Annotated in this window: 209 protein-coding genes (2 of these 209 running past the window's edge); 122 read left to right on the top strand and 87 right to left on the bottom strand. The window is 66.9% G+C overall.

From position 1 onward, the window contains the following. From EJO71_RS07135 to EJO71_RS07120, 4 genes are all read left to right on the top strand, one after another. Window positions 1-380, top strand: partial view of a TonB-dependent siderophore receptor gene (locus tag EJO71_RS07135; protein ID WP_125947473.1) — the final stretch only. It extends 1720 nt beyond the left edge of the window; 380 of the gene's 2100 nt are visible here — the last part of the coding sequence; its start codon lies beyond the left edge, outside the window; its stop codon occupies window positions 378-380. A gap of 44 nt (window positions 381-424) precedes the next feature. After that, the gene (locus EJO71_RS07130; RefSeq protein WP_125947474.1) at window positions 425-1627 is read left to right on the top strand and encodes a PepSY domain-containing protein; all 1203 of its coding nucleotides are present in this window, start codon (window positions 425-427) and stop codon (window positions 1625-1627) included. Continuing rightward, window positions 1624-1833, top strand: coding sequence for a hypothetical protein (locus EJO71_RS07125; protein WP_125947475.1), 210 nt, complete (start codon window positions 1624-1626; stop codon window positions 1831-1833). Before EJO71_RS07130 ends, EJO71_RS07125 begins: the two co-directional genes overlap by 4 nt. 63 nt (window positions 1834-1896) lie before the next feature. Beyond that, window positions 1897-4035, top strand: coding sequence for a TonB-dependent receptor (locus EJO71_RS07120; RefSeq protein ID WP_125947476.1), 2139 nt, complete (start codon window positions 1897-1899; stop codon window positions 4033-4035). Window positions 4036-4093: 58 nt separating this feature from the next. Here the strand turns inward: EJO71_RS07120 and EJO71_RS07115 are convergent, their stop codons facing one another. Genes EJO71_RS07115 through EJO71_RS07105 form a run of 3 tightly spaced genes read right to left on the bottom strand, consistent with a single transcriptional unit; the run spans window position 4094 to window position 6857 of the window. After that, window positions 4094-4966 (bottom strand): ABC transporter permease, encoded by an 873-nt coding sequence (locus tag EJO71_RS07115; protein ID WP_125948042.1) that lies wholly within the window; start codon window positions 4964-4966, stop codon window positions 4094-4096. A 32-nt stretch (window positions 4967-4998) separates the two neighbouring features. After that, on the bottom strand, window positions 4999-5826 hold the full coding sequence (locus EJO71_RS07110) for an ABC transporter ATP-binding protein (RefSeq protein ID WP_125947477.1): 828 nt from the start codon (window positions 5824-5826) through the stop codon (window positions 4999-5001). Window positions 5827-5828: 2 nt separating this feature from the next. Further along, complete coding sequence (locus EJO71_RS07105) at window positions 5829-6857, bottom strand: ABC transporter substrate-binding protein (RefSeq protein WP_125947478.1); 1029 nt, start codon at window positions 6855-6857, stop codon at window positions 5829-5831. A 182-nt stretch (window positions 6858-7039) separates the two neighbouring features. Between EJO71_RS07105 and EJO71_RS07100 the strand changes: the two genes are divergently transcribed. Together EJO71_RS07100 and EJO71_RS07095 are read left to right on the top strand one after the other, a co-directional pair. Continuing rightward, window positions 7040-7714 carry a response regulator transcription factor gene (locus EJO71_RS07100; protein WP_125947479.1) on the top strand — a complete coding sequence of 225 codons (675 nt, stop codon included), beginning with the start codon at window positions 7040-7042 and terminating at the stop codon, window positions 7712-7714. Between the two features lie 2 nt (window positions 7715-7716). Next, window positions 7717-9138, top strand: coding sequence for a sensor histidine kinase (locus EJO71_RS07095; RefSeq protein ID WP_125947480.1), 1422 nt, complete (start codon window positions 7717-7719; stop codon window positions 9136-9138). Window positions 9139-9166: 28 nt separating this feature from the next. Here EJO71_RS07095 and metK read toward each other — a convergent pair whose 3' ends face one another. Beyond that, complete coding sequence (gene metK, locus EJO71_RS07090; protein ID WP_125947481.1) at window positions 9167-10348, bottom strand: methionine adenosyltransferase; 1182 nt, start codon at window positions 10346-10348, stop codon at window positions 9167-9169. A gap of 219 nt (window positions 10349-10567) precedes the next feature. Here metK and EJO71_RS07085 point away from each other — a divergent pair, with 219 nt between their 5' ends. After that, window positions 10568-11458, top strand: coding sequence for a lysophospholipid acyltransferase family protein (locus EJO71_RS07085; protein ID WP_125947482.1), 891 nt, complete (start codon window positions 10568-10570; stop codon window positions 11456-11458). Then, window positions 11455-12339, top strand: a complete 885-nt coding sequence (locus EJO71_RS07080) for a lipid A biosynthesis acyltransferase (RefSeq protein WP_125947483.1) — start codon at window positions 11455-11457, stop codon at window positions 12337-12339. Before EJO71_RS07085 ends, EJO71_RS07080 begins: the two co-directional genes overlap by 4 nt. On the opposite strand, the gene EJO71_RS07075 is transcribed toward EJO71_RS07080, so the two are convergent. Both EJO71_RS07075 and yihA read right to left on the bottom strand, forming a co-directional pair. Continuing rightward, on the bottom strand, window positions 12333-13247 hold the full coding sequence (locus tag EJO71_RS07075; RefSeq protein WP_125947484.1) for an alpha/beta hydrolase: 915 nt from the start codon (window positions 13245-13247) through the stop codon (window positions 12333-12335). The genes EJO71_RS07080 and EJO71_RS07075 overlap by 7 nt on opposite strands. An 89-nt stretch (window positions 13248-13336) precedes the next feature. Further along, window positions 13337-14086, bottom strand: a complete 750-nt coding sequence (gene yihA, locus EJO71_RS07070) for a ribosome biogenesis GTP-binding protein YihA/YsxC (protein WP_125947485.1) — start codon at window positions 14084-14086, stop codon at window positions 13337-13339. A gap of 72 nt (window positions 14087-14158) precedes the next feature. Here yihA and EJO71_RS07065 point away from each other — a divergent pair, with 72 nt between their 5' ends. From EJO71_RS07065 to EJO71_RS07045, 5 genes are all read left to right on the top strand, one after another. Then, complete coding sequence (locus tag EJO71_RS07065; RefSeq protein ID WP_125947486.1) at window positions 14159-14833, top strand: c-type cytochrome; 675 nt, start codon at window positions 14159-14161, stop codon at window positions 14831-14833. A gap of 122 nt (window positions 14834-14955) precedes the next feature. After that, window positions 14956-17136: a cytochrome c biogenesis protein ResB gene (locus EJO71_RS07060; RefSeq protein ID WP_125947487.1), complete on the top strand. Its 2181-nt coding sequence runs from the start codon at window positions 14956-14958 to the stop codon at window positions 17134-17136. Continuing rightward, window positions 17133-18449, top strand: a complete 1317-nt coding sequence (gene ccsB / locus EJO71_RS07055) for a c-type cytochrome biogenesis protein CcsB (protein ID WP_125947488.1) — start codon at window positions 17133-17135, stop codon at window positions 18447-18449. Before EJO71_RS07060 ends, ccsB begins: the two co-directional genes overlap by 4 nt. A gap of 122 nt (window positions 18450-18571) precedes the next feature. Beyond that, window positions 18572-19597 carry a protein-methionine-sulfoxide reductase catalytic subunit MsrP gene (gene msrP / locus EJO71_RS07050; protein WP_125947489.1) on the top strand — a complete coding sequence of 342 codons (1026 nt, stop codon included), beginning with the start codon at window positions 18572-18574 and terminating at the stop codon, window positions 19595-19597. A gap of 28 nt (window positions 19598-19625) precedes the next feature. Next, a complete protein-coding gene (locus tag EJO71_RS07045) occupies window positions 19626-20282 on the top strand; it encodes a protein-methionine-sulfoxide reductase heme-binding subunit MsrQ (protein ID WP_125947490.1) in 657 nt (218 codons plus the stop codon). A 10-nt stretch (window positions 20283-20292) separates the two neighbouring features. Here EJO71_RS07045 and lysA read toward each other — a convergent pair whose 3' ends face one another. Both lysA and EJO71_RS07035 read right to left on the bottom strand, forming a co-directional pair. After that, a complete protein-coding gene (gene lysA, locus EJO71_RS07040) occupies window positions 20293-21573 on the bottom strand; it encodes a diaminopimelate decarboxylase (protein WP_125947491.1) in 1281 nt (426 codons plus the stop codon). After that, entirely contained in the window at window positions 21570-21851 is a 282-nt protein-coding gene (locus EJO71_RS07035; protein WP_125947492.1) for a lipoprotein, read from the bottom strand. The genes lysA and EJO71_RS07035 overlap by 4 nt, the downstream gene beginning before the upstream one ends. A gap of 12 nt (window positions 21852-21863) precedes the next feature. On the opposite strand from EJO71_RS07035, the gene cyaY reads away from it, so the two are divergent. Then, on the top strand, window positions 21864-22196 hold the full coding sequence (cyaY, locus tag EJO71_RS07030) for an iron donor protein CyaY (protein ID WP_125947493.1): 333 nt from the start codon (window positions 21864-21866) through the stop codon (window positions 22194-22196). Between the two features lie 16 nt (window positions 22197-22212). Here cyaY and EJO71_RS07025 read toward each other — a convergent pair whose 3' ends face one another. Then, the gene (locus tag EJO71_RS07025; protein WP_125947494.1) at window positions 22213-24621 is read right to left on the bottom strand and encodes a penicillin-binding protein 1A; all 2409 of its coding nucleotides are present in this window, start codon (window positions 24619-24621) and stop codon (window positions 22213-22215) included. Between the two features lie 241 nt (window positions 24622-24862). Between EJO71_RS07025 and EJO71_RS07020 the strand changes: the two genes are divergently transcribed. The 33 genes from EJO71_RS07020 (at window position 24863) to EJO71_RS06860 (ending at window position 58143) form a co-directional block, all read left to right on the top strand. Next, window positions 24863-25942, top strand: a complete 1080-nt coding sequence (locus EJO71_RS07020) for a pilus assembly protein PilM (RefSeq protein ID WP_125947495.1) — start codon at window positions 24863-24865, stop codon at window positions 25940-25942. Further along, entirely contained in the window at window positions 25939-26559 is a 621-nt protein-coding gene (locus EJO71_RS07015; protein WP_125947496.1) for a PilN domain-containing protein, read from the top strand. Before EJO71_RS07020 ends, EJO71_RS07015 begins: the two co-directional genes overlap by 4 nt. A 6-nt stretch (window positions 26560-26565) precedes the next feature. Further along, complete coding sequence (locus EJO71_RS07010; RefSeq protein WP_125947497.1) at window positions 26566-27243, top strand: type 4a pilus biogenesis protein PilO; 678 nt, start codon at window positions 26566-26568, stop codon at window positions 27241-27243. Next, window positions 27240-27779: a pilus assembly protein PilP gene (locus EJO71_RS07005; RefSeq protein ID WP_125947498.1), complete on the top strand. Its 540-nt coding sequence runs from the start codon at window positions 27240-27242 to the stop codon at window positions 27777-27779. The genes EJO71_RS07010 and EJO71_RS07005 overlap by 4 nt, the downstream gene beginning before the upstream one ends. Next, window positions 27776-29926, top strand: a complete 2151-nt coding sequence (locus tag EJO71_RS07000; RefSeq protein ID WP_126053797.1) for a type IV pilus secretin PilQ — start codon at window positions 27776-27778, stop codon at window positions 29924-29926. The genes EJO71_RS07005 and EJO71_RS07000 overlap by 4 nt, the downstream gene beginning before the upstream one ends. 23 nt (window positions 29927-29949) lie before the next feature. Then, the gene (locus tag EJO71_RS06995; protein ID WP_125947499.1) at window positions 29950-30498 is read left to right on the top strand and encodes a shikimate kinase; all 549 of its coding nucleotides are present in this window, start codon (window positions 29950-29952) and stop codon (window positions 30496-30498) included. Between the two features lie 35 nt (window positions 30499-30533). Further along, window positions 30534-31643, top strand: coding sequence for a 3-dehydroquinate synthase (gene aroB / locus EJO71_RS06990; protein WP_171022500.1), 1110 nt, complete (start codon window positions 30534-30536; stop codon window positions 31641-31643). Further along, window positions 31640-32770 (top strand): deoxyguanosinetriphosphate triphosphohydrolase, encoded by a 1131-nt coding sequence (locus EJO71_RS06985; protein ID WP_125947501.1) that lies wholly within the window; start codon window positions 31640-31642, stop codon window positions 32768-32770. The genes aroB and EJO71_RS06985 overlap by 4 nt, the downstream gene beginning before the upstream one ends. Beyond that, complete coding sequence (locus tag EJO71_RS06980) at window positions 32767-34023, top strand: MFS transporter (RefSeq protein ID WP_125947502.1); 1257 nt, start codon at window positions 32767-32769, stop codon at window positions 34021-34023. The genes EJO71_RS06985 and EJO71_RS06980 overlap by 4 nt, the downstream gene beginning before the upstream one ends. Beyond that, a complete protein-coding gene (locus EJO71_RS06975) occupies window positions 34020-34595 on the top strand; it encodes a DUF1415 domain-containing protein (protein WP_125947503.1) in 576 nt (191 codons plus the stop codon). The genes EJO71_RS06980 and EJO71_RS06975 overlap by 4 nt, the downstream gene beginning before the upstream one ends. Then, complete coding sequence (locus EJO71_RS06970; RefSeq protein WP_125947504.1) at window positions 34592-35485, top strand: SAM-dependent methyltransferase; 894 nt, start codon at window positions 34592-34594, stop codon at window positions 35483-35485. Before EJO71_RS06975 ends, EJO71_RS06970 begins: the two co-directional genes overlap by 4 nt. Window positions 35486-35517: 32 nt before the next feature. After that, on the top strand, window positions 35518-36213 hold the full coding sequence (locus EJO71_RS06965; RefSeq protein ID WP_125947505.1) for a transposase: 696 nt from the start codon (window positions 35518-35520) through the stop codon (window positions 36211-36213). Window positions 36214-36399: 186 nt separating this feature from the next. Beyond that, window positions 36400-41166 carry a glutamate synthase-related protein gene (locus tag EJO71_RS06960; RefSeq protein ID WP_125947506.1) on the top strand — a complete coding sequence of 1589 codons (4767 nt, stop codon included), beginning with the start codon at window positions 36400-36402 and terminating at the stop codon, window positions 41164-41166. 170 nt (window positions 41167-41336) lie between these two features. Continuing rightward, the gene (locus EJO71_RS06955) at window positions 41337-42815 is read left to right on the top strand and encodes a glutamate synthase subunit beta (RefSeq protein ID WP_125947507.1); all 1479 of its coding nucleotides are present in this window, start codon (window positions 41337-41339) and stop codon (window positions 42813-42815) included. Window positions 42816-42974: 159 nt separating this feature from the next. Beyond that, a complete protein-coding gene (locus EJO71_RS06950; RefSeq protein ID WP_125947508.1) occupies window positions 42975-43805 on the top strand; it encodes an ABC transporter ATP-binding protein in 831 nt (276 codons plus the stop codon). Beyond that, window positions 43802-44584, top strand: a complete 783-nt coding sequence (mlaE, locus tag EJO71_RS06945) for a lipid asymmetry maintenance ABC transporter permease subunit MlaE (protein WP_125947509.1) — start codon at window positions 43802-43804, stop codon at window positions 44582-44584. The genes EJO71_RS06950 and mlaE overlap by 4 nt, the downstream gene beginning before the upstream one ends. 136 nt (window positions 44585-44720) lie before the next feature. Further along, the gene (gene mlaD, locus EJO71_RS06940) at window positions 44721-45209 is read left to right on the top strand and encodes an outer membrane lipid asymmetry maintenance protein MlaD (protein ID WP_125948043.1); all 489 of its coding nucleotides are present in this window, start codon (window positions 44721-44723) and stop codon (window positions 45207-45209) included. A gap of 26 nt (window positions 45210-45235) precedes the next feature. Continuing rightward, window positions 45236-45970, top strand: coding sequence for a VacJ family lipoprotein (locus EJO71_RS06935; protein WP_171022501.1), 735 nt, complete (start codon window positions 45236-45238; stop codon window positions 45968-45970). Window positions 45971-46134: 164 nt separating this feature from the next. Beyond that, a complete protein-coding gene (locus tag EJO71_RS06930; RefSeq protein ID WP_125947511.1) occupies window positions 46135-46791 on the top strand; it encodes an ABC transporter substrate-binding protein in 657 nt (218 codons plus the stop codon). 13 nt (window positions 46792-46804) lie between these two features. Further along, window positions 46805-47080: an STAS domain-containing protein gene (locus EJO71_RS06925; protein WP_125947512.1), complete on the top strand. Its 276-nt coding sequence runs from the start codon at window positions 46805-46807 to the stop codon at window positions 47078-47080. 33 nt (window positions 47081-47113) lie between these two features. Next, entirely contained in the window at window positions 47114-48061 is a 948-nt protein-coding gene (locus EJO71_RS06920; RefSeq protein ID WP_125947513.1) for an ABC transporter ATP-binding protein, read from the top strand. Beyond that, window positions 48058-48822 carry an ABC transporter permease gene (locus tag EJO71_RS06915; RefSeq protein WP_125947514.1) on the top strand — a complete coding sequence of 255 codons (765 nt, stop codon included), beginning with the start codon at window positions 48058-48060 and terminating at the stop codon, window positions 48820-48822. The genes EJO71_RS06920 and EJO71_RS06915 overlap by 4 nt, the downstream gene beginning before the upstream one ends. Before the next feature lie 118 nt (window positions 48823-48940). Further along, window positions 48941-49183 carry a BolA family protein gene (locus tag EJO71_RS06910; RefSeq protein ID WP_019654412.1) on the top strand — a complete coding sequence of 81 codons (243 nt, stop codon included), beginning with the start codon at window positions 48941-48943 and terminating at the stop codon, window positions 49181-49183. 42 nt (window positions 49184-49225) lie between these two features. Continuing rightward, a complete protein-coding gene (gene murA, locus EJO71_RS06905; protein ID WP_125947515.1) occupies window positions 49226-50518 on the top strand; it encodes a UDP-N-acetylglucosamine 1-carboxyvinyltransferase in 1293 nt (430 codons plus the stop codon). 28 nt (window positions 50519-50546) lie between these two features. After that, window positions 50547-51188, top strand: coding sequence for an ATP phosphoribosyltransferase (hisG, locus tag EJO71_RS06900; RefSeq protein WP_125947516.1), 642 nt, complete (start codon window positions 50547-50549; stop codon window positions 51186-51188). An 18-nt stretch (window positions 51189-51206) separates the two neighbouring features. After that, entirely contained in the window at window positions 51207-52529 is a 1323-nt protein-coding gene (hisD, locus tag EJO71_RS06895; protein WP_125947517.1) for a histidinol dehydrogenase, read from the top strand. Window positions 52530-52564: 35 nt separating this feature from the next. Continuing rightward, on the top strand, window positions 52565-53398 hold the full coding sequence (locus EJO71_RS06890; RefSeq protein ID WP_125947518.1) for a hypothetical protein: 834 nt from the start codon (window positions 52565-52567) through the stop codon (window positions 53396-53398). 5 nt (window positions 53399-53403) lie between these two features. After that, entirely contained in the window at window positions 53404-53754 is a 351-nt protein-coding gene (locus tag EJO71_RS06885; protein ID WP_240651285.1) for a hypothetical protein, read from the top strand. Next, window positions 53751-54848, top strand: a complete 1098-nt coding sequence (gene hisC, locus EJO71_RS06880; RefSeq protein WP_125947520.1) for a histidinol-phosphate transaminase — start codon at window positions 53751-53753, stop codon at window positions 54846-54848. Before EJO71_RS06885 ends, hisC begins: the two co-directional genes overlap by 4 nt. After that, window positions 54845-55462 (top strand): imidazoleglycerol-phosphate dehydratase HisB, encoded by a 618-nt coding sequence (gene hisB, locus EJO71_RS06875; protein ID WP_125947521.1) that lies wholly within the window; start codon window positions 54845-54847, stop codon window positions 55460-55462. The genes hisC and hisB overlap by 4 nt, the downstream gene beginning before the upstream one ends. Before the next feature lie 19 nt (window positions 55463-55481). After that, window positions 55482-56141 (top strand): imidazole glycerol phosphate synthase subunit HisH, encoded by a 660-nt coding sequence (gene hisH, locus EJO71_RS06870; protein ID WP_125947522.1) that lies wholly within the window; start codon window positions 55482-55484, stop codon window positions 56139-56141. 63 nt (window positions 56142-56204) lie between these two features. After that, entirely contained in the window at window positions 56205-56948 is a 744-nt protein-coding gene (hisA, locus tag EJO71_RS06865) for a 1-(5-phosphoribosyl)-5-[(5-phosphoribosylamino)methylideneamino]imidazole-4-carboxamide isomerase (RefSeq protein ID WP_125947523.1), read from the top strand. Window positions 56949-56970: 22 nt separating this feature from the next. Next, the gene (locus EJO71_RS06860; RefSeq protein WP_125947524.1) at window positions 56971-58143 is read left to right on the top strand and encodes an AAA family ATPase; all 1173 of its coding nucleotides are present in this window, start codon (window positions 56971-56973) and stop codon (window positions 58141-58143) included. Window positions 58144-58161: 18 nt separating this feature from the next. Here EJO71_RS06860 and EJO71_RS06855 read toward each other — a convergent pair whose 3' ends face one another. Together EJO71_RS06855 and EJO71_RS06850 are read right to left on the bottom strand one after the other, a co-directional pair. Next, window positions 58162-59079 carry an amino acid ABC transporter substrate-binding protein gene (locus EJO71_RS06855; protein WP_125947525.1) on the bottom strand — a complete coding sequence of 306 codons (918 nt, stop codon included), beginning with the start codon at window positions 59077-59079 and terminating at the stop codon, window positions 58162-58164. A 14-nt stretch (window positions 59080-59093) separates the two neighbouring features. Continuing rightward, window positions 59094-60398, bottom strand: a complete 1305-nt coding sequence (locus tag EJO71_RS06850; RefSeq protein ID WP_125947526.1) for a dicarboxylate/amino acid:cation symporter — start codon at window positions 60396-60398, stop codon at window positions 59094-59096. A gap of 169 nt (window positions 60399-60567) precedes the next feature. On the opposite strand from EJO71_RS06850, the gene EJO71_RS06845 reads away from it, so the two are divergent. The 9 genes from EJO71_RS06845 to tatC all read left to right on the top strand — a co-directional run bounded on the left by EJO71_RS06845 (window position 60568) and on the right by tatC (window position 65486). Next, window positions 60568-61401 (top strand): D-hexose-6-phosphate mutarotase, encoded by an 834-nt coding sequence (locus EJO71_RS06845; RefSeq protein ID WP_125947527.1) that lies wholly within the window; start codon window positions 60568-60570, stop codon window positions 61399-61401. A gap of 25 nt (window positions 61402-61426) precedes the next feature. Further along, on the top strand, window positions 61427-62212 hold the full coding sequence (hisF, locus tag EJO71_RS06840) for an imidazole glycerol phosphate synthase subunit HisF (RefSeq protein WP_125947528.1): 786 nt from the start codon (window positions 61427-61429) through the stop codon (window positions 62210-62212). 66 nt (window positions 62213-62278) lie between these two features. Then, window positions 62279-62668 (top strand): phosphoribosyl-AMP cyclohydrolase, encoded by a 390-nt coding sequence (gene hisI, locus EJO71_RS06835; protein WP_013539725.1) that lies wholly within the window; start codon window positions 62279-62281, stop codon window positions 62666-62668. Continuing rightward, window positions 62665-63060 (top strand): phosphoribosyl-ATP diphosphatase, encoded by a 396-nt coding sequence (locus tag EJO71_RS06830; RefSeq protein ID WP_125947529.1) that lies wholly within the window; start codon window positions 62665-62667, stop codon window positions 63058-63060. The genes hisI and EJO71_RS06830 overlap by 4 nt, the downstream gene beginning before the upstream one ends. Before the next feature lie 13 nt (window positions 63061-63073). Beyond that, window positions 63074-63463: a hypothetical protein gene (locus EJO71_RS06825; RefSeq protein ID WP_125947530.1), complete on the top strand. Its 390-nt coding sequence runs from the start codon at window positions 63074-63076 to the stop codon at window positions 63461-63463. Then, window positions 63453-63812 carry a histidine triad nucleotide-binding protein gene (locus tag EJO71_RS06820; protein ID WP_125947531.1) on the top strand — a complete coding sequence of 120 codons (360 nt, stop codon included), beginning with the start codon at window positions 63453-63455 and terminating at the stop codon, window positions 63810-63812. The genes EJO71_RS06825 and EJO71_RS06820 overlap by 11 nt, the downstream gene beginning before the upstream one ends. A gap of 65 nt (window positions 63813-63877) precedes the next feature. Beyond that, on the top strand, window positions 63878-64123 hold the full coding sequence (gene tatA, locus EJO71_RS06815) for a Sec-independent protein translocase subunit TatA (protein ID WP_125947532.1): 246 nt from the start codon (window positions 63878-63880) through the stop codon (window positions 64121-64123). 16 nt (window positions 64124-64139) lie between these two features. Further along, the gene (gene tatB, locus EJO71_RS06810; RefSeq protein WP_125947533.1) at window positions 64140-64610 is read left to right on the top strand and encodes a Sec-independent protein translocase protein TatB; all 471 of its coding nucleotides are present in this window, start codon (window positions 64140-64142) and stop codon (window positions 64608-64610) included. 66 nt (window positions 64611-64676) lie between these two features. Beyond that, window positions 64677-65486: a twin-arginine translocase subunit TatC gene (gene tatC, locus EJO71_RS06805; protein WP_125947534.1), complete on the top strand. Its 810-nt coding sequence runs from the start codon at window positions 64677-64679 to the stop codon at window positions 65484-65486. 162 nt (window positions 65487-65648) lie between these two features. Here the strand turns inward: tatC and EJO71_RS06800 are convergent, their stop codons facing one another. Continuing rightward, the gene (locus EJO71_RS06800; protein ID WP_125947535.1) at window positions 65649-66809 is read right to left on the bottom strand and encodes a trypsin-like peptidase domain-containing protein; all 1161 of its coding nucleotides are present in this window, start codon (window positions 66807-66809) and stop codon (window positions 65649-65651) included. Window positions 66810-67104: 295 nt separating this feature from the next. On the opposite strand from EJO71_RS06800, the gene EJO71_RS06795 reads away from it, so the two are divergent. Genes EJO71_RS06795 through pdxA form a run of 3 tightly spaced genes read left to right on the top strand, consistent with a single transcriptional unit; the run spans window position 67105 to window position 70258 of the window. Further along, window positions 67105-68457: an MFS transporter gene (locus EJO71_RS06795; protein WP_125947536.1), complete on the top strand. Its 1353-nt coding sequence runs from the start codon at window positions 67105-67107 to the stop codon at window positions 68455-68457. Continuing rightward, window positions 68454-69227 carry a Nif3-like dinuclear metal center hexameric protein gene (locus EJO71_RS06790; protein ID WP_125947537.1) on the top strand — a complete coding sequence of 258 codons (774 nt, stop codon included), beginning with the start codon at window positions 68454-68456 and terminating at the stop codon, window positions 69225-69227. Before EJO71_RS06795 ends, EJO71_RS06790 begins: the two co-directional genes overlap by 4 nt. Then, window positions 69224-70258, top strand: a complete 1035-nt coding sequence (gene pdxA / locus EJO71_RS06785) for a 4-hydroxythreonine-4-phosphate dehydrogenase PdxA (protein WP_125947538.1) — start codon at window positions 69224-69226, stop codon at window positions 70256-70258. The genes EJO71_RS06790 and pdxA overlap by 4 nt, the downstream gene beginning before the upstream one ends. 115 nt (window positions 70259-70373) lie before the next feature. Here pdxA and mscL read toward each other — a convergent pair whose 3' ends face one another. The 3 genes from mscL to EJO71_RS06770 form a co-directional block, all read right to left on the bottom strand. Further along, window positions 70374-70805, bottom strand: a complete 432-nt coding sequence (mscL, locus tag EJO71_RS06780; RefSeq protein ID WP_125947539.1) for a large conductance mechanosensitive channel protein MscL — start codon at window positions 70803-70805, stop codon at window positions 70374-70376. 59 nt (window positions 70806-70864) lie between these two features. Beyond that, a complete protein-coding gene (locus EJO71_RS06775) occupies window positions 70865-73354 on the bottom strand; it encodes a tetratricopeptide repeat protein (RefSeq protein ID WP_125947540.1) in 2490 nt (829 codons plus the stop codon). A gap of 156 nt (window positions 73355-73510) precedes the next feature. After that, window positions 73511-76441, bottom strand: a complete 2931-nt coding sequence (locus EJO71_RS06770) for an S-layer family protein (RefSeq protein WP_240651286.1) — start codon at window positions 76439-76441, stop codon at window positions 73511-73513. Between the two features lie 720 nt (window positions 76442-77161). Between EJO71_RS06770 and EJO71_RS06765 the strand changes: the two genes are divergently transcribed. The 10 genes from EJO71_RS06765 to EJO71_RS06715 all read left to right on the top strand — a co-directional run bounded on the left by EJO71_RS06765 (window position 77162) and on the right by EJO71_RS06715 (window position 87941). Next, window positions 77162-77950, top strand: coding sequence for a response regulator transcription factor (locus EJO71_RS06765; RefSeq protein ID WP_125947541.1), 789 nt, complete (start codon window positions 77162-77164; stop codon window positions 77948-77950). 170 nt (window positions 77951-78120) lie between these two features. Beyond that, the gene (gene petA, locus EJO71_RS06760) at window positions 78121-78738 is read left to right on the top strand and encodes a ubiquinol-cytochrome c reductase iron-sulfur subunit (RefSeq protein ID WP_125947542.1); all 618 of its coding nucleotides are present in this window, start codon (window positions 78121-78123) and stop codon (window positions 78736-78738) included. Window positions 78739-78752: 14 nt separating this feature from the next. Continuing rightward, window positions 78753-80189 (top strand): cytochrome bc complex cytochrome b subunit, encoded by a 1437-nt coding sequence (locus EJO71_RS06755; protein WP_125947543.1) that lies wholly within the window; start codon window positions 78753-78755, stop codon window positions 80187-80189. A gap of 36 nt (window positions 80190-80225) precedes the next feature. After that, entirely contained in the window at window positions 80226-81002 is a 777-nt protein-coding gene (locus EJO71_RS06750) for a cytochrome c1 (RefSeq protein ID WP_125947544.1), read from the top strand. A 97-nt stretch (window positions 81003-81099) separates the two neighbouring features. Then, window positions 81100-81711 carry a glutathione S-transferase N-terminal domain-containing protein gene (locus EJO71_RS06745; RefSeq protein ID WP_007835362.1) on the top strand — a complete coding sequence of 204 codons (612 nt, stop codon included), beginning with the start codon at window positions 81100-81102 and terminating at the stop codon, window positions 81709-81711. Window positions 81712-81752: 41 nt separating this feature from the next. Continuing rightward, on the top strand, window positions 81753-82328 hold the full coding sequence (locus EJO71_RS06740; protein ID WP_125947545.1) for a ClpXP protease specificity-enhancing factor: 576 nt from the start codon (window positions 81753-81755) through the stop codon (window positions 82326-82328). 646 nt (window positions 82329-82974) lie between these two features. Further along, window positions 82975-84039 (top strand): tyrosine-type recombinase/integrase, encoded by a 1065-nt coding sequence (locus EJO71_RS06730; protein ID WP_240651287.1) that lies wholly within the window; start codon window positions 82975-82977, stop codon window positions 84037-84039. Beyond that, window positions 84036-85535 (top strand): site-specific integrase, encoded by a 1500-nt coding sequence (locus tag EJO71_RS06725; protein ID WP_125947547.1) that lies wholly within the window; start codon window positions 84036-84038, stop codon window positions 85533-85535. Before EJO71_RS06730 ends, EJO71_RS06725 begins: the two co-directional genes overlap by 4 nt. Continuing rightward, on the top strand, window positions 85528-87453 hold the full coding sequence (locus tag EJO71_RS06720) for a hypothetical protein (protein ID WP_125947548.1): 1926 nt from the start codon (window positions 85528-85530) through the stop codon (window positions 87451-87453). Before EJO71_RS06725 ends, EJO71_RS06720 begins: the two co-directional genes overlap by 8 nt. Next, on the top strand, window positions 87450-87941 hold the full coding sequence (locus EJO71_RS06715) for a hypothetical protein (RefSeq protein ID WP_125947549.1): 492 nt from the start codon (window positions 87450-87452) through the stop codon (window positions 87939-87941). Before EJO71_RS06720 ends, EJO71_RS06715 begins: the two co-directional genes overlap by 4 nt. Window positions 87942-88460: 519 nt before the next feature. Here EJO71_RS06715 and EJO71_RS06710 read toward each other — a convergent pair. From EJO71_RS06710 to EJO71_RS06675, 8 genes are all read right to left on the bottom strand, one after another. Beyond that, entirely contained in the window at window positions 88461-90632 is a 2172-nt protein-coding gene (locus tag EJO71_RS06710) for an SWIM zinc finger family protein (protein WP_125947550.1), read from the bottom strand. Continuing rightward, window positions 90629-91753 (bottom strand): VWA domain-containing protein, encoded by a 1125-nt coding sequence (locus tag EJO71_RS06705; RefSeq protein ID WP_125947551.1) that lies wholly within the window; start codon window positions 91751-91753, stop codon window positions 90629-90631. The genes EJO71_RS06710 and EJO71_RS06705 overlap by 4 nt, the downstream gene beginning before the upstream one ends. Continuing rightward, on the bottom strand, window positions 91750-94191 hold the full coding sequence (locus EJO71_RS06700; RefSeq protein ID WP_125947552.1) for a DUF5682 family protein: 2442 nt from the start codon (window positions 94189-94191) through the stop codon (window positions 91750-91752). The genes EJO71_RS06705 and EJO71_RS06700 overlap by 4 nt, the downstream gene beginning before the upstream one ends. 10 nt (window positions 94192-94201) lie before the next feature. Then, window positions 94202-95332, bottom strand: a complete 1131-nt coding sequence (locus EJO71_RS06695) for an AAA family ATPase (protein ID WP_125947553.1) — start codon at window positions 95330-95332, stop codon at window positions 94202-94204. Between the two features lie 8 nt (window positions 95333-95340). Continuing rightward, complete coding sequence (locus EJO71_RS06690; protein WP_125947554.1) at window positions 95341-99504, bottom strand: DUF4132 domain-containing protein; 4164 nt, start codon at window positions 99502-99504, stop codon at window positions 95341-95343. A 196-nt stretch (window positions 99505-99700) separates the two neighbouring features. Then, window positions 99701-100873, bottom strand: coding sequence for a GGDEF domain-containing protein (locus EJO71_RS06685; RefSeq protein ID WP_125947555.1), 1173 nt, complete (start codon window positions 100871-100873; stop codon window positions 99701-99703). 159 nt (window positions 100874-101032) lie between these two features. Next, on the bottom strand, window positions 101033-102754 hold the full coding sequence (gene recJ / locus EJO71_RS06680; protein ID WP_125947556.1) for a single-stranded-DNA-specific exonuclease RecJ: 1722 nt from the start codon (window positions 102752-102754) through the stop codon (window positions 101033-101035). Further along, on the bottom strand, window positions 102751-103719 hold the full coding sequence (locus tag EJO71_RS06675) for a hypothetical protein (RefSeq protein WP_125947557.1): 969 nt from the start codon (window positions 103717-103719) through the stop codon (window positions 102751-102753). The genes recJ and EJO71_RS06675 overlap by 4 nt, the downstream gene beginning before the upstream one ends. Window positions 103720-103774: 55 nt before the next feature. Between EJO71_RS06675 and EJO71_RS06670 the strand changes: the two genes are divergently transcribed. After that, a complete protein-coding gene (locus tag EJO71_RS06670; RefSeq protein ID WP_125947558.1) occupies window positions 103775-105031 on the top strand; it encodes a lipoprotein-releasing ABC transporter permease subunit in 1257 nt (418 codons plus the stop codon). Further along, window positions 105024-105701 (top strand): lipoprotein-releasing ABC transporter ATP-binding protein LolD, encoded by a 678-nt coding sequence (lolD, locus tag EJO71_RS06665; RefSeq protein WP_125947559.1) that lies wholly within the window; start codon window positions 105024-105026, stop codon window positions 105699-105701. Before EJO71_RS06670 ends, lolD begins: the two co-directional genes overlap by 8 nt. On the opposite strand, the gene EJO71_RS06660 is transcribed toward lolD, so the two are convergent. After that, window positions 105698-106459 (bottom strand): sigma-70 family RNA polymerase sigma factor, encoded by a 762-nt coding sequence (locus EJO71_RS06660; RefSeq protein WP_125947560.1) that lies wholly within the window; start codon window positions 106457-106459, stop codon window positions 105698-105700. The genes lolD and EJO71_RS06660 overlap by 4 nt on opposite strands. Before the next feature lie 102 nt (window positions 106460-106561). Here EJO71_RS06660 and EJO71_RS06655 point away from each other — a divergent pair, with 102 nt between their 5' ends. Then, window positions 106562-107158, top strand: coding sequence for an ATP-dependent Clp protease proteolytic subunit (locus EJO71_RS06655; RefSeq protein ID WP_125948046.1), 597 nt, complete (start codon window positions 106562-106564; stop codon window positions 107156-107158). Window positions 107159-107170: 12 nt separating this feature from the next. Here EJO71_RS06655 and EJO71_RS06650 read toward each other — a convergent pair whose 3' ends face one another. Next, a complete protein-coding gene (locus EJO71_RS06650; RefSeq protein WP_125947561.1) occupies window positions 107171-107560 on the bottom strand; it encodes a RidA family protein in 390 nt (129 codons plus the stop codon). Window positions 107561-107762: 202 nt separating this feature from the next. On the opposite strand from EJO71_RS06650, the gene EJO71_RS06645 reads away from it, so the two are divergent. Genes EJO71_RS06645 through EJO71_RS06605 form a run of 9 tightly spaced genes read left to right on the top strand, consistent with a single transcriptional unit; the run spans window position 107763 to window position 118140 of the window. Next, window positions 107763-109337, top strand: coding sequence for an ABC transporter substrate-binding protein (locus EJO71_RS06645; protein WP_125947562.1), 1575 nt, complete (start codon window positions 107763-107765; stop codon window positions 109335-109337). A gap of 21 nt (window positions 109338-109358) precedes the next feature. Further along, window positions 109359-110618, top strand: a complete 1260-nt coding sequence (locus EJO71_RS06640; protein ID WP_125947563.1) for a lactonase family protein — start codon at window positions 109359-109361, stop codon at window positions 110616-110618. Further along, a complete protein-coding gene (locus EJO71_RS06635) occupies window positions 110618-111571 on the top strand; it encodes an ABC transporter permease (protein WP_125947564.1) in 954 nt (317 codons plus the stop codon). The genes EJO71_RS06640 and EJO71_RS06635 overlap by 1 nt, the downstream gene beginning before the upstream one ends. A 5-nt stretch (window positions 111572-111576) precedes the next feature. After that, a complete protein-coding gene (locus EJO71_RS06630) occupies window positions 111577-112416 on the top strand; it encodes an ABC transporter permease (protein ID WP_125947565.1) in 840 nt (279 codons plus the stop codon). Further along, on the top strand, window positions 112416-113456 hold the full coding sequence (locus EJO71_RS06625; protein WP_125947566.1) for an ABC transporter ATP-binding protein: 1041 nt from the start codon (window positions 112416-112418) through the stop codon (window positions 113454-113456). Before EJO71_RS06630 ends, EJO71_RS06625 begins: the two co-directional genes overlap by 1 nt. Continuing rightward, complete coding sequence (locus EJO71_RS06620) at window positions 113453-114442, top strand: ABC transporter ATP-binding protein (protein WP_125947567.1); 990 nt, start codon at window positions 113453-113455, stop codon at window positions 114440-114442. Before EJO71_RS06625 ends, EJO71_RS06620 begins: the two co-directional genes overlap by 4 nt. 2 nt (window positions 114443-114444) lie before the next feature. After that, entirely contained in the window at window positions 114445-115740 is a 1296-nt protein-coding gene (locus tag EJO71_RS06615) for an amino acid deaminase (RefSeq protein ID WP_164546760.1), read from the top strand. A gap of 10 nt (window positions 115741-115750) precedes the next feature. Beyond that, entirely contained in the window at window positions 115751-116662 is a 912-nt protein-coding gene (locus EJO71_RS06610) for a MurR/RpiR family transcriptional regulator (protein ID WP_125947569.1), read from the top strand. Then, complete coding sequence (locus tag EJO71_RS06605) at window positions 116659-118140, top strand: D-aminoacylase (RefSeq protein WP_125947570.1); 1482 nt, start codon at window positions 116659-116661, stop codon at window positions 118138-118140. The genes EJO71_RS06610 and EJO71_RS06605 overlap by 4 nt, the downstream gene beginning before the upstream one ends. 6 nt (window positions 118141-118146) lie before the next feature. Here the strand turns inward: EJO71_RS06605 and EJO71_RS06600 are convergent, their stop codons facing one another. Then, window positions 118147-119391, bottom strand: coding sequence for a lactonase family protein (locus EJO71_RS06600; protein ID WP_125947571.1), 1245 nt, complete (start codon window positions 119389-119391; stop codon window positions 118147-118149). Window positions 119392-119417: 26 nt separating this feature from the next. Next, the gene (locus EJO71_RS06595; RefSeq protein WP_125947572.1) at window positions 119418-120950 is read right to left on the bottom strand and encodes a BBE domain-containing protein; all 1533 of its coding nucleotides are present in this window, start codon (window positions 120948-120950) and stop codon (window positions 119418-119420) included. Between the two features lie 312 nt (window positions 120951-121262). Here EJO71_RS06595 and EJO71_RS06590 point away from each other — a divergent pair, with 312 nt between their 5' ends. Both EJO71_RS06590 and EJO71_RS06585 read left to right on the top strand, forming a co-directional pair. After that, window positions 121263-121448, top strand: a complete 186-nt coding sequence (locus EJO71_RS06590) for a hypothetical protein (RefSeq protein WP_125947573.1) — start codon at window positions 121263-121265, stop codon at window positions 121446-121448. 90 nt (window positions 121449-121538) lie between these two features. After that, complete coding sequence (locus tag EJO71_RS06585) at window positions 121539-121961, top strand: hypothetical protein (RefSeq protein ID WP_125947574.1); 423 nt, start codon at window positions 121539-121541, stop codon at window positions 121959-121961. A gap of 19 nt (window positions 121962-121980) precedes the next feature. Here EJO71_RS06585 and EJO71_RS06580 read toward each other — a convergent pair whose 3' ends face one another. Beyond that, the gene (locus EJO71_RS06580) at window positions 121981-122916 is read right to left on the bottom strand and encodes a LysR family transcriptional regulator (RefSeq protein WP_125947575.1); all 936 of its coding nucleotides are present in this window, start codon (window positions 122914-122916) and stop codon (window positions 121981-121983) included. A 129-nt stretch (window positions 122917-123045) separates the two neighbouring features. On the opposite strand from EJO71_RS06580, the gene EJO71_RS06575 reads away from it, so the two are divergent. From EJO71_RS06575 to EJO71_RS06550, 6 genes are all read left to right on the top strand, one after another. Next, the gene (locus EJO71_RS06575; protein WP_125947576.1) at window positions 123046-123942 is read left to right on the top strand and encodes an amino acid ABC transporter substrate-binding protein; all 897 of its coding nucleotides are present in this window, start codon (window positions 123046-123048) and stop codon (window positions 123940-123942) included. 3 nt (window positions 123943-123945) lie between these two features. Beyond that, window positions 123946-125244 (top strand): aminotransferase class V-fold PLP-dependent enzyme, encoded by a 1299-nt coding sequence (locus EJO71_RS06570; RefSeq protein WP_125947577.1) that lies wholly within the window; start codon window positions 123946-123948, stop codon window positions 125242-125244. A 74-nt stretch (window positions 125245-125318) separates the two neighbouring features. Continuing rightward, on the top strand, window positions 125319-126443 hold the full coding sequence (locus EJO71_RS06565) for a hypothetical protein (protein ID WP_125947578.1): 1125 nt from the start codon (window positions 125319-125321) through the stop codon (window positions 126441-126443). Between the two features lie 17 nt (window positions 126444-126460). After that, window positions 126461-127705 carry a toxic anion resistance protein gene (locus EJO71_RS06560; protein ID WP_125947579.1) on the top strand — a complete coding sequence of 415 codons (1245 nt, stop codon included), beginning with the start codon at window positions 126461-126463 and terminating at the stop codon, window positions 127703-127705. After that, window positions 127702-129285 (top strand): substrate-binding domain-containing protein, encoded by a 1584-nt coding sequence (locus tag EJO71_RS06555; RefSeq protein WP_240651288.1) that lies wholly within the window; start codon window positions 127702-127704, stop codon window positions 129283-129285. The genes EJO71_RS06560 and EJO71_RS06555 overlap by 4 nt, the downstream gene beginning before the upstream one ends. After that, the gene (locus EJO71_RS06550) at window positions 129285-129914 is read left to right on the top strand and encodes a hypothetical protein (protein WP_125947580.1); all 630 of its coding nucleotides are present in this window, start codon (window positions 129285-129287) and stop codon (window positions 129912-129914) included. Before EJO71_RS06555 ends, EJO71_RS06550 begins: the two co-directional genes overlap by 1 nt. A 10-nt stretch (window positions 129915-129924) precedes the next feature. On the opposite strand, the gene EJO71_RS06545 is transcribed toward EJO71_RS06550, so the two are convergent. From EJO71_RS06545 to EJO71_RS06520, 6 genes are read right to left on the bottom strand one after another with little or no spacing between them, the layout of a single operon-like run. Further along, entirely contained in the window at window positions 129925-131376 is a 1452-nt protein-coding gene (locus EJO71_RS06545) for an aldehyde dehydrogenase (RefSeq protein WP_125947581.1), read from the bottom strand. A gap of 34 nt (window positions 131377-131410) precedes the next feature. Next, a complete protein-coding gene (locus EJO71_RS06540; RefSeq protein ID WP_125947582.1) occupies window positions 131411-132130 on the bottom strand; it encodes an ABC transporter ATP-binding protein in 720 nt (239 codons plus the stop codon). Further along, complete coding sequence (locus tag EJO71_RS06535) at window positions 132127-132882, bottom strand: ABC transporter ATP-binding protein (protein ID WP_125947583.1); 756 nt, start codon at window positions 132880-132882, stop codon at window positions 132127-132129. The genes EJO71_RS06540 and EJO71_RS06535 overlap by 4 nt, the downstream gene beginning before the upstream one ends. Beyond that, window positions 132879-133811 carry a branched-chain amino acid ABC transporter permease gene (locus EJO71_RS06530; RefSeq protein WP_125948048.1) on the bottom strand — a complete coding sequence of 311 codons (933 nt, stop codon included), beginning with the start codon at window positions 133809-133811 and terminating at the stop codon, window positions 132879-132881. Before EJO71_RS06530 ends, EJO71_RS06535 begins: the two co-directional genes overlap by 4 nt. Continuing rightward, window positions 133811-134689, bottom strand: coding sequence for a branched-chain amino acid ABC transporter permease (locus EJO71_RS06525; protein WP_125947584.1), 879 nt, complete (start codon window positions 134687-134689; stop codon window positions 133811-133813). The genes EJO71_RS06530 and EJO71_RS06525 overlap by 1 nt, the downstream gene beginning before the upstream one ends. A 4-nt stretch (window positions 134690-134693) precedes the next feature. Beyond that, window positions 134694-135884 carry an amino acid ABC transporter substrate-binding protein gene (locus tag EJO71_RS06520; RefSeq protein ID WP_125947585.1) on the bottom strand — a complete coding sequence of 397 codons (1191 nt, stop codon included), beginning with the start codon at window positions 135882-135884 and terminating at the stop codon, window positions 134694-134696. Between the two features lie 220 nt (window positions 135885-136104). Between EJO71_RS06520 and EJO71_RS06515 the strand changes: the two genes are divergently transcribed. Next, a complete protein-coding gene (locus tag EJO71_RS06515) occupies window positions 136105-137061 on the top strand; it encodes a helix-turn-helix domain-containing protein (RefSeq protein WP_125947586.1) in 957 nt (318 codons plus the stop codon). Here EJO71_RS06515 and EJO71_RS06510 read toward each other — a convergent pair. Then, the gene (locus EJO71_RS06510) at window positions 137036-138697 is read right to left on the bottom strand and encodes a SulP family inorganic anion transporter (protein ID WP_171022502.1); all 1662 of its coding nucleotides are present in this window, start codon (window positions 138695-138697) and stop codon (window positions 137036-137038) included. The two genes, EJO71_RS06515 and EJO71_RS06510, sit on opposite strands and share 26 nt — an antisense overlap. A gap of 120 nt (window positions 138698-138817) precedes the next feature. On the opposite strand from EJO71_RS06510, the gene EJO71_RS06505 reads away from it, so the two are divergent. From EJO71_RS06505 to EJO71_RS06495, 3 genes are all read left to right on the top strand, one after another. Continuing rightward, window positions 138818-139456: a DUF4337 domain-containing protein gene (locus EJO71_RS06505; RefSeq protein ID WP_125947587.1), complete on the top strand. Its 639-nt coding sequence runs from the start codon at window positions 138818-138820 to the stop codon at window positions 139454-139456. A 263-nt stretch (window positions 139457-139719) separates the two neighbouring features. Then, window positions 139720-144282 (top strand): RHS repeat-associated core domain-containing protein, encoded by a 4563-nt coding sequence (locus EJO71_RS06500; RefSeq protein WP_125947588.1) that lies wholly within the window; start codon window positions 139720-139722, stop codon window positions 144280-144282. Next, window positions 144275-144493: a hypothetical protein gene (locus tag EJO71_RS06495; RefSeq protein ID WP_116266899.1), complete on the top strand. Its 219-nt coding sequence runs from the start codon at window positions 144275-144277 to the stop codon at window positions 144491-144493. The genes EJO71_RS06500 and EJO71_RS06495 overlap by 8 nt, the downstream gene beginning before the upstream one ends. 244 nt (window positions 144494-144737) lie before the next feature. Here EJO71_RS06495 and EJO71_RS06490 read toward each other — a convergent pair whose 3' ends face one another. Further along, window positions 144738-145472 (bottom strand): hypothetical protein, encoded by a 735-nt coding sequence (locus EJO71_RS06490; protein ID WP_125947589.1) that lies wholly within the window; start codon window positions 145470-145472, stop codon window positions 144738-144740. A 313-nt stretch (window positions 145473-145785) separates the two neighbouring features. On the opposite strand from EJO71_RS06490, the gene EJO71_RS06485 reads away from it, so the two are divergent. Next, complete coding sequence (locus EJO71_RS06485) at window positions 145786-146166, top strand: hypothetical protein (RefSeq protein WP_125947590.1); 381 nt, start codon at window positions 145786-145788, stop codon at window positions 146164-146166. Window positions 146167-146196: 30 nt separating this feature from the next. Here EJO71_RS06485 and EJO71_RS34700 read toward each other — a convergent pair whose 3' ends face one another. The 4 genes from EJO71_RS34700 to EJO71_RS06465 form a co-directional block, all read right to left on the bottom strand. Beyond that, window positions 146197-146511, bottom strand: coding sequence for a hypothetical protein (locus EJO71_RS34700; RefSeq protein ID WP_240651289.1), 315 nt, complete (start codon window positions 146509-146511; stop codon window positions 146197-146199). A 288-nt stretch (window positions 146512-146799) separates the two neighbouring features. Beyond that, a complete protein-coding gene (locus tag EJO71_RS06475; RefSeq protein WP_164546762.1) occupies window positions 146800-147708 on the bottom strand; it encodes a class I SAM-dependent methyltransferase in 909 nt (302 codons plus the stop codon). 101 nt (window positions 147709-147809) lie between these two features. Then, window positions 147810-148073 carry a hypothetical protein gene (locus EJO71_RS06470; protein WP_125947592.1) on the bottom strand — a complete coding sequence of 88 codons (264 nt, stop codon included), beginning with the start codon at window positions 148071-148073 and terminating at the stop codon, window positions 147810-147812. 2 nt (window positions 148074-148075) lie between these two features. Further along, window positions 148076-148549 carry a hypothetical protein gene (locus EJO71_RS06465; RefSeq protein WP_125947593.1) on the bottom strand — a complete coding sequence of 158 codons (474 nt, stop codon included), beginning with the start codon at window positions 148547-148549 and terminating at the stop codon, window positions 148076-148078. A gap of 410 nt (window positions 148550-148959) precedes the next feature. Between EJO71_RS06465 and EJO71_RS06460 the strand changes: the two genes are divergently transcribed. Both EJO71_RS06460 and EJO71_RS06455 read left to right on the top strand, forming a co-directional pair. Next, window positions 148960-150531, top strand: coding sequence for a TerC family protein (locus EJO71_RS06460; protein ID WP_164546773.1), 1572 nt, complete (start codon window positions 148960-148962; stop codon window positions 150529-150531). A gap of 16 nt (window positions 150532-150547) precedes the next feature. After that, entirely contained in the window at window positions 150548-151156 is a 609-nt protein-coding gene (locus EJO71_RS06455) for a flavin reductase family protein (protein WP_125947595.1), read from the top strand. A 10-nt stretch (window positions 151157-151166) separates the two neighbouring features. On the opposite strand, the gene EJO71_RS06450 is transcribed toward EJO71_RS06455, so the two are convergent. The 23 genes from EJO71_RS06450 to EJO71_RS06335 all read right to left on the bottom strand — a co-directional run bounded on the left by EJO71_RS06450 (window position 151167) and on the right by EJO71_RS06335 (window position 174337). Further along, the gene (locus tag EJO71_RS06450; RefSeq protein ID WP_125947596.1) at window positions 151167-151973 is read right to left on the bottom strand and encodes a CPBP family intramembrane glutamic endopeptidase; all 807 of its coding nucleotides are present in this window, start codon (window positions 151971-151973) and stop codon (window positions 151167-151169) included. Window positions 151974-152030: 57 nt separating this feature from the next. Next, a complete protein-coding gene (locus EJO71_RS06445) occupies window positions 152031-153296 on the bottom strand; it encodes a TCR/Tet family MFS transporter (protein ID WP_125947597.1) in 1266 nt (421 codons plus the stop codon). Between the two features lie 24 nt (window positions 153297-153320). Beyond that, a complete protein-coding gene (locus EJO71_RS06440) occupies window positions 153321-154274 on the bottom strand; it encodes a glycosyltransferase family 2 protein (protein WP_125947598.1) in 954 nt (317 codons plus the stop codon). A gap of 279 nt (window positions 154275-154553) precedes the next feature. Beyond that, window positions 154554-155381: a ChbG/HpnK family deacetylase gene (locus EJO71_RS06435; RefSeq protein WP_125947599.1), complete on the bottom strand. Its 828-nt coding sequence runs from the start codon at window positions 155379-155381 to the stop codon at window positions 154554-154556. Then, window positions 155374-156975: a glycosyltransferase family 39 protein gene (locus EJO71_RS06430; protein WP_125947600.1), complete on the bottom strand. Its 1602-nt coding sequence runs from the start codon at window positions 156973-156975 to the stop codon at window positions 155374-155376. The genes EJO71_RS06435 and EJO71_RS06430 overlap by 8 nt, the downstream gene beginning before the upstream one ends. Further along, entirely contained in the window at window positions 156972-158030 is a 1059-nt protein-coding gene (locus EJO71_RS06425; protein WP_171022425.1) for a glycosyltransferase family 2 protein, read from the bottom strand. The genes EJO71_RS06430 and EJO71_RS06425 overlap by 4 nt, the downstream gene beginning before the upstream one ends. After that, entirely contained in the window at window positions 158027-158623 is a 597-nt protein-coding gene (locus EJO71_RS06420; protein ID WP_125947601.1) for a phosphatase PAP2 family protein, read from the bottom strand. The genes EJO71_RS06425 and EJO71_RS06420 overlap by 4 nt, the downstream gene beginning before the upstream one ends. A gap of 171 nt (window positions 158624-158794) precedes the next feature. Beyond that, the gene (locus EJO71_RS06415) at window positions 158795-159247 is read right to left on the bottom strand and encodes a hypothetical protein (RefSeq protein ID WP_125947602.1); all 453 of its coding nucleotides are present in this window, start codon (window positions 159245-159247) and stop codon (window positions 158795-158797) included. A gap of 162 nt (window positions 159248-159409) precedes the next feature. After that, window positions 159410-159970 carry an isoprenylcysteine carboxylmethyltransferase family protein gene (locus EJO71_RS06410; RefSeq protein ID WP_125947603.1) on the bottom strand — a complete coding sequence of 187 codons (561 nt, stop codon included), beginning with the start codon at window positions 159968-159970 and terminating at the stop codon, window positions 159410-159412. Window positions 159971-159999: 29 nt separating this feature from the next. Beyond that, window positions 160000-160767 carry a glucose 1-dehydrogenase gene (locus tag EJO71_RS06405; RefSeq protein ID WP_125947604.1) on the bottom strand — a complete coding sequence of 256 codons (768 nt, stop codon included), beginning with the start codon at window positions 160765-160767 and terminating at the stop codon, window positions 160000-160002. Next, the gene (gene paaZ / locus EJO71_RS06400; RefSeq protein ID WP_125947605.1) at window positions 160767-162827 is read right to left on the bottom strand and encodes a phenylacetic acid degradation bifunctional protein PaaZ; all 2061 of its coding nucleotides are present in this window, start codon (window positions 162825-162827) and stop codon (window positions 160767-160769) included. The genes EJO71_RS06405 and paaZ overlap by 1 nt, the downstream gene beginning before the upstream one ends. 175 nt (window positions 162828-163002) lie before the next feature. Then, complete coding sequence (locus EJO71_RS06390; protein WP_125947606.1) at window positions 163003-163734, bottom strand: ABC transporter ATP-binding protein; 732 nt, start codon at window positions 163732-163734, stop codon at window positions 163003-163005. Further along, window positions 163731-165641 carry a branched-chain amino acid ABC transporter ATP-binding protein/permease gene (locus tag EJO71_RS06385; RefSeq protein WP_125947607.1) on the bottom strand — a complete coding sequence of 637 codons (1911 nt, stop codon included), beginning with the start codon at window positions 165639-165641 and terminating at the stop codon, window positions 163731-163733. The genes EJO71_RS06390 and EJO71_RS06385 overlap by 4 nt, the downstream gene beginning before the upstream one ends. Next, window positions 165638-166666, bottom strand: a complete 1029-nt coding sequence (locus tag EJO71_RS06380; protein WP_125947608.1) for a branched-chain amino acid ABC transporter permease — start codon at window positions 166664-166666, stop codon at window positions 165638-165640. The genes EJO71_RS06385 and EJO71_RS06380 overlap by 4 nt, the downstream gene beginning before the upstream one ends. A 114-nt stretch (window positions 166667-166780) precedes the next feature. Further along, window positions 166781-167926, bottom strand: coding sequence for an ABC transporter substrate-binding protein (locus tag EJO71_RS06375; protein WP_125947609.1), 1146 nt, complete (start codon window positions 167924-167926; stop codon window positions 166781-166783). Between the two features lie 47 nt (window positions 167927-167973). Further along, the gene (gene paaE, locus EJO71_RS06370; protein ID WP_125947610.1) at window positions 167974-169059 is read right to left on the bottom strand and encodes a 1,2-phenylacetyl-CoA epoxidase subunit PaaE; all 1086 of its coding nucleotides are present in this window, start codon (window positions 169057-169059) and stop codon (window positions 167974-167976) included. A 22-nt stretch (window positions 169060-169081) separates the two neighbouring features. After that, window positions 169082-169606 carry a 1,2-phenylacetyl-CoA epoxidase subunit PaaD gene (gene paaD / locus EJO71_RS06365; protein WP_125947611.1) on the bottom strand — a complete coding sequence of 175 codons (525 nt, stop codon included), beginning with the start codon at window positions 169604-169606 and terminating at the stop codon, window positions 169082-169084. Beyond that, window positions 169606-170385, bottom strand: a complete 780-nt coding sequence (gene paaC, locus EJO71_RS06360; RefSeq protein ID WP_125947612.1) for a 1,2-phenylacetyl-CoA epoxidase subunit PaaC — start codon at window positions 170383-170385, stop codon at window positions 169606-169608. Before paaC ends, paaD begins: the two co-directional genes overlap by 1 nt. A gap of 14 nt (window positions 170386-170399) precedes the next feature. Beyond that, complete coding sequence (paaB, locus tag EJO71_RS06355) at window positions 170400-170696, bottom strand: 1,2-phenylacetyl-CoA epoxidase subunit PaaB (protein WP_125947613.1); 297 nt, start codon at window positions 170694-170696, stop codon at window positions 170400-170402. Then, complete coding sequence (paaA, locus tag EJO71_RS06350) at window positions 170693-171706, bottom strand: 1,2-phenylacetyl-CoA epoxidase subunit PaaA (RefSeq protein ID WP_125947614.1); 1014 nt, start codon at window positions 171704-171706, stop codon at window positions 170693-170695. The genes paaB and paaA overlap by 4 nt, the downstream gene beginning before the upstream one ends. A 37-nt stretch (window positions 171707-171743) precedes the next feature. Next, window positions 171744-173054 carry a phenylacetate--CoA ligase PaaK gene (gene paaK / locus EJO71_RS06345; protein ID WP_125947615.1) on the bottom strand — a complete coding sequence of 437 codons (1311 nt, stop codon included), beginning with the start codon at window positions 173052-173054 and terminating at the stop codon, window positions 171744-171746. A gap of 14 nt (window positions 173055-173068) precedes the next feature. Next, window positions 173069-173530, bottom strand: a complete 462-nt coding sequence (gene paaI / locus EJO71_RS06340; RefSeq protein WP_093306036.1) for a hydroxyphenylacetyl-CoA thioesterase PaaI — start codon at window positions 173528-173530, stop codon at window positions 173069-173071. Window positions 173531-173533: 3 nt separating this feature from the next. Beyond that, entirely contained in the window at window positions 173534-174337 is an 804-nt protein-coding gene (locus EJO71_RS06335) for an enoyl-CoA hydratase-related protein (RefSeq protein ID WP_125947616.1), read from the bottom strand. Window positions 174338-174500: 163 nt separating this feature from the next. On the opposite strand from EJO71_RS06335, the gene EJO71_RS06330 reads away from it, so the two are divergent. Further along, a complete protein-coding gene (locus EJO71_RS06330; RefSeq protein ID WP_125947617.1) occupies window positions 174501-175103 on the top strand; it encodes a phenylacetic acid degradation protein PaaY in 603 nt (200 codons plus the stop codon). A 72-nt stretch (window positions 175104-175175) separates the two neighbouring features. Further along, entirely contained in the window at window positions 175176-175805 is a 630-nt protein-coding gene (locus EJO71_RS06325) for a TetR/AcrR family transcriptional regulator (protein WP_125947618.1), read from the top strand. Here the strand turns inward: EJO71_RS06325 and EJO71_RS06320 are convergent. From EJO71_RS06320 to EJO71_RS06300, 4 genes are all read right to left on the bottom strand, one after another. After that, a complete protein-coding gene (locus EJO71_RS06320) occupies window positions 175789-176826 on the bottom strand; it encodes a VWA domain-containing protein (protein ID WP_125947619.1) in 1038 nt (345 codons plus the stop codon). The two genes, EJO71_RS06325 and EJO71_RS06320, sit on opposite strands and share 17 nt — an antisense overlap. Beyond that, window positions 176823-177812: a DUF58 domain-containing protein gene (locus EJO71_RS06315; RefSeq protein WP_125947620.1), complete on the bottom strand. Its 990-nt coding sequence runs from the start codon at window positions 177810-177812 to the stop codon at window positions 176823-176825. Before EJO71_RS06315 ends, EJO71_RS06320 begins: the two co-directional genes overlap by 4 nt. A 111-nt stretch (window positions 177813-177923) precedes the next feature. Further along, window positions 177924-178937, bottom strand: a complete 1014-nt coding sequence (locus tag EJO71_RS06305; protein WP_125947621.1) for a MoxR family ATPase — start codon at window positions 178935-178937, stop codon at window positions 177924-177926. Window positions 178938-178963: 26 nt separating this feature from the next. Continuing rightward, window positions 178964-179974, bottom strand: coding sequence for a trypsin-like peptidase domain-containing protein (locus EJO71_RS06300; protein WP_125947622.1), 1011 nt, complete (start codon window positions 179972-179974; stop codon window positions 178964-178966). Between the two features lie 98 nt (window positions 179975-180072). Between EJO71_RS06300 and EJO71_RS06295 the strand changes: the two genes are divergently transcribed. The 8 genes from EJO71_RS06295 to EJO71_RS06260 all read left to right on the top strand — a co-directional run bounded on the left by EJO71_RS06295 (window position 180073) and on the right by EJO71_RS06260 (window position 187790). Next, complete coding sequence (locus tag EJO71_RS06295) at window positions 180073-180933, top strand: TatD family hydrolase (RefSeq protein WP_125947623.1); 861 nt, start codon at window positions 180073-180075, stop codon at window positions 180931-180933. 132 nt (window positions 180934-181065) lie between these two features. Continuing rightward, window positions 181066-181488 (top strand): hypothetical protein, encoded by a 423-nt coding sequence (locus EJO71_RS06290; RefSeq protein ID WP_125947624.1) that lies wholly within the window; start codon window positions 181066-181068, stop codon window positions 181486-181488. A gap of 153 nt (window positions 181489-181641) precedes the next feature. Beyond that, window positions 181642-182463: a methyltransferase, TIGR04325 family gene (locus tag EJO71_RS06285; RefSeq protein WP_164546763.1), complete on the top strand. Its 822-nt coding sequence runs from the start codon at window positions 181642-181644 to the stop codon at window positions 182461-182463. 51 nt (window positions 182464-182514) lie between these two features. Beyond that, complete coding sequence (locus EJO71_RS06280) at window positions 182515-183048, top strand: DNA-deoxyinosine glycosylase (RefSeq protein ID WP_125947626.1); 534 nt, start codon at window positions 182515-182517, stop codon at window positions 183046-183048. An 8-nt stretch (window positions 183049-183056) separates the two neighbouring features. Beyond that, complete coding sequence (locus EJO71_RS06275) at window positions 183057-183842, top strand: spermidine synthase (RefSeq protein WP_125947627.1); 786 nt, start codon at window positions 183057-183059, stop codon at window positions 183840-183842. Continuing rightward, window positions 183839-185635, top strand: a complete 1797-nt coding sequence (locus tag EJO71_RS06270) for a GspE/PulE family protein (protein ID WP_125947628.1) — start codon at window positions 183839-183841, stop codon at window positions 185633-185635. Before EJO71_RS06275 ends, EJO71_RS06270 begins: the two co-directional genes overlap by 4 nt. 135 nt (window positions 185636-185770) lie before the next feature. Beyond that, the gene (locus EJO71_RS06265) at window positions 185771-186259 is read left to right on the top strand and encodes a tripartite tricarboxylate transporter TctB family protein (protein WP_125947629.1); all 489 of its coding nucleotides are present in this window, start codon (window positions 185771-185773) and stop codon (window positions 186257-186259) included. Between the two features lie 19 nt (window positions 186260-186278). Further along, entirely contained in the window at window positions 186279-187790 is a 1512-nt protein-coding gene (locus tag EJO71_RS06260; protein ID WP_125947630.1) for a tripartite tricarboxylate transporter permease, read from the top strand. A 62-nt stretch (window positions 187791-187852) separates the two neighbouring features. Here the strand turns inward: EJO71_RS06260 and EJO71_RS06255 are convergent, their stop codons facing one another. Then, window positions 187853-188779 carry a LysR substrate-binding domain-containing protein gene (locus tag EJO71_RS06255; protein ID WP_125947631.1) on the bottom strand — a complete coding sequence of 309 codons (927 nt, stop codon included), beginning with the start codon at window positions 188777-188779 and terminating at the stop codon, window positions 187853-187855. Window positions 188780-188875: 96 nt separating this feature from the next. Here EJO71_RS06255 and EJO71_RS06250 point away from each other — a divergent pair, with 96 nt between their 5' ends. The 5 genes from EJO71_RS06250 to EJO71_RS06230 all read left to right on the top strand — a co-directional run bounded on the left by EJO71_RS06250 (window position 188876) and on the right by EJO71_RS06230 (window position 195204). Then, a complete protein-coding gene (locus EJO71_RS06250) occupies window positions 188876-189850 on the top strand; it encodes a tripartite tricarboxylate transporter substrate binding protein (protein ID WP_125947632.1) in 975 nt (324 codons plus the stop codon). Between the two features lie 131 nt (window positions 189851-189981). Beyond that, window positions 189982-191595: a gamma-glutamyltransferase family protein gene (locus EJO71_RS06245; RefSeq protein WP_125947633.1), complete on the top strand. Its 1614-nt coding sequence runs from the start codon at window positions 189982-189984 to the stop codon at window positions 191593-191595. Window positions 191596-191634: 39 nt separating this feature from the next. Beyond that, entirely contained in the window at window positions 191635-192591 is a 957-nt protein-coding gene (locus tag EJO71_RS06240; RefSeq protein ID WP_125947634.1) for a DMT family transporter, read from the top strand. A 34-nt stretch (window positions 192592-192625) separates the two neighbouring features. Beyond that, the gene (locus tag EJO71_RS06235) at window positions 192626-193417 is read left to right on the top strand and encodes an SDR family oxidoreductase (protein WP_125947635.1); all 792 of its coding nucleotides are present in this window, start codon (window positions 192626-192628) and stop codon (window positions 193415-193417) included. Between the two features lie 59 nt (window positions 193418-193476). Continuing rightward, complete coding sequence (locus tag EJO71_RS06230; RefSeq protein ID WP_126053796.1) at window positions 193477-195204, top strand: DUF5672 family protein; 1728 nt, start codon at window positions 193477-193479, stop codon at window positions 195202-195204. A 9-nt stretch (window positions 195205-195213) separates the two neighbouring features. Here the strand turns inward: EJO71_RS06230 and EJO71_RS06225 are convergent, their stop codons facing one another. Continuing rightward, complete coding sequence (locus EJO71_RS06225; protein ID WP_125947636.1) at window positions 195214-196122, bottom strand: DMT family transporter; 909 nt, start codon at window positions 196120-196122, stop codon at window positions 195214-195216. A gap of 104 nt (window positions 196123-196226) precedes the next feature. Here EJO71_RS06225 and EJO71_RS06220 point away from each other — a divergent pair, with 104 nt between their 5' ends. From EJO71_RS06220 to EJO71_RS06210, 3 genes are all read left to right on the top strand, one after another. Then, window positions 196227-197213 (top strand): quinone oxidoreductase, encoded by a 987-nt coding sequence (locus EJO71_RS06220; protein ID WP_125947637.1) that lies wholly within the window; start codon window positions 196227-196229, stop codon window positions 197211-197213. Window positions 197214-197327: 114 nt separating this feature from the next. Continuing rightward, window positions 197328-197729: a response regulator gene (locus EJO71_RS06215; protein ID WP_125947638.1), complete on the top strand. Its 402-nt coding sequence runs from the start codon at window positions 197328-197330 to the stop codon at window positions 197727-197729. Window positions 197730-197921: 192 nt separating this feature from the next. Further along, the gene (locus EJO71_RS06210) at window positions 197922-198920 is read left to right on the top strand and encodes a bile acid:sodium symporter family protein (RefSeq protein WP_125947639.1); all 999 of its coding nucleotides are present in this window, start codon (window positions 197922-197924) and stop codon (window positions 198918-198920) included. Between the two features lie 19 nt (window positions 198921-198939). Here the strand turns inward: EJO71_RS06210 and EJO71_RS06205 are convergent, their stop codons facing one another. The 10 genes from EJO71_RS06205 to EJO71_RS06160 form a co-directional block, all read right to left on the bottom strand. Further along, window positions 198940-200601, bottom strand: a complete 1662-nt coding sequence (locus EJO71_RS06205) for a Na/Pi cotransporter family protein (RefSeq protein WP_125947640.1) — start codon at window positions 200599-200601, stop codon at window positions 198940-198942. 70 nt (window positions 200602-200671) lie between these two features. Beyond that, the gene (locus tag EJO71_RS06200) at window positions 200672-201523 is read right to left on the bottom strand and encodes a phosphodiesterase (protein ID WP_125947641.1); all 852 of its coding nucleotides are present in this window, start codon (window positions 201521-201523) and stop codon (window positions 200672-200674) included. Continuing rightward, window positions 201520-202581, bottom strand: coding sequence for an ABC transporter ATP-binding protein (locus tag EJO71_RS06195; protein ID WP_125947642.1), 1062 nt, complete (start codon window positions 202579-202581; stop codon window positions 201520-201522). Before EJO71_RS06195 ends, EJO71_RS06200 begins: the two co-directional genes overlap by 4 nt. Then, a complete protein-coding gene (locus EJO71_RS06190; RefSeq protein WP_125947643.1) occupies window positions 202571-203371 on the bottom strand; it encodes an ABC transporter permease subunit in 801 nt (266 codons plus the stop codon). The genes EJO71_RS06195 and EJO71_RS06190 overlap by 11 nt, the downstream gene beginning before the upstream one ends. Before the next feature lie 10 nt (window positions 203372-203381). After that, window positions 203382-204233, bottom strand: coding sequence for an ABC transporter permease (locus tag EJO71_RS06185; RefSeq protein WP_125947644.1), 852 nt, complete (start codon window positions 204231-204233; stop codon window positions 203382-203384). Between the two features lie 16 nt (window positions 204234-204249). Further along, window positions 204250-205260, bottom strand: a complete 1011-nt coding sequence (locus EJO71_RS06180; RefSeq protein WP_125947645.1) for an ABC transporter substrate-binding protein — start codon at window positions 205258-205260, stop codon at window positions 204250-204252. Between the two features lie 48 nt (window positions 205261-205308). After that, complete coding sequence (locus EJO71_RS06175) at window positions 205309-206349, bottom strand: LacI family DNA-binding transcriptional regulator (protein WP_125947646.1); 1041 nt, start codon at window positions 206347-206349, stop codon at window positions 205309-205311. A gap of 156 nt (window positions 206350-206505) precedes the next feature. Further along, window positions 206506-207021, bottom strand: coding sequence for a signal peptidase II (gene lspA, locus EJO71_RS06170; protein ID WP_125947647.1), 516 nt, complete (start codon window positions 207019-207021; stop codon window positions 206506-206508). Further along, window positions 207021-209870 (bottom strand): isoleucine--tRNA ligase, encoded by a 2850-nt coding sequence (ileS, locus tag EJO71_RS06165; RefSeq protein WP_125947648.1) that lies wholly within the window; start codon window positions 209868-209870, stop codon window positions 207021-207023. The genes lspA and ileS overlap by 1 nt, the downstream gene beginning before the upstream one ends. 141 nt (window positions 209871-210011) lie before the next feature. After that, window positions 210012-211049: a bifunctional riboflavin kinase/FAD synthetase gene (locus EJO71_RS06160; RefSeq protein ID WP_125947649.1), complete on the bottom strand. Its 1038-nt coding sequence runs from the start codon at window positions 211047-211049 to the stop codon at window positions 210012-210014. Window positions 211050-211215: 166 nt separating this feature from the next. On the opposite strand from EJO71_RS06160, the gene EJO71_RS06155 reads away from it, so the two are divergent. Continuing rightward, window positions 211216-211776: an HNH endonuclease gene (locus tag EJO71_RS06155; RefSeq protein WP_125947650.1), complete on the top strand. Its 561-nt coding sequence runs from the start codon at window positions 211216-211218 to the stop codon at window positions 211774-211776. A 5-nt stretch (window positions 211777-211781) separates the two neighbouring features. Here EJO71_RS06155 and EJO71_RS06150 read toward each other — a convergent pair whose 3' ends face one another. The 4 genes from EJO71_RS06150 to EJO71_RS06135 all read right to left on the bottom strand — a co-directional run bounded on the left by EJO71_RS06150 (window position 211782) and on the right by EJO71_RS06135 (window position 216346). Then, a complete protein-coding gene (locus EJO71_RS06150; protein WP_125947651.1) occupies window positions 211782-212570 on the bottom strand; it encodes an enoyl-CoA hydratase in 789 nt (262 codons plus the stop codon). Window positions 212571-212583: 13 nt separating this feature from the next. Then, complete coding sequence (locus EJO71_RS06145; protein WP_125947652.1) at window positions 212584-213942, bottom strand: alpha/beta fold hydrolase; 1359 nt, start codon at window positions 213940-213942, stop codon at window positions 212584-212586. A gap of 93 nt (window positions 213943-214035) precedes the next feature. Then, window positions 214036-215151, bottom strand: coding sequence for an acyl-CoA dehydrogenase family protein (locus tag EJO71_RS06140; RefSeq protein WP_125947653.1), 1116 nt, complete (start codon window positions 215149-215151; stop codon window positions 214036-214038). Between the two features lie 13 nt (window positions 215152-215164). Continuing rightward, the gene (locus EJO71_RS06135; RefSeq protein WP_125947654.1) at window positions 215165-216346 is read right to left on the bottom strand and encodes an acyl-CoA dehydrogenase family protein; all 1182 of its coding nucleotides are present in this window, start codon (window positions 216344-216346) and stop codon (window positions 215165-215167) included. 230 nt (window positions 216347-216576) lie between these two features. On the opposite strand from EJO71_RS06135, the gene purN reads away from it, so the two are divergent. Together purN and EJO71_RS06125 are read left to right on the top strand one after the other, a co-directional pair. Continuing rightward, window positions 216577-217173 carry a phosphoribosylglycinamide formyltransferase gene (gene purN / locus EJO71_RS06130; RefSeq protein ID WP_125947655.1) on the top strand — a complete coding sequence of 199 codons (597 nt, stop codon included), beginning with the start codon at window positions 216577-216579 and terminating at the stop codon, window positions 217171-217173. 37 nt (window positions 217174-217210) lie between these two features. Beyond that, entirely contained in the window at window positions 217211-217531 is a 321-nt protein-coding gene (locus EJO71_RS06125) for an I78 family peptidase inhibitor (RefSeq protein WP_125947656.1), read from the top strand. A 70-nt stretch (window positions 217532-217601) separates the two neighbouring features. On the opposite strand, the gene EJO71_RS06120 is transcribed toward EJO71_RS06125, so the two are convergent. Beyond that, window positions 217602-217835, bottom strand: coding sequence for a DUF1653 domain-containing protein (locus tag EJO71_RS06120; protein ID WP_093205436.1), 234 nt, complete (start codon window positions 217833-217835; stop codon window positions 217602-217604). A gap of 56 nt (window positions 217836-217891) precedes the next feature. Here EJO71_RS06120 and EJO71_RS06115 point away from each other — a divergent pair, with 56 nt between their 5' ends. From EJO71_RS06115 to EJO71_RS06105, 3 genes are all read left to right on the top strand, one after another. Further along, complete coding sequence (locus tag EJO71_RS06115; protein WP_125947657.1) at window positions 217892-219745, top strand: M48 family metallopeptidase; 1854 nt, start codon at window positions 217892-217894, stop codon at window positions 219743-219745. A 40-nt stretch (window positions 219746-219785) separates the two neighbouring features. Then, the gene (locus tag EJO71_RS06110) at window positions 219786-221057 is read left to right on the top strand and encodes an RsmB/NOP family class I SAM-dependent RNA methyltransferase (protein WP_125947658.1); all 1272 of its coding nucleotides are present in this window, start codon (window positions 219786-219788) and stop codon (window positions 221055-221057) included. A 133-nt stretch (window positions 221058-221190) separates the two neighbouring features. Beyond that, entirely contained in the window at window positions 221191-222405 is a 1215-nt protein-coding gene (locus tag EJO71_RS06105; RefSeq protein ID WP_125947659.1) for a fatty acid desaturase, read from the top strand. 152 nt (window positions 222406-222557) lie between these two features. On the opposite strand, the gene rpmG is transcribed toward EJO71_RS06105, so the two are convergent. From rpmG to trxB, 3 genes are all read right to left on the bottom strand, one after another. Then, window positions 222558-222731, bottom strand: coding sequence for a 50S ribosomal protein L33 (gene rpmG, locus EJO71_RS06100; protein WP_007830291.1), 174 nt, complete (start codon window positions 222729-222731; stop codon window positions 222558-222560). Window positions 222732-222742: 11 nt separating this feature from the next. Beyond that, window positions 222743-222976, bottom strand: a complete 234-nt coding sequence (gene rpmB / locus EJO71_RS06095; protein ID WP_081265743.1) for a 50S ribosomal protein L28 — start codon at window positions 222974-222976, stop codon at window positions 222743-222745. A gap of 173 nt (window positions 222977-223149) precedes the next feature. Then, on the bottom strand, window positions 223150-224109 hold the full coding sequence (gene trxB / locus EJO71_RS06090) for a thioredoxin-disulfide reductase (protein ID WP_125947660.1): 960 nt from the start codon (window positions 224107-224109) through the stop codon (window positions 223150-223152). Window positions 224110-224289: 180 nt separating this feature from the next. On the opposite strand from trxB, the gene EJO71_RS06085 reads away from it, so the two are divergent. Next, on the top strand, window positions 224290-224964 hold the full coding sequence (locus EJO71_RS06085) for a Crp/Fnr family transcriptional regulator (RefSeq protein WP_125947661.1): 675 nt from the start codon (window positions 224290-224292) through the stop codon (window positions 224962-224964). A gap of 100 nt (window positions 224965-225064) precedes the next feature. Beyond that, window positions 225065-227356 carry the 5' portion of a DNA translocase FtsK gene (locus tag EJO71_RS06080; protein ID WP_125947662.1) on the top strand. It continues 153 nt past the right edge of the window, so 2292 of the gene's 2445 nt are visible here — the first part of the coding sequence; the start codon lies at window positions 225065-225067; its stop codon lies beyond the right edge, outside the window.

Raw genomic sequence — 227356 nt, 5'->3', positions numbered from 1 at the left:
GCTCGATCGGCCCGAACCTCGACCTGATCGCCCACTACAACTACGCCGACGCCGACGCGCTCATCGAAGGCCTGCCGAAGCACCAGGCGAGCGTCTGGGCCAAGTACAGGTTCTCGATCGGCGGCGTGAACGGCTTCTCGGCCGGTGCCGGCGTACGCATGATGAGTTCGTTCCGCGACATGCAGTCGGGCGTGGGTCCGCGCATTCCGGGCGTCGCGCTGGCCGACCTCGTGTTCGCCTACGAGACCGCCGCCTGGCGCTATGCGCTCAACATCAACAACGTGACGGACAAGGTCTACTTCAGCACCTGCCTGTCGCGAGGCGACTGCTGGTACGGCTCGCGCCGCAACATCGTCGCCAGCGCGACCTACCGCTTCTAGAAAGAAGCGTCTCCTTCACCAACAGAACACAAAGCAGCCACGACATGAACAGCCGAAAGATCAAGACCTGGGCCTGGGTGCACAAGTGGAGCAGCCTCGTGTGCACGGTGTTCATGCTGCTGCTTTGCATCACCGGCCTGCCGCTGATCTTTCACCATGAGATCGGCCACCTGCTGGGCACCGAGGTCGAGGCGCCGAAGATGCCGGCGGGCACGCCGCACATCAGCCTCGACCGCGTGCTCGAGGTGGCGAAGGCGAAGCACCCCGACCGCGTGGTGCAGTTCGCCTCGCAGCCCGAGGACGACGACGGCCTGTGGTTCGTCACGCTCACGCCCACGCCGGAACCCACGGACGACTTCAAGTCGGTCGCGGTCGACGCGCGCACGGGCGCGGTGCTCGCGCAGCCGAAGTTCGACGAGGGCTTCATGTACGTGATGTTCAAGCTGCACGTCGACCTCTTCGCGGGATTGCCGGGCAAGCTGTTCCTCGGCTTCATGGGCCTGCTGCTGCTGGTGGCCGTCGTCTCGGGCGTGGTGCTGTATTCGCCCTTCATGCGCAAGCTCGACTTCGGCACGGTGCGGCGCGAGAAGCGCCCGCGCCTGAAGTGGCTCGACCTGCACAACCTGCTGGGCATCGTCACGCTGGTGTGGGTGTTCGTGGTGGGCGCCACCGGCATGATCAACACGTGGGCCGACCTGGTCATCAAGTACTGGCAGTACGACCAGCTCAGCGCGCTGCTGACGCCCTACAAGAACGAGCCCGTCGTGGCGGTGAACGAGCGCGCCTCGGTGCAGCGCTCGATGGAGGCCGCGTTCCAGGCGGCCCCCGGCATGAAGCTGTCGTTCATCGCGTTCCCGGGCACATCGTTCTCGAGCCCGCACCACACGACCTTCTTCCTGCGCGGCAGCGAGCCCTTCACCTCGAAGCTCCTGCAGCCCGTGCTGGTGGACGCCAAGACGGCGGAGGTGACCGCGTCGCCCAAGCTGCCCTGGTACCTCTGGGCGCTGCTGGTGTCGCAGCCGCTGCACTTCGGCGACTACGGCGGCATGCCGATGCAGATCATCTGGGCGCTGCTCGACATCGCGACCATCATCGTGCTGGGCAGCGGCCTGTATCTCTGGCTCAAGCGGGGCAACACCGTGCCGGCCGCTTCGAAGAAGGCCGGGGCGCATGAAGAGCAGCAGCACGCGCCCGGCGGCACCGCGGCGCAACCGGAGCCGGCACCGGCGATGAAGGCGCAGGCATGAAGCAGCAGCAACATCATCAACATCACGGCTTCTGGCGCATGTGGGGCTGGCCGATCACGCTGGGCCTGCTCACCGTCTTCGGCCTGATCTCGGCGCTCTTCAGCGACGGCGGGCTGGGCGACGTCCTCGCCTGGTTCGCGCTGGGCATCCCTGTCGTGGTGTGCGCCTGGTACGGCTGGCGCAAGGCGCCGGCCGGCAAGTCCTAGTTTTCCCTGAGAGTCGCGCCACCGCGACACGCACGGCCGGCGCGCCGAAGCAGAATCTGCGCGATGAACATCGCGCCCGTCGCTTCCGCCGCCGCCGGCCTCCTGCTGCTCACAGCCCCGATGGCCGCGCAGGCCCAGCAGGAGCCGGAGCCTGACGACCGCGCTGCGACCCTGCGCGAGATCACCGTGTCCACGCCTCGCGGCGAGATAGCGCCCTTCAACGTGCCCGGTTCGGTGGATCGCGTCGACGGCAACGAGATGCGCGACAGCCGCCTGCAGGTCAACCTTTCGGAGGGGCTCGGCGCGGTGCCGGGCCTGCAGGTGCAGAACCGCATGAACTATGCGCAGGACCTGCAGCTGTCCATCCGCGGCTTCGGCGCGCGCTCCACCTTCGGCGTGCGCGGCGTGCGGCTGTACGTGGACGGCATTCCCGCGACCCTGCCCGACGGCCAGGGCCAGACTTCGAACATCGACATCGGCTCGCTCGACCGCATCGAGGTCCTGCGCGGGCCCTTCTCGGCGCTGTACGGAAATTCTTCCGGCGGCGTGGTGCAGGCCTTCACCGCCTCTGGGGAGGGCCCACCCCGTTTGTCGTACTCGCTCGCGGGCGGCAGCTTCGGCACCTGGCGGCAGTCGCTGCAGGTCAGCGGATCGCAGGGCGCGGTCGACTACCTGCTCGACGCGAGCCGCTTCCATACCGACGGCTGGCGCGAGCACAGCGCCGCGTGGCGCGACATCGCCAACGGCAAGCTCGGTATCGCGCTCGACAACGGCGACAGGCTCACGCTGGTCTTCAACAGCGTGCGCATCGACGCGCAAGATCCATTGGGCCTCACCGCCGACCAGTACGCGCTGGCGCCGCGCAACGCGCCGCTGGCGACGCAGTACGACACCCGCAAGACGGTCGAGCAGACGCAGGTCGGCCTCCTCTACGAACACCGCATCGACGCCACGCAGGGGCTGCGCCTCATGGTCTACGGCGGCCAGCGCAAGACCACGCAGTTCCAGTCGATCCCGCCGTCGGCGCAGCAGAACCCGCTGCATGCGGGAGGCGTGATCGACCTGTCGCGGCAGTACGGCGGCGTGGACCTGCGCTGGAACGGCGCGTTCACGCTGGCCGGCCGCCCCTTCGAGGTGGTGGCGGGCCTGGGCTATGACAGCCTGCGCGAAAAGCGCCGAGGCTACGAGAACTACCTCGGCCCGGTTTCCGCGCCGGTGCTCGGCGTGCAGGGGCGGCTGCGGCGCAACGAGCTCAACGAGGCATGGAACCTCGACCCCTACGCGCAAGCCACCTGGCGCCTTGCCGATCGCTGGACACTCGAAGCCGGCGTGCGCCGCAGCAGCGTGCACTTCAACTCGCAGGACCGCTACATCGTCGGGGCCAACCGCGACGACAGCGGCAGCGCGCGCTACAGCAAGACCTTGCCGGTGGCCTCGCTGCGCTACCAGGCCACGCAGGACCTGGCGTTGTACGGTTCCATTGGACGCGGCTTCGAGACGCCGACGCTGAACGAGATTTCCTACCGTGCGAACGGCGCGAGCGGTCTCAACTTCGCGCTGCGGCCGTCGGTCAACGACAGCATCGAGGTCGGCGCCAAGGCGCGGCTTGCCGGCGGCCTGCTGACGGCGGCGCTGTTCCAGACCCGCACCCGCGACGAGATCGTGACGGACACCAACATCGGCGGCCGCGCCACCTTCCAGAACGCGGGCCGCACGAAGCGCAACGGCTTCGAGCTGGGCTGGCAGCACGAGACCGCGAACCACTGGCGCACGCAGCTGGCCTACACCTGGCTGGACGCGACCTACCGCGATGCCTTCTGTTCGCCGTCTCCATGCGCGGCAGCGAACACCGTGGCGGCGGGCAACCGAATTCCGGGCATCGCGCGGCAGTCGCTTTTCGCGTCGCTGGGGTGGGTGCCGCCCGAAGGCTGGCGCGCCGGCGTCGAGATGCGTGCGCTGGGCAGCATCCAGGCCAACGACGTCAACACCGCGAGCGCGCCGGGCTATGTCGTAGCGGCGGTGTATGCGGGCTACCTGAAGAAGTGGGAGCGCTGGGAGTTCAACGCCTTCGCGCGTATCGACAACCTGTTCGACCGGCGCTACGTGGGCTCGGTGATCGTCAACGAAGGCAACGGCCGCTACTACGAGCCGGCGCCGGGTCGCAACTGGACGGTCGGGTTGAGCGGTGCCTACCGGTTCTGAAGGGGTGAAATAAAAACGGCGGGCAATGCCCGCCGTTGTTTCGCTCGATGTCGCGTGCTCAGAACGCCGCGGGCCGCCACTTCAGTAGGCGCTTCTCGAGCGAGCTCAGCAGGAAGTCGGCCGCCAGCGCGACCACCGCGAGCACGATCATCGCCGCGAACACGCCGCTGGCGTTGAAGGCGCCCTGCGCGGTGGAAATCAGCAGGCCGATGCCTTCCTTGGCGCCGAGGAACTCGCCGACCACCGCACCGACCAGCGCAAAGCCGAAGCTCACGTGCAGGCTGGCCAGGATCCACGACATGGCCGAGGGAATCACCACCGACATCGTCAGCTGGCGCGGCGAGGCGCCCAGGATCTGCGCGTTCGCGATCATGTACTTGTCGGCCTCGCGCACGCCCTGGAAGGCATTGCCGAACACCACGAAGAACACCATCACCACCGCCAGCGCCACCTTCGAGGCCATGCCCAGGCCCAGCGCGATCACGAAGATCGAGCCCAGCACCACGCGCGGGATCGAGTTGGCGATCTGGATGTAGAGGCTGAACACATCCGACAGCAGCTTGTTGCGGCCGAGCACGATGCCGCACAGCACGCCGGCGATCGAGCCGATCAGGAAGCCGATCACCGTTTCTTCCAGCGTGACCGCGACCTGCATCCACAGCGAGCCTTGCGAAGTGCCGTCGCGCATCCACTCCACGAGCTGGTCGTAGATCATCGAGGGCATCGAATAGAAGAAGGGGTCGATCCACTTCAGGCGGGCCGCGATTTCCCAGCCGCCGAGCGCGACGACCAGCACGATCAGCCGCAGCGCGATGATCATGCGGCGCCGGCCGCGGATGGCCGCCTGCGCGATTTCGGATTCGCGCGCCAGCGCGGCGTCGCTCAGCGAGGAGGGCAGCACGGCCGCCGTGGGGGTGGAGGAGGGCGTCATTGTGTTCGTTGCCGTTGTTGTCGTCATGGTGTTCACTGGATGACCACTTCTTCGCGCAGGTCGTCCCAGATGTGCCGCGACAGCTCGATGAACTGCGGGTCGTAGCGCACTTCGGACATGACGCGCGGGCGCGGCAGGTCGATCTCGTAGACGCGCTTGAGCGTGGCGGGGCGCGCCGAGAGTACGAACACGCGGTCGGCCAGCGCAATCGCCTCTTCCAGATCGTGCGTGACGAACACCACACTGCCGCCGTTGCCCGACCACAGCTGCAGCAGCTCGTCCTGCATCAGGGTGCGGGTCTGCATGTCGAGCGCGGAGAAGGGCTCGTCCATCAGCAGGATCTCGGGGTTGTTGATGAAGGTCTGCGCCAGCGCCACGCGCTTGCGCATGCCGCCCGAGAGCTGGTGCGGGTAGTGCTTGCCGAACTTGGCCAGGCCCACGCGGTGGATCCACTCGTTCGCGAGTTCGAGGGCTTCCTTCTTCGGCTTGCCGCGGAAGATCGGGCCGGCGGCCACGTTGTCTTCCACGCTGCGCCACGGGAACACCGCGTCGGCCTGGAACACGAAGCCGATGCGCGGGTCGATGCCGGTCACCGGCTGGCCCATCACGCGCACGTCGCCCACCGTGGGCTTGAGCAGCCCGGTGATCATGTTCAGCGTGGTCGACTTGCCGCAGCCCGTGGGACCGACGATGGCGACGAACTCGCCGCGCGCCACCGACATGCTGAAGTTGCGCAGCGCCACGGTGGCGTTGCCGTCCTGCGAGATGAAGCGCAGCGACACGTCGTTGAAGTCGATGGCCGAGGTCACGGTGCTGCCGTTGCCGTTGCCGTTGCTGCTGGGGGGAGTTCCGTTGCGCATGGTCACTTCGCCGCCACTGCCGCTGCCGAGAGGTAGGCGTTGCTGTAGGTCTTCGACAGGTCGATGTTCTTGCTCTTGACCAGCGGCTTGTAGGTGGCGAGCACCTTCAGCACGTTCTCGGGGCCGCCGGCGGGCATCTTCGCGTCGGTGGTGAACATCGGCAGCGAGGCTTTCAGAGCCTCGACGTACAGGGCCTTGTCGTTGCCGTAGTAGTCGCGCGGCATCTTGTCGGCGATGTCCTCGGCGCTGTGGGTGCTGATGTATTGCATGGTGCGTGCGAAGGCGCGCGCCAGCTTGGTGGCCTCGGCCTTGTGCGACTCGGCCCAGGTGTTCTGCACGTAGAGGCTGGCCGCGGGGTAGAGGCCGCCCAGCGCCTTCACCGTGTCGGGCTCGGTGCGCAGGTCGACCAGCACCTTGGCGTCGCCCGACTTGAGCATCTGCGACACGGTGGGCTCGGTGGTCATGCCGGCCTGGATGCGGTCCTGCTTCATGGCCGCGATGAAGGTGTTGCCGGCGCCCACGGGCAGCAGCGAGTATTCCTTCGAGGCCACGCCGGCACGATCGGCCAGGTAGCGCGTGAGGAAGTCGGTGGACGAGCCAAGGCCCGTCACGCCCAGCGTCTTGCCGCCCTTGGCGTCGGCCATGGTCTTGAAGCCGGCGGCCGCGGCCTTGGTCGAGACCAGCTCGACCTCGCCCGGCACCTTGCAGAACACGGCGATGGCCTGGATCTCCTTGCCCTTGCTCTGCAGGTCGATGGTGTGGTCGTAGAAGCCCACCACGCCCTGCACGGCGCCGGCGATCAGCTGATTCTCGGCGTCGACGCCAGCCGGCTGCGACTGCAGCTCGACGTTCAGGCCCTCTTCCTTGAAGTAGCCCAGCGTCTCGGCGAGCTTGGCCGGCAGGTAGATGATCTTGTTGATGCCGCCCACCATGATGGTGATCGGCGCATCGGCGGCCTGCGCGAGCGGGGCTGTGGCGGCGAGGGCGGTGCACAGGGCTGCGGCCAGCAGGGTGCGTCGGGATGCGGACATGGTGTCTCTCCGTGTTGGAATCGAATTGGAAGTCCGCGTGCAGCTGAGACCTGTCGCGGGACGGGGCCAGTCTAGAAAGCGGCTTCTTTCGGTCAGCTTTCGGCGGCCCGCGCGATTTGTCATGGTTATCCCTAGGGCCGGTGGATGCTTCCTAGAATCCACGGCCACCACCCCCGACCCCCATGAAGCTGCTGCTCATCGAAGACAACCCGCAACTCGCGCACTGGCTTTCCAGTCTGCTGCGGGAGCAGGATTTCGTGGTCGACCACGTGGACCACGGTGAGGCGGCCGACCGCCTGCTGATGCAGGGCGGCTACGACGTGGTGCTGCTGGACCTCAACATCCCGGGCATGTCGGGCAAGGCCGTGCTGCGCCGGCTGCGCGAACGCGGCGACGCGGTGCCGGTGATCATCCTCACTGCGACGGCCTCGCTCGACCAGAAGGTGCTGTGCCTGGAGATCGGCGCCGACGACTACCTGGTGAAGCCCTTCGAGATCCGCGAACTGGTGGCGCGCATCAAGGTGCTGGTGCGCCGGCAGATGCCCGGCAAGGCCAACGACATCGCCTGCGGCGACCTGCGCTACGACCTACGGACGCGGCAGTTCACGCTGGCCGGCGAGGAGCTGTCGCTGCCGCCGCGCGAACGCACGCTGCTGGAGACGCTGATGCTCAAGGCCGGCAGCACGGTGTCGAAGCAGGCGCTGATCGACGCCATCTTCGGCCTCGACGACGAACCCAGCGCGGACGCGGTCGACATCTACATCCACCGCCTGCGCAAGAAGCTCGAGGCGAGCCAGGCGACCATCATCACGCTGCGCGGCGTGGGCTACCTGCTGCGCACGCGCCAGGAAGGCTGACGATGAGGCGCGCCAGCCTGCGCCTGCGCCTCGCGCTGTGGCTGCTGCTGCCGTTGTCGGTGTTCGTCGCGATCTGCGGCTGGCTCAACTGGCGCAATGCGGCGGAGGTGGCCGACTACGTGCAGGACCACGACCTGCTGTCGTCGGCCAAGGTGCTGTCGGACCGGCTGATCTGGGAAGACGACGACGTGAAAGCCAGCGTTCCGCCATCGGCGCTGAGCCTGTTCGTGTCGGCCGAGCGCGACCACGTGTTCCTCAGCGTGATGGGCGCCGACGGCGAGGTGCTGGCCGGCTCGGCGGACTTTCCGCTGCCTGCCGTGCGCAAGCCCGAGGGCACAGACCGCGCGCAGTGGTACGACACGCAGTTCGCCGGCTGGCCGCTGCGCGCGGTGGTCACCACGCGCTCGATGTACGAGGCGGGGGGCGCGCGCGACATCACGATCGCCGTGGGCAAGACCGAGCGCAGCCGCGACCACATGCTGCGCACGCTGTGGTGGCCGTCGATGGAGTATTTGCTGATCGCGCTGGTGCTGGCCATTGCACTCGCGGTGGCGGCGCTGACGCTCGAATTGCGCCCGATCGTTCGGCTGAGCCAGCAGCTTGCGCAGCGCGACCCGATGCACCTCGACCTCGTGGTCGATCCGCAGGCGCTGCACACCGAGCTGCGGCCCGTGGCCGACACCATCAACCGCTTCGTTGCGCAGCTCAAGGCGCATTCCGAGGCGCAGCGCCGCTTCATCGCGGACGCGGCGCACCAGCTGCGAACGCCGCTCGCCATGCAGGCTTCGCAGATCGAGTTCGCGCGCTACACGCGGCAGCACCGCGGCGAATGGGACACACGCCGCGCCGACATGGATGCGATGTGGCTGGCCATGCAGACCAGCAACCGCCAGCTGGTCGACGTGACCAACAAGCTGCTGCTGCTGGCCCAGGCCGAACACGGCGATGCGCACACGCGGCTGGAGGAGGTCGACCTCGCGGCCGTGGCGCTGCGCTGCGTGGAGCACCTGGCGGCGCTGGCCGATCGCAGGGGCATCGACCTCGGGCTGGAGTCGGAGGCGGGACCGCAGGGGGCGTTCGTGGTGGCGCAGCCTGCGCTGCTGGAAGCGCTGGCCACCAATCTGCTGGACAACGCGCTGCGCTATACGCAGGAAGGCGGCCGCGTGACCGTCGGCGTGCAGCGGGTGAATGGCGCGATCGAGCTGAGCGTGGAGGACAACGGCCCGGGCATTCCCGTCGAGGCGAGGGAGCGCGTGTTCGAGCGCTTCTACCGGGTGGCGCAGGACAGCGAAGGCACCGGCCTCGGCCTGGCGATCGTGCGCGAGATCGCGCGGGCCTTTCAGGCGGACGTGCGCCTGGAATCGAACCCGCGCGAGGCGCACGGGTTGCTGGTCACGGTACGTTTTCCGGCGACCACCGCCTGAAGCAGGCGGCCGCCGGGAAATCGCAGGATCAGAGGCCGGCGGCTGCGCGCAGTGCGGCGGCTTGGGTCGTCGCTTCCCAGGTGAACTCGGGCTCTTCGCGGCCGAAGTGGCCGTAGGCGGCGGTCTTCTGGTAGATCGGGCGCAGCAGGTCGAGCATCTGGATGATGCCCTTCGGACGCAGGTCGAAGTGCTCGCGCACCAGTTCGGCGATCTTCTCGTCGGGGATCACGCCGGTGCCTTCGGTGTACACCGTGATGTTCATCGGCTGTGCCACGCCGATGGCGTACGCCACCTGGATCTGGCACTGGCGCGCCAGGCCGGCGGCCACGATGTTCTTGGCCACGTAGCGAGCGGCGTAGGCGGCCGAGCGGTCGACCTTCGACGGGTCCTTGCCCGAGAACGCGCCGCCGCCGTGCGGGCAGGCGCCGCCGTAGGTGTCGACGATGATCTTGCGGCCGGTGAGGCCGCAGTCGCCCTGCGGGCCGCCGATGACGAAGCGGCCGGTCGGGTTGATCAGGTAGCGCGTGTCCTTGAGCCACTCCTTGGGCAGCACCGGCTTGATGATCTCCTCGATGATGGCTTCGTTGAACGAAGCCTTCATCTTGGTGGACGTCTCGCTCTGGTCGGGGCTGTGCTGGGTGGAGAGCACCACGGTGTCGATGCTGTGGGGCTTGCCGTCCACGTAGCGCATCGTGACCTGGCTCTTGGCGTCGGGGCGCAGGAAGGGCAGGCGGCCGTCCTTGCGCAGCTGGGCCTGGCGCTCGACGAGGCGGTGCGCGTAGTAGATCGGCGCGGGCATCAGCTCGGGCGTTTCGTCGCAGGCGTAGCCGAACATCAGGCCCTGGTCGCCAGCGCCGGTGTTCAGGTGGTCGTCGCTCGCGTGGTCCACGCCCTGGGCGATGTCATTGGACTGCTTGTCGTAGCAGACCATCACGGCGCAACCCTTGTAGTCGATGCCGTACTCGGTGTTGTCGTAGCCGATGCGCTTGATGGTGTCGCGCGCCACCTGGATGTAGTCGACGTGCGCGTTGGTGGTGATTTCGCCGGCCAGCACCACGAGACCGGTGTTGGTCAGCGTCTCGGCTGCCACGCGGCTGCGGGGGTCCTGCTCGAAGATCGCGTCGAGGATGGCATCCGAGATCTGGTCGGCAACCTTGTCGGGATGGCCTTCGGAGACGGATTCGGAAGTGAAGAGGAAATCGTTCGCCATTTGTTCAAAACTCCTTGAAGTGAATTGGCGCGTTGCCAACTCTGCGGAGCCATGGCGAACGCTTTAGCAGATGCCGGTGAACCGACGGAGCACAATCGCCTTCGCGCTTGTGTTTGTCGCCCTGCAAGTTGTTCCGTAACTCGGCGACAATTTGCATTCTATTCGAGCCGCGCAATACCATGCGCGCGCGTCCGTTTTTTGACCCCCCTCCCGTATTCGATGATCACCCTGTTTCGCCTGCTTGCCCGCGTGCCGATGCCGTTGATGCATCGACTCGGTGCATTGCTGGGCTGGCTGGTCTGGTGGAGCGCGCCCGGCTATCGCCGCCGTTTCAAGGCCAATGCCGAGAGCGCGGGCTTCGGCCCCGACCAATACCGTCCCGCCATCGCCGCTGCCGGCAAGATGGCTTCCGAGCTGCCCTGGCTCTGGCTGCGCCCGCAGGGCCAGACCGTGCTGTACCGCGTGGTGCGCTGGGAGGGCGTGGAGGCCTTCGAGGCCGCCATGCAGGCAAAAAAGGGCGTGATCCTGGTCGCGCCGCACCTCGGCAGCTGGGAGATGTGCGGCCAGGCCATCGGCGAGCGCTTCCTGTCGACCTACGGGCCGATCACAGCTCTCTTTCGTCCGGCGCGCAAGAAATGGATGGCCGACCTGATCGCCGCCGGCTCGCGCGACAGGCCCGGCCTGCAGACGCTCCCCACCAACAACACCGGCGTGCGCGGCCTGATCCGCACGCTGCGCAACGGCGGCTACACCGGCATCCTGCCTGACCAGGTGCCTCCACTGGGACAGGGCGTGTGGGCGCCCTTCCTGGGCCGCCCGGCCTACACCATGACCCTGCTTCCCCGTCTCGCGCAGCAAACCGGCGCGGCCTGCTTCCTCAGCGTGTGCGAACGCCTGCCCGATGCGGCCGGCTACGTGATCCGCTTCGAACCCATCGTCGGCACGGCGCTGACCGATCCGTCCGCCTCCATCGAGGACGCGGCCGCCGCCATGAACGACGGCATCGGCCGGCTGATCCACAGCCTGCCGGGCCAGTACGTGTGGGACTACGCCCGCTACAAGGAGCCGCGCGCCGAGCGCGTGGTCGCCGCCGCAGGGGAGACGGCATGAGTTTCGGTTCCCGGCTCGGCATCGGATTCATGCGCATGATCGCGCCGCTGCCGTTGCCTGTCGTGCGCGGTTTCGGTGCGTTCCTCGGCCGCATCCTGCACACCGTCGCGGTGCCGCGGCGGCGCGTGGTCGACACCAACCTGGCGGTGTGCTTCCCCGAGAAGTCGGAAGCCGAGCGCCGCGCCATTGCGAAAGAGAGCTTCGTCTACGTGGCGCAGTCCTGGCTGGATCGCGGCTGGCTCTGGCACGCGCCCGAGAAGGTGGTGGCGAGCCGGCTCAAGATCGTCGGCGCGGCCTCGGAGATCGGCGAGATCGCCCACGGCGACGAGCCCATGATCCTCTTCGCGCCGCACTTCTACGGCCTCGACGCGGCGGCGACGGCGCTCACGATGCACACGGCACGCCCCTCGGCCACCATCTACACGACCCAGCGCGACCCGATGATCGACGCATGGATCCGCGAAGGCCGCACCCGCTTCGGCGACGTGGCGGCGCTCAACCGGGTTGACGGCATCAAGCCGGTGTTGCAGGGCTTGCGCAAGGGCGGCCTGCTGTACCTGCTGCCCGACATGGACTTCGGCCGCGACCAGACCATCTTCGTGCCGTTCTACGGCGTGCAGGCGGCCACCGTGCCGTCGCTCTCGCGCTTCGCGCGGCTGGGCAAGGCCAAGGTGGTGCCGGTGGTGTCGAAGCTAACGCCTGGCGGCTACGAGATCGAGATCCTGCCGACCTGGCAGAACTTCCCGACCGATGACGTCGAGGCCGACACGGCGCTCATGAACGAGCGGCTGCAGGGCTACATCGACACGATGCCGTCGCAGTACTACTGGGTGCACCGCCGCTTCAAGACGCGGCCCGAAGGCGAGCCGCCTATCTACTGAGTGCGCTGAAGGAAGCCCTCGATCTCGCGTGCGACCAGCTGCGGCTGCTCGTGCACGATCCAGTGGGTCGCGTTCGGCACCTTCTTCACCTCGAGCTTCGGCACGTAGTCTTCCAGCCCTTCGAGCAGGCCGGGCAGCAGCGCCGCGTCGTCGAGCGCCCAGAACACGAAGGTCGGTACGTCCACCGTGAGCCGCTCGCGCGGCAGCACGGGAATGCCGTCGATGGTCTGGCCCGGCAGCGGAGGCTTCATCGGCGTCACGCGGTAGAGGTTGCACGCGCCCGTGAGGCCGGCGCCCCAGACCTCGCGGTACTTCTGCTTCACTTCTTCCGTGAGCCAGCCGAAGCCGTCCGGGCCGGCCTTCATCAGCAGGAAGAAGGGCCACATGCGCTTGAAGTCGTCGGCCGCGAGCAGGGCCTCGGCATCGGGGCGCGCGAGGAAGTTCATGTAGGCGCTGGCCTGCTGCTGCGCCGGGTTGTTGCGCAGCTCGCGGGTGAAGGTGCCCGGATGCGGCGAATTGATGATGACCAGCTTGCCGACCTGCTGCGGGAAGGCATTCGCATAGCCCCAGCCGAAGGCGCCGCCCCAGTCGTGGGCCACCAATGCGGCCATGGTGCCGTCCGCGCTCTCGGTGGCGGCGAGCTGCTGGATGTCCTGGATCAGCAGGTGCGGCTTGTAGGCCGCCACGTCGGTCGGAGAACTCGATTTCTCGAAGCCGCGCAGGTTGGGCGCCACACAGCGATAGCCTCCGTGGGCGGGGTCGGAGAAGTAGTCGAGAAGGTCGTCCCAGATGAACGCGGCCTCGGGGAAGCCGTGGAGGAACACCATCAGCGGCCGGCCCGGCTGGCCGGCGGCGCGGCAACTCAGGGTGGTGCCATTGGGCAGGCTGCGTTGGAAGGTCTCGATCATGCTTCTTGTCTCCTTTGGGTTGACTGTCGTCGCTATTGTTTTGATAGTGAACTGCGCAGATGGGACGGTCGGTACAGCCTGCTTCCTCGTCAGGCGTCTTCCTGTGATGGTGGCGGCTCGGGCTCGGCGGCCGGTGCATCGGCGCCTTCCGGGTGCACCCAGCGCCACAGCAGTTCCGCCGCCTCGCCCACGCCCTGCTTCTTCAATGCCGAGAACAGTTTCACCTCGCCGCCGCCGGCGTTCAGTCGCGTAATGGACAGCACCTTGGCGGCTTCGCTGCGTGTGAGCTTGTCGGACTTGGTCAGCAGCACGAGGAACTTGAGGCCTTGCTCCACGCGCGGGCGGATCACGTCGAGCAGGATCTCGTCGAGCTCGGTCAGGCCGTGGCGCGGGTCGCACATGAGCACCACCCCGCGCAGGCTTTCGCGCGTCATCAGGTAGTTGCCCATCACGCGCTGCCAGCGCAGCTTGGCCTCGCGCGGCACGGCCGCATAGCCGTAGCCGGGCAGGTCGGCCAGCACTGCGTCGTCGACCTTCTGCTTGCCGATGCCGAACAGGTTGATGTGTTGCGTGCGGCCCGGCGTCTTGGAGGCAAAGGCCAGGCGAGTTTGCTGAGTGAGGGTGTTGATGGCGGTCGACTTGCCCGCGTTGGAGCGGCCGACAAAGGCGATCTCGGGCAGGTCGACGGGGGGCAGGTGCTCCAGCTGGGGAGCGCTCGTGAGGAAGTGGGCGGTGTGCAACCAACCCAGCGCCACGCGTTCGCGTTCGGCGACCTGGGGGTCCGCGGCGGGGGCCGCGCGGGGAGGATAGGCAGCGGGCTTGGCGCGCGGGGAGGGCATCTACGGACTTTCGAAACAGAACCCACATTGTAGAATCGTGAGGTTTTGCGCCATAAATTCGAAGCCCCCGATATGAAGTTGTTTGCCAATATTGTGCTTGCGGCCCTCGTGGGCCTCACATCCAGCGTGAGTTTTGCAGCCGATGAACACGCGGCTGCCCCGGCCGCGGCGACCGCTGCCAAACCGGCCAAGCCGGACCCCGCCAAGGGGGACACGCTGTTCAATGCGACTCCGGCCAACAGCCAGAGCTGCGCTTCGTGCCACAACGCGGACGGCAACTCCGCCATCGCGGCCAACCCGAAGCTGGCGCAACAACATCCCGAATACATCCTGAAGCAGTTGCAGGACTTCAAGTCCGGTGCTCGCAAGAGCGCGATCATGAAGCCGCTGGCTTCCGCGCTGTCCGAGGAAGACATGCGCAACATCGCCTGGTTCGTGGGCTCGAAGAAGGTCAAGCCGGGCTTCTCGAAGGACAAGGACACCATCGCGCTGGGCGAGAAGATCTACCGCGGCGGCATCGGCGACCGCCAGATCCCGGCCTGCGCCGGCTGCCACAGCCCCAACGGCGCCGGCATTCCGGCCCAGTACCCGCGCCTGGGCGGCCAGAACGCCGACTACACGGTGGCCCAGCTCACAGCCTTCCGCGACAACGTGCGCCTGAACAGCCTGCCCATGACCGGCGTCGCTGCCAAGCTCAACGACAGGGAAATCAAGGCGGTCGCCGACTATATTGCCGGTTTGCGTTGATGATGGCGCTCCCTGGAGCGTGACAAGCCGCCGATAACAACCCCAAACAAAGGGCGGGCCGATCCAGCAGGATGGCCCGCCCTTTTTTGTTTTTCTCCTTTTCTTTTTCCGACCTTCGCCCGATGTCCGTCTCCACCCATGGCCTTCGCGTTCATCGCGGCCCGCAGATGCTTCGCGCCGCGGTGGAGCTGCTGTCGTCGATGCGTTTCGCGATTGCGCTGCTCACCATCATCTGCATCGCGTCGATCATCGGCACGGTGCTCAAGCAGCATGAGCCGATCAACAACTACATCAACCAGTTCGGGCCGTTCTGGGCCGAGCTGTTCCGCGCGGCGCGGCTCGACTCGATCTACAGCGCCTGGTGGTTCCTGCTGATCCTGCTGTTCCTGGTGATCAGCACCACGCTGTGCATCGTGCGCAACACGCCGCGCATCCTGGTCGATCTCAAGACCTTCAAGGAAGACATCCGGGCGCAGAGCCTGAAGGCTTTCGGCCAGCGCGCCGAAAACCGCCTCGGCGAGACCCCGGACGTCGCTGCCAACCGTATCGGGCAACTGCTCGTGAGCGGTGGCTGGAAGGTCAAGCTGCAGCAGCGCGAGGCTACCGGCGACGGCAAGCATGCCGCGGGCTGGATGGTCGCGGCGCGCGCCGGCGGCGCCCACAAGCTCGGCTATATCGCGGCCCACAGCGCGATCGTGCTGGTGTGCATCGGAGGCCTGCTCGACGGCGACCTCGTGGTGCGCGCACAGACCTGGTTCAACGGCAAGAGCGTGTTCACCGGCGGCGGCATGATCGCCGACGTGCCGCCGCAGCACCGTCTGTCGCCCAACAACCCGACCTTCCGCGGCAACATCCTCGTGCCCGAGGGCGGGCAGGGCAGCGTGGCCATCCTCAACCAGTCCGACGGCGTGCTGCTGCAGGAACTGCCGTTCTCCATCGAGCTGAAGAAGTTCATCGTCGACTACTACTCGACCGGCATGCCCAAGCTCTTCGCGAGCGAGGTGGTGCTGCACGACCGCGAGACCGGCGAGCAGGTGCCCGCGCGCATCGAGGTCAACCATCCGGCCAGCTACAAGGGCGTGGAGATCTACCAGTCGAGCTTCGACGACGGCGGCTCGAAGGTGAAGCTCAAGGCGGTGCCGATGGCGGCCGCGGCCAAGTCTTTCGAGGTGGAGGGCATCATCGGTGGCCCGAGCACCGAGATCACCAACGGCAAGGACAAGCTCACGCTCGAGTACGCCGCGCTGCGCGTGATCAACGTCGAGAACTTCGCCGACGCGAACGCCATGGGCAGCGGTGCCGACGTGCGCAAGGTCGACCTGCGCCACGACATCGAATCGCGCCTGGGCGCCGCCAACAAGACAAACAAGCCGAAGGTGCTGCGCAACATCGGCCCGAGCATCGGCTACAAGCTGCGCGACGCCGCCGGCCAGGCGCGCGAGTACCAGAACTACATGGTGCCGGTCGACACGGGCGATGGCCAGCCGGTGTTCCTGCTGGGCATGCGCGAGAAGCCCGAGGAACCGTTCCGCTACCTGCGCGTGCCGGCCGACGAGCAGGGCTCGATGGACGGTTTCGTGCGCATGCGCGCGGCGCTTGCCGACCCTGCCACGCGAGAGCGTGCCGTCGAGCGCTACATCGCCAAGGCCTCCGACCCCAAGCGCCCCGAAATGGCCGAGCAGCTGCGCGTATCGGCCACGCGCGCCCTGGCGCTGTTCGCGGGCAGCGAACCAGCCAAGGCCGGTGCCACCACCGCGGGCGGCTGGCAGGCGATTGCCGAGTTCATGGAAGTCAACGTGCCCGAGGCCGAGCGCGAGCGCGCCGGCGGGGTGCTGGTGCGCATCCTCAACGACGTGCTGTTCGAGGTGCTCAACCTGAGCCGCGAGGGCGCCGGCCTGCCCGCGCTGCCGAACGACGAGAAATCGCAGGCCTACCTGACGCAGTCCGTGCTGGCCATCAGCGACGCGCACTTCTACCCGGCTCCGGTCGCGATGATGATGACCGACTTCACCCAGGTGCAGGCCAGCGTGTTCCAGGTGGCGCGCGCCCCCGGCAAGAACGTCGTCTATCTGGGCTGCCTGTTGCTGATCGTCGGCATTTTTGCCATGCTGTACGTGCGCGAGCGCCGCCTGTGGGTGTGGCTGACGCCCGATGGCGCGGTTTCCGGAGGCGATGCATCCTCCGGGACGGCCGCCACGATGGCGTTCTCGGTCAATCGCAAGACCATCGACAGCGATCGCGAATTCGAGCATCTCAAACGCAAGCTGCTCGCCCTGAACAAAGAAGACCCCGGGACAACATGAACACCACGACCCTCACGCTCAATGAAAGCTGGCTCTCGCGCCGCAACCTGTTCGACTGGGTGTTCGCGGCGCTGGTGCTGGCCGGCGGCCTGTTCGCCTTCGCGCGCTACGCGGGGTCGATGGACTACTACGAGAAGCCGATCCTCGCCGCGGCGGTGATCTCGCTGATCTCCATCTGCTGGTTCTGGCGGCCGCTGCGCGTGCTGGCCATCGTGGTGGCCGCGGCGTCGCTGCTGGCCATCGCGTCGTACCAGGGCGACCTGGCGCGCGCCGACACGGTGTTCTGGCTCAAGTACTTCCTGTCGAGCCAGTCGGCCATTCTCTGGATGAGCGTGCTGTTCTTCATGAGCACGCTGTTCTACTGGCTCGGCTTCTTCGGCGGCAAGCAGTCGGACACCTTCGACGCAATCGGTTCGCGCCTGGCCTGGGCGGCCGTGACGATGGCGCTGATCGGCACCATGGTGCGCTGGTACGAGAGCCACCAGCTCGGCCCGGACATCGGCCATATCCCGGTGAGCAACCTGTACGAAGTGTTCGTGCTGTTCTGCTGGCTGACGGCCGCGTTCTACCTGTACTTCGAGGAGCGCTACAACACGCGTGCGCTCGGCGCCTTCGTGATGCTGGTCGTGAGCGCCGCGGTCGGCTTCCTGCTCTGGTACACGATCGTGCGCGAGGCGCACGAAATCCAGCCGCTGGTGCCCGCCCTGCAGAGCTGGTGGATGAAGTTGCACGTACCGGCCAACTTCATCGGCTACGGCACCTTCGCGCTCGCGGCCATGGTCGCATTCGCCTACCTCATCAAGGAGCAGGCCGACGAGAAGCGCTGGTACAAGCTCACGCCGATCTGGCTGCTGGGCGTGGCGCTGTGCTTCGTTCCGGTGGCGTTCCGCCAGCGGGTGCAGGAAGCCGGTGGCAGTTACTGGGTGATCTACGCAGGCATCTCGGCGCTGATCGCCGCAGGCATCCTGCTGGGGCGCAAGCGCATCGCGGCGCGCCTGCCGGCCAACGAGGTGCTCGACGACGTGATGTACAAGTCGATCACCGTCGGCTTCGCCTTCTTCACCATCGCCACCGTGCTGGGCGCCCTGTGGGCGGCCGATGCCTGGGGCGGCTACTGGAGCTGGGACCCGAAGGAAACCTGGGCGCTGATCGTCTGGCTCAACTATGCGGCCTGGCTGCACATGCGGCTCGTGAAGGGCCTGCGCGGCACCGTGGCGGCCTGGTGGGCGCTGGGCGGGCTGGCAGTCACCACTTTCGCCTTCCTCGGCGTGAACATGTTCCTGAGCGGGCTGCACAGCTACGGCACGCTGTAGCTGCAGGCCGGCGGTCTTTCGCGAAGAATTGTTGAAACTATGCGCCGCGTTGGCGCGTAACCGAATCGGGGTTGGTCACGAACTACCCTGAGCACAGTGATTCACGCGAAAGGCTTCCCGTCATGTCGTTCCATTCCCGCCCGGTCCGTCGCAGCAGCAGCCACGGAGACAACGGCTTCATCCATCCCCTGTCGAGCGAGATCACGTCCCGCGCCGTCTACGAAGGGCGGCGCGACCTGCTGAAGCTCATGGCCGGCGGTGCCGCCGGGGCCGCGCTGGCGGCATTCGCTTCGCGTGAAGCCTGGGCGCAGGCCGAGCGGCCCAACAAGCTCGCGCCGCTGCCGGGGGGCAAGTCGGCGGTGCCGGGCGCCATGTCGATGGAAAAGCTCACCGACTACAAGGACGCGTCGACCTACAACAACTTCTACGAGTTCGGCACAGACAAGGCCGATCCGGCCAAGAACGCAGGAACGCTGAAGACGCGGCCCTGGACCGTGGAGGTCGAAGGGCTGGTCAAGAAGCCGGGCAAGTACGGCATCGAGGACCTGATCAAGCTCAGCGCGCAGGAAGAGCGCATCTACCGCCTGCGCTGCGTCGAGGGCTGGTCGATGGTCATTCCGTGGGTCGGCTATTCGCTGGCCGAGCTGATCAAGAAGGTCGAGCCGCAGGGCAACGCCAAGTACGTCGAGTTCGTGACGCTGGCCGACCCCAAGACCATGCCCTTCGTGGGCTCGCGCGTGCTCGACTGGCCCTACACCGAGGGCCTGCGCATGGACGAGGCGATGCATCCGCTCACGCTGCTGGCCTTCGGCATGTACGGCGAGGTGCTGCCCAACCAGAACGGTGCGCCGGTGCGGCTGGTGGTGCCGTGGAAATACGGCTTCAAATCGGCCAAGTCGATCGTGAAGATCCGCTTCGTCGAGAAGGAACCGAGCACGGCCTGGAACAAGGCCGCGGCCAACGAGTACGGCTTCTATTCGAACGTGAACCCCAACGTCGACCATCCGCGCTGGAGCCAGGCCACCGAGCGCCGCATCGGCGACGGCGGCGGGTTGTTCGCCAAGCGGCGCAAGACCGAGATGTTCAACGGCTACGAAGCCCAGGTCGGCCAGCTCTATGCGGGCATGGACCTGAAGAAGAACTACTGAGCGCGCTGCGGTACGCTGCCATCGCCCCATGAACAAGCTGCTCATGCATCCGGCGACCAAGCCGGTCATTTTTCTGCTGTGCCTGCTGCCGTTCGCGCGGCTGGCCTACGGCGCGTTCACGGACGGGCTCGGTGCCAACCCCGCCGAATTCCTGATCCGCGCCACCGGCGACTGGACGCTGCGCTTCATCTGCATCGTGCTGGCGGTGACGCCGCTGCGCGTGATGAGCAAGTGGAACGCGCTGGCGCGCTACCGCCGCATGCTGGGCCTGTTCGCGTACTTCTACGTGGTGCTGCACCTGCTGTGCTACAGCTGGTTCGACATGGGTTTCGAGTGGGGCGATATCGCGAAGGACATCGCCAAGCGGCCATTCATCCTCGTGGGCTTCTCGGCCTTCGTTCTGCTGACGCCGCTGGCGGCCACGTCGTTCAACCGCGCGATCAAGGCGATGGGCGCCAGGCGCTGGCAGCTGCTGCACAGGTTGGTCTACCTGATCGCGGGGCTTGGCCTGCTGCACTTCTTCTGGATGCGCGCGGGCAAGAACAACTTCGCGGAAGTGTTCGTCTATGCAGCGATCATTGCCGTGCTGCTTGCGTGGCGCGTGTGGAATTTCGCGAGCAAGCGCAAGGCGAAGCCGATTGCGGGCGTGGTGCGCAACAGCGAGAAACCGCTGCGCACCAACTGACTGACAGCAATCAGCCGTCGATCTCGCTGCGCAGCTGGTCTTCCATCGTCTCGCGACGGCGGATCAGCCTCGCGCTTGCGCCGCTCACCAGCACCTCGGCGGCACGGCCGCGCGTGTTGTAGTTGCTGGACATGCTCATGCAGTACGCACCCGCTGACAGCACGGCCAGGAAGTCGCCGGCCAGCACGTTGAGTGCGCGGTCGCGGCCGATCCAGTCGCCGCTTTCGCAGACCGGGCCGACCACGTCGTAGGTCGTGGCATTGCCCGGGCGGGCGCGCACCGGCACGATGCGCTGGAATGCCTGGTACATCGCGGGGCGCGGCAGGTCGTTCATGGCCGCGTCGACGATGCAGAAGTTCTTGTCCTCGCCGGGCTTGGTGTAGAGCACCTCGGTCAGGCACACGCCGGCGTTGCCGACCAGCGAGCGGCCCGGCTCGATCACCAGCTTGCGCTTGCCGAAGCCGCGCGCGTCGAGCTTGGCGAGCAGCTGCTGCCACAGTGCATCGGCCTTGGGCGGCACTTCGCCGTTGTAGTCGATGCCCAGGCCGCCGCCGAAGTCCAGGTGATGGATCGGCACGCCGGCCGCTTCGATGGCTTCCACCAGATCGAGCACGCGGTCGCAGGCGTCGAGGTAGGGCGAGGCTTCGGTGATCTGCGAGCCGATGTGGCAGTCGATGCCCACAACCTCCAGCCCCGGCAGTCGCGCGGCATGCCGGTAGGCCTCGACCGCGCGGTCGTGCGCGATGCCGAACTTGTTGCCCTTGAGGCCCGTGGAGATGTACGGATGCGTCTTCGGATCGACGTTCGGATTGATGCGGATGCTGATCGGCGCGCGCTTGCCTTCGGCCACCGCCACTTCGTTCAGCACGTCGAGCTCGGCTTCGCTCTCGACGTTGAAGCAGGCGATGCCCGCCGCAAGGGCCTGGCGCATTTCGGCGCGGGTCTTGCCCACGCCCGAGAAGATGATCTTCTTCGGATCAGCGCCGACGGCCAGCACGCGGGCCAGTTCGCCGCCCGAGACGATGTCGAAACCGCAGCCGGCTTCGGCGAACACGCGCAGCACGCCAAGCGACGAGTTGGCCTTCATCGCGTAGCAGATGAGGGCGTCGCGCCCTTCGAAGCCGCGCTGATAGGCTGCCAGCGCGTCCAGCATCCATTGTTGCGAGTAGACGAAGAGGGGTGTGCCGTGCTCGCGGGCCAGCGCGTCGAGCGCAACGCCTTCGACGTGCAGCAGGCCGTCGCGCTCCGCGATATGCGGCTGGCCGGGCAGGGAGATGGCGGCGATGCTCACTTGCGCTGCTCCGTGCTGGTGTTGCCGGCCGGTGCGCTGGCGGCCGCGGCTGGCGTGGGCGCTGCCTGATTGGAGGATGTGGAAGACGAGGGCCGCAGGCTGTCGGGCGTCATGAGCTCCGGCAGCGTGGCACGCCCGGCGGCGGCCGGATCGGTCGGCAGGTACAGCGCTCCGCGCTGTCCACAGGCGGCGACAAGCCCGGCGGTGCCCACGACGATGCAGACCATGAGCGCGGCGCGGGCGCGGGTGCTCACTAGAATTTGGCGAACGTTCAACATGGCGAAATTGTAATGACCGACACCGAGTACATGGATCGCGCCGAGGCTGCGCTGGCAGCTATCGAGCTGGGCTGCGACCGCATCAACGAAGCGACCGACGCCGACATCGACAACCAGAGGGTGGGCGGGATGATCACGATTTCATTCCGCAACGGCAGTCAGCTGATCGTGAATCTGCAGAAGCCCCTGCAGGAAATCTGGCTTGCCGCGCGCTCCGGCGGCTATCACTACCGCCACGACGGCAAGGTCTGGCTCGACACCAAGACCGGCGAGGAGTTTTTCGGCAACCTGTCGCGCGAGGCGACCCTGCAGGCCGGGCAGCCACTGAGCTTCGTGGCTGCCTGACCCTTCATCGCCGCCGTCAGTTGCGGAACAGGTCGAGGATGCGATTGCGCTCCTCGGGCGGGGCCGGAGGGCTCACCGGAGCGCCTGTCAGGGCCTCCACCGGCGCCGTCGGCGCAGATTCGACGCCCAGGCTTGCAACGCCGCGTCCCGGTGCGTAGTCGTCGTAGTACCACTCGCCGCCGACATTCACGATGCCCGAGGGCGGATTGGCCGACAGCTCGGTCACCGGCACGCCCTTGATGGCGGTTTCCATGTAGGTGATCCAGATCGGCAGGCTCAGGCCGCCGCCGGTCTCGCGGTCGCCCAGGTTGCGCGGCGTGTCATAGCCGATCCACGAGATGGCCGTCATGGTCGGCTGGAAGCCGGCGAACCATGCATCGAGCGAGTCGTTGGTGGTGCCGGTCTTTCCGTACAGGTCGGGGCGCTTGAGCATGGCCTGTGCCTTGGCGGCGGTGCCGGCGCGGGCCACGGAATTCAGCAGCGTGTCCATGATGAAGGCATTGCGCTGCGGGATGACGCGCAGAGACTCGTTCAGTAGGGGAGGCTGCTTGTCGACCAGTACCTTGTCCTTGTGGTCGGTGATGCGGGTCACGAGGTATGGATTGACGCGGTAGCCGCCGTTGGCGAACACCGAATAGCCCACCGCCATCTGCATCGGCGTGACCGAGCCGGCACCGAGCGCCATCGGCAGGTAGGCCGGGTGCTTTTCCTTGTCGAAGCCGAAGTTGGTGATCCACTCCTGCGCGTAGCGCGTGCCGATGGATTGCAGGATGCGGATCGACACGAGGTTCTTCGACTTCATCAGCGCGGTGCGCATCGACATCGGACCGTCGTAGCCGCCGCCGTAGTTCTTCGGCTCCCAAGGCTGGCCGCCGGTGGTGCCGGCGTCGAAGAAGAGCGGGCCGTCGTTGATGACGGTGGCGGGCGTGAAGCCCTTCTCGAGCGCTGCCGAGTAGATGAAGGGCTTGAAGCTCGAACCCGGCTGGCGCCATGCCTGCGTGACGTGGTTGAACTTGTTCTTGCCGAAATCGAAGCCGCCAACGAGCGCCTTGATGGCGCCGTCGCGCGGGTCCATGGCGACGAAGGCGCCTTCGACCTCGGGTAGCTGCGTGATTTCCCAGGTGTTCTTGGGCGTCTTCACCACGCGGATGACCGCGCCGCGTCGGATCTTGATGTTGGGCGGGGCCTTGTCGGAAAGGCCGGACTGAGCTGGCTTGAGGCCGTCACCGGTGATCTGCACGGGGTCGCCGTTGCCTCGCACGGCGTCGATCTGCTTGGCCGTGGCCTTGAGCACGACTGCCGCCATCACGTCGCCGTTGTCGGGATGGTCGCTGAGCGCGTCGTCCACCGCTTCGTCGAGCTCCTTGGCATCGTTGGGCAGGTCGACGAATTTCTCGGGGCCGCGATAGATCTGGCGGCGCTCGTAATCCATGATGCCCTTGCGCAGCGCCTTGTAGGCAGCAGCCTGGTCGGCCGCGACCAGCGAGGTATAGACCTTGAGGCCGCGTGTGTAGGTGCTGTCGCCGTACTGCGCGTACATGAGCTGGCGTACGGTTTCCGCAACATATTCGGCGTGCAGGCGGTTCGGGTCCGCCGCATCGCGCAGGTGCAGCTCTTCCTTCTTGGCCTCGGCTGCCTGCTCGGCGGTGATGAAGCCGGCTTCCTGCATGCGGTCGATCACGTAGAACTGGCGACCACGTGCGCGTTGCGGGTTGTTGACGGGGTTGTTCGCGCCCGGCGCCTTCGGGAGGCCGGCCAGCATGGCGGCCTGTGCGATCGTGAGCTCCTGCAGGGGCTTGCCGAAATACGCTTCGGATGCTGCGGCGAAGCCGTAGGCGCGGTTGCCGAGGTAGATCTGGTTCAGGTAGATCTCGAAGATCTGGTCCTTGGTGAGCAGGTGCTCCAGCTTGAAAGTGAGCAGCACCTCGTAGATCTTGCGGGTGAGCGTTTTCTCGGAGCTCAGGTAGACGTTGCGCGCCACCTGCATGGTGATGGTCGACGCGCCCTGGCTCTTCACGCGGTTCATGTTGGCCAGGCCCGCGCGCACCATGCCCTTGTAGTCGACGCCACCGTGGTCATAGAAGCGGGTGTCTTCGGCTGCCAGGACGGCGTCTTTCACCACCTTCGGAATGGCCGAGATCGGCGTGAGATTACGGCGCTCCTCGCCGAACTCGCCGATCAGGGTGCCCTCGGCCGAGAACACCCGCAGCGGCAGCTTGGGCCGGTAATCGGAGAGTTCGCTGATGTCCGGCAGGTTCGGATAGGCGACTGCGAGGGCTACAGCCACCACGCACAGCACCGCCAGAACGCCGGCCAGGGCGATGCCGAAGCCCCAGAAGAAAAAGCGCAACAGCCATTTCAGCCAGGTCGGGCGCTTGGTGGGAGGGTTCTTGGCTGGCCCTTTGGGGCTGGAAGTTTCTTGCATGAGGGGCCGCTCGGAGTCACCCGACATTATAAAAAGCCGCCCCCTCCACACGATCCGATCTTTGTGGGGCTTGCATTGCTCTAATTCAAAAGTTACAAAATGCGGATTTGACGTCAGGTTTTGACAACGCTTGGGGGTTTTGCCCTGCAGCGTTGCTTGGTTGCCGCTACGCCTGCTGCTAGCATGCAACCGAATTCAATTTTTTCTATTGGTTACAAATATAGGGGAAGAGGAACCTAACTTGGCTGCTCTTGGATCATTGTTTCGTCGTCAGAACGCTCCCCTGCTGGGGCTGGACGTAAGTTCGTCCAGCGTCAAGCTGGTCGAGCTCGGCCGTGAGGCCAGCGGCAAGCTGGTCCTGGAGCGCTGCGCCATCGAGCCTCTCGAACGGGGCTGGATCACCGACGGCAACGTCGAGAAATTCGACGAGGTGGCCGAAGCCGTCCGCCGCGTCATCCGCAAGAGCGGCACGCGCACCCGCAACGTGGCGCTCGCGCTGCCGCCTTCGGCCGTTATTACCAAGAAGATCATTCTTCCGGGCGGCATGAGCGAGCAGGAACTCGAGATCCAGGTCGAGTCCGAAGCCAACCAGTACATCCCGTTCTCGCTGGACGAAGTCAGTCTTGACTTCTGCGTGACGGGGCCGAGCGCCAGCTCCGCCGGCGACGTGGAAGTGCTGATCGCCGCATCGCGCAAGGAAAAGGTCCAGGACCGCGAAGGCCTGGCGGAAGCTGCCGGCCTGAAAGCGATGATCCTCGACGTCGAGTCCTATGCCTCGCGTCTGGCAACCGCCAGGCTGATCGAGCAACTGCCCGGCAAGGGCGTCGATTCGATCGTGGCGCTCTTCGAAGTGGGAGCTTTCACCACCAGCATGCAGGTGCTGCGCAACCAGGAAGTGCTGTACGACCGCGACCAGGCGTTCGGCGGCGCGCAGCTCACGCAGCTGATCGTGCGCCAGTACGGTTTTTCCGCCGAGGAAGCCGAGGCGAAGAAGCGCAGTGGCGACCTGCCGGACGATTACGGCTCCGGTGTCCTGAAACCCTTCGTGGAAAGCATTGCGCAGGAAATCGCGCGAGCGCTCCAGTTCTTCTTCACCAGCACGCCGCACAACCGCGTCGACTATGTCCTGCTGGCAGGCGGATCGGCGTCGTTGCCGGGTCTGACCAACGCCGTCACGCGGCAGACCTCGTTTGCCTGCTCGTTGCTGAATCCCTTCGAAGGCATGGATTTCAGCTCGAACATCCGCGAGAAGAAGGTGCGTCGCGAGGCTCCCTCGTATCTGACCTCGTGCGGGCTGGCCATGCGGAGGTTCCTGCAGTGATCCTCATCAATCTGCTTCCGCACCGCGAGGCGTCACGCAAGCGCCGGCGCGAGGCTTTCTACGGTACCCTGGGTGCTGCAGCGATTCTGGGCGTGCTGATCGCGGGCCTGGGCTACCTGTGGTTCGAAGCCCAGATTTCTGCGCAGCAATCGAAGAACAGCTTTCTCCAGGCCGAGATCAAGAAGCTCGAGGTCGAGATCAAGGAAATTTCGACCCTCCAGGAAGAAATTGCTGCGCTGCGGGCGCGCCAGCAGGCCGTCGAAGACCTGCAGGGCGACCGCAACCTGCCGGTGCACCTGCTCAACGAGCTGGTACGGCAACTGCCCGATGGCGTCTACCTGACCAACATGAAGCAGGACAACCAGACTGTCACGCTGCAAGGCATGGCGCAGTCGAACGAGCGTGTCTCGGAACTGCTGCGCAATCTCGGCAACAACAGCCCGTGGCTGGTGAAACCCGAGCTGGTCGAAATCACGTCCGCGAACGTGAACCTGAATCCGCGCGACCAGCGTCGCGTGGCGAACTTCACGATGCGCATTGGCCTGAAACGCCCCACCGATGCTCAAAAGGCCGCCGCCGAGAAGGCCCTGGCCGCAACGGCGCAGTCCAAGGGGTAACCGATCATGGCAAGCAATCGCCCCTCCCAGAAAATCGACGTCGGCGCCGCGTTGCAGCGCTTCGGCGAGCAATTCCGCGGGCTCAATCCGAACGATCCGTCGGCGTGGCCTCCCGTGCCCCGCTATGCGCTCTGCCTGGCGGTCACTGCGCTCGTGCTGGTCGCCCTCTGGTTCGCCTGGCTGACCAATTCGAACGACGAGCTCGAAAGCGAGCGCTCCAAGGAAGTCGCACTCAAGGCCGACTACCAGAAGAAGGTGGCTCAGGCTGCGAACCTTGAGTTGCTGAAGAAGCAGCGCGAGCAGGTGCAGCAATACGTGACCCTGCTCGAAAAGCAGCTGCCCAGCAAGGCCGAGATGGATGCCCTGCTCTCGGACATCAACCAGGCGGGCCTCGGTCGCAGCCTCCAGTTCGAGCTGTTCCGGCCGGGACAGGTATCGGTCAAGGACTACTATGCCGAGCTCCCGATCGCCGTTCGCGTGACTGGCCGGTATCACGACATGGGTGCCTTCGCGGCCGACGTGGCAGGCCTGTCGCGCATCGTGACGCTGAACAACATCTCCGTCACCCCGCAAAAGGACAAGGACGTGCTGACGATGGATGCCACCGCGCGCACCTACCGCTACCTCGATGACGACGAGCGGGCCGCGCAGAAGCGCGCCTCCGCGCCGAAGGCGAAGAAATGAAGATCGTCGCCAAAGTACTGTGGCTGACGCTGGCGGCGTCGGCACTGAGCGCCTGCGATTCAGGTCAGGAAGACCTGCAGCGGTGGATGGCCGAGCAGCGCGCCCAGGTGAAGCCCTCGGTGCCGCCCATTTCCGAGCCCAAGAAGTTCACGCCGCAGACGTACACCGAAGCCTCGGCTTTCGAGCCCTTCAACATCCTGAAGCTGACGCAGGCACTGCGCCGCGAGTCGAACCAGCCGAGCACTTCGGAGCTGATCGCGCCCGAGCTTGCGCGCCGCAAGGAAGCGCTCGAAGCCTTCCCGCTGGATTCGATGGCCATGGTCGGCAGCATGAACCGCAACGGCCAGCCGGTGGCGCTGGTCCGTGTCGACAAGCTCCTCTACAAGGTGCGCGTCGGCGAATACCTGGGACTCAACTACGGGCGTATCACCCGTATCAACGAAACCGAAGTCGCCCTGCGTGAGATCGTGCAGGACGCCGCCGGCGAATGGATCGAACGCGTTGCGACGCTGCAGCTGCAAGAGAGTGCGAAATGAACCATAAGAAATCAACGATGGCACAGTGGCTGCGCGCTGCCGGCCTGGGTCTGCTGGCCTTCGGTGCATTGGCCGTGGCCCATGCGCAAAACGCCATCGAAGCCGTGACCAGTTCCACGCAGTCCGGCTCGGAAGTGATCCGCATCGATCTTGCGCAGCCGCTTGCAGCGGTGCCCGCCGGATTCACCGTCCAGACGCCGGCGCGCATCGCGCTCGACTTCCCGGGCGTCACGAATGCCATCGGCCGTTCCGCCATCGAAGTGAATCAGGGCAACCTGCGTTCGGTGAACGTGGTTCAAGCCGGCGAGCGCAGCCGCGTGGTGCTGAACCTGAAGCAGGCGACTGCGTACAAAGCCGAAATCCAGGGCAAGTCGCTGCTGGTGGTCCTGGAGCCGGTGGCTGGTTCGGCGCTCGTCGCCTCGGCCGCCACGACATTTGCGGAAAACCGCAACCGGGACACGCTGCCGCTGAAGGACGTCGATTTCCGCCTCGGTGCCGACAGCACGGGCCGGGTCATCGTCGATCTTCCGAACAACCAGGTGGGTGTCGACGTCAAGCAGCAAGGCAAGAGCCTCGTCGTGGAGTTCACCAAGTCGACGCTGCCCGAAGGCCTGCGCCGTCGCCTCGACGTGTCCGACTTTGGAACCCCGGTCCAGCTGATCACCTCGCAGCAATCGGGCGACCGTGTTCGCATGACGATCGACGCGAAGGGCGACTGGGAGCACAGCGCCTACCAGAGCGAAAACCAGTTCGTGGTCGAAGTCCGTGCCCGCAAGGTCGATCCGACCAAGCTGACGCAAGGCGTGGGCTACAACGGCGAGAAGCTGTCGCTCAACTTCCAGAACATCGAGATCCGCTCGCTTCTGCAGGTGATCGCCGACTTCACGAACTTCAACATCGTGACCTCGGATTCGGTGAGCGGTGCACTGACGCTGCGACTGAAGGACGTGCCATGGGATCAGGCCCTGGACATCATCATGCAGGCGAAGAACCTGGGCATGCGCAAGAACGGCAGTGTTCTGTGGATCGCGCCCAAGGATGAAATCAATGCCAAGGAAAAGCTCGAGTTCGAGGCCAAGGCGGCGATCGAGAATCTGGAGCCGCTGCGGACCCAGTCGTTCCAGCTCAACTACACCAAGGCGATTGCCATTGCACAGGGTTTGACCGGCACGGGGGCCGGCGGTGGCGGCGGAGGCGGCGGTGGTACGACGACACGTATCCTGAGTCCCCGTGGCAGCGTCATCGCTGAGTCGCGTACCAATCAGCTCTTCGTGTCCGACATTCCGTCGCGCCTGGCACAAGTGACCGAGTTGATCCAGAAGCTGGACGTTCCCGTTCGCCAAGTGCTGATCGAGGCCCGTATCGTCGAGGCTTCAGATACCTTCGGTAAGTCCCTCGGTGTGCGACTGGGGGGTGGTATCTCGGGTGAGCGCTTTGCGTCGTCCGCTGGTAACCGGGCGTTTGCCAACGTTGGCGCGATGCCGGTTATTACTCCAGGCACCAATGGCGGCGCCAGCACAGCCACCACCACCTGGACCAACTCCAACTTCATCAACCTCCCCGCAGGCGACGCAGGCGGAACCGGCAATGCAGCCGGCACCTTTGCCATCTCGCTCTTCAACTCGAGCTTCTCGCGCATGCTGAACCTCGAAATCTCGGCGCTCGAGGCCGACGGCAAGGGCAAGCTGGTGTCCAGCCCCCGTGTCATCACGGCCGACCAGACCAAGGCGCTGATCGAGCAGGGCGAGGAAATTCCCTACCAGCAGGCAACCTCCAGCGGTGCCACCTCGATCTCGTTCCGCAAGGCGGTGCTGAAGCTCGAAGTCACGCCGCAGATCACGCCGGAAGGCAACATCATCCTGACGCTGGACGTGAGCAAGGACGCCCGCGGCGTCAACACCTCGGCGGGCCCGGCGATCAACACCAAGCACGTGCAGACCGAGGTGCTGGTCGAGAACGGCGGCACGGTTGTCATCGGTGGTATCTTCGAGCTCACCGAAACCAATGACGAATCGCGCGTGCCGGTGCTGGGTGAAGTGCCCTACCTGGGTGCACTGTTCCGCAAGCGCGAACGCGTTGCCAACAAGACCGAAATGCTCGTCTTTATCACCCCGAAGATGATTACCGACCGCAACGCCGCGCGCTGACGCGCGGGCGTAGCAGCCACCGCGTGGCGGTCGCACTCGTCGGTTTGCCCGGCGCCGGAAAATCCGCAGTGGGCCGGCGCCTGGGGATGAGGCTGGACCTTCCGTTCATCGATACCGATCACGTGATCGAGCAGCGTATCGGCTGCTCGATCCGCGATTACTTCGAGCGCGAAGGCGAAATGGCCTTCCGGGACCTCGAGCAAACCGTGATCGCCGACCTGGCGGCCAACGCCCAAGGCGTGCTGGCCACCGGCGGCGGCGCGGTGCTCCGGGAGGCCAACCGCCAGCAATTGCGCGATCACTTCCACGTGATCTACCTGCGCTCCTCCCCCGAAGACCTGTTCCGGCGCCTGCGCCATGACGTCAAGCGGCCCCTGCTGCAGGTGGCCGACCCGCTGGGGCGGCTTCGGGAGCTGCACGACGCGCGCGACCCGTTCTACCGGGAAACCGCCCATGACGTGGTCGACACCGGCCGCCCGACGATCGCCATGCTGGTGAACATCATCGTGATGCAGCTCGAGCTGGCGGGCATCGTCGAGCCGGGTGCCCACCCCGAAGAGCCCCCCGCCTGAGCCTGCCGGGCCCGCAGCGCCTAAACTCGCTGCCCATGTCCCTGTCTGAACTCTCCGCCCCGCCAGAACGCGTCGACATCCAGCTCGGCGATCGCAGCTACCCGATCCTGATCGGCGCCGGCCTGCTGGACGACCCGCGGAGCTTTTCCGCCGTGCCCACCTCGGCGACGGCCCTGATCGTCAGCAACACCACTGTGGCGCCGCTCTATGCCAAGGCTCTGCAGACGGCTCTGGCAGGCCGTTTCCGGGCGGTTCACCTGCTCGAACTGCCGGACGGCGAGGCATACAAGAACCTGCAGACGTTGAACCTGATCTTCGACGAATTGCTCGGCCGCGGCAGCGATCGCAAGACGGTGCTTTTCGCCCTGGGAGGCGGCGTGGTAGGTGACATGACCGGCTTCGCAGCCGCGAGCTACATGCGCGGTGTGCCCTTCGTGCAGGTGCCTACCACGCTGCTGGCGCAGGTCGATTCCTCGGTTGGCGGAAAGACGGCGATCAATCATCCGCTGGGCAAAAACATGATCGGCGCGTTCTACCAGCCGCAGCTCGTGGTCTGCGACCTGGCCACGCTGCAGACCCTGCCGCCGCGCGAACTCAGCGCCGGGCTGGCCGAAGTCATCAAGTACGGCCCGATCCACGACATGGCTTTTTTCGACTGGATCGAGGCGAACATCGAAGCCCTCGTTGCAAGGGAGCCCGCGGCGCTGGCCCATGCCGTCAAGCGCAGCTGCGAGATCAAGGCTCTGGTGGTCGGGCAGGACGAGCGCGAGACCGGCCTGCGCGCGATCCTCAACTTCGGCCACACCTTCGGCCACGCAATCGAATCGGGCCTTGGCTATGGCGAATGGCTGCATGGCGAGGCCGTCGGTTGCGGCATGGTGATGGCGGCGCAGTTGTCGCAGCGGCTCGGCGGCGTCGACGCCGCCTTCGTCGAACGGCTCACGCGGCTGATCGAACGGGCCGGCCTGCCGACCGTTGGACCGGCGCTGGGCGCGGATCGCTACCTCGAACTGATGCGCGTCGACAAGAAGTCGGAAGCGGGCGAAATCCGCTTCGTGGTGATCGACAAGCCCGGCTCCGCGGTGGTCCGCAGCGCACCCGACACGCTCGTGCGCGAAGTGCTCGCGCAGTGCTGCGCGGGATGAGCCTCGCGGCCTACGCCTGCCAGCCCGCGCGGTCGCGCGGCCGCCGGCATGCCGAGCCGCCCGCGCCCACGCGCGATGCCTTCCAGCGCGACCGCGACCGGATCGTGCATTCCACGGCCTTTCGCCGGTTGGTCTACAAGACGCAGGTGTTCCTCAACCATGAGGGCGACCTGTTCCGCACCCGGCTCACGCACTCGCTCGAAGTCGCCCAACTGGGGCGTTCGATTGCGCGGGCCCTGCGGATCAACGAGGACCTGGTAGAGGCGATTGCCCTGGCCCACGACCTAGGCCATACGCCCTTCGGTCATGCGGGCCAGGACGCGCTCAACGACTGCATGGCCGGCCATGGCGGCTTCGAGCACAACCTGCAGAGCCTGCGAGTGGTCGATGCGCTGGAGCATCGCTATCCGCAGTACGACGGCCTGAACCTCAGCTTCGAGACCCGCGAGGGCATCCTCAAGCACTGCTCGCGCGCCAACGCCGAGCGCCTCGAGGCGGCAGAGCCCAACGGCGTGGCCCGGCGCTTCCTCGACCGCACGCAGCCGGGGCTGGAGGCCCAGCTGTGCAACCTGGCCGACGCCATCGCCTACAACGCCCACGACATCGACGACGGCGTGCGCTCGGGGCTCATCTGCATCGAGCAGTTGTCCGAGGTCGAACTGTTCGAGCGCCATCGCCGCGAGGCGCTGGCCGAGCACCCGCAGCTGGAGGGCCGCCGCGTGCTCTACGAAACCATCCGGCGCATGCTGAGCGCGCAGGTCTACGACGTGATCGACGCGACGCGTGCAGCGCTCGAAGCCCTGGCTCCGGCCGATGCCGATGCGGTGCGCAAGGCCCCGCCCGTTGTCGCGTTCAGCGACACCATGCAGGCCCAGTCCGAAGACCTGAAGCGTTTTCTCTTCCACAACCTCTACAGGCATCCCCAGGTCACCCAGACCACCGACCAGGCGCGGCAGGTGGTGCGGGAGCTGTTCGAGGCTTACCTTGAGCGCGGCGCCGAGATGCCGGCCTCCTACGCCGAGCGGCAGGACAGGCCCCGCGCGGTCGCCGACTACATCGCAGGCATGACCGACCGCTTCGCCGTGCGCGAGCACGAACGGCTCACCGGCCGCCGGGGCATTGCATGAGCGGACAGGCCGTGCGCCCGCGCGTTCCGGCGGCTGCATTCGCCGTCCTGCTGGGCGGTGTCAGCGGGGCCTTGCATCTGGGCAAGCTGCCGCCCGCGGTGCCGGCGCTGCAGGCGTCGCTCGGCATCGGCCTGGTCGAGGCGGGATTCCTGCTGTCGCTGGTGCAGGTCGCGAGCATGACGCTGGGGCTGCTGGTCGGCCTAGCTGCCGACACCATCGGCCTGCGCCGCAGCATGCTGACGGGGCTGGTCGTGCTCACGGCCGCCAGCCTGCTGGGTGGACTGGCCGGCACCGATCTGGGCGGAACGCATGCCGTGCAATGGCTGCTCGTGCTGCGGGCCCTGGAAGGCGTCGGTTTCCTTCTGACGGTGATGCCCGGCCCCGGATTGATCCGCGCCCTGACCCCGCCGGGTGCCGACAAGGCGGCGCTGGGTCTGTGGGGTGCGTACATGCCGCTCGGCGTGGCCCTTGCGCTGCTGCTGGGGCCGGCCCTGATCGCCTGGGGCGGATGGCCGGACTGGTGGTGGGCGCTCTCGGTCGTATCGGCCGGGGCGGCACTCTGGCTGTGGGTGGCGGTTCCTGCCGACCGGCTTCGCCCAACCGCGACCGGTCCGGCTTCCGGCGGCTGGTCGTCGCGGCTGCGCGCCACCGTGGGCGCTCGTGCACCTTGGCTGGTCGCGCTGACCTTCGCCGTGTACTCGTCTCAATGGATGGCCGTTATCGGCTTCCTGCCGGCCATCTATGCGGGCGCGGGTGTGCCGGCCGCCTGGAACGCCGTGCTCACCGCGCTCGCGGCCGCGATGAACATCGTCGGCAACGTTGCCGGCGGTCGCTGGCTGCAGCGTGGCGTAGCGCCCGAGCGGCTGCTGCAGCTTGGCTTCCTGACGATGGCGCTGGGTGGGGTGGCGGCTTTCGCGCAGACAGGGCAGGGCGCCGACGCCCTGGGCCTGCCGCCCGCGCTGCGCTACATCGCCGTCTGCGCTTTCTCGCTGGGCGGTGGCATGGTGCCGGCCACGCTGTTCCTGCTGGGCGTGCGGCTGGCGCCCGGGCCCGCCACCGTGTCCACGACGGTCGGCCTCATGCAGCAGGCTTCCTCGCTCGGCCAGTTCCTGGCGCCGCCTGCCGTGGCGTGGCTGGCCCACCGTGTCGGTGGATGGCACTGGACCTGGACGGCCACGCTGGCCTGCTCGCTGGTCGGCATGGCGATCGCACGGCGGCTTGGGCGGATTCGCCCTGCGGCGGAGATGGCATGACGCGCCCGGCGACAATCGATGCCGCCCAGGCCGAAGCCGACACGCAGCGCTGGCTCGAGCGCGCGGTGATCGGCCTCAACCTGTGTCCCTTTGCGAAGGCCGTGCACGTGAAGGCGCAGATCCACTACGCCGTGTACGAGCCCGCCGAAGAAGCTGACCTGATGGACGCGCTGCTTGCCCAAGCCAAAGACCTCGCAGCACTCGACGCCGCCGTGCGCGACACAACCCTTCTGATTGCACCGAACACCTTGGCCGACTTTCTGGACTTCAACGACTTCACGGCGCGTGCCGAACGCCGGCTCGCGCGCGCCGGTTTCGACGGCGTGTTCCAGCTGGCGAGCTTTCATCCGCAGTTCCAGTTCGCCGGCACCGAGGCCGACGACATCGGCAACGCCACCAACCGCGCGCCGTATCCCACGCTGCACCTGCTGCGCGAGGACAGCGTGAGCCGTGCGGTCGAGGCATTTCCCGAAGCCGAGGCCATCTTCGAGCGCAATATCGACACGCTCGAAGCACTGGGGCCCGATGGCTGGGCGGCACTCGACGTCGGCCCCGGGAGCGCCAGGCCATGAACACCAAGGCCGCGACCAAACCGGTAATCAAGACGAACAAGGCCGCCAAGGCCGATGCCGAACTGGCCGAAGTCCTGCGCCCCGGCCAGTCGGTCGAGCTGCTCAAGGAACTGCACATCCTGACCCGCGAGGGCCGACTCAACCAGGACTCGCGGCGCAAGCTCAAGCAGGTCTACCACCTGTTCCAGTTCATCGAGCAGCTGCTGCGCGAGCTGCCGGAAGAGGGGGCGGGCGCCACGCTGGCCGACCATGGGGCGGGCAAGTCGTACCTCGGCTTCATCATCTACGACCTGTTCTTCCGGGCGCGCCAGGGCGGCAATGGCCATGTCTATGGCATCGAGACGCGGGGCGAACTGGTCGAGCGCTCGCGCGCGCTGGCGCAGCGGCTGGGCTTCGAGCGCATGTCGTTCCTGAACCTCACCGTGGCCGAATCGGCGCAGTCGGGCGAGCTGCCGGCGCAGATCGACGTGGTCACCGCGCTGCACGCCTGCGACACCGCAACCGACGACGCCATCGCCTTCGGACTGGCCAAGAAGGCGCGCTGCATGGTGCTGGTGCCCTGCTGCCAGGCCGAAGTGGCCGCCTGTCTGCGCGAGACCAAGGCACTTGCCTTGTCACGCACGCCACTGGCCGAACTGTGGCGACATCCACTGCACACGCGCGAGATCGGCAGCCAGCTCACCAATGTGCTGCGTTGCCTCTATCTCGAAGCCAACGGCTACAGCGTCACGGTGACCGAGCTGGTCGGCTGGGAGCACAGCATGAAGAACGAACTGATCCTGGCGCGCTACACCGGCCAGCGCAAGGCGAGCGCAGCCACGCGGCTGCGCGAGCTGCTGGCGCAGTTCGGGCTCGACACGCTGGGCGACACGCGCTTCCGTCTCGCCTGAACGCCGGCGCGCAACTCGCGTCCGCCCGATCCATGGCCCGTCTTCCCCGTCTCACGCTGGCCGACATGCCGCACCACGTGATCCAGCGCGGCAACAACCGCCAGCCGATCTTCGTGGACCGCGAGGACCACGAGAAGCTGCTCGCGCTGCTGGCCGAGAATGCCGCACGATTCGGCATCGCGGTGCATGCCTACGTGCTGATGGACAACCACTTCCACCTGCTGGCCACGCCCGACAGCGCCACCGGGCTGCCGCAGTTCATGCAGTCGGTGGGGCGCAGCTACGTGCGCTACTTCAACGACCGCCACGGCCGCAGCGGCACGCTGTGGGAAGGACGCTACAGGTCGACGCTGATCCAGACCGACCGCTACCTGCTGACCTGTATGGCCTACATCGACCTCAACCCGGTGAGGGCGGGCATGGTGGCCGATGCGCGCGACTTCCCGTGGTCCAGTCATGGCCACTACGCCGGCCTGCGGCACGACCGGCTGCTGACGCCCCATCCGCTGTACTGGGAGCTCGGCAACACGCCGTTCGCACGCGAGGCGGCGTATGTCGAGTTGGTGCGCGCCGGGGTGCGCGCCGCAGACCAGAGCGCGCTGACCGAGGCCACCCTGCGGGGCTGGGCCGCCGGCGACCACGACTTTCTCGACAGCCTGCAGAAGTCCACCGACCGCCGCGTGGTCAAGGCAAAGGCCGGACGGCCGCCTTCGAATACCCAATCCTGAACTGAGAAGTCGCTTCGATCCATCGCATGGATTGGCTTTGTTGCTCCTGTTTTTGATGTGTCCCTAATTTAATTCCTATTGAAAAACTCAACATTTAATAAGAATCTGACCCCTATTAAAGTGTTTGGCATTCTTTGTGCAACGCAATATGCTCCGATTCCCTGCGAAAACTGAAGGAGCGCGCCCATGACGACGGCTGCCGAGATCAAGCATCTCCAAGAACACGGTCTGTATTCCGCTGCCGACGAGCACGACGCCTGCGGCGTTGGCTTCGTTGCACACATCAAGGGCGAAAAGAGCCATGCCATCGTGCTGCAGGGCCTGAAGATCCTCGAAAACCTTGACCATCGCGGCGCAGTGGGCGCTGACAAGCTGATGGGCGACGGCGCCGGCATCCTGATCCAGCTGCCCGACCACCTCTACCGCGAGGAAATGGCGAAGCAGGGCGTCACGCTGCCCCCGCCGGGCGAATACGGCGTCGGCATGATCTTCCTGCCGAAGGAACACGCCTCCCGCGAAGCCTGCGAGCAGGAAATGGAGCGCGCGATCAAGGCCGAAGGCCAGGTGCTGCTTGGCTGGCGCGACGTGCCGGTCAACCGCGACATGCCCATGTCGCCCACCGTGCGCGAAAAGGAACCGCTGCTGCGCCAGGTCTTCATCGGCCGCGGCAACGACGTGATCGTGCAGGACGCGCTGGAACGCAAGCTCTACGTGATCCGCAAGACCGCCAGCGCCAACATCCAGCGCCTGAAGCTCAAGCACAGCAAGGAATACTACGTTCCCAGCATGTCGAGCCGCACCGTGGTCTACAAGGGCCTGCTGCTGGCCGACCAGGTCGGTACCTACTATCTCGACCTGCAGGACAAGCGCTGCGTCTCGGCCCTGGGCCTGGTGCACCAGCGCTTCTCGACCAACACCTTCCCCGAGTGGCCGTTGGCCCACCCGTACCGCTATGTCGCCCACAACGGCGAAATCAACACGGTCAAGGGCAACTACAACTGGATGAAGGCACGCGAAGGCGTGATGTCGTCGCCCGTGCTGGGCGCCGACCTGCAGAAGCTCTACCCGATCAGCTTCGCCGGCCAGTCCGACACCGCCACCTTCGACAACTGCCTCGAGCTGCTGACGATGGCCGGCTACCCCATCAGCCAGGCCGTGATGATGATGATTCCCGAGCCCTGGGAACAGCACGCCACCATGGATCCGCGCCGCCGCGCTTTCTATGAGTACCACGCCGCCATGCTTGAGCCGTGGGACGGCCCGGCTTCCATCGTGTTCACCGACGGCCGCCAGATCGGCGCCACGCTCGACCGCAACGGCCTGCGCCCCTCGCGCTACTGCGTGACCGACGACGACCTGGTCATCATGGCTTCCGAATCGGGCGTGCTGCCCGTGCCCGAGCAGAAGATCGTGCGCAAGTGGCGCCTGCAGCCCGGCAAGATGTTCCTGATCGACCTGGAGCAGGGGCGCATGATCGACGACGAGGAGGTCAAGGCCAACCTCGCCAACAGCAAGCCCTACAAGCAGTGGATCGAGAACCTGCGCATCAAGCTCGACAGCGTGAAGGCCGAGGCCGCCGAAGCGGTCAAGGCACCGCTGTCGCAGGTGCCACTGCTCGACCGCCAGCAGGCCTTCGGCTACACCCAGGAAGACATCAAGTTCCTGATGAGCCCGATGGCGCAGGCCGGCGAGGAAGGCATCGGCTCCATGGGCAACGACAGCCCGCTGGCCGTGCTCTCGAGCAAGAACAAGCCGCTGTACAACTACTTCAAGCAGCTGTTCGCGCAGGTCACGAACCCGCCGATCGACCCGATCCGCGAAGCCATCGTGATGTCGCTGGTGTCCTTCATCGGCCCCAAGCCGAACCTGCTGGACATCAACCAGGTCAACCCGCCGATGCGGCTCGAAGTGAGCCAGCCGATCCTCGACTTCGCCGACATGGCGAAGCTGCGCGACATCGGCAAGTACACGCAGGGCAAGTTCAAGAGCTACGTCCTCGACATCACCTATCCGCTCGCGTGGGGTGACGAAGGCGTCGAAGCGAAGCTGGCCTCGCTGTGCGCCGAAGCCGTGGACGCCATCAAGGGCGGCCACAACATCCTGATCGTGAGCGACCGCGGCGTGAGCCCCACGCAGGTGGCCATTCCCGCCGTGCTGGCGCTGTCGGCCGTGCACCAGTATCTGGTGCGCGAGGGCCTGCGCACCACGGCTGGCCTGGTGGTCGAGACCGGCTCGGCGCGCGAAGTGCATCACTTCGGCGTGCTGGCGGGCTACGGCGCCGAAGCCGTGCACCCCTATCTCGCGATGGAAACGCTGGTCGCGATGCACGCCGACCTGCCGGGCGAGCTGAGCGCCGACAAGTCGGTCTACAACTACGTCAAGGCCATCGGCAAGGGTCTCTCGAAGATCATGTCGAAGATGGGTGTCAGCACCTACATGAGCTACTGCGGTGCCCAGCTGTTCGAAGCCATCGGCCTGAACAGCGAGACGGTGAGCAAGTACTTCACCGGCACCGCCAGCCGCGTGGAAGGCATCGGCGTCTTCGAGATCGCCGAGGAAGCCATCCGCATGCACAAGGCCGCCTTCGGCGACGACCCGGTGCTCGCCAACATGCTCGACGCCGGCGGCGAATACGCCTGGCGCACGCGTGGCGAAGAGCACATGTGGACGCCCGACGCCATCGCCAAGCTGCAGCACAGCACGCGTTCCAACAACTGGAACACGTACAAGGAATACGCGCAGCTCATCAACGACCAGAACCGCCGTCACCTCACGCTGCGCGGCCTGTTCGAGTTCAGGATCGACCCGGCCAAGGCCATTCCGGTCGACGAGGTCGAGGCCGCGGCCGAGATCGTCAAGCGCTTCGCCACCGGCGCGATGTCGCTGGGCTCCATCAGCACCGAGGCGCACTCGGTCCTGGCCGTGGCCATGAACCGCATCGGCGGCAAGAGCAACACCGGCGAAGGCGGGGAAGACCCGGCGCGTTATCGCAACGAGCTCAAGGGCATCCCGATCAAGCAGGGCGACACGCTCAAGAGCATCGTCGGCGCCGAGAACGTCGAGGTCGACCTGCCGCTGAAGGACGGCGACTCGCTGCGTTCGCGCATCAAGCAGGTCGCGTCGGGCCGCTTCGGCGTCACGGCCGAGTACCTGCATTCGGCCGACCAGATCCAGATCAAGATGGCGCAGGGCGCCAAGCCGGGCGAGGGCGGCCAGTTGCCGGGCGGCAAGGTCACCGAGTACATCGGCAAGCAGCGTTATGCCGTGCCGGGCGTGGGCCTCATCTCGCCGCCGCCGCACCACGACATCTACTCGATCGAGGACCTGGCCCAGCTCATCCACGACCTGAAGAACACCGCGCCGCACGCCAGCATCAGCGTGAAGCTGGTGAGCGAGATCGGCGTCGGCACCATCGCTGCAGGCGTGGCCAAGTGCAAGAGCGACCACGTCGTGATCGCCGGCCATGACGGCGGCACGGGCGCTTCGCCGTGGTCGTCGATCAAGCACGCGGGCAGCCCGTGGGAAATCGGCCTGGCCGAGACGCAGCAGACGCTGGTGCTCAACCGCCTGCGCAGCCGCATCCGCGTGCAGGCCGACGGCCAGATGAAGACCGGCCGCGACGTCGCCATCGGCGCGCTGCTGGGCGCCGACGAATTCGGCTTCGCCACGGCGCCGCTGGTGGTCGAGGGCTGCATCATGATGCGCAAGTGCCACCTGAACACCTGCCCGGTGGGCGTGGCCACGCAAGACCCGGTGCTGCGCAAGAAGTTCTCGGGCAAGCCCGAGCACGTCGTCAACTACTTCTTCTTCGTTGCGGAAGAAGTGCGCCAGATCATGGCCCAGCTCGGCATCCGCAAGTTCGACGACCTGATCGGCCGTGCCGACCTGCTCGACATGCGCAAGGGCATCGAGCACTGGAAGGCCGCGGGCCTGGACTTCAGCCGCCTGTTCGCGCTGCCGAACGTGCCGGCCGAGGTGCCGCGCTTCCATGTCGAGAACCAGGACCACGGTCTCGACAAGGCGCTGGACGTGAAGCTCATCGAGAAGTCGCGCCCCGCCATCGACAAGGGCGAGAAGGTGCAGTTCATCGAGGTGGCGCGCAACGTCAACCGTTCGGTGGGCGCGATGCTCTCCGGTGCGCTGACCAAGGTGCATCCGCAGGGCCTGCCTGACGACTCGATCCGCATCCAGCTCGAAGGCACGGGCGGCCAGTCGTTCGGCGCCTTCCTGGCGCGCGGCATCACGCTGTACCTGATCGGCGACGCCAACGACTACACCGGCAAGGGCCTCTCGGGCGGCCGCGTGGTGGTTCGTCCCAGCCTCGACTTCCGCGGTGAGGCTGCGCGCAACACCATTGTCGGCAACACCGCGCTGTACGGCGCGACCACCGGCGAGGCCTACCTGTGCGGCGTGGCCGGCGAGCGCTTCGCGGTGCGCCTGTCGGGCGCCACGGCGGTCATCGAAGGCACCGGCGACCACGGCTGCGAATACATGACCGGCGGTACGGTGGCCGTGCTCGGCAAGACCGGCCGCAACTTCGCGGCCGGCATGAGCGGCGGCGTCGCTTTCGTCTACGACGAAGACGGCCAGTTCGCCTCGCGCTGCAACCTCTCGATGGTCTCGCTCGACAAGGTGCTGACCTCGGCCGAGCAGACCGCGAGCGTGCATCGCAAGATCTGGCACGGCGGCGTGACCGACGAAGCGCAGCTCAAGAAGCTGCTCGAAGAGCACCACCGCTGGACCGGCAGCAAGCGCGCGCGCGAGCTGCTCGACAACTGGGCCGTGTCGCGCACGAAGTTCGTGAAGGTGTTCCCGAACGAATACAAGCGCGCGCTGGCCGAGCTGCACGACCGCAAGGTCGAACTCACGAGCAGCGGCAACAACGCGCATATCGGTCTCGAGCCGCACGCGCTGGCAGCCCCCGCACCGCAGACGGTCCCCGCCGCGGCTTGAAGATCAACCAAAACAGAATGAACCTCTGTAAGGCGTGCAGCGCGTGAAACTGTCACAGCCCCTTCGGGGAACACCGCGGAACCGGCTTTGCCGGGCCGCTGGTGTTGCCCCCTTGAGGGGGGAGGCGGCTACACGCAGTGAGCAAGCAACGGGGGTGTAAAGGAATCACGATGGGAAAGATCACCGGCTTCATGGAGCATGAGCGTCTCGAGGAGGGCTACAAGCCCGTCGAGGAACGTCTCAAGCACTACAAGGAATTCGTCGTCGGCCTGAACACCGAACAGGCCAAGGTGCAGGGCGCGCGCTGCATGGACTGCGGCACGCCGTTCTGCAACAGCGGCTGCCCGGTCAACAACATCATTCCGGACTTCAACGACCTCGTGTACCGCAACGACTGGCAGAACGCCTTCGCGGTGCTCGAGTCGACCAACAACTTCCCCGAGTTCACCGGCCGCATCTGCCCCGCACCCTGCGAAGCAGCCTGCGTGCTCAACGTGAACGACGACGCGGTCGGCATCAAGTCGCTGGAGCACGCGATCATCGACCGCGCCTGGGACGAAGGCTGGGTGGCGCCGCGCGTCGCCAAGCACAAGACCGGCAAGAAGGTCGCGGTGGTGGGTTCGGGCCCGGCCGGCATGGCGGCTGCGCAGCAGCTCGCTCGCGCCGGCCACGACGTGACGCTGTTCGAGAAGAACGATCGCATTGGTGGCCTGCTGCGTTACGGCATCCCGGACTTCAAGATGGAGAAGTCGCACATCGACCGCCGCGTCGAGCAGATGAAGGCCGAGGGCGTGACCTTCCGCACCGGCGTGATGGTCGGCGCCGCGAAGGATCCGCTGGGCAAGGGCTCCAAGGTCACGAACCTGGCCAAGGAGACCGTCACGCCCGAGCAGCTGCAGAAGGAATTCGACGCCGTGCTGCTCACCGGCGGCGCCGAGCAGTCGCGCGACCTGCCTGTGCCCGGCCGCGACCTCGACGGCATCCATTTCGCGATGGAGTTCCTGCCGCAGCAGAACCGCGTCAACGCGGGCGACAAGGTCAAGGGCCAGCTGCGCGCCGACGGCAAGCACGTCATCGTCATCGGCGGCGGCGACACCGGCTCCGACTGCGTCGGCACCAGCAACCGCCACGGCGCCGTCAGCGTCACGCAGTTCGAGGTGATGCCGCAGCCACCCGAGGAGGAAAACCGCCCGCTGACCTGGCCGTACTGGCCGATCAAGCTGCGCACCAGCTCCAGCCATGAAGAAGGCTGCGAGCGCGAGTTCGCGATCTCCACCAAGGAGTTCATCGGCGAGAAGGGCAAGGTCACCGGCCTGAAGACGGTTCGCGTCGAATGGAAGGACGGCAAGATGCAGGAAGTCGCCGGCAGCGAGCAGGTGCTCAAGGCCGACCTCGTGCTGCTCGCCATGGGCTTCGTGAGCCCCGTGGCCACCGTGCTCGACGCATTCGGCGTGGAGAAGGATGCGCGCGGCAACGCCAGGGCAACGGTCGACTTCATCGGCGGATATGCCACCAACGTTCCGAAGGTTTTCGCCGCCGGCGACATACGTCGCGGACAGTCGCTCGTGGTGTGGGCGATTCGCGAAGGCCGCCAGGCTGCGCGTTCCGTGGACGAATTCCTGATGGGGTTCAGCGACCTGCCTCGTTGATCCATGCGGATCGCCTCGCAGGCGAGTTCCTGACGAGGGTCTGACGGCAGCCTCGCTGAATTTTGTTTCAATTCGGCGTGGCCGCCCAAGGCCCCGTTATCATCCGCGTCAAACCGCATGCCGGGATGCTTGAAAGAGCGCCCCGGCTTTTTTATTGAGATGGACCCAGCCACACCACTGCCACAGCCCTTCGTAGAGTTTCGCGACGTCAGGTTCGGCTATGGCGCACGCGCCATCCTCGATGGCGTTTCGTTCGCCGTGCCGCGCGGCAAGGTGACGGCGCTGATGGGGGCTTCGGGCGGCGGCAAGACCACCGTGCTGCGCCTCATCGGCGGACAGCAGAAGGCGCAGCGCGGCGAGGTGCTCTTCGACGGTGGCGATGTCGGCAAGTTCGATGTGAGCGCCCTCTACGCGGCGCGGCGGCGAATGGGCATGCTGTTCCAGTTCGGCGCGCTGTTCACCGACATGAGCGTGTTCGACAACGTGGCGTTTCCGCTGCGCGAGCACACGCAGCTTTCCGAAGCGCTGGTGCGCGACGTGGTGCTCATGAAGCTCGACGCCGTCGGCCTGCGCGGTGCGCGCGACCTGATGCCCAGCGAGGTGTCGGGCGGCATGGCGCGGCGCGTGGCGCTGGCGCGTGCGATCGCACTCGACCCCGATCTCGTCATGTACGACGAACCCTTCGCGGGGCTCGATCCGATCTCGCTCGGTACGGCCGCGCGCCTGATCCGCCAGCTCAACGACGCGCTGGGGCTCACCAGCATCATCGTGTCGCACGATCTCGAGGAAACCTTCCGCATCGCCGATCACGTGATCATCCTGGCCAACGGCGGCATCGCCGCGCAGGGCACGCCCGCCGAGGTGCGCGAGAGCGCCGATCCGCTGGTCCATCAGTTCGTCAATGCACTGCCCGACGGGCCCGTTCATTTCCACTATCCCGGCGTCAGCATCGAAGACGACTTCGGCAATGTCGAAGGAGGACGCTCATGACCTGGTGGAAGCCTTCCGACGCCGGCTTTGCCACGCGCAGCCATCTGGCCAACCTGGGCTACGGTGCGAAGCTCTTCATGCGCCTGGTCGGTCCGGGGGCGCGGATCATGCGCCGCTTCGGGCTGGTTCGCGACCAGATCCATTTCCTGGGCAACTACTCGCTGGCGATCATCGGCGTGTCGGGCCTGTTCGTGGGTTTCGTGCTCGGGCTGCAGATGTACTACGCGCTACAGCGCTACGGTTCCTCAGAGGCGCTGGGCCTGCTGGTGGCGCTGAGCCTGGTGCGCGAGCTCGGGCCGGTGGTGGCGGCATTGCTTTTCACTGGGCGGGCCGGCACGTCGTTGACAGCCGAAATCGGCCTCATGAAGGCCGACGAGCAACTGAGCGCCATGGAGATGATGGCGATCGACCCGGTGCAGCGCGTGCTCGCGCCGCGCTTCTGGGCCGGCGTCATCACCATGCCGCTGCTGGCGGCCGTGTTCAGCGCGGTCGGCATCCTGGGCGGCTACGTGGTGGGCGTGATGATGCTGGGCGTCGACCCGGGCGCATTCTGGGGACAGATGCAGGGCGGCGTCGACGTGTGGCGCGACGTCGGCAACGGCGTGATCAAGAGCATCGTCTTCGGCTTCACCGTGACCTTCATCGCGCTGCTGCAGGGCTACGAGGCCCAGCCCACGCCCGAAGGCGTGTCGCGCGCGACCACGCGCACGGTGGTGTCGGCATCCCTGGCGGTGCTGGGGCTGGACTTCCTGCTCACCGCCATGATGTTCAGCATATGAATGAGCACACCCCCAGGCTTGCCCACTTCGTGTGGCCGCCAACCCCCTTGCAGGGGGCAACACCAGCAGCCCGGCAAAGCCGGTTCTGCGGTGTTCCCCGAATGAGTCAAACCGCAGGAATTTAGGAAGAGTCGATATGCAACGTTCCAACAACGACATCTGGGTCGGGCTGTTCGTCCTGATCGGCGCCGCTGCGCTGCTGTTTCTCGCGCTGCAGTCGGCCAACCTGCTGAGCCTGAACTTCCAGAAGACCTATGCGGTCACCGCGCGCTTCGACAACATCGGCGGCCTCAAGCCGCAAACCGCGGTGAAGAGCGCGGGCGTCGTGGTCGGCCGCGTGGAATCCATCTCTTTCAACGACAAGACCTTTCAGGCAGACGTCACACTGGCTTTGCAAAACCGCTACAGTTTTCCCAAGGACAGTTCGCTCAAGATCCTGACCAGTGGCTTGCTTGGAGAGCAGTACATCGGGATCGAGGCGGGCGCCGAGGACAAGAACCTGCAGGCCGGCGACACCATCACCGCGACCCAATCGGCCGTGGTGCTGGAGAACCTGATCAGCCAGTTCCTGTACAGCAAGGCGGCCGAAGGCAATTCGACGTCTGGAACAGCCAATAAAAAATGAAAACACGATCTTCTTTGTCTTTTGCTATGAATAACGTAGCAAATCGCGGCCGCTGGATTGGCGCCGCAGCCGTTCTTGCGGTAGTGGCCGGTTGCGCCACGGGTCCCAGCGCCAACCCGGCGGACCCCTTCGAGCCGTTCAACCGCGGCGTCTCGCGCTTCAACGACGCAGTCGACGACGCAGTGCTGGTCCCCGTGGCCACGGCCTACCAGAATGCGCTGCCTTCGATGGTGCGCACCGGCGTGAACAACTTCTTCGGCAACATCGGCGATGTCTGGAGCCTGGCCAACAACGTGGCCCAGCTCAAGCTGCAGAACAGCGCCGAGACCTTCATGCGGCTGAACGTCAACACCTTCTTCGGCCTCGGCGGCCTGCTCGACGTGGCAACCGAGGCGGGCATTCCCCGCCACGAGGAAGACTTCGGCCAGACCCTGGGCTACTGGGGCGTGGGCGCCGGCCCGTACGTGGTGCTGCCGCTGCTGGGCTCCTCCACGCTGCGCGATACGGCTGCCAAGCCGCTCGACGTGTGGGGCGACCCGCTGGGCCATGTGGAAGACATCCCCTGGCGCAATTCGCTGACGGTGCTGCGCGTCGTCGACACGCGTTCGCAGTACCTGCGCGCGAGCCGCCTGCTCGGCGACGCGGCGCTCGACAAGTATTCGTTCACGCGCGATGCATTCCTGCAGCGCCGCCGCAGCCAGGTCTACGACGGCAATCCGCCCGACGACGGCGGCGGCACGGACAAGGGCACCGACAAATAAAAAAGCAACGTCGCACAGGGGAGGCTGCTTGCATCCGGTTGCAAGGCTTCACCTCCCGGACAGGAACCCGGTCCACCCTGGTGGGCTCGAAACCGTTCCTGTCTCAGCAGCCGGCTTTTCCGGATGCCTGCGGATTCTCAAACTTGATTGAAGAGGGACTCTCAATGAACAACACCACCCTGCAACGTCGCGATCTTGGCCGCCTGGTGCTGGCCGGTGCCCTGCTGTTCGGTGCCGCTGTCGCCTTCGTCCAGCCCGCCCGCGCAGCCGACGAAGCGCCCGACGCGCTCGTCAAGCGCCTGTCGACCGACGTGCTCGAGACGATCAAGGCCGACTCGTCCATCAAGTCGGGCGACGTCAACAAGATCATGCTGCTGGTCGACAGCAAGATCATGCCCAACGTCAACTTCCAGCGCATGACGGCCTCGGCCGTCGGCCCGGCCTGGCGTACCGCCACGCCCGAGCAGCAGAAGCGCCTGCAGGACGAGTTCAAGACCCTGCTGGTGCGTACCTACGCCGGTGCGCTCGACCAGGTGACCGACCAGACCGTCACCATCCGTCCGTTCCGCGGTTCGCCCGACGACAAGGACGTGCTGGTGCGCACCGAGGTCAAGGGCCGTGGCGATCCGGTCCAGCTCGACTACCGCCTCGAGAAGACCCCCGGCCAGGGCGCCGGCTGGAAGGTCTACAACCTGAACGTGCTGGGCGTCTGGCTGGTCGATACCTACCGCACCCAGTTCGCGCAGGAAATCAACAAGAGCGGCATCGACGGCCTGATCGCCGCGCTGGCCGCGCGCAACAAGGGCAACAGCAAGGGCTGACCGGAAGCGCGCGATGCTGGTCCTGCCCACCCGACTCACCCACGACGAGGCTCCTGCCTGCATGCGCATGCTGCAGCAGGGGCTGAAGGGACAGGCCGACTCGTCGTCCACTGTGGTCGATGCGACGGCGCTGACCCAGTTCGATTCGTCGGCGCTGGCCGTCCTGCTCGAATGCCGGCGCGAATCGAGCGCGCTGGGGCGCGGTTTCTCCGTCAAGGGCCTGTCGCCCCGGCTGCGCGAACTGGCCGCCTTGTACGGCATTGCGGGCCTTTTGCCCGCCGCGCCCTGAAAAAGTAACGGCCCCTTAAAATCGCGGGCTCCCATGCCCGCGATCTCATTCCAGTCGGTCTCCAAGACCTATCCCCCCTCCAGACAGCAGAAAGCCCAGGGCAAGCCGGGGTTGAAGGCCGTCGACGAGGTCAGCTTCCAGATAGAGCCGGGCGAGTTCTTTGGCCTGCTCGGCCCGAACGGCGCGGGAAAGACCACCCTGATCAGCATGCTCGCGGGCCTGTCGCGGCCCACGGCGGGTGCGATCAGCGTCCATGGCTTCGACGTTCAGCGCGACTACGCGCAGGCGCGCCGCCAGCTCGGCATCGTGCCGCAGGAGCTGGTGTTCGACCCCTTCTTCAACGTGCGCGAGTCGCTGCGCATCCAGTCGGGCTATTTCGGCATCACGAATAACGAGGCCTGGATCGACGAGCTGCTGCAGAGCCTGGGCCTCGCCGACAAGGCCACGGCCAACATGCGCCAGCTCTCCGGCGGCATGAAGCGCCGGGTGCTCGTTGCGCAGGCGCTGGTGCACAAGCCGCCGGTGATCGTGCTCGACGAGCCCACCGCCGGCGTCGACGTCGAACTGCGCCAGACGCTCTGGCAGTTCGTCGCAAGACTCAACAAGCAGGGCAGCACCGTGCTGCTCACGACCCATTACCTCGAAGAAGCCGAGGCGCTGTGCAGCCGCATCGCGATGCTCAAGCAGGGCAGGGTGATCGCACTCGACCGCACCAGCGAACTGCTGAAATCGGCAGCGAGCAACGTGCTGCGCTTCAAGACCGACGCCATGCTGCCCTGGGCCATTGCCCAGCATGCGCGCATCACCGGTCGCATCGTGCAGCTGCCGGCGCAGAACGCCCATGAAGTCGAACAACTGCTGGCCGCGATCCGCGAAGCCGGCGTCGCGGTGGAAGACGTGGAAATGCGCAAAGCCGACCTCGAAGACGTGTTCATCGACCTGATGGCCGGCGAACAGACCCCGCTGGAGGTGGCGCGATGATGGCCGTCACGGGTTGGCGCGCGCTGCTCTACAAGGAGACGCTGCGCTTCTGGAAGGTCGGTTTCCAGACCGTGGGCGCGCCGGTGCTCACCGCGCTGCTGTACCTGATGGTGTTCGGCCACGTGCTCGAAGACCACGTGAAGGTCTACGGCACCGTCGGCTACACCGCCTTCCTGGTGCCGGGCCTCGTGATGATGAGCGTGCTGCAGAACGCCTTCGCCAACAGCTCGTCATCGATCATCCAGAGCAAGATCATGGGCAACCTGGTCTTCGTGCTGCTCACGCCGCTGTCGCACTGGGGCTGGTTCTTCGCCTACGTGGGCTCGTCGGTCATCCGCGGGCTGGCCGTGGGGCTGGGCGTGTTCGCGGTGACGGTGCTGTTCGCGCAGCCGAGCTTCGTCGCGCCGGTCTGGATCCTGGTGTTCGCGCTGCTGGGCTCGGCCATGCTGGGCACGCTGGGCCTCATCGCCGGTCTCTGGGCCGAGAAGTTCGACCAGATGGCGGTGTTCCAGAATTTCCTGATCATGCCCATGACCTTCCTGTCGGGCGTGTTCTATTCGATCAGCTCGCTGCCTCCGTTCTGGCAGAACGTGAGCCACCTGAACCCGTTCTTCTACATGATCGACGGCTTCCGCTACGGCTTCTTCGGCGTGAGCGACGCCTCGCCCTGGCTCAGCCTGGGCATCGTCGGCATCGCGTGGCTGGTGGTGAGTGCCATCGCTGTCCACCTTCTCCGTATCGGCTACAAAATCCGGGGCTGAACATGGCTCTCCCCCAGTCTTCGCGCACTTCGTGTCGCTTCGCCAACCCCCTTCCGGGGGCAACACCCGCGGCCCGGCAAAGCCGGTCCCGCGGTGTTTTCCAATAAATGCTCATCCCATGACCGCTGACCAGCTCCAAGCCATCATCACCGCCCACCTGCCGTGCGAGCACATCTCGCTGGAGGGCGATGGCCGACATTGGTACGCGACCATCGTCTCGGCCGAATTCGAGGGCAAGCGCTCGATCCAGCGCCACCAGCGGGTCTATGCCACCCTCGGTGCGAAAATGCACACCGACGAGGTGCATGCGCTTTCGATGAAGACATACACGCCGGCCGAATGGGCGGCGGTGGAAAAATAACTCCCCGGCCCCTCGTGGCCTCCTGATTTCGCTGGAACTTCGATGGACAAACTTCTGATTCGCGGCGGGCGAGAGCTCCGCGGCGAAGTACTCATTTCCGGCGCCAAGAATGCAGCGCTGCCCGAACTGTGCGCGGCCCTGCTGACCGACCAGCCCGTCGTGCTGCACAACGTGCCGCGCCTGCAGGACGTGTCGACCATGCTCAAGCTGGTGCGCAACATGGGCGTTTCGGCCGAGCGCGACGACAACGGCACCGTGCGTCTCGACGCGGCCGACCTGAACAAGCCCGAGGCACCCTACGAGCTCGTGAAGACCATGCGCGCCTCCGTGCTGGCCCTGGGTCCGCTGCTGGCGCGCTTCGGCCATGCCAAGGTGTCGCTGCCGGGCGGCTGCGCCATCGGCTCGCGGCCGGTCGACCAGCACATCAAGGGCCTGCAGGCCATGGGCGCCGAGATCGTGGTCGAGCACGGCTACATGGTCGCGCGCCTGCCCGCCGGGCGCACCCGCCTGAAGGGCGCGCGCATCCTGACCGACATGGTCACCGTCACCGGCACCGAGAACTTCCTCATGGCCGCCGCGCTGGCCGAGGGCGAGACGCTGCTCGAGAACGCAGCGCAGGAGCCCGAGATCGTCGACCTGGCCGAAATGCTGATCCGCATGGGCGCGAAGATCGAAGGCCACGGCACCAGCCACATCCGCATCCAGGGCGTCGAGAAGCTGCACGGCTGCGAACACGCCGTGGTGGCCGACCGCATCGAGGCCGGCACCTTCATGTGCGCAGTGGCGGCCACTGGCGGCGAGGCTTTCCTGCGCCATGCGCGCGGCGACCACCTCGACGCCGTGATCGACAAGCTGCGCGACGCGGGCTGCAAGGTCACGCCCGAGAAGGACGGCGTGCGCATCAGCTCCAGGGGCCCCGCCTACGAGCACCTGAAGGCGCAGAGCTTCAGCACCACCGAGTACCCGGGCTTCCCGACCGACATGCAGGCCCAGTTCATGGCGCTGAACGTGATCGCGCGAGGCGCTTCGATGGTCACAGAGACCATCTTCGAGAACCGCTTCATGCACGTGAACGAGATGGTCCGCCTGGGCGCCAGCATCCACGTCGAGGGCAAGGTGGCGATGGTCGAGGGCGTGCAGCAGCTCTCGGGCGCCACCGTGATGGCCACCGACCTGCGCGCCTCGGCCAGCCTCGTCATCGCCGGCCTCGTGGCCGAGGGCGAGACGCTGGTCGACCGCATCTACCACCTCGACCGGGGCTACGACCGCATGGAGTCCAAGCTGCGTGGCCTGGGCGCCGACATCGAACGACTGACCGGAGCGGCCGCCGCATGATCACCCTCGCATCACAGGAGTCGCAATCGTGATCACGCTTGCTCTGTCCAAAGGCCGCATCTTCGAGGAGACGATGCCCCTGCTGGCCGCCGCCGGCATCGAGGTCACCGAAGACCCCGAGAAGTCGCGCAAGCTGATTCTCGAAACCACCCGCCCCGACGTGCGCGTGGTGCTGGTGCGCGCCTCCGACGTGCCCACCTACGTGCAGTACGGCGGCGCAGACCTCGGCGTGACCGGCCTCGACGTGTTGCTCGAGCACGGCAACCAGGGCCTGTACCAGCCGCTCGATTTGCGCATCGCGGCCTGCCGCCTGAGCGTGGCCGTGCGCGCCGACTACGACTATGCCTCGGCCGTGAAGCAGGGCTCGCGCCTGCGCGTGGCGACCAAGTACGTGGGCCTCGCGCGCGACTTCTTCGCCAGCAAGGGCGTGCACGTCGACCTGATCAAGCTCTACGGCAGCATGGAGCTGGCGCCGCTCACGGGCCTGGCCGACGCCATCGTCGACCTGGTTTCCACCGGCAACACGCTCAAGGCCAACCACCTCGTCGAGGTCGAACGCATCATGGACATCAGCGCGCGCCTCGTGGTGAACCAGGCCGCGCTCAAGCTCAAGCGCGAGCCGATCCGCCGCATCGTCGACGCCTTCGCGTCGGCCATTCCTTCCGCCTGAACCCTCTCGCCCACTCAAATGACCTCGAAAGCAGCCCCCGCCCGTCTGTCCACGACTTCAGCCAGCTTCGACGCTGAATTCAAGGCGCGGCTGCATTGGTCCGCGGACGACGACGCGGCCATCGAGAAGGTGGTGGCGGACATCCTCGCCGACGTGCAAAAGCGCGGCGACGAGGCGGTGCTCGAGTACACCAACCGCTTCGACAAGCTGGGCGCGAAGACGCTGCCGGAGCTGGAACTGACGCAGGCCGAGCTCAAGGCCGCCTTCGAGGCTCTGCCCGTCGCGCAGCGCGACGCGCTCGAAGCCGCCGCGCGCCGTGTGCGCAGCTACCACGAGGCCCAGAAGAAGGCCAGCGGCGAAAGCTGGAGCTACCGCGACGCCGACGGCACGCTGCTCGGCCAGAAGGTCACGCCGCTCGACCGCGTGGGCATCTACGTGCCCGGCGGCAAGGCCGCCTATCCGTCGAGCGTGCTGATGAACGCCATTCCCGCGCACGTCGCAGGTGTGGGCGAAATCATCATGGTCGTGCCGACCCCGAAGGGCGAGAAGAACCAGCTCGTGCTCGCCGCCGCCTACGTGGCCGGCGTGACGCGCGGCTTCACCATCGGCGGCGCGCAGGCCGTCGCTGCGCTGGCCTACGGCACCGCCACCGTCCCCGCCGTCGACAAGATCACCGGCCCTGGCAACGCCTATGTGGCGGCCGCCAAGCGCCGCGTGTTCGGCACCGTGGGCATCGACATGATCGCGGGCCCGAGCGAAATTCTCGTGCTGGCCGACGGCACCACGCCGCCCGAATGGGTGGCCATGGACCTGTTCAGCCAGGCCGAGCACGACGAGCTGGCCCAGAGCATCCTGCTGTGTCCCGACGCTGCCTACATCGACCGCGTGCAGGCCGAGATCGACCGCCTGCTGCCCTCCATGCCGCGCGCGGAAATCATCGCCGCCTCGCTCAACGGCCGCGGCGCGCTGATCCACACGAAGAGCATGGAAGAGGCCTGCGAGATCAGCAACCGCATCGCTCCCGAGCACCTCGAAGTGAGCAGCAGCGAGCCGAACCGCTGGGAGCCGCTGCTGCGCCATGCCGGAGCGATCTTCCTCGGCGCCTTCACCAGCGAAAGCCTGGGCGACTACTGCGCCGGGCCGAACCACGTGCTGCCCACCAGCGGCACGGCGCGTTTCTCCAGCCCGCTGGGCGTGTACGACTTCCAGAAGCGCTCCAGCCTGATCGAGGTCAGCGAGGCAGGCGCGCAGGTGCTGGGGCCGATCGCCGTGACGCTGGCCGAGGGCGAGGGCCTGCAGGCGCACGCCGAGGCCGCCCGGATGCGGCTGCGTAAGATCTGAGCTCCAACAACCCGTCTTTGGGGGGAGCAAGCAAGATGATCGATCGTCTCTTTGGTTCGCGTCTGTTCAGGTTTGCCGCGACGGCCGTCGCGGGCGCCGCACTGCTGGCCGCCTGCAGCCAGATGCCGCAGGCGCCGCGCGCATCGGTCGCCGCCACCGCAACGCCCAGCGCCGCCGCACCTGCCGCGCCCGCGCCGCAGCTCGGCACCCAGTGGGGCGAGGGCATCGAATCGAAGACCCGTGCGGTCGTCACCAAGCGGCTGTCCGACCGGCCGGACGACCTGGCCTCGGTGGGCTACAACGAAGCCTCCGCCGTGCGCCGTGCAGTGGGCACCAACCCCGAGCGGCGTCTGAACCTGCTGCTGGCCGATGGCGACGTCGAATGGTCGGTGCTCGACGAGGACGGCCGCCCGCTCCCGCTGCAGCGCGCCCGCCGGGGCAGCGGCGGCGACGACATGTTCCGCCTCGCCGGCGTCGAAGGCTCGCGCTACACGCTGCGCTTTCGCAACCTGAGCGAGCGCAGCTACGAGGTGATCGCCACGGTCGACGGCCTCGATGTGCTCAACGGCAAGCCCGGCAGCCTGCGCAACGGCGGCTACGTGCTGCGGCCGCTGGAGTCGCTGACCGTCGAAGGCTTCCGCAAGAGCCAGAACGAGGTCGCGGCTTTCCGCTTTTCCACGCCCGGCCGCGCCTACGCCGCGAACACCGAGGCCGGCGATGTGCGCAACATCGGCGTGATCGGCGCCGCGCTGTTCGAGCTCGAGGAGCGCGACGCACCGCGCCGCCAGCGCCGCGACGCGGCTCCGGCGCAGCCCAGCGCCTTCCCGGCCGACGGCGCCTACGCGCCACCGCCGCGCTACCGCAAGTGATGCCGATGAAGCGCGCTGCCTTCCTGCTGCTCGCCCTGGCAGCGGCCGCGACCGGCGCGCAGGCCATGAGCATCCGCGAACTGCGCACGCTCGAAGCCGGCGAGAAGGACGGCAAGGCCTACGCCAGCTATTACCTCGTCGGCGTGCTCGAAGGCCTTCGCGAAGGCGTCGAATCTTCGCAGCGCAACGGGCAGAAGCCCGTGTTCTGCGTCGAAGGCCGCCGCCTGGAGCCTTCCATGGCGCGCTCGCTCTACCAGACCGAGCTGAGCCGCAACGCCGACAGTTACGAAGCCGACATGCCCGTGCAACTGGTCATGGCCGGCGCCCTCCGAAACAGCTACCGCTGCACCCGATGACCGCTGCTCCCTCCGAATCCCCCCGCCCTTCGCTCGAACGTATCCGCGACGATGTGCGGTCCATGCATGGCTATGCGGTGCAGGACGCGCGCGGCTTCATCAAGCTCGACGCGATGGAGAACCCCTTCGGCCTGCCGCCCGCGCTGCAGACCGAGCTCGGCGCACGGCTCGGCGCGCTGGCGCTCAACCGCTATCCGGGCGAGCGCGGCGCCGACCTGCGTCGCGCGCTGGCCGCCCACGCGCAGATGCCCGAGGGCTTCGAGCTGATGCTGGGCAACGGTTCGGACGAGCTGATCTCGCTGCTGGCCATTGCCTGCGACCTGCCCGGCGCCACCGTGCTGGCGCCCGTGCCCGGCTTCGTCATGTACGCCATGAGCGCGAAGCTGCAGGGGCTGAAGTTCGTCGGCGTGCCGCTCACGGCCGACTTCGAGCTCGACGAGGCCGCCATGCTGGCCGCCGTCGCGCGCGAGAAGCCCTCCATCGTCTACCTCGCGTACCCGAACAACCCGACCGCCAACCTCTGGGACGACGCGGTCGTCGAGAGGATCGTCGAGGCCCAGGGCGCGCAGGGCGGCCTGGTGGTGATCGACGAGGCATACCAGCCCTTCGCCGCCCGCAGCTACATCGACCGGCTGGCGAGGCACGGCCATGTGCTGCTGATGCGCACGCTCAGCAAGTTCGGCCTCGCCGGCATCCGCCTCGGCTACATGATGGGCCCGGCCGCGCTGGTCGCCGAGATCGACAAGGTGCGCCCGCCCTACAACATCAGCGTGCTCAACTGCGAGTGCGCGCTGTTCGCGCTGGAGCACGCCGACGTGTTCGAGGCGCAGGCCCGGCAGATCCGCGAGGAGCGCGAGCGCCTGCTGACGGGGCTTGGCCGCCTGCCCGGCGTGAAGACCTGGCCCAGCGACGCCAACATGATCCTGCTGCGGGTGCACGATGCCGCCAAGACCTTCGAGGGTATGAAGGCACGCGGGGTGCTGGTGAAGAACGTTTCTAAAATGCACGAACTGCTCGCAAACTGCATGCGCCTCACCGTCGGAACGGCCGACGAGAATGCGCGGATGCTCGCGGCACTCGAAGCCTCACTATGACCACCCCCACCACCACGGGCAGCACCGATCGCACCGCGACGGTCACCCGCAACACCGCCGAGACGAAGATCACCGTCAGCGTCAATCTCGACGGCACCGGCAAGGCCAAGCTGTCCACCGGCATCGGCTTCTTCGACCACATGCTCGACCAGATCGCCCGCCACGGGCTGATCGACCTCGAGATCGACTGCCAGGGCGACCTGCACATCGACGGCCACCACACGGTGGAAGACGTGGGCATCACGCTGGGCCAGGCGGTGGCCAAGGCCATCGGCGACAAGAAGGGCATCCGCCGCTACGGCCATGCCTACGTTCCGCTCGACGAGGCCCTGAGCCGCGTCGTCATCGACTTCTCGGGCCGTCCCGGCCTCGTGATGCACGTGCCCTTCACCAGCGGGATGATCGGCACCTTCGACAGCCAGCTCACCTACGAGTTCTTCCAGGGCTTCGTGAACCACGCCTTCGTCACGCTGCACATCGACAACCTCAAGGGCGTCAATGCGCACCACCAGTGCGAGACGGTGTTCAAGGCCTTCGCGCGTGCCATGCGCGGCGCGCTCGAACTCGACCCGCGTTCCGCCGGCGTCATCCCCTCGACCAAGGGCTCGCTCTGAACGCGTTCGTCAATCAGCTATGAAATCTGTAGCAGCAAACACTGTCGCGGTTGTCGACTACGGCATGGGCAACCTGCACTCCGTGTCGCAGGCCGTGCGCCACGCGGCCGACCAGGTCGGCGTGGAGGTGTTCGTCACCTCCGACCCGGACGTGGTCCGCAAGGCCACCCGCGTGGTGCTGCCGGGGCAGGGCGCGATGCCCGACTGCATGCGCGAATTGCGCGACTCCGGCCTGCAGGAGTCGGTGCTCGAGGCGGCGGCGAGCAAGCCGCTCTTCGGTGTGTGCGTGGGCATGCAGATGATGCTGTCGCGCAGCGACGAGGGCCCGACCGATGGCCTGGGCCTCATTCCGGGCGAGGTCGTCAAGTTCGACCTGGCTGGCCGCCTGCAGCCCGACGGCAGCCGCTTCAAGGTGCCGCAGATGGGCTGGAACCAGGTGCGCCAGGCCCAGCCGCACGCGGTGTGGGCAGGGGTGCCCGACCAGAGCTATTTCTATTTCGTGCACAGCTTCTATGCCCGTCCGGCCGACCCCAAACACAGTGTGGGCGAGGCGGAATATGGCGCGAGCTTTACCGCGGCGATTGCACGCGATAACATTTTTGCCACCCAGTTCCACCCGGAGAAGAGTGCGGACCACGGGCTGCAGCTATATCGCAATTTCCTCCACTGGAACCCCTGAACCTATTTTTCCGACCGGGCCGACGTTTTCACAGCCCGGATTCCGCACACTCGCGTCACTTCCATGCTCCTCATTCCCGCCATTGATCTCAAAGACGGCCACTGCGTTCGCCTCAAGCAGGGCGACATGGACCAGTCCACCATCTTCAGCGAAGACCCCGCTGCCATGGCCCGCAAGTGGGTCGAGGCCGGCGCGCGGCGGCTGCACCTGGTCGATCTGAACGGCGCCTTCGCCGGCAAGCCGCAGAACCACGCGGCGATCAAGGCGATCCTGAAGGAAGTTGGCGACGACATTCCGGTGCAGCTCGGCGGCGGCATCCGCGACCTCGACACCATCGAGCGCTACATCGACGACGGCCTGCGCTACGTGATCATCGGCACCGCCGCGGTCAAGAACCCCGGCTTCCTGAAGGACGCCTGCAGCGCCTTCGGCGGCCACATCATCGTGGGCCTCGACGCCAAGGACGGCAAGGTCGCCACCGACGGCTGGAGCAAGCTCACGGGCCACGAGGTGGCCGACCTGGGCAAGAAGTTCGAGGACTACGGCGTCGAGTCGATCATCTACACCGACATCGGCCGCGACGGCATGCTCTCGGGCATCAACATCGAAGCCACCGTCAAGCTGGCGCAGGCGCTGACCATTCCGGTGATCGCCTCGGGCGGCCTGTCGAACATGGCCGACATCGACCAGCTTTGCGCTGTCGAATCCGACGGCGTCGAAGGCGTGATCTGCGGCCGCGCCATCTATTCGGGCGACCTCGACTTCGCCGCCGCGCAGGCCCGCGCGGACGAGCTGGCCGGCGCTTGAGGCCTCCACCGCTGCGCAGCGCGTGCTCTCCGCGCTCGCCATTGCCAACTACCGATCGCTGCGGCAGCTGACCGTGCCGCTGGGCCGGCTCACGGTCGTGACCGGGCCCAACGGCAGCGGCAAGTCGAGCGTGTACCGCGCGATGCGGCTGCTGGCCGACATCGCCAACGGCGGCGTGATCCGCTCGCTGGTGCGCGAGGGCGGGCTTTCATCGACCTTGTGGGCCGGGCCCGAGCGCTTCTCGGCGGCCATGTTGAGGGGCGAAGTGCCGGTGCAGGGCACCGGGCGCAGCGAGCCCGTGGCACTGAAGTTGGGCTTTGCCGGTGTGGAAGCCGAAGACTTCGGCTACGCCATCGACATCGGCCTGCCGCCGCCGATCCCGTCGACCGCCTTCTCGAGCGACCCGCAGATCAAGCACGAAGCCATCTGGAGCGGCCCGCTGCTGCGCCCCTCGACACAGCTGGTCGACCGCAAGGGCGCCGCGCTGCGCCTGCGCGAGGGCAAGGGCTGGCAGGCCATCGGCCGGCCGATTCCCGCCTTCGCCAGCATGATGACCGAGCACGCCGACCCGCGCGACGCGCCCGAGATGCTCACGCTGCGCGAGCAGATGCGCTCCTGGCGCTTCTACGACCATTTCCGCTCCGACGCAGATGCGCCCGCGCGCCAGCCGCAACTGGGCACCTACACGCCGGTGCTCGCCAACGACGGCGCCGATCTGGCCGCCGCATTGCAGACCATCCGCGAGATCGGCGACGGTGAAGCGCTCGACCGAGCTGTGGACGACGCCTTTCCCGGCGCACGCATCGAAGTCCAGGTGACCGGCGACCGCTTCGAGACGCTGATGCATCAGCACGGCCTGCTGAGGCCCCTTACAGCCGCCGAACTGTCCGATGGCACGCTGCGCTACCTGCTGTGGATCGCGGCGCTGCTCACGCCGCGCCCGCCCGCGCTGCTGGTGCTCAACGAACCCGAAACCAGCCTGCACCCCGACCTGCTGCCGGCGCTGGGCCGTCTCATCGCGCAGGCCGCGCGGCAGTCGCAGGTGATCGTGGTGTCGCACGCCGCGAGGCTCATTTCCGCGCTGGACGACAGCGACGGCGTGCAGCCCGTGGTGCTGGAGAAGCGCTTCGGCGAGACGCGCATCGCGAATCTCGACATGAGCGAGATTCCGCGATGGGAGTGGCCAACTCGATAACGATGGTCGAACGAGGGCCTATTCGGCCTTCACCGACATCGTCTGGATGATGGTTTCGAGCTGCGCGCTCATCGGCAGGTTGATGCTTTCCCCCGACGGCAGCTTGCGCAGGAACCAGCGCTTGTACTGCCGCTCGATCTCACCGTCCTCCGCCAGCACCTGGAAGGTGTCGATCACCACCTTGTTGAGCTGCGGATCGCCCTTGCGGTACATGATCCCGTACGGGTCGTAGGAGAGGAAATCGCCGACCACCTCGTAGTCGGCTTTGGCGGCGTCCTTCGCGATCAGGCCGTAGAGCAGCACGTCGTCGGTGGCGAAGGCGTCGGCTTGGCCGCTTTTCACAAGGCCGAACGACTCCGCATGGTCGCGCGTCACCTGCAGGTTGATGCTCAGCTTGAACTTCTCCGACAGGTCGCGCAGCGTCTTCTCGTTGGTGGTGCCGGCCGTGACGGCCACCTTGCGGTTGGCGAGGTCGCGGAACGACTTGATCGGCGACCCCTTCTTCACCAGCACCTTGGTGCCCGAGACGAACATCGTGGGCGAGAAGCTCACGCGCTTCTGGCGTTCGAGGTTGTTGGTGGTCGAGCCGCATTCCAGGTCGACCTTGCCGCTCACGACCGCGTCGATGCGCGAGTCGGAGGTCACGGGCACCCACTTGATCGTGAGGCTCTTGTTCACCGCGTCCTCGATGGCCGTCACCAGTGCGCGGCACAGCTCGATCGAATAGCCGATGGGCTCGTTGCGCGCATTGAGGTACGAGAACGGCACCGACGACTCGCGGTAGCCGATGGCGATGGTGCCGCTCTCGCGGGCCTTGGCCAGCGTGCCGGTGAGCTGCTCCTGCGCTCGCGCGGGCCCTGCAGGCAGTGCAGCGAGAAGCAGGGCCGCCAGGAGCGCGGCGAGGAAAGCGGATGGCGTTGTGCCGATGCGCTTCATGGCGTTCCTCGGGCTCAGGCGTGAGCCGGATGGGCGAGGGTGGCGCTGGCCTCCTCGTCGAGCGCCTTGGCGTTGATCTCGGCGTCGCTTTCGGAAAGCAGCTCGCCCTCCCACTTTGCGACCACCGCCGTGGCGATGGAGTTGCCCACCGCGTTGGTGGCAGAGCGGCCCATGTCGAGGAAGGTGTCCACGCCCAGGATCAGCAGCAGGCCGGCCTCGGGAATGTCGAAGTGGTTCAGCGTGGCGGCGATCACCACCAGCGAGGCGCGCGGCACGCCGGCCATGCCCTTGGAGGTGAGCATCAGGATCAGCAGCATCGTGATCTGCGTGCTGATCGGCATGTGGATGTTGTAGGCCTGCGCGATGAAGAGCACGGCGAAGGTGCAGTACATCATCGAGCCGTCGAGGTTGAACGAGTAGCCCATCGGCATCACGAAGCTGGAGATCTTGCGCTTCACGCCGAAACGGTCGAGCGCCTGCAGGATCTTCGGGTAGGCCGCCTCGGAACTGGCCGTGGCGAACGACAGCAGGAAGGCTTCCTTGATGAGCACCAGCAGCTTGAACACGCGCGGGCCCAGGAACAGGAAGCCCGCCAGGATCAGCACGCTCCACAGCACGAACAGGCCCAGGTAGAAGTCGCCCATGAACACCGCGAACTTCAGCAGGATGCCCAGTCCGTTGACGGCCACCGTGGCGGCCATGGCGGCCAGCACGGCGAGCGGGGCGAGCTTCATGACGTAGCCGGTGATCTTGAGCATGGCGTGCGACAGCTCCTCGATGGCGGCAACCAGCGTCTTGGCCTTGTCGCCCAGCGAGGCCAGCGCCACGCCGAAGAACATCGAGAACACCACGATCTGCAGGATCTCGTTGTTGGCCATGGCCTCCACGAAGGACTTCGGCACCGTGTGGCTCACGAAGTCCTTCAGCGTGAATTTCGAGGTGGCAAGGTTGGCCGATGCGCCGATGTCCGGCAGCGGCAGGCCGAGGTTCTCGCCCGGCTTGAGCAGGTTCGCCATGACCAGGCCGATGACCAACGAGATCAGCGAGGCGGTGAGGAACCAGCCGATGGCCTTGCCGAACACCCGGCCGACCGACTTGGCGTCGCCCATGTGCGCGATGCCCACCACCAGCGTGGAGAACACCAGCGGTCCGATCAGCATCTTGATGAGGCGCAGGAAGACGTCCGAGACGATGGAGACGTAGTCCGCGATTTCCTTTGCGGCTTTCTTGTCAGGAAAGCTCGAGAAGATCATGTAGCCGACGATGATGCCGAGCACCATCGCGATCAGGATCCATGCGGCCATCGGCAGCTTCTTCATTCGTATCCCCTTTTTGTCGTGTGAGAGTAGTTTTTGGAGTGCACGGGACCGACTTGCACGTTGTCCCTCGATGCAAGCGATCACAGGGTATCCAAGAAGGCCCCGGGCACGCAATGGCCCTTGATGCCAATTCCGTGCCACGGTATGGGCGCTGCCTACAATTCTCGCCATGGAAATCACCCCGATCGAGTTTCGCGGCCAGCCCGCATTGCGCGCCAGCGGCATCGATGGAAGCACCCTCACGGTGGCCCTGCACGGTGCGCAAGTGCTCTCGTGGACCGCGGCCGACGGGGTGGAAAGGCTCTACCTGAGCCCTTCGGCCGTGTTCGACGGACAGGCGGCCATCCGCGGCGGAGTACCCATTTGCTGCCCTCAATTCAACCAGCGTGGCATGTTGCCCAAGCATGGATTCATGCGCAATTTGCCTTGGGTGCACGAGGTTTCGGATGCGCCCGGCACGCTGCGGCTGACGCTTCGCGACTCCGAAGCCACCCGCAAGCTCTGGCCGCACGCTTTTGAGGCACGGCTGGAAGCCACCTTGTCCCGTGGCCAGTTGCGCACCGCGCTCACACTGGTAAATACCGACAGCACGCCCTGGACCTTTGCCGCGGCGCTGCACACCTACCTGCGCGTCGACGACATTGCCGACGTGCGGCTCGAGGGCCTGCAGGGTGCCAACCGCTGGGATTCGCTGCGCGACGACCGCCGCGCGGAAACCGCGCCAGTGTTGCATTTCGATGCAGAGTTCGACAGCGTCTATGCCGCGCCCGCCCAGCCTTTGCACCTGGTTCAGCCAGGCGGCACGCTCGAGATATCCCAGAGCGCCAGCTGCACCGAAACCGTGGTCTGGAACCCCGGCGCCGTGCTCGGTGCGAAACTCGCCGACATGCCCGCCGACGGCTTCCGCCACATGCTCTGCGTCGAGGCGGCCCGCATCGACGAGCCCGTGCTGCTCGCGCCCGGCGACCAATGGCTCGGCTGGCAACGGCTGCGCGTTCTCTGATTTCCTACCGGTTCCCCATCACACCATGCTTGCCAAACGCATCATTCCCTGCCTCGACGTCACCGGTGGCCGTGTCGTCAAGGGCGTCAATTTCGTCGAACTGCGCGATGCCGGAGACCCGGTCGAGATCGCAGCGCGCTACAACGCCCAGGGCGCCGACGAACTCACCTTCCTCGACATTACCGCCACCAGCGACGGCCGCGACCTGATCCTGCCGATCATCGAGGCGGTGGCCTCGCAGGTCTTCATTCCGCTGACCGTGGGCGGCGGCGTGCGCACCGTGGCCGACGTGCGGCGGCTGCTCAACGCGGGTGCCGACAAGACCAGCTTCAACTCGGCCGCCATCGCAGACCCGCAGGTGATCAGCGACGCTGCGCAGAAGTACGGCTCGCAATGCATCGTGGTCGCCATCGACGCCAAGCGCCGCAGCCCCGAAGAAGCCGCCACGCGCGGCGTGGGCTGGGACGTGTACAGCCACGGCGGGCGCAAGAACACCGGCCTGGATGCCGTCGAATGGGCGACCGAGATGGCGCGCCGAGGCGCCGGCGAGATCCTGCTGACCAGCATGGACCGCGACGGCACCAAGAGCGGCTTCGACCTGGAGCTGACCCGCGCGGTGAGCAACGCCGTGAACGTGCCGGTGATCGCCTCGGGCGGCGTGGGCAGCCTGGACGACTTGGCCGACGGCATCCAGACCGGCGGCGCCGACGCGGTGCTGGCGGCCAGCATCTTCCACTACGGCGAACACACGGTGGGCGAGGCCAAGGCGCGCATGGCCGCGCGGGGCATTCCCGTGCGCATCGACCGCTGAGCGGCCCACCGAACAGCTTGCCGAACGGCTGTTCAAGGGTCTTTTGCCATCCCCGACAATACCTCCATGAACTGGCTCGATGAAGTGAAGTGGGACGCGAACGGCCTTGTGCCCGTGATCGCGCAGGAACAAGGCAGCAACGACGTGCTGATGTTCGCCTGGATGAACCGCGAGGCGCTCGAAAAGACCGCCGAGCTGGGCCGCGCGGTGTATTTCAGCCGCTCGCGCAACAAGCTGTGGTTCAAGGGCGAGGAATCGGGTCACGTGCAGACCGTGCACGAGATCCGCCTCGACTGCGACAACGACGTGGTGCTGCTCAAGGTCACCCAGCTCGGCCACGAGCCCGGCATCGCCTGCCACACCGGGCGCCACAGCTGCTTCTTCAGCAAATACGAAAAGGGCCAATGGACGGTGGTCGAACCCGTCTTGAAAGACCCGGAGTCGATCTACAAATGACGGCCACAGTGAACAACGACAGCACCTCCGACGCACTCGCTCGACTGGCCGCGGTCATCGAAAGCCGCCTGCCCGCGCGCGGCGGCGATCCCGAGAAGAGCTACGTAGCGCGCCTGCTGCACAAGGGCCCCGACGCCTTCCTCAAGAAGATCGGCGAGGAAGCCACCGAGGTCGTGATGGCCGCCAAGGACGCTGATCACGGTGGCGACCGCTCGAAAATAGTGAACGAAGTGGCCGACCTGTGGTTCCACACCATGGTGGCGCTGGCTCACTACGGTTTTTCCCCTTCGGACGTCACCGCGGAGCTCGAGCGCCGCGAGGGCACCAGCGGCATCGAGGAAAAGGCGCTGCGCAAGGTGAAGGCTCGGGAATCCGAAGCCTCCAACGACTGAAAGGACATCGGCCATGGCCAACGACATCGTGAACGTGGAACCCGACGACTCCCTCAAGACCTGGGGCTGGGTGAGCTACATCCTGCACCTGATCGTGGCCATCGGCGCCGTCGTGCCGGGGGCGCAGGCTTCCGTGCTGCTGCTGCTGATCGCGCTGGTGATCGACTTCGTGAAGCGCGACGACGCGGCCGGCACCTGGCAGGCCTCGCACTTCAGCTGGCGCATCCGTTCGGTGCTGTGGGCAGGGCTGCTGTACATCGTCACCTCGTGGCTCTGGCTGCTGCTTTTCGTGCCGGGCTGGATCGCCTGGAGCCTGATCTCGCTGTGGTTCCTCTACCGGATCGTGAAAGGCATGATCCGGATGAACGACAGCCGTCCCATGGAACCCAAAGATGTCATCTGATCCGAACTGCATTTTCTGCAAAATCATCGAGGGCAAGATCCCCTCGCGCAAGGTCTACGAAGACGAGGACCTGTTCGGCTTTCATGACATCGCGCCTTGGGCGCCGGTGCATTTCATGCTGGTGCCCAAGAGGCACATCCCGTCGATGGCCCAGCTGACGCCCGAAGACTCGGCGCTGATGGGCAAGATCATGACCCTGGCACCCAAGCTGGCGCTGGAGCAGGGCTGCAGGCCCTATCCGGACGGCGGCTACCGGGTGGTGGTCAATACGGGCGCAGAGGGCGGGCAGGAGGTTCACCATCTCCATGTCCATGTCATGGGCGGCCCCCGGCCGTGGCTTCGCGGCTGAGCGGCATTAAGCCAAACTGTCACATTCCGCCCGACTAAAATCGGACACATTCTTAGGAGTTCTCCATGGGTTCTTTTTCCATCTGGCACTGGCTGATCGTGCTGCTCGTCGTGGTCATGATCTTCGGCACCAAGAAGCTGCGGAACATGGGTTCGGACCTTGGCGGTGCCGTCAAGGGTTTCAAGGACGGCATGAAGGACGGCGCTTCGTCCGATGCCGCCGCCCCGTCGGCCCCCGCCCAGCAAGTGACCGGCCAACCGGCCAACAGCGACAAGTCGGCGATCGACGTCGAAGCGCGTCAGAAGTCCTGAGCGCGGGCAGCAGCACGTGCTCGACCTCGGCATTGAGAAGCTGGCGCTGATCGGCGTCGTGGCGCTGATCGTCATCGGTCCGGAAAAGCTGCCGCGCGTGGCCCGCACCGTCGGCACGCTGCTCGGCAAGGCGCAGCGCTACGTGAACGACGTCAAGGCCGAAGTCAACCGCTCTATGGAGCTCGACGAGCTCCGCAAGATGAAGACCACGGTCGAGGATGCGGCGCGCGACGTCGAGCACAGCATTCACACGGGCGCGAGCGAATTCGAGAAGCAGTTCAGCGGCTCGGGCGAAACCCTCTCGGCGCTGTCCGAGCCGGAGCCGCTTCCGCCGCCCGTGTACAAGCATCCCCGCAAGAACTGGCGCCTGAAGCAGGGCGCCACGCCGCAGTGGTACAAGGCGCGCAACGGCGTGCGCACCAAGGCGCTGTCGGGCGCGGCCCGCGTTGCGCGCTTCCGCCCTCACACGATCAACAAGATCAACTAGCGGCTTCCCTTCACCGCGTTCCTCGGGCGCCGCACGCCGGCCGACGTCACGCTATCTTCTTTTCCAATGGCCGATTCAGACAACAAGAGCAAAGACAAGGAAGACGAGCTGGCGGGCACCGAACAGCCGTTCGTGGCGCACCTGATGGAGCTTCGCGACCGGCTGCTCTATTGCGTCTACGGTCTCGTGGTCGCGGGCGTGCTGCTGGCCATCTGGCCCGGGCCGGCCGGGCTGATCGACCTGATCGCGGTGCCGATCAAGGCGCACATGCCGCACGACGCGAAACTCATCGCCATCGGCGTGTTCTCGCCGTTCTTCGTGCCGCTCAAGGTGCTGATGATGGCGGCCGTGCTGCTGGCGCTGCCCTGGCTCATGTACCAGGCGTGGATGTTCATCGCGCCGGGGCTCTACAGCCATGAAAAGAAATTCGCGCTGCCGCTGATCTTCTTCGGCAGCCTGCTGGCCTACGCGGGCATCGCCTTCGTGCAGTTGTTCGTGCTGGACAAGATGTTCAGCTTCATCCAGCGCTTTGCACCGGCCGCGGTGCAGGCAACGCCCGACATCTCTTCGTACGTCGAGGCGATCCTGTCGCTCTACATCGCCTTCGGCGTGGCGTTCCAGGTGCCGATCGTCGTGATGCTGCTGGTGCGCTTCGAGATGGTGACCATCGAGAAGCTGAAGTCCTTCCGCGGCTACTTCATCGTGGTCGCGTTCGTCGTCGCTGCGGTGCTCACGCCGCCCGATGTGGTGTCGCAGCTGGCGCTGGCGATACCGATGTGCCTGCTGTACGAGGTGGGCATCATCGGCGCCAAGTACTTCGCCGGCTCCGGCCGGAAGCCTGAAGACGAACAAAGCGCTGACTCGGCTTCCAGCTGAGTCCCCGGAAGGGGAGCGCTGCCGCAGGAGCGGCTGCGGGCGTCACAACGTTCCACGGAAATTCCAGAAACACCGAGGAATCGGCTTTGCCGGGCCTCAGGTGTTGCCCCCGGTAGGGGGTAGGCGAAGCGACACGAAGTGCGCGCAGCCAGCGGGCGAGCCCTACTCCTGCTGGTTGGGCACTTGCCTTACCGGGCTCTTCGGCCTCAGGCCCGGCGTCACGTCCAGTTCCATCTTGTCGCTGCCGCGTTGCAGCGCGAAGCGCGAGGTGCTGCCGGGCTTCAGGCCGGCCACCGCGGTCAGCAGCGCCTGCACGTTGTCGGTCTTCTTCTCGCCCACCGAGGTGATCACGTCGCCCGGGCGGATGCCGGCCTTGGCGGCGGGGCCGTTCTGCAGCACGCCGGTGATGATCACGCCCGCGTCCGCCTTCACGCCGAAGGTCTCGGCGAGTTCGGGCGACAGGTCGCTCGGCTCCACGCCGATCCAGCCGCGGCGTACCTGGCCTTCCTTCACGATCCCTTCGAGCACGATCTTGGCCATCGACACCGGAATGGCGAAGCCGATGCCCATGCTGCCGCCCGAGCGCGAGTAGATCGCGGTGTTGATGCCCTGCAGGTTTCCGTTGATGTCGATCAGCGCGCCGCCCGAGTTGCCGGGGTTGATGGCCGCGTCGGTCTGGATGAAGTTCTCGAAGTTGTTGATGCCCAGCTGGTTGCGGCCCAGCGCCGAGACGATGCCGCTGGTCACGGTCTGGCCCACGCCGAAGGGATTGCCGATGGCCAGCACCTGGTCGCCAACCTGCAGCGCGTCGGAGTCGCCCAGCACGATCACCGGCAGCTTGTCGAGCTCGATCTTCAGCACGGCCAGGTCGGTGTCGGGGTCGGTGCCGATCACCTTGCCGCGTGCGTGGCGGCTGTCGTTGAGCGTCACCTCGATCTCGTCGGCGCCTTCCACCACGTGGTTGTTGGTGAGGATGTAGCCGTCGGGGCTCACGATCACGCCGCTGCCCAGGCCGACCTGGGGTTGGTCGTCCTGGTCGCCGAAGAAGAAGCGGAACCACGGGTCGTTGCTGCGCGGATGGCGCTGAGCGGCCTTGCTGGTGTTGATGCTCACCACCGCCGGCGAGGCTTTCTTGGCCGGCGCGCTCAGGCTGCCCGGCGCCGGGATGTTCGGGCTGCCCGTGGGCGCCTCGACGATCGAGACCACGCCGCCCAGCGAAGTCGCGCGCTTGTTGAGCCACTCGGGCTTGAGCGTCGCAACGACGAAGTAGGCCGCGAGCAGGACAGTCACGGCTTGGGCAAATAGCAGCCAGGTGCGTTTCATGAAAGATCGGTGAAAAAGACGTTGAAAAGCCGCCATGCAACACGGCAATGTTGTCAATTGTCCCTCAACCGCATGGCCCAGAAACCGCTCGGGGAGGTCGAGATTAAGACTTCCTTTGTACGTAAACCCGGGTTAACACCTAGCATTGCAGGTCGAGCCCACCCGGCCCGTGCTTTTTCCGGCCTCCCGCGCCGCCCACCCGGTGGAAGCGGCAAGGCATTCCGCCAGCGCGCCATTTTTCCGTTTTCTCACCCGGTCCCGCGGCTGGCGCGCGGTCAAGACCTCCCTGCCAGCCATGACTTCAGAAGCAAACTTCCCGGACGGCGCGCAGCCGGTGCCGGCGCGCACGCTCGACTCGAGCGACTACAAGACCCTCGGCCTGTCCGCCCTCGGCGGCACGCTGGAGTTCTACGACTTCGTCATCTACGTGTTCTTCGCCACCGTGCTGGGCGCGCTGTTCTTCCCGGCCGACATGCCCGACTGGCTGCGGCAGCTGCAGACCTTCGGCATCTTCGCGGCCGGCTACCTCGCGCGCCCGGTGGGCGGCATCGTCATCGCGCATTTCGGCGACATCTTCGGTCGCAAGCGCATGTTCACGCTGTCGATCTTCCTGATGGCGGCGCCCACGCTGGTGATCGGCCTGCTGCCGACCTACGAGAGCATCGGCGTCGCGGCGCCCCTGCTGCTGCTGGCGATGCGCGTGCTGCAAGGCGCGGCCATCGGCGGCGAGATGCCAGGCGCCTGGGTGTTCGTGGGCGAGCACGTGCCGGCAAAGCGCTACGGCTTCGGCATCGGCATGCTGACCTCGGGCATCACCGGCGGCATCCTGCTGGGTTCGCTGATCGCGGTGGCCATCAACCGCCACTATTCGCCCGAGCAGGTGAGCGACTTCGCATGGCGCATCCCGTTCATCCTGGGCGGCGTGTTCGGGCTGGTGTCGGTGTACCTGCGCCGCTTCCTGCACGAGACGCCGGTGTTCAAGGAGCTGGCCGGCCGCCGCAGCGTGGCGCGCGAGCTGCCGCTGCGCACCGTGCTGCGCGAGCATCGCCTGGCCTGCGTGTACGTTGCGCTGCTGACCTGGGTGCTGTCGGCCGCCATCGTGGTCGTTGTGCTCTACACGCCCACCTACCTGCAGAAGGTGCACCACATTCCCGCCGCGATGGCGCTCGAGGCCAATGCGCTGGCAACGCTCACCCTGACGCTGGGCTGCATGCTGGCCGGCTGGGCCTGCGACCGCATCGGCACGCGCACCGTGATGCTGGTCGGCTGGGGCGGTCTCTTTGCCACCGCCTACCTGTTCTACAGCGGCCTGCCCGGCACGCCGGCCACGCTGTTCTGGCACTACGGTCTGGTGGGCCTGTTCGTCGGCACCATCGCGACCGTGCCGATCGCTGGCGTGCGCGCCTTCCCGGCGCCGGTGCGCTTCACCGGGCTCTCGTTCGCCTACAACATGTCGTACGCGGTCTTCGGCGGGCTGACGCCGGTGATCCTCACGCTCTGGCTGCAGCGCGACACGATGGCTCCGGCGCACTACGTGGCGGTGCTGGCCGCGCTGGGCTTCCTGCTGGCCCTGCTGCCCCTGGCTGCGCGCGGCTATGCGATGCGGGATGGCGGGGCCCCCGCGCCCGGCGCGACAATGGCGCGATGAGCACCACCCGCCACGAACTGCTTCACGCATTCGACCTGCTGCTGGCCCCCGGGCGCTTCAAGGACTACGGACCCAACGGCCTGCAGGTCGAAGGGCGTACCGTGGTCCGCAAGATCGTCTCGGGCGTGACCGCCAGCCGCGCGCTGATCGAGGCCGCGATCAGCGCCGAGGCCGACGCGATCTTCGTTCACCACGGCCTGTTCTGGCGCGGCCAGGACGGTTGCGTCACCGGCTGGATGAAGCAGCGCCTGGGCCTGCTGTTGGGCGACGACGTCAACCTCTTCGCCTATCACCTGCCGCTCGATGCGCACCCCGAACTCGGCAACAACGCCCAGCTCGGCCTGAAGCTGGGGCTCGTGGCGCATGCCGGCTCGGCCGGGCGCTTCGGCGAGCAGGAGCTGGGTTTTCTCGGCGCGCAGGAAAACGGCGAGAGCTTCGACAACGCAAAAGCGCTTGCCACGCACGTCGAGCAAGTGCTGAAAAGACCCGTCACGCTCCTCGACACGGCGCAACGCCCCATCAAGAACATTGCCTGGTGCACCGGCGGCGCGCAGGGCTACTTCGAGGCCGCCATCGCGGCCGGCGCCGATGCCTTCATCACCGGCGAGATCTCGGAGCCCCAGGCCCACTACGCGCGCGAGATGGGCGTGGCCTTCCTGGCTTGCGGGCACCATGCCACCGAGCGCTACGGCGCGCCGGCGGTGGCGGGGCATGTGGCGGCGCAACTCGGGCTGAAGCACGAGTTCATCGACATCGACAACCCGGCATGAGCGCAGCAATCGCCATCACGCTGGGCGATCCGGCCGGCATCGGGCCGGAAATCATCGTCAAGGCCTTCCGCGACGCGCCCGAGGCGACCCATGGCGCCTTCGTTGCCGGCGACGTGGGCACGATGCGCAAGGCTTCGCAGGCCCTGGCTGCGCCGGGTCAGCTTGCGTGGCCTGTGCTCGAGATCGAATCCGTCGCCGAGGCGGCGACGGTGCCGCCGGGTTGCATTCCCGTGCTGCAGGTGATCGCGCCGCCTTCGGGCATTGAAACGGGCCGCATCAGCGCCGAAGCCGGTCGAGTGGCGGGTGAGTGCGTGATCTGGGCCGCGCGCGCCGCGCTGCGCGGCGAGATCGGCGCCATCGTGACCGCGCCGCTGCACAAGGAGGCGCTGTCGGCCGCCGGCTTTCCGTATCCCGGCCATACCGAGCTGCTGCAGGCCGAGGCTGCCGCCCACATGGGCCGTGCGCTGGCCGACATGCCGGTGCGCATGATGCTGGCCAACGACGAGCTTCGCACCGTGCTCGTCAGCATCCACATGTCGCTGCGCCACGCCATCGAGGCGGTGCGCTTCGAGGGCGTGCTCGAAACACTGCGCATCACGCACCGCGCGCTGACGCATGCGCTGGGCCGCGCACCGCGCATCGGCGTGGCGGGCCTCAACCCGCATGCGGGCGAGGGCGGCCTGTTCGGTTCGGAGGAGCGGGAGATCATCGCGCCTGCCGTCGAGGCCGCGCGCGCCGAAGGCATCGACGCCAGCGGGCCTCATGCGCCCGACACGGTCTTCATGCGCGCGCGCGCCAAGCAAGGTGTGCCGTCAAGCGGCGAGTTCGACGTGGTGGTCGCGATGTACCACGACCAGGGCCTGATCCCGGTCAAGTACCTGGGCGTGGAGAAGGGCGTGAACGTGACGCTGGGGCTGCCGCTGGTGCGGACCAGCCCCGATCACGGCACCGCGTTCGACATTGCGGGAACGGGGCTGGCCGATGCCTCGAGCCTTGTCGAGGCGCTGCGCATGGCCCGCACGCTGAGCTGAACGGAGTTCTCCAGAAACACCACGGAACCGGCTTCGCCGGGCCGTCGGTGTTGCCCCCGGTAGGGGGTTGGCGAAGCGACACGCAGTGCGCGCAGCCTGGGGGCGAGCAACAAGCTCAGCGCTGCTTGAGGCTGTCGCGGATCTCGCGCAGCAGCGCCACGTCTTCGGGCGTCTCGGGAGCGGCGGCGGGCGCCGGCTCTTCGCTGCGCTTCAGGCGGTTGATCTGCTTGACCATCATGAAGATGATGAAGGCGAGGATCACGAAGTTGACGGCGATGGTGATGAAGTTGCCGTACGCCAGCACCGGAACGCCGGCCTTCTTCAGGTCCGCCAGCGTGTTCGCCACGCCGGCCGGCGCGGTGCCCAGCACCACGTAGAGGTTGGAGAAGTCGAGCTTGCCGAACACCACGCCGACCAGCGGCATGATGATGTCGGCCACGAGCGAGTCGACGATCTTGCCGAACGCCGCGCCGATGATCACGCCGACCGCGAGGTCGATGACGTTGCCCTTGACGGCAAATTCCTTGAATTCACTGAGGATGCTCATGATTCAAAAGGCTGCTGGAGCTCTGCTGTTGAAGGAGAGCCGAGTATGCCCGCGATTGCTCACTTCTCCAGCGCGCGTGGCGCAACGTCGACATGCGCGGCCGGCAAACCTTCACGACTGCGCGCGGCAATTTGCCTGTAGCCGTCTTCGAGATGGCGCACGAAGCGCGGCGTGTCGAAGTAGCCGCTGCGTGCATCCTTGGCCGCGGCGAGCCGTGCGCGCAGCGTGGCCAGTTCGTCGGGATGCGTGGCGTAGTGGATGGCCTTGCGCACATACTCGTCGTGGTTCGTGGCCACCAGCTCCGGCAGCCCGATGGCGCCGAGCAGGCTGCCCGCCATGCGCGACACCATCGTCGTGCCCGTGAGCGCCAGCAGCGGCACGCCCGACCACAGCACGTCGTTCGCGGTGGCGCCGCTGCTGTAGGGGAAGGTGTCGATGAACAGGTCGGCCAGGCCGATGCGCGCCAGATGCTGGTCGACCGGCATGCGCGGCGACACGATCAGCCGCCCGGTGGCGAGGCCCGCCTTCTCCCACTGCGCGCGCAGGTTGTGCTCGAAGCCCTTCGGCCCTTGCGCCAGCCACAGCACCGAGTTCGGAATGCCCTGTGCAATGCGCACCCAGGCCGCGAAGGTCTCGGGCTGGATCTTGAAGGACTGCGAGAAGTTGCACAGCACGAAGGCGTCTTCGGGCAGGCCGTGCTCGGCGCGCGTGGGCCTGTGCGGGTTGACGGGGCGCTGCGTGTCGATCACCTGGAAGGTCTCGGGCAGGCGCAGCAGCTTTTCGGAATAGCAGTCTTCCGTACCCGGCGGCGAGAGGTAGTTGTCTGACACCAGGTAGTCGTAGTTCGGCGTGCCGCTGGTGCCCATGTAGCCCAGCCACATGAGCTGCGCGGGCGCCGCGTGATACGCCATCACCTGAGGCTTGGCGCCGCGCGTGTCGCCCGAGAGGTCGACCAGGATGTCGATCTCGTCCTCGCGGATGCGCTCGGCCATCTGCTGGATCGACTGGCCCTGCAGATCGACGAAGTGCTCGACCGACGCCGCGATGCGTGCCCGTGCAGGATGGCCGTCGTCCGGTCCGTAGGAATAGACGAAGACCTCGAAGTCCTTGCGGTCGTGCTGGCCGTAGAGTTCGGCCGTCAGGTGCGCGACCGGGTGGTTGCGGAAGTCGAAGGAGTAGTAGCCCACGCGGATGCGCGGCGAGGTGCGGCGGGCGCCCGCGTCGGCAAAAGGCCTGATGGCCGCGTTGCGGTCGGCCAGCAGGGCGGAGCGCTGCGTCCAGTTCATGAGGCGGCGCGCGTCGTCGTAGTTCGACATCAGGATGAACGACGACACCGTCTGGTCGTTGCTCGGGTTGTCCAGCAGCGCCGCGATCCGCTCGCGCAGCTCGGGCACGCCGTTCCAGTCGGCGATGTGCGCCTTCTCGCCCAGCATCCACACCATGGCGGGCATGAAGTCCGGGTCGTCGCGCAGGCACTGCTCGAACTCGGCGATGGCGGCCTCCGACTGGCCGGCCATCACGTAGGTCACGCCCAGGTTGCAGCGCGCGAGCACCTGGCGCGGATGCACTTCGAGCGCCTTCTTCAGCACCTCGATGGCGGTGTCGAAATGGCCCAGGCGGAAGTTCACCGTGCCCAGGTTGTTCAGCAGCAGCTCGTGCTCGGGCAGGCTCTCGAGCGCGAGCTTGTAGAGCTCGGCCGATTCGGCAAAACGCATCGACACGCCCTCGAGCGCGCCGCACACGCCGTAGAGCGCGGCCACGCCCTCGGGGTCGGCCAGCGCCTTGTGGCGCTCCTCGGCCGGCCAGTTGCGCATGGCGCGCTGCATGGGCTCGATGGCTTCCTCGGTGCGGCCGCAGGCTTGCAGCGCCCGCGAGAGCATGAAGGCGGCCTCGCAATCCAGCGGATCGGCGGCGGCGTGCGCGTATGAGTCGAGCGCGGCGGCCCAGTCCTTCTGGTGCGCGCGGATCTTGCCGATGTTCTTGTGCGCGGCGCCGTAGTTCGCGTCGAGCGCCAGCGCCTGGCGGAACTGCGCGATCGCCTCGTCGAAGCGGTCCTGCTCCATGTCGATGGCGCCGGCGTTGTTCCATGCCGCGGGCGCCTGCGGCGCGAGCCGCGTGGCTTCGGCGGCGGCCTCGCGCGCCTGGCGGAACTTCTTCTGCTGGCGGTAGACCGCCGACAGGTTCACGTAGGCCTCGGGATAGTTCGGCAGCGCCTTGATCGCGCGGCGAAGGTCCTGCTGCGCCTCGGCCGGCAGGCCCATGTGCATGAAGATGGTCGCGCGGGTGTTGAAGTAGAAGGGGTGCTGCGACCGGGCAATGGCGCGGTTCACGTAGTTCAGCGCCAGCTTCGGGCGCCCCTGGCGGTACAGCGCTTCGCCCGTCAGGTGCAGTGCGTCGGCGTGCTCCGGAAAGCGCGACAGCAGCGCCTCGTAGACCTGCAGGGCTTCGCCGAAACGGCCCACCCGGTGCAGCGTCAGTCCCTGTTCCAGAAGGCTGCCGGCGTCTTCGGCCGGTGTGGAAGGAGCGGGGGCGAGAGAAGGTGAGTTCATGAAGCCGTGTGATGGACGGGTCAGAGGAGAGCGGCCGCTTGGATTCCGGCCTCCGTACAAGTGAAAAGGCCGGTCACCCAGTATAGGGGCCGGCCTTTCGTTTTCATCCGCTGGCATTCCCGCGGCGCACGGGCGCCACGGGAGTGCCGGGCCGGATTACCAGGACCAGGAGGCGCCGATGCCGCCGCCGATCTTGCCGCTGCTGCCGCTGCCGAAGTTCACCTTGATCTGCGCGCCTTCGCCGATGCGGAAGCTGGCTGCCGCGGCGATGGCCGAGCGGCCGTCGTAGGAGCCCACGCCCACGCCGATGCCGAAGCTCTTGCCCGCTTCGAGCGCCGGCACCGAGGCCGCGGCCAGCGCGATGGCCGCGCCGGTGCTGCTGGTCTTGCGCATGTCCTGCACCTCGTTGCGGACCTGGTTCAACTGCGACATGTTCGCGGCGTCCGTCGGCAGCACGCCAGGAGCCACGTTCTGCACGCGGCCGTTGGCGACCACGCCGTTGCCCGCCGTGATGGTGCCGCCCGCCGTCACGTTGCCGGTGACGTTGACCGTGCCCGCGTTCAGCGTCGTGACGTTGCCGGTCACGGCGTTGATCGTGGTGATGTTGCCGGTCTGCGTGTTCAGCACCGTGATGTTGCCGTTGGCGGCCGTGATCGTCTGGAAGTTGCCGGTGGTCGCATTCACCGTGCTGGCGTTCACCGTCGTCGCGCTGACCGTGTTGGCGGTCAGGGCGTTGATGGTGGCGCTGGCGGCCGACAGGTTGGTGGTGCTGACGTTCGTCGCGCTCAACGTGTTGATCGTGCCGCGGCTCGCTGTCAGGTTGGTGGTGCTGACGTTGGTGGAGCTCAGCGTGTTGATGGTGCCGGCGTTCGCCGTCAGGTTCGTCGTGCTGACATTGGTGGCACTCAGCGTGTTGATCGTGCCGGCATTGGCCGTGAGGTTCGTGGTGCTGACGTTGGTGGCGCTCAACGTGTTGATGGTGCCGGCGTTCGCCGTCAGGTTCGTCGTGCTGACGTTGGTTGCGCTCAACGTGTTGATCGTGCCGGCGTTGGCCGTCAGGTTCGTGGTGCTGACGTTGGTCGCGCTCAACGTGTTGATCGTGCCGTTGTTGGCCGTCAGGTTCGTCGTGCTGACGTTGGTCGAGCTCAGCGTATTGATCGTGCCGTTGTTCGCCGTCAGGTCCGTCGTGCTGACGTTGGTTGCGCTCAAGGTATTGATCGTGCCGTTGTTGGCCGTCAGGTTCGTCGTGCTGACGTTGGTTGCGCTCAACGTGTTGATCGTGCCGTTGTTGGCCGTCAGGTCCGTCGTGCTGACGTTGGTCGCGCTCAGCGTGTTGATGGTGCCGTTGTTGGCCGTCAGGTTCGTCGTGCTGACGTTGGTGGCGCTCAGCGTGTTGATCGTGCCGTTGTTGGCTGTCAGGTCCGTCGTGCTGACATTGGTCGCGCTCAGCGTGTTGATGGTGCCGTTCGATGCCGTCAGGTTGGTGGTGCTGACGTTGGTCGCGCTCAACGTGTTGATCGTGCCGTTGTTGGCCGTCAGGTCCGTCGTGCTGACATTGGTCGCGCTCAGCGTGTTGATGGTGCCGTTCGATGCCGTCAGGTTGGTGGTGCTGACGTTCGTCGCGCTCAACGTGTTGATCGTGCCGTTGCTGGCCGTCAGGTTCGTCGCGCTGACGTTGGTGGCGCTCAGCGTGTTGATGGTGCCGTTCGATGCCGTCAGGTTGGTGGTGCTGACGTTGGTCGCGCTCAACGTGTTGATCGTGCCGTTCGAGGCCGTCACGTTGGTGGTGCTGACGTTGGTGGACGTCAGCGTGGAGATGCTGCCGGTGTTCGACGTCAGGTTGGTGGCATCGATGTTGGTCGAGGTGATGCCGGTCGCCAGCACGTTGGTCGAGGTGATGCCGGTCGCCATGATGTTGATCGACGTCAGCGACTGGATCGTGCCGTTGCCCGACGACAGGTTGCCGGTGGTCACGTTGCCCGCGCTGACCGTGCTGGACGTGATGCTGGTCGCGCTCAGCGTATTGATCGTGCCGTTGGCGGCCGTGATGGTGGTCGTGGCCAGGTTGTTGATCGTGCCGTTGGTGGCCGAGACGTTCGTGGCGCTGACGCTGCCTGCGGACACGGTGCCTGCAGTCAGGGTCGCCGTGCTGATGCTGGTGGAGGTCAGGCTGGTCACGGTGCCGGAGCCAGCGGTCACGGTGCCGGCGCTGACGTTGGTGGCGGACACGGTACCCGCGCTGACGCTGCCTGCGGACACAGTGCCTGCCGTGAGGGTAGCTGCGCTGATGCTGCCCGCGGAGACGGTGCCTGCAGTGAGCGTGGCGGTGCTGATGCTGGTGGAGGTCAGGCTGGTGACGGTGCCGGAGCCAGCGGTCACGGTGCCGGCGCTGACGTTGGTAGCGGACACGGTACCTGCGGTGATGCTGCCTGCGGACACGGTGCCTGCCGTGAGGGTAGCCGTGCTGATGCTGGTGGAGGTCAGGCTGGTGACGGTGCCGGAGCCTGCAGTCACGGTGCCGGCGCTGACGTTGGCAGCGGACACGGTACCCGCGGTGATGCTGCCTGCGGAGACAGTGCCTGCCGTGAGGGTGGCCGTGCTGATGCTGGTGGAGGTCAGGCTGGTGATGGTGCCTGAGCCAGCGGTTACGGTGCCGGCGCTGACGTTGGCAGCGGACACGGTACCTGCGGTGATGCTGCCTGCGGACACGGTGCCTGCGGTGAGCGTGGCGGTGCTGATACTGGTGGCGGACACGGTGCCCGCGCTTACGCTGCCTGAGGACACGGTGCCTGCACTGATGCTGCCTGCCGACACGGTACCTGCGGTGAGGGAGGTCGTGCTGATGCTGGTGGAAGTCAGGCTGGTGGCTGTTGCCGAGGTCGCGCTCAGGCTGGTGGTGGTTACGCGCGTTGCGGTGACGCTGGTTGCCGAGACTGTGCCTGCGGTGATTGCGTTGGTGCTTATGCCGTTGTTGGTTGCGACTAGGACGCCGCTGTTGTTGCCGTTGTTGTTGTTGCCGCCGACGTTGCCGGCATTGACTTCCTGGCCACCGATGGTGACCTGGGCGTGTGCGACAGGCAGCGTCATCACATATCCGGCGCTCAGGAGCACCGTAGCGAGAAGCTGGCTCACGCCTGGACGGCGAACAATGAAAGAGCGAACGCTGGGACGCTGGGATGTAGTCATTTGGACTTTCTTCCTTGGAGAATCAGTTGCCATTTCTGGTCTTCCAGGCGCCCTCGTCGCCATGGAAGCAGGGTTGGGTTTCATCGAGTTACCCAATGCAACCGATGCTAGGAATCGAGGTCATCGCTGAACATCACCGGGATCCGTAGTTCTGGATGTATGCATGCAGGTCGTCGAAGCATCGACAGATGCATGCATGGCCCGCGAAACCAATGCACATGCGGCTTCGCGGGCATCGCGCAAATCGCGTGGTGACGTTTCGATACGCGATTGAGGGCGCGTTTCGTGTGGCGCGGTGCTACGTAACACGCGCGGTAACTCGCACGTAACAACGACGCAAAAACGGCCCTTCGAGGGCCTGCGCGAGCCCCTGCTTTTCAAGCCGTTCGAGGCAATTTCTTCAACGAAATCAAAGTACTACACGCACTGAAGCGGCGTGCGTGGCCGATGTTCGCCCGCGTGGGCATCGTTCCTGCGGTATCTGAAACGAAAGACAACATTTCGATGCTGCCCACAGGGTAGCCAGAGAGCCGGAGGACGTCGCGTGATCAATTTTTTCTTGGGCATCGGCAACGCATGCGGGACTGATCAAGTCCGCTGCGCGGAGGCAGGAGAGCGGACATGGAAATGAACATCCAATACACCGCCGCGAGGCCGGTGCCTTCGGCCGCGCAGTTGTACGGCGGCGTCTTCCATGCCGCGCTGATCGTCGCGGACGATGCCATCTGTGCCGACCGCATGCGGCGCATCCTCTGCGATCTCGCGCCGCATCGCCGCGTGGTGGTCGCGTCGGGGCGTGCCGAGGCATTCAACTTGTTGGCCGCCTTGCCCTATGACCTCGTGCTGGTCGACATGCGCCTGCCGGGCAACGACGGCGTCGCGGTGCTCCAGCACACGCGCCAGGCCTATCCGCGCATAGAGAGCGTCGGCATGTCGGCGGCCGACGACCAGCAACTGGTGAATGCCGCCATCGCCGCCGGCGCCATCGGTTATCTGCTGACCGAGGCAGATGATGCGGAGCTTGCCTATCTGCTGCGCTCCATCGAGCGCGGCGGCTCGCCGATGGACTCGCGCATCGCGCGGCGCATCCTCGGTTCGATCGCCGCTTCCGCGAAGGCGCGCACGATCGAGGCCATTCGTGTCCAGGGGCAGGCACCGCAACAACAACAGCAGCAGCTCCATCAGCAGGAGGCATCCGACTCCAGGCTGCCGCAGGGGCTCCTGTCGCCCCGCGAACTCAAGGTGCTGCGCCTGATCGCGCAGGGCTGGAGCAACCGGCAGATCGCCGAGGCGGTGTACCTTTCGGTCAATACCATCGAGTTCCACGCGAAGAGCATCTATCGCAAGCTCTCCGTCAAGTCGCGGACCCAGGCGGTCCACGAGGCGATGCAGCACGGTCTTCTGAACTGAAGTCCCCGCGGCGACAGCCCCCTGTCGCCCCCGGCGGGCGCCCGCGAATGCGGCGCGCCTTGCCGTCGTTCGCCGGCCACGCGCATGGCAGCCATTGAATATCCCTTTAGCGCCCCGCTACAATCGCGGGTTGACTCCTGCTCCAGCGAAGAAGACAAGAGGATCCCCCCATGAGTGACATGAACTCCGGCTCGAGCCGGATCGACACCAGCAAGCGGACTTGGCTGATTGCATCAAGCTGTGCCGGCGTGGCGGGTGGCGTGGCCACCGCCATCCCCTTTGTGAGCACCTTCCAGCCTTCCGAGAAGGCCAAGGCTGCCGGCGCTGCGGTCGAGGTCGATATCTCGGCGCTCAAGGTCGGCGAGAAGATCACCGTCGAATGGCGGGGCAAGCCGGTCTGGATCCTCAAGCGCACCCCCGCGCAGATCGCCGAACTTCCCAAGCTGGACGGCCAGCTGGCCGACCCCCTCTCCAAGCGTCACCCCGACGAATTCACCCCCAAGTACGCGCAGAACGAGCACCGCTCGATCAAGCCCGACGTGCTGGTCGTGGTCGGCATCTGCACCCACCTGGGCTGCTCGCCGACCGACCGCTTCCAGGCCGGTCCGCAGCCCTCGCTGCCGAACGACTGGGAAGGCGGCTTCCTCTGCCCCTGCCACGGTTCCACTTTCGACCTGGCCGGCCGGGTCTTCAAGAACAAGCCAGCGCCCGACAACCTGCCGGTGCCGCCGCACATGTACCTGTCGGACACCAAGCTCCTGATCGGTGAAGACTCCAAGAAGGCCTGAGGCGGAAGAAGAACATGGCTGAATTCCACGAGATTTCCCCCAACGCACCGGCCAGCGAGAAGCTGCTGAACTGGGTCGACAACCGCTTCCCGCTCAGCAAGCTGTGGAACGACCAGTGGGGCAAGTACTACGCGCCGAAGAACTTCAACTTCTGGTACATCTTCGGCTCGCTGGCAATGCTGGTGCTGGTGATCCAGATCGTCACCGGCATCTTCCTCGTCATGCACTACAAGCCCGACGCGAACCAGGCGTTCGCATCGGTCGAGTACATCATGCGCGACGTGCCGTGGGGCTGGCTCATTCGCTACATCCACTCGACGGGCGCCTCGGCGTTCTTCATCGTGGTGTACCTGCACATGTTCCGCGGCCTCATGTACGGCAGCTACCGCAAGCCGCGCGAGCTGATCTGGGTGTTCGGCTGCGCGATCTTCCTGTGCCTGATGGCCGAGGCCTTCATGGGCTACCTGCTGCCCTGGGGCCAGATGTCCTACTGGGGCGCCCAGGTGATCGTGAACCTGTTCGCCGCCATCCCGTTCATCGGCCCCGACCTGGCCCTGCTGATCCGCGGCGACTACGTGGTGAGCGACGCCACGCTGAACCGCTTCTTCAGCTTCCACGTGATCGCCGTGCCGCTGGTGCTGCTCGGCCTGGTGGTCGCCCACCTGATCGCTCTGCACGAAGTGGGTTCGAACAACCCCGACGGCATCGAGATCAAGGCCAAGCGCGGCCCCGACGGCCATCCGCTGGACGGCATTCCGTCGCATCCGTACTACACCGTGCACGACATCTTCGGCGTGGTGGTGTTCCTCACGATCTTCTCGGCGGTGATCTTCTTCGCCCCTGAAGCCGGCGGGTACTTCCTCGAGTACAACAACTTCATCCCGGCCGATTCGCTGAAGACGCCGAACCACATCGCCCCGGTGTGGTACTTCACGCCGTTCTATTCGATGCTGCGCGCGACCACCGACGACATGGTCAACGTGTTCTCGCTGATCATCGCCGCGGCCGCCCTCTGGAACCTCTTCAAGGGCAAGTCGGGCATGGGCCTGAAGATCGCCGGCCTCGTCGTGGCGCTCGTGGCCATCTTCCTGCTCAAGACCTTCGACGCCAAGTTCTGGGGCGTGGTCGTCATGGGCGGCTCGGTCATCATCCTGTTCTTCCTGCCGTGGCTCGACCACAGCGAAGTCAAGTCGATCCGCTACCGTCCGGGCTGGCACAAGTACGTGTACGGCCTCTTCGTGTTCTTCTTCCTGATCCTGGGCTACCTGGGCATCCAGCCTCCCGGCGTCTGGGGCGAGCTGGCCATCGGCTCGTTCAAGCTGGACATCGCGCAGACCATCTCGCAGATCGGGACGCTCGTGTACTTCGGCTTCTTCCTGCTGATGCCGTGGTGGAGCCGCAAGGGTGAGTTCAAGACCGTGCCCGAGCGCGTGGTCTTCGCCGCCCATTGAGACAACCAGAAGCGCAAGAGAGCTGAGAGAAACACGATGAAGAAAAGCATTTCCGGCTGGCTCGCGGTCCTGGGGCTGGCTCTGGGCCTGACCTTCTCCGCGGCGGCATCGGCCGAGTCCGAGGGCGTCGCGTGGGACAAGGCTCCCAACAAGACGACCGACGTGGCAGCCCTGCAGAACGGCGCCAAGCTGTTCGTCAACTACTGCCTGAACTGCCACTCCGCCGCCTTCATGCGCTACAACCGCCTGCAGGACATCGGCATCACCGAGCAGCAGATCAAGGACAACCTTCTGTTCACGACCGACAAGGTCGGCGAAACCATGAAGGCCAACATCGACGCGCGACAGGCCAAGGACTGGTTCGGCACCACGCCGCCCGACCTGACGCTGGTCGCCCGCTCGCGCGCCGGCCACGGCGGCACCGGCGCCGACTACCTCTACACGTACCTCCGCACCTACTACCGCGACGAAACCAAGGCCACCGGCTGGAACAACCTCGTGTTCCCCAGCGTTGCCATGCCGAACCCCCTGTGGGAACTGCAAGGCGAGCGCCGCCCGGTCTATGCCAAGGTCGAGCAGCATGGCCATGAAGCCGATGTGTTCACGGGCAAGTGGGAGCAGGTCACGCCAGGCACCCTGACGCCCGTGCAATACGATGCGGCTGTCGGCGACCTGGTGAGCTACCTGCAATGGATGGCCGAACCGGCACAGAACACCCGAATCCGCATCGGCGTCTGGGTGCTGCTGTTCCTGGCCATGTCGGTGGTGTTCGTGTGGAGGTTGAACGCCTCGTACTGGAAAGACGTCAAGTAGTTCCGTCCACGCCGACCGGATACCCTCGTGGCATCCGGTCCCACAGAGTGGGTTGCCAACGCGACCCACTCTTTTTGATTTTTAGGAGTCTCTTGCCATGATGGTCTTGTATTCAGGAACGACCTGCCCCTTTTCCCACCGCTGCCGCTTCGTGTTGTTCGAAAAGGGCATGGACTTCGAGATCCGCGACGTCGATCTCTACAACAAGCCCGAAGACATCAGCGTGATGAACCCGTACGGCCAGGTGCCGATCCTGGTCGAGCGCGACCTGATCCTGTACGAGTCGAACATCATCAACGAGTACATCGACGAGCGCTTCCCGCATCCCCAGCTGATGCCCGGCGACCCGGTCGACCGCGCCCGCGTGCGCCTGTTCCTGCTCAACTTCGAGAAGGAACTCTTCGTGCACGTCTCGACGCTCGAGAACCGCACCACCAAGGGCAACGAGAAGGCGCTGGAAAAGGCCCGCTCGCACATCCGCGACCGCCTCACGCAGCTGGCGCCCGTGTTCCTCAAGAACAAGTACATGCTGGGCGACAACTTCTCGATGCTCGACGTGGCCATCGCGCCGCTGCTGTGGCGCCTCGACTACTACGGCATCGACCTGAGCAAGAACGCGGCACCGCTGCTGAAGTACGCAGAGCGCATCTTCTCGCGCCCGGCCTACATCGAGGCACTGACCCCATCTGAAAAGGTCATGCGAAAGTAAGTAAGCTTCGTGCCTGCTTTCTTCGCTTTTCGCTGTCTTTCATGATCAACGCGCTCGAGTCGTCCTCCACCCGCCCGTACCTCATCCGGGCGCTGTACGAATGGTGCACCGACAACGGGTTCACGCCCTATGTCGCGGTGCAGGTCGACGACACCGTCCAGGTGCCGCGCGAGTACGTGAAGAACGGCGAGATCGTGCTCAACATCAGCTTCGACGCGACCAGTTCGCTCAAGCTCGGCAACGACTTCATCGAGTTCAAGGCCCGTTTCGCGGGCACGGCGCGTGAAATCAGCGTGCCGGTGGGGCGCGTGATCGCCATCTACGCGCGCGAGAACGGGCAGGGCATGGCGTTTCCCGCGCCGGCACCGTCGGTTCCCGCGGATCACGACGATGGCCAGGCCCCTGCCGCGCCTTCTTCGCCCCAGGGTCCGGCCCGCATGCCTTTGCGTGACGCCTCGCGCGGCGCCGAAGGCGATGCCGGCAAGATCGTCCACCTGGTGACGGGCGAAGACGCCGACGAAACGGTCGACGCAGGCTCGCCCGCCGATCCGGTCGACGAGCCGCCGCGCCCGCCGGCCGGGGGCGGCGCAAGGCCTTCGCTCAAGCGCATCAAGTAGCAGGTGACGGCGGCCGGGCACCCCGGCACCACTGGCTAGAATCACGCACTGGAATTCCGCCGCTTTAGCTCAATTGGTAGAGCACCCGCCTTTACTACGTAATTGAGCGCCTGTTGCCTTTGAGACCTTTCCCAGCGCTATGATGCGCCCCGCTTTGGGGTGTTTGGCTGTTCTGAGCTGCCTTGTCAAAGGCGAGTAGCAGGAGGGGGTCTGGGGGAGGATGAAGGCTGTGGATAACTTTACGCTGGAGCGTTGGCGCTCTCTGGACGCGGCACGGGTGCTCGCGGCGTTGGCCGCGCACGCCAAACTGGACGCTGCCTACGTGCCTGCTACGTCCGCCCTGTCGACCAGGTGGCATGCAACCGTCGGCGGCCAAGATTTCGAATTGCTCCTGACTGGACCGAAATTCTGGGATACCAGGAATGCCAAAGGGGGCGGAGGCGCAGTCGACCTGGTGATGCACCTGGAGCGCCTGAGTTTCAAACAGGCCTCTGCGCGGCTTGTCGGCCTTGGCCTCTAGGGGCGCTCCATGATTGTTTCCGTCCCTGGGCGCCCGGGCGTAGCCTTGGTTCAACCGAGCACTGGCCTCCCCCGCTTTTGGGTCACCGTGTGGCTTGCGACGCTCGCTGTACGCGGGAACCGAGACGTGACACTGAGGGCAAGCCTGCGCCACATTGGCTGGTTCTATGAGATGTGCGACCGTCGGTACGGCGCGCATTCGTTGGACCGGGCGCTTGGCGAAAACAGGGCTGACGCCGTGCTTTCCATGGTCAGCGACTTCTACCTCGAGCTTACTCAGGACACCGCTGTCACGAATGCCACCGTTGTTCGGTGGGGAACCGTGCGCATTTTTCTCAAAGGCCTGGTCACGCAACTTCTCACGCGCTCGCCAGCCTGGGAAAGCGTCGACGCCTACCTTGAATCGGTCGGAAAGATTCGTCGTCCAAGCCGCGGTAAGTTCCGGTTTGTCCGTGCCCTGCCAGACTCAGTTTTGGCGGAGCTTCTGCAGGTTGCACATCCAGATAGCGACAGGAATCCTTTCGAGGATCCGGGCGTCAGGTTTAGGAATTGGCTTGTCTTGCACTTGCTGCTGCTTGGCGGCCTTAGGCGAGGCGAAATGCTTCTGCTGGTGCTGGATTCCCTGAAGCACGATGTGGATCACAAGACCGGGCAGCTCACGTATTGGCTGGATGTGACGAGCACCGAAGAAGACGATGAGCGGGCGACGCGGCCGAGCATCAAGACCGAAGCATCACATCGGCAAGTCCCTATATCGAATGACCTGGCTGCGCTTTATGAGTACTACGTCAATGACGTCCGTGGGGGCGGAGAAGATAGGACCGCTTACTTGATTACTTCGCTTAGGGGAACCGCTCTCTCCGCGGAATCGGTGACGAAGATTTTCGAGGATTGGACAGCGGCATTGTCCGAAGATTCGCGTGAGCGGTTTCGAGTCCGATCAGGAGGGAAGAAACATATCTCCCCTCACGACTTGCGCCACACCTGCGCTACCGCGCGCTACCCAAGCTTCTTGGCAAAAGAGCGTGACAAAGAACTGGCGCTCCAGCGGATGCGCGCGTTCTTCGGGTGGGCGATCGAGTCCGAGATGCCGGAGCTATACGCAAGATCTGCGATTCAGGACGACTTGCTTCGTACCTGGAATGACCTGTTTGACAAGCAAGTACTGGGTTTGCGAGGACTGCAGAAATGAGCGCAGTGGAACATGTGGTCACTGCGGTGGTTCCCGAGGTCAAGCCCGGTGGTGTCTTGAAATGGCGATGGCCCGACTGCCCGAATTCGATGAGCGTCTACGACAAGTACGCCGAGGTGAGTGCGACGTTGCATTTGAGTGATGGCACTTGGGCCATACCGGTGCGCGGTCGGCAAGAGCAATTCCGATTTGCTGAGGGAGAGGTAGGCCTGCTCCAGCGAAAGCTGATCATCCTCACCCAAACCGATGCAGCTGGCGCGACGATCACCAAGTTCACGCGTTCTCTCATCAACCGATGGGGCATCTACTCAAATCTGCTCGAGCAGGGTCCCGACGCAGTTCGAGTCGTCTGGGATGCTGAAGTCTTGGACGTTGACACCGCCAAGGCTGGAAAGACCCTTCTGAAGTTGGTGACCAAGGCGCGCCTTGGCAGTTGGACGCCTATACACCATCACTTAGTCACCTCACTAAGCACCCGAGCTCAAAGTGTTCTGTTGGCTCAAAGAGGAAAGCTCAAGCGCAGAGAAAAGCTGATTCCGGCCAGCACGCAAGCCAACATCGTCAGCACGCTGGACGATGCCGCGATAACTGTGGATCTACCAGAAGAAGTGCTTGAGGGGATGTCTGCGCTTGCGTTGATGTTCCAACACGGCATGCGCCCTGTCCAGTTGCTGGCCGTGAGGCTTGAGCACGTGCCTGAGCCGTTTAGGGACGCGGCCGGAGATCTCGTGCTTGTCGTGTCATTTCATGCTGCCAAGCAAGCAGCTGGCGCAGAGCCGGAGGAGTTGGTTCGGATTGTCAAACCGGAGTGGGTATCACTGGTGAACAGGCTGCGGCTTGCAGCGATCGCCGCCGGGCGAAATCGATTGTTCTTGTCGACGTCGGCGGACGCGCTGTGGAAGAGCCTGAAACAGGCGTGCAAAGCGCGGGGCCACAAGGTCAATTTCACGGCGAACTACCTGCGGCACACCTCAGCGCAGAGTCTTGCCGACGCGGGCCATGCTCGTAAAAGCATCCAAGGCTTCCTCGGGCATTCAACCATCAATGCTGCGACTACCTATCTTCGCGCTAGTCGGCAGCAGGGCGAGTTGATCAACAAAGCGCTGGGGGCGTCCAAGCTCTACGAGAACATCGTTGCTATCTCCAGGGGCTCCTTCATCTCTGTCAAGCAGCTTGAGGAGGCAGATGAAGACCAACAGATTGGAGGTATTGTCGGCGCCCGGTTGATCGCGGGGATTGGACTCTGTCGCGGAGGCCAATCAGGATGTACCTACAACCCAGTTACCTCATGCTATGGATGTCGGCGATTTCTGCCTGTGGCACAGGTCCAACCGCACGAGGAAGCGATTGCGGGCATGCGCGAGCAGGTGCAGGTCTACCTTGATGACAGCAAGGCCCAAGAAAGCCCTGCCTTCATGCAGTTGACGACGGCTTTGTCGGGCGCTCAGCAAGCGATACAGCTGGCCAAGTCGATCGAGGCTGAGAGCAATGTCTGATCTTCTAAGTCATTTCCGCCACCGGTCCGCCGCGCCCGCCGCATATCTCCGTTTTGTCGAAGACGCACAGGTATTTGCCCAGTCCAAAGGGGCGGTGTGGGAGATCGTATATGACGAGGCTGGTGATCCAAGCCCGGGCACTGAATGGGACTTGAGAACGCTCACGGACAGCCATGCTCGCTATTCGTTCGCTCTTGGGTCTTTCGCCGTCAATGATGTCGTGCGAGCGGCGGCGCGGGCGGCAGGGTGGGCCGAGGCCTCGCTGCCATCAAGCGCTGTACTGGAAGCCGAGGTTCGGAGCTTCGTCAGAGCGTTAGCAGTCAGCGAATGTCGAGATGGGGGCGATCCCAAAACGATCGCCGACCTTGCACGTCTCATCAAAGCCCTGTTTTCCGCGATTTGCAAGGCTCCCTGGGAGATGGGATCAGCCGACCTGGAAAGATTTATAGCCCTTAATCTGTTCGGCATCCGAGGAGAAAGGCACATCAGGAGGTTCGCACGAGTCGTAAACGAGCATTTGCTGTCGTCGTCCTGCCCGTTAATCGCGCCGGAAGTCAGGGCGGAGAATTGGAACGGACTACATGCCTCCTTGCTGGATCGCAGCAAGGAAGATCGGTTGCCCGATCGAGAGTCTCTGTATGAGCTCGCCCGAATCGTGTTCCAGGCGGTGCCGCAGACCCATAACGATCTCATCCGATTTCATGCGACGCGGATCATGATCCTCACGGGGCTGCGCCTGATGGAAGTCCTGTTGCTCCCAGCAGACTGCCTTCGTTGGGAGGATCATCTTGACGTTGTCTCAGGGGTGCCTGCCGGGGATGTTGGCGGTGTTTCTCGAACGCTACGCCTGCGGTACTTCGGGGAAAAGAGGGAAGAAACAGCACCAGACCTTCTTGTCGAAGACGAGCAATGGGTGCCAAACCGGTTCCAAGCCGCCGTGGCCCTGGCGGTGACGGAGGTGCAAGTTGCGACAGCCGGCTTGAGACGTGTCCTAGCCGGTCAACATGAAGGCGGAGTGCTTCCTGAGGGATCCGATGCCAGAACATTTAAGACGACCGCCGGGCACAAATTGATCGCGGCAGATCTTCTCTTCCTAAAGTCGGGCAGCCAGCGAAACGTCCCCATGACAGTGCTCGACGATCACGCGGTCACGACGCTATCTCCAAACTCGATGTACTTGGCGCTGGGCCTGCAGAAGAATCGCCTCAGTTCGTCGTTCTTCGTGCGATACGGTGACGCTGCCAACGAATGGATGTCGGTCAAACCGCATTCGCTGCGACACCTCATGAACACCGAACTCTTCAGGCTGGGAGTACCGGACACGGTCATCACCCAGCAGTTCGGCCGGACAACTGTTGCACAGAGCTATGAGTACGATCACCGCTCACTTGCTGAGAAGCTTGAGTTTGTTCGCATCCCGAGCGTCGCAGCAGATGTGATCAAGCCTGGGAGCCCGCAGGAGTTGATCGCCAAGATGGTGGTCGGCGGCATGGTTCCGACCAGTCATATTGCTCAGAGCTTTAAAAGCATTCAAGCAGCAGCCGGCGATGAAGCGGCTTACCGCTACCTGGCCGCCAGTTCCGATGGTTTCCACGTGACACCCTATGGTTTCTGCGTGAACAGCTTCTCGATGAACCCCTGTGCAAGGCATCTGAAGTGCTTCGACAAATGCAAGCACTTCGCAGCAAGCGGACTTCCCGAGCACACCATTACCTTGCAATCGCTTCGCGATCAGCTCGCGGTGATGCGCGCTGCTGCGGCGTCAAAGCCGGCCAAGACGGTCGGCCGCCGCAATCAAATTGCCCACGCCGATACTTTGCTGGCTGGTGTTGACGCGGCGCTCTGTGCGGCGCCAAGAACACTCGTATTCGGCGGCGACATTGACCATTCGCGGCCGCGCGAGGATGTGCTGTCATGAGGGTCACGGTTGATCCTTCCCACGAGGAACTTACCCAGATCCTCTGTGCCCTGCTGGCGTCAGACGTTGACATCACGGCGAGAGAGATTGCAAGACGGCACTCGTCGCTCAAAGACGCGTCTGCTTTTACGCGCCACAAACATAGGGCCGAACTGATCGGCATCTATCAGCAGCGGCAGAACGATGCCCGAAGCGTTCGCTCAGGTCCCAGCGTGCAGAAAGCCGCGGGGCTGGCTGAGCAACTCGACGCGAAGTCGGCAGAGATCAAGGAGCTGAAGCAGCAAGTTCAGAATCTCGTCGCTTCCCACGCTGCATGCGTGAGGGCCGTGATGCAACACGGCGGGATGCAGGCCCTGCAGAAGTTCTGGAGCGACTATCAACCAATTGCTCAGTCGTTGAACGCGACTGGCGCGATCCCTCCGGGCGCTCAGGTCATACCGATCGGCGGTGCCCGTGAGCCAAGATCCACGCCCGAGAGTGACGGGTAGCCAAGCTATACTTGAAAGCAAGATTTGAATGCCGGGTTAGCTCAGTTGGTAGAGCAACCGCCTTGAATCTGCCTGGTTCGTAAACGCAGGCAGTACGAGTGCCCCGCTGGAAACGGCGGGAGTAGAGCCCCTCAAATTCGGGGAAAGCTAAAGCCACCAGTGGCCAAGCCAATCCCGAGCCAAGCCCGAAAGGGAAGGTGTAGAGACTAGACGGGGGGAGCCTAAAGCGGTAGCCAGGGCTAAGGGATAGTCCAGACCACGAACGATATGGCGGCGAAAGCCGAAGTGGTACGGTAAGCGGTAGGTCGTCCGTTCGATTCGGACACTCGGCACCAGCTTCAAATCAATCGCAACACCCCTAGATGTGAAATGCAACGGGTGACGTGATCGCCCTGGGATCCTGAATTGCAACACCTCTGATTACGTGGTGCGCCTTGTAAGCGGAAGGTCGTCAGTTCGATTCCGACAAGCGGCACCATTCGAAGAACCCCTGAGTCCTGAACCGGCTCAGGGGTTTTTTCATTCCGAAGCAGAGTGCGACACGCCCTGCATGAGCAAGCCCAGCATCGCGAGCTGCGCCACCAATGCCGGCCGTTGCGCCGATCGCAGGCTCTCGAGCACGGCCGCGAGCAGCGTCGCGCTTCGACCCAGTCCGGCCTGCTTCAGGCGCTGCACTTGCGCCTGGGCCCGCGACAGCGCGCCGCCGCCCTGATGGCGCAGGCCCTGGCGCAGCCACAGCGCCAGAAGCTCCAGCGTGTCGCCGGCCAGTGCGGTCAGGGCGGGTGCTTCTTCTGCGTCGCTCTGCAGACCTAGTGGCTGAGGCGCGGCGGCCTCCACCTGCAGCACCACGGCGCGTTGTGCCGTCAGCAGGCTCAGCGGTTGCATGACGGCACGGTCGCCCTGCAGGTGCACCGTGCCTGCCACTGCGCGCAGCGCGCCGTGTTCGCCGGCGAGCGTGCGGGCCAGCGCGTCGATGGCGCCGGGTGCGACCGAGCGATGCGGCAATGCCAGGTGCAGGCATGCATCGTCCGTGCTCGCGCCATCTTCCGTCGCGGCTTCGTCCTCTGGCGTCGCCTGCCCCAGCCGTGCATGCAGCACCTGCGCTGCCGCGTCCCAGTGGCAAGACACCGTCTCCATGCGCTCGAAGGCCACCACATGCAGCTGCCCCGACGCGCCGGCCGACGCGCCGCTCGCAGCCTGCCGGGGGCGCACGAAATCGGGCTGCGCCTCGCGCAGATGCGCCACCAACCCCGCCACGCTGTCCTGCCGCAGTGGCACGACCAGGTCGTCCCAGGACTTCGGCGACAGCGGCAGCACGCCCGTCTGCCGCGCGCCGGCCGTGATGTCGACCAGCCCGTTGGCCCGCCGCGTCGCGGTCTTGGTGATGACCTGCCCGCTCGCCAGCTGCCGCAGCGGGAAGCCCGCGACGCGCCGGTTCAGCAGGTTTGGCGCCGCACCGCCGGCCGCGGCATCGGCCTCGCGCGACCACTGGCGCTCCAGCACGGTCACGTTCTGCGTGTCGGGGTCGGCAAAAAGAATGTTCGCTCCCTCGGCCGTCTCGTCGGACCAGAGTTCGGCGCCGAGCGACACCAGCCGCAGATGGTCGAGCGCAACCTCGCCCTTCACGCCGATGCCGAGGATCTGGCTCGCCGGCAGCGCGGGCCGCGCCGAGCCCGCCTGCTGCGGCCTCCCGGCATGCGCCGCCGCCTGCAGCCGCGCCCACAGTTCGGTCAGCACGCGCACCAGCCGCAGCGGCTCGAAGCGGCTGCTGCGCGTCTGCTGGGCCTGCAGCAGCTGCCAGAGTTCGTCGAGCGCGTCGTCGATCCAGTTCCAGCCCAGTTCGCGTGCCTGGCTGCGCACGGCTTCGAAGCGGGCGGCCAGCGCCATCAGCGGCTGGCTCGAACCGTCGAGCCAGAGCGACAGCAGCAGGGCATCGATCTGCGCGCGCAGCGCAAGCGCGGCCTCGCCCTGCATCGCTCCAGCGGTTTGCGGCGCGGTGTCCGTCGCATCCGCGCCCGCAGATGCCGACGGCTGCACCTCGACCATCACCTCCGCCGAACCCGGCGCGAGTGACCCGGCCTGCCGGAATGCCCACACCGCGATCACCACATGCGCGCAGCCGCTGCCCTGCTTGCAATCGCAGCGCGCATGAACGAGCGAGCTGCGCGAAAAGAAGCGCACGCTGCACATCGGCAAGCGTGCCGTGGGCGGCGCGCTGGCACTGCGCCAGGCCTGCACGCCGACCACCGGGCGCGCGGCGGCGAGCTTGTTCGCCTGCTCGAGCACGGAGGGTGCGAGGCTCGTGGCCAGCGCGGCATCGTCGAACTGCGCGGGGCTCCATGCGCCTTCCGGCTCGGTCGAAGCTTCCTCGGGCGCAGCCGGCGCATCGGCCTTTGCCGATGCAGCCTGCGCCTGGTAGGCCAGCACCAGCATTACCCGGTGCCGGCACATGCCGCTTGCCGGGCAACTGCACTGCGCGTCGCGCAGCGTGCGTCCCGGCGGAAGACTGGTGCGCACGCCGTCGTCGAACTGCGCCTGCACGACTCCATCGGCGCCGGTTTCGAGTTTCGGCAGCAGGCCGGCCGCCACGTCCTTCTGCGCACGTTTGACGAAGCCGGCGTTGGCCAGCGCCGTCAGCGCCTCGGGCGTGAGCTCGAGCAGGTCGGCGCGCAATGCGATGTCGACGCTCATCCCTGCACCTTTTCGGCCAGCCAGCCGGCGAGCTGGCCCGGTGTCATGGCGCCGATCTGCGCGCCTTCGCGCACCAGCCGCGCCGCCATCCCGCGGTCGTAGTTCGGCTCGGCCTTCGAATCGAGCGCGGCCAGCCCCAGCACCTTCGCGCCAGATTCGACCAGCGCCTTCACGCGCCGCACCAGCTCATGCTCGCTGCCGCCTTCGTAGAAGTCGCTCACCAGCACCACGATGCTCTTCGAGGGGTTGGCGACCAGCGACTGCGCGTACGCCACCGCCTTCGCGATGTCGGTGCCACCGCCGAGCTGCACCTTCATCAGCAGCTCGACCGGGTCTGACACGTCGGCGGTCAGGTCGACCACCGCCGTGTCGAAGGCCACGAGCCGCGTGCGCATGCCGGGCAGCTGCCACAGGCAGGCGGCCATCACCGCGCTGTGAATCACCGAGTCGACCATCGAGCCGCTCTGGTCGATCAGCAGAATGATGTCCCATGGCTCCGCATGCCGCTTCGTGCGGCTGATGAAGACCGGCCGTTCCACGTAGAGCTTGCGCCGCTGCGGGTCGTAGCGATGCAGGTTGGCCGCCAGCGTCTGCCTGAAGTCGAAATTGCGCGCCACCTTCATGCGCGAGCGGCGGCGCCGGTCGCGACTGCCGCTGAAGGCCTGGCGCACCTGGGTCGCGAGCTTTTCCATGATGCGGCGCACCACCTCGGCCACCAGCTTGCGCGCGGCCGCCAGCACCTCGGGGTTCATCAGGTGCTTGGTATGCAGCACCGCGCGCAGCAGCGATTCGGAGGGCTCGATGCGCTCCAGCACTTCGAGGTTCGTCACCACCTCGTCGATGCCGTAGCGCTCGACGGCGTCCTGCTCCAGCCGCTCGATCACTTCCTTCGGGAAGAGCGTGTGGATGGTGTTGATCCAGTCCGGCGTGCTCAGCGCAGACGGGCCAAGGCCGGCGCTGCGTTCGCCTCGGCTCGCGCGATCGCTGTCGCGGCCGTAGAGCCAGTCGAGCGCGGCATCGGCGGCCTGCGCTTCGGCGCTCAGGCTGCCGCAGGCGGATTCGGCCGGATCGCCCAGCAGCAGGCGCCAGCGCTGCAGCGGATCGGGAATGTCGAGGCTCATGGACGGGGGCCTTCTTCTCTTGAGTCTTCGAGCGTCACGCCCCAGGCGGCGAGGCGAGCGAGCACCGCGTCTTCCACCCGGCGCGCCTCGGCCAGCTGTTCGGGCGCAGCCTCGCCGGCATGGTGAGCCGTGAGCGCACAGCGCGAGAGATGCGTGGCGTCGTGCAGCGTCAGCACCTGGTCGGCCAGCAGCCCGCGCTCCTGCGGCGGAAGCCAGGCGAAGGCCGCGCGCAGGCTGGGCATCGCGCGCACGAAGTCGGCGTTGTCCAGCGCCTGCACGGTGCGGTCCATGCCGGCGACGAAGGCGGGCTCGGACGCCAGCGTCTCGCGCGCCAGTGCCAGCAGCCCGGTGAGCGCATCGCCGAGCACGGGGGCGGGCAGCGAGTGCAGCAGCTGCATGGCCTCGCGTACACCGTGATCGCCGTGGTCTTCGTGCGTTTGCGCATCTGCGAAGCGGCCCGCAAGGCTCAGCGACGCGCCCAGCGCCGCGCCTCGGCTCACGGGAGCCGCACTGGCGTCGGCGGCCTTGCGCTGCCACACGGCAAGCGCGCGGGCCGGCTCCACGTCGAGCAGCGACGGCGCGTGCGCATCGTGCGCGTTGTCCTGCGCATGGGCCAGCACGTCGGCCACGATCCGCCGCAGCGCGAGATGCCCTTCGAGGTGCGCCTGCATGTCGGCCGGCCCGATGGCGGCGGGCGGCTCCAGCAGCCACAGCGCGCGGTCGAAGCCCGACTCGATCACCACGCGCAGCACCGGTGCGTCGGCCATGCCCAGCATCTGGCCGTGGCGCAGCAGCGTGTGCAGCACCGACAGGGCAGGGCCCAGCGCCTCGAAGCGCGGCTCGCCGGCAATCGCGCCGCGCAGTTCGCGCAACAGCGCCTCGCTGAGCGCCGACAGTCCCGCCCAGGCGGCCTGGTTGAGGCCGTCGGCCAGCGGGCCGATCCGGCCCTGTGCCTGGCGCAGGTCGTCTTCGAGCCGGGCGCGCGCCGCGTCGTGCAGGCTTGCACCCCAGGCGCCGGCTTCGATCAACGCGGCCTGCTGCTCCAGCGGCTCGCCCAGCGACCAGAGTTCGGTGCGCTCGCCCGACATCGCGAGCTTCGGCCCCTGCGTGCGACGCACGCCGGGCAGCCGCAGGATCGCAAGGCGATGCAGCACGCGGCTCTTCGCGCGATCGGCTTCGGCCAGCAGGTCGAGCTTGAGCTGGCCGCGCAGCGCGATGCCGTGCGCCGCCAGCTCGGCCTGCACGGCGGCCACCAGCGGCGGTTGCGGCGTGCCGGGCGCGAGCAGGCCGACGGTGTCGCCGGCCAGCACGTCCATCGCCTGCACCAGCACGGGATCGGTGCCGGGGCGGATTGCGCCGCGGTAGGTCCAGGGCAGCGGGGCGTCGAGCGCGTCCTTCACCAGCGCGCCGGCCAGCGCGTCGAGCCAGTCGGAGCGCAGCGGCTTGTCGTGCCCGCGCAGCCGTGCGAGTCCCTGGGCGCGCAGGTGCACGGCCATCAGGTCGGCGGTGGAGGCAGGAAGCTTCTTGTCGCGCAGGCGCTGCATCACGTGCTGCAGCGCGCGGTGCGCGGCGCCCTCGGGGCCGTGGTCCCACATCCACTGGTAGTAGGCCGGGGAGGGCATGCCCGAGGCATAGCCCGCGAAGGCGTCGAGGCGCTTGAAGGTGTAGGGCACGAGGTAGGAGCCGAAGCGCAGAGGGGCTCCGGACTCTTCTTCGTCGCCGGCGGACTCGTGCGAGGGCTGCGGCGTTTCGGGCAGCCCGGCGGGCAGGCCCTGCCACAGCCGCGCCAGCGCCGGCGCGTGATAGCCGCCGCACACCACAAGCGCCTGAGCCCGGCCCGGCTCGCCCGGCTGCGCCATCGCCCAGGCGATCCAGCGCGCCATCATGGCTTCGCGCGCCTGGTTGCCCTGCGAGCCGCGGTCTTCGCCGCGCAGGTTGTCGAAGTAGGTCGAGAGCCGTCGCGACAGTTCGGCCGCGTCGCAGCCGTCCTCGAACAGGTGATCCCACAGCGCGTCGCGGCCCTGCACGGAGAGCTTCTCGGTCAGCGCGCGTTCGTAGGCCTCGGCGCGCTCCTCGTGCTCGTGGTCGGCCACGTCGGCATAGCGGTTCTCCATGCGCGAGAAGGCGTCGTGCCAGGCCGGCAAGTCGATGAAACGCACGGCGGCGCCGACCTCGCGCGCCACCTGCAGCGCCTGCCACTCGGGCGAATGCTCGGCGAAGGGCGACCACGAACCGCGGTGCGTCTGGTCGCCCGAAAGGTAGCTGTAGATCGCCACCGGCAGGCGGTGCGGCAGATACAGCTCGTCGAGGCGCTCGTTGAAATCGGCCGGGCCTTCGATCAGCACGTACGCCGGGCGCAGCGTGCGGATGCGCTCGGCCACCAGCCGCGCGCAGGCCGGGCTGTGGTGGCGCACGCCGACGATGTGGGGTTGCTGCATCGCTGCGTGTTCAGGGGAGGCGGTGGCGTGCTTCGTAGTAGGCGCGCCAATGCGGGCCATTGCGCTTGGCCGCCTTCTGCTCGAAGTAGCGCCGCAGCTTCGCGCGATCGTCCGCGTTGTCCTTCACTACCGTGCCGGCGATGCAGTCGACGAGATCAGCAGGCGAGCCTTCGCGCTGTTCGAGGAACCATGCGCGCACGCCCACGGCGTGCGCCACGTTGACGGCCTCGGCGGTGGACATCACGGCGGTGAGCCGGTCCATGGCGGCATCGCTGCCACCATCGCCCTTGGCGGGCGCGCCGCGCAGGTCGCGGAAGGTGGACACCAGCAGTTCCAGCACCGGCGCGGGCACCGTTTTCGGGATGCCGCTCTGCGCGAGCAGCCGCGTCGACGATTCCTGCACCAGCGCCAGCTCGCGGTCGAAGTCGAGGATGGGAAACACCGTCTCGAAGTCGAAACGCCGCTTCAGCGCCGCGCTCATCTCGTTCACGCCGCGGTCGCGCGTGTTGGCGGTGGCGATGATGTTGAAGCCCTCGCGCGCATAGAGCATGCCGTGCTCGCCCGAGAGCTCGGGCACCGCCATCACGCGGTCGGAGAGCATGCCCAGCAGGCAGTCCTGCACTTCCAGCGGCGCGCGCGTGATTTCCTCGAAGCGCACCACCTGGCCCTGCTGCATGCCGAGGTACAGCGGCGCCGGCACCATCGCGCGCGGGCTCGGGCCTTCGTTGATGAGCAGCGCGTAGTTCCAGCCGTACTTGATCTGGTCTTCCGTGATCGATGCGCCGCCCTGGATGGTGAGCGTCGAGATGCCCGAGATGGCGGTGGCCAGCAGCTCCGACAGCATCGACTTCGCCGTGCCCGGCTCTCCCACCAGCATCAGCCCGCGCCCCGTGGCCAGAGTGACCAGCATGCGCTCGATGCTGGCCACCGGCGCGACGATCTTCGGCGCGATGTCGAGCGCCGCGTCGCCGAGGATGAACGAGCGCGCGGCCTTCAGGCTCAGCACCCAGCCCGGCGGGCGCGGGTCCTTGTCCTGCGCCTGCAGCCGCGCGAGCTGCGCGGCATAGAGGATCTCGGCCGGCGGGCGCTGCAGCGCGGTGGAAGCGGAGGTGTCTTTGGATGTCTTGCTTGCGGTGGCCATCTGGTCGTTCAGGCGCGAAGGCCTTCCATGTCACGGATCAATTCGCTCGCGGAAATCGGATCGAGCTGGTTCAGCTTCTCCGCGTCCTGCATGTTGCCCCAGCCCGAAGGCTTGCCGACCTGCACTTCGCCGAGCTGCTGCTCGGGGTACTCGTCGACCATGCCGACGATGATGCCCGGGTCGAGGTACAGCTCGATCACCCGGTCGGTGCCCAGCGGCTTGGTGAAGTACCAGATGCCGCCGCCGTCCTGCGCTTCGCCGCGGCGCCAGCCCTTGTTGGCGAGGCCGAGCACGCGGCCCGTGGGCACCTTGGCGTTCTTCCAGCGTTCGAGCTTGTTGTTGTTCTTCTCTTCCTCGGTCAGCGTGTAGACGTCGCGGCCGATCTGCGCGAAGGGCTGCAGCAGTTCGTAGTCGGCGAACACCTGGCCGAAGGCCGCGGCGTCGGCGGCCGAGAGGTCGAGCGCATGCGGCACGCCGATGCGGATGTTCTCGCCCGTGGGCAGCTCGAAGGTGTCGTCCTCGGCGGTGGTGTAGCCGCCGTCCTCGGCCACGCGGAAGCAGGCCTGCAGCCTGCCGCCGTAGCTGCCGCCATCGTCGACCTCGTACACGGCCCAGATCAGGCGCTGCACCAGGTGGCGCACCAGCGGATGCTCGACCAGGAAGGTGCGGAACACCTCGGGCGTCCAGCGGCGGCGTGCGCACATCGCGACCTCGAGGCGCAGCAGCTGCTGGCTGGCGATGGTGCGCGCGTCCTTCTTGAGCAGCTTGAAGCGTTCGACGGCTTCCTTGCCCAGCTCGGCGTCGTCGGTCTTCTTGGGCTTGGGCAGGTCGGGCAGGCGTGCGCCGTCGACGCCGTCGGCGCCGGTCTCGCGCACATAGGGCTTGAGCGTCTCGTCGAAGCCGACCTTGAACGCGCGCGGGCCGAAGTCCAGCCGCATGGTGCCCTGCTCGTCGAGGCCGAGGTCGGGCGCGAGCCGGTCCTCCAGCTCCTCGGTGCTCAGGCCGCGCGCCTCGGCGATGGCGTCGATCTTCTCGCGCGCCTTGTCCTGCAGGCCCTTGAACTTGACCTTCTGCGCGATGCCGTTGAGCAGCATCAACGCCACGTCGCTGCCGATGTTGGCGAGCACGTCGAGCCCGGTGACGGCGCGCGCATGGGCCGCCTCGCCGGGCCATGCGCGGATGAAGGGGGTGAGCTTGCGCGCGGTGTCGTCGTTGCCGAGCTGACCCAGGCTGGTGAGGGCCCAGCCTTCCTTGCTCGGGCCGCTGGCCTCGAGCCAGGCGGTGAAGAAGTCCCAGGCGAAGTCGGCGAGCGACTCGGCGTCGCAGGTTTCCTTGACCACGGCGATGCCACCGTAGATTTCCTCGTTGGTCGGAAAGGTCAGCATCTGGCCCAGGTGGTCGAGCGCGTCGTCGGGCAGCGCCTTGCCGTTCTTCAGCACCGGCCGGCGCCAGCCGCGTGGCTGCCAGAATTCGGGCAGCTTCGAGCGCTTGGTGGGGAAGCGGTCGAGCGGACTCTCGTCGAGCACGGCGCGCAGCGCCTCCACCGCCTCGGGCTTGCCGTAGCGGCCGGCGACTTCGAGCAGCAGCGTCTCGTGGCCGTTGGCCTGCAGCAGCCGCAGCGCCGAGCCCGCGCAGTCTCGCGCCTCGCCGGCCTTGCCGAGCGCCGGCGCGATCAGCCCGCAGGCGGCGTGCTCGGGGTACTTGAGCAGCCATTCGCGACCGGTGGCGCGCAGGGTCTTGAGCTTGGCGAAGGCACGCGCGGCGGGCAATGCGAGCTCGGGAGCGCCGTAGTAGAGCGCGAAGGACAGGTTCTCCCCGGGCTTGGCGCGCACCATCGACAGCAGGCCCGGCAACACCGCCAGGCCGTGCGTCGCGAGCATGCGCCCGATGCCGTAGTCCTCGGCCTCGCCGGCGATCGCGTTCCAGAAGGGCACGCCGACGGCGGGCGGCAGCATCGCCGCATAGGCCGACTGGAAGCGGAACCAGTAGTAGCGCTCCTTCTTGCGCTCGACCACCATGGCGCGCCAGGCGGCGACCAGTGCATCCGCATCGCCGGCTGCGACGGCCGCGACGGCGGCGTCGATCAGCGGGCGCAGGAGCTCCTTGCTGCGGTCGAAGCCCAGTTCCTCGAGCAGGACGCGCACGTCCTGTTGCGCGCTCGAATGCCGGCTCTTCTGCCAGGTGTTGGTGCTCAGCGCGTTCGCGCGCGCGGCCTCGTCCCAGCGCTCGACGGGCTGCAGGGCCAGCGGCTCCAGCACCAGCGCGCCGGCCGCCTTCTTCTGCACCTTGGCCAGCCACGGCGGCGCGGACAGCACGCCCGGCAGTTCGTCCGCGCTCGCCACTTCGGCCGGGCCGGCCAGCAGCGCGAGCTGCCGGTCGATCACGCCCTGCGCGCCGGCGTCGAGCCAGGGGCGCAACGCATCGACCGAGCCCGCGTGCGCGCGCAGCAGCCTGGCGAGGCTGGGCGTGACGAGGTTGGCGTCCTTGCCGCCCGCCGCGACAAGCCGCGACAGCGCCACCAGCGCCGCCTGTGGCCAGCGGTCGACCGCGAGCGAGAAGCGCGCGAGCGCCGCCTTGGAGCTGCCGGCCACGCGCGCCAGCGCCTGCACCGCCTCGGGCGTGCCGATGGCGGCGAGCCCGTCGCCGGCCTCATCGCTGGCGGCGCCGCGCTCCAGCCCTTCGACCGCATCGAGGCCGCGCTCCTGGATCAGCGTGGCGACCATGTTGTTGTGGCCCCAGAAGCCGGTGGAATAGCCCACCCGCGTCTTCGCCGTCAGCGCGATGGCCTCGGGATCGGTGGCGGTCAGCGCCAGCCAGTGCAGGGTCTCGGGCGTGTCCTTCTCGGCCGCAAGGGCGTGCGCCAGCGCGTTCGAGATTTCGGGCGCGTCGGGCAGCAGCATCGCGATGACGGGGCGGCGGAGCGCATGCAGCCGCGGCAGGGCGGCCTCGATACGGTCGCGGCTCTCCTGCCATACCTCGGGCTCGGCCACGGCCAGGTGACGCCGCATGGCCTGCTCGCCCTGGCCCAGCGGGCCGCGCCAGCCGTTGCTCATCGGCCGGGTCACGGTCTCGGTGAAGCGGCTCTTGCGGGTGCGGGTCTTGTAGTCGTGGTCGGTCTCGATCTGGACGCCCTGCGCGTCCAGCATGATGTTCACGGCGTCGGCCAGGCCGTATTGCGCGACCAGGTAGTCGACGATCGCCTCGGCCGGCTCGCTCTCGCCGTAGTAGCCCGAGGTGCCCAGCGCCAGCGCGAGCATCAGGGCGTCGGCCTCGGCGTCCGGGCCGGGCGCCGAACCGGTGGATGGCGCTGCCACGCGCTCGAGCAGGCGCTGTGCGGCGGGGCGCAGGGCGGCGTCGGTGCCGTCGATGTCGATCGAAGCTTCGAGCTTGCGTTGCGCCAGGAACCACGCGGCCGTAGCGCCGCGGCTTTCCACCGGCTGGGGGAAGCGGCGCGACGCGAAGGCCACGCGCCGCATCTCGGGCGTGAAGCGGATCGGCGTGCCGGCGGCCAGCCAGGGTGGCGTGTCGGCGCCATCGGTGGTGGAGGGCAGGGCGACCGGTGCCGCGTTGCCCTCGGTCGTGGCAGCGAGCTGTCGCGCGATCTCCTTGGCGCGCTTGGCCGGCGTGGCGGTGGTGCCCCAGCCGGAGAGCAGCCCCTGTTCCTTGAGCCGCTTGAAGGCGAGCGCCGCGCCCTGTTCGCTCACGCCATGCTGGCGCTTGATCGCCGCCACCGACAGCGCATCCGTCGGCTTGAGCTCGTCGGCCTCGAGCTGCGCGCGCACTGCCTCGAAGGCGCGGTCGGCCTGCGAGTCGATGCTTTCGGCAGGGGCAGCAGCTTCTTCCGTGACTGCGATTGCGGTTGGTGTCGCCGGCGAGGAGCTTGCCGTTGCCGCCGCCTTTTCGGCCTTGGGCTTGGCTTCCGCCTTCGGCTTCTCCTCGGTCTTGCCTATGGCCGCATCGGCCGCCACACCCACTTCCGAATAGCCCTTGCCGGTCTTCTCGGTTACCAGCTTGGTCAGCGCGGTGGCGGCCTTGGTGGCATCGTCGAACGACTTGGTCTGGCTCTGGCCGGCGGTGCCGATGCGGCCCCATCGGATGTTGAGTTCGGCATCCGCCTGCTCGACCTCCCAGAATTTGCTGGCGGTTCCTTCGATCAGCTCAAAACGGCGCATGGAAAAACGTTCTCCTGTGAATCGATGAAATGCGGCCGGCGACTGCGGGCCCGGCCCTGCATGACAGGGCGGGCGGCTCCTTCCTTCCGCTGTGCTCGCCGCCGAGGATAAGGGGCTGGTGTGAAGGCTCGGCCCTCCCGGCCCCCTGTCAACGAGAAGATTTCGTCTCGCGCGCGGGTGAGTACGAAGAAATCATTCACGCGCGTGCCGCGTCTTCCGCCAGCTCCCCGGCGAACGCATAGGCGGGCCCCATTCGCTTGCGCTTGCAGTGCTGCAATGCGTGGCCGGCCGCGTCGAACAGGTCGGCGAGCGTGTCGCCATCGGCCGGGTGGCAGGCAATGCCCATGCTGAGTTCGCCGCCCGCAAGCAGCCGGCCCTCGTGGGCCACGGGCCTGGCGCCGGCGGTCTCGATGCGGATGGCCATCTCAGCGAGCTTCTGCCGTGGCGGGTTGCCGACCAGGAGGATCGCGAACGAGCTGCGGTCGCCGTCGCTGTCACCGTCCAGCCGGGCCACCAGGTCGTCCGCGCGCACCTGCTCGCGCAGGCGCTGCGCGATGGCCGCCAGCACTGCGTTGCTGGCCGCGCGGCCATGGCGCTCGCTCACGGCCTCGAAGTCGTTCAGGTCGATCAGCATCAGCGAGAACGGCCTGCCGTCGCGCAGCCATTCCTCGCCGCGGCGTTCGAACCCGGTGCGGTTCGCGGCGCCGGTGAGTGCGTCGATGCCGGGGGCGGCCATGAGCGTGTGCGCGCGCATCTCATGTGCGCGTTCTGCCCTCAGTCGCGCGGCAGCGGCCAGCGCCAGCACCGCCAGTTCGGCGATCACGGCGACCTGTGCCGGGTTCGCCTGCCCGGGCGCCCAGGATTGCTCGCTCCAGGCGGGGAGGTGCGCGACCGAGATGCCCGCAAGCAGCAGCACCGCCCCGGCGCAGAACAGAATTGCCGGCCAGCGCACGCGCCGCCGCACTACCAGCGCGCCCGCCGCGAGGACCACGGTGGACGCCACCACCAGCGCCTGCAGCACGCGCAATATCGGGGAAAGCCGGGTTTCGATGCCGGCATGGAGCGCCGCGAATGCGAGCATGGCGAGCAGCGCCAGGAGCACCTTGTCGAGGCGCGGCGCAAGCTGATGCAGCCTCAGCAACTGTCGTGCGAACTGCAGCCGGCAGGCCGCCCAAACCACCAGCGCGAGCGCCGCCCAGTGCGCGAGCGGGCCATCTGGCGCGAAGCGCTCGAGTCCCGCGAAGGCGGCCAGTGCGAAGCCGCAGGCCAGCAAATACCAGCCGTGGATGCGCGCACTGGACATCACCAGCAGCACGAGGCCGCAGACCACGAGGCCGGCCAGCAAGCCGAGGCTCACACCGCCGGCCATGTGCTGCGGCGGGTGGCTGGAACGGGTCGGTGGCTGGTGGGCATCCGGTCGGGCTCGGGGCTGGTGCGAAGTGAGTCACCGATCGTAGCCTCGAAGACCTGTCGTCGAGACCGTCTCCGTGCCCGATGCCGGTACGGGGTATCCCTTGTACGAGCCCGGCTAGAACTCCGCGCCCTCCACCAGGAAGCGCAGCCGTCGCACGCCCTGCCATTCGTCGGCATCGAGCCGGAACGCCAGCTTCACGCGCGGCGGCAGCGGCTCGGTGTGGCTGAACCAGATCGCGTCGATCGGCTGGCCCTGGTGCCGGAGCTTGAGCGACAGGTGCTTCTCGCCCACGAGGCGCTGCGACACCACTTCCACTTCCTCGCTGAAGGTCGGCGGCGCGAAGCCCTGTCCCCACACCTCGCGGTGCAGCGTGTCGACGAGGTCGATGCGCATGTACTCGCGGGCGATGGGACCGTCGGTCTCGATCTGCCGCGTGAGCGCAGCCTCGGCCAGCAGCTCGCGCGCCACCTGCGCGAAGCCCTTCTCGAAGGTCTCGAAGTGCTCGCGCGCGACGGTGCAGCCGGCCGCCATCGCGTGGCCGCCGAAGCGCAGCAGCACGCCCGGATGGCGCTTGGCCACGAGGTCGAGTGCATCGCGCAGGTGGAAGCCTGGGATCGAGCGGCCCGAGCCTTTCAGCTCCTGCTCCTTGCCCGGCGCGCCGCTCGCGGCGAAGACGAAGGTGGGGCGGTGGAAGCGGTCCTTGATGCGCGAGGCAACGATGCCCACCACGCCTTCGTGGAAGCCCGCGTCGAACACGCTGATGGCCGGCGGCGGCGCTTCGATGCCCTCGCCATCGGCGGCGAACAGCGACTCGGCCAGCAGCAGCGCCTGGTCGCGCATGCCGCCCTCGATGTCGCGCCGCTCGCGGTTGATGCCGTCGAGCATGCGCGCGAGTTCTTCGGCGCGGCCCGCGTCGTCGGTCAGCAGGCATTCGATGCCCAGCGTCATGTCGGACAGCCGGCCCGCGGCGTTGATGCGCGGGCCGAGCGCGAAGCCGAAGTCGAAGGTGGTGGCAACGGAAGCGTTGCGGCCGGCCGCCTTGAAGAGCGCCGCGACGCCGGCCGGCATGCTCCCCGCGCGGATGCGGCGAAGGCCCTGCGCCACCAGGCGGCGGTTGTTGGCGTCGAGCTTCACCACGTCGGCCACAGTGCCCAGCGCGACCAGCGGCAGCAGCGCGTCGAGCTTCGGCTGGCTGGCCGTGTCGAACACGCCGCGCCTGCGCAGCTCCGAACGCAGCGCCAGCAGCACGTAGAACATGACGCCGACGCCGGCGATGCTCTTGCTCTCGAAGCCGCAGCCGGGCTGGTTGGGGTTGACCAGCACGTCGGCGGAAGGCAGCTCGGGGCCGGGCAGGTGATGGTCGGTCACCAGCACCTGCAGGCCGCGCGCCTTGGCGGCGGCCACGCCATCGACGCTGGCGATGCCGTTGTCGACGGTGATGAGCATGTCGGCGCCGCTCGCGGCCACGCGCTCGGCAATGGGCGGCGTGAGGCCGTAGCCGTCGACCACGCGGTCGGGCACGAGATAGCTCACGTTCTTCGCGCCCAGCAGCCGCAGGCCGCGCACGCCGACCGCGCAGGCGGTGGCACCGTCGCAGTCGTAGTCGGCGACGATGCACAGGCGCTTGTCCTGCGCGATGGCGTCGGCCAGCAGCGCGGCGGCCTCGCGCGTGCCGAGCAGCGCGTCGGGCGGCAGCAGCAGCGCGAGGCCGTCGTCGAGTTCTTCCTTGGCGCGCACGCCGCGCGCCGCGAAAAGCCTTGCCAGCAGCGGATGCACGCCGGCCTGTTCCAGCGCCCAGACGGTGCGCGGCGGGATCTCCCGGGCTACGATTTTCATAGCGCCTCCAGCACGGTGGCCGCCTGCTTGCGGTCGAACAGGCTCTTCGCCCAGCGGGCCAGGCCGCGCGGCTGCACGATGTAGCGCTGCGAGGCGCGGTCGCCGCACAGCGTGAGCGACACGTCGCCGGAGCCGCGCGTGTATTCGGCCAGCAGCGCGGCGAGAGGGCCGGCGTCGAGCGCCTGCCAGGCAGCGGCCCAGCCGATGCCGTCGTCGCGCAGCGCGGCGATGCGCAGGGTGTCGTCGACTGTCGGTGCCGTTGCCTGTTCCGCCGCTTCCTTCTTCAGCGCACCGGTGCCGGCGAGCCAGAAGGAATTGATCGGCGGCACGCCGCGCGCGGCGCGTTCGTCGTTTACGCGCTGCGTGTACAGCAGCATCTGCATCTCGTTCTGCAGCCGGCGCAGCGGCCGCGCGGCGTCGGCCAGCGGCGACCATTGCGAGACCGGGTAGCCCACCGCGCGGTCGATGGAGGCGGTGGCGAGGCCGTCGAAGATGCCGGCGCGCGCCAGCCAGCGGCCGGGCACCGGCGAAGGGTGCAGCGCGATGCCGTCTTCCTCGAAGAAGGGGCGCGCGGCCGCCAGCAGGGCGGCCGACTCGGCGGCGTCGATCTCGATGGCGCCCGGGTCGCCCAGCACCACGTCGTCGATGCCGACCTGCCAGTTGCACAAAGTGACCAGGCCCCAGCCTTCGGTATCGCCGGGCGCGGCGATGCCCAGCCGCCGTGCTTCGAGCGCGGCCCAGGGGATGCAGCCGTCGGGCGAGGCGATGCCCAGCGCCTGCGCCAGCGCGCGTTCATGCGGAGGCGAGCGCGTGCTTTCGTCCTGCGTATCGGTGTCGGCGAGGGTGAGGCGGGCGAGCAGGCTTTCGAGGTTGGGAAGCCTGAGGGTGGTCAGGGCCGCGCGGCATGACGGGGAACCGCGGCCGGCAAAAGGGATCAGGAGTTGGCGTGGGGAGGTTTCGGCCATTCCCCTATTGTCCCGGAAGCCCCAAGGTGATCCGGGATGCCACAATTCCGCCCCTATGCGACTTCCTTATGAACTGCAGCTCGGCTGGCGCTACACGCGCGCAGGCAGGGCGACGCGGCGCAACGGCTTCATCTCCTTCATCTCCGGTGTCTCGATGCTCGGCATCGCGCTGGGCGTGGCGGCGCTGATCATTGTGCTCAGTGTGATGAACGGCTTCCAGAAGGAAGTGCGCGACCGCATGCTCGGGGTGGTGTCGCACATCGAGATCTTCTCGCGCGACGGCCAGGCGCTTCAGCAGCTCGACGAGATCATGGCGGCGGCGCGCAAGCACCCCGAGGTGGTCGGCGCGGCGCCCTTCATCAACACCCAGGCGCTGATCGCGCGCGGCGAGGACATGAAGGGCACGATCGTGCGCGGCATCGATCCCAAGCTGGAGCCCGAAGTCACCGACATCAACGGCATCGCCTCGAAGGGCACCTTCGACAAGCTGGTGCCGGGCCAGTTCGGCATCGTGCTCGGCGCAGAGCTGGCTCGCTCGCTCTTCGTGCAGCCGGGTGACCAGGTCACGCTGGTGGCGCCGGGCGGGCAGGTCACGCCGGCGGGCGTGGTGCCGAGGCTGAAGCAGTTCACCGTGGTCGGCACCTTCGATTCCGGCCACTACGAATACGACTCGGCGCTGGCCATGGTGCACGAGCAGGACGCCGCCAAGGTGTTCCGCCTCGAAGGGCCCACCGGCATCCGCCTGAAGCTCAAGAACCTCAACGAGGCGCGCGACGTGGCCGACCAGCTTGCCGTGAGCCTGCCGGGCGAGTTCCTCATCCGCGACTGGACGCGCCAGAACAAGACATGGTTCGCGGCCGTGCAGGTCGAGAAACGCATGATGTTCATCATCCTCACGCTGATCGTGGCGGTGGCGGCCTTCAACCTGGTTTCCACGCTCGTCATGACCGTGACCGACAAGCGCGCCGACATCGCCATCCTGCGCACGCTGGGCAGTTCGCCGCGCAGCATCATGGGCATCTTCGTGGTGCAGGGCGCGATGGTGGGCGTGATCGGCACCGTGGCCGGCCTGCTGCTGGGCCTGGGCATCGCCTACAACATCGACGTGATCGTGCCCTTCCTGGAGCAGCTGTTCCATGCGAGCTTCCTGCCGAAGGACATCTACCTGATCAGCAAGATGCCCAGCGATCCGCAGCGCAGCGACATCATGCCCATCGCCATCATTTCCCTCGTGCTGGCCTTCCTGGCCACGCTGTACCCGAGCTGGCGCGCCAGCCGCGTGAACCCCGCCGAAGCCCTGCGCTATGAGTGAAGTTGTATTGAAGGCCCGTGGACTGACCAAGCGGTTCCACGAGGGGAGGCTCGACCTGACCGTGCTGCACGGTGTCGATCTCGACGTGCACGCCGGCGAAACGCTGGCCATCGTCGGCGCCTCCGGCTCCGGCAAGAGCACGCTGCTGCACCTGATGGGCGGGCTCGACGAGCCCACGGCGGGCAAGGTCGAGCTGCTGGGCAAGGACATCGCGCACGCCGACCCGGCCGAGCAGGGCCGGCTGCGCAACCAGCACCTGGGCTTCGTCTACCAGTTCCATCACTTGCTGCCCGAGTTCAGCGCCCTCGACAACGTGGCGATGCCGCTGAAGATCCGCCGCGTGGAGCCTCATGCGGCGGCGCAGTCGGCCGCGAAGATCCTCGAGAGCGTGGGGCTGGGCCAGCGCCTGCATCACCGGCCGGCCGAGCTGTCGGGCGGCGAGCGCCAGCGCGTGGCGATCGCGCGCGCGCTGGTCACCGAGCCGGCCTGCGTGCTGGCCGACGAGCCCACGGGGAATCTCGACCGCAGCACGGCGGACACGGTGTTCGAGCTGATGCTCGACCTCGCGCACCGGCACGGCACAGCGTTCGTGATGGTCACGCACGACCAGGACCTGGCGAAGCGCTGCGACCGGGTGCTGCAGCTGGTGGCGGGGCGGCTGGCGGGCTAGCCGACCGTTTCCGTTTCTTCTTCCTGCCGCTGCACGTCGAGCGGCAGTACGCACAACACCTTTCCGCCCAACGTCAGCACGAGGCCGAGCCTGCCGCCCATCTGCACGACCTGGCAGACGGTGCGCGGCGTTCCGGCGATGGTGGTCGCCGACATCGACAAGGCCCGCGCGGGCGGCTGCCGCAGCATCGCGAACAGCACCCGCGCATCGCAGTCCTGCAGCGCCTGCCGGTAGACGTGGAAGACCGCGTCCGATGACCCGGCTTCGTCCTCGCTCTTTTCCTGCCGCAGCCCCAGCAGCGCGCGATGCAGTTGCTGCCTGCAGGCCGCTTCGGTCCTGCCGCTGGCCTCGGCAATCTCCTTGAAGCTGGCCTCGAAGACTTCGCGCAGCAGCACCGCGGCGCCATCGGCCGGAGACAGCCTCGCAGCGATCAACCTCAGCGCCCGGTCGATGGACTCTGCCTGCGCCGCCTCGGCCTCTGCCGACGGCGCTTCGGGTGCGAGCCCTTCGGCATCCTTCAGCCACCGCTGCATCCACCCGTCGCGCCGCAGCCGGTCGATCGCGAGGTTCTGCATCACCGTCGTCAGCCAGGCCTGCACCGAATCCGGCGCGGGCCCGTCGCCGGCTTCGAGCGCGCGCAGGTAGCTGTCCTGCACCACGTCCTCGGCATCCGCCGGGCCGCCCAGCATGCGCGCCGCCGCGCGAACCAGCCGGCCTCGCAGTGCCGGGAATTGCGAGAGATAGCGTTCATCGAGCATCGGCGCAGCTTGCCATAGCCAGCAATGTCACGAAACTGTGGGCTTGTTCGTCAAGACAGTTCAACCACAGGAGCTTTCTTCATGCAGCCCACCATGTTCTCAATGGAATCGGAAGACGACACCAAGCCAGCCGCCACCGCCGAGCCGCGCAATTCCTACCTGGAGGAAAAGGCGTTCAAGTCGCGCACGCTGCTGATCTTCGGGACCATCAGCGATTCGGTGGCCGCCGACGTGACGCGCCGGCTCATCGCTCTGGACGCCGACAGCCCCGAGAAGCCCATCGACATCCTCGTGAGCTCGCCGGGCGGGCACCTGGAGTCGGGCGACGCCATCCACGACATCGTGCGCTTCATCAGCGCGCCGGTGAACATGATCGGCACCGGCTGGGTCGGCAGCGCGGCCACCCACCTGTTCCTGGCGGCGCCGCGCGAGCGCCGCGTGTGCCTGCCGAACACGCGCTTCCTGATCCACCAGCCCAGCGGCGGCGCGGGTGGGCAGGCGACCGACATCGCCATCCAGGCGCAGGAAATCATCAAGGCACGCCAGCGCATCGCGCACGAGATCGCGCGCGAGACCGGCAAGCCCATCGACGTGGTGCTGGCCGACATCGAGCGTGACCGCTGGCTGTCGGCCGGGGAGGCGGTGGAATACGGGCTGGTCTCGCGCATCATCCAGCGCAAGACCGAGCTGAAAGGCTGACCGAGCGCCGGATCAGGCCTTGGGCTTGTAGGCGACGACGTCGACTTCCACGCGCGCGTCGATCATCAGCCGCGCTTCGGTGGTCGAGCGCGCCGGCTTGTTTTCACCGAAGTAGCTCATGTAGATGCGGTTGAAGGCACCAAAGTCGCGCGCGTCCTGCAGCCAGCAGGTGCTCTTGCACACGTCGTCGAGCGTGGCACCGGCCAGCGCGAGCACAGTCTTGATGTTTTCCATCACCTGGCGCGTCTGCGCCTCGATGCCGCCCACCACGAGTTCGCCGTTCTTGTCGACCGGCACCTGGCCCGACACATAGATGAAGTCGCCGGCGCGCACGGCCGGGGAGAAGGGGCGGACCTGGCGGTCGGAGGCCAGGGGCGGGGCGCCGAGGTATTCGAGGGGCATGGGAACTCCTTGTGTGATGAAAGGAAAGAGAAACGGAAAGAGCGGAAACGCGCCGCGAGTATCCCTCTGATTTGAAAATCTATTTCAAAATAACCCCTGAACGAGGGTTAACACGGATGATTAGGCATGAATACTGCTTCAAAGTCCGGGCCGAAGAGAAAATTTCTTTCACAAACCAGCCCGCCTCATGAAGGAGTTCCCCATGCCCCACGCCGGTCTTGCCCAGTGTCTGCCCAAGCTGTCCAAACGCAGCCTGCTGGGCGCCTCCCTGCTCGCGATGCTGTGCGCCGCGCTGCCCTACCAGGGCGCCCACGCACAGGGTCCGCGCAACTTCGCCACGCTGGCGATGGTGGCCGAGCCGCAGACGCTCGACCCGATGGCTTCCACCGCCGACCTGGTCGGAACCATCATGCAGCACGTCTACGAGACGCTCTACACCTTCGACGCCAAGTGGAACGTGGTGCCGATGCTGGCCGAGGGCATGCCGAAGATCTCCGCCGACGGCAAGACCTACGCCATCACTCTGCGCAAGGGCGTGATGCTGCACAGCGGCCGTGAGCTCACCGCCGACGACGTGGTGGCCAGCCTGCAGCGCTGGATGGACCAGTCGCCGCGCGGCAAGGCCGTGGGCAAGGAAGTCGACAGCCTCAAGGCCAAGGGCCCGCTGGCGGTCGAGATCGTGCTGAAGGAACCCTACGCGCCGCTGCTCTCGCAGCTCGCGCTGCCCAGCGGCATGGCAGCCATCATGGCCAAGGACTCCATCGCCTCGCCGCTGAAGGACTTCGTCGGCACCGGCCCCTACAAGTTCAAGGAGCGCCGCCCCGACCAGTTCGTGCTGCTCACGCGCTTCGACAAGTACAGCGCGCGCAAGGAGGCCGCCAGCGGCTACGGCGGCAAGCGCGAGGCGGCCATCGAAGAACTGCGCTTCGTGCCCGTGCCCAACGCCAGCACGCGCGTCGAAGGCGCGCTGGCCGGCCAGTACGACTTCGCCGACCTGCTGCCAGTGGAAGCGCTTCCGCGCCTGGAGAAGTCGGGCGGCAAGACCGTGCCGATCATGACGCCCTCGTTCGGCTTCCCGTACCTCGTGCTCAACACGAAGGAAGGCGTGGCCGCCAGCCAGCCGGTGCGCCAGGCGATCCAGATCGCGCTGGGCGAAGGCGAGATGCTCGCCGCCGGCTTCGGCGACACGCGCTTCTTCACGGCCGAGGGCAACCACTTCCCGAAGGGCTCACCGTTCTACTCGGCCGCAGGCGCCGACCAGTACAACCAGCGCAACGCCGCCAAGGCCAAGGAAGCCGCTGCCAAGGCCGGCTACAAGGGCGAGCCGATCCGCGTGCTGACCAGCCGCCAGTACGACTTCCACTACAACATGGCCCTGCTGATGGCCGAGCAGCTCAAGCGCGCCGGCTTCAAGGTCGACCTCAACGTGGTCGACTGGGCCACGCTGGTGCAGCGCCGCAACGACGCCAAGCTGTGGGACATCTACGTCACCCACTCGGGCCAGTTCCCCGAGCCGATGCTCTCGCCGCCGCAGCTCGGCGACGGCGCGCCCGGCTGGTGGGACTCGCCCGCCAAGAAGACGGCACTGCAGGCCTTCAACGTCGAGAGCGACCCGGCCAAGCGCGGCGCGCTGTGGGGCAAGGTGCAGCAGGTGGTGTACGACGAGGTGCCGTACATCAACGTCGGCAAGTTCAACGGCCTCTCGGCCAAGAGCCCGGCGCTGGACAACTACCAGCCCGCGACCTGGCCGTTCTTCTGGAACGCGCAGATCAAGTAAGAAGACGCCGGGAACAAAGCCATGCCATCGCGTCGCCAACTTCTGCAAGCCAGCGCACTGGCCTCCGGCCTCGGAGCCCTGGGCCTCACGGCCTCCACCGTTCAGGCTGCCACCTCCGGCCCTGTCTACGCCTATGTCGGAACCTACAGCGACGGCGGCAAGCCGTGGCGCGGCGGGCGCGGACTGGGAGTGCACCAGTTCGTGCTCGACAGCGCCACCGGCGCTCTCAAGCCGATTCCCGGCGCACCGGCGGCCGTGGCCAGCACGGGCGAGGGCGCGAAGCTGCGCAACCCCGCCTCGCTCGCGCGCCATCCGAAGCTGCCGATGCTCTACGCGGCCAACGAGTTCGAGGCCGGCTCGGTCTCGGCCTTCCGCATCGGCGCGAACGGTGCGCTGACTTTCGTCTCCGAAACGCCCTGTGGCGGCAAGGACCCGGCCTACATCAGCGTGCACCCCGATGGGCGCTTTCTGTTCACGGCCAACTACGCGAGCGGCGATGTCAGCGTTCTCGCGCTGCGCGCCGACGGCACGCCCGATGCCGGCGTTGCAGCCGTCGTCTACAAGGACGTGGAAGCCTGCGGCGCGTCCACGCCCTGCAAGCCCGGCGCCGACGTGGTGCCGCAGGCTGCACGCTCGCACGAAGGCTTCGCCACCAGCGACCACGACGGCCCGCACGCCCACATGGTGCATGCCGATCCGAAGGGCGACTTCGTGCTGGTGGCCGACCTGGGGCTCGACCGCGTCATCTCGTATCGCTTCGACCGCATCACCGGCGTGCTGAGCCAGCCGAGCACGGTGGCCGTGTCGGAAAGCTCCGGTGCGCGCCACTTCGTGTTCCATCCGAACGGCAAGTGGTTCTACCTGGTGAACGAAGAGGCATCGACCATCGCCTTCATGCGCTACGACAGCGCCACCGGCGTGCTCACGCTGGTGAGCGAGACGTCGGCGCTGCCCAAGGGCTTCAAGGGCACCAGCTACGCATCGGGCATCCGCATGCTGCCGGACGGCCAGCACTTCGTGTCGCTCAACCGGCTGCACGACTCGATCTCGATCTTCAAGGTCGACGCCCGCACCGGCGCGCCCACACTGGTGCGCGAGGAGTGGTCGCGCGGCAACTACCCGCGCAGCTGCACGCTCGACCCGAGTGGCCGCTTCCTCTACGTGTGCCACAACAAGCAGGGCGACAACGTGACCGTCTTCCGCGTGAAGGGTGGCGACATCCAGTTCACGGGCCAGTACGTCGCGGTGGGCAGCGCGGCAGCCATCGAGTTTTCCGCGTGATGAAGAAATCGCTTTTCCGCTACATCGCCTCCCGCGCCGCGGGCATGCTGGTCGTGCTCGCCATCGTGGCGGTGCTCGTCTTCGTGCTCACGCGCGCCGCCTCGGGCGACCCGGTCTCGGTGCTGCTGGGCGACCAGGCCACCGCCGCCGACATCGCCCGCGTGCAGAAGGAATACGGCCTCGACAAGCCGCTGCCCGTGCAGTTCGGCTACTGGCTGCGCGAGGTGCTCCAGGGCAACCTCGGCCAGTCGATCTTCCTGCAGCGCCCCGTGACGCAGGCGCTGTGGGAGCGCTCCGAACCCACCACGCTGCTCGCGCTGATGGCGGTGGCCATCGCGGCCCTGATCGGCGTGCCCTGCGGCATCGTCTCCGCCGTGTTCCGGGGGCGGGTGGTCGACCAGCTCTTCACCGGCATCGCGATGCTGGGCGCGAGCATCCCGAGCTTCTGGCTGGGCATCGTGCTGATCCAGATCTTCGCCGTGTCCTTCGGCTGGTTCCCGGTGTCGGGCTACGGCGCGCCCGATGCGCCGTTCGCCGAGCGGCTGCATTCGCTGGTGCTGCCGGCGACCGTGCTGGGCCTGCTGAATTCGGCGCTCATCATCCGCTTCACGCGTGCCTCGATGCTCGACGTGCTGGGCGAGGACTACGTGCGCACCGCCCGCTCCAAGGGTTTGAGCGAGCGCACCGTGGTGCTCAAGCACGCGCTGCGCAATGCGCTGGTGCCCATCGTCACGGTGATCGGCCTCACGGTGGCTCTGATGATCGGCGGCGCCGTCATCACCGAGACCGTGTTCGGCCTGCCGGGCGTGGGCAATCTCGTGGTCAGCGCGGTGCTGCGGCGCGACTACCCGGTCATCCAGGGTGCGTTGCTCGTGATCGCCGCGATCTACGTGCTCATCAATTTCTCCATCGACCTGCTGTACGCCGTCGTCGATCCGCGCGTGAAGGTCTGAGAAAAATGCAAATGCCCCGAATGCTCCGCCAGTTGATGCACCGTCGCATCGTGCTGGTGTCCGCGCTGGTGCTGCTGGTGATCGCCGTCATGGCCATCGGCGCACCGCTGTTCGCCTCCATCGATCCCAACGACACGGCCGTGCTGGAGCGCCTGAAGGCGCCCAGCGCCGAGCACCTGCTCGGCACCGACGAACTGGGCCGCGACCTGTATTCGCGCATCGTCCACGGCGCACGCTACTCGCTGGCCATCGCCGCGCTCACCGCGCTGGGCGCCGTGATCGCCGGCACCGCGCTGGGCCTGATGGCCGGCTTCTTCCGCCGGCTCGACGCGCCGCTGATGCGCGTGGTCGACGCGATGATGTCCTTCCCCGACATCCTGCTGGCCATCGCGCTGGTGGCCATCCTCGGGCCATCGCTTATCAACACGGTGCTGGCGCTGGTGCTGGTCTACACGCCGCGCGTGGCGCGCGTGGTGCGGGCCTCTACGCTGGTGGTGCGCGAGCTGCTGTTCGTGGAGGCGGTGCGCGCGCTGGGCGTGCGCACTTCGCGCATCCTGTGGCGGCACATATTGCCGAGCCTGATGTCGCCGATCCTGGTGCAGGTGTCGTTCATCTTCGCCTACGCCATCCTGGCGGAAGCGGGGCTCTCGTTCCTCGGCGTCGGCGTGCCGCCCGAGATCCCGACCTGGGGCACCATGGTCGCGGGCAGCCAGCAGTACGCGCACCAGGCCTTCTGGGTGGTGCTGTTCCCGGGGCTCGCGATCATCTTCACGGCGCTGTCGCTGCAACTGCTGGGTGACGGCGTGCGCGACCTGCTCGACCCCAAGCTCAAGAAGACCTCGTGATGACGACGAACACCAACAACACCCCACGTCTCGCGGTCAGCAACCTGAGCACCAGCTTCCCGACCGAGGACGGCCTCGTGCGCTCGGTGGCCGACGTGAGCTTTTCCATCCAGCCGGGCAAGACGACCGCGCTGGTCGGCGAGTCGGGCTCGGGCAAGTCGGTCACCAGCCTCACGCTGATGCGCCTGCTGCCCAAGACAGCCAACGCGCAGGTCAGTGGCAGTGCCACCTTCGTGACGCGCGAGGGCAAGTCGCTCGACCTGTTGCAGATCGGCGAGCGCGAGATGCGCTCGCTGCGCGGCAACCAGCTGTCGATGATCTTCCAGGAGCCGATGACCAGCCTGAACCCGGTGTTCACCATCGGCGAGCAGATCGCGGAAAGCGTGCGCCTGCACAAGGGGCTCGACCGCAAGGCAGCGCTGGCGCATGCGCAGCGCATGCTGGAGCTGGTGGAGATTCCGGCGGCCGCGCAGCGCATCCACGAGTACCCGCACCAGCTCTCGGGCGGCATGCGCCAGCGCGTGATGATCGCGCTGGCCATGGCCTGCGACCCGACGCTGCTGATCGCCGACGAGCCCACCACCGCGCTCGACGTGACCATCCAGGCGCAGATCCTCGAGCTCATGCGCCGGCTGCAGGCCGAAACGGGCATGAGCATCCTGTTCATCACGCACAACCTCGGCGTGGTCGCACACCATGCCGACGACGTGGTTGTGATGTATTCGGGCCGCGTGGTCGAGAGCGCGCCGGTGCGGCCGCTGTTCGCGCAGCCCGAGCACCCGTACACGCAGGGCCTGCTGGCCTGCCTGCCGGGCAAGGCGCGCCTGCCCGGCCAGCCCAAGCCCAAGCGCCTGTTCGCCATTCGCGGCCAGGTGTCTAGCCCGCTGGCGCCGCCGCCGGGCTGCGCCTTCGAGCCGCGCTGCGATCTTGCGCTCGCGGGCTGCAAGGACGCGATGCCGCCGCTGATCGACATCCGGCAAGACCGCCAGGCACGCTGCATCCGTGTGCAGCCGACCCCAACACTTGCGAGAGCCGCATGACCGCCGTTGCTTCTTCTTCCTCCCCCCTCATCGAAGTCCGCGGACTCAAGAAGTACTTCGGCAGCAGCGACCGCCCGGTGCGCGCCGTGGACGACGTTTCGTTCGCGATCCAGCCCGGCGAGACGCTGGGTCTGGTCGGCGAATCGGGCTCGGGCAAGAGCACCATCGGGCGCACCGTGCTGCGCCTGCTGGAGCGCAGCGACGGCCAGGTGCTCTACCGCGGCGACGACATCGGCGCGCTGTCGGGCGAGCGCATGCGCAAGCTGCGCAGCAAGCTGCAGATCATTTTTCAAGACCCGTACGCCAGCCTGAACCCGAAGATGCGCATCAGCGCGATCCTCGGCGAGGCGCTGTCCACGCACGGCCTGCACAAGGGCGCTGCGGCGCGCGACAAGCGCATTGCCGAACTGCTCGAGACCGTGGGCCTGCGCGCCGAGCATGCGAACCGCTTTCCGCACGAGTTCTCGGGCGGGCAGCGCCAGCGCATCGGCGTGGCGCGCGCGCTGGCCGTGGAGCCCGAGTTCATCGTGGCCGACGAGCCGCTGTCGGCGCTCGACGTGTCGATCCAGTCGCAGGTCATCAACCTGCTGGCCGACCTGCGCGAGCGGCTGGGCCTGACGATGCTTTTCATTTCGCACGATCTCGACGTGGTCGAGTACCTGTGCGACCGCGTGGTGGTGCTGTATCTCGGCAAGGTGATGGAAGTCGCCACCACCGAGGAGCTGTTCGAGCGCCCCTCGCACCCCTACACACGGGCGCTGCTGGCCGCGAGCCCGAAGCCCGACCCCGAGATGGCGACCGAGCGCATCGCGCTCAAGGGCGACATCCCGAGCCCCATTTCGCCGCCTTCGGGCTGCGTGTTCCGCACACGCTGCCCGCATGCCATCGAAGCCTGCGCACAGACCGTTCCGCCGCTCGAAGAGATTTCGGCGGGACACTACAGCGCCTGCATCCGCAAAGAACTTATCTCCAACATCGCTGCATGAACATGACCGCCGCCAACGACTTCACCGACCCGCTGCTGGGCAGCAACTTCAAGGGTTACCCGCGCACCCAGGCGCCGCGCCGCCGCAGCGAGATCGGCGCCGCCGGCTGGAACGTGCTGGCCGGCGACCTGCCGCTGCCGCTGGCCGTGCTCAAGCGCGAGGCGCTCGAGCACAACCTGTCGTGGATGCAGTCGCGCGTGCGCGAGTGGGGCATCGACCTCGCGCCGCACGGCAAGACCACCATGTCGCCGCAGCTCTTCCGGCGCCAGCTCGATGCCGGCGCCTGGGGCCTGACCTTCGCCACCGTCACGCAACTTGCCGTGGGCGTGGCGGCCGGCGCGCGCCGCACGCTCATCGCCAACCAGGTGGTGAGCGACGAAGACCTCGCCGGCATCCAGGTGCTGCTGCGCGCGCATGCCGACCTGCGCATCGTGTTCCTGGTCGATTCGCTGGCGCAGCTCGGGCTGATCGAGGAATGGTCGAAGCGCCGTCCCGAGAGCGTGCCCTTCGAGGTGATGATCGAGATCGGCGTGGATGGCGCGCGCACCGGCTGCCGCACGCACGAGGAGGCCATTGCGCTGGCCACGAGGCTGCGCGCGAGCGATGCAGTCAAGCTCGTGGGCATCGAGTGCTACGAAGGGCAGGGCGCCACCGGCCAGAGCGAGCCCGATACGGCCTATGCCAAGGCGCTGATGGACCGCGTGGAAGCCGTGGCACGCCATTGCGACACCGAGAAGCTCTTCGAGACCGACGAGGTGCTGGTCTCGGCCGGCGGCTCGGCCATCTTCGACCTCGTGGCCGGCCGGCTCAAGCCCGCGCTGGGCGCGCCGGTGCGCGGCCTGCTGCGCTCGGGCTGCTACGTGACGCACGACCACGGCTTCTACAAGCGCATGGTGAGCGCGGTCGACGAGCGCCTGGGCTGCGGCTGCGGCGAAAGCCTGGTGCCGGCGATGGAAGTCTGGGCCACCGTGCAGTCGCGCCCCGAGCCGGGCCTGGCGATCCTGGCCGTGGGCAAGCGCGACATCTCCTTCGACCTCTCGCTGCCCGTGCCCATCGCGCGTGCGGCGCGCGGCGAACTGCAGCCGCAGGACGTGCCCGCCGGCTGGAAGATCACCGCGCTGAACGACCAGCACGCCTACCTGCGCTGGGACGCGAGCGAGGAAGCCGTGGCGCCCAAGGTCGGCGACCGCGTCGGCCTCGGCATCTCGCACCCCTGCACCACCTTCGACAAATGGCACTGGATGCCCGTGGTCGAGAACGACTATCGCGTGAGCGACGCCGTCGCCATGCATTTCTGAGCACGTTGCGATGACTCCCTCCCTGCTTCAGAAAATCGCGGAGGTCCGTGGCGACGCCCCGGCGACGCGGCGCGCGATTCTCGACCTGATCCTCGAAGACCCCGACCGCGTGCTCGAAGAAAGCTTCGAGCAGCTGGCCGAGCGCTCGCGCAGCTCGGTGCCCACCATCATGCGCACCTGCCGCGACCTGGGCTTTGCCGGCCTGCGCGAATTCAAGCTCGCGCTCGCGCAGGAACTCGCTCTGGGCGGCTCGCCGCTGCACCGCCGCGTGAACATCGAGGACGCGGCCGACGAAGTGGTCGGCAAGATCGCGCGCAGCGCCGCGGCTTCGGTTTCCGGAGTGCGCGGCCAGCTCGACATGCAGGTGCTCGACGGCGCAGTTGCCGCCATCGCGGCGGCGCCGCACGTCGACCTGTACGGCGCGGGCGCCACCTCGTGGTTCATGGCCAACGACCTGCAGGCGCGGCTCTTCCGCCTCGGCCTGTCGGCCAACGCGTGGGCCGACTACCACCTGCAGCAGGTGGCCGGCGCGGCGCAGCGCCCGGGCGGCGTGGTCATCGCCATCTCGCACGTGGGCGGCATGCCTTCGCTGCTCGACGCGGTGGACATCGCGCGCGGGCAGGGCGCCAAGGTGGTCGCGCTCACGCGGCCCGGCACGGCGCTGGCAGCCAAGGCCGACTTTCTTCTGGGCCTCTCGGTGCCCGACGACGCGGTGATGCACGTGGGCATCGATGCCTACCTCACGCACCTCACGGTCATCGAGATCCTCACCGTGCTGGTGGCCCAGCGCCGCGGCGAGCCCGCGGTGCAGCGCCTGCAGCGCGCGCGCGAGGCCTTCCAGCGCCACGGCATCGACGCCACCACACACCCGCTGCAGAGCTGGGACGGCGGCGGCGTGAACGACGGAGGGAGCGCATCGTGAGCGAGAGCAACAAGAAGGCGGTTCTGCTCGAAGCGGGGCTTGTGGTCGACGGCTCGGGCGGCCCCTCGTGGCCCGGCGACGTGCTGCTGCAGGGCGACCGCATCGCCGCGCTCGGCGAAGGCCTGCGCGGGCGGCTGCCCGATGGCCTGGCGCTGGCCGACGTCGAAGTCGTCGACTGCCGCGCGAAGGTGATCGCCCCCGGCTTCATCGACGCGCATACGCACGACGACGCCATCGTGCTGCGCGACCCGCTGTGCCTGCCGAAGGTGTCGCAGGGCATCACCACCGTGGTGACGGGCAACTGCGGCATCTCGCTCGCGCCGTACCGTACGCCGCAGTCGCTGCCGCCGCTCACGCTGCTGGGTGCCGATTCGTTCAAGCATGCGACCATGGCCGAGTACCGTGCGGCCGTCGATGCGACGCAGCCCGCGCTCAACGTGGCCGCGCTGGTCGGCCACACCACGCTGCGCTTCGCCGCGATGGAGGCGCTGGACCGTCCGGCCAGCGCCGACGAGCTGGCGCGCATGGAAGCGCTGCTCGACGGCTGCATGGCCGACGGGGCGCACGGCATGTCCTCGGGCCTGTTCTACGAAGAAGCTTTTGCCGCGCCCGCCGAGGAGGTGACGGCGCTGGCGCGCGTCGTGGCCCGCCACGGCGGTGTCTACGCCACGCACCTGCGCAGCGAGATGCAGCAGATCATCGAGGCGCTGCACGAGGCGGGCGACTGCGCCTTCGAGGCCGGCGTGCCGCTCGTCATCTCGCACCACAAGTGCGCCGGCCCTGCCAATTGGGGCCGCACGAAGGAGACGCTGCCGCTGATCGAGTCGCTCGCGCAGCGCCAGAAGATCGCGATGGACGTGTATCCCTACGTGGCCGGCTCCACCGTGCTGCGCGAGGATCTTGTCGATGGCGTGATCGACGTGCTGCTGACCTGGTCCGACCCGCATCCGGAGATGACGGGGCGGCTCATTTCCGACATCGCGCGCGAGTGGGGCGTGAGCGAGCAGGACGCCTGCCTGCGGCTGAAGCCCGGCGGTGCCTGCTACTTCCAGATGCAGGAGGAAGACGTGGAGCGCGTCATCTCGCATCCGCTCACCATGATCGGCAGCGACGGCCTGCCGCACGACCGCCATCCGCATCCGCGCCTGTGGGGCGCCTTCCCGCGCGTGTTCGCGCGCTACTGGCGCCAGCGACGGCTCTTCACGCTGGAGCAGGCGGTGCACAAGATGACCGGCATGACGGCGCGCAACCTGCGCATCGCCGACCGTGGCCTGCTGCGTGCCGGCACCATGGCCGACGTGGTGGTGTTCGACCCCGAGACCATCGCCGACACCGCCACCTACGACAAGCCGCACGGCGTGAGCCTGGGCGTGGAGCGCGTGTTCGTGAACGGCGTGCTGGCCTACCGTGGCGGCGAGGCCGAGGCCCGGGTGCTCGCGCGCGCCGGCCGGATGCTGACGCGCGGAAGCGCCAGCTAGGCCCGGTCAGGCGAAGACGAGGCAGACCGGCGTAGGCACCTGCGCCACCTGCACCGGCTGGTCGAGCCTGCCGGTGGCGGGGTCGATGCGCAGGCGAAGGATGGTGTCGCCCTTCTGGCTCAGCGCGTAGAGGTGGCCGCCGTCGGGCGCCACCGTCAGCGCGCGCGGGAAGCGCAGGCCATCGCTCCAGTGCTGCAGCGGCGTGAGGTTGCCGTTGGTCGCGTCGATGCGGAATGCGGCGATGCTGTCGGCGAGCGGGTGGTCCGATTTCAGCCTGCGGTTGCTTGCATAGAGGAACTGCCCCGATGGATGCATCACCAGCGCTGCGGCGCTCTTCTGGCCCGTGTAGCCGTCCGGCAGGGTCGAGACCCGCTGTCGCTGTTCTCCGACCGCGCCGCTTGCCGCGTCGTAGCCGTAGCAGGTGACGGAAGCGTCGAGTTCGCCCACCACGTACAGATGGCGTTGCGACGGATGCAGCGCCAGGTGGCGCGGGCCGCTGCCGGCTTGCGCGGCCGTGCGGCCGACAGGCGCCAGCTTGCCGTCGGCCAGCGTGAAGACGTTGACGCGATCGCTGCCGAGGTCGGTCGCGAGCACGCGCCGTCCCGAGGCGTCGAACTGCACCATGTGCGGGTGCGGCGATTCCTGCCGCTCGGCGTCGGGGCCGGAGCCGGTTTCCTTCTCGATGCCGGAGACCTTGCCGAGCTTGCCGTCCGCTTCGATGGGCAGCACGTTGTAGGCGCCGCCGCCGTACAGCGCCACGACCAGTGCGCGTCCGTCGGGCGACACCGCCAGGTGCGCCGGGATCACGCCCGAGAGCGACAGCGGCTGGCGGTTGACCAGCGTGAGCCGGCCGCTGCGCTCGTCGATGGCGTAGGCCTCGGCCGTGCCGGTGGGCAGGCCCTCGTAGGTGTCGATCTCGTTGATCGCGTACAGGAAGCGCTGGCTGGGGTGCACCGCGAGGAAGGACGGGTTGGCGCTCGCGACCGTCTGCACCGGTGTCCAGCTGCCGTCCTGCACAGCGAGCACGTAGATGCCCTTCGATGCGGGGCCGCCGGCCGTGCCGCCGGGTGCGTCGAAGGTGTAGGTGCCGAGGTAGGCGAAGCGTGGTGCAGGCGCGGCCGTTGCGGCGCCTGCCGTGGCCGGGGCCTGTTGCGCATGGGCCGGCAGCAGGGGTGCGAGGGCGCCGGCGGCGGAGGCGCCACCGAGCCACTGCATGACGGTGCGGCGTTTCTGACCGGAGTGATCTGTCATGGGGTTCCTCTCTGGGTGGGGTTGCATCACGGACGCACCGACATCGCGTGGTGGAAGATGTTGTTCGGGTCGTACCGCCGCTTCACCTTCCGCAGGAATTCGTAGAGCCCCTGGTCGCCGTAGTAGAGCTGCGGCCAGAAGGGGTAGGCCAGCATGTCGTTGTCCGGGTAGTTGATGTAGCAGCCCTCGTAGCGCTCGCCAGGGTAGGGCGTGCCCGCGTAGCGCTGCGGCACGTCGGGCGTGCCGTACACGTCGCGGTAGAAGTCGCCGATCCAGCGCAGGTGGCCGGCGTCGTCCTTCGCGCTGCGCCAGTAGGTCTGGTACTGCAGCTTCATGATCGAGGCGCGCTGCGGCACGGTGGTGTCGGCGATGCGCTCGGGCTTGTTGACGGCGCCGCCGTACGAATCCACCTGCAGCAGCGACTGGCTCAGGTCGACGCCGGCAATGGTGCGCGTCAGGTGCGTGTAGATGCGCTGCGCCTCGCGGGCACTGAAGTTCTGCTTCATGTAGGCCGACTTGTACTTGCCGCGCTGGTTGTCGCCCGAGCCGTTGAGGTACTGGGTGGCGGTGAGCCAGTCGTAGCGCGTCACGGTGTGCGGCTTGGAGCACAGCAGCTGGCCCGCGTCGCGCTGCGGCGCCGGGCCCACGCCGGGCGCGCGGCCCTTGGCGGGCACCGGCGCGCAGGCGCGGAAGCGGTCGAGAAAATCGTTGAGCACAGTCAGGTCGTTGCAGGTGCCGTCGGGGTTGCAGAACTGAGTGAGCATCACGATCTGGCCGGCCGAGCGGTGCGTGAGCTTCAGCAGCGAGAACATGCCCCAGGTGTCGGGCGACTTGCCGCGCGTGGCCCAGTAGTCGCCGTAGGTGGTGAGCAGGGCGGTGAAGCGCTCGGGTGTCATGGTGGCCCAGTCGAAGGCCACCACCGCCAGCGCGACTTCGCGCGGCGCCGTCGGCAGCTTGTCGAACACGTAGCTGGTGATCGCGCCGAAGTTGCCGCCGCCCGCGCCGCGGCAGGCGCGGAACAGGTCCGGGTCGCGGTTCGCGTCGACGGTGCGCGGCACCACCTTGCCGCGGTTGTCCACCGTCAGGATGTCAACCGCCGAGAGCCAGTCGACCGTGAGCCCTTGCAGCCGCGACAGCAGGCCGTAGCCGCCGCCGCAGATGTGGCCGCCCGCGCCCACCGAGTAGCAGGAGCCGCCAGGCAGCGTGACGTTGCCGTGCTTGTACAGGTCGAGGTACCCGTTCCAGTTCTGGGTGCCGGGGCCGATGCGGAAGCGTCCGTCGCCCCTCGAAGCTGGGTCGGCCTGGTTGAGCAGGCTCAGGTCGAGGATCGCGCCGTCGGGGTTGTTGGAGACGAAGTCCTCGTAGCAATGCCCGCCGCTGCGCAGGGTGGGCCGCAGGCCCGCGTCGACGATGCGCTGCAGTGCGGCGGCGGCGTCGCCGGCGCTTTCCGCCAGTTCGATGCGCGAGGCGGCTTCCGATTCCGTGGCCGGCCATCGCAGGTTGAAACCCTTTTTCAGGGTGTTGTAGCGGGCATCCTGGCGTGTCACGGTGATGGTCATGGGCACTTTCCGGTGAATGTCTTGCGACGGAGGTTTAGTCCGCGGGCTCGGCGATAATTGAAATGTTTTTTCTTATACGGGCAATTTTTCGCTCAACGCTCGCGGTTTTTTGGCTGTGCAGGGCGAATTCTTGGCTTGTTTGAAAAATACTTTCATCGGATGAACCCTTAGTTCCAGGCTGTCGAAGCCGGTCCGATGCACCGCAGTATTCAAGCGGCTATAACCCCAAGACCTCTAAAGTTCTAACGCTCGCGGCAAAAATGAGTCAAACTGGCGCAATTACCGGCCGTCGAAATTCCTGATGGAGCAAAGATGGACAAGGACGCTGAAGGCCTTGGCGCCGATTTCGAGCTGTGGCAACAGCTCACTGACGACTACGAAGCTGCGTTGGGCGCGCTCGCCCGGGGCGAGCCCGGGGCGCGGGAGCGCGTGGTCCGGCTGTCGCGGGCGCTGCAGCAACTGCATCCGGATCTTTCCCCCGTCGGTGACGACGGCTGAGACCGGCTCTCGAGGGGCCTTGCCGGGCTGCGCGGCAGCCGGCCTCGTTAGGATGCGGCTCCCATCGCCGCTCCTCTCTCGTTCGCATCCATGCACCCCGCCGCGCGTCACCTCGTCTTCCACGGCGCCATCGTCCTGCTGTTCGGCTTGCTGCTGGGTGCGCCGTATGCAAAGGCGATCAAGCGCGAGGCCGCTGCGCACATCGTCAATTCGTGGCGTGTCGCGCACCTGAGCCTGCCCATCGGCGCGACCCTGATGCTCGCGACGGCCGCCGTGCTGTCTTCGCTTGCGGCGCCGGCGTGGCTGCTGTGGCTCATCGCCATCGCGCTGATCGTGTCGGCGTATGGTTTCTGCGTTTCCACGCCGCTTGCGGCCGTCTCGGGGCAGCGGGGCTTGTCGTCCGATGGGGTCGTGGGGCTGGGCGGGCTCGTCTATCTCGGCAACGTGGTCGGCGCCGTGGCTTCGATCGTCGGCGCGCTGGCGCTGCTGGTGGCGGCGTTTCTCTCGCTCTGAGGCGTGGCCACGACGGCGGTCAGTCTTTCGCCGTCTCCGTTGTTTCTTCTTCAGGCTGCGCCTGGAACATGCGCGTGAAGTCGCAGCACTCCTGCGCCAGCATCACGATGGACGAGGTGAGTGCGCTGCGGTGCTCGCCCTTGTGCATCGCCACGTAGCGCACCACGGGCAGGGCCGGCGCCACGTCGACCACGGCAAGCATGCCGGCCGACACCAGTGGCTGCAGGCATTCGCGCGGCAGGTAGCTCACGCCCAGCCCCGACACGGTGAGCCCCGTCAGCGCCACCAGGTTGCTCACCACGATCACGTTGGCGGGCTGCACGCCCTGTTCCTTCATCCACGCGTCGTAGGCGCGGCCGGTGCCCGAGTTGTTGCCCTGCACCAGCATGCGGTGGCGCGCCAGCTCGTGCAGCCGCATCGCACCGCCGTTCACCGGCACCACGCCGGGCTTGCACATCCACGCGCTCTTCACCTGGCCGATGAGCTTGTGCGGCAGGCGCGAGTCGGCAAAGGTGTCGGGCACGATGACCAGGTCGAGCTCGTCGGCCAGCAGCTTGTCGCGCAGCTGCAGGCTGTCGTCCACGTCGGGCTCGAGGATCACCTTGGGGTAGTGCTGCTGGATGAGGCCGACCAGCCGCGGCAGCCACGTCATCGCCGTCAGTTCGGTCACGCCGATGCGGATGCGCCGCTCCACCACGCCCGGCTTGCCGAACTGCTCGATGGCCGCGTCGCGCTGCTCCAGCAGCTTCCGGGCGAGCACGAACATCTCCTCGCCCTTCTCGGTGAGCCGGGCGGTGCGCTGGCTGCGGTCGAAGAGTTCGGTGTCGAACAACTGCTCCAGCTCGTGCACCCGCTTGGAGATGGCCGACTGCGAGGTGTGGAGCTGGTTGGCCGCCTGCGCGAAGCCGCCGAGGCGGGCGATCCAGTACAGGGCTTCGAGCTGCTTGAAGGTCATCACGGGAGTTTGGCTCCAAAAGAACGCTTTTTCTCATGCGATTCGATCACAAAAAATCGCTTTTGGAAATTTGTCGGGAAGCCGAAGATTCGCCCGATCCAACGTCATCGACTCTTCAAGGAACCCGCCATGGACTTCAAGAAACTGCCCCTCGCGCTCGGACTCTCCATCGTCTTCGCCTGCGGCGCCGCCAGCGCCCAGGACGGCGGCACGCTGCAGAAGATCAAGGACAGCGGCACGATCCAGATCGGTGCGCGCGACAGCCAGATCCCGTTCTCGTACAAGCTCAGCGCCGACAGCGCCCCCATCGGCTTCACCAACGACATCTGCCTGAAGATCGTCGACGCGGTGAAGGCCAAGCTGGGCCTCGCGAAGATCGAGGTGCGCTACACCATGCTCAACTCGACCAACCGCATTCCGCTGCTGCAGAACGGCACCGTCGACCTCGACTGCGCGACCACCACCAACACCACGCAACGCCAGCAGCAGGTCGACTTCGCGCCCAGCCACTTCGTCACCAACATCACCGCCGCCGTGAAGAAGGCCTCGGGCATCAATGCGCTGGGCGACCTCAACGGCAAGAACGTGGCCACCGTCTCGGGCAGCACCTCGATCCAGCTGCTGCGCGGCGCGCGCAAGAGCGGCACCATCGAAGTGAACGAGATCGCCGGCAAGGACACCTCCGACGGCTTCCTGCTGCTGTCCACCGGCCGCGCCGACGCCTACGTGCTCGACGACGTGCAGCTCGCCGGCATGATCGCCAGCTCGACCAACCCGGGCGAATACAAGATCCTGAAGGAGTCGCTGCGCCAGGAGCCCTACGGAATCATGCTGCGCAAGGACGACCCGCAATTCAAGGCGCTGGTGGACGAGACCGTCAACGGCCTGATGAAGTCGGGCGCCATCGAGCAGCTCTACACCAAGTGGTTCCTCTCGCCGATCCCGCCGAAGAACGCGAACCTCAACTTCCCGATGACGGACGCGGTGCGCGAGATCTACAAGAACCCGAACAACAAGGGCGTCTAAAAAATGGGCTCCCAACAGCAACTTCCTGATCTCGAACGCGGCCAGGCCTTTTCCGATGCGCTGATGCGCGAGGTGAAGGCGCGCTTCCTGCAGGTCGACCATGACCACCACGGCCGCGAGCGCCTGTACTTCGACAACGCCGGCGGCTCGTTCCGCCTCAAGGCCGCGGCCGAGCGCTTCGCGCAGGTCGATGCCATTCCCGACAACGCCGAGCGCATCCACGCCACGGCCGTCGAGCTGCAGGACATCCAGGCGAAGGGCAGTGCGGATCTGCGCACCATCCTCAACGCCACGGGCGGCAGCGTGTACGCATCGCTCACCGCCTCGGGCGCCATGTTCGACATGGTGCGTGCCATCGCCGAGAACGTGCCGGGCACGAACATGGTCACCACCGTGCTCGAGCATCCGTCGGCCTTCGACGCAATGAGCCTCTATGCCCAGCGCCTGGGCCGCGAGCTGCGCGTGGCGAAGAGCAACCCCGTCACCGGCGGCGTGGATGTGGAAGAGATCGTGCGGCTGGTCGACAAGGACACCTGCCTGCTCAACGTGATCTACGCATCGAACATCTCCGGCGCCAAGCTCGACATGGCCGAGATCGTGCGCCGCGCGCGCGAGATCAAGCCCGACCTGTACATCCTGGTGGATGCAGTGCAGCATGCGCCGCACGGCCTCATCGACCTGCAGAAGACGCCGGTGGACGGCATCAACCTCGCGCCCTACAAGTTCTTCGGCTGCCGGGGCTCGGGGCTGTCGTGGGTGTCCGAGCGCGCGGCCGTGCTGCCGCACCACAAGCTCGCGGGCAAGAAGCCCGACTACTGGGACCTGGGCAGCGCCGCGCCGTGGCAGTTCGCGGTGCTCAGCGAGATCGTCGACTACGTCTGCTGGCTGGGCGGTCACTTCAGCGAGGCCACCGACCGGCGCGCACTGTTCGTCGCGGGCATCACGCACGTCGAGCTGCACGAACGCGCGCTGCTGGCGGTGCTGCTCGACGGCAACGAGAACGCCACCGGCATGCGCGAACTCAGGGGCGTCAACGTCTTCCTCGACCATGAAGACCTGACGAAGCGCGACCTGATCCTGGGCATCGGCTTCGACCGCATCGACTGCACGCAGGCGGTGGTCGAGTACGCGAAGCGCGGCGTGACGGTCTACGAGCGCGTGGCGACCAGCATCTACTCGAAGCGCATGCTCGAATCCTTCGGGCTCGCGGGCACGGTGCGGGTGTCGCCGCTGCACTGCAATTCCGTTGCCGACATCGAGAAGTTCCTGCGCATCACCCGCGAAATCGCTACCGACATCTGACTGTCACAAACCGTCATATTCCGTCGTTAGTATGTTTCTCTACCCCCGCTCACAGGGGGCGAGGAGCATGAGATTTGGAAATCCGCAAGCTGATCGCACCAGCGCTGGCCGTCGTCCTGCTGGCGGCGGTCGGGGCAGGCGTCTGGTACTCGAACACCCGCCTGCACGATGAGTCGGCCACCGCAACGGCGGCCCGTATCGAACAGGAAAAGCAGGTCACGCTGCGCGGCCTGATCGGTTCCGAGAAAGAAACCTTCTTCGCCGACCCGCGCGTGCAGAAGGCACTGGCCGCGCAGGGTATCACCGTCACCGTCGAGAAGGCGGGCTCCCGCGCCATCGCCAGCCGCTACGACGCCAGCAAGTTCGACTTCGGCTTTCCCTCGGGCGCGCCCGCCGCGGCGCAGCTCAAGACACTGGCCAAAGCGCCGAACGTCTTCAACCCGTTCTACACGCCCATCGTGCTGGCCAGCTGGCGGCCGATCGCCGAGATCCTCGTGGCCAACGGCATTGCGCAGAAGCAGGGCGACTTCTACTACGTCGTCGACCTGCCGGGCCTCATGGCCATGATCGAGAAGGGCACGCGCTGGAAGGAGCTGAAGGCGAGCAGCGCCTTCTCCACCAGCAAGTCGATGCTCATCAACTCGACCGACGTGCGCACCTCCAACTCGGCGGCCATGTACCTCGCGCTCGCGAGCTACCTCGCCAACAGCCAGCAGATCGTGCAGAGCCAGGAAGACGTGGATCGCGTCATGCCCGTGGTGGCGCCGCTCTTCCTGCGCCAGGGCTTCCAGGAGCAGTCGTCGGCCGGGCCTTTCGAGGACTACCTCGCGCTCGGCATGGGCAAGGCGCCGCTGCTGGTGGCCTACGAGTCGCAGATGGTCGAGTTCTGGCTGAAGAACCCCGATCGCCTCAAGAGCGACATGGTGCTGCTCTACCCCAAGCCCACCGTCTATTCGAAGCACGTGCTGGTGCCCTACACGCCAGGCGGCGCGAGGCTTGGCGCCGCGCTGGAGAACGACCCGGCCCTGCGCGAGCTCGCGCACGAATACGGCTACCGCACCGGCGGCGACACCAAGGGCCCCGAGACCTGGGCCGCGCGCGGCGTGAAGGTGCCCGAGGTGCTGGTCGACGTGATCGACCCGCCGAGCTTCGAATGGCTCGAACGCATGACCACGGGCATCGAAGCCCGCTTCAAGTGAATCAACACAGGAACACCATGAACGCACCCGTCACCACCACAACCACCGTGCCCGCGCCCATCGACCTGCAGCCGCCCCAGGCCTTCACGCTGGAGCCTCCCGCGCCCGTCGCGCCGGTGCCGGTCGAGTCGGCCAGCGGCAAGGTGCGCCTGAAGCCCGAGGACGTCGCCGAGCTCGACGCGCAGGTGGAGCGCTTCATCGACGACATCACCGCGCACGACAGCCAGCATCCGCAGTTCAAGGAAGCGGTGGAGCGCATCCACTCGATGGGCAGCAAGGACATCCAGGCCTCGGCATCGGTCTCCAACCGCATGCTCGACCGGCCCGTGGGTTCGCTGCGCAACGGCCTGTTCGACAAGGGCGCGCAGATCGGCCAGTCGCTCATCGACCTGCGCCACCAGGTGGAGGACCTCGACCCTTCGAAGCAGGGTGACCTGTTCTCGGCGCGCAAGCTGCTGGGGCTCATTCCGCTGGGCAACAAGCTGATCGCCTACTTCGAGCGCTACCAGTCGTCGCAGACGCACCTCAACGCCATCATCGAGTCGCTCAAGCGCGGCAAGGACGAACTGCTGCGCGACAACACCGCCATCGAGCAGGAAAAGGTCAACCTCTGGACGCTGATGGAGCGGCTCGAGAAGTACGTGCACATCGGCAAGGCGCTCGACGGCAAGCTCGACGCCAAGGCGCGCGAGCTCGACGCCATCGACCCCGAGAAGGCCCGCGTGATCCGCGAGGAAATGCTGTTCTATTCGCGCCAGAAAGTCACCGACCTGCTCACGCAGCTCGCCGTGAACATCCAGGGCTACCTGGCGCTGGACATGATCCGCAAGAACAACCTGGAACTCATGAAGGGCGTGGACCGCGCCACCACCACCACCGTGGCCGCGCTGCGCACCGCCGTCATCGTGGCGCAGGCGCTGTCCAACCAGAAGCTGGTGCTCGACCAGATCAGCGCGCTCAACGCCACCACCGGCAACCTCATCGCCAACACCAGCGAGATGCTGCGCGACCAGAGCAGCGCCATCCACCAGCAGGCGGCCTCCAGCACCATCGAGATCGCCAAGCTGCAGCAGGCCTTTGCCAACATCTACCAGACCATGGACACGATCGCCGACTTCAAGAGCCGGGCGCTCGATTCCATGCAGACCACGGTCGACACGCTGACCAGCGAAGTCGAGAAGAGCCGCACCTACCTCGACCGCGTGCGCCGCCAGGAAACCACCGAGGCGCTGCAATCGCCGCGCGGCGAGGTCGCGCTGTGAGCCTGTTGTCGCGGCTGATGCTGCTGGCGGCCCTGGCACTGGGCCTCGCGGCATGCGGCAAGGAAGGGCCGGCGCAAGCCACGAATGCCGCGCCGGCTCCGGCAGCCAGCGCCGTCTTCACCATCCTCGCCGGCTCGGAACTCAAGGACCTCGAAGCTCCCATCGTCGCCGCTGCGCAGGCAGCCGGTGTGGACGTGAAGCTCTCGTACGCCGGCACGCTGGACATCGTCGAACGCATCAACGCCGGCGAGCGCTTCGACGCGATCCTGCCGCCCAACGGTGCCTACCCTGCGCTCGCGCTGCAGACCAAGCCGCTGGCGCGCGACAAGCTCTTCTACTCGCGCATCGCGCTCGGCGTGAAGAGTGCCAAGGCCGCGCAGCTCGGGTGGAACAGGAAGCCACCGGGCTGGGCCGAGATCGCCAAGGCAGCGGGTGCCGGCCAGCTGCGCTACGGCATGACCAACGCCACCAGCTCCAACACCGGCATGAGCGCGCTGTTCGCCGTGGCCTCGGCGCTGGCGGGCAAGACCGAAGACCTGACCGCGCAGGACGTGGACGGGAAGACGCTGAAGGCCTTCCTCTCGGGCCAGAAGCTCACGGCCGGCAGCTCTGGCTGGCTGGCCGACGCCTACGTGAAGGACCCGTCCGCCATCGACGCGATGGTCAACTACGAAGCCGTGATCCTGCGCGCCAACGAGAAGCTTCCCGCGGCCGACAAGCTCACGCTGATCTACCCGCGCGACGGCATGATCTCGGCCGACTATCCGCTGATGCTGCTCAACGCGGACAAGCGCGATGCCTACACGAAGCTCGTGGCCACGCTGAAGGCCGCGCCGTTCCAGCGCGACGCGCTCTCGGCCGCCTTCCTGCGCCCCGCCAACCCCGAGGTTGCCGCCGTGAGCGCGCTGCCCACCGCCGCCGTCGCCGAGCTGGGCTTTCCCAACCGGCTGGAGGTGATCGACGCGGTGCTCGGCACCTACCAGTCGCAATGGCGCAAGCCCGCCACCTCGATCTTCGTGCTCGACCTCAGCGGCTCCATGGCCGGCAAGCGCCTGGCATCGATGCGCGAGGCGCTCAAGCTGCTCTCGGGCGCCGACGAGTCCGCCACCGCGAGCGCACGCTACAGCGCCTTCCAGAGCCGCGAGCGCGTGGTGCTCATCACCTTCGCCACCGAGGTGCAGGAGCCGGTGTGGGTGCGCTTCGATGCAGACCACATTCCCGCCGCGCGCGAAGAGCTGCGCCGGCTGGCCGATTCGATGTCAGCCAACGGCGGCACGGCCATCTACTCCGCACTGGCTGCCGCCGAGGACCTGGCGCGCAAGGAACAGCAGCGCGAGCCCGACCGCTTCGTGAGCATCGTGCTGCTGACCGACGGCGAGAACAACTCCGGCCTGAAGCTGCGCGAGTTCCGCGAGCGCTACGCGGCGGGCGGCCTGCCCGCGCGCATCTTCCCCATCCTGTTCGGTGAGGCCAACGTGAGTGAGATGCAGGAGATCGCGCAGCTTTCCGGCGGCCGCGAATTCGATGGCCGCAAGCTGCAGCTCGGGCAGGTGTTCAAGGAAATCCGGGGCTACCAGTGATGCCGCAGCGTTCGCTGAAGCTGCGCGCGCTGCTGTTCCTGTACGGCAACGGCAACATCCTCGGCTGTGCGCTTGCGCTGCTGGGGCCGGCGCTGCTCTTCGCAGGCGTGATCGACAAGGGCTGGTTGCTCATCACCGCCGGTCTCTACGTGGCCGGCTGCCTCCTGGGCCGAAAGGCTCCCGAGCTGGAGCGCCGCATCGAGGACAGCCTCAGCGTCGAGCAGACGCTGGAGCGCCTCGACCGCATGGTCGCGCAGGCCCAGCCGCACCTCACCGAGGACATGCGCAAGAGCCTCGACAACGTGCGCGGCTCGGTGGGCGAGGTGCTGCCGCGCCTCGTCGGCGCGGGCTCGCACGGCGACGACCTCTTCACCGTGCGCGAGACGGTACTGCGCTACCTGCCCGAGACGCTCGCCAACTATGTCGCGCTGCCGCCGGCCTTCCGCATCACGCACGCGGTGAAGGATGGAAAGACCGCGCGCCAGCTGCTGGGCGAACAGCTGGGCCTGCTCGACGCCAAGCTGCGCGAGATCGTCGCCAACGTGGCTTCGAGCGACGCCGCCGCGCTGGTGGCGAACGGGCAGTTCCTCGAGAAGAAGTTCCGCCAGCCGGACTTTCTCGCGAGCTGAAGGCGCCTGCTCAGAAAGGGTAGTGGCGCGGCGTGGTCTGCACCGTGATCCAGCGCAGCTCCGTGAAGGCTTCCACGCCCGCGCGTCCGCCGAAGCGGCCGTAGCCCGAGGCCTTGACTCCGCCGAAGGGCATCTGCGCCTCGTCGTGCACCGTGGGGCCGTTGACGTGGCAGATGCCGGCCTCGATGCGCTGCGCCACGTTCCATGCGCGCGCCACGTCGCGGCCGAACACAGCAGACGACAGGCCGAATTCGTTGTCGTTGGCAATCGTTACGGCTTGTTCCACGCCATTCACGCGCACCACCGCCTTTACCGGCGCGAAGGACTCCTCGCGGTAGATCTCCATCGCGGGCGTCACGTGGTCGAGCACGGTCGCGGGCATCAGCGTGTTCTCGGCCTTGCCGCCGCACACCAGCTTTGCGCCCTTGGCCAGCGCGTCGTCGATGAGTGCGTTGCAGCGTTTCACCGTGCTCATGTCGACCACCGAGCCGAGCACGACGGGGCCTTCGCGCGGGTCGCCCAGAGGCAACGCCTGTGCACGCGCCGCGAACTTCGAAACGAACTCGTCGGCCACCGCGTTGTCGACCACGATGCGCTCGGTCGACATGCAGATCTGCCCCGAGTTGGCGAAAGAGCCGAAGATGGCGGCGTTGACTGCCGCGTCGATGTCGGCGTCGTCCAGCACCACGAACGGCGCCTTGCCGCCGAGTTCCAGCACGGCGGGCTTCAGGTACTTGGCGCAGGTCTGCGCGATCAGCCGGCCCACGCGCGTGGAGCCCGTGAAGTTGACGCGCCGCACTGCCGGGTGGGCCACCATCGCCTCGACCACCGCGCCGGCATCGGCGGGCGCGTTGGTCACGAAGTTGACGACGCCTTTGGGCAGCCCGGCTTCGCTCAGCGCCTCGATGATCAGCGCGTGCGTTTCGGGGCAAAGCTCCGAGCCCTTCAGCACCACGGTGTTGCCACAGGCCAGCGGCGTCGCGATGGCGCGCGTGGCGAGGATCACAGGTGCGTTCCACGGCGCGATGCCGACCACCACGCCCGCCGCCTGCCGCACGCCCATGGCGAGACTGCCCGGCACGTCGGAGGGAATCACCTCGCCCGCGATCTGCGTGGTGAGCGACGCAGCCTCGGTGAGGATGCCGGCCGCCAGATGCACGTTGAAGCCGGCCCACAGCGCCGATGCGCCGGTTTCGCGTGCCATCGCCTGCACGAAGGCGTCGGCGCGCGCTTCGAGTGCATGCGCGGCCTTCAGCAGTGCGGCGCGGCGCTCGTTGGGGCCGGTGGCCGACCAGGCGGCGAAGGCGCGGTGTGCGGCCTCGACGGCGGCGACCGCATCGGCCGGCGTGGCCGCCGGCGCGCGCGTGGCGATGCCGCCGTCCAGCGGGTTGCGGCGCTCGAAGGTTGCGCCGCCGGTGGCTGCGCGGCGTTCGCCGTCGATCAGCATGGAAATGTCGGTCATGGGTGTCCTTTGCAAGAAGGGGAAAGAAGGGGGATCAGGCGACGCCCAGGTAGGCCTGGCGCACCACGTCGGAATTCAGCAGCGCCTGTGCTTCGCCCGAAGCCACGACGCGGCCGCGTTCGAGCACATAGCCGCGGTCGGCGGCCTGCAGCGCCTTGCGCACGTTCTGCTCGACCATCAGCACCGTCACGCCCTGCGAGGCGATGCGGCGCACGATGGAAAGCAGCTCGTCGACCATGCGCGGCGCGAGGCCCAGCGAGGGCTCGTCGAGCATCAGCAGGCGCGGCCCGCTCATCATGGCGCGCGCCACCGCCACCATCTGCTGCTCGCCACCGCTCATGGTGCCGGCGAGCTGCGCGGCGCGTTCCTTCAGGCGCGGAAAGTCGTCGAAGGCGCGCGCGAGGCGTTCGGTACGCAGCCGCGCCGGAATGAGCCAGCCGCCGAGCTCCAGGTTCTCGGTGACCGTCATCTGCGGAAAGAGCTGGCGCCCCTCGGCCACCAGCGCGAGGCCGCGTCGCACGCAGGCCGTGGCATCGGCCGAGGGCAGCGCCGCGCCGTCGAGCAGCACATCGCCGGTTCGCGGCAGCAGCCCGGCCAGCGCCTTCAGCAGCGTGGTCTTGCCCGCGCCGTTCGGGCCCAGCACGACGGTAACGCCGGGCCGCACGTCGAGGCTCATGTTCTGAATCACCTGGAAGCCGTGATAGCCGGCCGACAGCCCGCGCACGCTCATGTGGCTGTTGTTGTTCTCGCTCATGCCGTCGCCTCCATCTCGTCGCCTAGATAGGCCTCGACCACCTCCGCGTTGCGCACCACCTCGGCGGGCGTGCCGTCGGCGATCTTGCGGCCCTGGTGCAGCACCAGCACGCGCTCGACGTACTTCAGCAGCGTGGTGACCGCGTGCTCGATCCACACGACAGTGAGCCCGTGCTCGTCGCGCAACCGGCGGATGCGCCGCGCCATCGCATCGACCTCGGCTTCGGTCAGGCCGGCAGCCACCTCGTCGAGCAGCAGCACGCGCGGCCGGGTGCCGAGCGCCATGCCGATCTCCAGCAGCCGCTGCTGCGAGGGCGTGATGTCGGCGGCGATGTTTTGTGCCAGGCCGCCGAGGCCGAGCATGTCGAGAATCTCTCCCGTGCTGCCCAGCCCGGCGATGGGTTCGCGGTGCCGGCCGGCGAATTGCATGCCGAAGCGCACGTTGTCTTCGAGGGTCATGTCGGCCATCACGCGCGGCGTCTGGAAGGTGCGCGCGATGCCGTGCGCCGCGTAGAGATGCGGGCCGCGACGCGTGAGGTCGATGCCGTTCTCGACCAGCAGCGTGCCCGAGGTCGGCATGACCACGCCCGAGATCGCATTGAAGAAGGTCGTCTTGCCCGCGCCGTTCGGCCCGATGATGCCGACGATCTCGCCCGAGTGCAGCTTGGCACTGACTGCATCCACTGCAGTGAGGCCGCCGAAGCGCACCGTGAGTTCGCGGGCTTCCAGCAGGAGCTGCGGATTGCTGCTCATGGCCGTGCCTCCCGTGGCGTCGTTGCCTTGCGCCGCCACAGCGACGCGAGGCCGTTGGGCAGGTACATCACGCACAGGATCAGCAGCAGCCCCAACACCATCATGTAGCCGTAGGGCAGCTGCAGGCGCAGCGTTTCCGACAGCAGGCTGAACACGATGGCCGCCGCCACAGGCCCGCCGATGCTGGCTGCGCCGCCGATCATCGCGATCAGCACCGTCTGGAAGCCGATGAAGGGGCTGAACACCGCTGGAGGGTCGATGTAGGTCCAACGCACCGCCATGGCCGCGCCGACCGCACCTGCGAAGGCGGCGGTGAGCGCGAAGCCCATCACCTTCACGCGGCGAGTGTCCACGCCCAGCGTCTGCGCGCGCTGCTCGTCGGCACCGATGCCGGAGAGCGCCAGCCCGAAGCGGCTGCGCTTGACCAGCAGGGCAGTGGCGATGGCCGCGCCCGCGATCACGAGCACCGTGAGGTATACGGTCTCGTTCGACGGTACCACCGTCAGCACGCGCCCGACCGTGCCCGACACCTGTTTCTCGACGAAGGTCACGGCGTGGCGGATCAGCTCCGTCATGCCGAAGGTCAGCACCGCGAAGTAGGTGCCGCGCAGGTGCAGCACAGCCGCGCCCATCAGCACCGCCACCGCGCTCGCGATGGCCGCGCCGCTCAATATGACCAGCGGCCACGGGAGCACATCCAGCAGCGTTGCGCTCGCATAGGCACCGAGTCCGAAGAAGGCCGATGTGGCAAGAGAGAGGTAACGCGTGGCGCCGCAGAACAGCGACCAGCTCGTGGCCAGCGCGATGTACATCAGGCAACCGAGCGCCACCGAGGCCACGAACTCCGACGCGACCCACGGCACGGCGGCCGCCAGCGCGAGGCCGATGCACAGCACCCACCACGGCCTGTTGGATGAAGGGGAAGAAATCATTTTCTGGAGAACAGTCCGTTGGGCCGCCAGATCAGCACGCCGATGAACACGGCGTACGACAGCAGCATCTTGAGCGAGGGGCTTGTGAAGTGCATGCCCAGCGCCTCCACCACGCCCAGCAGCAGGCCGCCGACCAGGCTGCCCGCGATGCTTCCGAAGCCGCCGAGGGTGATGACGATCAGCGCCGTCACCGTGTAGGGCTCGCCCATCGAGGGAGAGATTTCATAGGTCATCGACAGCAGCGAGCCCGCCACGCCCGACAGGCCCAGGCCGATGCCGAACATCAGCGGATGCAGCCGCTTCGTGTTGATGCCCACGAGCTGCGCGCCGGTGGGCGACTGCATCAGCGCGCGCACCGCCTTGCCCAGCAGCGTGAGCTTGAGCAGCGCGATGAGCACCAGGCTCAGCGCCAGCGCCACGCCGAACAGCACCAGCTTGTTGGCGGTGAAGCGCATTTCGCCCACCTGCACCGGATCGGCCAGGTAGTCGTAGCCGCGCAGGTCGCCGCCCCACACGAGCAGGGCGGTGTTCTGCACCAGGAACATCAGGCCGAAGCCCACCATCAGGCTGCGCGCTTCGAACACGTCCACGTTCGGCGCGCGCGCCGCCACCTGCCGGAAACACAGCCGGTGCACCGCCATGCCCAGCGCCATCAGCAGCACGAAGGCCACCGGCATGAAGAGCAGCGGCGAGATGCCCAGCGCGGTGTGCGCCCACCATGTCGCGAAGGCGCCCAGCATCAGGAACTCGCCGTGCGAGATGTTCATGATGCGCATCAGCCCGTACTGCAGGTTCAGCCCGATGGCCACCAGCGCGTAGATGCCGCCCGTGATCAGTCCGCCGGCAAGAAGCTCGGCCCATCCAGAGAAAGACACGTCGTTATTTCCAGGCCGGTTTCGGCATCAGCTGCGCGGTGGCGCGGTCTTTGGGCCATACGACTTCGAAGTCGCCGCCTTGCCATTGCGACACAGTGCCCGGAATGGAGGCGTTCTCGCTGCCCTCGAATCGGATCGGCCCGAGGATGGTCTTGAACTCGTTCTTCGCGATGTGCTCGCGCAGCGCCTTGCGGTCGAGGCCGGTCTTCTCCACCGCCTGCTGCAGGATCTGCAGGCCGGCCCATGCATGGCCGCTGGCCCAGCGGTCGGGCTCCTTGCCGAACTTCTTCGTGTGCGCATCGAAGTACGCCTTGGCCTCGGGGCTGGTCTTGCCATTCCACGAGCCCATGCCGATCACGCCCTCTGTGTTGGCGGCCATCACGTTCTTGTAGAGCTGGAAGGCCGTGCCGACGGAGGCGTAGAAGTACTTGGGGTTGAAGCCCACCTCGCGCGCCTGCCGGCTCGCGAGGATGGTGTCGGGCGGGTAGGTGATGCCGATGAAGGCGTCGGGGTTCAGGTCCTTGATGGTGCGCAGCACCGGTGCGAGGTCTTTCACGCCCAGCGGATAGCTCTTGCGCTCCACCACCTGGATGCTCGTCTTCTTCAGCGCGTTGTTCAGCGCCGCGAAGTTCTCCAGCCCGAACAGGTCGTCCATGTAGACGATGGCGATGGTCTTCACGTTGTTCGCCACCAGCATGTCGACCAGCGCACCCATCATCTTGTCGGGCTGCTGGAGCAGCGAGAAGAAGAAGGGCAGGCGCATGTCGATCAGCTTGCGCGAAAGCGCGGTGGGGGCCAGCAGCGGATAGCCGAAGCGGTTGGCCAGCGGGGCCACCGCGAAGTTAGCGCCTGAACCCCAGGGCGGCAGCACCAGGTCGACCTTGTCGCTGCCCATGAGCTTCTCGAAGGTGCGCACGCAGGTCTCGGTCTCGCTGCGGTCGTCGTAGCCGATCAGCTCGATGGGCCGCTTCGCCCCCTTCACAGAAAGCCCGCCCGCCGCGTTGACCTGCTCGGCCCACAGCAGGTAGTTGGGCTCCTGGCTCACCTGCGCGCCCGCGGCCCATGGGCCGGTGCGCGCGATGGCGTAGCCGATCTTCACGGGGCCACTCTGCGCGAACAGTTGCGGCGCGACAGCGGCCGCGCCCAGGGCGGTGGCGGCGCCCTTGATCCAGTGACGGCGATTGGGTCCAAGCATTGAGGTCTCCTCCGGGCGTCGGTATGCGCCCGCTGCCTGGGATCGTAGAAATGGGGGGCGTCGGGCGCTGTGCCAGCCGCGCACAAAGCGCTTGTCGCTGCGTGCAGACGTCTAGTGGTTAACCCGCAATCCCTTGCTCCCTGAAGGCGCTTCACAATGCGCGGCAACCCGGCTTCGTGCTGAAATCTTTCGTTCTCGTCGCTCCAGCTGCCCAGCCTGCATGACCGCCTCATTGCTCCTGTCCACCGACCAGATCCCGCCCAAGGAGCGCGGGCCGCTGTGGTGTGAATGGGTATGGCGCCACTTCGGCGGCCTGGGCTCCGACCTCTACGACGACAGCGAATTCGACGGCCACCTCGCGGCCTCGCACGCGGGCGACGTGATCCTCACGCGGCTGGAGGCCAACCGCCACCGCGTGCTTCGCACCACGCAGATGGCGCGAATGAGCGAAGCCCCGTACCTGAAGATCGTCGCGCCCTGGCAGGGCTCGGCAGAGGTCACGCAGCGCGGCCGCGCGGCCGCCGTTCGCTCGGGCGGATGGACGCTCTACGACACCACGGCCGACTACACCGTGGCCAACCCCGAGCGTAGCGACCACCTGATCGTGATGCTGCCCAAGGACCAGATCGCATCGCCCGCACTGCCGCTCAACGACCTGGTGGCGCGGCGCATCGGCGGCGGCAGCGGCATCTCGCGCGTGGCGCTGGAGACCATGCGCAACACGTATCTCGAGTTGCCCTTCATGAGCGAAGCGGCCGCGCGAGGTGCGGGCGAACTGCTGATACAGCTGGTGCGCCTTTCGCTGATGGAGCTGGCAGGGCAGGAAACGCCGCAGACGCAGCGCGAGGCTTTGAAAGACCGCATCCGCCGCCACGTCGCGCAGAACCTGCACGACCCTTCGCTATCGATAGACAGCATGGCGCTGGCCCTGCGCTGCAGCAAGCGCCTGCTGCACAGCGCCTTCGCTGACGACGACGAGACCCTGAACGGCTACATCCAGCACCAGCGGCTGGCAGCGAGCATCCGCGAGCTGCTCGACCCGGCGAATGCCGCGAGGTCGATCACCGACATCGCGCTGGCTTCGGGCTTCGGCAATCTCTCGCACTTCAGCCGCGTGTTCCGCGAGCACACGGGCGGCAGTCCGAGCGAGTTCAGGCGGCAGGCGGCGCAGCGCTAGCCTGCGGAACCGCATCGTCCACGCTCCACGGCGCGTAGACCTCCGCATGCAGGTCGGGCGAGTTCACCTTGGCCAGCAGATCGCGCACGTCGTCCTTCACCCGCGCCAGCGACAGGCGCAAGCCGCGTACCCGCACGTAGGCCGCGAAGTCGCAAAGCGCCTCGATGCTGGTCGCGTCGAGGTCAGGCGACTCTTCCAGGCTCAGCACCATGCGCTGCAGCCCTGCAGTGGCGTCGATGCGCGCACGGATCGATGCGAACACAGCATCCGCATTGCCGAAGAAGAGCGGCACCTCGGGCCGCGCGATGAGCACGCCCGGCGGCACCACTGCCTCGGGGTGACGCGCCGTGTCGACGAAATCGTGGCTCTGGCCCAGCCGCCCGAGCCAGCTCACGGTGGTGCGTGAGAAGCCGCGCAGCAGCAACAGCAGGCTCACGCCGATGGCCGCCAGCAGGCCGTTGAGCACGCCCAGCACCAGCACGGCAGCGACAGCCACCAGCGCCACCAGCCGGTCGCGTCGCCACTCGAAGTAGGGCCGCAGCGCTGCCGGGTTCAGCGTGTGGCTCACTGCGTGAATCACGATGGCTGCCAGCAGTGGCTCGGGCGTGTGCGCGATCCACGGCAGCAGCGTGAGCACCGCCACCAGCACCACCAGCCCCGCCACGATGCCCGCCGCGCGGCTCCTCGCGCCAGCCGATTCGTTGGCCGACGTGGCCGAGTAGCCCGCACCCACAGGCATGCCCTGGAACAGCGCCGACAGCAGGTTCGCCCCGCCGAGCGCCAGCAGGTCGCGGTTGGCCGACACGTTGTCGCCGTGGCGCATGGCGAAGGTGCGGATGGATCCGTACGACTCGGCATAGAGGATCAGCGCCATCGCGAACGCCAGCCCGCCGAGGTTCTGCCACTGCGCGCGGTCGAGCTGCGGCACGGTCGGGTGCGAGAAGTCGAGCGAGATCGGCCCCACCGCCGCCACGCCCCAGGCCTGGCACAGGCCATGCACGTCGAGCACGATGCCGGCCACGATCACCAGCAGCGCGGCAGGCACCGCGCGCCAGCGTGCAAAGACACGCAGCAGCACGAGCGCTACGAGCGCCATCGCCGCGCCTGCGATGTTCCAGTGCCGCCACTCGGCCGCCAGCCCTGCGATGAGCCTGAAGAAATCGCTGTGCGCCGGGTGAACGTCGAGCACCTTCGGCAACTGCTTGACCACGATGGTGAGCGCCAACCCCAGCGCAAAGCCGCGCAGCACCGGCTTGGCGATCAGGCTCGACACCGCGCCCAGCCTCGCGATGCCCGCGATGACGAAGAACACCCCGGCCAGCAGCACGATGCCTGCACCCATCGCAAGTCGCGTGGCAGTGTCCACTCCCGTCACCGACGTGGTGGCCGCGAAAAGCACGGCGGCGGAAGAAGAAGTGGCCGAGACGATCGCGAAGCGGCTGCTGCCGAAGAGCCCGTAGACCAGCAGCCCCGCGAACAGCGCGATCACGCCCGCCTGCGGCGGCAGCCCCGCGATACCGGAGTAAGCCACCGCCTCCGGCAGCAGCAAGCCCGCGATGGAAACACCCGCCACGATGTCGGCGAAGCCGGGGCGGCGGGCGTTGGCTGTCGGTGTCGGCGAGGTTTCTGCGGCCATGGGCAGGCAAGTGTGCTGTTGTCACACGATGCTGGCAATGGCTTGCGGACCGGAAGCTGACTCATCCACAGGGCATACTCGCGCGCGCCCGAAAAACCATATTTCAACGACAAGGACCCCATGTCAGGACACGGCTTTCACGTGCACGGCCCGCACGACCACGAAATCGAACACGCCACGAACGGCGGCCATGGCCATGGCGACAGCCACGGGCACGCGGAATCGTCAGGAGCAGAAGCGCATGCCGGCGGCATGAGCAACACGAGCAAGATCGCGATGTGCACGGCAGTCATCGCCACCTTCGGCGCCATCTTCGCGTACATGGGCGGCGCCACGCAGGCCAACGCCGGCATCTACAAGAACAACGCGGCAATCAAGAAGACCGAAGCCTCCAACCAGTGGAATTACTTCCAGTCGAAGAGCACCAAGCAGGCGCTTGCCGAATTCGCACGAGACACCGCGACCGACGACGTGCGCAAGCAAGGCTGGCAGGCCAAGGTGACGCGCTACGAGCAAGAGAAGACCGACATCCAGGCTGATGCGAAGAAGCTGGAGGCGGAGGCGAGCAAGTGGGACGCGCAGTCGGATGAGCAGATGCACCAGCATCATCGGTGGGCTCAGGCTACTACTGTGTTGCAGGTTTCTATTGCGTTGGCGGCTATTGCTTTGCTTACCAGGAACAAGTGGTTGGAGAGGGCGATGTTTGGGGTGGCTGTGGCGGGATTGGCAGTGGGTGGGTTGGCGGCGGTGCACGTTTAGAGGCAACGATGCGGGTCAGGCGAGATTTTGATCCGCGCTGCTTCTTCCGTCGGCAGCGGTGGCCTCCGTGTGCCATCAATCTGTCGTTGTCTGTACGTAGCCTTTTCGCTAACCTGATATTGCTTGTACAGAATGTACTGCTTGCAGTGCGCGTCGCCTGAGGGGGTGACCAACTAACTGTCAAAAGAGCTGATCGTCATGGCGTCGCAAAGATGATGCTTGATGTTCTGGCGCACCAATGAGAAATCACGAGGGAGTGTGTGATGCGCTTGTGGAGAGCATTGCTGGAAGTTTGCGATCGGAATTTAGTTCCGAGGGCCGTGATCGGTCGGAGAGATAAGAAGTCGAGACTTCTCTTGAGTCAGAGGATTGCGACGTTCAAGAGGTTGCCCCGCTTCATAGTTCTGCTAGCGTTGGTGCTCACATCGGGCGTCGCGAGCGCGGTGCAGCCGCTTCCTTCTTCGTCGTGGGTTGGCTCGTACACCGGCATTTCCTACGGAGATCCAGATGTTGGTCTCGCTGGAGAAAAAGCCGCCTGGGAGGCGAGGTATTGGGAGTACGTGTCCTGCCGCATTTGGACCTCAGTCAATTGGGTGAGTGCAACGACGATTTCTGTCGGGGCGGCACTTTCTGGCTGTGCAGGAGGGGGATTGGACGTGGAGGCTTCCTGGGGTAGCTGCCCCATTAACTCCAAGAACGTTAATGGCTCTTGTGTTTGTGTTTCGGGGTCGACTGAAAGCGCCGACGGGCGCTCTTGTAGCGATCCCAAACCTTCTCCCCCCATTTGTACGGCAGGCGGGTCTCAAGGCAATCCCATTCTTCCGACCACGGCCGAAAAGTACCGTTCCGAAACTGATTGGTTCGACTCGGGCCCCAACGCTCTATCCTTCAAGCGCACTTATCGAAGTCGCTGGGCGGGCGATTCGACGCGGATTGGTGCCCCATTCGGTCAAGTCTGGTCTCACAGTTTCAACACCAAGTTGGTGGCAACGCCAAGTCCATCACCTTTTGGTGTGTCGATCACGACCGGCGATGGAGACGTGCGCAGCTTTGCCAAGACAAGAGGCGCGATCAGTTGGAGTACTAGTAGCGGAGCCGACACGCTGGTGCAGCAGTCCTCCGGCGCTTGGAGCTATCACCGTGCCGATGACGACACAACGCTGAACTTCGACAGCACTGGCAAGCTGCAGACCGAGACAGACCGCAACGGCTGGATCACCACCTACACGTACAACGGTGCTGGTCAACTCGCCTCCGTCACGAACAACTTCGGCCGCACCCTGGCGTTCGGCTACAACGGCGCCGGTCAACTGACCACCGTCACGACCCCGGATGCTCGCGTTATCGCCTATGCGTACGACAGCACTGGTCGTCTGGTCTCGGTCCTGTACCCCGACGGCAAGGGCCGCAATTTCGTCTACGAGAACGCCGCGTTCCCTCAAGCGCTGACAGGCATCTTCGATGAAGCCGGTGTTCGCTGGGGCACATTCGCCTACGACAGCACGGGCCGCGCGATCAGCACCCAGCTTGCTGGCTCTGTGGACAGCTATCAGGTCAGCTATCCGTCCTCCAGCGCTGCGACCGTGATCGATCCATTGGGCACGAGCCGCAGCTACAGCTATGGCACCACGCTGGGCAAGCTCGCCGTCACCGGCGGCTCACTGCCTTCTGGCGAAGGCAAGAGCGATGCGGCTTCACGGGTTCAAGATAGCAACGGTCTGATCACTTCGGAGACGGACTTCAATGGGGTGGTGACCACAACGACCTGGGACGTTGCCCGGCGCCTGCCAACGACCGTGGTGTCAGCCTCCGGCACGCCCGATGCGAAGACGGTCACTACCCAGTGGCATGCGACCTTCTCGCTGCCCGTTCTGGTCACCGAGGCCGGACGCACCACCGCCTACACCTACGACGCTCTGGGCAATGTCCTGACCCGCACGGTCACCGATACGGTGACCAACAAAGCCCAACTGTGGCAGTGGACCTACAACGCTTCGCAGCTGGTCGATACAGCCACAGAGCCCAACGGCGCCGTGACAAGCTACACCTACGACACCCGCGGCAACGTCCTCACCTCGACCAATGCCCTGGGCCATGTCACTCAGTATGGCTACGACCTCGCCAACCGAGTCGTCAGCTCGACCGCCCCCAACGGCCTCGTCACCACCTACACCTACGACCAGCGCGACCGCCTGCTGACCCAGACGGTGGGCGGCCAGACCGCCGTTCTCACCTACAAGCCCTACGGCACGGTCGAGACCGTGTCCTTGCCCTCGGGCCTCGTCCTGACCTACGCCTACGACGCCGCCCACCGCCTGATCGGCTGGAGCAACAACCGAGGCGAGTCCGGCACCTACACCCTCGACGGCATGGGCAACCGGGTGGGTGAGCAGATCAAGGACGCCGCCGGCAACGTCGCCTGGAGCGTGGCGCGCACCATCAACCAGATCAACCGCCTCTCGGGCAGGACCGAAGGCGCGAACCAGAGCAGCACCTTCGGCTACGACGCCAACGGCGAGCTCACCCGCTCCACCAACGGCCTGAGCCAGAGCACCAGCTACGGCCTGGACAGCCTGCGCCGCGTCAAGAGCGTCACCGACGCAGCCAACGCCAGCGCCACCCTGAAGTACAACGCCCTGGACGCCGTCACCGAGGCCAAGGACTTCAAGGGCGTGGTCACCGCCTATGGCCGCGATGCCCAGGGCAATGCCACCACCGAAGCCAGCGCAGACACGGGCGGCTCCAGCACCCAGTACGACAACCTCGGCCTGCCCAGCCAGATCACCGATGCCCTGGGCCAGGCCACCACCATCACCCGGGACGCCCTGGGCCGCCCCACCGGGATGGTCTTCGCCGACGGCAAGACCACCACCCTGCGCTACGACCTCACGGCCAACAACAAGGGGTATCTGTCTGAGATCATCGACCGCAGCGGCACCACCGAGTACACCCGCGATGCCTTCGGCCGCATCACGCTCAAGAAGCAGACCCTGGCCAACGGCAGCACCCAGCAGGTCAGCTACGCCTACAACCCCAACGGCACCCTCGCGAGCATCGGCTATCCCAACGGCGGCACCCTCAGCCACGTCTACGACGCCACGGGCCGCCTCACGGGCCTGAACTGGAACGGCACCCCGCTGGTCAGCGGCATCGCCTGGAACCCGCTGGGCCAGCCCACCGCGTGGACCTGGGCCTTCACCACCGGCAGCTCGCAGCTCGCAGCCAGCCGCAGCTACGACACCGCAGGCCGGCTCACGAGCACCGAGTTCAGCAGCTACGGCTATGACGCCGCAGGCCGCATCACGAGCCTCACGCAGAACCTGAACCTGCCCGGCGACACGGATCCGACCCACAGCACCATCGCCAATGCGAACGTGACCTGGAGTGTGGGCTACAACGCCGTGGGGCGCATTACCAGCTTCAACGCCACGGGCAACACGGCAGGCTTCGGCTATGACGCCAATGGCAACAGATCCAGCAGCACCCGGGTGCTGAACGGCCAGACGACGAACCGCACCTACACGGTCGCTTCAAGCAGCAACCAGCTCACGGGCTTCACCCAGAGCATCAACGGCGCGAGCAGCACGAATGTCACCTACGGCTACAACGCCAATGGCGACCTGACCACTGATGGCTTGCGCAGCTACACCTACGACGCAGAAGGCAGGCTGGCGGCTGCAACGACAGGCGCCACCGACGTCAGCCCGACCACGCGCTATGCGCACAACGCGCTGGGGCAGCGGGTGTTCAAGACGGAGCCGCTGTACCCGCCGAGCCAGGGCGACGAGGCCGACCCGGGCTTCATGGCCAGCCTGATCGCGTTCTTCACGAAGCTGTGGAGCCCAAATACCAGCCAGGCGGAGCAGCTGGGCTACGCCTACGTCTATGACGAGCAGGGCACGCTGATCGCGGAGGTGGGCAACGGGGGCACGGCCAGTGCAGGGCAGAGCCAGTACATCTATCTGCCCATGGGCAATGGGCCGATGCCGATCGCGGCGGTGATCAACGGAACCACCTACGCCGTCCACAGCGATCACCTGAACACCCCGAGGAAGCTGAGCAACGTGGACGGGCAAGCGGTGTGGCAGTGGGGCTACAGCGCCTTCGGCGAGGACAAGCCCACCATCGCAAGGTACCGCTTCGCCAACACGGAGACCACGCCCAACCCAGGCACCACCGGCATCGCTGAGGTGAAGTTCAACCTGCGGTATCCGGGGCAGTATGCGGACGAAGAGTCGGGGCTGTTCTACAACGGATTCAGGACGTACTCACCAACTGGCGGTTTCTATACACAGAACGACCCGATCGGACTACGTGGAGGTTGGAATCGGCGCATCTATGCTGGCGCCAATCCGCTTGGGATTTCGGATCGAGATGGCCTCGACTGGGACTGCTATGTGCCTGGCGGTTGCGTCTATCGACCGCCATTGCTCGATCCCGATGGCATCCCTATCCCAGCATCGGGCATTTCCTGGCCGAAGCTCCCAAAGCCGATGTCTCCCTTGGATATGACTGTGCCCGGGAGAATTCTGGATATCTGTAAGAGCCTGAAGGACTGGATGTTTTCTGGAGATGGGAGTTCGCCAGAGAGAAAGATTCCCAAACCCAACGTCGGTGGCAAAGAAGGGGCTAAAGATGTCCCGAGCTGGGCTAAAGGGCAGCGTCCTAATGTTGGAGAGAGTGGCAAGGACTTCGCGGACCGTTTACTGGGAGAGAAGTACGGTGACTCGTATGAAACAGGTCCCAAATCTGAGCACAACAAGATCAGAAAATGGGGCGACCGCGCATTTATCGATCCACCGAAAAAGGATGAAACAAATGACTGATGTTTTTCTTGTTCACCATGTGCATCAACTTTCTGATGGCGAAGAGGACGTCAAGTTGCTTGGCGTTTTTTCGTCGGAAGAGAAGGCCGTGCTCGCAGTCGATAGCGCCCGCAAGCTGCCAGGTTTCACGGAAGCGCCTGATGGCTTCAGTATCGACAAGTATCAGATTGACAAGAGAACATGGACAGAGGGATTCGCCACGATGCAATGAATACCTGTCTCTAGCTTCGAAGATCGTGTTGGATGGGCAGTGATAAGCGCGCCGATGAAAAAGCCGCTCGAGGGCTGCCTTCTACCGGCAAATGGAGGGCAGGTCAGCGAGGCTCAGTCAATGCCGGTTTGGACGCGAAGAACTCATCCAACTCGGCGTTGATCATCTCAAGGGCCCCAAGTGCCTCGTGTGCCAGAGCAGGGTGGGGCGATGACAAAGACCGTCGTGAAGCCAGTCCGGTGCACTACGTGCGCTTGTCCTCTATGACTCGAAAGGTGATGTTGTCGCCCGACACTTGGTCAATCGACATCTTCAGGTTCCGAAATGTGATGGTTGGCGCGTTGCGCGGGTAAGTGAGGTTTTGAAAGAACGCCACACGCGCCAAGCCTTCAGGGCTGAACTCGCGATATGTAAGGTTTATCGCGCTGTCCGTGATGCCTGTGAACAATATTTCGTAGTTGACGAACCCTTTGTTGGTGTTCACCCTCGTCTTGGGTTGGCGAGTGAGTGTGCCGTCCGATGGAGAGATCTGCAGCGTGTAGATCACCAGGACGTGGTCCCCGTTCATCCCGGGATTGGTTGCAACAATTCGCGGAAGGAGCTTTCCGTCATCGCCGAGAAGGGCCGCTTGGTATTGCACTGGGTTGGATTGATTCGCGACTACTTGGTAGTCTTTCCCATCGACAGCAATGCGCCCCTTTACTTGGTAGCTCTGTCCTTCCTGGAAAGCAACGTTCACTGGGCCGCCTGTCATCGTGAATGACTTGTTGGGTGTGGCGGATGGCTCTTCGAAAGAATCCTCCCAGTAGTCCTGAACTTTCACCATGGGATCGCCCACATTCACAGTGAGCGGCTTGCCAACCTCATAGTTGCTTTTCAGCACATGCTGATTGCCCAGATGCCGTACTCCCTCGGGGCGCAACGGTGCAGTGCATGCCGTCAAGGCTACCGTCGCGACCAAGATTCCAAGTGCCTTCATTTCCTCTCTCCTCTCGTGCTGTTGATTATGACTTTCTGTTACATCGACTGCTTGAGCAAGAACCCTGCTATTTGTGGGGCGGAGAACGGAATTGCTCGATATCCGACACGGTCTGCTCGATGAGCGCCGTGTCCTCCGGATGCTCGACAAGTGAATCGCACCGACCTGCCCCTGATTCAGGGCCCTCAGGCTGTTTGCGGATGCATCTGCCCCATCCTCGCGAGGAGGAATCGGGGTCGTTAATTCTGCTGGGCATGTAAGCGCGACAACAGGTCTTCAGCATCACTTCAGCACCGGAGCCTAGGATGGCTCGATGGTCGTCTATGCCGCACTGCTGTTCGTATTGGCCTGCACCGCTGTCGCAGGCTTCCAGGCTGCACTCGTGCTGGGAAAGCCATGGGGCGAGCTCACCTGCGGCGGCAGGTGGCCTGGCCGATTGCCTCTCCGTGTTCGAGTCGTGCCCTTGCTCTCGATCCTGCTGCTGGGTTTATCCAGCTTGGTCATCTTGGTTCGAGTCCAGTGGGCTTTGCCGAAACTCCATGCGGAGTCACACGTTGGCGCATGGATCGTCGTCGGCTACTGCGTACTGGGCTGTGTAGCCAACGCCGTGACGCCGAGCAGGCGCGAGCGGCGTCTGTGGTTGCCAGTAGTCAGCTGCATGCTTGTCGCCAGCCTGATCGTGGCATGGCAGTGAAGAGCTGCGACAGCGACACGGTGAAAGCCTTCATCGCGGGCAGCCCTCGCTCAAGGCTGCACGCAACGATTGAAGCGCAGAGTCAGCCGTCTCGATCCGCCGCTTCAGTTCCTCATTGACCACTCGCACCAGCGCTCCGAGTTCGGTGCGAGTCGGATAGATCTCTTCCGTATCGTTCACGCTCTGTGAAACGATGAGCTTTTCCAAGCCTGCATACGCACGCTGCAGTTCGTGCAGGCTGTCGATGTCATCGCATGCCTGCAGCGCAAGTGATTCGACGCTGACGGCTTCAGTTGATTCGGGAAGTGGAGAGACGCGCGCAGGCGCGCGAGAGGATGCAGCCATGAAAGGCCTCCAAGTGATTGCGGTTTGCTGAAACCACCGCACCCGAGTCCAAGCGGGGGCGGCGGCTCGACGGGTTGGACTACCGGGCAACCACTTGCGTGAAACCGGCCGGGCTCGCGCCCGCCCGTCGAGCCGCCAAAACTGGAGGCACGAACGACAAAGCCGCAGACCCTGCGGGGTGACTGCGGCTTTCGTCGCAGTGATTGCACGGGAGTCCAATCCCGATCACGCCTCTTTTTGACGTGACCGGCGCAGTATAGCCACGCAGAAAAGCGGCTCTATGCGTCCTCAGCCACGCACAACCCGCGCGTGCGCGATATGCGAAGCACCAGCCGGCCGCAGGCCGTTCAGCCCCTTCGGGTCATAGCGCGCAACTGCCTTGTGCCCATCGAGGTCCTCCAGCAACTGCAGTCCAGTGCCCAGCAGCAACTCCCCCAGATTCGCAGGATCGAACCCGGACATGAACGCCTCTCCTGCATCGGACACTTCTTCGCGCAACCTGCGAAAGGCTTCGTTGCTCGCGTCCTCGCGCCGGTCATCGAGCATGGCCTGGTCGATGTAGGTGAAGACCAGCTCGCTGTCGGTCGACGACGTGCACGCGGCTATGTCGCGCAGTGCCGCCAGGTTGGCCTCGCGCGGCAGGTACACCGTCACGCCGAGCCAAGAGAAGAACGCAGGCCGGGTGGGGTCGAATGGCGATCGGGCCAATGCCGCGCCCAGGCTTTCCACGGACAGATCCGCTTCGATGAAATGGACCGACGCCGATTCGGCCACCCCGCAGGCCTTCAGGCACTGGCGCTTCAGCTGCTGCGTGGCGGGGTGATCGACTTCGTACACGGTCAATCCCTCGGCCCACGCGGGGCGGCGGCATACGAAGCTGTCGAAGCCCGCGCCGACGATCACGTACTGCCCGACGCCTCTGGCGACGGCCGCCTGCAGGGCATCTTCCGTGTAGCGCGATCGAAGAACGACCTCGGCATACCCCGCGTTCGCACGCAGCGCGATGTCGAGCGCGTGGTCATGGAGCGCCGGATCGACCCGCGCACGGGCCCGCTCGCGGAAGGCTGCCTGCACGGTCTGCGGCACAAGGCGGTCCCCCCAGGGGTCGTCCAACAGCGGCGCAGGGTCTCCGCGCGAATGAAGGGCTCGCATCAGCGAGGTGGCGAGAGCGGTGCGGCTGGCTTGCGAAGGATTCACTGGACGGGCTCCGGCGTTGAAGGGGCGCGGAGTATCCATTGCTCCAGGGCATCTGTACAGCGCCTTGCTTCAAGCAGGAGCGTACCTGCATGAAATAGTCGTCATGCGCCGTGCGCACCACCAATGGAGTCTTCGTCGAACCAGCGCAAGACCGTGCAGCAGTCGGGCCGTTTGCCGGCGCACTCGAACAGCAGCCCTCGTGCGACTTCGCCGTTGTCTTTCATCGGTACGCCGGAGGCGCGCAGCAGACTGGCTCGATCGTCGTCCGTTGCCTCGAAGGGCAACTGAATGGTGATGTCCGCCAGCCGGAAGTGCCGCAGTCCACGGCGACCGCGAGCCTTCTGGGAAGAAGGACTGCCGCGCATGCTCAGAGCGGATCGAGGGATGCGTCGTCGATCAGCTGTTGCTGCTGCTGCGCCTGCGCGGCATTCCGTGCGCGCGCACGCCGCACCAGCAAGCCGATGAGCAACGCCGCCGCGGCAGAGCCCGCGAGTGCGCCGGAGCTGCCGAGCAGTTGCGCGAGGCTGTCCACGGTTTCCACGCTGACCTGCTGTGCGTGATGAACCAGCGCGGCCATGTCGGCGCCGCGCACGTTCTGCAGGTCTTCGATGCGCACGCTCAGGTCGTGCCCTGCGTTCTGAAAACGGATCTTCGCGAAGATGCCGTTGGCGATCGCCACCAGCGAGAGCACGCCCAGCGGGCGCAGCAGTGTCTCCACGAGGTGACAGCGGTCGGCGACGGGCGCCGACTCGTACACCTGCGCCACCAGCGCGGGAATCGCGGTTTCAGGCACGGGTTCGGCGAATGCGGAGGGGAGGGATTGCGATGCATTGGATGCCATGGCGTGTTCTTCCTTTGCGTCATCTGGCCCGGCAGCACGGTCGAAAAAACGAACGACATCGGTCGATGGCTGCCGGAACCCGCATGTTCGTACCGTCGCCAGGGCACTTTGATGAACAGGCCGTAAAGCTGCGTTGAATTTACGAAACCGCAAGTGCGGTAAGCCGCTGGTCAGGTCCGGCGCCGTAGAAGCCCCACGCAAACGGGCTGTTAAACGAAGGGCTGTCATAGCCCATCCGATAGACTTGCGCGGGTGAACTCCTCCTCCGAGCCTCCCAGTAGGCCGCTGGCCTGCGCCAGCTTTTCTCTTGCGGCCCCTGCCCGCATCTTCTTCCCACCGCCGTGCCACGCGGCCCGCACCATGCCGGGCCGTGCCTGTTCGCGCGCCGTTGCACGGGCCTCCAGATCATGATCGAACTGCTCTCCGACCCGGCCGTGTGGCTCGGTCTTCTGACGCTGGTCGTCCTGGAGATCGTGCTGGGCATCGACAACCTGATCTTCATCGCGATCCTCGCGGAGAAGCTGCCGCCACGCCAGCGCGACAAGGCGCGGCTCATCGGCCTGAGCCTTGCGCTCTTCATGCGGCTGGCGCTCTTGTCCATCGTCTCGTGGCTGGTGACGCTGACCACGCCGCTGTTCTCGCTGTGGGGACAGGGCTTCTCGGGGCGCGACCTGATCCTGCTCGGCGGCGGCCTGTTCCTGCTGTTCAAGGCCACTTCGGAGCTGCACGAGCGGCTCGAAGGCGTGACGGCGCGCGCGAGCACCGGCACGGCTGCCTATGCGAGCTTCTCGCTGGTGGTCTCGCAGATCGTGGTGCTCGACGCGGTGTTCTCGCTCGACGCGGTGATCACCGCCGTGGGCATGGTCGACCATCTGCCGGTGATGATGGCCGCGGTCATCATCTCCATCGGCATCATGCTGTGGGCCTCGAAGCCGCTCACCCGTTTCGTGAACGCGCATCCCACGGTGGTGATGCTGTGCCTGAGCTTCCTGCTGATGATCGGCCTGAGCCTCGTGGCCGAGGGCCTGGGCTTCCACATTCCCAAGGGCTACCTGTATGGCGCCATCGGCTTCTCGGTGATGATCGAGGCGTTGAACCAGTGGGCGCGGCGCAACGAGCTGAAGCACGAGGCGCGCCGCCCGCTGCGCGAGCGCACGGCCGAGTCGGTGCTGCGCCTGCTCGGCGGCAGGGCGCCCGGCGAGCCTGCGCTGGTCGGCGTGGGCGCGGCCGACGCGGCGCCGGAAGAAACGGAACAACCGGCATTCGCCCTCGAAGAGCGCAACATGGTGAGCGGCGTGCTCACGCTGGCCGAGCGCACGGTGCGTTCGGTGATGACGCCGCGCGCCGACATCTCGTGGGTGGATCTCAACGACGCCCCCGAGGCGGTGCGCGAGCAGCTGCTCGACACGCCGCACGGCATCTTCCCCGTGTGCCGAGGCTCGCTCGACGAAGTGGTGGGCGTGGCGCGCGCCAAGGACCTGCTGGGCCAGCTGCTGCGCCACGGAAAGATCGACGAGAGCGCCGGCCTGCGCGCGCCGATCTATGTGCCCGAGTCGACCACCGCGATCCGGCTCATCGACACGCTGCGCGGCGCGCGCGGCCAGCTCGCATTGGTCAGCGACGAGCACGGCACGCTCACGGGCGTGGTGACGCCCATCGACGTGCTGGAGGCCATCGCGGGCGAGTTCCCCGACGAGGACGAGACGCTCGAGATTTTGCAGACCGCACCCGACGCCTGGACCGTGTCCGGCAGCGCCGACCTGCACCTGCTGGAGCAGGCGCTGCAGACCCACGGCCTGGTGGGCGACGACGACAGCTACACATCGGTCGCCGGCCTGCTGCTGGCGCGCTTCGGCGGCTTGCCCCCGCGCGATGCCCGCTGGACGCACGACGGGTACGATTTCGTGGTGACCGAGGTCGATGCGCAGCGCATCCGCACGGTCGCCGTCCACCGGCTGCCCGTGGACGAACCCGAAACCTGAATGTCCGCCACCGACCATGACCGCATCTCATCGCCAACCCGTCGCGCTGACCAAGGCCTATCGCCTGCTGAATCACGGCCCCACGGTGCTCGTGAGCGCATCGCACGGCGGCAGGCGCAACATCATGGCCGCGGCCTGGGCCATGCCGCTGGACTTCGATCCGCCCAAGGTGGCGGTGGTGCTCGACAAGAGCACCTGGACGCGCGAGTTGCTCGAAGGCGCCGGCACCTTTGCGCTGCAGGTGCCGGTGCGCGCACAGCTCGACCTGACGGAGGCGCTGGGCAACAGCTCCGGCCGCGAGATCGTCGAGAAGTCGGGGCAGGACAAGTTCGCGGCCTACGGCTTATCGACCTTCGCGGGCACCGCCACCGACGCACCGCTGCTCGAAGGCTGCGCCGCCTGGCTCGAATGCCGGCTGCTGCCCGAACCAGCCATCCAGCAGCGCTACGACCTGTTCCTGGGCGAGGTGATTGCCGCGCAGGCCGACGAGCGCGTGTTCTCCAACGGGCGCTGGCACTTCGAGGGGCATGACGAGTTGCGCACGCTGCATCACGTGGCGGGCGGGCATTTCATCGTCGACGGCGAGGCGGTCGACGCGCGGCTACTCGCGCCGCCTTCTCGCTAGCAGGGGCGGTTCAGGCCGAGGTGCCGCCTTGCGCCGTGCGAGGCACCAGCATTGCGCGCAGCACCAGCGTGCCGAATGCGGCGGCGGCCAGCGCCAGCAGCGCGATCCACAGCAGGCGCGACGGCGACGCCGCATCGAGCCAGTCGGCCAGCAGCAGGGTGGCGATGTTGTAGGTGGCGTGCAGCGCAATGCATGGAATGAGCGAGCGCGTGCGTTCGTACAGCCAGCCGAGCACCGTGCCCATCACGAGGCCGACCACGAACTGGTAGATGTTCATGTGCGCCGCGCCGAAGAGCAGCGCCGACATGAAGATCGCCTGCCAGCGCGGATAGCGCTGCAGGAAGCCGCGCAGCACGATGCCGCGGAAAAGCATCTCCTCCAGTAGCGGCGCCATGACGCACACCGCGAGAACGGCGGCGACGCTGCCGTCGGCCATGCGGCTGAACATCGCTTCTTCCCATGCAGAGGGCGGCAGGATGCGCATCATCAGGTTGAGCGCGGAGGTAATCGTCAGCAGCAGCGCGGGCACGAGCAGCAGCACCGGCGGCACCACCAGCATCAGCATCGCGCCGGCTGAAGTTCGCGACTGGTGAAAGAGCGTGCGGTAGGTGAGCTGCTGCGAGTGCATCACCACCGCGAACACGCAGCCGTTGCCCAGCACGGCCGCGAGCACGCCGATCTGCAGGCTGCTGAGCTCGAGCCAGCCGTTGGCGTCGCGCAGCGCTGCGCCGATGACGAGTTCGACGAGGAACAGCGCAACGAACAGGAGAACGGCCTGCGTCGCCGAGGGAAAGGCGGCGCTTTTCGGGGAAGGCATGGGACGGGCGGGAGGGCGCGAAGGGAGGGTGGCGCGGATGTTACGCGACCGGCCGCATCAGGTCGGCTCGACGACTGCTGCCGTTGTTGCCTCTGTCGCAGGCCGCGTGTAGCGCCACGCGATCAGCACGCCGATGCCCAGGAACACCGCCGCAATGAAGAACGGCGCACCCGGCAGATGCACCGGCGCGTCGGCGTCGATGAAGTAGCCGAAGCTGCCTGCGAACATCGCGGGCCCGACGATGCCCGCCACCGACACGAGGCTCGTCAGCGCGCCCTGGACGCGTCCCTGCTCGGCTGCATCGACCTGCCGGGTGACCAGGGCCTGCGCCGCCGGGGCGGCGAAGGTCAGCAGCGTGCCGAACGGCAGCGCGACCAGGAAGATCCACGCGACATCGGCAAAGCCGTAGATGACGAAGCCGAGCACGCCGCAGCCGAGCCCGAACAGCAGGGCATTCCGCTCGCCGAAGCGCTTCACGCACGGCCCGATCAGCAGTACGTTGACCAGCACGCTGAGCACGCCCACGAGGCCGAGCACCCAGCCCACGGTGTCTTCCTTCCAGCCGAACCGGAGGTCGGCGAACAGCACGAACACGCTGGGGTACACGTACTGCGCGAGGTTCATGAGAAAGATCACCGCCGCGAGGCCGAACACCTGCGGATAGCGCTTCAGCAGCACCAGCGAGCCGATCGGGTTGGCGTGCGACCAGTCGAACTTCGGGCTGCGCCGCTCGGGCGGCAGCGATTCGGGCAGCACGAACCATCCGTAGCAGACGTTGAGCATCGTCAGGCCGGCCGCGAACCAGAAAGGCAGGCGCGGATCGATATGGCTCAGCTGCCCGCCGAGCACCGGCCCGAGCACCAGGCCCACGCCGAATGCCGCGCCCACGATGCCGTAGCTCTTTGCGCGTTCTTCCGGCAGCGTCACGTCGGCGATGTAGGCATTGGCCGCGGTGAGGCTGGCCGAGAACACGCCGGACACCACCCGCCCGATGAACAGCCACGGCAGGCTGTCGGCCAGGGCCATGAACACGAAATCCACCGCCAGCCCGAGGCACGACAGCAGGATGACCGGCCGCCGCCCGAAGCGATCGGACAAGGCGCCCTGCAACGGCGAGCAGACGAACTGGATGGCCGCGAACGCCGTGCCGAACACCGCGATCCAGTACGCCGCCGTCGCGGTGCTGCCGCCGGCCAGGCGTTCCACCAGGTGCGGCAGGCCTGGAAGAATCAGGCCGAACGCCAGGAAGTCGATCAGGACGGTGACGAAGATGAAGGCGAGGGCTGCACGGCGCACGCGCGGTACCTGAAGGGGCGGGGTCATCGCGAGTTCGTTCGGGCCTGTTGCTCAACCGCTGTTGCGGCTCAGGTATTCGCCCACGCGGGGACGCGCCTCGCGGATGCCGCCCAGCCGGCCGCGCAGGCCGTCGAAGACGCCGAACATCAGCGCGAGGCTCTTCCTCAGGCGGTCGCGCTCGAAGATCAGCATGGGCAGGATCTGCTTGAGCGTGTAGACGTTGATGAAGAGGATGGCGGGGAAGGCGCGCACGTGCGCCAGCGAGAGGTCGAGCGCATTGCGCGTCAGGTAGTAGCGCCGCGCGGCCGGATAGTTGATGACGTAGATCTTCCAGCCGAACAGCGACTTCGCCTGCAGGTCGCCGATCTGGTGGCGCAGCACGACAGCCGGGTTCAGGTAGAGCGGCACCTCGCTGCGCAGCGCGCGCATGCAGTAGTCGGTGTCGACGTGGTCGATGACATAGCGCTCGTCGAAGCGGCCGATGCGGGCCCACGCGCCGCGCGAAATCAGCGAGCCCGACGAGATCATGAAGGCGCAGCGCACCAGCGGTTCGGTGAAGGGCTTGCTCAGGTCGAACTGATAGACGCGCTTGCCCTCGAGGCCGAACTGGGGAATGAGCGCGTCGAGGTTCGTGTCGTGCACGAGCGGGCCGATCAGGAAGGCCGCGCCTTCCTCTCTTTCGTCGGCCAGTGCCGCGGCCTTGCACATGTCGTCGAAATAGCCGGGCGGCAGCACCGAGTCCTGGTCGAGCAGGAAGAAGAGTCCGGCGCCTTGCGCTTCGAGTTCGGTGATGCCGCAGTTGAACGCACCGGCGATGCCGCCACGGTTTCCGTTGTGCAGCACGGTGATTCCCGTGTCGCCGACCGCGCGATGCCAGTCGCCGATTTCCGGCGTGTTGTCGACCACGCACAGGCGAGGGCATGACTGCGCGAGCAAACGGAGATTGGCCAGTTGCCCGTCGGTGGGGAAGTACGTGACGACGACGGCACCGAACGACAAGGACATCGCGTTTCTCCGGGGAGTGGAAGGCGGGAGCGGGAGCCTGAACCGGCGGCGATTCTAAGCATCGTTGCCGGCGCGGCGGGCATTGCCCTTGGCCCGTGGATGGCGCGAGGAGAGAGGCTGTGAGAGAGGCCCTGGCCCCTGCTTGTCCTTGTTGATGGGAAAGTGTGAACCCGAATGGTTCGACTGCTCCCCGGCTATAGCGAATTCGTGTCTATTCGGCCGATGTTGCAGGCTGCGGCCGGGTCATGAAATTTTTTGACCGGGGCGGCCGGAGCCTACTCAGCACGACCGAAGGCTTCGCGACAGCGGCGCGAGCGAGATCCTGCCGCCGCCACCCGAAGTAGCGAACTGCAGGCCGAGCAGCGCCGTGTATTCGCGCAACCGGGCGCCGCCGTGCGGATCGCCTGGCTGGATGCCGGCGGACGGGTGGCACATCAGTACGTCGCCGCTGCGGCAGGCGGACAACCATTCGGACAGGCGCTGCTCGTGGCGTTCCACGTCGCCCGAGAAGTCGTAGACGCCCAGCAGCCGGCTGCTGGTGGGAATGCCGCGCTGCGCCGCCAGCGCCTTCAGTTGCGCGCCGCCCAGCGCGTGGATGATTCGGGCCTTCAGCCGGTCCGGGCCGCGGCGCAGGCCGGGCGCCGTGCTGCGAATCCAGGGCGGCGACGCGGCATAGCGCCGTGCGACCTCCTCCACCAGCAGCTCGCGCACCACCGGGAACTGATGCACGTGCCGGTGTCCGTCCACGAAGGCGGGCGCGCGGCCCATGGCGTCCTCGAAGCGCGTGAACTGGTCGCGGATGTCGGCCTGCAGTCCGGGCGCGAATATCGTGCGCGTGTAGGTGCGCGCGAGCAGCCCGCCCAGCCCCGGCTCGGGGCCGCCGGCGCGCGCGGGCCGCGTGAGGTCCAGGTGCAGGCCGGCGTCGAACTGCGCCGGGTCGAGCCGCCGCAGCACCTTTGCGCCGGCCAGCCAGGCTTCGCGCCGCACCATGCCGCTGGTGGCTGAGATCTTGCCCTGCTCGGCGAGATCGAACACGGCCGAGTTGATGCCCGCGCTCATGCCGAAGTCGTCCGCGCAGATGCAGAGGTAGCGCTGCGACTCAGTCATTGCCGCTTGCCCCGGAGGTATGCGCGGACGCCGGAGCTTGCACGGGCGGCGGTGCATCAAGGCAGTGCGGGTCGCCGGTGGGGCTGCCCGCGAAGCGCCAGGCGGCGATGCCGTCGTTCACCGCCACCAGCTGTGCATGGAAGAGCCACGGGTTCGCGAGCTGCGCCGTGTTCGAGCCCACGATCCAGGTGGTGCGGGCCACGCACAGCGTGTCCGCGAGCTCGGTGCGGTCGACCAGCGTGCGCGCGGCGCGCGCCGGATCGAAGCGGGCGGCGTCGGAGATTTCCTTGCGCCAGTTGTCGCGCTTGTCGAGGGCCGCGGCCTTCCAGTCGTCCGATACCAGCACCGGCTCGCGCAGGTTCCAGTAGAAGGGAATCTCGTACTGGTAGCTGTCGAGCATCAGCACCTGGTCACCCGGTGCCACCGCTTGCCCAGCAGGCAGCTTCAGCCGCGTGCCCGGCGGCGAGGCATAGATCGCGACGGCGATCACGCAGCCGATGCACACGGCAGCGGCCGCCATCGTCATCGCGCGCACCTTGGGCAGCAGCGTTTCGAGCGAACGGCCCGCGAGCACGCGCTGCGCGATCAGGTACGCCAGGGGGGGCAGTGCGGGCAGTACGTAGCCGACGAGCTTGGAGCGTGGCAGCGAGAAGAACACCACGATCACCGCGAGCCAGATCCACATCAGCCAGTCGATGTCGGGTTGGCGGGACCGCGCCGCGTCGTTCGCGCCGCGAGGCACGAAGACCCACGCGAACCAGGGCAGCGTGAGGCCCGCCAGCACCGGCAGGTAGAACCAGAAGCCATGTTCGTTGTTGAAGCCCGCGGACGCGAAGCGCCGGAAGTGCTGGGTGATGACGAAGTAGTCGAAGAACTCCGGGTACTTCATCTGCATCGCGACGAACCACGGACCGGCCACGATCAGCAGGATGGCCCAGCCCGGCAGCCACAGCGCGAGCCGCAACGCCGCGAGCCTGCGCGTCACGCCGCACCAGATCACGACCACCATCGCGGGCAGCACGAGGCCGATCAGCCCCTTGGCCAGCAAGCCGGCCGCGGCGAACAGGAAGGCCCCCGCGAGCAGCGCCCGCCACGGCTCCTCGCGCTCCCTTGCCAGGGCCGCGCCGGCCGCCAGCAGCACCGTGCAGGAGATGCAGCCCGCCACCAGCATGTCGAGGTTCGCGAACTGCGCGCCCAGGAAGAAGAAGGGCGTGGTCACCAGCACCACCGTGGACAGCAGCGCCACCCGCACCGTCGACCAGCGGCGCAGGAAGAGGAAGAGCGCCGCCGCCGCCGCGCCTCCACCCAGGATGGACGGCAGCCGCGCCGCCCATTCGACCGGGCCGGTGACGGCCATCGCGGCCGCGCCGATCCAGTAGAAGAGCGGGGGCTTGTGAAAGAAGGGCAGGCCGTCGAGCCGGGGCACCAGCCAGTCGCCCGAGCGCAGCATTGCCAGGGCGACGCCGCCGTAGCGGCCTTCGTCGGGCGCCATCAGCGGGCGTATCCAGGCCGTGGCCAGCAGCCAGGCGAAGAGAGAGAAGATGAGCCATAGCGGTTGAGGAGAAGTCCACCATGCGGAGGCAGGGCGTTTCATGTCTTCCCGGTCTCGAGTCCCGTACCGCGTTCGTGGCGTACCACGTACAGCGGGCGTCCCTTGACCTCCTCGTAGATTCGCGCGATGTACTCGCCCACGATGCCGGTGGAAATCATCTGGATGCCGATGAAGAACATCAGGCTCACGACGATGGTGGTCCAGCCCGAGACCTCGTTGCCGAACAGCAGGTAGTTGATTGCGACGAAGGCGCCATAGGCGAAGGCCGGCACCGCGAGGATCAGGCCCGCCACGCTGACCGCGCGCAGCGGCCACGTCGTGAAGGCGGTGAGCCCGTCGATGGCCAGGCGCACCAGCCGGCGCGTGTTGAAGGTGCTCTTGCCTTCGGCACGCGGCGCGGGCGTGTAGGGCAGCGCCACGGCGCGGAAGCCCACCCAGGCGTACAGGCCTTTCATGAAGCGGCTGCGCTCGGGCAGGCTCATGAGCGCATCGACCACCTTGCGGTCCATGAGCCGGAAGTCGCCCGCGTCCCTGGGCACGGCGAAGCGGTCAGACCCGTTGACGAGGCTGTAGAAGAGCTTGCTGCCGATCTGCTTGAAGCGGCTTTCGTCGCTGCGCTCCTGGCGCACCGCGTACACCACCTCGGCGCCGGCCGCCCACTGCGCGATCATGGTGTGGATCAGGTCGGGCGAGTGCTGCAGGTCGCCGTCGAGCAGCACCACCGCATCGCCCGTGGCGGCGGCGAGGCCGGCGGTGAGAGCGGCCTCCTTGCCGAAGTTGCGCGACAGCGAGATGCAGCGGAAACCCGAGAGCTCGCACCACGCCTCGGCCACGGCGGCGGTGTCGTCGGTGCTGCCGTCGTCCACCACGATGATTTCCCAGCGCATGCGCGTGGCCCAGAGGATGTCCTCGAGCAGCGGCAGCAGGTGCCGCAGGTTCGCCGCTTCGTTGAAGCAGGGGATCACGCATGAAATGCTGCGCGTGCCGGCTGGCTGGACGGGCGGTGCCGCGGTGTCCGCGCCCGGCGCGGCTGCGTCGGCCTGCGGCAGCTGGATCGGCGGACGCGAATGTCTGGTGTTGTCGGTCGAAGAGATCATGGATGCCTCCAGAAGGAAGTGGCCGCGTTCGGGTTGTCGCGAGTGCGGCCGGCTGGCGACGTTGGAAAAGAAGTGAACCTGTGCGCGAGCCGTTGCGCGATGGCGAGCAGGCAAGCGATCGCGGTCCCGAGCAGCAGCCCGGCGGCGATGTCGATGGGGAAGTGCACGCCCACGTAGACGCGCGCCCACCCCGTGGCGGCCGCCAGTGCCAGCAGCGGCACGCCGAGCCTGCGCAGGCTGGGGCGCAGCAGGAAGGCCAGCGCCACCATGAACATCACCGTTGCGTGCGTGCTGGGCAGCGAGCCACGGCCCGCATGCTCGATGTATGCCGGCGCCAGGCCCAGCACGAAGGGGCGCGGCATGTTCAGCGACATGGCGATCGCGTGCGAGACCATCGACGAGAGGCCCGCGAACGCCGCGACGATGAACAGCCAGGCGCGGTCGGCACGATGCCGCCATAGCGCGAAGACGAGCACGCCCGCGCACAGCCAGCTGCCCCAGAGCGCGAAGGCAGTCGCGACGGACAGCACCCACGGCGTCGGATGGCTGCCGGCCGTGAGCCACTGGAAGAGTGCGAGGTTCAATGCGTTCATGGCGCCACCTTCGGCAGCCCGGAAAAGAAAGAAGAAGAAAGAGCGGGTGTGTTGCGGCGTGCGGCAAAACGTGCACGCCAGAAGAAACCGGACATGGTCAGACCTTTCGACATAGAAGAGAGAGCTCGCCGCATGACGCAGCGGACGGCCCGACGCACGAGGCGTCGCGTCTCAGTTGCCGGAAGACGGTGGAGCGACGGTAGGTGGCAGTCGCCGCCAGGGTTGCGTGAGAGGTGGCGCGCCGCCGTGCGGCGGCACGTGTTCGGGCGCTTCGCGCACGATGGGGACGGCCAGCCGTGCAATGGCCACGGCCAGCGGCAACAGCGCCAGCACCATTGCCATCAGGGTGCTCAGCGCGAGATCGAAGGCATCGGGGTGGTCGATGCTTGCGGGTGCCTGGGCGAACACAGTGGTCTCGCGGTCGGACGGATGGTCCACGCGATCGTCGGCTTCGAACTGGGTGGTGTCACTGGCGCTGCGCACCCGCAGCATCGGCTCGTCTTCCAGTCCGTCGCAACGGAAATGGACTGCGATGAACGGCTGCAGGACGATCAGCAGAATGGCCGCCACGCACCACGCCTTGTGGTGCGCTTCGACAAAACGGCGGACGCGTGCGAGCAACATGCACGAATGCTAGGAGCTTCGTGTGAACGGAACCTGATCGGGCGGGTCAGCATCCCGCAAGGTTGAAAATGACGCGCGTGTGAAAGGGAAGGGGCTTGCGCTGCGGCACGGGGACCGACCCCGGCGAACTCGATCCCCGCCCCTCGAGCGGGTCGATCCGGCCTAGAACACGAACGGAATGAATCTCCGCGTGCCGCGCATGTATGCACGGTAGTCGTCGCCGAAATGCGCGAGGCATTCCTGTTCGTCGCGCAGCGCCGTCATGAACAGCAGCACCGTGGCCGCGAGCACCAGCGCCAGCGTGAACCAGGTGAACTGCTTGAGGAAGGCGCCCCAGGCCAGCAGCATCAGCGCCGTGTACATCGGGTGGCGGATGTAGCGGAAGGCACCGCTGCTGACGATGGCGGAGGTCTTCTCGAAACCGTAGAGCGCGGGATCGTCGTTGCGCGCATCGGTCGGCTTGCCCTGAGCCTTCAGCAGCCGCACCGCGTGTATGGGCAGCCAGATCGACAGCACGAAGAAGAGCGAGGAGACGATCTGCTTCGGCGAGAACGGGTCGTCATGCCACATGGGCAGGTTCACCACGATCAGCACCAGCATGCATTCCCATGCGAAGAAGCGGTAGAAGCCGTGGGAGCCCGGCTGGCTCAGAGGGCCGCGCGACACGTACAGCAGCGCGGCCGTGCCGGCGACGAGAAGGAAGATCTGTATCCAGAAGAGCATGGCGGGCGAATTTACACGGCCCGCGGACTTCAGCCCGAAATAGAGAAGCCGCCGTCTACGGGAATTGCCGTACCCGTCACGTAGTCCGACGCGGCGCTGGCGAGGAAAACGGCGGTGCCGGCGATGTCGGCCGGCTGGCCCCAGCGGCCGGCCGCGGCGCGGGCCGTGACGCGCTCGTAGAGGCCTGGAACCTGGCTGCGCGCGCCGTCGGTGAGTTCGGTCTCGAACCAGCCCGGCAGGATCGCGTTGACCTGGATGTTGTCGACCGCCCACGAGAGCGCCGTCGACTTGGTGAGCTGCACGATGCCGGCCTTGCTCGCGGCGTAGGCCGGTGCGTAGGGGGCGCCGAAGATCGACATCATCGAGCCGATGTTGATGATCTTGCCGCCGCCCGCGGCCTTCAGGTGCGGATGCGCGGCGCGGCTGCACAGGAAGGCGCTGGTGAGGTTGGTGTCCATCACCTTGCGCCACTCGTCCAGCGGGAGCTGGTCGACCGGCTTGCGGATGTTGATGCCGGCGTTGTTGACGAGGATGTCGAGCCGGCCGCTGCGCGCGGCGGCCTCGTCGAACAGCTTCTGCACCGAGGCTTCATCGCTCACGTCGGCCTCGAGCGAGAAGCTGTCGCTGCCGAGTGCCTTCAGGGCCTCGACGGCCGCTGCCGACTTCTGCGCGTTGCGCGCGGCCACGATGACGCGTGCGCCGGCCTTTGCAAGCCCCTGGGCCATGCCGAGGCCGATGCCCCCGTTGCCGCCCGTGACGAGCGCGACTTTGCCTGTGAGGTCGAAGAGAGTGAACATCAGGTGGAGAGCGGTTCGGGCTTCTTGGAGACGAGCGTCAGGATATCGTAGCTGGCGACCAGCTCCCCGTCCTGGTTGGTCACCTCCACGTCCCATGCCACCACGCCCTGGCCCTGGCCGCTCGCGTCCTTCTTGTTGCGGTCGATCTTGCGCTTGCAGGTCAGGCGCGCCTGGATGGTGTCGCCGATGCCCACGGGCTTGGTGAAGCGCAGCGTATCGAGGCCGTAGTTGGCCAGCACCGGGCCCGGCGAGGGCGACACGAACAGGCCCGCCGCCGCCGACAGCACGAAGTAGCCGTGCGCGATGCGCTTGCCGAAGGGCGACTGCTTGGCTGCCACCTCGTCGAAGTGCATGTAGAAATAGTCGCCAGAGATGCCGCCGAAGGCCACGATGTCGGCCTCGCCCACCGTGCGGCGGTGCGTGAGCAGCGAGTCGCCGATGCTGAGGTCCTCGAAGTAGCGGCGGAAGGGATGCACTTCGCTCTCGCGCACAGCCGCGCCGCGCACGTGTTCGCCGGTGATGGCGGCCAGCATGGTGGGCGAGCCCTGCACTGCGGTGCGCTGCAGGTAGTGCTTCACCGCGCGCAGGCCGCCCAGTTCCTCGCCGCCGCCCGCGCGGCCGGGGCCGCCGTGCTTGAGCTGCGGCAGCGGCGAGCCGTGGCCGGTCGATTCGGCGGCGGCCTCGCGGTCGAGCACCAGCAGGCGGCCGTGCCATGCGGCGGCAACGGGAATGGCCTTGGCCGCGGTGGCCGGATCGCGCGTGACCAGCGTGCCGACCAGGCTGCCCCGGCCGCGTGCGGCCAGTGCCAGCGCCTCGTCGATGCCGTCGTAGGGCATCAGCGTGCTGACGGGGCCGAAGGCCTCCACGTCGTGCGCGGCGTCGTGCTCCAGCGGTTTGCGGCTCAGCAGCAGCGTGGGCGCGAAGAACGCGCCTTCGCCCACGCCGTCGCCAACAGGAGAGAATCCATCGCGTTCGCCGTACACCAGCTCCGCGCCCTTCAGCAGCGTGGCCACGCGCTCGGCCACGTCGGCCTGCTGGTCGCGCGAGGCGAGCGCGCCCATGCGCACTTCTTCGCGCGAGGGGTCGCCCACCACGGTCTTGGCCAGCCGCGCGCGCAGCCTCTCGGCCACCGCGTCCAGGTGCTGGCGCGGCACGATCGCGCGGCGGATGGCGGTGCACTTCTGGCCCGCCTTGATGGTCATTTCGCGCGCAACCTCTTTCACGAAGAGATCGAACTCCTCGTCGTCGGGCGTCACGTCGGGCGCGAGGATCGCGCAGTTCAGCGAGTCGGCCTCGGCATTGAACGGGATCGACTGGCGCACGATGTTCGGGTGCACGCGCAGCTTGGCGGCGGTGTCGGCCGAGCCGGTGAAGGTGACCACGTCGGGCCCTTCGAGCCGGTCGAGCAGGTCGCCCGTGCTGCCGATGACCAGCTGCAGCGCGCCCTCGGGCAGGATGCCCGACTGCACGATGAGCCGCACCAGTGCCTCGGTGAGATAGCTGGTGGCCGTGGCCGGCTTGCCGATGCAGGGCATGCCCGCGAGGAAGCTGGGCGCGAACTTCTCGAGCAGGCCCCACACCGGGAAGTTGAAGGCGTCGATGTGCACGGCGACGCCGCCACGCGGCACCAGGATGTGCGTGCCCGCGAAGCCGCCCTTCTTGCCGAGTGGGAAGGCCGGGCCTTCGTGCACCAGGTTGCCCGAGGGCAGCTCGTTGGTGCCGATGCCGGCGTACGCGCTCAGCGTGCCGGCGCCGCCTTCGATGTCGATCCAGCTGTCTGCGCGCGTGGCGCCCGTGTGGGCCGAGATGGCGTAGAGCGTTTCCTTGTTCGCGGCCAGGTACTTGGCCAGCGCCTTCAGGCGTTCGGCGCGCTGCTGGAAGTCGAGCTTCATGAGCGCCGGGATGCCGGTGCGGCGTGCATAGGCCAGCGCTTCGGCGAAGTCGATGGCCTCGGCGTGCGTGGCGGCCACGGGCTTGCCGTTGACGGCGCTGCGCAGCTGCTGCGCGGCCTGCTGGCCGATCCAGCGGCCGGCGATGTAGCTTTGGAGGGTGGTGGTCATGGGCGGTGTCCTTATCTCGTCGGTGGAGCCGGGTCGAAGCCCTGCGTTGCTCCCTCGCCCGAAAGGGAGAGGGAGAAGTTCAAGCGAGCACCGCGGAACCGGCTTTGCCGGGCCGCTGGTGTTGCCCCCTGGAAGGGGGTTGGCGAAGCGACACGAAGTGCGCGAAGCCTGGGGGTCATTCCTTTTTCCCGATACCCAGGTAGGTGTCGATGATTCGTTGGTCGTGCAGCAGGTCGCGCGCCTTGCCTTCGAGCGCCACGGCGCCCATCTCGAGCACGTAGGCGCGGTCGGCCACCTGCAGCGCTGCGCGGGCGTTCTGCTCCACCAGCAGCACCGAGACGCCGTGGCTGCGCAGCTGAGACACCACGCGCAGCACCTCGCGCACCACCAGCGGGGCGAGGCCGAGCGAAGGCTCGTCGAGCATCAGCAGGCGCGGGCGTGCCATCAGCGCGCGGCCGATGGCCAGCATCTGGCGTTCGCCGCCGGAGAGCGTGGAGGCCATCTGCGCGCGACGTTCCTGCAGGCGCGGGAAGATGGCGAAGATCTCGTCCATGCGCGCGCGCTGGTCGCGCTTGCCCTTGCGCCACTGGTAGAAGCCGCCGAGCACCAGGTTGTCTTCCACCGACATCTCGCCGAACAGCTCGCGGCGTTCGGGCACCAGCGCGACGCCGCGCGCCACCATGGTCTCGACGCCGGGGCGCGCGATGCGCTCGCCGTCCAGCATCAGCTGGCCGGTGGAGGGCAGCAGGCCCATGGCCGCGCACAGCAGCGTGGTCTTGCCAGCGCCGTTGGGGCCGATCACGGTGACGATCTCGCCTTCGTTCACCTGCAGGCGCACGCTGTGCACCGCTTCCACGGTGCGGTAGGCGACGCAGAAGCCGTCGAGTTGAAGCAGGGGGTGGCTCATCGTGCGTCTTCCAGCAGTTCGTCGTCGGCGCCGCCCAGGTAGGCTTCGAGCACGCGCGGGTTGGCCTGCACTTCGGCGGGCGTGCCGGTGGCGATGACGGTGCCGAATTCGAGCACCGTGATGCGGTCGGCGAGGTTCATCACGAACTCCATGTCGTGCTCCACCACCAGGATGCCGAGACCTTCGGCGCGCAGCTGTGCGAGCAGCTCGGACAGCGCGCGCTTCTCGAGGTGGCGCAGGCCGGCGGCGGGCTCGTCGAGCAGCAGGACCGACGGCTGTCCGGCGAGCGCGCGGGCGATTTCCACCACGCGCTGCTGGCCAAGGGAGAGCGACGCGGCGGGCGTGTCGGCATGCGCGCCGAGGCCGCAACGCTCGATCTGCTTGCGGGCTTCGGCCATCAGGGCGGTTTCCTCGGCGCGATCGAGCCGCAGCATGGCCGCGAGCCATCCGCGCTTCGCACGCAGATGGGCGCCGAGCGCCACGTTCTCGACCACGCTGCGCTGGCCGAGCAGGCGCACGTGCTGGAAGGTGCGGCCCAGGCCCAGCGAGGCAAAGGCGCGCGAGGGCTTGCCCGACATGGCCTGGCCCACCAGGCGCACCTCGCCCGTGGTCGGGTCGTCCACGCCCGAGATCATGTTGAAGAAGGTGCTCTTGCCTGCTCCGTTGGGACCGATCAGCGCATGCACCTCGCCGGCCTTCAGCGTCATCGAGATGTCGTTGTTGGCCACCAGGCCGCCGAAGCGCTTGCTCACGCCGTCGGCCTGCAGCAGCAGGGTGCCGGCGGCGGGCACTGCGCGCTGCGCGAGCTGCGCCGTGGTCGATGCGGCAGGACCCGCACCGGCGGCGCGCGGCACTTCGCGCACCCAGCGGCGAGCGAGCCGCGCGATCGTGGGCCACAGGCCGTCGGCAAAACGCTGCAGCACGAACAACATGAGCAGGCCGAACACCACCACCTCGAAGTTGCCGCTGGTGCCCAGCAGCGCGGGCAGCACGTCCTGCAGCTTTTCCTTGAGCAGCGTGATCAGCGTGGCGCCGAGCACCGCACCCCAGAGGTGGCCCGCACCGCCGACCACCGCCATGAACAGCATCTCGATGCCGATGTTCAGGTTGAAGGGAGTGGGGTTCACGAAGCGCTGCATGTGCGCATAGAGCCAGCCCGAGATGGCCGCGAGCAGGGCTGCCAGCACGAAGAGCTTGATGCGGTGGCGCGCGGCGTCCACGCCCATCGACTCGGCCATCAGCCGGCCGCCCTTGAGCGCGCGGATGGCGCGGCCTTCGCGCGAATCGAGCAGGTTGTGCATGGCCCACAGCGCGAGCAGCAGCACGGCCCAGATCACCACGCCCAGCATGCGCGGCGTGGCGAAGGACACGCCCGCCACCACCAGCGGCGGAATGCCGGTGATGCCGGTCTGGCCGCCGAGGAACTCCATGTTGCCCAGCAGGAAGTACAGGCTCAGGCCCCAGGCGATGGTGCACAGCGGCAGGTAGTGGCCCGAGAGCTTGAGCGTGACCGCGCCGAGTGCCCAGGCCAGCGCGAAGGTCAGCACCAGCCCCAGCAGCAGGCCGAGCCAGGGCACCAGCGCCGAGCCCGCGATGCCGCCGAGCCAGCCGGCGGCTGTGGGCGAGGTGCAGATCCAGGCGGTGGCGTAGGCGCCCATGCCGACGAAGGCGGCCTGGCCGAAGGAGGTCATGCCGCCCACGCCGGTCAAGAGAACCAGGCCCACCGCCACCAGCGCGTACAGGCCGATGTTGCTGAGCACCGAGACGGTGAACTCGGGCAGCCAGCCCCATGCCAGGGCGAGCGCGACGATGAAGACGAGGGTGAGCACGCGCGGCGTCACGAGCGGACGGCCCTCGGGTGCCGCGTTCGCGGCGGTGGAAGTGGAGGTCGATGAAGACGTGCTCATTCCTCGTCCTCCACGTGATGGCTGCGCAGCGAGCGCCACAGCAGCACCGGGATGATCAGGGTGAAGACCAGCACTTCCTTGTATGCGCTGGCCCAGAAGGACGAGAAGGCCTCGAGCAGGCCGACCAGCAGCGCGCCTGCGAGCGCCAGCGGATAGCTCGCCAGCCCGCCGACGATGGCGGCCACGAAGCCCTTCAGGCCGATCAGGAAGCCGGTGTCGTAGTAGACCGTGGTGATCGGCGCGATCAGCAGGCCCGAGATGGCGCCGATGACGGCGGCCAGCGCGAAGCTCAGGTCGCCCGAGAGCTCGGTGGGAATGCCCGACAGCCGTGCGCCGACGCGGTTGATGGCGGTGGCGCGCAGCGCCTTGCCGATCATCGAGCGGCCGAAGAACCAGAACATCGCGATCACCAGCACCAGCGTGACGCCGACCACCACCAGCGACTGGCCGTTGACCGGAATACCGCCGAGGTCGAAGCGCGCCTCGGAGAACGCGCTGGTGCGCGAGCCCTCGGCGCCGAAGAAGAACAGGCCCAGGCCGACCAGCACGCCGTGCAGCGCCACGGAGACGATCAGCAGCATCAGCACGCTGGCGTCGGCCAGCGGGCGGTAGGCGAGGCGGTAGAGCAGCGGGCCCAGCGGCGCGATCAGCACCAGCGTGGTGAGCGACTGCATCGCGAGCGAACTGGGCTTGAAGCCGAGCACCAGCACGGCGGCGACGGCCGGAAAGGCCACGCACCAGGTCAGCGCCGAGCGCCAGTCGACAGTGGCGCCGCGCTTCCAGCGCCAGGCCTCGACCGCCAGCGCCACCACCGCCAGGGCCAGCAGCAGCCACAGCGTGGAGGGCGCGCGCCCGCCCTGCAGCGCGGCCATCGACAGCGCACCGAAGGCGACGAACTCGCCTTGCGGGATGAAGATCACGCGAGTGACCGAAAACACCAGCACCAGCGCGAGCGCCATCAGTCCGTAGACCGCGCCGTTCACGATGCCGTCCTGCCCGAGGAGCAGGGCGATCTGCAAATCCATACGACCAACTTTCGTTCAGAAAACCCGGGGCGCGAAAAAGCCATGCCCCTTTTGCAGGAACACCGCGGAGCCGGTCGCACCAGCCCGCGGTGTCCGTCGTTCAAGCCCGTTCGATCAGGGCTGGTATTTCCAGGTGCCGTTCTCGATCTTGACCATGACGCGGGCGCGCTGGTCCAGGCCCAGGTGGTCGGCGGCGGTCATGTTGAACACGCCGTGCGCCCCCGACACGTCCTTGGTCTGCTCCAGGGCGTCGCGCAGTGCGGCACGGAACTCGGGCGTGCCCGGCTGGGCCTTCTTCAGCGCGGCCGGCACGGCCGAGCTCATCAGCAGGCCGGCGTCCCAGGCGTGTGCGCCGAAGGTCGAGACCGAGCCCTTGCCGTATGCGGCTTCGTATGCGGCCACATAGGCGAGGGCCGACTTCTTCACCGGGTTGCTGGCGGGCAGCTGGTCGGCCACGAGCACCGGGCCGGCGGGCAGGAAGGTGCCTTCCACGTCCTTGCCGCCCACGCGCAGGAAGTCGGCGTTGGCCACGCCGTGGGTCTGGTACATCTTGCCGCCGTAGCCGCGTTCCTTCAGCGTCTTCTGCGGCAGCGCGGCCGGCGTGCCGGAGCCGGCGACCAGCACCGCGTCGGGCTTGGCGGCCATGATCTTCAGTGCCTGGCCGGTCACCGAGGTGTCGGTGCGGGCATAGCGCTCGTTGGCCACGACCTTGATCTTCTTCAGGTCGGCGGCCTTGGCGAACTCCTGCGACCAGCCTTCGCCATAAGCGTCGGAGAAGCCGATGAAGGCGACGGTCTTCACGCCGTTGGCGGCCATGTGCTCGGCGATGGCCAGCGACATCATGATGTCGTTCTGCGGCGTCTTGAACACCCACTTCTTCTTGGCGTCCATCGGCTCGATGATGCGCGCCGATGCCGCCACCGAGATCATCGGCGTCTGCGCTTCGCTGGCCACGTCGATCATGGCGAGCGAGGCCGGCGTGGTGGTCGAGCCCAGGATCACGTCGACCTTGTTCTCGGCGATGAGCTTGCGCGTGTTGTTGACGGCCGCGGTGGTGTCGGAGGCGTCGTCCAGCACGATGTAGTTGATCTTCTGCCCGCCGATCGTCTTGGGCATCAGCGAGATGGTGTTCTTCTCGGGGATGCCCAGCGAGGCTGCCGGGCCCGTGGCCGAGATGGTCACGCCGACGTTGACGTCGGCCCAGGCCGCGAGGGCCGAGGCGCAAAGGGCGGCGGTCAGCAGGGGCTTGAAGAATTTCATGGTTGGCTTGTCTCCGGTTGAAATAAAAAGTTGAGGCCTGAAGTATCTCAGCGCTCGTCGAACGACAGCGTGACGCGTTCGGTAAGGGGGTGCGCCTGGCAGGTCAATACGAAACCCGCGGCCACTTCATTCTTGTCGAGCGCGAAGTTTCTTTCCATGCGGACTTCCCCGTCCACGCACTTCGCACGGCAGGTTCCGCACACGCCCGAGGTGCACGAGAACGGCACTTCGAGACCAGCGGCCGATGCCGCGTCGAGGATGCTGGGCTGCCCTTCGGTGAAGGTGATCTCGCGCTGCAGGCCGTCGCGCACGATGGTGATGCGCGACTGCTTGGCGTCGCCGGGCTGGGCCTCGTGCACCACCGCGCCCACCTGCGTGGCCGAGGGCAGCGCGACGCCGAAGCGCTCGATGTGGATGCGGTCTTCCGGCACGCCCGCCGCCAGCAGCGCGGCCTCGGCCTCGTCGTTCATCTGGAAGGGGCCGCACACGTACACGTGGTCGATGTCCGCCGCGGGCACCACGCTTGCGAGGAACTCGCCGATCTTCTCGCGGTTCATCACGCCGAAGCCCAGCGGCGAATCGGTGTGCTCGTCGGAGAACACATGCTGCAGCACGAGGCGCGTCATGTAGCGGTTCTTCAGGTCCTCGATCTCTTCCTTGAACATCGTGGACTGCAGCTGGCGGTTGCCGTAGATCAGCGTGAAGCGGCTGTGCGGCTCGCGCGCCAGCACCGTCTTCATGATCGACAGGATGGGCGTGATGCCGCTGCCGCCCGCGATGCCGACGTGGTGGCGCGCCGATGCCGGCTCGATGGGCACGAAGAAGCGGCCCTGCGGCGCCATCACCTGCAGGGTGTCGCCGGGCTGGAGGCTGGCGTTGATCCAGTTGGAGAACACGCCGCCGCGCACCTTGCGCACGCCGACGCGCAGCTCGCCGTCGTCGAGGCCGGCGCAGATCGAATAGGAGCGGCGCAGGTCCTGGCCGTCGATGTCGTGGCGCAGCGTGAGGTACTGGCCCTGCGTGAAGCCGAAGACCTGCTGCAGGTCGGCCGGCACCTCGAAGGAGACGATGACGGCCTCGTGCGTGTCGGGCTCGATGGCCTTCACGCGCAGGGGATGGAAGAGGGTGCTCATCGTGTGGGACGCTTTTCTGTTGTTAGATCGGCTTGAAGTGTTCGAACGGCTCCCTGCAGGCCATGCAGCGGTACAGGGCCTTGCAGGCGGTGGAGCCGAATGCGGAAAGCCGCTCGGTGCGCTCGCTCGCGCAGCGCGGGCAGGCGATGCGCTCGCCGGCGATGCGGCCGAATAGCTTGATCGGCATGGCGGTGTTGGCGGCCTGCTCTGCATTCAGGTGCGCGGGCGGCGCGATGCCGTAGGCCTTGAGCTTGGCTCGGCCTTCGTCGCTGATCCAGTCGCTGGTCCACGCGGGCGCGCGGCGCAGCGTGGCACGTGCGCGGCCCAGGCCGGCCTGCTCTACGGCGGCCAGCACATCGTGCTCGATGGCCTCGGTCGCGGGGCAGCCCGAGTAGGTCGGTGTGAGCACGATCTCCAGTCCGTCGTCATGCTCGATCACGTCGCGCACGATGCCGAGGTCGCAGACCGACACGGCCGGCACCTCGGGGTCGGGCACGGTGTGCAGCACGGCCCACGCCGCATCGACGCGCGAGGCCAGGGCGGTCATCACCACACGCCTCCGGGGTAGGAGCGCTGCAGGTGCTGCATCTCCGCGAGGATGTAGCCCATGTGCTCGCTGTGCACGCCGTGCTTGCCGGTGCTGCGGAAGGCGGCTTCCTTCGGCATGGCGAGGCCGGCCGCGTCCAGCACTTGCTGCATCTCGGCGAGCCAGGGTTCGCGCAGCTCGCTCCACGCCGGGCCGAGGCCGCTGGCGCTGGCCGCGGCGTCGACCTCGTCGCTGAAGAACAGCTCGGGCATGTAGAGCCACAGCTGCTTCAGCGCCTTCTCGGTGCGGCGGCGCGATTCCTCGGTGCCGTCGCCCAGGCGCACGACCCAGTCGCCCGAGTGCTGCTGGTGGTAGCGCGCTTCCTTCAGCGCCTTGCCGGCGATGGCCGCCACTTCGCTGTCGTTCGACGCCGCGAGGCGCTGCCACAGCAGCTTGAGCAGCGTCGACACCATCGTGTTGCGCACGACGGCGAAGGCGAAGTCGCCGCGCGGCAGCTCGGCGATGGTGAGGTTGAAGTAGTCGCGCTCGTCGCGCAGGTAGGCGAGCTGGTCTTCGTCATGCTCGCGGCCTTCGCCTTCGAGCTTGCCGGCGTGCGTGAGCAGCGCGCGGGCCTGGCCGACGAGGTCGAGCGCGATGTTGGCCATCGCGATGTCTTCCTCCAGCACGGGCGCGTGGCCGCACCATTCGCCCAGGCGCTGCGCGAGCACGAGGCAGGTGTCGCCGATGCGCAGCAGGTATTGCACGGCGGGCGTGCGGTTCAGTTCGATCGATGCTTGCATGACGTTCCGTCCGCTCACATGTGGTCGACGGACTTCGGCAGCGCGTAGAAGGTCGGGTGGCGGTACACCTTGTCTTCGGCCGGGTCGAAGAACATGTCCTTGTCGCCCGGGTCGCTGGCCACGATCTGGTCGGAGCGCACCACCCAGATGCTGCTGCCTTCCTGGCGGCGGGTGTAGACGTCGCGCGCCATCTGGATCGCCATCTTCGGGTCGGCCGCGTGCAGGCTGCCGCAATGCTTGTGGTCGAGGCCGGCCTTGCTGCGCACGAACACCTCCCACAGAGGCCATTCCTGTTTCGTTTCGGTGCTCATGCTGCTTCCTTGATTGGTTGTTGCTTGTTGGCGTGGACCAGCGCGGCTTCGCGCACCCATGCGCCGTCTTCCCAGGCGTCGACGCGGGCCTGCAGTCGTTCACGGTTGCAGGGGCCGTCGCCGCCGATCACGCGCCAGAACTCGCTCCAGTCGATGGCGCCGAAGTCGTGCGCCTGGCGCTCTTCGTTCCACTTCAGGTCGGGGTCGGGCAGGGTCACGCCGAGGATGCGAGCCTGCTCCACGGTGGCGTCGACGAACTTCTGGCGCAGCTCGTCGTTGCTGAAGCGCTTGATGCCCCAGCGCATCGACTGCGCGCTGTTGGGCGACTGGTCGTCCGGCGGGCCGAACATCATGATCGAGGGCCACCACCAGCGGTTGACCGCGTCCTGCACCATCGCCTTCTGCGCGTCGGTGCCGTGGGTCATCATGGTCAGCAGCGCTTCGTAGCCTTGGCGCTGGTGGAAGCTCTCCTCGCGGCAGATGCGGATCATGGCGCGCGCATAGGGTGCGTACGAGCAGCGGCAGATCGGCACCTGGTTCATGATGGCCGCGCCGTCCACCAGCCAGCCGATGGTGCCCATGTCGGCCCAGGTCAGCGTGGGGTAGTTGAAGATCGAGCTGTACTTGGCCTTGCCGCTGTGCAGCGCCTCGAACATCTGGTCGCGCGAAGTGCCCAGCGTTTCGGCGGCGGCGTACAGGTAGAGGCCGTGGCCGCCTTCGTCCTGCACCTTGGCCAGCAGGATGGCCTTGCGCTTGAGCGTGGGAGCGCGGCTGATCCAGTTGCCCTCGGGCAGCATGCCGACGATTTCCGAGTGCGCGTGCTGGCTGATCTGGCGCACCAGCGTCTTGCGGTAGTGCTCGGGCATCCAGTCCTTCGCCTCGATGAAGTCGCCGGCGTCGATGTGGGCGTCGAAGCGCTCCTCGAGCTGCATCTCCTCGGCGGAGCGGACGACTTTCTGCTTGCCGTCGCCCGCGTCCTTGCCCATGGTGTCCATTGCCTGGGTGTACATGTGCGTGTCCTTTCGGTGGATGTTGGAAGTGGCCTGGTCAGCGCGGGCGCGTGTCGATCACGCGGCGTGCCTTGCCGGTCTGGGTGCGTTCCATCTCGTCGGGCCCGTGGACCACCACGCGCGTCGAGATGCCGATGAGCGTCTTCACGCGGTGCTGCAGCCAGTCGCCGATGGCGGCGCGGTCGGCCGATGCGACGTCGGCGGGCTTGAGCTCGCAGTGGATCTCGACCTGGTCGAGCTTGTCGGCGCGGCTCACGTGCACCTGGTAGAGGCCCGAGAGCGCCTGGTGCGCGAGCACGATCTCCTCCACCTGCGTGGGGAAGACGTTGACGCCGCGGATGATCATCATGTCGTCGCTGCGCCCGACGATCTTGCCCATGCGGCGGAACGAGCGCGAGGTGGGCGGCAAGAGGCGCGTGAGGTCGCGCGTGCGGTAGCGCACGATCGGCATGGCCTCCTTGCTCAGCGAGGTGAAGACGAGCTCGCCTTCTTCGCCGTCGGCCTTCAGCTCGCCGGTCTCGGGGTCGATGATCTCGGGGTAGAAGTGGTCTTCCCAGATGACGGGACCGTCCTTGCTCTCGACGCATTCGCTGGCAACGCCCGGGCCCATCACTTCGCTGAGGCCGTAGATGTCGACCGCGTCAATGCCGGCCCTGGCCTCGATGTCGCGGCGCATGGCTTCGGTCCACGGCTCGGCGCCGAAGATGCCGACCTTCAGCGAACTGTCTTTCGCGTCGAGGCCCTGGCGCTCGAACTGCTCGATGATCACCTGCATGTAGCTGGGCGTGACCATGATGATGTTCGGCTTGAAGTCCTGGATGAGCTGCACCTGCTTCTCGGTCTGGCCGCCCGACATCGGGATGACGGTGCAGCCCGCGCGCTCGGCGCCGTAGTGCGCGCCCAGGCCGCCGGTGAAGAGGCCGTAGCCGTACGACACGTGCACCATGTCGCCGGGACGGCCGCCCGCCGCGCGGATGGAGCGGGCGACGAGGTCGGCCCAGGTGTCGATGTCCTGCAGCGTGTAGCCCACCACGGTCGGCTTGCCGGTGGTGCCCGACGACGCATGGATGCGCGCCACCTTCTCGCGCGGCACGGCGAACATGCCGAAGGGGTAGTTGTCGCGCAGGTCGCTCTTCACCGTGAACGGGAACTTCGCGAGGTCGGCCAGCGACTTCAGGTCGTCGGGGTGCACGCCCTTGGCGTCGAAGGCCTTGCGGTAGTGGGGCACGTTCTCGTAGGCGCGCTGCAGCGTGGTGCGCAGGCGGGCGAGCTGCAGCGCCGCGATCTCGTCGCGGCTGGCGGTTTCGATGGGCTCGAGTTCGCCGGGGGCGGGGCGTTTGACTGTCATGGTGTGTTGTCTCCTCAGGCTGCGGCGTTCGGAACGGCCGGGCGGCCCTTGGCCGTGTAGGAGCGGCCGCGGAAGATCGCGATGCGCTCGCCGCGCTGGTTGGTGATTTCGGTGTCGTACACGCCGGTGCGACCGGCCTTCGACACCTCGTGGCAGCGCGCGGTGAGCACGTCGCCCTCGCGCGCCGGCGCGATGAAGTCGATGGCGAAGCCCGAGGCCACGGTCAGCTCGTCGTAGGAGTTGCAGGCGAAGGCGAAGGTCGAGTCGGCCAGCGTGGCCATGAAGCCGCCGTGGCAGATGGCGTGGCCGTTGAGCATGTCGGTGCGCACGCGCATCTCGATGGTGGCCTGGCCGGGGCCGACCTCCACGATGCGCATGCCCAGGCCCTTGCTGGCGTTGTCGTTGGCGAACATGCCGTCGCGGACGTACTCGGCCGTCTGCTGGGGCGTGCGGGAAGAAGAAACGGTGTCGGCCATGGCTCAGCGGTCCTTGAAGACGGGGGCGCGCTTGGCGCGGAATGCCTCGACGCCTTCGCGGTAGTCGGCTGCGTTGCCCATGTCGCGCTGGATGCGGGCTTCCTCCGCGAGCGCCTCGCCCAGGTCCATGCCTTGTGCGGCGGCCATGGCCTCGCGGGTGGCGATGAGGGCGCGCGTGGGCATGCCGGCGAGCTTCGATGCGAGGGCGGCTGTGGTTTCGGTGAGCGCTGCGTCGTCCACGCATTGCCAGATCAAGCCGATGCGCGCGGCTTCCTCGGCGGGCAGCTTGTCGCCGAGCATCGCGATGCCCAGTGCGCGCGCCGAACCCACGAGGCGCGGCAGCAGCCAGGTGCCGCCGGTGTCGGGTACGAGGCCGATCTTGGTGAAGGCCTGGATGAAGCTAGCCGAGCGCGCGGCCACCACGAGGTCGCAGCACAGCGCGAGGTTCGCGCCGGCGCCAGCGGCCACGCCGTTGACGGCGGCGATCACCGGCACCGGCATCGAACGCAGGCGCGCGACCAGCGGGGCGTAATAAGTGGAGATGACGTGGCCCAGGTCCTTGGGCGCGGCGCCGGGTGTCGGGTCGGGAGCGACCGACGGGTCGGCCAGGTCTTGCCCGGCGCAGAAGGCGCGGCCGGCACCGGTGAGCACCACGCATCGCACGCTTGCATCGTTCGCCGCTGCTTCCAGCTCCGCCATCAGCGCTTCGTGCAATTGCGTCGTGAAGCTGTTGAGGGCAGCCGGCCTGTTGAGGCTCAGCGTGCGGACGGCGCCGGCGTTGCTGGTGAGTACCAAAGGCTCAGTCATCGAGTGTCTCTTTCATCCTTTGTGGGTACGGGCCGGCGTGCAAACACTATTGACCGACCGTTCGGTTGATTTTAGGATCGACCCCGATGACGACACAAGCCGGGTTGATTCAGGGCAAACCCTGATACCCACGAAAAGACAGGCAAAGAAGGAGACAGAGCGAATGCCCAGCTATTCCATCGACGGCGTGATCCCGGTCGTTGATCCCAGCGCCTACGTGCACCCCAGCGCGGTGCTGATCGGCGACGTGATCGTCGGCCCCAACTGCTACGTGGGCCCCTGCGCCAGCCTGCGCGGCGACTTCGGCCGCATCGTGCTGGAGGAGGGCTCGAACGTGCAAGACCACTGCTGCATCCACGGCTTTCCCGACAACGACACGGTGGTGGAGGTCAACGGCCACGTCGGCCACGGCGCGATCCTGCACAGCTGCATCGTGCGGCGCGACGCGCTGGTGGGCATGAACGCGGTGGTGATGGACGAGGCCGAGATCGGCGAGAAGGCCATCGTCGCGGCCTGCGCCTTCGTGCCGGCCGGCATGAAGGTGCCGGCGCGCTCGCTGGCGGCGGGCATTCCGGCGAAGGTGAAGCGCGAGCTGAGCGAGGACGAGATCGCCTGGAAGCTCGAAGGCACGCAGACCTACCAGGCGCTCACGGTGCGCAGCCTCGCGAGCCTGCGCGAGGTGGAGCCGCTTTCCAGCGTGGAGGAGAACCGCCCGAGCCTGCCGGCCACCGAGGTGCGTTCGCTCATCGCGACGAAGCGCGGCTGAGCCCGTTCGCGGTTCGTGCAAGATCGCCCGTTGCCTTCAACCGAACAACGACAGAGGAACAGGAACAGATAGATGCCGCGTGGAAGATCCGCCACCTACGAGGACCAGCGTGAGCTCATCCTCGCGCAGGCCGCCCAGCTGTTCGCGCGCAGCGGCTATCCCGCCACCTCGATGAACCAGGTGGCCGAGGCCTGCGGCCTCTCGAAGGCCACGCTGTACCACTACTACAAGGACAAGAGCAGCCTGCTCATCAGCATCGCCGAGACGCACGTGTCGAAGCTCGCGGCGCTGGTGGCCGAGGAAGAGGCCTCGCCGCACACCGACGAGCAGCGCCTGCGCCGCTTCATCTACCGCATCGTCGAGGAATACGCCGGTGCGCAGGACGCGCACCGCGTGCTGACCGACGACGTGCGCTTTCTCGAAGAGGCGGACCGCGAGCGCGTGCTCGACAAGGAGCGCGAGGTGGTTGCGGGCTTCGCGCGCGCGGTGTCGGCGCTTCGGCCCGGCGCGCCGAGCGACGACCTCGCCAAGCCGCTGACCATGCTGCTCTTCGGCATGATCAACTGGATGTTCACCTGGATGAAGCCCGACGGCCGGCTCGACCACGCGGCTATCGCGCCGATCGTGGCCGACCTGTTCCTGGGCGGTATCGGGGCGGTCAAGACGCCCGAAGCGCTGAGCGGCGCTAAAGAATCCGGTTGAACCAGAGCAGCGACAACCCCGCCGACAGCAGCATCAGCACGGCGGCGCCCAACGCGAACAGCGCCGAGATTTCGGTTTCCTTCTTCTCCACCGTGAGCCTGGAGCTCAATGTCTCGTAGACCTTCTTCAGGTCGTTGGCGGTGCCTGCGTAGAAGTACTCGGCGTTGGTCTTGTTGGCGATGGCCTTGAGCGTTTCCTCGTCGAGGCGCACGCGCATCGACCAGCCTTCGAAGCCGATGGTCTCGCCGTCGACCGTGCCCACGCCCACCGTGTAGATGCGCACGCCGCGCTCGGCCGCTGCCTTGGCGGCATCGAGCGGGTCGACGCCGGTGGTGCGCTGGCCGTCGGTCAGCATGATGATCGCGGCCGAGGTGAACGAGCCCGGCGCCACGGGCGTGAACTCCTTGAGCTTCTTCTCGTTCTGGTCGATGGCTGCGCCGCGCTGGCGGCTGGGCGAGCTGAACTGCTCGACGTCGATGCCCGCATCAGGGAACAGCGTGGCCAGCGACACCACGATGGCATTGCCCGTGGCGGTGGCGCGCTGCAGCTGGAAGCTGTCGATGGCGGTCACCAGGTCTTCATGATTGGTGGTGGGCAGCTGCGCCACCTGCGCGCTGCCCGCGAAGGCGACGATGCCCACCTTCACGCTGCGCGGCAGGTCCTTGATGAAACTCTTGGCCGCCTCCTGCGCCGCCACCAGCCGGTTGGGCTGCACGTCGGCCGCGCGCATGCTGCCCGACACGTCCATCGCCAGAATGATCGTCTGCTGGTTCGACGGCAGCACCACCACCGCCATCGGCCGTGCGGCCGCCACCAGCAGCGCAGCCATGGCCAGCAGGAAGAACAGCGGCGGAAGGTGCCGCCGCACGCTCTGCCCGGCGCCCATGGCCTCGCGCACGATCGACAGGCTGGCATAGCGCATCGCCAGCTTCTTCTTGCGGCGCAGCAGCCAGAGATAGAGCAGGATCAGCAGCGGCATCGCCGCCAGCAGCCAGAGAAATTGGGGCCAGAGAAAAGTCATGCTGCCACCGCCTTCAGGCCGGTCTGGCCGATGCGCGCGCGGCGCTTGCGCAGATCGGCGAAACGGACGATGGCTTCCACCAGGTCGTCATTGGTCGAGAGTTCGAGTGCATCGACGCCGGCCCTGGCCAGCGTCTCGCGCAAGGTGGTTTCGCGCTCCGCGGCCAGCCGGGCGAAGCGCTTGCGGAAGCCGGCGTCGTGGGTGTCGACCCACAACTGCTCGCCGGTCTCGGCGTCGCGCAGCGGCACCAGCCCGAGGTCGGGCAGCTCGAGTTCGAGCGGATCGAACAGGCGCACGGCGACAACCTCGTGGCGCTGCACCAGCTGGCCCAGCGGGCGCTCCCAGCCGGGCTCGCTCAGGAAGTCGGACACCACGAACACGGTGGAGCGGCGCGGCATCAGCGTGGCAGCCGACTTGAGCAGGTCGGCCAGCCGCGTCATGCCCTTCTGCATGGGCGCGGACTCGGCCTTGCCTGCGCGCTTTTCCATCGCGTGCAGCAGATGCAGCACATGGCGCCGCCCGCTGCGCGGCGGAATCACGGCCTCGAGGTCGCTGCCGTAGACCAGCGCGCCGACCCGGTTGCCGTGCCGCGTGAGCAGCCGCGCCAGCACGCCGACGAAACCCGCCGAGATCTCGCGCTTGGCCTTCAGGCCCGAGCCGAAATCGACCGAGCGGCTCAGGTCGAGCACGAACCACGCGGCCATCTCGCGGTCTTCGGTGAACACGCGCACGTGCGGCGTCTGCAGCCGCGCGGTGACGTTCCAGTCGATGTGGCGCACGTCGTCGTGGTGCTGGTATTCGCGCAGGTCGGCCAGGTCGAGCCCCGCACCGCGCATCAGCGTGCGGTAGTCGCCCTGCAGCAGGCCGTCGAGGCGGCGGATCACGGTCCACTCGAGCCGGCGCAGCGCGCGTTCAGCCCCGCCGGCTTCGATGGAGAGCCGGTCGTCGTTCGCGGCCGCGGGGGCCTTACGCCACCAGCTTTTCATGCGATTTCAGGGAACACCGCGGAACCGGCTTTGCCGGGCCGCAGGTGTTGCCCCCTGCAAGGGGGTTGGCGAAGCGACACGAAGTGCGCGAAGACTGGGGGTGTGCTCATTTCAGGCCACCAGCTTTTCATGTTCGAGCGGCTTCGGAGGAGCGGGGACTGCGCGCATGACCTTCTCTACCAGGCTGTCCGGCGTCAGGCCCTCGGAAAGGCCTTCGTAGGAAAGCGTCACGCGATGGCGCAGCACGTCGGGCACCAGCGCCGTCATGTCTTCCGGCAGCGCGTAGCTGCGGCCGCGCAGCAGCGCCAGGGCGCGCGCGCCCTCGGTCAGGCTGATGCTGGCGCGCGGGCTGGCGCCGAAGGTGATGAAGCGGCGCAGGTCCTTCAGTCCGTGCTTCTCGGGCGTGCGCGTGGCCGACACCAGCTTCACCGCGTACTGGATGAGCGACGGGTCGACGTACACGCGCCGTGCCTCGGCCTGCAGCGCCGCCAGTTGCTCGGTGGTGGCGACCGGCGTGGCGTTGACCGCCGGGCCGATCACGCGCTGGACGATGACGAATTCTTCCTCGTCGCTCGGGTAGTCGACCAGCACTTTCATCATGAAGCGGTCGACCTGCGCCTCGGGCAGCGGATAGGTGCCCTCGGTCTCGATGGGGTTCTGCGTGGCCATCACCAGGAAGGGGCGCGGCACCTTGTGCGTCTCGCCGGCAATCGTCACCTGGCGTTCCTGCATCACCTCGAGCAGCGCGCTCTGCACCTTGGCCGGCGCGCGGTTGATTTCGTCGGCCAGCAGCAGGTTGGCGAACACCGGGCCCAGCGAAGTGCTGAACTCGCCCGTCTTCTGGTTGTAGATGCGCGTGCCCACGAGGTCGGCCGGTACCAGGTCGGGCGTGAACTGGATGCGCTTGAACTGGCCGCGCACGGTCTCGGCCAGCGTCTTCACGGTGAGGGTCTTCGCAAGGCCCGGCACGCCCTCGACCAGCAGGTGCCCGCCCGCGAGCATGGCGACCATCACGCGCTCCAGGAAGCGGTCCTGGCCCACGACCACGCGCTTCACCTCGTAGAGGATCTGCTCCATCAGTTCGGCGGTACCGGCTGGCGTGGGGTTGACGGTCTCTGTGCTCATGCGAAGGACTTTCGAAGGAGGGTCGATCAGAACGGTGGCGAGCCCGCGGCGGACGCGGCGTTCTCGATGGGCACCGCGAAGCCGATGCCGATGAAGGTGCGCTGCTGCGTCGGGTTGAGGATGGCGGTGACGATGCCGAGCACCTCGCCGTCCATGTTGATCAGTGGCCCGCCCGAGTTGCCGGGGTTGGCGGCCGCGTCGAACTGGATCAGGTTGCCCAGCTCCTGCTTGCCCTCGGGCGAGCGGAACGATCGCTTCAGGCCCGACACCACGCCGGCCGACACCGACGGCCCGATGCCGAACGGAAAGCCCACGGCAGCCACCTGGTCGCCGGGGCGCAGGTCGGCGGTGGAACGCATGGTGGCCGGGATCAGGTCGTCGGGGATCTTCTGCGCCTGCAGCACGGCGAGGTCGTTCTCGGGCTGCACGCCGGTGATGGTGGCAGGGGCCTCCAGGCCGTCGAAGAAGGTGACCTTGATCTTGTCGGCGCCGGCGACCACGTGCAGGTTGGTGAGGATCACGCCCTTGTCGACGATCACCACTCCTGTGCCCACGCCGCGCTCGAATTCGCCCGGGGCGCCGCCGTCATTGGGGGCTTCGGGCGGCTTGCCCTTGGCCATGTTGCGGCCGCGCTTCTGGGTCTTGGCCTCTGGCGTGTTCTTTTCCTCGCCGTAGCTCACCACCCGAACCACCGAGGGCCGGATGATGTCGGCAGCCTTGGCCGCGGGCGAGGGCAGGGTGTTGGTCTGCAGCGTGCGCAGCACGGCCGCGTCGATGTCTTTCTGGGTGAGGGCCCTGGCGCCCGGCCGGGGCATCCAGAGTGCGGTGCCGGCGACCAGCGCGGCCGACAGCACGACGAGCATTGCGAAGCTGCGGCGGCCGGGTTGCCAGCCGGGTTTCTTCGCGGAAACGGCCTGCGGCGGCTGGTCCGCGCCGGCTGTCTCGGGCGATGCCGGAGCATCCGCCCGTTCGGCCGCTTCGTCTGCGGCCGGCGGCAGCGTGCGGGGCGAACGGCTGTAGAAAGCGGGCCTGCGCATCGGAGTACCTCCGGCTTAAAAAGTCGCAAAACGCGTGTAGAGGAGTTCACAGTAGCACGCTTTCCGCGCCTGCGCATCCCATCGGGCATCATCGGACGATGGCTACCTTCATCGATACCCATTGCCATCTGGACGCACCCGAATTCGGTGCGGAGATGCCGGTCCTGCGCGCCCGCGCCGCCGGGCGGGGGGTGGCGATGTGCGTGATTCCGGCAGTGGCCGCCTTCAACTTCGCCACCGTGCGTGAACTGGCCCACGCTCAGGGCGATGCCTATGCCCTGGGAATACATCCGCTGTGCACCGGCGAAGCGAAGGACGAAGACCTCGAAACCCTCGACGCGGAGCTGGCGGCGCGGCGCGACGACCCGAGGCTGGTGGCGGTCGGCGAGATCGGTCTCGACTACTTCGTCGAGGGGCTCGACGGCGAAAAGCAGGAGCGGTTTTTTCACACTCAGTTGCAACTGGCACGCAGGCACGGGTTACCCGTGCTCATCCACGTGCGGCGTTCGGTCGACAAGGTGCTCAAGCATCTGCGACAGACGGCGGGCGGCAAACCGTGGCTGGGCATTGCCCACGCCTTCAACGGCAGCGAGCAGCAGGCCGGCGCCTGCATCGAGCTCGGCCTGAAACTGGGCTTCGGCGGCGCCGTGACCTTCGAGCGCGCCCTGCAGCTGCGCCGGCTCGCTTCCACGCTGCCGATGGAATCGATCGTGATGGAGACCGACGCGCCCGACATCCAGCCTCACTGGCTCTACCGCACGCAGGCCCAGCGCGATGCCGGCGAACCGCAGGGCCGCAACGAGCCGGCCGAGCTTCCGCGCATTGCCGAAGTGGTCGCTGGCCTGCGGGGCATCGCCATCGATGAACTGGCCGCGGCCACCACCCGGAACGCGGTCGCGGCGCTGCCGAAGCTCCAAAGTCTGCTGTCCGCGTCGGATGGCCGGACGCCCCCCGCGTAGGCCGATATCCCGAGTTGCGCCGAAGCGCGCAATCGGGCCTTTTTTGCTGTCATCCTTGAAGTTCGAAGTGGCGTTGGTTGTGCAGTGGCACATCCGTCACTCCAAAACTTCACTCAAAAAAGGAGTCTTTCCATGACCAAATCCTTCGTTCGTACTGTTCCCGTCGTCGTTGCCCTGGCACTGGCTTCGATCGGCTTGTCGGCCGTCGCGCAGACCGCCGCCACCACCACCGAACCCTCCACGACCGAGAAGGTGAAGGAAGCCGGCAAGGATGCCGTGAATGCCACCGAGCGTGGCGCGGAGAAGGCCTGGGACGCCACCAAGAGCACCACCAAGAAGGCCGTGAACGCGACCGAGCGCGGCACCAAGAAGGCCTGGAATGCCACCAAGCACACGACCAAGAAGGCGACCACCGCCACCAAGAAGGCGGCCGCCAAGACCGGCGAAGCCGTCGAGAACGCCGGCCACAAGACGGCCGACGGCATGCGCAGCACCGGCAAGGCCATCGGCGAGAAGATTCCCGGCACGGCCGAGAACGAAGCAGCCAAGAAGTAAGAAGCGATCCCGGACCTGCTCCGGCATTGGCGAAAGAACCCGCTTCGGCGGGTTTTTTCATGGCTGCTCGCCGGCCATGCGTTGGTGTGCTTGTAGTCAGGTGACTGCGCTATGTTGGAGAGTCCCGCTTTCCGGCGGAGGATGGAGAAGGGCATGACTTACTCCAGCGCCTCGCAAGTCGTACGGCAGCTCCTCGAGGGGCCGGTCACCCGGCCGGCGCTGCTGCATTGGCGTCGCCAGCAGTTCCTTTCCGAGGCCGGATTCGGCAGCTACTTCGGAATGTTCCGGACCTTCGCGCAAGCACGGGCCTGGCTGCCCGCCAGCCCGGAGTTCGACCATGCGGCCCTGGCGGCCGAGTACGCGGACGTCCGTACGAAGAAGGTCTTCGCGTACGACTACCCCGTGATGTGGTGGCTCGACCGCGCCTTCAGGGAAGGCGCCACCAGCGTGCTCGACATCGGCGGTTCGGTGGGCGTCCACTTCTACGCCTATCGCCGCTATTTCGAGATGCCTCGCGGCTTGTCCTGGCACGTCGTCGAAGTGCCCGCCATCGCTGCCATCGGGCGGGAAATGGCAGCCCTGGCCGAGCCCGAAGCCGGTGGACTGAGCTTTGCCGCCGACCTGGAGCGGGCGCTGGACGGTGGCGACGAGATCTGGATCGCCGCCGGCTCGCTGCAATATCTTGAGAATGCGCGTCCCGGCGACCTGCTTCGGCGGTGCGGCGTGCGGCCACGCCATGTCCTGCTGAACAAGCTTCCGCTGCATGACGGCGAGGACTACGTCACGGCGCAGAACATCAGCGCCAACTGCTTTGCGCCGGTGCAGGTCTACAACCGCCGGCGCTTCATCGAAGAGATCGAGGCACGGGGCTACAGCTTGCGCGACCAGTGGCAGGTTCTCGAGCGCTCGCTGTACCTGCCCGGATTTCCCGAGCACTGTGTTCCGGCGTTCAGCGGCTTGTACTTCGTGCGGTGATCTTGCGTCTGGCGGCGCCGGGGAGGGGCGGGCGGTGGCACGATACCGCCCATGAAGATTCCCGCAGCATCCGATGCCGCCGCCAGTCCCGTGCTCGCCGGCCTGCCGCCCATCGTTTCGCCGAAGACCGTGCTGCTCGTCCTCGGCAGCTTCCCCGGGGTCAGGTCGCTCGAACTGCAGCAGTACTATGCACACCCTCAAAACCAGTTCTGGAAGATCTTGCAAGCTGTCTGGCCCGAAGTTCCCTTGCCCTCGGGCGTAGACAGCTACGCGCAGCGCTGCCGCTGGCTGCTCGACCGCGGCCTGGGCGTGTGGGACGTGTATGCGTCCTGCGAGCGCGAGGGCAGCCTCGATTCGGCCATCCGCGCGCCGGTGGCGAACGACATCGCCGGCCTGCAGCTGCCGAAGCTCGCGGCCATCGCGCACAACGGAGGCGAGAGCTTCAAGCATGCGCGCCATACGCGCACCCTCGGCGTGCCGGTCTACCAGCTGCCTTCCACCAGCCCCGCCAATGCGTCGTGGAGCTTCGAGCGCAAGCTCGCGGCCTGGCGCGAGGTGCTGGCGGCCCACAAACTAGTCGTCTGACGGCATCGATGGCATCGAGCAAAACTCCAATCTCTCTTCCCGAAGTCAATTTCTCCGACTGGGGCGACATCCGTTATCTCCACCTGGGCACCGAATGGGTCCAGGGCTCGATGAAGCTCGACGCGCCCTTCGAGATCGAACTCGAGTACGTGCAGCGCATGATGGCCTGGCTGCTCTTCGCCGACCCCAAGACCGTGTCCGGTCGCCACGCGATGCAGCTCGGCCTCGGTGCGGCCACGCTCACCAAGTTCAGCCGCAAGATCCTGCGCATGCGCACCACCGCGATCGAGCTCAATCCGCAGGTGGTGTCGGCCTGCCGCGGCTGGTTCAAGCTGCCGCCCGACGACCCGAAGCTGCGCGTGGTGATCGCCGACGCCGCTGCCGAGATCCGCAAGCCCGAGTGGCACGGCACGGTCGATGCGCTGCAGGTCGACCTGTACGACCACGAGGCCGCCGCGCCCGTGCTCGACAGCGAAGACTTCTATGCCGACTGCCGGACGCTGCTCACGGAAGACGGCTGCATGACGGTCAACCTCTTCGGCCGCTCGTCGAGCTATGAGCGCAGCCTGGAAAAGATCTCCTCCGCATTCGGCGCCGACGCGGTCTGGGCCTTCAAGCCGACGCGCGAAGGCAACACGGTGGTGCTCGCACAGCGCACACCCAGCCGCCCGAAGCGCGAGGCGCTTGCCGAGCGCGCGCAAACGATCCAGACTCGCTGGGGCCTGCCCGCGCCGAAATGGCTGCGGGTCTTCAAGCCACAGAACCTGACACTCACCCGAACCACCGGCACATGAGCGCTGTACCCGCTGCTTCCGCCCCCGCCCCCCTGGCCGCCCGACACGAAGGCCCGCTCGACCTGCGGCGCCTGATCGAATGGCTCGCCACCGACGGCGTGATCTCCCCGGTCGAGGCCAAGCGCACCATCGCACGCTGCGCACAGGCCGAAAGCCGCCAGGCACCGCTGGTGCGCCTGGCCAACGTCGCCATGACGCGCGAGAGCGACAACAAGCCGCTCGACCTCGAAATGCTCACCCAATGGCTCGCGGGCCGTGCGGGGCTGTCGTACCTTCGTATTGATCCGCTCAAGGTCGACGTGGGCAAAGTGGCCGACACCATGAGCGCGGCGTATGCCGAGCGCCACAAGGTGCTGCCGGTGCAGGTGCTGCCCAACGAGGTGGTGGTGGCCACGGCCGAGCCCTTCCTCACCGACTGGATCGCCGAGGTCGAGCGGCAGGCGCGGCGCTCGGTTCGGCGCGTGGTCGCCAACCCGGCGGACATCCAGCGCTACACGGCCGAGTTCTTCGCGCTCGCGAAGTCGGTGCGCGCCGCGCAGAAGGCCGGCGGCAGCACCGGCAGCACGAGCTTCGAGCAGCTGGTCGAGCTCGGCAAGAGCAACAAGCAGCTCGACGCCAACGACCAGAGCGTGGTGCAGGTGGTCGACTGGCTGTGGCAGTACGCCTTCGACCAGCGCGCGAGCGACATCCACCTGGAGCCGCGCCGCGAGCAGGGCGTGATCCGCTTCCGCATCGACGGCATCCTGCATCCGGCCTACCAGATGCCCATGGGCGTGATGAACGCGATGGTCGCGCGCATCAAGCTGCTGGGCCGCATGGACGTGGTCGAGAAGCGCCGCCCGCTCGATGGCCGCATCAAGACCCGCAACATGCGCGGCGACGAAGTCGAAATGCGCCTGTCGACCCTGCCGACAGCCTTCGGCGAGAAGATGGTGATGCGCATCTTCGACCCCGACACTGCGGTGAAGGACCTCGACGCGCTGGGTTTCGCGCAGCACGACGCGCAGCGCTGGGAGCAGCTCGTCACGCGGCCCAACGGCATCATCCTGGTGACCGGGCCCACGGGTTCGGGCAAGACCACCACGCTGTACTCCACGCTCAAGCGCGTGGCGACCGAAGAAGTGAACGTGAGCACGGTGGAGGACCCGATCGAAATGATCGAGACCTCCTTCAACCAGACCCAGGTGCAGCCGCAGCTCGACTTCGGCTTCACCGAGGGCCTGCGCGCGCTGATGCGGCAGGACCCGGACATCATCATGGTCGGCGAAATCCGCGACCTCGCCACCGCCGAGATGGCGGTGCAGGCCGCGCTCACCGGCCACCTCGTGTTCAGCACGCTGCACACCAACGATGCGCCGAGCGCCATCACGCGGCTGATGGAGCTGGGCGTGCCTTCATACCTCATCAACGCGGTGATGCTGGGCGTGCTCGCGCAGCGGCTGGTGCGCACGCTGTGCCCGCATTGCAAGCAGCCCGACGACACCGTCACGCGCGAGAGCCTCGAGGCCATCGTCAAGCCGTGGCAGATCACGGGCTCGGTGCGCGCCTACAAGCCGGTCGGTTGCGTCGATTGCCGCATGACCGGCTACATGGGCCGCATGGGGCTGTACGAACTGCTGGGCATCAGCGAGCAGTTCAAGGGCCAGGTCACGAAGGAGCCTAACCTGGCCGGGCTGCGCCGCCAGGCCGTGATCGACGGCATGCGGCCGCTGAGGCTGGCTGGCGCGCTGCGCGTGGCCGAGGGCGTGACGACCATCGAAGAGGTGCTGAGCGCCACGCCGCCGCTGGAATAATCCGTTTCCCATACCTGTGAGGCCCGCTGTGGCCTTTCGGGTTATCCCTAGGCTGGCGGTTAGTGGAATCCACATCGAGCTGACCAGAAGCTGACCGGACAATCCCGCATCGAAATTTGTTCGAGGAGACTGTTCGTGAAGATCAAGAGTCAGAAAGACTTTTTCTCGGGTCTGATGTTCACGGTGGTGGGTGTGGCGTTCGCATGGGGCGCCACCACCTACTCCGTGGGCACCGGGGCCCGCATGGGACCGGGTTACTTCCCGCTGATGCTCGGCATCCTGATGGCCCTCATCGGCCTCGGGATCATGTTCAGCGGGCTCACCGTTGAAACCACCGACGGCGAGAAGATCGGCAAGTGGGCCTGGAAGCAGGTGGTGTTCATTCTTGGCGCCAACCTCGCGTTCGGCATCCTGCTCGGCGGCCTGCCGAGCCTGGGCGTGCCGGCCATGGGCATGATCATCGCCATCTATGCGCTGGTGATCATCTCCAGCCTCGCTGGCCATGAGTTCAAGCTGCCCAGCGTGCTGGTCCTGGCCACCGTGCTGGCCGTCGGCAGCTATGTCGCATTCATCTGGGCGCTGAAGCTCCAGATCCAGGTCTGGCCGACCTTCATCACCGGTTGAGACGAAAGCCGATCACACCATGGACCTGATACACAACCTTTCCATCGGTTTTGGCGTTGCCTTTACCTTCACCAACCTGCTGTACTGCCTGATCGGCTGCATCCTGGGCACGCTGATCGGCGTGCTGCCGGGCATCGGCCCGGTCGCGACCATCGCGATGCTGCTGCCGGCCACGTACGCGTTGCCGCCGGTGTCGGCGCTGATCATGCTGGCCGGTATCTACTACGGCGCGCAGTACGGCGGCTCCACCACCGCGATTCTGGTCAACCTGCCGGGTGAGTCCTCATCGGTGGTGACCGTGATCGACGGCTACCAGATGGCGCGAAAGGGGAGAGCCGGACCGGCGCTCGCCGCCGCCGGCCTGGGCTCGTTCTTCGCGGGCTGCGTGGGCACGCTGATCCTGGCCGCCTTCGCGCCGCCGCTGACCGAGCTGGCCTTCAAGTTCGGCCCGGCCGAATACTTCTCGCTGATGATCCTGGGCCTGATCGGCGCCGTGGTGCTGGCTTCGGGCTCGTTGCTCAAGGCCATCGCGATGATCGTGCTGGGCCTGCTGCTGGGTCTGGTCGGTACCGACGTGAACTCGGGCGTGGCGCGCTACAGCTTCGACATTCCGGAGCTCACCGACGGCATCGGCTTCGTGGCCATCGCCATGGGCGTGTTCGGCTACGGCGAAATCATTGCCAACCTCTCGCGCCCCGATGACGAGCGCGAAGTGTTCACCGCCAAGGTCTCGGGCCTGTTCCCGACCAAGGACGACTTCAAGCGGATGGTTCCCGCGGTGCTTCGCGGTACGGCGCTGGGTTCCGCACTGGGCATCCTGCCCGGCGGCGGCGCGCTGCTGGCTGCTTTCGCTGCCTACACGATCGAGAAGAAGACCAAGCTGAAGCCGGGCGAAGTGCCCTTCGGCAAGGGCAACATCCGCGGCGTGGCGGCTCCCGAGTCGGCCAACAACGCGGGTGCGCAGACCTCCTTCATCCCGCTGCTGACGCTGGGCATTCCGCCCAACGCTGTGATGGCTCTGATGGTGGGCGCGATGACCATCCACAACATCCAGCCCGGCCCGCAGGTGATGACCAGCAACCCCGAGCTGTTCTGGGGCCTGATCGCCTCGATGTGGCTTGGCAACGCGATGCTGATCATCCTGAACCTGCCGCTGATCGGCATGTGGATCAAGCTGCTGTCGGTGCCCTACAAGTACCTGTTCCCGGCAATCGTGCTGTTCTGCGCGATCGGCGTGTACTCGACCAACAACAACACCTTCGACATCTGGATGGTGGGCATCTTCGGTCTGGTGGGCTACACCTTCTTCAAGCTGGGTTGCGAGCCTGCGCCGCTGCTGCTGGGCTTCATCCTGGGCCCGATGATGGAAGAGAACCTGCGCCGTTCGCTGCTGCTGTCGCGCGGCGACTGGAGCGTGTTCGTCACGCGTCCGATCTCGGCGAGCCTGCTGGCTGCCGCGGCACTGCTGCTGATCATCGTGCTGCTGCCGGCCGTGAAGTCGAAGCGCGAAGAGGCCTTTGTCGAGGACTGACCACCGGTCCCGGTTCTGCCTCCCTCCTTGAAAACGGCGCCTTCGGGCGCCGTTTTTCTTTTTTAGCTCTTGCCGGCCCGTGGCGGCTTCATGTGCTGCCGCGCCATCGCCAGGAACGCCATCGCCGCCGGGCTCAGCGGATGCTTGGCCAGCCGGATGGCGACCACCGGATATTCCAGCACCGGCCGCGTCACGCCCACGGCGCGCAGGTTGCCCGGCATCAGCACTTCCACGTAGCGCGGCGCCAGCGCCACGCCGGCTCCGGCCTGGATGAGGCCGAAGGCCGTCGACAGCATCGACACATGGTGCACCACGCGCGGGTACACGTTGGCCACGCTCGCGAGCTGGCGGCTCACGGCGCGCCACACGTTGGCATCGGGGTTGACGTGGATGAAGGGCAGTCCTTCCAGGTGCTTGGCCTCGACGGTGTCGTGCTGCGCCAGCGGATGGTCGTCGCGCACGAAGAGCGCCATGCGCTCCGTGAAGAGCGGCTCGGTCGCCAGCTCCGAATGCTTCTGGCCGATGTCGGAGCCGAAGCCCAGGTCCGCCTCCTGCGAGAGCACGCGCGAGATCATCTGCTCGGCCGTGCTGTCGAGCAGCGTGGCCGCGAGCGTGGGGTGCTTCTGCGCGAAGCGCCCGAGCAGCAGCGGCAGCAGGGCGCCGGCGGTCAGGTGGCCCACCGCCAGCACGATGCGGCCTTCGCGCAACTGCGACTGCGAGCGGCACGCGCCGACCGAGTCGTCGATCATGCGCAGCGCGCGAACGGCCGTGTCGACCATCATCTCGCCCGCATTGGTCATGCGGATGCGGCGGCCGCGCACCACCAGCGGCTGCGCCAGTTCTTCTTCGAGCCGCCTGATCAGGTGGCTGATGGCGGGCTGCGTGAGCTGCAATGCCTCTGCCGCCAGCGTGAAGCTGCCTGTTTCGGCCACCGCCGCCAGCGCCCGCAACTGCTGCAGCGAGATCTCTTCAGCGGCGCCTCTTGTCATAAGCGTTACTCATAGTTGAATAAGCGAAATTATCTGGCTTGATGTGTCGCCGGTGCATAGCATGCTTTTTTCGTCCACAGGCACAGAATTCCGCTCATGAAACGCCACCAGTTCCTCCAGGTGCTCGCCATTGCCGCATTCGGCATGGCCGCCTCGTCCGCCAGCCTGGCGCAGGGCTACCCGAACAAGCCGATCCGGCTGATCGTGCCCTTCCCGGCGGCGGGTGCCACCGATCTCTTCGCGCGCACGCTGGGGCAGAAGATGGGCGACAAGCTGGGTACCACGCTGGTGGTCGACAACAAGCCCGGCGCCGGCGGCGCCATCGGCTCCGACCAGGCCGCCAAGGCTGCGCCCGACGGCTACACGATCCTGCTGGCCACCACCAGCACGCATTCCATCGGCCCGGCCATCAACAAGCTGCCCTACGACACGGTGCGCGACTTCACGCCCATCGCGCACGTGGGCGACGCGGCCAGCATCATGCTGGTGCCGGTCAATTCGCCCGCGAAGACGGTGCGCGAGTGGATCGACTACGCGAAGAAGAACCCCGGCAAGCTCAATTACGCATCGAGCGGCAACGGCACCATCGTTCAGCTCACGGCGGAGCTCTTCAAGGCGCAGGCCGGCGTGTTCGTCACGCACATTCCCTACAAGGGCACGGCGCTGGCCATTCCCGACCTGATCAGCGGCAAGGTCGACGTGCTGTTCGACTCGCTGCCCACCGGCATGCCGCACGTGCGCGACGGCCGCCTGCGCGCGCTGGGCGTCACATCGCTCAAGCGCAGCCCGCTGGCGCCCGAGTTGCCGGCCATCGCCGACACGCTGCCGGGCTACGAGTCGAACACCTGGTTCGGCTTCTACGGCCCGAAGGGCCTGCCGGCGGACATCGTCGCGAAGATCAACAAGGCGGCCAACGACGCGCTGGCCGATCCCGAGGTGAAGGAGAAGCTCGCGCGGCTGGGCATCGAAACCGCGACGCCGGGCACGCCGGACCAGTTCGCGAAGATGGTGGCCGTCGACGCCGCCAAGTGGAAAAAGATCGTCGTAGACCGCAAGATCACTAACGAGTAATAGGCTCGCCCCCAGTCTTCGCGCACTCCGTGTCGCTTCGCCAACCCCCTACCGGGGGCAACACCAGAGGCCCGGCAAAGCCGGTTCCGCGGTGTTTCCCGAATTGTTCACGCCATCCTTGAAAGCACGGTATGAAGTTTGACTACGCCAACCCCTATCTCTCCACGCGCATTCCCATCTTCGCGCGCAACGTGGTCTCGACCTCGCACCCGCTGGCCTCGCAGGCCGGGCTGCGCATCCTGCAGCAGGGCGGCAACGCGGTCGACGCTGCCGTTGCCACCGCGGCCGTGATGACGCTGGTCGAGCCGGTGAGCAACGGCCTGGGCAGCGACGCCTTCTGCATCCTGTGGGACGGCAAGGAGCTGCACGGCCTCAACGCCTCGGGCCCGGCACCCAAGGCGTGGACGCCCGAGTACTTCAAGGCCAAGTACGGTGCCGACGCCGCCAATCCGCCGATGCGCGGCATCGACTCGGTCACGGTGCCGGGCGCGGTGCGCGGCTGGGTGGCGCTGAGCGAGCGCTTCGGCAAGCTGCCGTTCGCCGACCTGCTGGCACCGGCCATCGACATCGCCGAGCGCGGCTACCTCGTGCCTCCCGTGGTGCAGGGCAAGTGGGCGGCGGCCACGCCGGTGCTGGGCTCGCAGCCGGGCTTTGCCCAGACCTTCCTGCCGTGGGGCCGCGCGCCCGAGGTGGGCGAGATGTTCCGCTTCACGGCCGCCGCGCGCGCGCTCAAGACCATCGCCCGCACCAAGGGCGAGGCCTACTACAACGGCGAGATCGCCGAGGCGCTGGCGAAGTTCTCCGCCGAACAGGGCGGTGCGCTCACGGTGGCAGACCTCGCGGCCTACCAGCCCGAATGGGTCAAGCCGATCTCGCGCGACTATCGCGGCCACACGCTGCACGAGATTCCGCCGAACGGCCAGGGCATCGCCGCGCTGATCGCGCTGGGCATCCTCGAGAAGTTCGACATCGCCTCGCTGCCGGTCGATTCGGTGCAGTCGCAGCACCTGCAGATCGAGGCCATGAAGCTGGCGTTCGCCGACGTGTACCGCTACGTGTCGGAGCGCAAGACGATGGAAGTCACCACCGAGCAAATGCTCGACGACGCCTACCTCGCCTCGCGCGCCCGCCTCATCGACGTGAAGAAGGCACAGGACTTCAAGGCCGGCAACCCCGTGAAGGGCGGCACCATCTACCTCACGGCGGCCGACGAGAGCGGCATGATGGTCAGCTTCATCCAGAGCAACTACATGGGCTTCGGCTCCGGCTGCGTGGAGCCCGAATTCGGCATCAGCCTGCAGAACCGCGGCCACGGCTTCAGCCTGAAGGCCGAGAGCCCGAACGTGGTGGCGCCGGGCAAGCGCCCGTTCCACACGATCATTCCGGCCTTCCTCACCAAGGACGGCCAGCCGGTCATGAGCTTCGGCGTGATGGGCGGCAACATGCAGCCCCAGGGCCACATGCAGACACTGGTGCGCATGCTCGACTACAGGCAGAACCCGCAGGCCGCCTGCGACGCGCCGCGCTGGCGCTTCAATGCGGGGCTCGAGATCAACGTCGAGGCCGCGATGAACCCGGCCACGGTGCAGGGCCTGCGCGACCTGGGCCACCACCTGGAAGTGATCAACGACTCGTATCAGGACTTCGGCGCCGGCCAGTTCATCTGGCGCGCGGGCGAGCCCTCGGTGGAAGGCTACGTGGCCGCCAGCGATCCGCGCCGCGACGGCGTGGCGGCGGGGTACTGAGCAAAAGCAAGGGTTTGAAGTTGCCGCGATGATCGGGGGATGAACAAGACAGCCGCGACGGCCGGCATCCCCCCTCGACCCTCCCATGATGCCGCCAGGAAGGGCATCGTCACCGGCTTGATCCTTGCCACGCTGGGCGCCATCGCGTTCAGCGGCAAGGCCATCATCGTCAAGCTCGCGTACCGCTACGGCGTCGACGCGGTGACGCTCATCATGCTGCGCATGCTGTTCGCGCTGCCGCTCTTCGCGCTGATGGCTTGGTGGGCCGGGCGCGGCAAGCCGGCGCTCACCGGGCGCGACTGGATCGGCGTGATCGGCCTGGGCTTCTCGGGCTACTACCTCGCGAGCTTTCTCGACTTCGCGGGGCTGGCCTACATCTCGGCCAGCTTCGAGCGGCTCATTCTTTACCTCAACCCCACGCTGGTGCTGTTCTTCGGCTGGCTGCTGTATCGGCGCCATCCGACGCGCCCGCAGGTGCTGGGCATGGTGGTGAGCTATGCCGGTGTGCTGCTGGTGTTCGGCCACGAGTTGTGGACCGGGGGCGGCGGCAAGGGCGGCGGCGCGGCGGCGTGGGGCGCCTTCCTGGTGTTCCTGAGCGCGGTGAGCTATGCGGGCTATCTCGTCTACAGCGGCGAGTTCGTCAAGCGGCTCGGTTCGCTGCGGCTCGTGGGGTTGGCCACCACCGTGGCCTGCGTGCTGTGCATCCTGCAGTTCGTGCTGACGCGGCCGATGAGCGTGGCGATGGAAGTGGCGCCGCAGGTGATCTGGCTGTCGGTGCTCAACGCCACGCTGTGCACTGCGGTGCCGGTCTTGATGGTGATGATGGCCATCGAGCGCATCGGGCCCGCGACGGCCGCGCAAACCGGCATGATCGGGCCGCTGTCGACCATCCTCATGGGGGTGGTCATACTCGGCGAGCCGTTCACGCCGTGGATCGCGGCGGGCACCGTGCTCGTGATCGCGGGCATTTTCGTTTTCACTCGCAAGGGGCGCTGAGCCCCTTGCCGGTTTGTTTCACTGGAGCAAAGACATGGATCTGGGTATTGCAGGCAAGACCGCGCTGGTGTGCGGCGCGAGCAAGGGGTTGGGCTACGGTTGCGCCGAAGCGCTGGTGCGAGAGGGCGTCAACGTGGTGATCGTGGCGCGCGGCGCCGAGGCGCTGGAAGCCGCCGCGAAGAAGCTGGCCGAGGCAGCTGGTGCCTCGGGGCCCTTCGTCAAGCACGTGGCCGCAGACATCACCACCGAGGCTGGTCGCGCCGCCGTGTTCGCGCTGGGCCATGACTTCGACATCGTCGTCACCAACGCAGGCGGCCCGCCGCCCGGCGACTTCCGCAACTGGGACCGCGAGGCGTGGATCAAGGCGGTCGATGCCAACATGCTCACTCCCATCGAGCTCATCAAGGCCACGGTGGATGGCATGGCCAAGCGCGGCTTCGGCCGCATCGTGAACATCACCTCGAGCTCGGTGAAGTCGCCCATCGACATCCTCGGCCTGTCGAACGGCGCGCGCAGCGGCCTGACGGGCTTCGTTGCCGGCGTGGCACGCACGGCCGTCGCGGCGCAGGGCGTGACCATCAACAACCTGCTGCCGGGTTCGTTCGACACCGATCGCCTGAAGGGCACGATGGCCGGCGCGGCGCAGAAGTCGGGCCAGGACTTCGAGGCCGTGTGGGAAGCCCGCAAGAAGAACATTCCTGCAAAGCGCTTCGGCACGCCGGCCGAGTTCGGCGCCATCTGCGCCTTTCTGTGCAGCGTGCAGGCCGGCTACATGACCGGCCAGAACGTGCTGGCCGACGGCGGCGCGTACCCGGGCACCTACTGAGCGGAATTCACGAGAGCGACGGGAGGCGCATCGTGAGCAACAGGGAGTCTTTCAAAAGAATGACGCTGGTCTCGGTCACGGGACTGGCCGACGCACGCGGCGCGGCGATGGCGCTGCAGCACAGCCGGGCGCAGATGCCCGGCGCGCGCGCGTTGCTGTGCAGCCCGAACGCGCCCGACGATCTCGCGCCCGGCATCGAGCACCGGCCGATCGCACCGCTGAACTACCACGAGTACAGCTGGTTCATGATGTTCGCGCTCTGGCGCGTGGTGCAGACCGAGTTCGCGCTGGTCGTGCAGGAAGACGGCTGGGTCGTCAACTCGGCCAACTGGAGCGATGAGTTCCTGAACTGCGACTACATCGGCGCGCCGATCCATCTCGCGAGGATCGACGCGCCGCAGGGCACCTACTGGCGCAACAGCTTCGAGTGGGCGCAGGAGCTGGCGAAGCCTGACCACGTCGTCACGCCGATCCAGAACGGCGGCTTCAGCCTGCGCAGCCGGCGCTTCATGCGTGCGCTGGTCGATCATCCGCACATCCGCGTGGAGATTCCGCCGCCCGACGCGGTGGCAGGCGAGCCGTTGCGCATGCACTGGCAGCACAACGCGCTGCTCGAGGACGTGCAGCTCAGCGGCGTGCTGCGCCCCGCGCTGGAGGCCGTCGGCATGCGCTTCGCGCCGCTGGAGCTGGCGCGCAGCTTCGCCATCGAGCATGCGGGGCCGCAGCTGCATCACGGCTACAACGCGATGCTGCTGTTCGGGCATCACGCGAAGGTGCGGCAGCTCGCGAGCCTGTCGCCGCTCACGCTGCGCTCGTTGATCCCGCTCTCGCAGCTCGACAGCTGGTACGGCGAGCGCGACATCCTGCAGATGTTCGAGCGCAACGGCTACCGCATCGAGTTCGCGCCTGAGCCCGAGGCGCCTGTCGCATCCGCAACGCGCAGGGTGTACGACTGCATCACCTACAACGGCGAGGCCGACATCCTCGCGGTGCGGCTGCACGAGCTGTCGGATGTGGTCGACTGCTTCGTGATCGTCGAGGCCGACCGCACCTTCAGCGGCGAGCCGAAGGCGCTGCGCTTCGATGCCACCGACCCGCGCATCGCACCGTTCCTGCCGCGCATCCGCTACATCGCCGTGCACGACATGCCGGTGGTCGACGAAGCGGCCGACGCGGCGCCCGTGGTGGGCGACTGGCATTCCGACATGCCGAAGTCCGGCTTCTGGATCAGGGAGAAATTCCAGCGCAACCAGGTGATGCGCGGCCTGCACGACGCCGCGCCGCACGACCTGGTGATGATCTCGGACGCCGACGAGATTCCGCGCGCCGACGTGGTCCGCGCGATGCGCGACGACCGCCGGCACGATGCCTTCGGCCTGTGCCTGGCCTTCTATTACTTCTATGCCAACTACCGCAACGTCGAGGGGCCGGAAGCATCCTCGGTGTGGACGGTGGCCGCCACGCGCGCGCGGCTCGACAGCCTCACGCCCGACCAGCTGCGCATGCGCGTGCGCAGCGGCGCGCAGCCGGCGGCAATCCTCGCCGATGCCGGCTGGCACTTCTCGTACCTTGCGATGGACGAGGATGCGGTGCGCGCCAAGATCAAGGGCTTTGCGCACCAGGAGTACAACTCCGGGGCATTCCTCGATGCCATCGACATCCCCGCGCTGCTGGCCTCCGGGCGCGATCTCTACGGTCGTCCGGGCTATGTCTGGCGCCTGGTGGACAAGGGCGAGGCGCCGCGCTGGATGCGCGACCAGCCCGGGCTGACGAGGCTCTTCGCCTGAGGGTGGTGATCAGCGCCGCGAGGCCACCACGATCCCGCCGACGATCAGCAGGAACGCCGCGCCGTGGTACCAGTGCGGCGGCTCCCGCAGGAAGGCCGCCGAAAGCACTGCCGCGAACAGCGGCGTGAGGTTCATGAAGATGCTCGCCGCTTGCGGCCCCGCGCGCTGCACGCCGGTGCCCCAGCAGCGGTAAGCCACCACGGCGGGGCCGATGCCGATGAACAGCATCGCCGCGATGAGCGGCCAGCCGAGCTCGATGTGCGCCGGTGTCAACGTCCATTCGCCGGCAGCCAACGCGCCCGACCACGCGACGCCGAACACCAGCTGCGCCATCAGGAACGCGGCCCAGTCCTGCCGCACCGCCCGAGGCTCGTGCGTGCGCGCCAGCAGCCAGCTGTAGAAAGCCCAGGCGATGGTGCCCGCGATCATGTAGAGATCGCCCGGCACCAGCCGAAGCCCCAGCAGCTGCTGCCATTCGCCGCGGCTGAGCACCAGCAGCACGCCCATCATCGACAGCAGCGCGCCGCCGATCTCGCGGGCGCTGATGCGCGCGCCGAAGAACAGGGTGCCCACCGCGAGCATCCACAGAGGCAGGCTTGATCCGACCAGCGTCACGTTGATGGGCGTGGAGGTCTGCAGCGCCAGGTACTGGAAGGCGTTGTACAGGCCGATGCCCAGCAGCCCGAGCATGGCGTAGCGCTTCCAGTGCGCCCACAACGGGCTGTCGCGGCGCAGCACCTGCGCGGCCAGCGGCAGCAGGAGCACGAAGGCAATCACCCAGCGAACGAAGTTCAGCGTGAGCGGCGACACCAGCTCGCGCACCAGCCTGCCGACCACGGCATTGCTGGCCCACAGCAGCGGAGGAACGACGAGGAGGAGAACGGTGAGGGGAGCGAGGCGCTGCGGCTGTGTCTGCATGGCCGCCGACTCTACCGGGCAATGCCGGCTGTCGCCGACGCAGGAGTCCCATACGTGGCAGGATGCCGGTCCCTCTTCTTTTCCTGAGCGTGGAGACTGCAACGATGTTGAGCAAAGCCGTCCGTATCGACCGCCATGGCGGCCCCGAAGAACTGAAGATCGTCGAGGTGGAAGTCGGCGAGCCCGGCCCCGGCGAGATCCGCATCCGCCACAAGGCCGTGGGCCTGAACTTCATCGACACCTACCAGCGCAGCGGGCTCTACCCGTTCGCGATGCCGCTGCAGCTGGGCATGGAGGCCTCGGGCATCGTCGAGGCAGTGGGCGAGGGCGTCACCCACCTGAAGGCAGGCGACCGCGCCGCCTACGCAAGCCCGCCGCCCGGTGCGTATTGCGAGCTGCGCGTGATGCCGGCCAAGTGCGTGTGCAAGCTGCCCGACGACATCTCCTTCGAGACCGGCGCGGCCATGATGCTCAAGGGCTTGACCACGCAATACCTGCTGAAGAAGACGTTGCCCGCCGAAGGCCTGCAGGCCGGCGACTTCATCCTGTTCCATGCAGCGGCCGGCGGCGTCGGGCTGATCGCCTGCCAGTGGGCCAAGGCGCTGGGCCTGCAGCTGATCGGCACCGCCGGCAGCGACGCCAAGTGCAAGCTCGCACTGGAATACGGCGCGGCGCACGCCATCAACTACAGCACCGAGAACTTCGCGGCCCGCGTGAAGGAGATCACCGGCGGCAAGGGCGTGAAGGTGGTGTACGACTCGGTGGGCAAGGACACCTTCGAGGGCTCCATCGACTGCCTGCGCCCCTTCGGCCTGCTTGCCATCTTCGGCAACGGCTCGGGCCCCGTGCCGCCGGTCAACCTCGGCCTGCTGGCGTCGAAGGGCTCGCTCTACATCACGCGGCCCACGCTCTTCACCCACATGGCCACGCGCGAAAGCACGCAGGCGATGGCCGACGACCTGTTCGCGGTGGTGCGAAGCGGCGCGGTGAAGATTCCGATCGAGCAGCGCTACCCGCTGGCCGAGGTGCAGCAGGCGCACCGCGACCTGGAAGCGCGCAAGACCACGGGCTGCACGATCCTGACGCTCTGAGCCTTTGGTTGTACGGGCGCCAGTCTTGTCCTACTGGCGCAGGGGTGTCATGCCTTCGACTTGTGCAACGCGCACTTTGTAGCCTGTGGATTCAGCACAGAGGCAAGCCATTCCATGACCACCGTTCGCACCTTCATCGTCGAGGACAACCCCACCATCCGCAGGAACCTGGCGGGCACGCTGCGGGAGGTGGCGCGGGTCGATCCGGTCGGCGAGGCCGAGTCGGAAGAGGAGGGCTCGCGCTGGCTGACCCGCAACCTCTCGCAATGGGACCTGGCCATCGTCGACCTGTTCCTGAAGGACGGCACCGGCTTTCGCGTGCTCGAGGCCTGCCGCGACCGCAGCCCCTCGCAGAAGATCGTGGTGCTCAGCAACTACGCCACGCCCGAGATGAGGCGCAAGTGCGTGCATCTCGGCGCCGACGCCGTGTTCGACAAGGCCACCGAGATCGACGACCTGATCGACTACTGCCTCAGCCGCCGTCAGGCGCAGTTCAGTTCGCCCGCGGCACACTGAAGCGCTGAGGTGGGGCATTTTCCGGCCGCCCGGCAGCGATGCCGGACTTCGCCGAAAATCCACCCTCGAATGGCGCGAGGAGCACGCGCCGGGCTCCGCAAAGTGGCGACGAGATTCATGCGCGGAAATCACACATTCCCCTGCTGAATCGGCCTGCGCGCCTGCAACGCGCGTGGCGTCCCTGGTTGCAACATGTCCCGCCCCCGCTTTCTTCCCGACAACTTCACCCTCGCGCTTCTCTCGGTCGTGACCTTCGCAAGCCTGTTGCCGGCCAGCGGCAAGGTTGGACGTTACTTCGAGCTCCTGACGACCGTCGCCATCGGCCTGCTGTTCTTCCTGCATGGGGCCAAGCTGTCGCGCGAGGCGATCGTGAACGGGCTCATGCACTGGCGGCTGCACCTGCTCGTGTTCGGCAGCACCTTCGTGCTGTTCCCGGTGCTCGGACTGGCGCTCAAGCCCATCCTCCTGCCGCTGGTGACGCCCCAGCTCTACACCGGCGTGCTGTACCTGTGCGTGCTGCCGGCCACGGTTCAGTCGGCCATAGCCTTCACGGCGATGGCTCGGGGCAACATGCCGGCGGCCATCTGCAGCGCTTCGGCATCCACCCTGCTGGGCGTGTTCATCACGCCGGTGCTGGTCAACCTGGTGGTCCTGCCCGACGGCGGCCATGCGACCTCGTCGCTGGACTCCATCGGCCGCATCCTGCTGCAGCTGATGGTGCCCTTCGCGGCGGGGCACCTGCTGCGGCCGCTGATCGGAAAGTGGATCCAGCGCCGCGCCGCGGTGCTGAAGTTCGTCGACCAGGGATCGATCCTGCTGGTGGTCTACACCGCGTTCAGCGCGGCCGTGATCGAGGGGCTGTGGCGACAGGTGCCGGCGCATGCGCTGGTCGGCCTGCTGGTGGTGTGCGCGGTGGTGCTGGGGCTGGCGCTGAGCCTCACGACCTTGCTGGCGCGCAAGCTGGGCTTCGACACCGAGGACGAGATCACCATCGTGTTCTGCGGCTCCAAGAAGAGCCTCGCCAGCGGCATCCCGATGGCGAAGGTGCTCTTCGCTTCGCACGCGGTGGGCGCGATCGTGCTGCCGTTGATGCTGTTCCACCAGATGCAGCTGATGGTGTGTGCCGTGCTGGCGCAGCGTTATGCGCGGCGGGGGCGCGAAGAGGCGTCAGTGCTGAAGACGGCCGAGTAGCAGCCGCCGGGCTGTCCGCTCAGCCCTCGATCTTCCCCAGCCGCGACTCCCTCAGCCGGCTCGGCGCCAGCGCCCCGGCCGACTCCAGGATCGGGTACGCGATCGAGCAGATGTGCGAGTTGATGCGCTTCAGGTCGCTGATCAGGTCGATGTGCAGTGAGCTGGTCTCGATGCTCAGCGTGGTGCGGTCGGACAGCCGGTCGAGGTGGGTGGTCGCGTAGGCCCGCTCCAGGTCGCGGAAGCGCGCCTTTTCCTCGAGCAGCTTCTGCGCGTCGCGCACGTTGCCGTTCAGGAACACGCTCATGCTCAGCCGCAGGTTGGCCACCAGCCGTTCGTGCAGCTCGACGATCTCGGCCATGCCGGCTTCCGAGAAGTTGCGCTGCGGTTTGATCTTCTTGTCTTCGACGTCGATGATCACGCGCTCGATGATGTCGCCGATCTGCTCCATGTTGATCGTGAAGCTGATGATGTCGGTCCAGCGGCGGCTTTCCTCCTCGCCCAGCGCCTCGCGCGAGATGCGCGTCATGTAGTACTTGATGGCCGAATAGAGCTGGTCGACGGTGTCGTCGAGCTGCCTGAGTTCCTGCGCCAGCCGCAGGTCGTTGTGGCGGATCACGTCGAGCGTGCCGATCAGCATGGTCTCGACGATGTCGGCCTGGTGCAGCGCCTCGCGCGCGGCGTTGGAAATGGCGAGCGACGGCGTCGACAGCGCCGAGGGGTCGAGGTGATGCGGGCGCGTGGTGCCGGCCGGCTGCTGCGGCTGCGGCAGCATGCGCGTCACCAGCTTGGCCACCCACTGCGTGAGGCCGATGAAGCCCACACTGATCACGACGTTGAACGCCAGGTGGAAGAGCACCACGCCGTGGGTCTGGTTCGGCAGCTGGGGCTGCACGTAGCGGATCCACAGGCCGATGAAGGGGGCGACGATGGCCACGCCCAGCGCCTTGAAGAGCAGGTTGCCCACGGTCACCTGCCGCACCGACACCGCCGACTTGGCCGTGGTCAGCACCGCCAGCAGCCCGCTGCCCAGGTTGGCGCCGAGCACGAGGCCGAGCGCCACGTCCAGCGGCACCACGTTCGAAGTGGCCATGGCCGCGACCAGCAGCACCACCGCAAGGCTCGAATACGCCACGATGGCCAGCACCGAGCCGATGGTGATCTCGAGCAATACGTCGCTGTTGATCGACGCGAGCAGCGCGCGGATGGCTGGTGAGGAGAACAGCGGCTCGGTGGCTTCCACTACCAGCTGCAGCGCCAGCAGCATCAGCCCGAGCCCGATCAGCACCCGACCGACGCGCCCCGCCACGGTGGCCGAGCGCGTGATGAAGAGCACGACGCCCACGAAGATGAACATCGGCGAGAGCCACGAGAGGTCGGCCGAGAACAGCACCGAGATCAGCGCCGTGCCCACGTCGGCGCCCCGCATCACCGCCAGCGCCGCCGGCAGCGTGACCAGGCCTTGCCCGACGAAGGACGAGGTCATGAGCGAAGTGGCGGTGCTCGATTGCACCAGCGCTGTCACGCCGATGCCCGAGAGGGCGGCCGTGAAGCGGTTGCGCATGCTCTGGACGAGGATCTTGCGCAGGTTGGCGCCGAACACGCGCAGCACGCCGGTGCGGACCAGGTGCGTGCCCCATACCAGCAGGGCCACGGCAGCCAGCAGATTCAGGAGATGCTTCATGGAGGTCGGGTTCTATCCTTTTCGTTCTTTTTCGTTTTCGACCCCATTTTCCACAAGTGAGCGCCCAGGGCTAGTCGATGAGCGCTCCGTTGTCGTGGAACGGGTAGGGACCTTCGAAGCTGCCCGATGCGGCGAGGTGGGTGACCAGCCTGCATCCGCGCGCGGACCAGGCGTGCACCCGGAACGAGGGCGGCTCCAGCGTCCAGGCCGAATCGGCATCGGGGGCCAGGTCGAGGCAGACCTGATGGGCCTGCGCTGGCGAGGTCGAGGCGATGGTGCCGCCGAAGCGCACGTCGATCGCCCGGTGCAGGTGGCCGCAGATGATGCGCTCGACGTTCGGATAGCGCGAAACCAGCGCTTCGAGCGCGTCGGCGCCCTCCAGCAGGCCGATCTCGTCCATGTGGCCGATCAGCGTCTCGAAAGGCGGGTGGTGCATGGCGATGACGACGGGCTCGTCGCGGCAGGCGTCGAGCTGCGCCTCTAGCCAGCCCAGGCGTTTTTCGCACAGCGAGCCGTGGCTGGCGCCGGGCACGCAGGTGTCGAGCGTGAGCAGGCGCAGGTCACCGACTCGCACCGAATACTGGACGAAGCCGTCGCTGTTCGTGCCGAGGTGGGCGTGGCCGGGGAAGCTGCGGCGCAGTTGTTCGCGGTCGTCGTGGTTGCCGGGCATCAGGTAGACCGGCATGGTCAGCGGGGCCAGCAGCCGTGCGAGGTGTTCGTACTCGGCGGCGCGGCCGAAGTCGGTCAGGTCGCCGGTGACGACCACGGCGTCGGGCTGCTGGCGCAGCGCGAGCACCGACTGCACGGCGCGCTCGAGGTACGGGGCCGTGTCGATGCGGCCATAGGCCAGCCGGCCCGGCTCGCGGATGTGCAGGTCGGTCAGCTGGACCAGGAAGGTGTTGCGGTGTGTGTTTGTCGTCATGCGCTGGTTTCCTGCGACGTCATCAGCCGGTCGGGGTGGATGCGCAGGCCCACCGCGTCGCCCGGCCCGAAGGGATTGTCGCGCCCCACATCGGCCACCAGCATGGGCTGGTCTTGTGCGCGCAGGTGCAGTTGCACGCGGTCGCCGAGGAAGGTGCGGCGCTCGACCACGGCGGCGGCCCAGTCCAGCTGCGGCGCGCCGACCTCGATGTCTTCGGGCCGCACGAGCAGCGTCGCATGGCCCTGCCAGGCTTGCGGGCAGGGCATGGTCGCCCCACCGAGTCGGACAACGCCCTGCGCGATGGCATCCTGTCCGCGCTCCAGCCGGTTGACCCGGCCCAGGAACTCGGCGACGAAGGGATGCGAGGGCGCGCGGTAGAGGTCTTCGCCGCGGCCCACCTGCACGATGCGGCCGGCGCGCATCACCGCGAGCCGGTCGGCGATGGCCAGTGCCTCCTGCTGGTCATGCGTGACGTGGATGGCCGTGATGTGCAGGCGGCGCAGCAGTTCGGCCAGCTCGTCGCGCAGCGATTCCTTCAGCTTGGCGTCGAGCGCCGCCAGCGGTTCGTCTAGCAGCAGCACGCGCGGGCGCACGGCCACGGCGCGCGCGAGGGCCACGCGCTGGCGCTGGCCGCCTGAAAGTTCGGCGGGGCGCTTGTTCTCCAGGCCGCCGAGGCGCACCAGGTCGACCAGCTCGCCGACGCTGCGCTTTTCCTCGTCGGGCGATACGCCGCGGATGCGCAGGCCGTAGCCGATGTTGGCCGCCACGGTCATCTGCGGAAAGAGCGCGTAGCTCTGGAACACCATGCCTACGCCACGGTGCTCCACGGGGCGCTGCGTGACGTCCTGGTCGCCGAAGACGATGCGGCTGCCCGCGTCGGGCGATTCGAGCCCGGCGATCAGCCGCAGCAGCGTGGTCTTGCCGCAGCCCGAGGGGCCCAGCAGCGCCAGCACCTCGCCGGCCTCCACGCGCAGGTTGGTGGGCTGCAGGCCGCGCGTGCCGTCTGCGTAGGTCTTCGCGCAGTTCGCGATGTCGACGGGGATGCGTTCAAGTTCCATGGCGTTTCTGCATCAGGTTGGCAAGGTACTGCAGGCCCCACAGCACCGGAAGGATGACGGCGAAGAAGACCAGCGTGTAGGCCGATCCGATCTCGATGCGCATCGAGGCGTAGCTGTCGGCCAGGCCCACGGGCAGCGTGCGCGTGAGCGGCGTGTGCAGCATCCAGGTGAGGTTGAACTCGCCCACCGAGAGCGTGAACACCATCAGGCTGCCGGCCACGATGGCCGGGAACACGGCGGGCACCAGGATGCCCATGAAGCGCTGGCGGAAGTTCGCGCCCAGCGAGCGCGCGGCCTCCTCGAGCGCCAGCAATTCGTCGCGCTGGAAGGCCGAACTCACGGTGCGCACCATGAAGGGCAGCGTGAAGACGATGTGGCCCACGAGGATGAAGGCGAAGCTCTGGCGGAAGGCGGTGAGCTGGCCGTAGGCGAGGATCAGCGCGAGCGCCGTTGCGAGGCCCGGCACGGCGACCGGCAGCGTCAGCAGTTCCTCGAAGACGCGTGCGGCGCGCGAGCGGCTGCGCGCCAGCGCATAGGCGCAGGGCACGCCCAGCAGCACGGTGCCGACGACGCAGGCCACGGCCAGCGCGAGCGACCAGCCGACGGTGCCGCCGTAGTTCTCCCACACCTCGCCGAGCCAGCGCAGCGTGAGGCCGCTCTTCAGGCCGGTGCTGTAGTTGTTGACGAGGCCCGCCATCACCGACAGCAGCATCGGCGCGATCATGAAGAGGCTCACGATGATCGTGACGGCGAGCAGGAAGGGGGCCTTGGCCTGTGTGTTCTTTTGCATGGTCCGAACCTCAGCGCGTGACAGGGTTCGCGCCGAAGCGCCGCGCCACGAAGAGCACCAGCCAGGTCACGATGCCCAGCGAGATCGACAGCGACGCGGCGAGCGCGAAGTTGGCGTAGTTGGTGAACTCGTTGTAGATGGTGATCGGGATCACCTCGAACTTGCTGGCCAGCGTGAAGGCCGTGCCGAAGGCGCCCATCGAGGTGGCGAACAGGATCGCGCCGCAGGCCAGCGTGGTGGGGGCAAGCTCGGGCAGCCATACGTCGCGGGCCACGCGCAGCCGCGAGGCGCCGAGCGAACGCGCGGCTTCCTCGAGCTGCACGTTCATCGACTCTGCCGCCGCCGCGTAGGTGGCAATGGCGCGCGGCAGCGAGAAGTACAGGTACGCCAGGAACAGCCCGAGCAGGCCGTAGGCGAAGGTGATGCGTTCGCCGAACAGGCTGTCGCCGATGTCGGCCACCACGCCCTGTCGTCCGCCGAGCAGGATCACGAAGAAGCCGATGATCACGCCCGGAAACGACAGCGGCAGCGTGAGCAGCGACAGCAGCACGCGCTTGCCGATGAAGGCATGGCGCGCGAGGTAGATGCCCACCGCCGCGCCCAGCACCAGCGTGGCCAGCGTCACGGCCACCGAGAGCGCGACCGTGTTGGCCATGCTCGTGAGGTAGCGCGCATCGGTCAGCACAGCGAAGTAGGTGGCCCAGCCCTTGTCGGCCGGCAGCGTGAGCAGACGCACCACCGGCAGCAGCCAGAAGGCCGCGAAGAAGGCGGCCGCGGGCGCGACGCAGGCCAGCAGGCGCCAGCGCGGGTTCCAGGCGTTCGGCACGTTGGAAGAGGCGTTGGATGGAGTGGCTTGCGTCATCGCGCGCGGCATCCGCTCAGCGGACTTCCTTCAGGTACTCGTCGGAGAAAGCCTTCTGCGCGGCGGCCATGCGGCCGTAGTCCACGCTCTTGGCGCGGGCGTATTCGCTCGCGGGCAGGAACTGCGCCTCGATGTCCTTGGGCATCGCGCTGGCGCGCACCGGGCGCAGGTAGGCCTTGGCCCAGATCGCCTGGCCTTCGTCGGACAGCGTGAAGTCGAGCACCTTCTTCGCGTCGGCCGCGTGCGGGGCCTTGGCGACCAGGCTCATCACGTAGGGCACGGCCAGCGTGCCTTCGCTCGGGATCACGAAGGCGACGTTGGCCTTGTCCTTGTACTTCGCGCGGTAGGCGTTGAAGTCGTAGTCGAGCAGGATCGCGATTTCGCCGGAGAGCACGCGTGCGTACGAAGTCTGCTTCGGCACGATGGGCTCGTTCTTCTGCAGGGCCTTGAAGTAGTCGATGGCCGGCTTGAAGTTGTCGAGCGTGCCGCCGCGCGCTTCGTTCACCGCGACTGCGCCGACGTATCCGACGAAGGCCGAGGCGGGGTCGAGGTAGCCGATCAGGCCCTTGTACTCGGGCTTGAGCAGGTCGGCCCACGACTTCGGAACGGGCTTGCCCTTGAGCGCGTCGACGTTGACCATGAAGCCGAGCGTGCCCGAGTGGATGGTGAACCAGTTGCCGGCCGGGTCCTTCAGGCCGTCGGGAATGTCTTTCCAGGCGGCGGGCTTGTAGGGTTCGATCACGCCGTCCTTCGCGGCCTGCACGGCGAAGGTCACGCCGAGGTAGGTGACGTCGGCCACGGGGCTGGCCTTTTCGGCGACCAGCTGCGCGAGCGACTGGCCCGAGTTCTTGTTGTCGGCCGGCACGGTGATGCCGGTCTTGGCCTTGATGGCCTTCAGCTGGGTGCCCCAGTCGGCCCATTCGGTCGGGCAGTTGTAGCAGATGGCGGTCTGCGCCATGGCGCTGCCGGCGACGAGCGTGGCGGCGAGCAGGCCGAGGCGGGCCATGCGGTGGAAGCGGAGGGACATGATGAGGAAGCTCCTTGGATGGAAGTGGGCAAAGAACGGAAAGAAAGCTCAGGGGCGGGAAATCGCGGCGTTGTTGTCGTCGTTGTTCTTGTCTTCGTGCACCGAAGCGCACGACTCGCCGTCTCGGAAGGAATGGGGAAGCAGCAGGCTCGCGTCGGCCTGCAGCGTGGCGCCGCTGGCCATGGCCTGGATCAGCAGTTCGACGCTGTGGCGGCCGATGTCGCTGTTGGGCTGGGAGATGGTGGTGAGCGCGGGCGTGAGGTCTTCGCCGAGCGCGATGCCGTCGAAGCCGACGACGCTGAGATCTCCGGGCACCGACAGGCCGCTGAGATGCGCGGCGCGGATGCTGCGGATGGCGAGCAGGTCGTTGGAGCAGATCAGCGCGGTGGGGCGGCTGCGCGCCTGCAGTTGCTTCGAGAGCGCATCGACGGCCGTCTCGACGAAGGGCACCTCGATGAGCGCGGGCGCGGGCAGCCCGGCCTCGGCCATGCCCTTGCGGTAGCCGCGGTAGCGTTGCTGCGCGCGGTCGGACGCCGCGAGCGTGCCGCTGACCATCGCGATGCGGCGGTGGCCCAGCAGCACGAGGCGCGTGACCGCATCAGCCACCGCGCTTTCGCTGTCGACCGACACGCAGGGGTGGTCGGGGTGGCGGTTGTAGGCCAGCACATAGGGAATGCCGGTGGTCTGGAGACGAGGCAGGGCGGCCGAAGTCGAGGGGTTCGACACCACGAGGATCAGCCCGTCGACATTGCCGGCCAGCAGCAGGTGGACGGCGCGCTCTTCTTCGTCGATGCGGTAGCCCGTGGTGACGGGAATGATCGCGTAGCCGCCTGCGATGGCCGCGCGCGCGATGCCTTGAAGGCATTCGGCGAAGGTCGGATTCAGCAGCGTGGGCAGCACCACCCCGAGCACGCGGCTGCGCTGGGTGCGCAGGGTGCGCGCGCTGGCGTTGGGCATGTAGTTGAGCTCGCGCGCCACGCGCTCCACCAGCTCGCGCGTGGCGGGCGTCACCTTGCCCGGAAAGTTGAAGGCGCGCGAGACGGTGGCCACGGAAACCCCGGCTTTGGCTGCTACGGCTTGGATGCTCATCGTGCGGTGTTCATGTAATCGATTACATTGAACCGCGGCAGTATGACTTTGTTATGACATCGGGAGAAAGCAGGAGAAACCCTCGACCCTGGCGGGGGACGGGCCCAAAGAAAAAGGGGCCCCTGCGGGCCCCTTTTTCAGAGATGGAGAAAGAACCTACTTGCCCCGGCGAACCCGCCGGATCTCGTCGAGGATCAGGCAGATGGCCCCGAGCGTGATGGCGCTGTCCGCGGCATTGAAGGCCGGGAAGTACCAGTTCCCGGCATGGAAGCTCAGGAAGTCGACCACGTAGCCGTGCATCATCCGGTCGACCACGTTGCCGACGGCCCCGCCCAGGATGCAGGCCATGGAGAACGAAAAGAGCTTCTGCCCCGCGTGCGACTTCAGCATCCACACGATGAACACCGCCGCCGCCAGGCCGATCGCCGTGAACAGCCAGCGCTGCCATCCCGAGTGATCCGCGAGGAAGGAGAAGGCGGCGCCTGTGTTGTGCGCGCGCACGACGTTGAAGAAGCTGGTCACGTAGGTCGCGTCGCCGAGCTTGTAGTAGCCCAGGATCAGCGTCTTGGTGAACTGGTCGATGATCACGATGATCACCGCCAGCCCGAGCCAGGGCCAGATGCTGCCGCCGCGCGAACGCGAGGCTGCCGACATGGAGCGGGCGGCGGCCATCAGGCAACGCTCCGCGATTCGCCGCTGCCGTACAGGTTGCTCGTGCAGCGCCCGCAGATCGTCGGATGGGCCGCGTCGTGGCCCACGTCGTCGCGGTAGTGCCAGCAGCGCTCGCACTTCTGCGCCGCGCTTGGCGTTACCACCGTTGCCAGGGCCTCACCGGCGGCCAGTTCGATGGCCGAGGTGATGAAGACGAACTTCAGGTCGTCGCCCAGCGTGTCCAGCAGCGCGAAGTCGTCGGCGGCAGCCGTCAGCTGCAGGTTGGCCTGCAGCGACGAGCCGACCTTGCCTTCGGCACGCACGGCCTCGATGTCCTTGTTGACCACGTCGCGGATCTCGCGGATGCGGTTCCACTTGGCCAGCAGGGCCTCGTCGGGCGCGGCGAACTGGCTGTAGGTCTGCGTGAAGATCGAGTCGCCCGGCTTGCCGGTGCCCACGATCTTCCAGGCTTCTTCGGCGGTGAAGCTCAGGAACGGCGCCATCCAGCGCAGCATCGCCTGCGAGATGTGCCACAGGGCGGTCTGCGCGCTGCGGCGCGCCAGCGAACCCGGGGCCGTCGTGTAGAGGCGGTCCTTCAGGATGTCGAGGTAGAAGCCGCCCAGGTCTTCCGAGCAGTAGATCTGCAGCTTGGCCACCACCGGGTGGAACTCGTACACCTTGTAGTGCGCGAGGATCTCGGCCTGGAACTGCGCGGCGCGCGACAGCGCGTAGCGGTCGATCTCGAACAGCTGGTCGAGCGGCACGCCGTCTTTCTCGATGTCGAAGTCGCTCGTGTTCGCGAGCAGGAAGCGCAGCGTGTTGCGGATGCGGCGGTAAGCGTCGACCACGCGGGCCAGGATCTTGTCGTCGCCCGCGATGTCGCCCGAGTAGTCGCTCGCGGCCACCCAAAGGCGGATGATTTCCGAGCCCAGCTTGTTGCTGATTTCCTGCGGGTCGATGCCGTTCTTGAGCGACTTGCTCATCTTGATGCCCTTGGCATCGACCGTGAAGCCGTGCGTCAGCAGGCCGCGGTACGGCGCGCGGTCTTCCAGCATGCAGGCGATCAGCAGCGACGAGTGGAACCAGCCGCGATGCTGGTCGTGGCCCTCGAGGTACAGGTCGGCTTCCGGCCCCGTGTCGTGGTGCACCGTGGGGTGCGTGCCGCGCAGCACGTGGGAGAAGGTCGAGCCCGAGTCGAACCACACCTCGAGGATGTCGGTGCTCTTCGTGTAGTGCGGTGCGTCCTCGGCACCGAGGATTTCTTCCGCCGTCACGCGGCTCCAGGCTTCGATGCCGCCCTTCTCGACGATGTCGGCGGCCTGGTCGAGGATCTCCATCGTGCGCGGATGCAGCTCGCCCGAATCCTTGTGCAGGAAGAACGGAATCGGCACGCCCCAGCTGCGCTGGCGGCTGATGCACCAGTCGGGCCGGCCGGCGATCATGTCGTGCAGGCGCGCGCGGCCGTTCTCGGGGTAGAAGCTGGTCTGGTCGATGGCGTCGAGCGCGGTCTGGCGCAGCGTCTTGGGCGCCTTGTCCTTGGTGAACACGCCTTCGCCTTCGTCCATGCGGACGAACCACTGCGCCGCGGCGCGGTAGATCACCGGCGTCTTGTGGCGCCAGCAGTGCGGGTAGCTGTGGGTGATGGTCTCGGTGGTCAGCAGGCGGTTGGCATCGCGCAGCGCGGAGATGATCTCGGGCACGGCCTTCCAGATGTTCTGGCCGCCGAAGAGCGGGAAGTCGGGCGCGTAGCTGCCGTTGCCCTGCACCGGGTTCAGGATGTCGTCGTACGCCACGCCATGGGCGATGCAGGAGTTGAAGTCGTCCAGGCCGTAGGCTGGCGAGGAGTGGACCAGGCCCGTGCCGTCGGTGGCGGTGGCGTAGTCGGCCAGGTAGATGGGCGACAGGCGCTTGTAGCCGGCGTCCACGTCGTACAGCGGATGCTCGAACTCGAGGCCGCCGAGCTTCTCGCCCTTGACCGTGGCCAGCACCTTGCCGTCGAGCGCATAGCGCGTCATGCACATCTCGACCAGCGAGTTGGCCAGGATCAGCAGGCCGCGCTCGGTGTCGACGAGCGAGTACTCGAGGTCGGGGTTGAGGTTGATCGCCTGGTTGGCGGGGATGGTCCAGGCGGTGGTGGTCCAGATCACGGCGAAGATGTCGCCGAGGATCGTGTGGTCGGTGCCGAAGGCCTTGAGCACCTTTTCGCGGTCGTGCGCCTTGAAGGCCACGTCGACGGTCTGGCTCTTCTTGTCGGCGTATTCGATCTCGAACTCGGCCAGCGAGGAGCCGCAGTCGAAGCACCAGTACACCGGCTTCAGGCCGCGATAGACGAAACCGCGCTCGATCACGCGCTTGAACGCGCGCAGCTCACCGGCTTCGTTGGCGAAGTCCATCGTCTTGTAGGGGTGGTCCCATTCGCCCAGCACGCCCAGGCGCTGGAAGTCGGCCATCTGCTGGGCGATCTGTCCGGTGGCGAAGGCGCGGCTCTTGGCCTGCATCTCGTCGCGGCTCAGGTTGCGTCCGTACTGCTTTTCGATGGCGTTCTCGATCGGCAGGCCGTGGCAGTCCCAGCCCGGCACGTAGAGCGCGTCGTAGCCCTCGAGCTGGCGCGCCTTGGTGATCATGTCCTTCAGGATCTTGTTCACCGCGTGGCCCATGTGGATCTGGCCGTTGGCGTAGGGCGGGCCGTCGTGCAGGATGAACTTGGGCGCGCCATGGCGGGCGTCGCGCAGGCGGTGGTAGCGGCCTTCGTCGTTCCATTCCTTCACCCAGCCCGGCTCGCGCTTGGGCAGGTCGCCGCGCATCGGGAAGGGGGTGTCGGGCAGGTTCAGCGTGGAACGGTAATCTTTGGTGGAAGCAGCGTCAGACATGTTTGGGTGCGAAGCAGAGGGCTTCTGGGGGGCTTCGACAGGCTCGGCCCGAACTGCCCGGGAAAAAGGAGCGCGTCGGTGCGGAAGGTAAAGCCGTTCGCCCTGAGCTTGTCGAAGGGCGGCAGCACGGTGCGTGCAGGGCTAAATTCGATCGCGCGTGGTCTGGCGGTGGGTTTCGGCGTGGGTCGACGCAAAGAACGCGCGAGCGTCGCGGCCATCCTTCGCGATGCCCGCGGTAAGGGCTTCGAGGCTGGTGTAGCGCAATTCGTCGTGCAGTTTGTGCAGGAGTTCCACGCGCACGATTTTACCGTAGGCCCCTTCGGCGCCCAGATGGGAGGGCCACTCCAGGCAATGGGTTTCGAGGAGCACCCGCCCGGCATTGACGTCGTTGGCGTCCAGCGAGGGGCGCACGCCGAGGTTGGCCACGCCCGGCAGCGGCCGTTCCGACAGGCCATGCACCAGCACCGCGAAGATGCCGCTGGCGGCCGGCTTCCAGTGCTTGAAGCGCAGGTTGAGGGTGCGGAAGCCGTCGTCCTTGCCCGGCGCCGAGGCGCCCAGCGCCCGGCCGAGCTTGCGGCCGTGAACCACGTGGCCCGAGATGGCGTAGGGCCGGCCCAGCAGCGTGTGGGCATCGGCCATGCGGCCTTCGGCCAGCGCCTCGCGCACGGCCGAGCTCGAAACCCGCAGGCCGTGCACCTCGTAGCTGTTCATGCGCGCCACGTCGAAGCCGTGGGCATCGCCGGCAGCGTCGAGCATGGCGTAGTCGCCGGCCCGTTTTGCGCCGAAGCGGAAGTCGTCGCCTACCAGCACGTAGTGCGCGCCCAGGCCGTCGATCAGCACGTTCTGGATGAATTCCTCGGGCGACCGGGAGGCCAACCGGGCGTCGAAAGGCAGCACGATGGTCTGCGCCACGCCGCAGGCGGCCAGCTCGCTGAGCTTGTCGCGCAGCGTGCCGATGCGCGCCGGCGCCAGGTCGGGCTTCTTGGTGACGGCAGCGAAATAGTCGCGCGGATGGGGCTCGAAGGTGAGCACGCAGCTGGGCAGCCCGCGCTGGCGGGCCTCGGTCTGCAGGAGCGCGAGCATGGCCTGGTGGCCACGGTGCACGCCGTCGAAATTGCCAATGGTGAGGGCGCAGGCGGGGGCTACGCCAGGGTGCCGGAAGCCACGAAAAACCTGCATCGGTGAGTATCTTTTTGATAGCGCCTTTCGCCCGTCGATTGGGCGAATCAGGCCGATTTGTCACAAAGCCGGTATATTGTGACGCAGTGCGTTGACCGGCGTGGGTCTCCAACGCGCTCCGTGTCCCTGGTCTTTCCGTGTTCTCTCCCTTTTCGAGGAGGCGTGTGTGAAGGTCTTGAAGCTGTCGGCCCAAGGGCTGCCCCAGTCATGGATTTCGCTGGAACAGGCGGTGATCCACTACGCGGCGGACGAAGTCCGCTGGGAAGTGGGCGCGCAGGTCGCGGTGTTCCGTGGCGGCCACAACGCGATCACCGGCGAGCAGTCGCAGATCGCGATCAACAGCATCATCGGCACCAAGGGCGTGCCGCGCATCAACCCCTTCACGCAGCGTCCCGGCCTCACCAACAGCAAGCTGTTTTCGCGCGACCGCAACGTCTGCGCCTACTGCGGTGGTCACTTCCACGAAGACGAACTCACCCGCGAGCACATCATCCCGTTCGCCCAGAAGGGCATCGACACCTGGATGAACGTGGTCACGGCCTGCAGGCCGTGCAACCACCGCAAGAGCAGCCGGACGCCCGAGCAGGCCGGCATGCCGCTGCTGTATGCGCCCTATGTGCCCAGCCTCTGGGAAGATTTCATTCTGCGAAACAGGCGCATCCTGGCCGACCAGATGGAATTCCTGATGGCGCACCTGCCCGAGAGTTCGCGGCTGCACGACTCCTAGCTGCTTCAGCGCTTCCAGTCGGGCGGACGCTTCTCGATGAACGCCTGAACGCCTTCCAGCGCGCTCTGGTCCATCATGTTGCAGGCCATGGTCTGGCTGGCGTCGGCCAGCGCGGCCTCGATGCCGGTTTCGAGCTGGCGGTAGAACAGGGCCTTGCCCAGCGCGAGCGCGGTGCGGGGCTTGGCGACGATGCTGGCCACCAGTGACTCGACGGCCGCATCGAGCGCTTCAGGCGGTGCCACCCGGTTCACCAGCCCCTTTTCGCATGCTTCCTGCGCGGTGATGAATTCACCCGTCACCAGCATCTCGAAGGCTTCCTTGCGGCCCAGGTTGCGCGAGAGCGTGACGCTCGGCGTGGCGCAGAAGAGGCCCACGTTCACGCCGCTTACCGCGAAGCGTGCCTCGCTCGACGCCACCGCCAGGTCGCAGACCGCAACCAGCTGACAGCCCGCCGCCGTCGCGATGCCGTGCACGCGCGCGATCACCGGCACGGGCAGCTTCTGGATCGACAGCATCATCGCGCCGCAGCGCTCGAACAGCTGCTCGTAGTAGTCGAGCGAGGGAGCGGCGCGCATTTCCTTCAGGTCGTGGCCGGCGCAGAAGGCCTTGCCCGCCCCGGCGATGATCACCGCGCGAACGGTGGTGTCGGCGACGATTTCTCCGAGCGCCTGCTCGAGTGCGCCGAGCATGCCTTCCGAGAGCGCATTGAACGAGGCTGGCCGGTTCAGCGTCAGCGTGACCACGCCGCGCCCGTCGCGCGTCTGCAGGACGAAGGGGGAGCCGGTGTCGGTCATGGCCAGGCTCGCCTCAGTAGGTCAGCTCGAGCACAGTCACATGCTCCTTCACTGCCGGCCATGTCAGGCCGGTGATGCGTTCGCCGTTGAATTCGCCGGTGACCGCGCGCGGCTGCTCCGCCGCGATGCGCAGCCGCGAGCTCGACACGCCCGCGCCCTTGGGCGGTACGCCGGCCAGCGCGCTCTGCCCGTCGAAGCGCATGGTGTCCCGCTGGGCGTCGAAGTAGCCGCGCGGCCGCGTGAAGACGACGACCGCATTGGCGCCGCCGTCGGCCGGCACGACGCGTTCGGGTCGCAGGTTCACGACGCTGCTGCTGCGCGGGAAGGGGCTGCGGTAGATGTGCGTGGTGCCGTAGCTGGGCGTGGCCAGCACGAATTCGTAGGCCGCATCGCCGCGTGCCTTGAAGGGCCCCCAGCGGCCGTCGGCGCCGATGGACTTGGTGAAGACCGCCTCGCCCAGCCGCGCGCCCGTGGCGGCGTTGACTGCATAGACGGTCACCGTCGCGCCGTTCAGCGAAAGGTTCTCCGCGCCGATCGCACGGCCGTTGAGCACGACGTTCGCCTCGGGCGCGACCTCGTTGCTCTGCGGCGCCTGGCCCGTCAGAAACTGCCACGTCGCGGCAAAGGCCGCAGGCGAGAACGAGGTCTCGCGGTGATCGACGCGCGGCAGCACGATGTTGGTCGCGCCCTTGAGCGCCGGTCCGTCGAAGCCGATGTTGGTCGGCTTGCCGGGCGCGCCGATCCATACGCCGTCGGGCTGCGCGTACTTGTCGTTGTTGTCCGAACGCAGGGTCAGCCACTTCACGCCCGGCGTGACTTCCTCTCCGTTCGGTCCCTTCGGCGCATTGAGCTGCTGCATGAAGCCCGACAGCCCCGAGAACTCGTTGTTCTCGCGCAAGCCCTTCACCGCCCAGATGCCGTGCGCCGGGTTGCCGCCCAGCACCACGTGGCTCACGACCGCCGCGCCGCCGCCGTTCTGCACGTAGTTGCGGATGGTGTTGCCGCCGCGCGAGTTGCCGATCAGAACGACCTTGCTGGCGCCGGTGGCCTTCAGCACCTTGTCGACCTCGGCCTTGAGGAACACCGCCGATTCGCCGGTCGAGCTGCGACCGGGCTGGGCCACGGCATCGTCGTCGCGGGCGGTCGGGTTGGGCTGGTCCACCGTGAACAGCCGGTCGCGCGGCCAGCCGTTCGACTCGAAGCGCCAGATCGTCGTCTGCCAGAGCGCGGCCGAGTCACCGTTGCCGTGCATGAACACGATGGGCGGGCGCTCGGTGTACGACGGCGTTGGAGATGTGGCGCAGGCGGTCAGCATGGCGGCGGCTGTTCCGGCGGCAGCCATGGTGACGAGGAGGGTGCGGCGGGTTTGCATGTTGTCTTGTTCCTGGATTCCTGGGGCGGGGCCAAGTGAAAACGCCCGCCGGCGTGAAGCAGGCGGGCGTTGGATGCTAGGTGAAAAAGACCGTCAGGCGAAGACGCCGGCCGTGTCCTGCATGCGGGCAGACACTTCGCCCAGGTGGTGCAGCGTGTCGCCGAAGGTCATTTCCATCTGCGTGAGCTTGCGGAAGTAGTGGCTGCCGATGTATTCGTCGGTCACCCCGATGCCGCCGTGCAGCTGCACCGAGTTCGCGGCCACATAGCGCATCGACACGCCGAGCTGGTACTTGGCCCGGGCCAGCGCCTGGCGGCGCTCGTCGGCCGGGGCGTTGAGCTTGAGCGTCGCGTAGTAGCTCATCGAGCGCGCGAGCTCGAGCTGCATCTTCATGTCGGCGACGCGGTGACGCAGCGCCTGGAAGCTGGAGATGACCACGCCGAACTGCTTGCGCTGGTTCAGGTATTCGACGGTGAGGTCGACGGTCTTGTCCATCACGCCCACGCCTTCGGCGCAGGTGGCGGCAATGCCGACGTCCACGGCGTATTCGAGGGCGGCGAGGCCGTCGAGCGTCACCAGCGTAGCGTCGGCCTTGTCGAACACCACCTCGGCGGCGCGGGAGCCGTCCTGCGTGCCGTAGCCGCGCGCTTCCACGCCGCTGGCGCTGCGCTCGACCAGGAAGAGGGCGATCTTGCCGTCGACCTTGGCCGGCACCAGGAAGGCGTCGGCTTCGTCGCCCACGGGCACCACGCTCTTGGCGCCGTTCAGCGACCAGCCGCTGCCGGCCTTGGCGGCATGCGCCTCGCACACGTCGAGGCGATAGCGTGCCTTGCGCTCCTGGTAGGCCAGCACCACGATGGCCTGGCCGCCCGCGATGCGCGGCAGCCAGCTTTCCTTGGTGTCGGCACCGGCGTAGCCGCTGAGCACCGCGCCAGCGATCAGCGTCTGCGCGAAGGGCTCCAGCACGATGCCGCGGCCGAGTTCTTCCATGACGACCATGCCGGCCACCGGGCCCATGCCCAGGCCGCCGTCGTCCTCGCCGATGTAGAGGCCGCCCAGGCCGAGCTCGGCCAGTTCGTCCCAGGCCTCGCGCGAGAAGCCGCCCTTGGCCTCGATGCCGCGGCGGCGCTCGAAGTCATAGCCCTTGTCGACCCATTTGCGGACGGCGTCGCGCAGCTGTTCCTGGTCGTCGGTGAAATTGAAGTCCATGCTTTTTGTCTCCTCAGCCCAGAACCGTCTGCGCGACGATGTTGCGTTGCACTTCATTGCTGCCACCGTAGATGGTGGTCTTGCGCATGTTGAAGAAAGTCGACGTCAGCGGGGCGAGCGCCGGGTTGCCGCCCGGGAAGTTGCCCTGCCAGCCGGCTTCCATCGCCTCGCGGATCAGCGGCAGCGAGTAGGCGCCGCCAGCCAGCATCATCAGTTCGCTGTAGCGCTGCTGGATCTCGCTGCCGCGGATCTTCAGCAGGCCCGCCACGTCCAGCGAGTTCTTGCCCGAGGTGGCGGCCGAGAGCACGCGCAGCACCATCATCTCGAGGGCGACGACGTCGACTTCGAGCTTGGCGATCTCGTCGCGGAAGCGCTGGTCTTCGTAGACGCCTTCGCTCTTGGCGATGCGCTTGAGGCGCTCGAGCTCGCGCTTGGCGCGGTTCACGTCGGCGATGTTGGTGCGCTCGTGCGAGAGCAGGTGCTTGGCGTAGGTCCAGCCCTTGTTCTCCTCGCCGATCAGGTTCTCGGCGGGCACTTCGACGTTGTCGAAGAACACTTCGTTGACTTCATGGCCGCCGTCGAGCAGCTTGATCGGGCGCACGGTGACGCCGGGCGACTTCATGTCGAGCAGCAGGAAGCTGATGCCGGTCTGGGGCTTGCCTTCGTTGCTGGTGCGAACTAGGTTGAACATCCAGTCGCCGTACTGGCCGAGGGTGGTCCAGGTCTTCTGGCCGTTGACGATGTACTTGTCGCCCTTGCGCTCGGCCTTGGTCTTGACGGAAGCCAGGTCGGAGCCCGAGCCCGGTTCGCTGTAGCCCTGGCTCCACCAGACTTCGCCGCTGGCGATGCCGGGGAGGAAGCGCTTCTGCTGTTCGGCATTGCCGAAGGCCATGATCACCGGAGCGACCATCACGGGGCCAAACGGGATGATGCGCGGTGCGCCGGCCAGCGCGGTTTCTTCCTCGAACAGGTGGCGCTGCACGGCGGTCCAGCCCGGGCCGCCGAATTCCTTCGGCCAGCCGTAGCCCAGCCAGCCCTTCTTGCCGAGGATCTTGGCCCAGCCTTGCAGATCGTCGCGCGTCAGTTCGAGCGCGTTGTGTACCTTGTGCGAAATCTCCTTGGGGAGGTTTTCCTTGACCCAGGCGCGAACCTCTTCGCGGAACTTCTGTTCTTCGGGTGTGAAGCTCAAATCCATGCGTGCCTCGCTGTGTTGATCGGTTCACCGCAGACGCGGTGTGTCTCCGGAACCGTGAGTTTTAGCACGGTCGTGCTGTGATCCGGTGTCCGCGCGGCGACAAGACGAGCCTGAGCCCCCCGGCTTTTCACTTCGCTTCGCTGCGTGTAATTCGCCACCCCCCGAGGGGGAGGCGCGGCTCGCCTTGGGGCGGCCCGGCGGCGGCCGCGCCACGGATAATCCCGCCTCCCATGAAGAACATCGTGATCCTGATCTCCGGCGGCGGCTCCAACATGGAGGCCATCGTGCGCGCCGCCGAGCGCGACCGCTGGGCCGAGCGCCATGGCGCGCGCATCGCAGCCGTGGTGAGCAACAAGGCCGAGGCCGGCGGACTGGCAATCGCCAAGGCCCACGGCATCGACACCGCGGTGGTCCCGCACAAGGATTTCGCTACCCGCGAGGCTTTCGACGAGGCACTGGCGAAGGTGGTCGACAGCTACGCGCCGGCTCTGGTGGTACTGGCGGGTTTCATGCGCATCCTGACGCCGGGCTTCGTCAACCGCTACGCCGGCCGGCTGGTGAACATCCATCCCTCGCTGCTGCCGGCGTTTCCGGGGCTGCACACGCACCAGCGCGCCATCGAGGCGGGCTGCAAGGTGGCCGGCGTGACGGTGCACCAGGTGACCACCGAACTCGACCACGGGCCGATCCTGGCGCAGGCCGTCGTGCCGGTGCTGCCGGACGACACTGCCGCCACCCTGGCCGGACGGGTCCTGGCGCAGGAGCATCTGTTGTATCCACGTGCCATTGCCGGCTGGCTGTCTGATACATCGCGTCACAATGAGTAAAGTTGTTTATATTCGCGGGTTTTCGGGAGTCCAGAAAGTGAAGAACCAATCGTTGTTGCTGGCGCTTGCCGGCGCCGCCCTGGTGGCGGGCTGTGCTGCTCCGGCACCCGCGCCTGCCCCTGCACCCGCGCCCGCGCCGCCACCTGAGCCGGTCTACCAGTGCAACGCGGATGGCGCACGCTTTGCCATCGGCCAGCCGCTGACGCCGCAGCTCGAAGCCGCCGCTCGCGTGCGGTCGGGCGCCGGCACGGTGCGTGCCCTGAAGCCGGGCGAGGCCACCACGATGGAACTCAATGGCGGACGCCTCAATCTCGATGTCGACGCCCGCAACCGGGTGACGGACGTACGCTGCGGTTGACCCCGTCCGGGTTGCCGCGAAAAAATGCGGCAACCTGCCAAGGCAGAACAGGTCTGCGCGGCCTGGCTGGCTAGATCGGGGTGAATCTCCTTCGAGGCACACCGTCGATCTCGACGGTCTCGCCGAACATGGCGGCCGGCCGGACCCAGAGGCCGTGAGCGCCGTATAGGGCCCGGTACAACGTCATCGGCTCCAGCGTCTCGCTGTGGCGTACGGTGCCGAGCACTTCGTATTCGCCGCCCTTGTAATGGCGGTAGCGCCCAGGGGGCGTTTCGATCAGGGGAGGGAGGTCTTCGTCGTTCAACGGCGGCATGCCTTTCTTAAGAAACTGTCGGGGCTTGATGATTTGACTGGAGTCGGATGGATCGCGCTGATTTTGTTCACCTGGTTCGACTGAGCGAGCATGCCAGTGCGGACGACAGCGCGCGCTATCGACGCAGCGTCGCGGCTTTTGCCGCGCTCGGCTATCTTTGGGTGCTGGGCTGCCTCGGACTGTCGGTGGGCATCGTCGCCTGGGTGCTTTCCTCGCTCGAGGAAGAGCGCCTCAATTTCACGCGCGGCTGGTTGCTGCTGTTCGCCCTGGGGCTGCTGTGGGCCACGTTGCGTGCGCTTTGGGTGCGCTTCGACGAGCCCGAGGGCGTGGAGCTCCGCCGGGAAGACGCGCCGGCGCTCTTCGAGGCGCTCGACCGCATCCGCACAAGGATCAAGGGGCCGCCGGTCCACCGGGTCTATCTCGACGACGAATTCAACGCCAGCATTCGGCAGGTGCCGCGCTTCGGGCTGTTCGGCGGTGCGGTCAATTCGCTGAGCATCGGGTTGCCGCTGCTGATGATGCTCGACCGGCGGCGGCTGCTCTCGGTGCTGGCCCACGAGTACGGCCATCTGCGCGGCAATCACGGCAAGCTGAGTGCGTGGATCTACCGCACCCGGCTGTCGTGGCTCAAGCTCGACGCCAGCCTTCAGCGCAACGAAGGCGTGATGGCGCTGTTCTCGCAAGCCTTCTTCCGCTGGTACTTTCCGCGCTTCGCGGCCAAGACTTTCGCGCTGGCCCGCCAGGACGAGTACGAGGCAGACCGCATCTCGGGCAGGCTGCTGGGCGCGTCCGTGGCGGCGGCTGCGCTGACCGAGATCGCCATCAAGGGCAACTGGTACGCCAACGAATTCTGGCCCTGGCACTGGGCCCGCGCCGAGCACGAGCCGCAGCCCCCGGGTCCGTTCGAGGCCCTGCGCAAGCGCGTGCGCACGCCGCCCGACGACGATTTCGCGCGACAGGCGCTGCGCGAGGCGATGCGCCGGGTCAGCGACCTGGAAGACACGCACCCGGTCCTGCGGGACCGCCTCGAGGCGCTCGACCAGAAGGCGGTCATGCCCGAGTGGTCGACGCGTCCAGCGCTCGACCTGCTGGTCGATCGCAAGAAATGGATCGGGCATTTCGACAGCCAGTGGCGCCGCGCCCATGCCGCCGACTGGAAGCAGCACCATGCGCACCGCTCGCGCATCCGCGAGCGCATCGCGGTGCTGGCTGCGCGCGGCGAGCGCAACACGCCCGACGAGATGGTCGAATGGGCCGATTCCGAGCGGAGGCTCGATCCGGCGGCCCCCGTACGCGTGCGTTACGAGAGCGCCCTGCAGATCGCGCCGGAGCATCCAGGTGCACTGCGTGGACTGGCCCAGATGCTGCCGGCGAGCGACCGCGAAGCGCGTCTTGCAGTGCTGGAGCGGCTGCACGGCTCGGGCGCGGCCAGCCGGTGGTGGGCGGCCAAGAGCGCGGTTGCATCGCTCGAAGACCCCGACACCGGCCCGCACGACGAAGAGGCCCTGAAGCTGTGGCGCGGCCGTCTCAAGGAGGCGGAAGAGGCGGAGGCTCGCGCCTGGGAGGAAATCACGGGCACGCCGTTCTTCAGCCAGATTTCGCGGCACGACCTCAACGACTACGAACTGGATGAACTGCGGGCCGATTTCGTGCGCTGCCTGCCAGCCTCGCGGGCTTGGCTGGTGCGCAAGAACCTGCGCGAATTTCCGTGGCGCCGTGCCTACATCGTGTTCATCGAGCTGCCGGGGCTCGACGACGAGGACCGATGGAGCCTGTGCCGCCAGCTGGAGCAGACACTCACGCTGCCGGGGGCTGCGCTGGTGCTGTGGGCAGGGCATTCGCCCAAGTTGGAAGACATCGAGCGCGAGGCTTTCGGGGCGGTCTGGACGCGTGGCGCATAGGCCTTGGGGCAGGGCGGGCGGCGGCTGAGACAATCGGGGGATGCATCCCAAAGCCCTGTTGGAGGCCGCCGCCGATCTGGTCGGCCTCGTCCTGAAATTCGATCACCCCGCCGATCAGGTTGTTTCGCGCTTCTTCCGCGATCACCGCGAGTTCGGCCCGCGCGAGCGCGCGACGCTGGCCGAAACCGTCTACACCGTGCTTCGCAAGAAGCTGCTTTTCGATCACCTGTCGCCCTCGGGCAGCGGCTCGAAGGAGCGCCGGATGGCGATCCTGGGCTTTCACGGCCCGCGTGACTTCCTGAAGAGTGCGCTCAACGACACCGAGAAGCGCTGGCTCGACAACTGCGACGCCGTCAAGCAGGACGACCTGCTGGAGCGCCATCGCCACAACCTGCCCGAATGGCTGGTGGCGCCGCTGAAGGCGCAGCTGGGCGACGGCTTCTGGCCGCTGGTCGAGGCCCTGCAGCAGCCCGCGCCGCTCGATCTGCGCGTCAATGCGCTGACAGACAAGCGTGCGGATGTGAAGGCGGAGCTTGCGAAGGCTGCTATCAAATCGGAAGCAACGCCGTATTCGCCCTGGGGCCTGCGCATCGACGGCAAGCCGGCGCTGACCAAGCTGGATGCCTTTGCGCGCGGCGCCATCGAGGTGCAGGACGAGGGTTCGCAACTGCTGGCGCTGCTGCTGGATGCCAAGCGCGGCGAGATGGTGGTCGATTTCTGCGCCGGCGCCGGCGGCAAGACGCTGGCCATCGGCGCGACCATGCGCAACACCGGCCGGCTGTACGCCTTCGACACGTCGGCGCATCGGCTGGATGCACTTAAGCCGCGGCTGGCGCGCAGCAAGCTGTCGAACGTTCATCCGGCCGCCATCGCCCACGAGCGAGACGACCGGATCAAGCGCCTGGCGGGCAAGATCGACCGTGTGCTGGTCGATGCGCCGTGCTCGGGGCTGGGGACGCTGCGACGCAATCCCGACCTGAAATGGCGGCAATCGCCCAAGTCGGTGGAGGAATTGACGGTCAAGCAGGCGGCCATTCTGCAGAGTGCGGCACGGCTTGTGAAATCGGGCGGCCGTCTGGTTTACGCCACTTGCAGCGTGCTGCCGGAGGAAAACGAGGCGATTGCGGAGGCTTTCAGCACCGCCAACCCCGATTTCGTGCCCGTGGACGCGGCGGAACTGCTGCAGGGGCTCAAGGTCGAGGGTTTCGAGGCGCTGTGCGCCGGCGGGGAGGGCGCAAGGCGCTACCTGCGGCTGTGGCCGCACCGCCATGCGACCGACGGTTTCTTTGCTGTCGCCTGGAACCGCAAATAGGTGCCGGACTCCAAACTAGGGTTAATCTGCGCCTTTCTTGAAGGTTTAAAGGGCTTGTTTTAGGCCCTGCCGCCTTAAAATCGCGGGTTATCTGAAGGCTGCACCTTCGTGCGGCCATGGAGTACCTGACTCAATGTTGCTTCCTGACTCCGCCGTTCTGAATGCGGCCATCGAATGGCTCGGACACGGCCTGTGGGACATCGCATGGTGGCAAGTCGTGCTGTACACGCTCGCCACCACGCACATCACGATTGCCGCGGTCACGATCTTCCTGCACCGCACGCAGACGCACCGGGCCATGGATCTGGGCCCGATCCCTTCGCATTTTTTCCGCTTCTGGCTCTGGATCGGCACCGGCATGGTGACGAAGGAGTGGGTCGCCATCCATCGCAAGCACCACGCCAAGTGCGAAACCCAGGACGACCCGCACAGCCCGCAGGTCAAGGGCATCGAGGAAGTGCTCTGGCGCGGCGCCGAGTTGTATCGCGCCGAGTCGAAGAACAAGGAAACGATGGAGCGCTACGGTCACGGCACGCCCGATGACTGGATCGAGCGCAACCTGTATTCGCGTTACAGCTGGCAGGGCGTGGGCCTGATGCTGGTGATCAACCTGGCGCTGTTCGGCGCACTCGGCATGGCCGTGTGGGCCGTGCAGATGCTCTGGATCCCGATCACTGCCGCCGGCGTCATCAACGGCATTGGCCACTACTGGGGTTATCGCAACTTCGAGGCGCCCGACGCCAGCCGCAACATCATGCCCTGGGGCCTGATCATCGGTGGCGAAGAGCTGCACAACAACCACCACACCTATCCCACCTCGGCCAAGTTCTCGGTCAAGAAGTACGAGTTCGACATCGGCTGGATCTACATCCAGGCGCTGCAGAAGCTGGGTTGGGCCAAGGTCAAGAAGGTGCCGCCGAAGATGCTGATGGGCGACATCCAGCCCGTGGCCAACGAGAAGACGCTCGAGGCCGTCATCGCGAACCGCTACGAAGTCATGGCGGGCTACGCGCGCGAAATGCGCCGTGCCACCAGCCAGGAGCTCGAGGCGCTGAAGACCAAGGGCGCCGATCTGTCGGTGCTCAAGGCTGCCAAGCGCTGGCTGCATCGCGACGACGACAAGGTGCCCGCCTCGGCTCGCCCTCACCTCGTGCAGGCCCGTGCTGCCCATCCGGTGCTCGACAAGATGGTCACGATGCGCGAGGAGCTGCGCCAGCTGTGGCTCAACACCTCGCAGTCGCGCGAGCAGTTGGCTGCCGATCTGGCGGCCTGGTGCCATCGGGCGGAGGCCAGTGGCATTGCTGGTCTGCGGGACTTCTCGACCCGCCTGCGTGCTGCCCGCGCCTGAAGCGCTTCGAGCTCAATCGAAAAAGCCGACCCGAGGGTCGGCTTTTTTTATGCGCGTTGAAATTCGGTCGGCTTGATCGATCAAATGAACGGGCAATAAAAAACCCGCTGGATCAACAGCGGGTTTTTTATTCGGGGAAAACCGGAGCCGAATTACTTCAGCTTGATTTCCTTGTATTCGACGTGCTTGCGCGCCTTCGGGTCGAACTTCATGATCGACATCTTTTCAGGCATCGTCTTCTTGTTCTTGCTGGTCGTGTAGAAGTGGCCGGTACCCGCGGTGGATTCCAGCTTGATCTTTTCGCGTCCGCCTTTGCTCGTTGCCATGATTCAGCTCCTTAGGCTTGGCCGCGTGCACGCAGGTCTGCGAGCACGGAGTCGATACCGTTCTTGTCGATCAGGCGCAGCGCGGCGCTCGAAACACGCAGGCGAACCCAGCGGTTTTCAGTCTCGACCCAGAAACGGCGATATTGCAGGTTCGGCAGGAACCGGCGCTTGGTTTTGTTGTTGGCGTGGGAAACGTTGTTTCCGACCATCGGGCCCTTGCCCGTTACGTCGCATACGCGTGCCATGAGGACACTCTTTCTTGAACAGCTGGCACCGGCGCAATCAGGGCGATTGCAGGGTGTTTTGCAGCTTGACCTCGCCAGAAAACGGGTGGCGGTACCCCGGCTTTGCCGCGACTCGTGGGAGAGCCATGTTTCGGCAAAGCCTCGGATTATAGCCCTTTTGGGCTCCCCGGTGGTTACAGCGTGCCGTCCTGCTCAAGGAAACGCTGGGCGTCGAGCGCCGCCATGCAGCCGGTGCCTGCGCTGGTGATGGCCTGGCGATAGATGTTGTCCTGCACGTCGCCGGCGGCAAAGACGCCCGGAATGCTGGTCATCGTTGCGAAGCCCTGCAGGCCCGAACGGGTCAGGATGTAGTTGTCCTTCATCTCCAGCTGGCCCTGGAAGATGTCGGTGTTGGGATGGTGCCCGATGGCGATGAAGCAACCCTTGAGGTCGATCTGCTCGGTCGCGCCGGTCTGCGTGTTCTTGATGCGGATGCCCGTCACGCCCGAGTCGTCACCCAGCACTTGGTCGAGCTCGCTGTGCAGCTTCAGCACGATCTTGCCTTCGGCGACCTTCTCCTTGACCTTGTCGATCAGGATGGGCTCGGCGCGGAACTTGTCCCGGCGATGCACCAGCGTCACCTTGTTGGCGATGTTGGCGAGATAGAGCGCCTCTTCGACCGCCGTGTTGCCGCCGCCGATCACGCAGACCTCCTGCTCGCGGTAGAAGAAGCCGTCGCAGGTGGCGCATGCGGAGACGCCGCGGCCCATGAACTTCTGTTCGGAGTCGAGGCCCAGGTACTTCGCCGAAGCGCCGGTGGCGATGATCAGCGAGTCGCAGGTGTAGGTGCCGCTGTCGCCGGTGAGGGTGAAGGGGCGCTTGCTCAGGTCGACCTTGTTGATGTGGTCGAACACGATCTGCGTCTTGAAGCGCTCGGCATGCTCGAGAAAGCGCTGCATCAGGTCGGGGCCTTGCACGCCGTGCACGTCGGCTGGCCAGTTGTCCACCTCGGTGGTGGTCATCAGCTGTCCGCCCTGGGCGATGCCGGTGATGAGCAGGGGCTGGAGGTTTGCGCGTGCCGCATAGACGGCGGCGGTATAGCCGGCGGGGCCGGAGCCCAGAATCAAAACCTTGGCGTGTTGGGGTGCGGACATGAGTAGAAAACCTAGGATGGACGCTGCTTCAGCGTGTACATTTTCAGGGTGGTAGCGATATATATGGAGTATCACTGCCCGGTTCAACACCGGGTGAACGGTGTTTTCAATGCGCGCGATTGTAGTAATCCATTGGCTTGCCTTTCGGATTGCTCGGCCCGCTGTCTCAGGGATTGATAAATGTCGATGCTGTCCAACCTCGAATTGCTTCGGCGCGTTCCATTGTTCGCGTCGTTGACGGCCACGCAGTCCGCTAGCATCGCGGACGCGATCATCAAGAAGCGCTTCAAGCGCGCGGAAGTCGTTGTGGAGCAGGGCAAGAAGTCCGATGCGCTCTACATCATCCTGACCGGTCGCGCGCGCGTCACCAGCGCCGACAGCCGCGGGCGCGAGGTCATCCTCGCCACGCTGCATCCGGGCGACTACCTTGGCGAGATGAGCCTGATCGACGACGAACCGCATTCGGCCACCGTGCGTACCGAGATCCAGTGCGACGTGCTCATGCTGGGCCGCGACGCTTTCGCGCGCTGCCTGCCCGAGAACTCCTCCATGGCCTACAACATCATGCGCGGGCTGGTACAGCGCCTGCGCCATGCCGACCGCAAGATCGAGTCGCTGGCGCTGATGGATGTCTACGGGCGCGTGGCCCGCTCGCTGCTCGAGTTCGCCATCGAGGACGGCGCCGGCAACCTCAAGGTGCGCGACAAGATCTCCCGCCAGGACCTGGCCAAGATGGTCGGCGCCTCGCGCGAAATGGTGAGCCGCGTGATGAAGGATCTGGAAGAGCGCGGCTTCGTGCAGACGCTCGACGACGGCTCCATGATCGTCAAGGAACGGCTCCTGTCGCTGGCTTGAGCCTTCGGGGCCGGGCTCGCCGTTGCCGGCGGTCCCGGCCTTTTGTTGTAGTGTTCGTGCATCCGGCCCCCGTTTCCCGAGGCCGGGCGCCGTGTTTTTCATGACCTATTCGCTGAATACGCTTCAATCTTCTTCTGCCGCCGAAGGGCAACCCGTGCGTGTGCGCGCGATGCGCTTCGCCCACGAGATCACGCTGATCGCAGGATTCGCAGCGCTGCTGTTCTGGCTGCTCTCGATGCTCAGCTTCACGCCTTCCGATGCCGCCTGGTCGACCTCGGGCACAGGGGGCGAAATCAAGAACTGGGGTGGCCGCATCGGCGCCTGGCTGGCCGATGGCAGCTACTACGCCGCCGGTTACTCCGTCTGGTGGTGTCTTTTCGCCGGGCTGCGCGCCTGGCTGTCGTCGCTGGCCAACTGGTTGCGCGGCGGCGAGCCGGCATCCGCCGAGCAGGCGGCGCCGCGCGGTCGCTTCAACCGCAGTCGTCTTGCCTTCTGGTTCGGCCTGCTCCTGCTGCTGTGCGCCAGCACCATGCTCGAGTGGTCGCGTCTCTACCGTCTCGAAGCGCATCTGCCGGGCTCCGGTGGCGGGGCGCTGGGCTATCTGGTGGGGCCCGCCAGCGTGCGCTGGATGGGTTTCACGGGCTCGGCACTGGTGGCCATCGCCGGTGGTGTCATCGGTTCGGCGCTGGTGTTCCGCTTCTCCTGGAGCCTGATCGCCGAGCGCATCGGCGCGCGTGCGTACTCGCTGTTCGAATCGCGTCGCGAGAAGCGCGAGCTTGCCGCCGACATCGCCATGGGCAAGCAGGCGGCCCGCGAGCGTGCCGAAGCCGACGAGCCGGCCTTCACGCGCGGTGGTGGCGACGAGTCGGGCCGGTCCGAGCCCTTGCTGGCACCGTCGTCTGGGGTCTTTGCCGCTGGCGACGAAGAAGAGATCCGCGTCGAGCCGCGCCCCAAGCGTCGCCCACCTTCGCCACCGGTGCAGATCGAGCCCGCGATGACCGAGGTGCCGAAGAGCGATCGCGTCGTCAAGGAGCGCCAGAAGCCGCTCTTCAAGGAGCTGCCCGACAGCAAGCTGCCGCAGGTCGACCTGCTCGACGCGGCTCAGGCTCGCCAGGAAACGGTATCGGCCGACACGCTCGAGATGACCTCGCGCATGATCGAGAAGAAGCTCAAGGACTTCGGTGTTGAGGTGCGTGTGGTGCTCGCCTCGCCGGGCCCCGTCATCACGCGCTACGAGATCGAGCCCGCCACCGGCGTGAAGGGCTCCCAGATCGTCAACCTCGCGAAAGACCTCGCGCGCTCGCTCTCGCTGGTGTCGATCCGCGTGGTCGAGACCATCCCGGGCAAGAACTACATGGCGCTCGAACTGCCGAACGCCAAGCGCCAGTCGATCAAGCTCAGCGAAATCCTGGGCTCGCAGGTCTACAACGAAGGCAAGTCGATGCTCACCATGGGCCTTGGCAAGGACATCATCGGCAACCCGGTGGTGGCCGACCTTGCGAAGATGCCGCACGTGCTGGTGGCCGGTACCACCGGCTCGGGCAAGTCGGTGGGTATCAACGCGATGATCCTGTCGCTGCTGTACAAGGCCGAGGCGCGCGACGTGCGCCTGCTGATGATCGACCCGAAGATGCTCGAAATGTCGGTCTACGAAGGCATTCCGCATCTGCTGGCGCCCGTGGTCACCGATATGCGCCAGGCCGCGCATGGCCTGAACTGGTGCGTGGCCGAGATGGAGCGCCGCTACAAGCTGATGAGCAAGCTCGGCGTGCGCAACCTGGCCGGCTACAACACCAAGATCGACGAAGCCAAGGCGCGCGAGGAGTTCATCTACAACCCCTTCAGCCTCACGCCCGACGATCCGGAGCCGCTCAAGCGCGAGCCGCACATCGTCGTGGTGATCGACGAGCTGGCCGACCTGATGATGGTGGTCGGCAAGAAGATCGAAGAGCTGATCGCCCGTCTCGCGCAGAAGGCGCGCGCCGCCGGCATTCACCTGATCCTCGCCACGCAGCGCCCCAGCGTTGACGTGATCACCGGCCTCATCAAGGCCAACATCCCGACCCGCATCGCCTTCCAGGTGTCGAGCAAGATCGACAGCCGCACCATCCTCGACCAGATGGGCGCCGAGGCGCTGCTCGGCATGGGCGACATGCTCTACATGCCCAGCGGCACCGGCCTGCCGATCCGCGTGCACGGCGCCTTCGTCAGCGACGACGAAGTGCATCGCGTGGTGGCCTACCTCAAGAGCCAGGGCGAGCCCGACTACATCGAGGGCGTGCTCGAAGGCGGCACGGTCGATGGCGACGGAGACGGCGACCTGCTTGGCGGCGGCGACGGCGAGAAGGACCCGATGTACGACCAGGCGGTCGAAGTGGTGCTCAAGAACCGC

The sequence above is a fragment of the Variovorax sp. 679 genome, assembly GCF_003952185.1.
Lineage (GTDB): Bacteria > Pseudomonadota > Gammaproteobacteria > Burkholderiales > Burkholderiaceae_C > Variovorax.
The sequence above is the reverse complement of the archived record's forward strand: the minus strand, read 5'-3'. Positions and strand labels throughout refer to the sequence as shown.

Bases quoted from the DNA above. Each gene is read 5' to 3' on its own strand.
- pdxA (WP_125947538.1), top strand. From the start codon at position 69,224: ATGAGCGCAGCAATCGCCATCACGCTGGGCGATCCGGCCGGCATCGGG.
- EJO71_RS06970 (WP_125947504.1), top strand. From the start codon at position 34,592: ATGAACACCAAGGCCGCGACCAAACCGGTAATCAAGACGAACAAGGCC.
- EJO71_RS07075 (WP_125947484.1), bottom strand. From the start codon at position 13,247: ATGATCGAGACCTTCCAACGCAGCCTGCCCAATGGCACCACCCTGAGT.
- EJO71_RS07110 (WP_125947477.1), bottom strand. From the start codon at position 5,826: ATGCGCAACGGAACTCCCCCCAGCAGCAACGGCAACGGCAACGGCAGC.
- EJO71_RS06975 (WP_125947503.1), top strand. From the start codon at position 34,020: ATGACGCGCCCGGCGACAATCGATGCCGCCCAGGCCGAAGCCGACACG.
- EJO71_RS06935 (WP_171022501.1), top strand. From the start codon at position 45,236: ATGAATAACGTAGCAAATCGCGGCCGCTGGATTGGCGCCGCAGCCGTT.
- EJO71_RS06330 (WP_125947617.1), top strand. From the start codon at position 174,501: ATGCCCAGCTATTCCATCGACGGCGTGATCCCGGTCGTTGATCCCAGC.
- paaB (WP_125947613.1), bottom strand. From the start codon at position 170,696: ATGAGCACCGAAACGAAACAGGAATGGCCTCTGTGGGAGGTGTTCGTG.
- EJO71_RS06960 (WP_125947506.1), top strand. From the start codon at position 36,400: ATGACGACGGCTGCCGAGATCAAGCATCTCCAAGAACACGGTCTGTAT.
- EJO71_RS07035 (WP_125947492.1), bottom strand. From the start codon at position 21,851: ATGTTGAACGTTCGCCAAATTCTAGTGAGCACCCGCGCCCGCGCCGCG.
- EJO71_RS06465 (WP_125947593.1), bottom strand. From the start codon at position 148,549: ATGGCATCCAATGCATCGCAATCCCTCCCCTCCGCATTCGCCGAACCC.
- EJO71_RS06375 (WP_125947609.1), bottom strand. From the start codon at position 167,926: ATGAAATTCTTCAAGCCCCTGCTGACCGCCGCCCTTTGCGCCTCGGCC.
- EJO71_RS06335 (WP_125947616.1), bottom strand. From the start codon at position 174,337: ATGACTGAGCCTTTGGTACTCACCAGCAACGCCGGCGCCGTCCGCACG.
- EJO71_RS06380 (WP_125947608.1), bottom strand. From the start codon at position 166,666: ATGGATTTGCAGATCGCCCTGCTCCTCGGGCAGGACGGCATCGTGAAC.
- EJO71_RS06315 (WP_125947620.1), bottom strand. From the start codon at position 177,812: ATGAAAAGCTGGTGGCGTAAGGCCCCCGCGGCCGCGAACGACGACCGG.
- EJO71_RS06720 (WP_125947548.1), top strand. From the start codon at position 85,528: ATGTCTGATCTTCTAAGTCATTTCCGCCACCGGTCCGCCGCGCCCGCC.
- EJO71_RS06510 (WP_171022502.1), bottom strand. From the start codon at position 138,697: ATGGCCGCAGAAACCTCGCCGACACCGACAGCCAACGCCCGCCGCCCC.
- EJO71_RS07045 (WP_125947490.1), top strand. From the start codon at position 19,626: ATGAACAAGCTGCTCATGCATCCGGCGACCAAGCCGGTCATTTTTCTG.
- EJO71_RS06600 (WP_125947571.1), bottom strand. From the start codon at position 119,391: ATGACAGATCACTCCGGTCAGAAACGCCGCACCGTCATGCAGTGGCTC.
- EJO71_RS06955 (WP_125947507.1), top strand. From the start codon at position 41,337: ATGGGAAAGATCACCGGCTTCATGGAGCATGAGCGTCTCGAGGAGGGC.
- EJO71_RS06675 (WP_125947557.1), bottom strand. From the start codon at position 103,719: ATGGCCGAAACCTCCCCACGCCAACTCCTGATCCCTTTTGCCGGCCGC.
- tatA (WP_125947532.1), top strand. From the start codon at position 63,878: ATGGGTTCTTTTTCCATCTGGCACTGGCTGATCGTGCTGCTCGTCGTG.
- purN (WP_125947655.1), top strand. From the start codon at position 216,577: ATGAAGAACATCGTGATCCTGATCTCCGGCGGCGGCTCCAACATGGAG.
- EJO71_RS06580 (WP_125947575.1), bottom strand. From the start codon at position 122,916: ATGACCTTCAAGCAGCTCGAAGCCCTGTACTGGATCGCCCGCCTCGGC.
- EJO71_RS06890 (WP_125947518.1), top strand. From the start codon at position 52,565: ATGATCGATCGTCTCTTTGGTTCGCGTCTGTTCAGGTTTGCCGCGACG.
- hisC (WP_125947520.1), top strand. From the start codon at position 53,751: ATGACCGCTGCTCCCTCCGAATCCCCCCGCCCTTCGCTCGAACGTATC.
- EJO71_RS34700 (WP_240651289.1), bottom strand. From the start codon at position 146,511: ATGGCTGCATCCTCTCGCGCGCCTGCGCGCGTCTCTCCACTTCCCGAA.
- EJO71_RS07080 (WP_125947483.1), top strand. From the start codon at position 11,455: ATGAGTTTCGGTTCCCGGCTCGGCATCGGATTCATGCGCATGATCGCG.
- EJO71_RS06230 (WP_126053796.1), top strand. From the start codon at position 193,477: ATGACGCTGGTCTCGGTCACGGGACTGGCCGACGCACGCGGCGCGGCG.
- EJO71_RS07000 (WP_126053797.1), top strand. From the start codon at position 27,776: ATGAACCATAAGAAATCAACGATGGCACAGTGGCTGCGCGCTGCCGGC.
- EJO71_RS06455 (WP_125947595.1), top strand. From the start codon at position 150,548: ATGACCGCATCTCATCGCCAACCCGTCGCGCTGACCAAGGCCTATCGC.
- EJO71_RS06200 (WP_125947641.1), bottom strand. From the start codon at position 201,523: ATGACGACAAACACACACCGCAACACCTTCCTGGTCCAGCTGACCGAC.
- paaA (WP_125947614.1), bottom strand. From the start codon at position 171,706: ATGTACACCCAGGCAATGGACACCATGGGCAAGGACGCGGGCGACGGC.
- paaE (WP_125947610.1), bottom strand. From the start codon at position 169,059: ATGAGCACCCTCTTCCATCCCCTGCGCGTGAAGGCCATCGAGCCCGAC.
- EJO71_RS06705 (WP_125947551.1), bottom strand. From the start codon at position 91,753: ATGAGCCTCGACATTCCCGATCCGCTGCAGCGCTGGCGCCTGCTGCTG.
- EJO71_RS06560 (WP_125947579.1), top strand. From the start codon at position 126,461: ATGAACGCACCCGTCACCACCACAACCACCGTGCCCGCGCCCATCGAC.
- EJO71_RS06245 (WP_125947633.1), top strand. From the start codon at position 189,982: ATGAAGTTTGACTACGCCAACCCCTATCTCTCCACGCGCATTCCCATC.
- rpmG (WP_007830291.1), bottom strand. From the start codon at position 222,731: ATGGCAACGAGCAAAGGCGGACGCGAAAAGATCAAGCTGGAATCCACC.
- EJO71_RS06545 (WP_125947581.1), bottom strand. From the start codon at position 131,376: ATGACCGACATTTCCATGCTGATCGACGGCGAACGCCGCGCAGCCACC.
- EJO71_RS06650 (WP_125947561.1), bottom strand. From the start codon at position 107,560: ATGCCCCTCGAATACCTCGGCGCCCCGCCCCTGGCCTCCGACCGCCAG.
- tatC (WP_125947534.1), top strand. From the start codon at position 64,677: ATGGCCGATTCAGACAACAAGAGCAAAGACAAGGAAGACGAGCTGGCG.
- EJO71_RS06140 (WP_125947653.1), bottom strand. From the start codon at position 215,151: ATGGACTTCAATTTCACCGACGACCAGGAACAGCTGCGCGACGCCGTC.
- EJO71_RS06630 (WP_125947565.1), top strand. From the start codon at position 111,577: ATGCAAATGCCCCGAATGCTCCGCCAGTTGATGCACCGTCGCATCGTG.
- EJO71_RS06635 (WP_125947564.1), top strand. From the start codon at position 110,618: ATGAAGAAATCGCTTTTCCGCTACATCGCCTCCCGCGCCGCGGGCATG.
- yihA (WP_125947485.1), bottom strand. From the start codon at position 14,086: ATGCCCTCCCCGCGCGCCAAGCCCGCTGCCTATCCTCCCCGCGCGGCC.
- trxB (WP_125947660.1), bottom strand. From the start codon at position 224,109: ATGTCCGCACCCCAACACGCCAAGGTTTTGATTCTGGGCTCCGGCCCC.
- EJO71_RS06645 (WP_125947562.1), top strand. From the start codon at position 107,763: ATGCCCCACGCCGGTCTTGCCCAGTGTCTGCCCAAGCTGTCCAAACGC.
- paaI (WP_093306036.1), bottom strand. From the start codon at position 173,530: ATGGCCGACACCGTTTCTTCTTCCCGCACGCCCCAGCAGACGGCCGAG.
- EJO71_RS06930 (WP_125947511.1), top strand. From the start codon at position 46,135: ATGAACAACACCACCCTGCAACGTCGCGATCTTGGCCGCCTGGTGCTG.
- EJO71_RS06965 (WP_125947505.1), top strand. From the start codon at position 35,518: ATGGCCCGTCTTCCCCGTCTCACGCTGGCCGACATGCCGCACCACGTG.
- EJO71_RS06205 (WP_125947640.1), bottom strand. From the start codon at position 200,601: ATGAAGCATCTCCTGAATCTGCTGGCTGCCGTGGCCCTGCTGGTATGG.
- EJO71_RS06980 (WP_125947502.1), top strand. From the start codon at position 32,767: ATGAGCGGACAGGCCGTGCGCCCGCGCGTTCCGGCGGCTGCATTCGCC.
- murA (WP_125947515.1), top strand. From the start codon at position 49,226: ATGGACAAACTTCTGATTCGCGGCGGGCGAGAGCTCCGCGGCGAAGTA.
- EJO71_RS06685 (WP_125947555.1), bottom strand. From the start codon at position 100,873: ATGGCCGGCGGTGTGAGCCTCGGCTTGCTGGCCGGCCTCGTGGTCTGC.
- metK (WP_125947481.1), bottom strand. From the start codon at position 10,348: ATGGCGAACGATTTCCTCTTCACTTCCGAATCCGTCTCCGAAGGCCAT.
- EJO71_RS06660 (WP_125947560.1), bottom strand. From the start codon at position 106,459: ATGCTCGATGAACGCTATCTCTCGCAATTCCCGGCACTGCGAGGCCGG.
- EJO71_RS06445 (WP_125947597.1), bottom strand. From the start codon at position 153,296: ATGACCCCGCCCCTTCAGGTACCGCGCGTGCGCCGTGCAGCCCTCGCC.
- EJO71_RS06490 (WP_125947589.1), bottom strand. From the start codon at position 145,472: ATGAAGGCACTTGGAATCTTGGTCGCGACGGTAGCCTTGACGGCATGC.
- EJO71_RS06115 (WP_125947657.1), top strand. From the start codon at position 217,892: ATGGATCGCGCTGATTTTGTTCACCTGGTTCGACTGAGCGAGCATGCC.
- EJO71_RS06855 (WP_125947525.1), bottom strand. From the start codon at position 59,079: ATGAAGCGCATCGGCACAACGCCATCCGCTTTCCTCGCCGCGCTCCTG.
- EJO71_RS06320 (WP_125947619.1), bottom strand. From the start codon at position 176,826: ATGACTTTTCTCTGGCCCCAATTTCTCTGGCTGCTGGCGGCGATGCCG.
- EJO71_RS06255 (WP_125947631.1), bottom strand. From the start codon at position 188,779: ATGACAAGAGGCGCCGCTGAAGAGATCTCGCTGCAGCAGTTGCGGGCG.
- lolD (WP_125947559.1), top strand. From the start codon at position 105,024: ATGAGTGAAGTTGTATTGAAGGCCCGTGGACTGACCAAGCGGTTCCAC.
- EJO71_RS06800 (WP_125947535.1), bottom strand. From the start codon at position 66,809: ATGAAACGCACCTGGCTGCTATTTGCCCAAGCCGTGACTGTCCTGCTC.
- lspA (WP_125947647.1), bottom strand. From the start codon at position 207,021: ATGGCCGCCGCCCGCTCCATGTCGGCAGCCTCGCGTTCGCGCGGCGGC.
- EJO71_RS06520 (WP_125947585.1), bottom strand. From the start codon at position 135,884: ATGCTTGGACCCAATCGCCGTCACTGGATCAAGGGCGCCGCCACCGCC.
- ileS (WP_125947648.1), bottom strand. From the start codon at position 209,870: ATGTCTGACGCTGCTTCCACCAAAGATTACCGTTCCACGCTGAACCTG.
- EJO71_RS06700 (WP_125947552.1), bottom strand. From the start codon at position 94,191: ATGCAGCAACCCCACATCGTCGGCGTGCGCCACCACAGCCCGGCCTGC.
- EJO71_RS06610 (WP_125947569.1), top strand. From the start codon at position 115,751: ATGACTCCCTCCCTGCTTCAGAAAATCGCGGAGGTCCGTGGCGACGCC.
- EJO71_RS06175 (WP_125947646.1), bottom strand. From the start codon at position 206,349: ATGAGCATCCAAGCCGTAGCAGCCAAAGCCGGGGTTTCCGTGGCCACC.
- EJO71_RS06640 (WP_125947563.1), top strand. From the start codon at position 109,359: ATGCCATCGCGTCGCCAACTTCTGCAAGCCAGCGCACTGGCCTCCGGC.
- EJO71_RS06740 (WP_125947545.1), top strand. From the start codon at position 81,753: ATGATCAACGCGCTCGAGTCGTCCTCCACCCGCCCGTACCTCATCCGG.
- EJO71_RS06910 (WP_019654412.1), top strand. From the start codon at position 48,941: ATGACCGCTGACCAGCTCCAAGCCATCATCACCGCCCACCTGCCGTGC.
- EJO71_RS06215 (WP_125947638.1), top strand. From the start codon at position 197,328: ATGACCACCGTTCGCACCTTCATCGTCGAGGACAACCCCACCATCCGC.
- EJO71_RS07120 (WP_125947476.1), top strand. From the start codon at position 1,897: ATGAACATCGCGCCCGTCGCTTCCGCCGCCGCCGGCCTCCTGCTGCTC.
- EJO71_RS07025 (WP_125947494.1), bottom strand. From the start codon at position 24,621: ATGCAAGAAACTTCCAGCCCCAAAGGGCCAGCCAAGAACCCTCCCACC.
- EJO71_RS06250 (WP_125947632.1), top strand. From the start codon at position 188,876: ATGAAACGCCACCAGTTCCTCCAGGTGCTCGCCATTGCCGCATTCGGC.
- recJ (WP_125947556.1), bottom strand. From the start codon at position 102,754: ATGAAAATCGTAGCCCGGGAGATCCCGCCGCGCACCGTCTGGGCGCTG.
- EJO71_RS06210 (WP_125947639.1), top strand. From the start codon at position 197,922: ATGTCCCGCCCCCGCTTTCTTCCCGACAACTTCACCCTCGCGCTTCTC.
- hisD (WP_125947517.1), top strand. From the start codon at position 51,207: ATGACCTCGAAAGCAGCCCCCGCCCGTCTGTCCACGACTTCAGCCAGC.
- EJO71_RS06495 (WP_116266899.1), top strand. From the start codon at position 144,275: ATGACTGATGTTTTTCTTGTTCACCATGTGCATCAACTTTCTGATGGC.
- hisB (WP_125947521.1), top strand. From the start codon at position 54,845: ATGACCACCCCCACCACCACGGGCAGCACCGATCGCACCGCGACGGTC.
- EJO71_RS06915 (WP_125947514.1), top strand. From the start codon at position 48,058: ATGATGGCCGTCACGGGTTGGCGCGCGCTGCTCTACAAGGAGACGCTG.
- EJO71_RS06300 (WP_125947622.1), bottom strand. From the start codon at position 179,974: ATGCGCAGGCCCGCTTTCTACAGCCGTTCGCCCCGCACGCTGCCGCCG.
- EJO71_RS06105 (WP_125947659.1), top strand. From the start codon at position 221,191: ATGTTGCTTCCTGACTCCGCCGTTCTGAATGCGGCCATCGAATGGCTC.
- mscL (WP_125947539.1), bottom strand. From the start codon at position 70,805: ATGAGCATCCTCAGTGAATTCAAGGAATTTGCCGTCAAGGGCAACGTC.
- EJO71_RS06450 (WP_125947596.1), bottom strand. From the start codon at position 151,973: ATGCCTTCCCCGAAAAGCGCCGCCTTTCCCTCGGCGACGCAGGCCGTT.
- EJO71_RS07115 (WP_125948042.1), bottom strand. From the start codon at position 4,966: ATGACGCCCTCCTCCACCCCCACGGCGGCCGTGCTGCCCTCCTCGCTG.
- EJO71_RS06625 (WP_125947566.1), top strand. From the start codon at position 112,416: ATGACGACGAACACCAACAACACCCCACGTCTCGCGGTCAGCAACCTG.
- hisA (WP_125947523.1), top strand. From the start codon at position 56,205: ATGCTCCTCATTCCCGCCATTGATCTCAAAGACGGCCACTGCGTTCGC.
- EJO71_RS07105 (WP_125947478.1), bottom strand. From the start codon at position 6,857: ATGTCCGCATCCCGACGCACCCTGCTGGCCGCAGCCCTGTGCACCGCC.
- mlaE (WP_125947509.1), top strand. From the start codon at position 43,802: ATGACCTGGTGGAAGCCTTCCGACGCCGGCTTTGCCACGCGCAGCCAT.
- EJO71_RS06535 (WP_125947583.1), bottom strand. From the start codon at position 132,882: ATGAGCAGCAATCCGCAGCTCCTGCTGGAAGCCCGCGAACTCACGGTG.
- EJO71_RS06385 (WP_125947607.1), bottom strand. From the start codon at position 165,641: ATGAGCACGTCTTCATCGACCTCCACTTCCACCGCCGCGAACGCGGCA.
- EJO71_RS06225 (WP_125947636.1), bottom strand. From the start codon at position 196,122: ATGCAGACACAGCCGCAGCGCCTCGCTCCCCTCACCGTTCTCCTCCTC.
- EJO71_RS06295 (WP_125947623.1), top strand. From the start codon at position 180,073: ATGGCTACCTTCATCGATACCCATTGCCATCTGGACGCACCCGAATTC.
- EJO71_RS06150 (WP_125947651.1), bottom strand. From the start codon at position 212,570: ATGACCGACACCGGCTCCCCCTTCGTCCTGCAGACGCGCGACGGGCGC.
- EJO71_RS06825 (WP_125947530.1), top strand. From the start codon at position 63,074: ATGGCCAACGACATCGTGAACGTGGAACCCGACGACTCCCTCAAGACC.
- EJO71_RS06145 (WP_125947652.1), bottom strand. From the start codon at position 213,942: ATGCAAACCCGCCGCACCCTCCTCGTCACCATGGCTGCCGCCGGAACA.
- EJO71_RS06795 (WP_125947536.1), top strand. From the start codon at position 67,105: ATGACTTCAGAAGCAAACTTCCCGGACGGCGCGCAGCCGGTGCCGGCG.
- EJO71_RS06925 (WP_125947512.1), top strand. From the start codon at position 46,805: ATGCTGGTCCTGCCCACCCGACTCACCCACGACGAGGCTCCTGCCTGC.
- EJO71_RS06885 (WP_240651285.1), top strand. From the start codon at position 53,404: ATGAAGCGCGCTGCCTTCCTGCTGCTCGCCCTGGCAGCGGCCGCGACC.
- EJO71_RS06415 (WP_125947602.1), bottom strand. From the start codon at position 159,247: ATGTTGCTCGCACGCGTCCGCCGTTTTGTCGAAGCGCACCACAAGGCG.
- EJO71_RS06500 (WP_125947588.1), top strand. From the start codon at position 139,720: ATGCGCTTGTGGAGAGCATTGCTGGAAGTTTGCGATCGGAATTTAGTT.
- EJO71_RS07130 (WP_125947474.1), top strand. From the start codon at position 425: ATGAACAGCCGAAAGATCAAGACCTGGGCCTGGGTGCACAAGTGGAGC.
- aroB (WP_171022500.1), top strand. From the start codon at position 30,534: ATGTCCCTGTCTGAACTCTCCGCCCCGCCAGAACGCGTCGACATCCAG.
- paaK (WP_125947615.1), bottom strand. From the start codon at position 173,054: ATGACAGTCAAACGCCCCGCCCCCGGCGAACTCGAGCCCATCGAAACC.
- EJO71_RS07065 (WP_125947486.1), top strand. From the start codon at position 14,159: ATGAAGTTGTTTGCCAATATTGTGCTTGCGGCCCTCGTGGGCCTCACA.
- EJO71_RS06270 (WP_125947628.1), top strand. From the start codon at position 183,839: ATGAGCGCTGTACCCGCTGCTTCCGCCCCCGCCCCCCTGGCCGCCCGA.
- EJO71_RS07100 (WP_125947479.1), top strand. From the start codon at position 7,040: ATGAAGCTGCTGCTCATCGAAGACAACCCGCAACTCGCGCACTGGCTT.
- EJO71_RS06540 (WP_125947582.1), bottom strand. From the start codon at position 132,130: ATGAGCGAGAACAACAACAGCCACATGAGCGTGCGCGGGCTGTCGGCC.
- EJO71_RS06260 (WP_125947630.1), top strand. From the start codon at position 186,279: ATGGACCTGATACACAACCTTTCCATCGGTTTTGGCGTTGCCTTTACC.
- EJO71_RS06110 (WP_125947658.1), top strand. From the start codon at position 219,786: ATGCATCCCAAAGCCCTGTTGGAGGCCGCCGCCGATCTGGTCGGCCTC.
- paaD (WP_125947611.1), bottom strand. From the start codon at position 169,606: ATGACCGCCCTGGCCTCGCGCGTCGATGCGGCGTGGGCCGTGCTGCAC.
- EJO71_RS06770 (WP_240651286.1), bottom strand. From the start codon at position 76,441: ATGACGCTGCCTGTCGCACACGCCCAGGTCACCATCGGTGGCCAGGAA.
- EJO71_RS06235 (WP_125947635.1), top strand. From the start codon at position 192,626: ATGGATCTGGGTATTGCAGGCAAGACCGCGCTGGTGTGCGGCGCGAGC.
- EJO71_RS06695 (WP_125947553.1), bottom strand. From the start codon at position 95,332: ATGGCCACCGCAAGCAAGACATCCAAAGACACCTCCGCTTCCACCGCG.
- EJO71_RS06470 (WP_125947592.1), bottom strand. From the start codon at position 148,073: ATGCGCGGCAGTCCTTCTTCCCAGAAGGCTCGCGGTCGCCGTGGACTG.
- EJO71_RS06290 (WP_125947624.1), top strand. From the start codon at position 181,066: ATGACCAAATCCTTCGTTCGTACTGTTCCCGTCGTCGTTGCCCTGGCA.
- EJO71_RS06615 (WP_164546760.1), top strand. From the start codon at position 114,445: ATGACCGCCGCCAACGACTTCACCGACCCGCTGCTGGGCAGCAACTTC.
- EJO71_RS06440 (WP_125947598.1), bottom strand. From the start codon at position 154,274: ATGTCCTTGTCGTTCGGTGCCGTCGTCGTCACGTACTTCCCCACCGAC.
- EJO71_RS06485 (WP_125947590.1), top strand. From the start codon at position 145,786: ATGGTCGTCTATGCCGCACTGCTGTTCGTATTGGCCTGCACCGCTGTC.
- msrP (WP_125947489.1), top strand. From the start codon at position 18,572: ATGTCGTTCCATTCCCGCCCGGTCCGTCGCAGCAGCAGCCACGGAGAC.
- EJO71_RS06390 (WP_125947606.1), bottom strand. From the start codon at position 163,734: ATGAGCCACCCCCTGCTTCAACTCGACGGCTTCTGCGTCGCCTACCGC.
- EJO71_RS06085 (WP_125947661.1), top strand. From the start codon at position 224,290: ATGTCGATGCTGTCCAACCTCGAATTGCTTCGGCGCGTTCCATTGTTC.
- EJO71_RS06830 (WP_125947529.1), top strand. From the start codon at position 62,665: ATGACGGCCACAGTGAACAACGACAGCACCTCCGACGCACTCGCTCGA.
- mlaD (WP_125948043.1), top strand. From the start codon at position 44,721: ATGCAACGTTCCAACAACGACATCTGGGTCGGGCTGTTCGTCCTGATC.
- EJO71_RS07060 (WP_125947487.1), top strand. From the start codon at position 14,956: ATGTCCGTCTCCACCCATGGCCTTCGCGTTCATCGCGGCCCGCAGATG.
- EJO71_RS06750 (WP_125947544.1), top strand. From the start codon at position 80,226: ATGAAGAAAAGCATTTCCGGCTGGCTCGCGGTCCTGGGGCTGGCTCTG.
- EJO71_RS06405 (WP_125947604.1), bottom strand. From the start codon at position 160,767: ATGTTCACTCTCTTCGACCTCACAGGCAAAGTCGCGCTCGTCACGGGC.
- EJO71_RS06420 (WP_125947601.1), bottom strand. From the start codon at position 158,623: ATGAACGCATTGAACCTCGCACTCTTCCAGTGGCTCACGGCCGGCAGC.
- petA (WP_125947542.1), top strand. From the start codon at position 78,121: ATGAGTGACATGAACTCCGGCTCGAGCCGGATCGACACCAGCAAGCGG.
- EJO71_RS06285 (WP_164546763.1), top strand. From the start codon at position 181,642: ATGACTTACTCCAGCGCCTCGCAAGTCGTACGGCAGCTCCTCGAGGGG.
- EJO71_RS06745 (WP_007835362.1), top strand. From the start codon at position 81,100: ATGATGGTCTTGTATTCAGGAACGACCTGCCCCTTTTCCCACCGCTGC.
- paaC (WP_125947612.1), bottom strand. From the start codon at position 170,385: ATGCAAGCATCGATCGAACTGAACCGCACGCCCGCCGTGCAATACCTG.
- EJO71_RS07005 (WP_125947498.1), top strand. From the start codon at position 27,240: ATGAAGATCGTCGCCAAAGTACTGTGGCTGACGCTGGCGGCGTCGGCA.
- EJO71_RS06725 (WP_125947547.1), top strand. From the start codon at position 84,036: ATGAGCGCAGTGGAACATGTGGTCACTGCGGTGGTTCCCGAGGTCAAG.
- hisF (WP_125947528.1), top strand. From the start codon at position 61,427: ATGCTTGCCAAACGCATCATTCCCTGCCTCGACGTCACCGGTGGCCGT.
- EJO71_RS06185 (WP_125947644.1), bottom strand. From the start codon at position 204,233: ATGACGCAAGCCACTCCATCCAACGCCTCTTCCAACGTGCCGAACGCC.
- EJO71_RS07125 (WP_125947475.1), top strand. From the start codon at position 1,624: ATGAAGCAGCAGCAACATCATCAACATCACGGCTTCTGGCGCATGTGG.
- EJO71_RS06575 (WP_125947576.1), top strand. From the start codon at position 123,046: ATGGACTTCAAGAAACTGCCCCTCGCGCTCGGACTCTCCATCGTCTTC.
- EJO71_RS06135 (WP_125947654.1), bottom strand. From the start codon at position 216,346: ATGGATTTGAGCTTCACACCCGAAGAACAGAAGTTCCGCGAAGAGGTT.
- EJO71_RS06670 (WP_125947558.1), top strand. From the start codon at position 103,775: ATGCGACTTCCTTATGAACTGCAGCTCGGCTGGCGCTACACGCGCGCA.
- EJO71_RS06410 (WP_125947603.1), bottom strand. From the start codon at position 159,970: ATGCTCTTCTGGATACAGATCTTCCTTCTCGTCGCCGGCACGGCCGCG.
- EJO71_RS06765 (WP_125947541.1), top strand. From the start codon at position 77,162: ATGGAAATGAACATCCAATACACCGCCGCGAGGCCGGTGCCTTCGGCC.
- EJO71_RS06570 (WP_125947577.1), top strand. From the start codon at position 123,946: ATGGGCTCCCAACAGCAACTTCCTGATCTCGAACGCGGCCAGGCCTTT.
- EJO71_RS07085 (WP_125947482.1), top strand. From the start codon at position 10,568: ATGATCACCCTGTTTCGCCTGCTTGCCCGCGTGCCGATGCCGTTGATG.
- EJO71_RS06920 (WP_125947513.1), top strand. From the start codon at position 47,114: ATGCCCGCGATCTCATTCCAGTCGGTCTCCAAGACCTATCCCCCCTCC.
- EJO71_RS06710 (WP_125947550.1), bottom strand. From the start codon at position 90,632: ATGAGCGTCGACATCGCATTGCGCGCCGACCTGCTCGAGCTCACGCCC.
- EJO71_RS06280 (WP_125947626.1), top strand. From the start codon at position 182,515: ATGAAGATTCCCGCAGCATCCGATGCCGCCGCCAGTCCCGTGCTCGCC.
- EJO71_RS06240 (WP_125947634.1), top strand. From the start codon at position 191,635: ATGAACAAGACAGCCGCGACGGCCGGCATCCCCCCTCGACCCTCCCAT.
- EJO71_RS07010 (WP_125947497.1), top strand. From the start codon at position 26,566: ATGGCAAGCAATCGCCCCTCCCAGAAAATCGACGTCGGCGCCGCGTTG.
- ccsB (WP_125947488.1), top strand. From the start codon at position 17,133: ATGAACACCACGACCCTCACGCTCAATGAAAGCTGGCTCTCGCGCCGC.
- EJO71_RS06950 (WP_125947508.1), top strand. From the start codon at position 42,975: ATGGACCCAGCCACACCACTGCCACAGCCCTTCGTAGAGTTTCGCGAC.
- EJO71_RS06430 (WP_125947600.1), bottom strand. From the start codon at position 156,975: ATGAAACGCCCTGCCTCCGCATGGTGGACTTCTCCTCAACCGCTATGG.
- EJO71_RS06195 (WP_125947642.1), bottom strand. From the start codon at position 202,581: ATGGAACTTGAACGCATCCCCGTCGACATCGCGAACTGCGCGAAGACC.
- EJO71_RS06655 (WP_125948046.1), top strand. From the start codon at position 106,562: ATGGAATCGGAAGACGACACCAAGCCAGCCGCCACCGCCGAGCCGCGC.
- EJO71_RS06820 (WP_125947531.1), top strand. From the start codon at position 63,453: ATGTCATCTGATCCGAACTGCATTTTCTGCAAAATCATCGAGGGCAAG.
- EJO71_RS06515 (WP_125947586.1), top strand. From the start codon at position 136,105: ATGACCGCCTCATTGCTCCTGTCCACCGACCAGATCCCGCCCAAGGAG.
- EJO71_RS06850 (WP_125947526.1), bottom strand. From the start codon at position 60,398: ATGAAGAAGCTGCCGATGGCCGCATGGATCCTGATCGCGATGGTGCTC.
- hisH (WP_125947522.1), top strand. From the start codon at position 55,482: ATGAAATCTGTAGCAGCAAACACTGTCGCGGTTGTCGACTACGGCATG.
- EJO71_RS06585 (WP_125947574.1), top strand. From the start codon at position 121,539: ATGCACCCCGCCGCGCGTCACCTCGTCTTCCACGGCGCCATCGTCCTG.
- cyaY (WP_125947493.1), top strand. From the start codon at position 21,864: ATGACCGACACCGAGTACATGGATCGCGCCGAGGCTGCGCTGGCAGCT.
- EJO71_RS06190 (WP_125947643.1), bottom strand. From the start codon at position 203,371: ATGCAAAAGAACACACAGGCCAAGGCCCCCTTCCTGCTCGCCGTCACG.
- EJO71_RS06690 (WP_125947554.1), bottom strand. From the start codon at position 99,504: ATGCGCCGTTTTGAGCTGATCGAAGGAACCGCCAGCAAATTCTGGGAG.
- EJO71_RS06775 (WP_125947540.1), bottom strand. From the start codon at position 73,354: ATGAACTCACCTTCTCTCGCCCCCGCTCCTTCCACACCGGCCGAAGAC.
- EJO71_RS06715 (WP_125947549.1), top strand. From the start codon at position 87,450: ATGAGGGTCACGGTTGATCCTTCCCACGAGGAACTTACCCAGATCCTC.
- EJO71_RS06845 (WP_125947527.1), top strand. From the start codon at position 60,568: ATGGAAATCACCCCGATCGAGTTTCGCGGCCAGCCCGCATTGCGCGCC.
- EJO71_RS06595 (WP_125947572.1), bottom strand. From the start codon at position 120,950: ATGACCATCACCGTGACACGCCAGGATGCCCGCTACAACACCCTGAAA.
- EJO71_RS06160 (WP_125947649.1), bottom strand. From the start codon at position 211,049: ATGCAGGTTTTTCGTGGCTTCCGGCACCCTGGCGTAGCCCCCGCCTGC.
- EJO71_RS06985 (WP_125947501.1), top strand. From the start codon at position 31,640: ATGAGCCTCGCGGCCTACGCCTGCCAGCCCGCGCGGTCGCGCGGCCGC.
- EJO71_RS06755 (WP_125947543.1), top strand. From the start codon at position 78,753: ATGGCTGAATTCCACGAGATTTCCCCCAACGCACCGGCCAGCGAGAAG.
- rpmB (WP_081265743.1), bottom strand. From the start codon at position 222,976: ATGGCACGCGTATGCGACGTAACGGGCAAGGGCCCGATGGTCGGAAAC.
- EJO71_RS06505 (WP_125947587.1), top strand. From the start codon at position 138,818: ATGTCAGGACACGGCTTTCACGTGCACGGCCCGCACGACCACGAAATC.
- EJO71_RS06620 (WP_125947567.1), top strand. From the start codon at position 113,453: ATGACCGCCGTTGCTTCTTCTTCCTCCCCCCTCATCGAAGTCCGCGGA.
- EJO71_RS06275 (WP_125947627.1), top strand. From the start codon at position 183,057: ATGGCATCGAGCAAAACTCCAATCTCTCTTCCCGAAGTCAATTTCTCC.
- EJO71_RS06220 (WP_125947637.1), top strand. From the start codon at position 196,227: ATGTTGAGCAAAGCCGTCCGTATCGACCGCCATGGCGGCCCCGAAGAA.
- EJO71_RS07095 (WP_125947480.1), top strand. From the start codon at position 7,717: ATGAGGCGCGCCAGCCTGCGCCTGCGCCTCGCGCTGTGGCTGCTGCTG.
- EJO71_RS06180 (WP_125947645.1), bottom strand. From the start codon at position 205,260: ATGTCCCTCCGCTTCCACCGCATGGCCCGCCTCGGCCTGCTCGCCGCC.
- EJO71_RS06790 (WP_125947537.1), top strand. From the start codon at position 68,454: ATGAGCACCACCCGCCACGAACTGCTTCACGCATTCGACCTGCTGCTG.
- hisI (WP_013539725.1), top strand. From the start codon at position 62,279: ATGAACTGGCTCGATGAAGTGAAGTGGGACGCGAACGGCCTTGTGCCC.
- paaZ (WP_125947605.1), bottom strand. From the start codon at position 162,827: ATGACCACCACCCTCCAAAGCTACATCGCCGGCCGCTGGATCGGCCAG.
- EJO71_RS06305 (WP_125947621.1), bottom strand. From the start codon at position 178,937: ATGAGCACAGAGACCGTCAACCCCACGCCAGCCGGTACCGCCGAACTG.
- EJO71_RS06425 (WP_171022425.1), bottom strand. From the start codon at position 158,030: ATGATCTCTTCGACCGACAACACCAGACATTCGCGTCCGCCGATCCAG.
- EJO71_RS06590 (WP_125947573.1), top strand. From the start codon at position 121,263: ATGGACAAGGACGCTGAAGGCCTTGGCGCCGATTTCGAGCTGTGGCAA.
- EJO71_RS06325 (WP_125947618.1), top strand. From the start codon at position 175,176: ATGCCGCGTGGAAGATCCGCCACCTACGAGGACCAGCGTGAGCTCATC.
- EJO71_RS06550 (WP_125947580.1), top strand. From the start codon at position 129,285: ATGCCGCAGCGTTCGCTGAAGCTGCGCGCGCTGCTGTTCCTGTACGGC.
- EJO71_RS06435 (WP_125947599.1), bottom strand. From the start codon at position 155,381: ATGACTGAGTCGCAGCGCTACCTCTGCATCTGCGCGGACGACTTCGGC.